Annotated in this window: 152 protein-coding genes and 1 tRNA gene (1 of these 153 only partly in view); 107 read left to right on the top strand and 46 right to left on the bottom strand. The window is 40.0% G+C overall.

Annotated features, from left to right (window positions below; translation table 11 throughout):
* Nucleotides 1–201 precede the first annotated feature (201 nt).
* The 7 genes from ABJK37_RS13095 (at nucleotide 202) to ABJK37_RS13065 (ending at nucleotide 5,958) form a co-directional block, all read left to right on the top strand.
* Nucleotides 202–1,155, top strand: coding sequence for a TIR domain-containing protein (locus ABJK37_RS13095; protein ID WP_348354419.1), 954 nt, complete (start codon nucleotides 202–204; stop codon nucleotides 1,153–1,155).
* A 93-nt stretch (nucleotides 1,156–1,248) separates the two neighbouring features.
* A complete protein-coding gene (locus ABJK37_RS13090) occupies nucleotides 1,249–1,464 on the top strand; it encodes a hypothetical protein (RefSeq protein WP_348354416.1) in 216 nt (71 codons plus the stop codon).
* A 117-nt stretch (nucleotides 1,465–1,581) separates the two neighbouring features.
* Nucleotides 1,582–2,025, top strand: a complete 444-nt coding sequence (locus ABJK37_RS13085; protein ID WP_348354413.1) for a hypothetical protein — start codon at nucleotides 1,582–1,584, stop codon at nucleotides 2,023–2,025.
* Between the two features lie 91 nt (nucleotides 2,026–2,116).
* Nucleotides 2,117–2,620 carry a hypothetical protein gene (locus tag ABJK37_RS13080; protein ID WP_348354410.1) on the top strand — a complete coding sequence of 168 codons (504 nt, stop codon included), beginning with the start codon at nucleotides 2,117–2,119 and terminating at the stop codon, nucleotides 2,618–2,620.
* 243 nt (nucleotides 2,621–2,863) lie between these two features.
* Nucleotides 2,864–3,376 carry a hypothetical protein gene (locus ABJK37_RS13075; RefSeq protein WP_348354407.1) on the top strand — a complete coding sequence of 171 codons (513 nt, stop codon included), beginning with the start codon at nucleotides 2,864–2,866 and terminating at the stop codon, nucleotides 3,374–3,376.
* Nucleotides 3,377–3,619: 243 nt separating this feature from the next.
* Nucleotides 3,620–5,608, top strand: a complete 1,989-nt coding sequence (locus ABJK37_RS13070; protein WP_348354404.1) for an EAL domain-containing protein — start codon at nucleotides 3,620–3,622, stop codon at nucleotides 5,606–5,608.
* A 119-nt stretch (nucleotides 5,609–5,727) separates the two neighbouring features.
* Entirely contained in the window at nucleotides 5,728–5,958 is a 231-nt protein-coding gene (locus tag ABJK37_RS13065) for a hypothetical protein (protein ID WP_348354401.1), read from the top strand.
* Between the two features lie 232 nt (nucleotides 5,959–6,190).
* Here the strand turns inward: ABJK37_RS13065 and ABJK37_RS13060 are convergent, their stop codons facing one another.
* The gene (locus ABJK37_RS13060) at nucleotides 6,191–6,973 is read right to left on the bottom strand and encodes an SDR family oxidoreductase (protein WP_348354399.1); all 783 of its coding nucleotides are present in this window, start codon (nucleotides 6,971–6,973) and stop codon (nucleotides 6,191–6,193) included.
* A gap of 473 nt (nucleotides 6,974–7,446) precedes the next feature.
* On the opposite strand from ABJK37_RS13060, the gene ABJK37_RS13055 reads away from it, so the two are divergent.
* The 5 genes from ABJK37_RS13055 to ABJK37_RS13035 all read left to right on the top strand — a co-directional run bounded on the left by ABJK37_RS13055 (nucleotide 7,447) and on the right by ABJK37_RS13035 (nucleotide 13,734).
* A complete protein-coding gene (locus ABJK37_RS13055) occupies nucleotides 7,447–9,051 on the top strand; it encodes a methyl-accepting chemotaxis protein (RefSeq protein ID WP_348354396.1) in 1,605 nt (534 codons plus the stop codon).
* Between the two features lie 250 nt (nucleotides 9,052–9,301).
* Nucleotides 9,302–9,652, top strand: a complete 351-nt coding sequence (gene speD, locus ABJK37_RS13050) for an adenosylmethionine decarboxylase (protein ID WP_348354392.1) — start codon at nucleotides 9,302–9,304, stop codon at nucleotides 9,650–9,652.
* A gap of 1 nt (nucleotide 9,653) precedes the next feature.
* Complete coding sequence (locus ABJK37_RS13045) at nucleotides 9,654–11,207, top strand: polyamine aminopropyltransferase (protein WP_348354389.1); 1,554 nt, start codon at nucleotides 9,654–9,656, stop codon at nucleotides 11,205–11,207.
* Between the two features lie 216 nt (nucleotides 11,208–11,423).
* Nucleotides 11,424–12,608: a monodechloroaminopyrrolnitrin synthase PrnB family protein gene (locus ABJK37_RS13040; protein WP_348354387.1), complete on the top strand. Its 1,185-nt coding sequence runs from the start codon at nucleotides 11,424–11,426 to the stop codon at nucleotides 12,606–12,608.
* Complete coding sequence (locus ABJK37_RS13035) at nucleotides 12,598–13,734, top strand: aminotransferase class V-fold PLP-dependent enzyme (protein WP_348354385.1); 1,137 nt, start codon at nucleotides 12,598–12,600, stop codon at nucleotides 13,732–13,734. Before ABJK37_RS13040 ends, ABJK37_RS13035 begins: the two co-directional genes overlap by 11 nt.
* Nucleotides 13,735–13,739: 5 nt before the next feature.
* On the opposite strand, the gene ABJK37_RS13030 is transcribed toward ABJK37_RS13035, so the two are convergent.
* Nucleotides 13,740–14,258, bottom strand: coding sequence for a hypothetical protein (locus ABJK37_RS13030; protein ID WP_348354382.1), 519 nt, complete (start codon nucleotides 14,256–14,258; stop codon nucleotides 13,740–13,742).
* A 299-nt stretch (nucleotides 14,259–14,557) separates the two neighbouring features.
* Here ABJK37_RS13030 and ABJK37_RS13025 point away from each other — a divergent pair, with 299 nt between their 5' ends.
* Together ABJK37_RS13025 and ABJK37_RS13020 are read left to right on the top strand one after the other, a co-directional pair.
* Nucleotides 14,558–15,211 carry a PEP-CTERM sorting domain-containing protein gene (locus tag ABJK37_RS13025; protein WP_348354379.1) on the top strand — a complete coding sequence of 218 codons (654 nt, stop codon included), beginning with the start codon at nucleotides 14,558–14,560 and terminating at the stop codon, nucleotides 15,209–15,211.
* Nucleotides 15,212–15,584: 373 nt separating this feature from the next.
* Nucleotides 15,585–17,054 carry a DUF3336 domain-containing protein gene (locus ABJK37_RS13020; protein WP_348354376.1) on the top strand — a complete coding sequence of 490 codons (1,470 nt, stop codon included), beginning with the start codon at nucleotides 15,585–15,587 and terminating at the stop codon, nucleotides 17,052–17,054.
* Between the two features lie 496 nt (nucleotides 17,055–17,550).
* Here ABJK37_RS13020 and ABJK37_RS13015 read toward each other — a convergent pair whose 3' ends face one another.
* The gene (locus tag ABJK37_RS13015; protein WP_348354373.1) at nucleotides 17,551–18,840 is read right to left on the bottom strand and encodes an aminotransferase class I/II-fold pyridoxal phosphate-dependent enzyme; all 1,290 of its coding nucleotides are present in this window, start codon (nucleotides 18,838–18,840) and stop codon (nucleotides 17,551–17,553) included.
* Between the two features lie 148 nt (nucleotides 18,841–18,988).
* Complete coding sequence (locus tag ABJK37_RS13010; RefSeq protein ID WP_348354370.1) at nucleotides 18,989–19,675, bottom strand: tRNA-uridine aminocarboxypropyltransferase; 687 nt, start codon at nucleotides 19,673–19,675, stop codon at nucleotides 18,989–18,991.
* Between the two features lie 71 nt (nucleotides 19,676–19,746).
* On the opposite strand from ABJK37_RS13010, the gene ABJK37_RS13005 reads away from it, so the two are divergent.
* Entirely contained in the window at nucleotides 19,747–20,304 is a 558-nt protein-coding gene (locus ABJK37_RS13005) for a GNAT family protein (RefSeq protein ID WP_348354367.1), read from the top strand.
* A gap of 71 nt (nucleotides 20,305–20,375) precedes the next feature.
* Here the strand turns inward: ABJK37_RS13005 and ABJK37_RS13000 are convergent, their stop codons facing one another.
* Complete coding sequence (locus tag ABJK37_RS13000; RefSeq protein ID WP_348354364.1) at nucleotides 20,376–22,073, bottom strand: M1 family metallopeptidase; 1,698 nt, start codon at nucleotides 22,071–22,073, stop codon at nucleotides 20,376–20,378.
* Between the two features lie 374 nt (nucleotides 22,074–22,447).
* Between ABJK37_RS13000 and ABJK37_RS12995 the strand changes: the two genes are divergently transcribed.
* From ABJK37_RS12995 to ABJK37_RS12950, 10 genes are all read left to right on the top strand, one after another.
* Nucleotides 22,448–22,855 carry a DUF2750 domain-containing protein gene (locus tag ABJK37_RS12995; RefSeq protein WP_348354361.1) on the top strand — a complete coding sequence of 136 codons (408 nt, stop codon included), beginning with the start codon at nucleotides 22,448–22,450 and terminating at the stop codon, nucleotides 22,853–22,855.
* 14 nt (nucleotides 22,856–22,869) lie between these two features.
* Nucleotides 22,870–23,424, top strand: coding sequence for a hypothetical protein (locus ABJK37_RS12990; RefSeq protein WP_348354358.1), 555 nt, complete (start codon nucleotides 22,870–22,872; stop codon nucleotides 23,422–23,424).
* A gap of 160 nt (nucleotides 23,425–23,584) precedes the next feature.
* Nucleotides 23,585–24,202 (top strand): ANTAR domain-containing protein, encoded by a 618-nt coding sequence (locus ABJK37_RS12985; protein WP_348354354.1) that lies wholly within the window; start codon nucleotides 23,585–23,587, stop codon nucleotides 24,200–24,202.
* A gap of 17 nt (nucleotides 24,203–24,219) precedes the next feature.
* Nucleotides 24,220–25,329, top strand: coding sequence for a CmpA/NrtA family ABC transporter substrate-binding protein (locus tag ABJK37_RS12980; protein WP_348354351.1), 1,110 nt, complete (start codon nucleotides 24,220–24,222; stop codon nucleotides 25,327–25,329).
* Nucleotides 25,330–25,632: 303 nt separating this feature from the next.
* Nucleotides 25,633–27,099 carry a NarK family nitrate/nitrite MFS transporter gene (locus tag ABJK37_RS12975; RefSeq protein ID WP_348354348.1) on the top strand — a complete coding sequence of 489 codons (1,467 nt, stop codon included), beginning with the start codon at nucleotides 25,633–25,635 and terminating at the stop codon, nucleotides 27,097–27,099.
* A gap of 34 nt (nucleotides 27,100–27,133) precedes the next feature.
* On the top strand, nucleotides 27,134–28,852 hold the full coding sequence (locus tag ABJK37_RS12970; RefSeq protein ID WP_348354345.1) for a bifunctional protein-serine/threonine kinase/phosphatase: 1,719 nt from the start codon (nucleotides 27,134–27,136) through the stop codon (nucleotides 28,850–28,852).
* Between the two features lie 428 nt (nucleotides 28,853–29,280).
* Nucleotides 29,281–30,684, top strand: coding sequence for a CmpA/NrtA family ABC transporter substrate-binding protein (locus tag ABJK37_RS12965; RefSeq protein ID WP_348354341.1), 1,404 nt, complete (start codon nucleotides 29,281–29,283; stop codon nucleotides 30,682–30,684).
* Between the two features lie 53 nt (nucleotides 30,685–30,737).
* On the top strand, nucleotides 30,738–31,727 hold the full coding sequence (locus ABJK37_RS12960; protein WP_348354337.1) for an ABC transporter permease: 990 nt from the start codon (nucleotides 30,738–30,740) through the stop codon (nucleotides 31,725–31,727).
* A 41-nt stretch (nucleotides 31,728–31,768) separates the two neighbouring features.
* Nucleotides 31,769–32,626, top strand: coding sequence for an ABC transporter ATP-binding protein (locus tag ABJK37_RS12955; protein ID WP_348354334.1), 858 nt, complete (start codon nucleotides 31,769–31,771; stop codon nucleotides 32,624–32,626).
* Nucleotides 32,627–32,757: 131 nt separating this feature from the next.
* The gene (locus ABJK37_RS12950) at nucleotides 32,758–33,972 is read left to right on the top strand and encodes an alginate export family protein (RefSeq protein WP_348354331.1); all 1,215 of its coding nucleotides are present in this window, start codon (nucleotides 32,758–32,760) and stop codon (nucleotides 33,970–33,972) included.
* 87 nt (nucleotides 33,973–34,059) lie between these two features.
* Here ABJK37_RS12950 and ABJK37_RS12945 read toward each other — a convergent pair whose 3' ends face one another.
* Entirely contained in the window at nucleotides 34,060–34,479 is a 420-nt protein-coding gene (locus ABJK37_RS12945) for a DoxX family protein (protein WP_348354328.1), read from the bottom strand.
* 85 nt (nucleotides 34,480–34,564) lie between these two features.
* Between ABJK37_RS12945 and ABJK37_RS12940 the strand changes: the two genes are divergently transcribed.
* Nucleotides 34,565–34,918 carry a VOC family protein gene (locus ABJK37_RS12940; RefSeq protein ID WP_348354326.1) on the top strand — a complete coding sequence of 118 codons (354 nt, stop codon included), beginning with the start codon at nucleotides 34,565–34,567 and terminating at the stop codon, nucleotides 34,916–34,918.
* A gap of 42 nt (nucleotides 34,919–34,960) precedes the next feature.
* Here the strand turns inward: ABJK37_RS12940 and rnhA are convergent, their stop codons facing one another.
* Nucleotides 34,961–35,422, bottom strand: a complete 462-nt coding sequence (gene rnhA / locus ABJK37_RS12935) for a ribonuclease HI (protein ID WP_348354323.1) — start codon at nucleotides 35,420–35,422, stop codon at nucleotides 34,961–34,963.
* 88 nt (nucleotides 35,423–35,510) lie between these two features.
* On the opposite strand from rnhA, the gene dnaQ reads away from it, so the two are divergent.
* The 5 genes from dnaQ to ABJK37_RS12910 all read left to right on the top strand — a co-directional run bounded on the left by dnaQ (nucleotide 35,511) and on the right by ABJK37_RS12910 (nucleotide 40,163).
* A complete protein-coding gene (gene dnaQ, locus ABJK37_RS12930) occupies nucleotides 35,511–36,218 on the top strand; it encodes a DNA polymerase III subunit epsilon (RefSeq protein ID WP_348354320.1) in 708 nt (235 codons plus the stop codon).
* A gap of 37 nt (nucleotides 36,219–36,255) precedes the next feature.
* Complete coding sequence (locus tag ABJK37_RS12925) at nucleotides 36,256–37,752, top strand: TIGR03503 family protein (RefSeq protein WP_348354317.1); 1,497 nt, start codon at nucleotides 36,256–36,258, stop codon at nucleotides 37,750–37,752.
* A 175-nt stretch (nucleotides 37,753–37,927) separates the two neighbouring features.
* Nucleotides 37,928–38,004: transfer RNA gene (locus tag ABJK37_RS12920), tRNA-Asp, on the top strand.
* Between the two features lie 265 nt (nucleotides 38,005–38,269).
* Nucleotides 38,270–38,959 carry a response regulator transcription factor gene (locus tag ABJK37_RS12915; protein WP_348354314.1) on the top strand — a complete coding sequence of 230 codons (690 nt, stop codon included), beginning with the start codon at nucleotides 38,270–38,272 and terminating at the stop codon, nucleotides 38,957–38,959.
* Nucleotides 38,952–40,163, top strand: coding sequence for a histidine kinase dimerization/phospho-acceptor domain-containing protein (locus ABJK37_RS12910; protein WP_348354311.1), 1,212 nt, complete (start codon nucleotides 38,952–38,954; stop codon nucleotides 40,161–40,163). The genes ABJK37_RS12915 and ABJK37_RS12910 overlap by 8 nt, the downstream gene beginning before the upstream one ends.
* A gap of 238 nt (nucleotides 40,164–40,401) precedes the next feature.
* On the opposite strand, the gene ABJK37_RS12905 is transcribed toward ABJK37_RS12910, so the two are convergent.
* Nucleotides 40,402–40,986, bottom strand: a complete 585-nt coding sequence (locus ABJK37_RS12905) for a hypothetical protein (RefSeq protein ID WP_348354308.1) — start codon at nucleotides 40,984–40,986, stop codon at nucleotides 40,402–40,404.
* A gap of 121 nt (nucleotides 40,987–41,107) precedes the next feature.
* Nucleotides 41,108–41,743: a hypothetical protein gene (locus tag ABJK37_RS12900; RefSeq protein ID WP_348354305.1), complete on the bottom strand. Its 636-nt coding sequence runs from the start codon at nucleotides 41,741–41,743 to the stop codon at nucleotides 41,108–41,110.
* A gap of 418 nt (nucleotides 41,744–42,161) precedes the next feature.
* Here ABJK37_RS12900 and ABJK37_RS12895 point away from each other — a divergent pair, with 418 nt between their 5' ends.
* The 4 genes from ABJK37_RS12895 to ABJK37_RS12880 are packed head-to-tail and all read left to right on the top strand — an operon-like array spanning nucleotide 42,162 to nucleotide 47,476.
* On the top strand, nucleotides 42,162–43,235 hold the full coding sequence (locus ABJK37_RS12895; RefSeq protein WP_348354302.1) for a CNNM domain-containing protein: 1,074 nt from the start codon (nucleotides 42,162–42,164) through the stop codon (nucleotides 43,233–43,235).
* A 15-nt stretch (nucleotides 43,236–43,250) separates the two neighbouring features.
* Nucleotides 43,251–43,955: a lipoprotein-releasing ABC transporter ATP-binding protein LolD gene (gene lolD / locus ABJK37_RS12890; RefSeq protein WP_348354300.1), complete on the top strand. Its 705-nt coding sequence runs from the start codon at nucleotides 43,251–43,253 to the stop codon at nucleotides 43,953–43,955.
* Nucleotides 43,955–45,190, top strand: coding sequence for a lipoprotein-releasing ABC transporter permease subunit (locus ABJK37_RS12885; RefSeq protein WP_348354297.1), 1,236 nt, complete (start codon nucleotides 43,955–43,957; stop codon nucleotides 45,188–45,190). Before lolD ends, ABJK37_RS12885 begins: the two co-directional genes overlap by 1 nt.
* Nucleotides 45,191–45,196: 6 nt before the next feature.
* The gene (locus ABJK37_RS12880; protein ID WP_348354294.1) at nucleotides 45,197–47,476 is read left to right on the top strand and encodes an FdhF/YdeP family oxidoreductase; all 2,280 of its coding nucleotides are present in this window, start codon (nucleotides 45,197–45,199) and stop codon (nucleotides 47,474–47,476) included.
* Nucleotides 47,477–47,575: 99 nt separating this feature from the next.
* On the opposite strand, the gene yeiP is transcribed toward ABJK37_RS12880, so the two are convergent.
* Entirely contained in the window at nucleotides 47,576–48,148 is a 573-nt protein-coding gene (gene yeiP, locus ABJK37_RS12875; protein WP_348354291.1) for an elongation factor P-like protein YeiP, read from the bottom strand.
* Nucleotides 48,149–48,307: 159 nt separating this feature from the next.
* Here yeiP and ABJK37_RS12870 point away from each other — a divergent pair, with 159 nt between their 5' ends.
* The 13 genes from ABJK37_RS12870 to ABJK37_RS12810 all read left to right on the top strand — a co-directional run bounded on the left by ABJK37_RS12870 (nucleotide 48,308) and on the right by ABJK37_RS12810 (nucleotide 59,526).
* Nucleotides 48,308–50,251, top strand: coding sequence for an ATP-dependent DNA helicase (locus tag ABJK37_RS12870; RefSeq protein ID WP_348354288.1), 1,944 nt, complete (start codon nucleotides 48,308–48,310; stop codon nucleotides 50,249–50,251).
* A complete protein-coding gene (gene tsaB, locus ABJK37_RS12865) occupies nucleotides 50,248–50,940 on the top strand; it encodes a tRNA (adenosine(37)-N6)-threonylcarbamoyltransferase complex dimerization subunit type 1 TsaB (RefSeq protein ID WP_348354285.1) in 693 nt (230 codons plus the stop codon). Before ABJK37_RS12870 ends, tsaB begins: the two co-directional genes overlap by 4 nt.
* Before the next feature lie 118 nt (nucleotides 50,941–51,058).
* Nucleotides 51,059–51,361: a hypothetical protein gene (locus tag ABJK37_RS12860; protein WP_348354282.1), complete on the top strand. Its 303-nt coding sequence runs from the start codon at nucleotides 51,059–51,061 to the stop codon at nucleotides 51,359–51,361.
* A gap of 98 nt (nucleotides 51,362–51,459) precedes the next feature.
* On the top strand, nucleotides 51,460–52,086 hold the full coding sequence (locus tag ABJK37_RS12855; RefSeq protein ID WP_348354279.1) for a Slp family lipoprotein: 627 nt from the start codon (nucleotides 51,460–51,462) through the stop codon (nucleotides 52,084–52,086).
* A gap of 27 nt (nucleotides 52,087–52,113) precedes the next feature.
* Nucleotides 52,114–52,659: a Slp family lipoprotein gene (locus tag ABJK37_RS12850; protein ID WP_348354276.1), complete on the top strand. Its 546-nt coding sequence runs from the start codon at nucleotides 52,114–52,116 to the stop codon at nucleotides 52,657–52,659.
* A 131-nt stretch (nucleotides 52,660–52,790) separates the two neighbouring features.
* The gene (locus ABJK37_RS12845; protein WP_348354273.1) at nucleotides 52,791–53,636 is read left to right on the top strand and encodes an alpha/beta hydrolase; all 846 of its coding nucleotides are present in this window, start codon (nucleotides 52,791–52,793) and stop codon (nucleotides 53,634–53,636) included.
* A gap of 145 nt (nucleotides 53,637–53,781) precedes the next feature.
* A complete protein-coding gene (fadD, locus tag ABJK37_RS12840) occupies nucleotides 53,782–55,437 on the top strand; it encodes a long-chain-fatty-acid--CoA ligase FadD (protein ID WP_348354270.1) in 1,656 nt (551 codons plus the stop codon).
* Nucleotides 55,438–55,523: 86 nt separating this feature from the next.
* The gene (gene rnd, locus ABJK37_RS12835) at nucleotides 55,524–56,690 is read left to right on the top strand and encodes a ribonuclease D (protein ID WP_348354267.1); all 1,167 of its coding nucleotides are present in this window, start codon (nucleotides 55,524–55,526) and stop codon (nucleotides 56,688–56,690) included.
* The gene (locus ABJK37_RS12830; protein WP_348354264.1) at nucleotides 56,690–56,965 is read left to right on the top strand and encodes a YcgL domain-containing protein; all 276 of its coding nucleotides are present in this window, start codon (nucleotides 56,690–56,692) and stop codon (nucleotides 56,963–56,965) included. Before rnd ends, ABJK37_RS12830 begins: the two co-directional genes overlap by 1 nt.
* A gap of 4 nt (nucleotides 56,966–56,969) precedes the next feature.
* Nucleotides 56,970–57,944, top strand: coding sequence for a lytic murein transglycosylase (locus ABJK37_RS12825; RefSeq protein ID WP_348354261.1), 975 nt, complete (start codon nucleotides 56,970–56,972; stop codon nucleotides 57,942–57,944).
* Between the two features lie 4 nt (nucleotides 57,945–57,948).
* Nucleotides 57,949–58,614 (top strand): fumarylacetoacetate hydrolase family protein, encoded by a 666-nt coding sequence (locus tag ABJK37_RS12820; RefSeq protein WP_348354258.1) that lies wholly within the window; start codon nucleotides 57,949–57,951, stop codon nucleotides 58,612–58,614.
* 3 nt (nucleotides 58,615–58,617) lie between these two features.
* Nucleotides 58,618–59,004: a hypothetical protein gene (locus tag ABJK37_RS12815; protein ID WP_348354255.1), complete on the top strand. Its 387-nt coding sequence runs from the start codon at nucleotides 58,618–58,620 to the stop codon at nucleotides 59,002–59,004.
* Nucleotides 59,005–59,034: 30 nt separating this feature from the next.
* Nucleotides 59,035–59,526, top strand: coding sequence for a YcgN family cysteine cluster protein (locus tag ABJK37_RS12810; RefSeq protein WP_348354252.1), 492 nt, complete (start codon nucleotides 59,035–59,037; stop codon nucleotides 59,524–59,526).
* A 7-nt stretch (nucleotides 59,527–59,533) separates the two neighbouring features.
* Here ABJK37_RS12810 and ABJK37_RS12805 read toward each other — a convergent pair whose 3' ends face one another.
* Nucleotides 59,534–60,907: a dicarboxylate/amino acid:cation symporter gene (locus ABJK37_RS12805; protein WP_348354249.1), complete on the bottom strand. Its 1,374-nt coding sequence runs from the start codon at nucleotides 60,905–60,907 to the stop codon at nucleotides 59,534–59,536.
* Between the two features lie 163 nt (nucleotides 60,908–61,070).
* On the opposite strand from ABJK37_RS12805, the gene ABJK37_RS12800 reads away from it, so the two are divergent.
* Entirely contained in the window at nucleotides 61,071–63,374 is a 2,304-nt protein-coding gene (locus tag ABJK37_RS12800) for an Ig-like domain-containing protein (protein WP_348354246.1), read from the top strand.
* 57 nt (nucleotides 63,375–63,431) lie between these two features.
* Here ABJK37_RS12800 and astB read toward each other — a convergent pair whose 3' ends face one another.
* On the bottom strand, nucleotides 63,432–64,772 hold the full coding sequence (gene astB, locus ABJK37_RS12795) for an N-succinylarginine dihydrolase (protein ID WP_348354243.1): 1,341 nt from the start codon (nucleotides 64,770–64,772) through the stop codon (nucleotides 63,432–63,434).
* A 311-nt stretch (nucleotides 64,773–65,083) separates the two neighbouring features.
* Between astB and topA the strand changes: the two genes are divergently transcribed.
* The 5 genes from topA (at nucleotide 65,084) to ABJK37_RS12770 (ending at nucleotide 72,716) form a co-directional block, all read left to right on the top strand.
* Entirely contained in the window at nucleotides 65,084–67,726 is a 2,643-nt protein-coding gene (gene topA / locus ABJK37_RS12790; protein WP_348354240.1) for a type I DNA topoisomerase, read from the top strand.
* A gap of 79 nt (nucleotides 67,727–67,805) precedes the next feature.
* On the top strand, nucleotides 67,806–68,375 hold the full coding sequence (locus tag ABJK37_RS12785) for a DUF2058 domain-containing protein (protein WP_348354237.1): 570 nt from the start codon (nucleotides 67,806–67,808) through the stop codon (nucleotides 68,373–68,375).
* A gap of 333 nt (nucleotides 68,376–68,708) precedes the next feature.
* On the top strand, nucleotides 68,709–70,871 hold the full coding sequence (locus ABJK37_RS12780; protein ID WP_348354234.1) for an exonuclease domain-containing protein: 2,163 nt from the start codon (nucleotides 68,709–68,711) through the stop codon (nucleotides 70,869–70,871).
* A 321-nt stretch (nucleotides 70,872–71,192) separates the two neighbouring features.
* A complete protein-coding gene (locus tag ABJK37_RS12775; RefSeq protein WP_348354232.1) occupies nucleotides 71,193–72,302 on the top strand; it encodes a helix-turn-helix transcriptional regulator in 1,110 nt (369 codons plus the stop codon).
* Nucleotides 72,303–72,410: 108 nt separating this feature from the next.
* Nucleotides 72,411–72,716 (top strand): hypothetical protein, encoded by a 306-nt coding sequence (locus ABJK37_RS12770; protein WP_348354229.1) that lies wholly within the window; start codon nucleotides 72,411–72,413, stop codon nucleotides 72,714–72,716.
* Nucleotides 72,717–72,801: 85 nt separating this feature from the next.
* Here the strand turns inward: ABJK37_RS12770 and ABJK37_RS12765 are convergent, their stop codons facing one another.
* The 9 genes from ABJK37_RS12765 to ABJK37_RS12725 all read right to left on the bottom strand — a co-directional run bounded on the left by ABJK37_RS12765 (nucleotide 72,802) and on the right by ABJK37_RS12725 (nucleotide 83,864).
* Nucleotides 72,802–74,604 carry a sodium:proton antiporter gene (locus ABJK37_RS12765; RefSeq protein WP_348354226.1) on the bottom strand — a complete coding sequence of 601 codons (1,803 nt, stop codon included), beginning with the start codon at nucleotides 74,602–74,604 and terminating at the stop codon, nucleotides 72,802–72,804.
* A 150-nt stretch (nucleotides 74,605–74,754) separates the two neighbouring features.
* Nucleotides 74,755–75,006 carry a DUF2746 domain-containing protein gene (locus tag ABJK37_RS12760; RefSeq protein ID WP_348354223.1) on the bottom strand — a complete coding sequence of 84 codons (252 nt, stop codon included), beginning with the start codon at nucleotides 75,004–75,006 and terminating at the stop codon, nucleotides 74,755–74,757.
* A 282-nt stretch (nucleotides 75,007–75,288) separates the two neighbouring features.
* Complete coding sequence (locus tag ABJK37_RS12755; RefSeq protein WP_348354220.1) at nucleotides 75,289–76,536, bottom strand: FtsX-like permease family protein; 1,248 nt, start codon at nucleotides 76,534–76,536, stop codon at nucleotides 75,289–75,291.
* Between the two features lie 11 nt (nucleotides 76,537–76,547).
* On the bottom strand, nucleotides 76,548–77,864 hold the full coding sequence (locus ABJK37_RS12750; RefSeq protein WP_348354217.1) for an ABC transporter permease: 1,317 nt from the start codon (nucleotides 77,862–77,864) through the stop codon (nucleotides 76,548–76,550).
* 17 nt (nucleotides 77,865–77,881) lie between these two features.
* Entirely contained in the window at nucleotides 77,882–78,589 is a 708-nt protein-coding gene (locus ABJK37_RS12745; RefSeq protein ID WP_348354214.1) for an ABC transporter ATP-binding protein, read from the bottom strand.
* A 38-nt stretch (nucleotides 78,590–78,627) separates the two neighbouring features.
* On the bottom strand, nucleotides 78,628–79,920 hold the full coding sequence (locus ABJK37_RS12740) for an efflux RND transporter periplasmic adaptor subunit (RefSeq protein WP_348354211.1): 1,293 nt from the start codon (nucleotides 79,918–79,920) through the stop codon (nucleotides 78,628–78,630).
* Nucleotides 79,921–80,005: 85 nt separating this feature from the next.
* The gene (locus tag ABJK37_RS12735; RefSeq protein ID WP_348354209.1) at nucleotides 80,006–81,265 is read right to left on the bottom strand and encodes an FtsX-like permease family protein; all 1,260 of its coding nucleotides are present in this window, start codon (nucleotides 81,263–81,265) and stop codon (nucleotides 80,006–80,008) included.
* A complete protein-coding gene (locus ABJK37_RS12730; protein ID WP_348354206.1) occupies nucleotides 81,262–82,512 on the bottom strand; it encodes an ABC transporter permease in 1,251 nt (416 codons plus the stop codon). The genes ABJK37_RS12735 and ABJK37_RS12730 overlap by 4 nt, the downstream gene beginning before the upstream one ends.
* 53 nt (nucleotides 82,513–82,565) lie before the next feature.
* Nucleotides 82,566–83,864 carry an efflux RND transporter periplasmic adaptor subunit gene (locus ABJK37_RS12725; RefSeq protein WP_348354203.1) on the bottom strand — a complete coding sequence of 433 codons (1,299 nt, stop codon included), beginning with the start codon at nucleotides 83,862–83,864 and terminating at the stop codon, nucleotides 82,566–82,568.
* A 186-nt stretch (nucleotides 83,865–84,050) separates the two neighbouring features.
* On the opposite strand from ABJK37_RS12725, the gene ABJK37_RS12720 reads away from it, so the two are divergent.
* Complete coding sequence (locus tag ABJK37_RS12720; protein WP_348354447.1) at nucleotides 84,051–86,213, top strand: molybdopterin-dependent oxidoreductase; 2,163 nt, start codon at nucleotides 84,051–84,053, stop codon at nucleotides 86,211–86,213.
* 95 nt (nucleotides 86,214–86,308) lie between these two features.
* Complete coding sequence (locus ABJK37_RS12715; RefSeq protein ID WP_348354200.1) at nucleotides 86,309–87,046, top strand: DUF3667 domain-containing protein; 738 nt, start codon at nucleotides 86,309–86,311, stop codon at nucleotides 87,044–87,046.
* A gap of 43 nt (nucleotides 87,047–87,089) precedes the next feature.
* Here ABJK37_RS12715 and ABJK37_RS12710 read toward each other — a convergent pair whose 3' ends face one another.
* From ABJK37_RS12710 to ABJK37_RS12685, 6 genes are all read right to left on the bottom strand, one after another.
* Nucleotides 87,090–88,262 carry a hydroxymethylglutaryl-CoA reductase gene (locus ABJK37_RS12710; protein WP_348354196.1) on the bottom strand — a complete coding sequence of 391 codons (1,173 nt, stop codon included), beginning with the start codon at nucleotides 88,260–88,262 and terminating at the stop codon, nucleotides 87,090–87,092.
* Nucleotides 88,263–88,437: 175 nt separating this feature from the next.
* Nucleotides 88,438–88,938, bottom strand: coding sequence for an RNA methyltransferase (locus tag ABJK37_RS12705; RefSeq protein ID WP_348354194.1), 501 nt, complete (start codon nucleotides 88,936–88,938; stop codon nucleotides 88,438–88,440).
* Nucleotide 88,939: 1 nt separating this feature from the next.
* Complete coding sequence (locus tag ABJK37_RS12700) at nucleotides 88,940–89,956, bottom strand: aldo/keto reductase (protein WP_348354444.1); 1,017 nt, start codon at nucleotides 89,954–89,956, stop codon at nucleotides 88,940–88,942.
* 177 nt (nucleotides 89,957–90,133) lie between these two features.
* Entirely contained in the window at nucleotides 90,134–93,241 is a 3,108-nt protein-coding gene (locus ABJK37_RS12695) for an efflux RND transporter permease subunit (protein WP_348354191.1), read from the bottom strand.
* The gene (locus tag ABJK37_RS12690) at nucleotides 93,234–96,581 is read right to left on the bottom strand and encodes an efflux RND transporter permease subunit (RefSeq protein WP_348354188.1); all 3,348 of its coding nucleotides are present in this window, start codon (nucleotides 96,579–96,581) and stop codon (nucleotides 93,234–93,236) included. The genes ABJK37_RS12695 and ABJK37_RS12690 overlap by 8 nt, the downstream gene beginning before the upstream one ends.
* 10 nt (nucleotides 96,582–96,591) lie before the next feature.
* A complete protein-coding gene (locus tag ABJK37_RS12685; RefSeq protein WP_348354185.1) occupies nucleotides 96,592–97,737 on the bottom strand; it encodes an efflux RND transporter periplasmic adaptor subunit in 1,146 nt (381 codons plus the stop codon).
* Between the two features lie 455 nt (nucleotides 97,738–98,192).
* On the opposite strand from ABJK37_RS12685, the gene ABJK37_RS12680 reads away from it, so the two are divergent.
* Together ABJK37_RS12680 and ABJK37_RS12675 are read left to right on the top strand one after the other, a co-directional pair.
* Entirely contained in the window at nucleotides 98,193–98,639 is a 447-nt protein-coding gene (locus ABJK37_RS12680) for a YaiI/YqxD family protein (RefSeq protein WP_348354182.1), read from the top strand.
* A 219-nt stretch (nucleotides 98,640–98,858) separates the two neighbouring features.
* A complete protein-coding gene (locus ABJK37_RS12675) occupies nucleotides 98,859–100,127 on the top strand; it encodes a hypothetical protein (protein WP_348354179.1) in 1,269 nt (422 codons plus the stop codon).
* A gap of 241 nt (nucleotides 100,128–100,368) precedes the next feature.
* Here the strand turns inward: ABJK37_RS12675 and ABJK37_RS12670 are convergent, their stop codons facing one another.
* Nucleotides 100,369–101,691: a DEAD/DEAH box helicase gene (locus ABJK37_RS12670; RefSeq protein ID WP_348354176.1), complete on the bottom strand. Its 1,323-nt coding sequence runs from the start codon at nucleotides 101,689–101,691 to the stop codon at nucleotides 100,369–100,371.
* Nucleotides 101,692–101,888: 197 nt separating this feature from the next.
* Nucleotides 101,889–104,834, bottom strand: coding sequence for a ribonuclease E (rne, locus tag ABJK37_RS12665; protein WP_348354441.1), 2,946 nt, complete (start codon nucleotides 104,832–104,834; stop codon nucleotides 101,889–101,891).
* 606 nt (nucleotides 104,835–105,440) lie between these two features.
* Between rne and rluC the strand changes: the two genes are divergently transcribed.
* Both rluC and ABJK37_RS12655 read left to right on the top strand, forming a co-directional pair.
* The gene (gene rluC, locus ABJK37_RS12660; RefSeq protein ID WP_348354173.1) at nucleotides 105,441–106,394 is read left to right on the top strand and encodes a 23S rRNA pseudouridine(955/2504/2580) synthase RluC; all 954 of its coding nucleotides are present in this window, start codon (nucleotides 105,441–105,443) and stop codon (nucleotides 106,392–106,394) included.
* A complete protein-coding gene (locus ABJK37_RS12655; RefSeq protein ID WP_348354170.1) occupies nucleotides 106,384–107,025 on the top strand; it encodes an HAD-IA family hydrolase in 642 nt (213 codons plus the stop codon). The genes rluC and ABJK37_RS12655 overlap by 11 nt, the downstream gene beginning before the upstream one ends.
* Here ABJK37_RS12655 and ABJK37_RS12650 read toward each other — a convergent pair.
* Nucleotides 107,014–107,628: a nucleoside triphosphate pyrophosphatase gene (locus ABJK37_RS12650; RefSeq protein ID WP_348354168.1), complete on the bottom strand. Its 615-nt coding sequence runs from the start codon at nucleotides 107,626–107,628 to the stop codon at nucleotides 107,014–107,016. The genes ABJK37_RS12655 and ABJK37_RS12650 overlap by 12 nt on opposite strands.
* A gap of 120 nt (nucleotides 107,629–107,748) precedes the next feature.
* On the opposite strand from ABJK37_RS12650, the gene yceD reads away from it, so the two are divergent.
* The 13 genes from yceD to ABJK37_RS12585 all read left to right on the top strand — a co-directional run bounded on the left by yceD (nucleotide 107,749) and on the right by ABJK37_RS12585 (nucleotide 118,134).
* A complete protein-coding gene (gene yceD, locus ABJK37_RS12645; RefSeq protein WP_348354166.1) occupies nucleotides 107,749–108,276 on the top strand; it encodes a 23S rRNA accumulation protein YceD in 528 nt (175 codons plus the stop codon).
* Nucleotides 108,277–108,286: 10 nt separating this feature from the next.
* The gene (rpmF, locus tag ABJK37_RS12640) at nucleotides 108,287–108,457 is read left to right on the top strand and encodes a 50S ribosomal protein L32 (protein WP_215927992.1); all 171 of its coding nucleotides are present in this window, start codon (nucleotides 108,287–108,289) and stop codon (nucleotides 108,455–108,457) included.
* Between the two features lie 16 nt (nucleotides 108,458–108,473).
* Entirely contained in the window at nucleotides 108,474–109,499 is a 1,026-nt protein-coding gene (gene plsX, locus ABJK37_RS12635) for a phosphate acyltransferase PlsX (protein ID WP_348354163.1), read from the top strand.
* A gap of 3 nt (nucleotides 109,500–109,502) precedes the next feature.
* On the top strand, nucleotides 109,503–110,462 hold the full coding sequence (locus ABJK37_RS12630; protein WP_348354160.1) for a beta-ketoacyl-ACP synthase III: 960 nt from the start codon (nucleotides 109,503–109,505) through the stop codon (nucleotides 110,460–110,462).
* A 24-nt stretch (nucleotides 110,463–110,486) separates the two neighbouring features.
* Nucleotides 110,487–111,413 (top strand): ACP S-malonyltransferase, encoded by a 927-nt coding sequence (gene fabD, locus ABJK37_RS12625; protein ID WP_348354157.1) that lies wholly within the window; start codon nucleotides 110,487–110,489, stop codon nucleotides 111,411–111,413.
* A gap of 31 nt (nucleotides 111,414–111,444) precedes the next feature.
* Complete coding sequence (fabG, locus tag ABJK37_RS12620; protein ID WP_348354155.1) at nucleotides 111,445–112,182, top strand: 3-oxoacyl-ACP reductase FabG; 738 nt, start codon at nucleotides 111,445–111,447, stop codon at nucleotides 112,180–112,182.
* 169 nt (nucleotides 112,183–112,351) lie between these two features.
* Nucleotides 112,352–112,591 carry an acyl carrier protein gene (gene acpP, locus ABJK37_RS12615; RefSeq protein WP_007620501.1) on the top strand — a complete coding sequence of 80 codons (240 nt, stop codon included), beginning with the start codon at nucleotides 112,352–112,354 and terminating at the stop codon, nucleotides 112,589–112,591.
* Between the two features lie 74 nt (nucleotides 112,592–112,665).
* Nucleotides 112,666–113,916, top strand: coding sequence for a beta-ketoacyl-ACP synthase II (gene fabF / locus ABJK37_RS12610; RefSeq protein WP_348354152.1), 1,251 nt, complete (start codon nucleotides 112,666–112,668; stop codon nucleotides 113,914–113,916).
* Nucleotides 113,917–113,964: 48 nt separating this feature from the next.
* Nucleotides 113,965–114,810: an aminodeoxychorismate lyase gene (gene pabC / locus ABJK37_RS12605; protein ID WP_348354149.1), complete on the top strand. Its 846-nt coding sequence runs from the start codon at nucleotides 113,965–113,967 to the stop codon at nucleotides 114,808–114,810.
* Entirely contained in the window at nucleotides 114,807–115,802 is a 996-nt protein-coding gene (gene mltG / locus ABJK37_RS12600; RefSeq protein WP_348354146.1) for an endolytic transglycosylase MltG, read from the top strand. Before pabC ends, mltG begins: the two co-directional genes overlap by 4 nt.
* A gap of 11 nt (nucleotides 115,803–115,813) precedes the next feature.
* Nucleotides 115,814–116,443: a dTMP kinase gene (gene tmk, locus ABJK37_RS12595; protein ID WP_348354143.1), complete on the top strand. Its 630-nt coding sequence runs from the start codon at nucleotides 115,814–115,816 to the stop codon at nucleotides 116,441–116,443.
* On the top strand, nucleotides 116,444–117,331 hold the full coding sequence (gene holB / locus ABJK37_RS12590; RefSeq protein WP_348354140.1) for a DNA polymerase III subunit delta': 888 nt from the start codon (nucleotides 116,444–116,446) through the stop codon (nucleotides 117,329–117,331).
* 29 nt (nucleotides 117,332–117,360) lie between these two features.
* Complete coding sequence (locus ABJK37_RS12585; RefSeq protein ID WP_348354138.1) at nucleotides 117,361–118,134, top strand: YchF/TatD family DNA exonuclease; 774 nt, start codon at nucleotides 117,361–117,363, stop codon at nucleotides 118,132–118,134.
* Nucleotides 118,135–118,207: 73 nt separating this feature from the next.
* On the opposite strand, the gene ABJK37_RS12580 is transcribed toward ABJK37_RS12585, so the two are convergent.
* The 8 genes from ABJK37_RS12580 to ABJK37_RS12545 all read right to left on the bottom strand — a co-directional run bounded on the left by ABJK37_RS12580 (nucleotide 118,208) and on the right by ABJK37_RS12545 (nucleotide 126,598).
* Nucleotides 118,208–120,127 carry a methyl-accepting chemotaxis protein gene (locus ABJK37_RS12580; protein ID WP_348354135.1) on the bottom strand — a complete coding sequence of 640 codons (1,920 nt, stop codon included), beginning with the start codon at nucleotides 120,125–120,127 and terminating at the stop codon, nucleotides 118,208–118,210.
* 416 nt (nucleotides 120,128–120,543) lie between these two features.
* A complete protein-coding gene (locus ABJK37_RS12575) occupies nucleotides 120,544–121,020 on the bottom strand; it encodes a YchJ family protein (protein ID WP_348354132.1) in 477 nt (158 codons plus the stop codon).
* 87 nt (nucleotides 121,021–121,107) lie between these two features.
* A complete protein-coding gene (locus tag ABJK37_RS12570) occupies nucleotides 121,108–121,485 on the bottom strand; it encodes a hypothetical protein (protein WP_348354130.1) in 378 nt (125 codons plus the stop codon).
* A 63-nt stretch (nucleotides 121,486–121,548) separates the two neighbouring features.
* Complete coding sequence (gene msrQ, locus ABJK37_RS12565) at nucleotides 121,549–122,208, bottom strand: protein-methionine-sulfoxide reductase heme-binding subunit MsrQ (protein ID WP_348354127.1); 660 nt, start codon at nucleotides 122,206–122,208, stop codon at nucleotides 121,549–121,551.
* Between the two features lie 12 nt (nucleotides 122,209–122,220).
* Nucleotides 122,221–123,225: a protein-methionine-sulfoxide reductase catalytic subunit MsrP gene (gene msrP, locus ABJK37_RS12560; protein ID WP_348354124.1), complete on the bottom strand. Its 1,005-nt coding sequence runs from the start codon at nucleotides 123,223–123,225 to the stop codon at nucleotides 122,221–122,223.
* Nucleotides 123,226–123,350: 125 nt separating this feature from the next.
* Nucleotides 123,351–124,673: an anti-phage deoxyguanosine triphosphatase gene (locus ABJK37_RS12555; RefSeq protein ID WP_348354121.1), complete on the bottom strand. Its 1,323-nt coding sequence runs from the start codon at nucleotides 124,671–124,673 to the stop codon at nucleotides 123,351–123,353.
* Between the two features lie 85 nt (nucleotides 124,674–124,758).
* On the bottom strand, nucleotides 124,759–125,373 hold the full coding sequence (yfbR, locus tag ABJK37_RS12550) for a 5'-deoxynucleotidase (RefSeq protein WP_348354118.1): 615 nt from the start codon (nucleotides 125,371–125,373) through the stop codon (nucleotides 124,759–124,761).
* 4 nt (nucleotides 125,374–125,377) lie between these two features.
* Entirely contained in the window at nucleotides 125,378–126,598 is a 1,221-nt protein-coding gene (locus tag ABJK37_RS12545) for a pyridoxal phosphate-dependent aminotransferase (protein WP_348354115.1), read from the bottom strand.
* A 191-nt stretch (nucleotides 126,599–126,789) separates the two neighbouring features.
* On the opposite strand from ABJK37_RS12545, the gene ABJK37_RS12540 reads away from it, so the two are divergent.
* Nucleotides 126,790–127,308 (top strand): hypothetical protein, encoded by a 519-nt coding sequence (locus tag ABJK37_RS12540; protein WP_348354112.1) that lies wholly within the window; start codon nucleotides 126,790–126,792, stop codon nucleotides 127,306–127,308.
* A 117-nt stretch (nucleotides 127,309–127,425) separates the two neighbouring features.
* Complete coding sequence (locus tag ABJK37_RS12535; RefSeq protein ID WP_348354109.1) at nucleotides 127,426–128,220, top strand: DUF2189 domain-containing protein; 795 nt, start codon at nucleotides 127,426–127,428, stop codon at nucleotides 128,218–128,220.
* 107 nt (nucleotides 128,221–128,327) lie between these two features.
* Here ABJK37_RS12535 and ABJK37_RS12530 read toward each other — a convergent pair whose 3' ends face one another.
* Nucleotides 128,328–128,696, bottom strand: a complete 369-nt coding sequence (locus ABJK37_RS12530; RefSeq protein WP_348354106.1) for a hypothetical protein — start codon at nucleotides 128,694–128,696, stop codon at nucleotides 128,328–128,330.
* A 170-nt stretch (nucleotides 128,697–128,866) separates the two neighbouring features.
* On the opposite strand from ABJK37_RS12530, the gene ABJK37_RS12525 reads away from it, so the two are divergent.
* Nucleotides 128,867–129,628, top strand: a complete 762-nt coding sequence (locus ABJK37_RS12525) for a Nif3-like dinuclear metal center hexameric protein (protein ID WP_348354103.1) — start codon at nucleotides 128,867–128,869, stop codon at nucleotides 129,626–129,628.
* A 12-nt stretch (nucleotides 129,629–129,640) separates the two neighbouring features.
* A complete protein-coding gene (locus ABJK37_RS12520; protein WP_348354100.1) occupies nucleotides 129,641–130,402 on the top strand; it encodes a methyltransferase in 762 nt (253 codons plus the stop codon).
* Between the two features lie 9 nt (nucleotides 130,403–130,411).
* Here ABJK37_RS12520 and ABJK37_RS12515 read toward each other — a convergent pair whose 3' ends face one another.
* Nucleotides 130,412–130,900 (bottom strand): glutathione peroxidase, encoded by a 489-nt coding sequence (locus ABJK37_RS12515; protein WP_348354097.1) that lies wholly within the window; start codon nucleotides 130,898–130,900, stop codon nucleotides 130,412–130,414.
* A gap of 97 nt (nucleotides 130,901–130,997) precedes the next feature.
* Here ABJK37_RS12515 and ABJK37_RS12510 point away from each other — a divergent pair, with 97 nt between their 5' ends.
* Nucleotides 130,998–131,867: an NAD(P)-dependent oxidoreductase gene (locus ABJK37_RS12510; RefSeq protein ID WP_348354094.1), complete on the top strand. Its 870-nt coding sequence runs from the start codon at nucleotides 130,998–131,000 to the stop codon at nucleotides 131,865–131,867.
* 37 nt (nucleotides 131,868–131,904) lie between these two features.
* On the opposite strand, the gene ABJK37_RS12505 is transcribed toward ABJK37_RS12510, so the two are convergent.
* Both ABJK37_RS12505 and sbcB read right to left on the bottom strand, forming a co-directional pair.
* Nucleotides 131,905–133,560, bottom strand: a complete 1,656-nt coding sequence (locus ABJK37_RS12505) for a FapA family protein (RefSeq protein ID WP_348354091.1) — start codon at nucleotides 133,558–133,560, stop codon at nucleotides 131,905–131,907.
* Between the two features lie 160 nt (nucleotides 133,561–133,720).
* The gene (sbcB, locus tag ABJK37_RS12500) at nucleotides 133,721–135,160 is read right to left on the bottom strand and encodes an exodeoxyribonuclease I (protein ID WP_348354088.1); all 1,440 of its coding nucleotides are present in this window, start codon (nucleotides 135,158–135,160) and stop codon (nucleotides 133,721–133,723) included.
* Between the two features lie 511 nt (nucleotides 135,161–135,671).
* Here sbcB and ABJK37_RS12495 point away from each other — a divergent pair.
* The 12 genes from ABJK37_RS12495 to ABJK37_RS12440 all read left to right on the top strand — a co-directional run bounded on the left by ABJK37_RS12495 (nucleotide 135,672) and on the right by ABJK37_RS12440 (nucleotide 150,037).
* The gene (locus tag ABJK37_RS12495) at nucleotides 135,672–137,924 is read left to right on the top strand and encodes a DUF3604 domain-containing protein (protein WP_348354086.1); all 2,253 of its coding nucleotides are present in this window, start codon (nucleotides 135,672–135,674) and stop codon (nucleotides 137,922–137,924) included.
* Nucleotides 137,925–137,984: 60 nt separating this feature from the next.
* Complete coding sequence (locus ABJK37_RS12490; RefSeq protein WP_348354083.1) at nucleotides 137,985–138,815, top strand: SDR family NAD(P)-dependent oxidoreductase; 831 nt, start codon at nucleotides 137,985–137,987, stop codon at nucleotides 138,813–138,815.
* A gap of 27 nt (nucleotides 138,816–138,842) precedes the next feature.
* The gene (locus ABJK37_RS12485) at nucleotides 138,843–139,856 is read left to right on the top strand and encodes a thiamine pyrophosphate-dependent dehydrogenase E1 component subunit alpha (RefSeq protein WP_348354081.1); all 1,014 of its coding nucleotides are present in this window, start codon (nucleotides 138,843–138,845) and stop codon (nucleotides 139,854–139,856) included.
* 15 nt (nucleotides 139,857–139,871) lie between these two features.
* Nucleotides 139,872–140,912: an alpha-ketoacid dehydrogenase subunit beta gene (locus ABJK37_RS12480; RefSeq protein ID WP_348354078.1), complete on the top strand. Its 1,041-nt coding sequence runs from the start codon at nucleotides 139,872–139,874 to the stop codon at nucleotides 140,910–140,912.
* A gap of 79 nt (nucleotides 140,913–140,991) precedes the next feature.
* Nucleotides 140,992–141,231 carry a biotin/lipoyl-containing protein gene (locus ABJK37_RS12475; protein WP_348354075.1) on the top strand — a complete coding sequence of 80 codons (240 nt, stop codon included), beginning with the start codon at nucleotides 140,992–140,994 and terminating at the stop codon, nucleotides 141,229–141,231.
* Nucleotides 141,232–141,291: 60 nt separating this feature from the next.
* Nucleotides 141,292–141,972, top strand: coding sequence for a dihydrolipoamide acetyltransferase family protein (locus ABJK37_RS12470; RefSeq protein WP_348354072.1), 681 nt, complete (start codon nucleotides 141,292–141,294; stop codon nucleotides 141,970–141,972).
* 2 nt (nucleotides 141,973–141,974) lie between these two features.
* Complete coding sequence (locus tag ABJK37_RS12465; RefSeq protein ID WP_348354069.1) at nucleotides 141,975–142,790, top strand: hypothetical protein; 816 nt, start codon at nucleotides 141,975–141,977, stop codon at nucleotides 142,788–142,790.
* A gap of 11 nt (nucleotides 142,791–142,801) precedes the next feature.
* On the top strand, nucleotides 142,802–143,587 hold the full coding sequence (locus ABJK37_RS12460) for a hypothetical protein (protein WP_348354066.1): 786 nt from the start codon (nucleotides 142,802–142,804) through the stop codon (nucleotides 143,585–143,587).
* Between the two features lie 190 nt (nucleotides 143,588–143,777).
* The gene (locus ABJK37_RS12455; RefSeq protein WP_348354063.1) at nucleotides 143,778–146,111 is read left to right on the top strand and encodes a TonB-dependent receptor; all 2,334 of its coding nucleotides are present in this window, start codon (nucleotides 143,778–143,780) and stop codon (nucleotides 146,109–146,111) included.
* Nucleotides 146,112–146,138: 27 nt separating this feature from the next.
* On the top strand, nucleotides 146,139–148,100 hold the full coding sequence (locus ABJK37_RS12450; RefSeq protein WP_348354060.1) for a DUF3604 domain-containing protein: 1,962 nt from the start codon (nucleotides 146,139–146,141) through the stop codon (nucleotides 148,098–148,100).
* A 70-nt stretch (nucleotides 148,101–148,170) separates the two neighbouring features.
* The gene (locus ABJK37_RS12445) at nucleotides 148,171–149,019 is read left to right on the top strand and encodes a peptidylprolyl isomerase (protein WP_348354057.1); all 849 of its coding nucleotides are present in this window, start codon (nucleotides 148,171–148,173) and stop codon (nucleotides 149,017–149,019) included.
* Entirely contained in the window at nucleotides 149,009–150,037 is a 1,029-nt protein-coding gene (locus tag ABJK37_RS12440) for a HupE/UreJ family protein (RefSeq protein WP_348354055.1), read from the top strand. The genes ABJK37_RS12445 and ABJK37_RS12440 overlap by 11 nt, the downstream gene beginning before the upstream one ends.
* Nucleotides 150,038–150,182: 145 nt before the next feature.
* Here ABJK37_RS12440 and ABJK37_RS12435 read toward each other — a convergent pair whose 3' ends face one another.
* Both ABJK37_RS12435 and ABJK37_RS12430 read right to left on the bottom strand, forming a co-directional pair.
* Nucleotides 150,183–151,550, bottom strand: coding sequence for an SRPBCC family protein (locus ABJK37_RS12435; RefSeq protein WP_348354052.1), 1,368 nt, complete (start codon nucleotides 151,548–151,550; stop codon nucleotides 150,183–150,185).
* Between the two features lie 130 nt (nucleotides 151,551–151,680).
* The gene (locus tag ABJK37_RS12430; RefSeq protein WP_348354049.1) at nucleotides 151,681–152,718 is read right to left on the bottom strand and encodes an AraC family transcriptional regulator ligand-binding domain-containing protein; all 1,038 of its coding nucleotides are present in this window, start codon (nucleotides 152,716–152,718) and stop codon (nucleotides 151,681–151,683) included.
* A gap of 341 nt (nucleotides 152,719–153,059) precedes the next feature.
* On the opposite strand from ABJK37_RS12430, the gene ABJK37_RS12425 reads away from it, so the two are divergent.
* The 7 genes from ABJK37_RS12425 (at nucleotide 153,060) to ABJK37_RS12395 (ending at nucleotide 163,447) form a co-directional block, all read left to right on the top strand.
* Complete coding sequence (locus tag ABJK37_RS12425; protein ID WP_348354047.1) at nucleotides 153,060–155,366, top strand: DUF3604 domain-containing protein; 2,307 nt, start codon at nucleotides 153,060–153,062, stop codon at nucleotides 155,364–155,366.
* A 19-nt stretch (nucleotides 155,367–155,385) separates the two neighbouring features.
* Entirely contained in the window at nucleotides 155,386–156,261 is an 876-nt protein-coding gene (locus tag ABJK37_RS12420; protein WP_348354044.1) for a peptidylprolyl isomerase, read from the top strand.
* Nucleotides 156,254–156,844: a hypothetical protein gene (locus ABJK37_RS12415; protein ID WP_348354041.1), complete on the top strand. Its 591-nt coding sequence runs from the start codon at nucleotides 156,254–156,256 to the stop codon at nucleotides 156,842–156,844. The genes ABJK37_RS12420 and ABJK37_RS12415 overlap by 8 nt, the downstream gene beginning before the upstream one ends.
* Nucleotides 156,837–158,069 (top strand): HupE/UreJ family protein, encoded by a 1,233-nt coding sequence (locus ABJK37_RS12410; protein WP_348354038.1) that lies wholly within the window; start codon nucleotides 156,837–156,839, stop codon nucleotides 158,067–158,069. The genes ABJK37_RS12415 and ABJK37_RS12410 overlap by 8 nt, the downstream gene beginning before the upstream one ends.
* Nucleotides 158,070–158,630: 561 nt before the next feature.
* Nucleotides 158,631–159,053 (top strand): CBS domain-containing protein, encoded by a 423-nt coding sequence (locus ABJK37_RS12405; protein WP_348354035.1) that lies wholly within the window; start codon nucleotides 158,631–158,633, stop codon nucleotides 159,051–159,053.
* Between the two features lie 90 nt (nucleotides 159,054–159,143).
* Nucleotides 159,144–163,049 carry an ATP-dependent RNA helicase HrpA gene (gene hrpA, locus ABJK37_RS12400; RefSeq protein WP_348354032.1) on the top strand — a complete coding sequence of 1,302 codons (3,906 nt, stop codon included), beginning with the start codon at nucleotides 159,144–159,146 and terminating at the stop codon, nucleotides 163,047–163,049.
* 95 nt (nucleotides 163,050–163,144) lie between these two features.
* The gene (locus tag ABJK37_RS12395) at nucleotides 163,145–163,447 is read left to right on the top strand and encodes a PilZ domain-containing protein (protein ID WP_348354029.1); all 303 of its coding nucleotides are present in this window, start codon (nucleotides 163,145–163,147) and stop codon (nucleotides 163,445–163,447) included.
* A gap of 58 nt (nucleotides 163,448–163,505) precedes the next feature.
* On the opposite strand, the gene ABJK37_RS12390 is transcribed toward ABJK37_RS12395, so the two are convergent.
* The gene (locus tag ABJK37_RS12390) at nucleotides 163,506–164,693 is read right to left on the bottom strand and encodes a class I SAM-dependent methyltransferase (RefSeq protein ID WP_348354026.1); all 1,188 of its coding nucleotides are present in this window, start codon (nucleotides 164,691–164,693) and stop codon (nucleotides 163,506–163,508) included.
* Nucleotides 164,694–164,796: 103 nt separating this feature from the next.
* Here ABJK37_RS12390 and ABJK37_RS12385 point away from each other — a divergent pair, with 103 nt between their 5' ends.
* The 10 genes from ABJK37_RS12385 (at nucleotide 164,797) to ABJK37_RS12340 (ending at nucleotide 174,330) form a co-directional block, all read left to right on the top strand.
* A complete protein-coding gene (locus ABJK37_RS12385) occupies nucleotides 164,797–165,780 on the top strand; it encodes an NAD(P)H-quinone oxidoreductase (protein WP_348354438.1) in 984 nt (327 codons plus the stop codon).
* Nucleotides 165,781–166,004: 224 nt separating this feature from the next.
* Nucleotides 166,005–167,063, top strand: a complete 1,059-nt coding sequence (alc, locus tag ABJK37_RS12380) for an allantoicase (protein ID WP_348354023.1) — start codon at nucleotides 166,005–166,007, stop codon at nucleotides 167,061–167,063.
* 21 nt (nucleotides 167,064–167,084) lie between these two features.
* The gene (locus ABJK37_RS12375; protein ID WP_348354021.1) at nucleotides 167,085–167,585 is read left to right on the top strand and encodes an ureidoglycolate lyase; all 501 of its coding nucleotides are present in this window, start codon (nucleotides 167,085–167,087) and stop codon (nucleotides 167,583–167,585) included.
* Nucleotides 167,586–167,650: 65 nt separating this feature from the next.
* The gene (locus ABJK37_RS12370; RefSeq protein ID WP_348354018.1) at nucleotides 167,651–169,849 is read left to right on the top strand and encodes a malate synthase G; all 2,199 of its coding nucleotides are present in this window, start codon (nucleotides 167,651–167,653) and stop codon (nucleotides 169,847–169,849) included.
* Nucleotides 169,849–170,496 carry a TetR/AcrR family transcriptional regulator gene (locus ABJK37_RS12365; RefSeq protein WP_348354015.1) on the top strand — a complete coding sequence of 216 codons (648 nt, stop codon included), beginning with the start codon at nucleotides 169,849–169,851 and terminating at the stop codon, nucleotides 170,494–170,496. Before ABJK37_RS12370 ends, ABJK37_RS12365 begins: the two co-directional genes overlap by 1 nt.
* Before the next feature lie 207 nt (nucleotides 170,497–170,703).
* Nucleotides 170,704–171,450 carry a Sir2 family NAD+-dependent deacetylase gene (gene cobB, locus ABJK37_RS12360; RefSeq protein WP_348354012.1) on the top strand — a complete coding sequence of 249 codons (747 nt, stop codon included), beginning with the start codon at nucleotides 170,704–170,706 and terminating at the stop codon, nucleotides 171,448–171,450.
* Nucleotides 171,443–172,087 carry a LysE family translocator gene (locus ABJK37_RS12355; protein ID WP_348354009.1) on the top strand — a complete coding sequence of 215 codons (645 nt, stop codon included), beginning with the start codon at nucleotides 171,443–171,445 and terminating at the stop codon, nucleotides 172,085–172,087. The genes cobB and ABJK37_RS12355 overlap by 8 nt, the downstream gene beginning before the upstream one ends.
* Nucleotides 172,088–172,122: 35 nt before the next feature.
* On the top strand, nucleotides 172,123–172,884 hold the full coding sequence (locus ABJK37_RS12350; protein ID WP_348354006.1) for a hypothetical protein: 762 nt from the start codon (nucleotides 172,123–172,125) through the stop codon (nucleotides 172,882–172,884).
* Nucleotides 172,847–173,698 carry a glucosaminidase domain-containing protein gene (locus tag ABJK37_RS12345; protein WP_348354003.1) on the top strand — a complete coding sequence of 284 codons (852 nt, stop codon included), beginning with the start codon at nucleotides 172,847–172,849 and terminating at the stop codon, nucleotides 173,696–173,698. The genes ABJK37_RS12350 and ABJK37_RS12345 overlap by 38 nt, the downstream gene beginning before the upstream one ends.
* Complete coding sequence (locus ABJK37_RS12340) at nucleotides 173,695–174,330, top strand: DUF2987 domain-containing protein (RefSeq protein WP_348354001.1); 636 nt, start codon at nucleotides 173,695–173,697, stop codon at nucleotides 174,328–174,330. The genes ABJK37_RS12345 and ABJK37_RS12340 overlap by 4 nt, the downstream gene beginning before the upstream one ends.
* Nucleotides 174,331–174,389: 59 nt before the next feature.
* On the opposite strand, the gene ABJK37_RS12335 is transcribed toward ABJK37_RS12340, so the two are convergent.
* Nucleotides 174,390–174,904 carry the 3' portion of a DUF1232 domain-containing protein gene (locus ABJK37_RS12335; RefSeq protein ID WP_215928106.1) on the bottom strand. Its footprint extends 37 nt past the window's final position, so the window shows 515 of its 552 coding nt (coding positions 38–552); the start codon falls outside the window, past its right edge; its stop codon occupies nucleotides 174,390–174,392.

Here is a 174,904-nt window from a genome sequence, read left to right as displayed (position 1 = left end):
TATTTAACGGCCTAAAAACAGCCACCTGCAACGAGATAAAAGCCGAAAACTGGAAAATCAAAACCACGAGTAAAAAACTTTGCAATATATCTTGGCTCAAGGCAAAGTTGTAGGCATTACAAATTTATAGAAAGACGATGCTTTGAATAGTCAAACCGACTTTTTCTACAGCCTCGTTAAAGCCCAATAAGGAATCAAATCGTGGCAAGAGTATATGTTTCAAGAGTTTCAGGTGCTTCAGAAATTGAAGAGCTAGTTATTAAACGCCTATCTGAAAACCATGAAATAGTGGACTTGAACCTCGAAATAGGAAATGAGTGGAAATCTTCATTTCGAGATATAGTTAGAAAGGCCGATGCTTTTGTTCTATTGATCACCGAAAAATATACTCATTCGAAGCGAGGTGAAAATGAACTTAATACAATTATCTCTTATTCGAAAAACTCGAACAAAGCACTCATTCCGATAATTATTGGCCCAATCGACCCACCTCCTGCTATACAAGATCGGTTATACATAGAGCTTGACCCTCGAGAAGCAGGTGATATCGACAGAGTAGTTGACTCAATAAACGTATCTATATCGAAGGAACTCGGCGAAAGCCTCGCTAAAGAAGATAGAAGAATTGAGCAAATACAAAAGATAGAGACAAAGGCTGCCAGCTACGTCGAAGACGCTTTAGAAGAATTGCAAACCAGGGAAACGTCTTTAAAAAAAACGGCTTCATTTTGGTACTGGCTTGGCTACTTAGCAATAGCTATTGGCGTAATTGCATCAGCGCTGTTTGCAATTACAGGACAAAGTAGTTTTCAAGCTGGCTCTACAGCTTGGGACTTTGTCGCATTTGTAGCTATTAAAAGTGTGGTTCTAATAGGTCTGCTGCTTGCATTATCGAGGTATGCTTTTACTCTGGCAAAGTCATACATGGATGAGTCATTAAAAAATGCAGACCGAATTCATGCAATATCATTTGGAAAGTTTTATCTGCAGGCCTATGGAGATAATGCAGAGGCAAATGATATAAAAGAGGTTTTTCAGCACTGGAATACAGGAGGGAACAATGCATTTTCAGGAATTGACCCGAATGTTATCGATCCTAAAATACTAGAGGCAGTTGTCGCAATTGCTCAATCCGCTTCCAAGAGTAAGAAATAGCTTTAACAAGGCGCTGTTGTCGGACTGGTTTTCCGCTGCGGTCCAAACCAGCCGCAAAGCGCGGCGTTATGTTCAAACAAAGGAACTTAAATTGTGCGAAAATTTAGTGAGTATAATAAAGCCAAATACATTGCGCTTTTATTCAGTGTGACGTTATTAGGTGGCTCCAGTTTCGGAGTTTTAGGTAAAGTCTTAGATATTCATTTTTTTCAAGGTATGTGGACCATCGTAGGCTATTTATTTATAGGTGTTTTAATTAGTTTTCATCAATATACCTTAGTAAAATTTGATAGCTGGTTAAAAAAATAAACTACATATAGCTTTAGTAATTAAACATAACAAAAAAATCATTGTGGGAATTTTACTCGCTGAAAAAGCGCTTCTAAAATCCCCATATTTAATGCGTTATGTTTTTAAGGACAAACAATGAAATCTAGGATAGTTTTAGCTTTACTTGGTTTAACTTTAGCGGGCTGTGTAGCTCCTCTAAAACCAACATTTGATTACCAGTCCTCCAATACTAAATCAGATGAAGCAAAAAAGATTTATGACATTGCAGAGAAATGTTGGTCTAAAGATTTATCACTGTTCCGAGACAGAGTTATTGTTGAAAACAAAGATTCTTCACTGTTCCAAGACAAAGTTATTGTTGAAAAAAAAGTTAAAAATGAATTCATCGTAATCACTGGAAAGAGAGCCGCTTCAGACCTTGGATATCAAGAACCTTTTATCCGTATTCTTGTAAGCGAAACAGGAAACGGCACCTCTGTTAATGTGGAAGAAGGTGATTATGCTATGGGGGCATATGAAAATCTAACCCAAGATGTTAAACGCTGGAGCAGCGGTGTACTTACATGCAGCAAAACATAACAAAACAATAAATAACGTTCGCTGGGAAAAAGCCTCGCTAATCGCTCAGCTTTTCCCGTTATTGTAAGCGTTATAAGTCAAGGAGACATCCGTGGATTCTAGTATAATTTCTGGCCTATTCGGAGGGGTTGCTGCACTAATAATATGTAGCTTCGTTATAAAAAAAACAAAAAATAAGAAAACCAATGGTCAGTTACGTCATTCTAAGCTTTTACTTTGGCTTTTTTTCCTCAGTCTTGCGATTTGCCTGTTCGCATTTGGTGCACTTTTCTACGATGACAGTATTTATCACGATAATGCCGAATTGTTTTCTGTCATTGGACTAGTGATTGGTTTTGGGGGCTGTGCAATTTACAGCTTTGGTGAATACTCCAACGTAAAAGGCTCATTTGATCAACAGAAGATAGCCCTAAATACGCCCTGGACCAGCAATAAAGAAGAGCTTTGGGAAGATTTAGTATCCATACAGTTTAATGCAGTGATGTATTGGTACACTTTAGAGTTCAAATCGGGCGCCAAAATTAGACTTTCATCATACCTTGTTGGTTTAGGGCAAGTGTTGGAAATCCTAAAAGATCGGGGATATGACTTCTAACAAAGCGCTGCACTGTGACACATTCTACTGCGCTCGTTTTTGTGTCTGTCGCTTCGCTCCATTTTCACACAAAAACGCTCTCCGCACTATGTGCAGGTGAACTTGGTGTTTTGCTTTCAGGTCGTTTAATATCAAATGCAAAGGCTAGTTTAGTTATGTTGGGAACCAATATAATCAATTAGCTTTTAACATCAAATCGACTAATACTAGTCTTAAATAGAGTTTTTCAAGGAGGAATGAATTATGGCAAGCACATCACCTGGCCCCTGGCATGTAAGTGGTTTAAAAGACGAACAAGAGAAAGAAGTTAAGATTGGCGATATTTTTTATCGAGCATATGGAGGAAGCTCCAAGAAATGGGGGCGATCGTTTTTTGTACCGGCAATAGCCAAAAATGGAAACCATCAACTTGTAAATCATTGGACCGCAGAACTTCTAGAAAAAGAACTAAACGCCTGTCTATGGGGCAATGACTATGAGTTTCTTTTGGTAGTGAAGGCAAATAACTCGACTCCCCCTCTTAAATACAAGATAGGCACGGTAGCGCAAGGGGAGTATAGCGGAGTTGAAGATGGTCGAGCGTTCTATCAACAGGACTTCATTACCCCTTCCGGTATTTTTAAAGAAGTGCAGTTTGATTCTATAGATTTAGAGGACCTAAAGTTTTGTCTCAATATTGTCGAAGAAGCTGTGCCAATAAGAGCGGGTAACTACGCTCGTGAAGCATCTCGTCGTGGAAAGAAGTGGAGGCAATAACACAACTGAGCTAACATTTTTAGGATTAATAACTGCATCGAACTTATTGAGAATACGTTCCTCTCTTACGTAAACTTGTGAGATGTTAATCCGCGTAAAAAGTGCTTATTCCCCAAGATTCTATTCACTTAGTTATATCAGTGCCATAACGTGATACCTTTGTCTAATATAAATCTTTAGCCCCTTAGAGTTACAATGTTAGGGTAACCATGCAGTTATCAACAAGGCGTTTCGTAAACAAAAATGAATGTTAGCACTGAAGATTTTGAAATAAAAAGTGATCGTATAGCGTTACTTTATCAAGATTTGCTAAGTGGTTTGCTAATCAGTCTAATCGCCAGTTCTGGCTTAGCATTTGGGTTCATCGAAGAAAGCGCCTATAACGATAAATTGAATTGGTTTATTGTGATGTTAAGTGTTCTTTTCTTAAGGTTCATGGATTGGTGTTATTGGAAGAAAACCAAAGGCCGAAGTGAACTCAAACGTTTTCAGATAGATCTTTATCGATTTAGAGTGGGAAGTATCGTAACCGCCGTTGTTTGGTGTTTTTACGGCGTGTATTTTTTTGATGACATGGCATTAATTGAATTCTCTACCACGATCATTATTCTATCATCTATGGCGGGCGGAGCCAGCACGGTACTCTCGGCAGATAAAATCACCTCAATCAGCTATTCAGTGATTCTTTTGTTACCAATATCACTAGTAGGTCTAAACTCAGAACAACCCCACCATTATATCTTAGGTATGTTAGGTCTGGGATTTTCTGGCGTAATGATTATTTCTGGTTTGAAATCCTCTCGGTTTACTTTGCAAGCTATCAAAATAAAACATCACAATGAAAGGTTAGTTCAGCATCAAGATGAACTGTTGCATAAAATAAATCAGCACAATGAGATGTTAGAACAGACCGTCAGTCTTCGAACTAAAGAGGTGGTTCGTATTTCCAATATAGACCCACTTACCAATTTGGCTAATAGAAAGTCGTTTTCTGCTTTGCTAAAAAATCTAATCGATACTGCCAAAGTCGAAAAACAAAAGATGGCAGTGTTATTTATCGATTTAGATGGTTTTAAAGCAATCAATGATCAAAATGGACACGCAACTGGCGACATAGTGTTGGCGAGAGTGGCTCAACGTATCAGCGAAATAACCAAAGATAAGTACCAAGTCTGTAGGTGGGGAGGAGATGAGTTTATCGTCGCCATGCCCAATGTATCAGTTTCAGAAGCAAGTTCATTTGCTTCTGAACTAATCTCTGAAATAAAACGTCCGATTGATTTGAGTATTAATTCTGTGGGAGTGGGAGCAACAGTTGGTGTATCAATTTACCCTGAACATGCCACAACAGGTGATGATTTAATATTGTTAGCCGATACTGCCATGTACGAACAAAAATTAGTTAAAAACGCCAATGTGTTAGTTTTCAATGAACAAATGCGAGAAAACTTACGCTATAAGAATCGGTTAAAAACAGGATTAGAAAAAGCCCTTGTCAATAACCAGATTTATGTGGTGTATCAACCCGTTGTTGATGGACAAACTGCCAAAGTAACCTTTTGTGAGGCATTATTGCGATGGCGTTGGGGTGATGAATCTATACCACCTGATGATTTTATACCCATAGCAGAGCAATATGGTTTTATCCATGAGATAGGTGAGTGGGTATTAAATCAAGCATGTAAGGATGCAACACAGTGGGAGATTGGTGATGAAGTAGCAATTTCTGTTAATGTGTCAGTTGCGCAAATTATGAGTGATGATTTTGTGGTCGTTGTACAAAAAGCCATTTCCCGTTCTGGTTTATCTCCACAGCGATTGCATCTTGAAATCACAGAATCACTTTTTGTGGAAAACATTGATAAAGTTGTCAACGTAGTGAGGAAGCTGCAAGATATTGGCACTAAGGTATCTATCGACGATTTTGGTACAGGGTTTTCATCCTTAGCTTTGTTGCAAAGCTTGTCTGCGGATATTGTAAAAATTGACAAGTGTTTTATAAAAGCATTAGAGCAAGGTGGAAAAGCGATCATTCAGGCCACTCAGCACATAGCACAAGAGTTAAACTATGATGTAGTTGCAGAAGGTGTTGAAACAATGGAGCAGGTAAAAGCACTTAATTTACTTGGCATAAAAAATCTGCAAGGTTTCTTTTTCAGTCAGCCTTTAACGTATACCGAACTCAATGAGTTTATGCAAACCGCGGATAAAAAACGCGCCCAAGCAAACTAAATTTAATGATGTAAACTTTTGGCGTTTCTTTTCTTTAAATGCAAGGAATATAGACTTAATTTTTTTCAATTTTTTGTTCAGTTCACCCTTTATGTAGGTTTACTCTTTTTAAGGAATTTATGCGACATTCGTTGTTAGTTAGTGTTTTGGTATGGTGTTTATTTGGTTGTAGCGCTTCAAGTTTGCCTGCTGCAGACCCGAGCGAGCGTCACGATAGCAAACAAGCATTCGGTGAAAAGTGTGAAGATGCTAAGTATCAACTTGATAAAGCCGTAGAAGAAGGGCAAACCTCTGATCTACGAGAGCTAAAGAACAACATCGAACTTCATTGTGTTTGGCGCAGGAATTAGCGTGTTAATGGTTTAAATGTAGTGCAATGGTCGGGTTAATTTCATAACCGATACCTATAAATTCATGCATACCACCGCTTATTTGTACCTTTGGCTAAAGTACTGGGGTGATAAATACGCTATTTGGTATAACGATCAAGTGCCTACAATGGCATGGTTTTGGGATAAACCTATTTAGTCCTTTTAAATACCTTCGTGATTTAAAAGGACTAAAATTGGCATGTTAAGGGGGTTAATTTATTAGAGTGGTGCCACCGTCAACAGGGATCACTTGCCCCGTGATGAAAGCGCCAGCCTGACTTGCTAACATAATTGCGACTCCGGCAATATCTGTTGGTTCTCCCCAACGTTTCATCGGAATGGTTTGTAGTTCTTCTTCAAACGCAGCTTGGTCAGTACTTAAAAATTCTGTCATTTTTGAATAGAAGCGCCCAGGTGCAATGGCGTTTACTCGAATATGTGACGGCGCTAATTCGGTGGCTAAAATCCTTGTTATTTGGTGAATCGCAGATTTAGACACTGCGTAACTGAAGGTATCTAAGGCATTACCCAAAATACCTGCGATAGAACCTATGTTAATCACAGTAGAGGTATTTTTAGCGCTGGCGTTTTTAGACAGCAAAGGTGTCAATGCTTGTGTAAGGAAAAACGGACTCTTAGTATTTATATCCATTACTTTGTCCCAGCCTTTTTCGGGAAACTCACCAAAAGGCGCACCCCAAGCTGTTCCAGCGTTGTTGACTAATACGTCAATATGATTTTCTCGCTTATTGATTTCGTTCACTAATGCACTCAACCCTTCGCTGGTTGAAGCGTCTCCTGGTAGCGCAATACACTCTCCATATTCACTGAGTTGTGCAGCTGCAGCAACACAGGCTTCGGCTTTGCGCCCTGTGATATAAACGCGCTTTGCTCCGGCTTCTAGAAATCCTTGTGCCATAAAAGCACCTAAACCTCTGTAACCACCCGTAATAACGCAAACCTTTTGTTGCATAGAAAATAAATTCTCAAACATGTCATTCTCCCGTTAAAGTATTGGGTCAATTTATCAAAGAAATTACGACTAATCGTATTTTTTAGAATGATGATCAATTAGTTATAAAGCTGCAGGGTAGGTCGGCCGATAAAATTGTTACTAGTGAAATTTCAACCAATTGCTTAGATTGTCAGTGCATTGATGTTAATTCTGTGAATATTTATATTAGTCAACACTGAAATTTAAACGTTAGTTAAGCTTACCTATAGTGTTTAATGGCAGTGTTTAATGACCTAGCAATTCGTCAAATCTGTTTCATTGACTAAAATTGTCAACAATACAAGTTAGTATTTGGGTCATTTCTTAATTGTGAGATGGTATTGAAATCATCTTGAATTGGTACGCAAATTGACTTAAGTCAGGACGTTTATCGTCACATTTTAGCTGACATTACTATCAAAAGCCGATACCAGTCGGCCTAATAAAATAAACTGCTCAAAGGACACTACACTATGCCAACCCTGTTTAGCTCGATTCGCATCAGAATGATGTTTGGTTATGCCGCGATTTTGATGGTGACTCTAATCGCTGCTGTTATTCTGACGAGCAGTAGTCAATTTGTGCAGGGTAAAGTCGCAAGTTTCGTGCAACAAACCCTGCCAGCACTGAATAACATCAATGTATTGCATTCAACGTCTAAAGAGTTAGTACTCAAAGGGTATTCACTGTACGGCACCACTTTATCTCCGAAGCAATTTGAAGTCGACAGACAGCAATTGCAACAACAGTTAGATAACGCTAATACATTATTAGCGAAATCGTTGTCTACAGGTCAGTTAGACAGCAATATTGATAAGGTTAAAGACTCCCTAAATAATCTGTATCAAGTTATGAATCAATCAAGCGTAGATTGGGATTTGGCACGTGAACATCTAGCAACGCTAGATCAACAAGCCGCCCAGTTAACTCAGGAGTTAGATAAGCTTCGAGATGCGATCGCTACTGAAACAGGCAACAGCGTGGATGAGATAGACATGCAGCTAGATACAGGCTTTATTATAGTTATAGTGCTAGTAGCGGTACTCATTTTAGTGGCTGTTGGCGCCTTTTGGGTATCAAAAAAGCAAATTGCCGAACCCATAGTGTCATTGGCACAGCAACTCGATCTCATTTCAAGCCATAGAGACTTAACCAAAACGATACCTAAACATACGACCACAGAAGTTAGTAGTATGGCAGGCAGCATAAATGGCTTACTTAGAATGTTTCAGTCAGGAATGGCGGATGTAAACCAAGCTATCACAAGTATTGACGAGTCTGTCAAACAATTAGGAAGTAGCACCCAGCGTTCTGGTACAACTGTTGTAAAATTACAAACCGACATCGAAAGTCTAGTGCAAGTGATGGCGAGGCTTGAACAGGACATGCAGCATAGCTTAGAGTTTTCAGAATCCGCTGCAGGTGACGCAGAACAAGGTGCTGAAAGTATGGCGCAAGGACAACAAAAGGTTGAAGAAACCGCTGCTAGCATTGGCGAACTATCAGACGACATAGAAGTCAGTGCTGAAAAATTACTGACCTTACAAACGGCCGGGAATGAAGTGTCTAATGTAGTTAAAACCATAGCCGAGATTGCCTCTCAAACTAATTTATTAGCATTAAATGCCGCTATTGAAGCCGCAAGGGCGGGGGAGACAGGAAGAGGTTTTGCAGTAGTAGCTGATGAAGTCAGGACCTTAGCTATTCGTACCCAGCAATCCACTGATGAAATTAATACCTTGTTAGCCAATATAGTAGGCTCTATCGAAACCGCTGTTGCCAACATGGATTCCAATCAGGATAAGGCCAAAAAATCTGTGGACTTAGCAAATGAGTTAGTTGAAACCCTCCAAACAGGGCGTAATCGCATACTGTCTCTGGTGAAGGTGAGCAATGATGCCGCACGATTAGCTGCGAATTCTAAAGACGTTTCTATTGAAGTACGCAATCAAGTCCAAGCATTTAAGCATCTTGGTGAAGATGTTTCACAAGGTAATGCCAGTAATACTAAAGCGGCAGGTTCGTTGTCGCAGCTGGCTACGAACCTGACTAAAACGCTGGCTCAATTTAAAGTTTAATTTAGGTTTTTCTTTTCCAAAGATTCGTCTAATAAATGAGTCACAGCAACGAGAACAAGGTTGTAGGTGCTTGTATAGTGCAACGTCGACTTTATTAGTTTATGAGAATTTTGATTGCTAGTGTAAAAACGAAAATAGACAATGGCAGATAAACAAAATAGGGTAAGCCTAAATAGTATTGGTCATTAGATAAAGTCAGCAATGATAAAAGGTCGTTTTGAAAAATAGTTACGCTCCAGGGAAACACTTATTGTTAGATTTATACCAAGCCAGCAATCTTAGCGACGAAACTGTGATTGAAGAAGCTTTGGTGGAAGCCGCAGAAGCTTCCGGTGCCAATGTATTGCAAAAAAGACTCCACAGTTTCGGTGAAAATCAAGGTATTACTGGTATGTTATTGCTAGCAGAATCTCATATCAGTATTCATACTTGGCCTGAAAGTGGCTTTGCCGCTATAGATATTTTCATGTGTGGCAGTTGTAATCCTGATTTAGCCATTGCTCCAATAAAGCAACATTTACGTCCTAAGACTATTGAAGTGCGAGAGTTTGAACGTGGCATGTCATTAGATAAAGCCACCTCACAAAATAAGTCTATTTGATATGGCAGATCAGCAACCAACATTGGCTCCATTCGCGAAACAAAAACAATCCATTACGTTAATTTATGCAGCATTTATTGCTGGCTTATGTTCGATTATTTACGAACTACTCATTGCCACAACCGTGTCCTATTTCATGGGAGACAGTGTAAAATTCTTTTCACTTACTATTGGGTTATATATGGCCGCAATGGGTTGTGGGTCATATCTTTCTAAATATATCACTGACAAATTATTGCAACGTTTTGTGATTGCCGAGATCCTACTTGGGGTGATTGGTGGAGTCAGTATCCCATTGTTGTACTTTACCTATACCACCACGGCGTTGTTCTACCCGACATATGTTGTACTTACGTTAAGTATTGGCTTTTTAATTGGCCTTGAAATACCTTTTTTAACGAGATTAATGGAGGATTATCAGACTCTTAAATCCAATATAGCCAACATACTGTCTTTCGATTATCTGGGGGCCTTGATAGCGACATTGGCATTTCCGTTTTTTTTATTGCCGGTTATGGGGATTTATCAATCATCATTACTGTTTGGACTGATCAATATGTCCATTGCAGCTGTGGTGTTGATTTCATTTAAAATATCCCTTGGAAAAACCGGGAGAAGATTGCAGTGGTTAACCGTCATCATGAGTTTCGTGGTGTTATTTATGTTGTTGTTTTCTAGCCAAGCACTGAAACAATGGGACCAAATGCTCTATAACGGGCGCATTGTGCACAGTGAACAAACCCCTTATCAAAAAATAACCTTGACCAAGAGCAAAGACGATGTGCGTCTTTACTTAAATGGCGTTTTACAGTTTTCCTCTGTGGATGAGTATCGATACCATGAGTCATTGGTTATGGTGCCCATGACCTATGCCCACAAACCCATCACTCGGGTGTTGGTGTTAGGCGCTGGCGATGGTCTCGCGGTGAGAGAGCTTTTAAAGTATCCAGAAATTCAACAAATTGTGTTGGTTGATTTAGACTCACGAATGACTGAATTGGCAACCAGTAACGCGCATCTGATCAACATTAATTTGTCGAGTCTTTCGAATCGAAAAGTAAAGGTAGTGATTGATGATGCTTTTGTGTTTCTCGAAAAAAATCAGCAGCGATTTGACCTTATAATAAACGACTTACCTGATCCCAACAGCATTGCCCTTTCACGTTTATACAGTAAACAGTATTATCAATTGGCTAGGCAAAATTTAACCTCTGATGGCTTAATGGTGACGCAAGCAACTAGTCCGTTTTTTGTTAAACCCGCATTTTGGAGTATCGCAAAAACGATACAAGCGGCTGGTTTTACTTATACCTATCCGTACCACACCAACGTACCGTCCTTTGGGGACTGGGGGTTTGTGTTAAGTGCACTACAACCCATTAATCTCACGCCAAAACGTTCCTTAAAATCGAGCCTGTTTTTAAACGAAGAGTCGTTGTCATCTATGTTTGTCTTTGCAAAAGATCTACAAGAAATTGCGGTTGAAGTTAATCAAATAGATAAACCCGTCGTTCTGGATTATTACCTAAACAGCTGGCGTTATTTTAGTGATTAGTCAGGTCATTTTAGTATCCTGTAAATTGCGTTTTAGTTCTTTTAATAACATTAAACCAGCACGTTGTAGCGTAATTCAAAATGTACATTTGCAGATTAAATCCAACTTTGTTTCGCCGTTGTAAATTTGCTTATTGTTCTAATGGTTGGCAACATTATTTGGTCTCCCCCTAGCTTCTCGGTTTGTGCTGAGCGCTAATTTAGCAAATAGGAAAATATGAAATTACTCACGCCAAAAACACTGGCCTTTGATAGCTGGATCCGTAGCGAATTTGTACAACTCAACGATGAATTGGAAGCCCTGTATTTTCAACAACAAGATAAATCAAATGTTGCGGGTGTTGGCGACGATATAAAGCAGGCACTAGAAAGACAAGGCCGAGATTTGATTGTCGAGTTGTTAGCAGAGGGGAATACCGATCAGGGGTTTGACAATGCTTTTGATCTTTTAGGTAACGTGGGCCTGTATATGGCGGCGTGTCGACGCCACGAAATTACTGAACCGAGCCGCGAGACTCATTCACCTCTAGTTGAAGCGTCTGCCTTAGCCATGCATATTGGTGCGTCAATCGGTGTAACCCCTCGTTTTGCCACCGCACATTTAACCACTCATAATAGTGCACAAAATGGCGTTTATAAGCGTTTTACTAGCCTTGTAGATGAGAAAATATTTGTTGATTATAATACCCGGGGAATTTTGGCCTACAAACGCGCTGCTGATGCGCTATTGAAGATTCAACCCTTAGGGATCTCCCATCCTATATGCCATGATCTATTGGTGACTTGTCAAAAAGCATTGCAAGATGTGATTGATTCGAATGCGATTTTGTTCGAACGTTTAGATGCGACACGATTTTTCTATTGCGTTCGTCCTTACTATAAGCCGTATCGAGTGGGCAGCCAGATTTTTCGGGGGGCCAATGCGGGGGATTTTGCAGGCATTAATGTTATCGATATGCAGTTAGGTTTGTGTATGGCTAATGACCCCAATTATTCTCAACTCTTGGTAGATAAGTTTCTTTACATGATGCCTGAAGACCAAGCTATTTTGCGAGATTGCATGCGCCGCGATAGTTTAATGAACGACTTTCTCAATGCTAAAAAGTTTGCAGATCAAGACTGGTATCAGGCAAATTTAAAACAATTTTTAGAGGCATGTGCATTACACGGCGAAACGGCGAACCAGCATCATGAGCAACTGGTTAGTAAGTATATTACGGTGCCCTCGAATGATCTCTCAGAAACACATTTGAATACGGTAACCGCCAGTGGACCGCCGTTGGCGGCACTGTTAAGCGGCCTAGAGAAACTAAAGGATAAACGGATGGCGACTGAGCGAAGTGATATTCTGACCCGTTTTGAAGATCTTAATACCCTCAAGGCCAGCCTCAATGACATTTAATACCGCTTCTCATGCTTGTAAGGGCGACTTTTGTTTGCCTGATAAAGGTAGCTATTTACTTAGTCATTCGGTTGGTCGACCACTAAAAAGTGCACAACAGGCTTTTTCAGATGAGTTTTTTCATCCTTGGCAACATGGTAGTACTGAGCCGTGGCAACAGTGGCTGAGGAGCATTGAGTTGTTTCAATCAGCTTTAGGACAACTCTTCAACCATAGTCCCGACAGCTTTTGTCCGCAGGTGAATTTATCTAGTGCATTAACTAAATTGCTAATGTCGCACCCTAGATTGACTAAACCATCAGCAAAGATACTGATGAGTGAACTCGATTTCCCGAGTATGGGGTATGCTTTACGTCATGCGTTACCCGAGTGCCAGATTGTGTTTATTCCTAAAGAGTTAGATATTACCAATCTAGAGGTGTGGAATCGACACTTGAGCGAAGATTTGGATTTAGTGTTTATTAGCCAGGTGTATTCAAACTCTGGTCAACAAGCACCCGTGCACTCTGTTGTTGCTGCGACGAAGCAACAGGGCATTTTATCCATTGTAGATGTCGCGCAGTCAGCGGGTATTCTTCCGATGGACCTTACTGAGACCGAGCCGGATTTTATGATAGGTTCTTCGGTAAAATGGTTGTGTTCAGGACCAGGTGCAGCGTATCTATGGGTACATCCAAGTCAAATTACGCTTTGTGAGCCCAAAGATGTCGGATGGTTTTCCCATGAAAATCCCTTTGAATTTGATATACATAATTTTCGTTATCATCACAGTGCGTTACGCTTTTGGGGAGGCACGCCGTCAGTGGCTCCTTTTGCTTTGGCCGCCCATAGTATCCACTATATGAATCAGCATCCGTTAGGTCTGATAAGACGACATAATTTAAGGCTTTTGACTAAGCTACATACTACATTTGAGGCGCAGCTTGTTTCCCCTAAAGCGTCAGACCAATGCAGCGGTACGGCTATTTTGGATTTTGGTGATGCGCAGCATAAGGTTGTTGCAGCCTTAAAAACTGCGCAAATTTCGGTAGATGTCCGTAGTTTAGGGGTCCGTGTTTCGCCACATATATACAATGATGAAGCCGATATCGAGCAACTAATCGCGGTGATTAATAAAGCCTTGTAATTTTTCTATGGAAAAAGTCGCACTATGCCACTTTTTCCGTCCCAGTCACCGACTATCCAAATTTGTTCAAAGGGGTGGGCTTTGGGTACCGTAATATGCTGTTGTAAAGCTTGGATTTGCGTTTTACTCCATGCTGGATGGGCGTTGCGGATCACTAACCAAACTCGTTTGGTTTTGTAATGTTTTGAGGATTTGTTTAACAGTATGCGATTTAGCGCGGTTAACAATCTTGATTCTGGAGCGGTATTTTTTTCTAGTTGTTGTAGTTCCAACAGAGTTTTGTCACTTAATTCACGATTAAGTATTTGTTTGGCTTCTAATTCACTGCCATAGAGATGAGCCACTTCTATATCTAGGCGGTCTCCTTCAAAACGGCATGATACATCAGGTTTTGAAGGACGATTATGCCATAAGTGGCGAATCACTTTGCCCGTTTCATGTTCATACCAGCGCATAAATAATTTTGCAGCTTGATGCTCTAATTCCACTTTTTCTTGTTCACTGCTACTAAGTTTCGAAACCACAACATTCCCTATAGAAAACTAATCATAAACTGAAACACGTCACTGACTTGGAATATTGAGCCCTTTATTTTCGTTTTGTTCAAGTCAAAATGTCGTGGTCAGCTGATTTCCTCAGCTCGGTGTCCAAGGCCATTGATATACGATCAGCGTTCAATTAATTGGGTCACCTAAAAACGATGTTTCTAAAAAATGGACAGTTTAGCCATATTTTATCAGGTTATGGCTGGGTAATATTGATTCAATGACATGTGGCGAGTTCACAGGTTTCCCCAAATATAATAGTCAAGGAGTTGCAGTGTATGAAACTATTTATCGTAACGTTATGGATATGCCTAACACAGTTGCTGTTTTTACCCCAGTCTATGGCGGGGTTAATTGGTCCGGGTGATTGGAATGGCGATAATATTGACGGATTTCTAAATAGTAACCAGTTTCCAGGGGTTGAAACGTCAGTCTCAAGTTTGGACTTTAACGGCCAGTGGATGTATACCGCAATAGGGCGAGAGTCGGGCAACACCAATGATATCGACAAAACAGCCAACGCTGGCATCGGCGCGTTAGATACTTCATTGTCATTTTCTACCGCTAATTCTAGTAATTGGGGAGCTTGGGATACCGTTAACTTTGATATCGAGAATTTGTTTTTTGAAGATTCAAATGGTCCTTGGAATATTGGGTTGGATACATTTGGCAGTATTAACGATCCGGGATTTAAATTATTTCGTTTAACTCAAGACACCACTCTTACTTATTTATCTGGTAATGCCAGCTTAGCGCTTTTTGTCGGCGATATTATTGTTGGTTTTAACGACAACCATTTGAGTCATTCCGACGCCGATTACGACGATATTATCGTGGCGATGCGCGCAACGCCTGTTCCTGCTCCCGGCAGTTTAACGTTAATGGCGTTAGGCGTATTCGGTTTGATGTTTATACGACGCAAATCAATTTAATCTCTACTCTGTTTTTATAGTGACCTACAGCCCGCGTTTATTGCGGGCTTTTTTTATGAATTATTCACAATTTTAAATTCACGATCCAAAGATAATTTAAATACGCAAAGCTCAGTAATCGCAACAACTGTTAATTGCCGTAGATAGGAGAAATGTTCTTTGTCCTATCAAGCTGTTGATATTAGGAAGTATCAAGATGAGAAGTATCAAGATGATTTCAAAGCATGGGCAACAGCATACAGAGATTGCTAAACAAGCTTCATTCTTACTTATTGTGGCTTGTTGCTTTATATCAGCCATCTTGATGGTATAGGTTATGTTTTTGATTATAATATGACCCTTAATTTTTGTAGTGTTGCGGAAGTTTAGTTTTATGATGTCACTCACCTCTGGTTTTTCTCTTACTCGTTTAGAACGCAAAATGCACAATGCAAGCTGTTATGCGGACTGGAAAGCGGCTGCTTTAGAGCACGATGCTAAGTCTGGATTTGAAGCATGGAAAAGCAAAGAAGAGTCGAAGAGCTACGATTATGTGAATATACGTACCAGAATTGAGGCCCTCAAGGCGTTGCGACGCCAGCAAGATGATATTGGATTATTGTTTGCACTCAATGAAGGCATCCACGGTAATCAAGGCGGCATGGGTAAGTCAGTTCTTTACGAAAAAGCAAAGTTTGGTACCAAACATCTTATTGAAGAATATGTAGACGAAATTGTGAGCGCACTAGAGCATATTTCTAACATTCCAGACACCAATGAAATAACGAAACAAGACAAGCTCGATTTCTTTGAACGCGCCAGCCATTGTTTTGGTCGATCTGCTTTAATGTTAAGTGGTGCTGGCTCCCTCGGACACTTTCATAGGGGGGTGATAAAAACTTTATTTGAACATAAAGTATTGCCTAGTGTTATTTCTGGCTCAAGCGCAGGAGCAGTATCTGCTGCTATTCTAGGTACCTATACAGATGATGAATTGCCAACGATTTTATACGGAAACAAAATGTTGGACCCACAACAAGATGAGATTGATAATCGACCTAAGAGTCTAATTCGTAAACAATCTGATTCGACAGCATTAAAAACCATGTTAGAAGCGATGTTGCCTGACATGACGTTTCAAGAAGCCTATGAAAAAACCGGTCGTATGATTAGCATTACGATTGCTCCATTTGAAGAGCACCAAACTTCTAGACTAATGAACGCTATCACTTCTCCCAATGTATATATAAGGACCGCAGTCATGGCATCTTGTGCAGTGCCAGGAGTCTACCCACCTGTTATGTTGATGGCAAAGAATGTATACGGAGAAGCGCAGCCACATTTACCGGACCGACGTTGGGTTGATGGGGCGGTAACCGACGATTTGCCTGCCAAGCGACTCGCTCGGCTTTACGGCGTGAATCATTACATCGTTAGTCAGGCAAACCCCTTGGCGTTAGCGATTATGAAAGGCGAGCAATACATGCCAGTGTCAGACGGAGTCAAAAAAGTGTTCCGTTTGTCGACCCACGAAATGTTAAAAAGCGGCGAAAAATTTAGTCGTCGCTACTTACGTAAAATTCCAGAGGCAGGTAGAGCTATGAATATGTTTTATTCGGTCATGGCTCAAGATTATAAGGGGGACGTGAATATAGCGCCGAACTTTAATTTTATCGATCCACAAAAACTGCTTGGGCAGCTCACTTCTACAGAAATTCAGGAACTCATTTTTGAAGGGGAACGTTCAACATGGCCGCAACTCGAACAAATTAAAGTCTGTTCCAAAATTGGCAACAAGTTAGATGAAATATTAGATACACACAGCGACCATAATATTAAGCGTATGTATAAAAAACGCAATTGATAGCAGGTTTCTAGTAGTTAGAGTGTGTGAAATTAGATGCCTTAAGTGAGATTAGCAGACTCGTATGCGCTCAACATGTTTACTATCGCAAGTGAGCTTGACTAACATTGCTATGATTTTATAAACGAGGCAATTTGCCCTAATGCCGATCAGTTAAGAATACTTTTAGTACTCGATTGATAAATTATTGATGTAAAAACAATAAAAGTGGATTCCGGCTAAAAGACTGCCGGAACGACGAAGGTGAGGGATGGCAATAAAGACTGCCGGAAAAACGAAGGAGAGGGATGGAAGTAAAGACTGCCGGAAAGACGAAGGAGAAGGATGGTAGTAAAGACTGCCGGAATAACGGTAACCCCTCCTTGTCATTCCCGAATGCTTTTATCGGGAATCCAATGTTAAATAGACTGACTGGCGTTTTATCAAAAAAATCTGCTGTTCACCTTAAGTGAACAGCATTAGCGCAATTTGCCCGCTTTCCTAGATTATTTGCGTGCTATTTTATCGAATCAAGCGCCTGACTTACGTCAGCAATGATATCGTCAATATTCTCAATACCAACTGAAATTCTCACTAGATCTTCACTTACGCCGGCTTTAGCTAACTCTTCTGGATTAAGCTGCCTATGTGTAGTAGAAGCCGGATGACAGGCTAGAGATTTGGCATCACCTATGTTAACTAGTCTGAGAATCATTTGCAGTGCATCGATGAACTGCCCACCTGCTACCTTGCTTGATGAATCAGCACTGGCTTTGATACCGAAACTTAGGATACCCGAAGCTTTACCTTTGGTTATTTTTTGACATGTGTCTTGGTACGGACTGTCTGGTAGTGCAGCGTAATTGACCCAGCTGACTTTTTCATGATTATTGAGGTAAGCGGCGAGTTTTTCAGCGTTTTCGCAATGACGCTCCATTCTTAAACCTAGTGTCTCCAAACCCATTAGGATATTGAAAGAGTTGGTGGGTGAAATAGCTGCACCAGTGTTACGCAGCGGTGCCACGCGGCAACGACCGATATAGGCTGCAGCTCCTAACGCCTCAGTATAAACTACACCGTGATAAGAGGGATCAGGTTGATTCAACACTGGAAAACGTGTTTTGTTGGCTACCCAATCAAACTTGCCAGAGTCAATAATTATACCACCAATGGACGTACCATGGCCGCCAATGTACTTGGTTAGAGAGTGAATGACTATTGCTGCACCATGCTCAATTGGTCGGCATAAAAATGGAGTAGCAACTGTGTTATCCACTATAAGTGGCACCCCATGTTTAGCGCCAATTTCTGCGAGTTTCTGTAAATCAACCACGTTACCTGCAGGGTTGCCTATTGATTCACAGAAAATAGCTTTGGTATTTTCGTCAATGGCCGCTTCGAATGCGGCATAATCATCGGCGGCAATCATACGTGCTTCAATACCTTGATTGGGTAGCGCATGTGCAAATAAATTGTAGGTGCCACCGTACAGTTGGCTGGTACTGACAATGTTGTCACCCACTGAACAAATACATTGAATTGCATAGGTAATAGCCGCCATTCCTGACGCAACGGCTAACGCTGCAATTCCGCCTTCCATCGCTGCAATCCGCTCTTCTAGTACTGCAGTGGTGGGGTTCATGATCCGTGTGTAAATGTTCCCAGGTACTTTGAGATCAAATAGGTCTGCCCCGTGCTGGGTATCATCGAAGGTATAGGAGGTCGTTTGGTAAATCGGTACAGCCGCTGCTTTAGTGGTTTCTTCTGAGGTATAACCATGGTGTAAAGCTAAGGATTCTAATTTCATGTTACGAGTATTCCTTGTTGGATAGATTCATCTAATAAGCCAACCATAGCTTGTATTATCTTGGCAATTCAAACATAAGCGCACTGGTTATTGTGCTTATTTGGAATAAGGTATACATCTAATCTTTTATTAAATTGTCAATTAATAGTTAAACAAAGGTTAAATGTGCTTTGCCAGCGATATAAGCTTTTCTAAATTGTCGGAAATATTCTTCAAGGGCAGCAGCGGCAATATTATCATCAGCCATTTTTAAAACTTCTACAGCCACCTCGGCGGTGCACAGTTGATGGATATGTGCGGCTTCACGTAGCTGATAAGCGGATGCTTTATCAGGTTGAATACCCAACACTGGTAGTGTTGCAAAACAAGGGCTTTTGAACATTTTGCTGGCTTCTCGCCAAGTGCCATCTAACATCACAAATAGAGGGGTTTTACCGCGCTGAATATCTACTGAATCTTTGGGGGAGTCGATACACCTGTGTGCTGCCGCGTATTGTTGCGGAAACACTAAGATAGGTGCATATTTAGGGTTGTTTAACAACGCAAGTAGAGCAGGGTCGGGCGCAACTCTATCCCACCTAAATGCGTAGTTATCGGGCAATACATCGGCAATTAGTTTTCCGGTGTTTGTTGGTTTGTAATATTCATTTTTATACATCACTAAACAAAAAGCGCTAGCACTAGCAATAGAGGGGCGCAGCGCACAAATACACTTTTCTTCAGGAATTAAACATTTATCGCAGCGTTTTACCTTGTAACCTCTTGCTCTAAATTCTTTTGTCGATAACGCTAATTGTTGCTTGCGTAAAATATGTACTGAGTTGATATGAGGCAAAAAAAATCCGTGAGTAAATAGCGATTGTTGTAATATCATCGCCTTTTTTAGAGATTTAAAATAGTCAAAGAATGAAAATTCAAGTAGATCGTAATATTCACATCGAGTTGTTAGTCCCAGCGTTCGCAGAACGCTTATACACCTTAACCAATCAAAATCGAGTTTACTTAAAACAGTGGTTAGCGTGGTTGGACCTAGTGAAAACCTTTGAAGATACCGAAACGTTTATTGAAACAGCAGTTCATCAACATAACCATAACCAAGCAACCACTTTTGCGATTATATACCACGATAAATTGGTAGGTTTAGCCGGATTTAACCATTTTGATTATCAGCACAATTTGGGGGCAATCGGTTATTGGCTTTGCGCTTCATGTAACGGCAAAGGTGTAATGACACGAGTCGTTGAAAAACTATTAGAATATGGTTTCGTTGAAAACAGATTGAATAAAATAGAAATTCGTTGTGCGCAACAAAACGTTAAGAGTAGAGCGATTCCTGAGCGTTTAGGGTTTACCTATGAGGCGACTTTGAGGCAATGTGAGTGGTTGTATGATAAATATGTAGATCACGCTATTTATTCGTTATTGGCGAGCGAGTATAAACCTAGTAAGCGTCCCGATTGCTAATAGCTACGAAACTTGGCCTGATACAACATGATAGTCATATCAAGCCAAATTAAGGTGGTAAGGCGTGTTTTTTAACGTTTTTGTTTACGTTTTTCTTGGTTCTCTTCACATAAACCTATGATAGGAATATAGCGAAGTACTTTCATTTCAGGATCGATAATGACTTGGTCGTTTGGACCAACCGAAACGGTTATTTGGTCATTTTTTGTGGTATAAATCGCTGTTTTTCCATTAATGGATAGCGTAATTGGCATAGGAAATGGTAAGTCGTCCGGAGTTTGCCATTTCAGGGTTAGGTCACTGTCTGTGCGACTTTGTACCAGTTCTGGCAATGCCGCTTGTTTTAAATATACCTCAAACATCCAGCTAAAATCTTCGCCAGTTATTTTGTTAACGATATCAATGAAATCTTGCGTATTTCGATAGCGTGGTGCAATTGGATAGGTAAGAGAAGCCGTTTCAGTTGTTCCATACAATAACTCCCGCGTGGCTTGCCAAAATAGTTCGTCTCCTATTAGCCATCTGAGTGTATGCAAGGTCCATCCGCCTTTTCCATAAATATCAGAATTGAAGGCTTGGTCAGAAGTAATCACACCTTCCCTTACAACTGGGTGGCAATTTACTAGACCTAAATAGGACTGATACATAGTATGGGTATAGGCTGCATTTCCAAATTTATATAGGCTGTATGCAGGTTGCATATAAAGCCCAAATCCTTCATGTATCCATGCATCATTCAATTGTTCGTGTGTGATTAGATTGCCAAACCATTCATGAGCAAGTTCATGATGTAATAACCAATCAAAACCATTTTTGTCTCTAACGTAGTTTTTGCCATAGGCGTTTATGGTTTGATGTTCCATCCCCAAATGAGGGGTTTCGACAAAGCCCAATTTTTGGTCGCCCCAGGGGTAGGGCCCAAGTAACTCTTCGTAAAAGCTAATCTGTTGCATTAAATCGTCATTGATCAAGGTTTTAGCTTTAGTGGCATTTTGCTGCAAGGCCCAAAACTCGATAGGGACCTCTTGACCGTTCACGCTAGTATAAGATTGTTGAATGCGAGTAAATGGTCCAATGTTTAATGCAATATTGTAATCACTGGCGGGCACTGATAGTAACCAATTGAATTTTTGTTTATCTGTCCCAACTGAATCGATTGATTGCAATACACCGTTAGTGACGGCACTTAACGGTTTGGGCACTGTAAGAGATATCGCCATACTTTGGGCTTTATCGCCAAAATGATCTTTGCACGGCCAAAATAAATCGCAACCTTCACCTTGCACCGCCGTGGCTATCCAAGGCGTGCCTTGCTTCGTTTGGCTCCATACAAAACCACCGGACCAAGGCGCATTTAAGGCAACATGGGGTTTGCCAGAATAATGCACCGCAACATTGACCACATCGCCTATTGTTTTGGGGCCCTCTAAGTTTATCGTGATAATCCCGCCGTTACGCTGAAACGTAGCAGATGTGTCGTTAACTAACACTTCACTAATATCAAAACGGCTGTCTAGTTTTAACTCTACCTGTGACGTGTTTTGAGTAATTAAAAACTCGCTGTAACCTACTCCTGCGATGCTTTGGTTGTCTGGAAATATTTCCAAGTCTAAACCATAACTAATTACATCGGTGCTATTCGCTATTTCTGAAAAAGGTTTGCCAGTATCACCAATAATAGGATCGAGTGGCGCAATACTACTGCAGGCCGTTAAAGCAATTAAACTTGATGCTACAAGCGTCTTTATTAGGCGGTTATTGAGTCTCATAAAAATAGTCCTGCTAATTTTTGTAATTTTAGACATTTTTACACGACTCAATCATAAGCACCAGAGCCAACTTTGAAGTGATACTTTCTATATTTAAATGCACTGGCCCTTAAGTGTGCGCAATCAGTCTAAGAAAAATTCTGGACCTAACTGGACCTAAGAGGAGCCGTTCGTTTTTAAGTAAACTTGATATACATTAATAAATTTAACTTTTCTTTTTGGTACTTGTGAGTGAGTTGCTGTATGGTGTGCCGCAAATTTTCAGCTACCTTTGTTTTGCGCCTCTCATAAGCTTAGGTAGCTTTGAAAAAATGCCGAATAACAAGGCTAAGCGCAATACCGATAGCGATTAATATGTAAATTAGGATATTGATATGAATGAAATTTCATCAAAGAATTTTCTCGAGCTCAGTAAGATGTTACCCGAGCTACGTTTTGAATATGCATTAACTCAAATGGTTGAGAAACAAAACTTATGGGGATTATATGGTGAAAGTGGTTGGGTAATGCTAAAAGCCGATGAAGATGCCTGTATTCCAATTTGGCCACATAAAGAATTCGCTGAGTCTTGGGTGAAAGATGAATACCCAAATTGCGAGCCAAAACAAATTGATTTTGTAGAGTGGTTAGATATTTGGTTACCGGGATTGAAGAATAACAAAACGTTGATCCTAGTTTTTCCTTTAGGAGACGATGAAGAGGGCATCATGCTAGAGGCTCAAGAAATGATTGATTGTATAGAGGATGATTTAAAAAAGCTTGGCAGCAACCTCCCTAAATAAGCCTAATTCAATATATGCCTCAAAATACAAACTTATTCGGACTGGGTGATCCTCACGCCCAGTTCAGAGTTTATATTGCCAATCGACCTGACTATGCCGATTTTTCGAGTTTGACAACGCTTAAACCTCTGGGAAAAGGGGAAATCCAACAGATCGGCCAGGCTTGTGGCAATGGTTGGCGTAAAGTGTTTAACGTATATGCCAAGCTGGTATTTGCGTTGAAGGATGAAAGTTTAGTGTCATTAAATGGCGCTGATACTTGGCAAGCTTTTCGCGATAATTGTTTATTGCAAGATTGTTCAAATACGAGTTTAGTGTTTTCAGCTCCTCAAACCTACCCAACTACTGGTGAAAATAGCCCAAGCTTACATATCATAATGGGTAAAACTTACAGCAACTCACTTGGGTTACCTTCCTCCTTGCATTGGTTAGATAACGAGTTCGCCGTTGATGTAAGCAACAAACTCTTGGTTTGCCCGTACTTTGACTATCGGCAATTGTCTAATCTCAAAATAATACGACTTGTTGAGTTAATTACCCAGCTACAAAGCGGGAATATCCCTACCTGAACAGCACCATGGCAGTGCATTTGCACCTGATTGGTTTGTTGAAATACTTTTTATTTACATATAAAGGTTTAACTTCTTGATAAGTATGAGCATTTAATCTGGCGCGTGGTTTGCTACCCGTTCTTTAATGAAGAATCTTTTTAGCACTCGGGTAGACAGCTTGCAACACACCGCCTTATCAAAAAAACAATGTAATCTGACACCAGAATTACGCATTTTGTTAATTGACGAAAATCGCCAAAGAGCTGAGTCGCTGACTTCTGCTTTGGATAATTCGCGGTACAAAATAAGTCATTTGGCGAGTCCAGACTCCTCGTTGTTAAAACAAGTTGATGAAATTGAACCAGATATCATTGTGATAGATATCGAGTCCCCAAGTCGCGATATCCTGGAAAGCCTAGGAACGATTTCGCACTTTAGTCCCAAACCAGTGGTGATGTTTTCTGGTGAACAAGACACCGATACGATTAATCAATATATCGAGTCAGGAGTGAGCGCGTATGTAGTCGGGGATTTGCAAGCCGAGCGCGTTAAACCCATTTTAGACGCAGCGTTAGCGCGTTTCCGTGAGTTTCAAAAGTTAAAAGAAGAGTTAAGTGATACTAAGCAACAATTGGCTTCGCGTAATCTGATTGATCAGGCTAAACGTTTATTGATGAAAAAGAAAAATCTATCAGAAGACGATGCCTTTAAAGCTATGCGTAAAACAGCTATGGATACCGGACAAAAACTAGAAGACGTGGCAAAAACACTTATCTCATTACTCAATACTATTTAATAAAATAGGTTAAAAGCATGATTGAACCTGAAAAAACAGACTTAACCTTAGGGTTTATCCCATTAACAGACTCGGCGCCGTTAATTGTGGCCAAAGAAATGGGATTTTTTAGCCAATGGGGGTTGAATGTCAAATTACAGAAACAAAACTCTTGGGCGACACTTAGAGATAAGTTACACGCCGGTTTGTTAGACGCATCACAAATGTTAGCGCCTATGCCATTAGCTAGTTCGCTAGGAATGGGGTGTGCCAAAGTTAATGTGATTACGCCACTTGTGTTGAGTTTAAATGGCAATGCCATAACGTTGTCTGAAAAGTTACATCAAGAAATCTTGAAGGAAAATCAATTGGCCCATGTAACTTTACCTCTGGCTGCCTATTTATTACAAAAAGTAATCAGTGTTCGAAAAAAGCAAAATCGTCCAAAGCTGAAATTTGCCACTGTCTTTCCCTACAGCTGTCATTTTTACCAACTTAAGGATTGGTTAGCTTCGGCGGGCATCACTGAAGCCGACTTGGATATAGTGGTGGTACCTCCAGTGAATATGGTGGCCTTTTTAGAAAGCGGTGAAATTGATGGCTGTTGTGTTGGTGGTCCTTGGAACGCTAAGGCCGTTCGAGCGGGGATTGGACTGACTGCTTTAACTTCGTTTGACATCTGGCAAGACAGTCCCGAAAAAGTCCTAGGCGTGTTGGGCAGCTTTCAGAAAACCAAACCCAATACCGTTTTAGCGTTAACCGCTGCTTTAAAGCAAGCCTGTAATTGGTTGGAAAATATTCCTAATCGATTTGAGGCGGCTCGTTTACTAAGTGCTGACCAATATCTCGATGCCACAGTAGAAGTCATTGCGCCGTCTTTAATTGGTAGTTGTTTAACTCATATTACCATGCCACCGCGGGCTATCCCTTCATACAATCAGTTTTCCAAAACTAACAATGGTTCAATTAACGTACCTGAATATATTCGCGGTGAATGGTTAATGAGCCAAATGAGAAGTGCTGGGCAATTAAAAAACATCGAGGTACCTAACGATATAGTTAGACAAGTATTTAGGCCTGATATTTACCAACAAATGCGCTTGAAACTCGAAGATCAAGCTGTGCAATTTTTCAGACGTTCAGGTTAATCTATCTAGTAGTCGGCACTAGTGTGGTGCGTCTTGCACTTTCGTGGGGGATATTGATCGAATTATTCAACAGGTGATCTATATAAGGTATTGAATATAATAATAAATATTATCTGGCGTTTAATTTGCATTAGATTTCAAGAGTATTAACCAATATGAAATTTGGATCAGCTTAGATAATAAGCTTTGAATCTATCGCTGCGATTAATTTTTAGCAGCGTGGCAACGTAGCCCATAGTGACTTTGTTTTCTTAGTCATTGTGGGTTTTTTTTTACAATTTTTTTTGTTAGTGAGTGATTCAAATGAGTGTTGAAAAATTTAGCTTGTTGTCTTTTACAGGCAAAATGAAAACCCTACATCTTTCTTGGATAGCTTTTTTTATTACTTTTATGGTGTGGTTCAATATGGCACCACTTAAGGGAGCTATTGTAAATGGTGTTGGCTTAACACTCAGTGAGTGGAAAACCCTATTAATTATTAATGTGGCTTTGACCATACCAGCACGCGTTATTATTGGTGCTTTAACCGACAAATTTGGCCCAAGAATAATTTACGCTAGTTTATTAGCTATTTGTTCCATTCCATGTTTTATGTTTGCGCTCGCTGATAGTTTCACGCAGTTGGTTATTGCTCGTTTTGCCCTTGGCTGTATTGGTGCTGGTTTTGTAGTGGGAATTCGTATGGTAAGTGAATGGTTTCCGCCAAAAGAACTAGGGACAGCAGAAGGGGTATATGGTGGTTGGGGTAACTTTGGGTCGGCGGCTGCAGCCTTTAGTTTACCCACTATTGCTTTGCTATTTGGTGGTGAAAATGGCTGGCGCTATGCAGTGGGGCTGACCGGGTTAATGAGTCTCGCTTTTAGTATTGTTTATTTTAGAAACACCACAGACACGCCAAAAGGGTCAACCTATTTTCGCCCCAAAAATTTGGGAGGCATGGAGGTCACCAGTGTTAAAGATTTTTATTTATTATTATTGATGAAAACTCCGATGTATTTGGCGTTAGCTTTACTGAGTTGGAAGTTATCTCCACAAGGCGTGTCTCTACTAAGTGAAACCATCACCTTGCTCATTTACCTTGGTTTGATGTCGTTATATATATATGACGCTTATGCAACGTACAAAGTAAACAGAGACATTTTTGTGACGCCAGTTGCAGAAATTCATCAATACCAGTTCAAACAAGTTGCGGTACTGAATATTTTGTATTTTGCTACTTTTGGATCGGAACTGGCAGTTATCTCAATGTTGCCAGCATTTTTTGCTGAAACCTTTGAACTGAGCATGTCCACTGCTGGGTTATTAGCCGGTATGTATGCCTTTATGAATTTGATGTCACGTCCTGGAGGAGGGTTGTTGTCGGACAAATTTGGTCGTAAAAAAACCTTATTGATCTTAACTGCTGGGCTAGCGCTGGGTTATTGGTGTTTGAGTTTTATCGATGGGAACTGGCCGATTTGGTTAGCGGTATTAGCTGTGATGGCGTGTTCGTTTTTCGTTCAGTCTGGAGAAGGGGCAGTGTTTGCAGCTGTACCCTTGATAAAACGTCGACTGACAGGACAAATAGCGGGAATGACCGGAGCATATGGTAATGTGGGAGCCGTTGTTTACTTAACCGTGTATTCCTTAGTTGATACTTCGACTTTCTTTTTGGTTATTGCTTGCACTGCAGTGCTTGGTTTTGTGACCTTGTTGTTTATGAAAGAGCCAAGCGGCACAATTACTGAAGTCAAAGAAGATGGTACGGTGGAGCTTATTCATGTTACTTAGTTACTGTATCAAAACGCGTTAGGGTGAGGCAATATTGGGAAAACTAGAAGTAAAATTTGGTGGTTTTTCCTGCGAAGGGGTAAAGGCTGAAAATCAAGATGCATTTGCCGCTTATATGCCAGGCGATCATAACCATGAGTCTAAAGGTGCAGTGGCCGCTATTGCCGATGGTGTCAGTGTTTGTGCTCGTGCTCGTGAAGCTGCAATCACCTGCGTGACTAATTTTATTCAAGATTATCAACACACCCCACAAACGTGGACTGTTAAACGTTCTGCCAGTAAGGTCTTACATGGTCTTAACCGTTGGTGTCATGGACAGCATGACTACCAACACGGTGGGCATAGTCAGATGATCACGACTTTCAGCGGCATGGTTTTTAAGTCTGCGACAGGCTTTATTTTACACACAGGCGATAGTCGTATTGGTCGGTTGCAATGTGATGAATATGAGCAGCTCACTACTGATCATGTTTCACGGCAAGGGCGGCGTAATGTATTGACTCGCGCAATTGGTTTAGAGCCGCATCTAGATGTTGACTTTGGGGTTGTTGAGCTACAACTTAATGATTTGTTTATTTTTACCTCCGATGGCGTGCATGAATTTTTATCAAATAAAACAATATTTTCCCTACTTAAAACCCCTAATCTCACTCTTGAACAAAGGGCCAAAAACATAGTTGAAGCGGCGCTGAAAAACGGCAGTGATGATAATCTCACTTGTTTACTGGTTTCCATAAGTAAATTACCCAAAGCAAACTTAGACGAGCATTACCACCAAATAACCCGATTGGCGATGCCCCCAGCATTAGAACCAGGTATGAAATTAGAAGGTTATCGGGTGTTGCAAACTTTATTTAATGGCACACGAAGTAGCCTGTATAAAGTGATAGACGAAAAGGACGGCAAAACCTATGGCCTTAAAACTCCTTCTCACTATTATGCGGATGATCCTGTTTACCTAAGTGGCTTTTTACGTGAAGAATGGATTGGCCAACACATAAAACATCAAAATGTGATGGGCATTTATAAGCGTTCTGACAACGCAAAGTTTTTGTATCACATATGTGAATATATAGAAGGGCAAACGTTGCGTCAGTGGATGCGTGACAACCCTAAACCCTCTTTAGAGCAAGTACGTAATATCATTAGCCAACTGATAACAGCGCTGCGGGTATTGCAAAGGAAAGACATGGTGCATCGCGACGTAAAACCCGAAAACGTGATGATAGACCATTTGGGTGAGGTAAAATTAATCGATTTTGGCACAGTATTGGTTAATGCCTTGGCCGAAACTAATTCATTGCCAGTAGAAGAAGTGGTTGTGGGAGCGGTGCACTACATTGCCCCTGAATATTTACTGCGACACAGCTGCGATCATAAAAGTGATATGTTTTCTTTGGCTGTGGTGATTTACGAAATGTTGTCTGGACACTTGCCCTTTAGAGCGTTTAAATTTAAAGACTATGTGCCTAAGTGTTATGAAGAATGGCAATATCAACCTCTAATCAAAACGCGGACCGATTTGCCACAGTGGCTTGATCTAACTTTACGCAAGGCATTACAACCCAATCCTGCCATGCGATACGAAGCATTTTCAGAGTTACAAACAAATTTGTCTCGGCCTACCACCGCTATTTTGAGAGATATTCAAAATAGCCCCTTACTCCACAGGAACCCTTTGTTATTTTATCAAGGTTTGTGTGTGTTGCAGTTTTTACTACTCATTGGGTTGACGATATTTTATCTCAATTAAGATATTCAAAGTCTGGTCGTGGTGGAACAGATTTACGTTAAAGTTTAACCACTGTGGTGCCAGTATTTAATGACTATTCAGCCTATTAGCCCTGTTTAATTTAGATTGCGGCACTACAGCAGTGCAATTATGCACTTTTATTGCATCATTAAAGGTTTAATAAATTTTTAGTTTTATTTTAAGTTGTTGATATTAATGTTTTTTTAAAGTTGGCACTATTGCTGCTTACAAGGTTTTGTAATAGCGACTGTGTGCGTCATAGCATGGTCGCGAAATAATAATTAGAGGCGTTCAACGTCCTAATGCGTTAAAAAATAGTTGTGATTATGCGATGCAGCATAGTGACAAATAGGCAGTGTAGCCCGCAAAGACTTTCCGTGTCCTGGAGTCTTTGCGGGTTTTTTTTTGGCTAAAAATCGGAGTAGCAAATGGCTAAGCTAAAGGTAGTAAGTTCATTAAAACGAGTTATTCAATCACTCCGAGTAGGTGTGATGTCGACAGTCCTATCGGGGGCAGTCATTACGACAGCAGTATCAGCCGAGGACTTAGGTTGGCCTGAAAAGGAAGAGTTAAAATTCGGTTTCATTAAATTGACTGATATGGCTCCTCTAGCTGTGGCATACGAAAAAGGCTATTTCGAAGAAGAGGGGTTATATGTGACCCTGGAAGCGCAAGCAAACTGGAAGGTATTGCTCGATAGAGTAATTGACGGGCAGTTGGATGGGGCGCATATGTTAGCGGGGCAGCCTTTAGGCGCGACTATTGGTTATGGAACCAAAGCAGATATCATTACCGCTTTCAGCATGGACCTAAATGGCAATGCAATTACGGTTTCCAACGACATTTGGAAAGAAATGAAAAAGCATGTTCCTCATGAAGGTGGCAAACCGGTTCACCCGATATCAGCCGACTCCCTTAAACCAGTGGTTGATGATTTCAAAAGCAAAGGTAAACCATTCAAAATGGGGATGGTCTTCCCCGTGTCTACCCACAACTATGAACTACGTTATTGGCTCGCGGCTGGCGGCATTCACCCTGGATTTTATGCACCGCACAAAGGGGACACCAGTGGCCAAATTGATGCCGATGCGTTGTTATCAGTCACGCCACCACCACAAATGCCTTCCACAATGGAGGCCGGTACTATCTATGGTTATTGTGTCGGTGAGCCTTGGAATCAGCAGGCAGTATTTAAAGGGATTGGAGTACCAGTGGTAACAGATTATGAGATTTGGAAAGATAACCCTGAAAAAGTCTTTGGTGTCAGTAAAGCATGGGCTGAAAAATACCCTAACACCCATATTCGAGTGGTCAAAGCTATGATCAGAGCGGCCATGTGGTTAGATGAAAACAACAACGCTAACCGTCCAGAGGCCGTGAAAATTTTAGCTAAAAGCCAATACGTTGGCGCGGATTACGATGTCATAGCTAATAGTATGACAGGGACATTTGAATACGAAAAAGGTGATAAACGCGATGTACCTGATTTCAATGTGTTTTTCCGTTATAACGCAACTTATCCCTTCTACAGTGACGCTATTTGGTATTTAACACAAATGCGTCGCTGGGGGCAGATTGCTGAACCTAAGCCCGACTCTTGGTACAAAGATATCGCCAAGCAGGTTTACCGACCTGATATATACGCACAAGCCGCTAAGGCTTTAATCGATGAAGGCAAAGCTAAACGTTCTGATTTTCCAGAATTTGCTACTGAGTCTGGATTCAAACCTCCACAAACACACTTTATTGACAATATCGTATATGACGGTAGTCAACCAAACGCTTATTTAGAAAAGTTTGCAATTGGTCTTAAAAGTGACAGCCAAATTTAATTAGTTATATGAGCGGATGGGGGAGTCGCCCCATCTAGCCTGGAGCGTTAAACATGAGTAAACAACAAGCGATCCCTATGATTTTTAGTCAAGTGAAACAAGTTAATTGGCCTACTTTGAATCAACTTTTAAGTGCTACTGCATTGCCTATTGTTGGAATTGTTATTTTTCTTGGATTATGGAGCTTGATGGCGAAAAACATTGATACCTCTTTAGGAAAGTTCCCCGGTCCAGCTGCTGTTTGGCAGCAAACAAAGGTATTGGTTGATGAGCACAACGCACAAATGGAGAAAGCTGAAAAGTTTTACTTGCGTCAGGACGAGCGCAACGCTGCGAGATTAGCTAAAGATCCTAGTTATCAACCCAAGATTAGAGCTTTTACCGGTGCGCCTACTTTTTTACAACAAATATGGACAAGTTTATATACGGTAATGGTTGGGTTTATTGTAGCGTCACTATTAGCGATCCCTTTGGGGATAATATGTGGCCTAAGTAAAAATGCCTATACTGCTATTAATCCGCTAATTCAACTATTCAAGCCCGTATCCCCTTTAGCGTGGTTACCGTTAGTGACTATGGTGGTGAGTGCCGTTTATATCAGTGATGATCCGATGTTTTCTAAGTCTTTTATTACATCGGCGGTAACGGTTTCGTTGTGCTGTTTATGGCCAACTTTGATTAACACTGCCGTAGGAGTGTCGAGCATCGACCAAGACCTACTTAACGTCAGTAAAGTACTTCGTTTGAACGGGCTTTCACACGTTATCAAGATTGTTTTACCTTCCTCAATACCAGCAATATTCACCGGGTTGCGTTTATCACTCGGCATTGGTTGGATGGTTTTGATTGCGGCAGAAATGCTTGCTCAAAACCCAGGTTTAGGAAAATTTGTATGGGATGAATTCCAAAACGGTAGTTCAGAATCCTTAGCCCGAATTATGGTGGCTGTCTTGACTATTGGCGTGATTGGTTTTGCATTAGACCGGTTAATGTTAATGCTACAGCGAAAAGTCAGCTGGGATAAAAGCGCTGTATTGCGCTAAACAAGCGGTTAGCTATTAGCCATTATTGTGAGGAAATTATTATGAGTAGGCATCATTTAGAATTAACACAAGTGGGAATGGATTTTCCCACTGCAAAAGGTCCATTTACCGCTCTAAAAGACGTCAACCTAAAGATTAACAAGGGAGAGTTTATCTCGTTAATCGGTCACTCGGGTTGCGGAAAATCCACAGTGTTAAACATTGTGGCAGGTTTATATCAGTCAACAACTGGTGGGGTGATTTTGGATAATGAAGAAGTTAATGAACCAGGACCTGAACGTGCTGTGGTATTTCAAAATCACTCTTTGTTACCTTGGCTATCGGCCTACAAGAATGTTGAACTTGCGGTTAAGCAAACACGCAATGGTCGTTCAAAACGGGAAATCAAAGAGTGGGTGGAACATAACTTAGAGTTAGTTCATATGAGTCATGCGCTAGACAAACTGCCGGATGAAATCTCTGGCGGCATGAAACAAAGAGTCGGTATTGCGCGGGCGTTAGCAATGGAGCCCAAAGTCCTATTGATGGATGAACCTTTTGGTGCCCTCGACGCGTTAACTCGCGCCCATCTGCAGGACTCGGTTATGGAAATTCATGCACAACTGGGTAATACGGTGATTATGATCACCCATGACGTAGATGAGGCGGTGTTACTTTCCGATAGAATTGTAATGATGAGTAATGGCCCAGCAGCAACTATTGGTGAAATTTTACCTATTGAATTATCGAGACCCAGAAACCGTATTCAATTGGCAGATAACCCCCAATATAATCATTATCGCCATGAAGTACTAAAGTTTCTTTATGAGAAACAGCGCAAAGTCGAGTCTGTGGCATCACAGAAAAAGTTTCAAGACGCTGCTCCTTCTATGGCTTCAAAAGGAAGCAACGCAGCGTAAGTCAACCAGATTTCAGATTTACCTAAAAAAACGCTTTTAACTTAACAGTTCTATTCAGCGCGCTTTTAGCTTGGCTAAGGCGCTCGGCTGGGTAGTACCTAAAATATTGCCTTAAAATAAGAGAGAACGCCATGAGAATACCACAACTATCAAAATTAAAACTTGCCTTATCCGCGGGCTTGTTAAGTGTAACAGTTAGTCAAAATCTATTTGCAGAGTCGGTAACTGAAGCCTTAACCACTGGTAATGTTTATGGAGACCTTAACTTGCGTTATGAAAGTGTTGAGCAAGATAATACTGCCAAAGATGCCAGTGCTTTGACGTTACGTACACGTCTTGGTTATCACTCAGGCACTGTAAACGGTTTTTCTGCAACAGTCGAAATGGAAGACTCTCGCATAGTGATGGGACAAGGCGATTTTACTGTTGGGCCTGCGGGTTATAATAGCGGGATCTACTCGGTCATTGCTGATCCCGAAACCACTGAACTAGACCAAGGTTTTATCCAGTATAAAAGCGATAAGTTGACAGCAAAATTGGGGCGTCAGGTTATCACTATGGATGGTCATCGATTTGTGGGACATGTTGGGTGGCGTCAAGATCGACAGACTTTTGATGCAATGAGTGTCGCGTACACCCCTGTTAAAGATTTATCAGTAAAATACGCTTATGTTACTCAGCGCAATCGTATTTTTGCACAAGCAGCGGATATAGACTCAAAAGACCACTTGCTAAATGTGTCGTACAACACTTCATTAGGCAAGTTGGTAGGGTATAGTTATTTGCTTGAAATGGATAACGACACTGACAATGCATTAGATACCTTTGGACTTAGCTTTGTTGGTAATACCAAAGCGGGTGAAACAAAAATACTATATGCAGCTGAATACGCTAAACAAAGCAGTGAAAGCGAGACAACTGACTACGATGTTGATTATATAAAACTGGAAGCCGGTGCGGTTATGGGCGCCATAACTACTAAGTTGGGTTATGAAGTACTAGGCTCTGACGGCGGTGTATTTGGCTTCTCTACGCCTTTGGCAACTTTGCATAAATTTAATGGTTGGTCAGATCAATTCTTGTCAACTCCTGCACAGGGTTTAGTGGATACCTACATTAGTTTTGCTGGTAAGTTAGCCGGTGGTGGTTGGACGATTGCCTATCACGGTTATGAGGCTGACGAATCTTCGGCAGATGTGGATGATTTGGGAAGTGAGCTCAATGTATCCTATGTCAAGAAGTTCAATAAAAACTATGTGGCTGGTGTGAAATACGCCACATATGCAGCCGGCGATATTAAAGTTGACGCAGATAAACTGTGGGTTTGGGTAGGCGCTAAGTTTTAACAATAGTTCTTGGTAAGCATAGGCCGGCGCATAAAATACGTTGGCCTTTAGTTTTCCCCAAAAAAATTGAACTAGATCTAAGCTGCGCTAGGAATCAATTTTAGGCTTTTTATTGTCTAGACTTAGTCTGCCTGTCCCGAGGCTTGTAACCATTAACAGCCCAGCCATAATCCCCATGTTTTTAAAGAAGTTTTGGGTTTCATGAGTACGTTCCAAGCCGTCAACTAAACTCCAAAAATCATGCATGTAAAGGCTGATTATTAGGGTTAATCCGGCTAACAGTAATGCGGCTAGTTTGCCTTTGAAGCCAATAATTATGGCAAAGCCCGCTGTAATTTGAATGACGATAGTCACAGGTAATAACGCTGCGGTAGCAGGTACGCCGTGAGCTAACATATAATCATTCATGGTTTGGTAGTGGGTTATTTTTTGTATTCCCGGCAAGATAAAATAGCCGCCCATTAATAATCGACCTAATAACAAACAGATATTTTCAATTACACGCATTGACTGTCCTCAATTTTAATTATTTTTAGTGAAAATTTACGTCTACATATTGCTAACATCATGGTTTAAGCAATAGGTAAATACAATGAGCCAACATAATAAAATTAACTATATTGAAATCCCAGTGAAAGCTCTAGCGTCGAGCAAAGCTTTTTTTAATCAAGTGTTTGGTTGGAAATTTATTGATTATGGCGATGATTATGCTGCAATTTCAGGAGCGGGTATTGACGGCGGACTATACGTTTCTGAGCAAAGTGTGTCTGCGGATAAAGGCAGCGTGCTTGTGGTACTTTATAGCGATGATTTAGACCAAAGCCAAGCGGACATTAAGGCTGCCGGTGGCACAATTAAGATCCCTACCTTCGAATTTCCGGGTGGCCATAGGTTCCACTTTTGTGACGGAAATGAAAACGAATATGCAATGTGGAGCGATAAGTAAATACGCCTGACTTATCGCTTAAGTACCGGTCTGTTAAAACCTTTAGCCGGAAAATCCGCTATCTTCCGGTAAATTTTTACCCTCAGCGGCTTGGCGGGCAAGTTGGTCACACGCTTCATTTTCAGGATGACCTGAGTGACCTTTTACCCAAAACCAACTGACTTTATGTTTATTGACTTGTTGGTCTAAACGTTTCCACAAATCGACATTTTTCACTGGTTTTTTATCAGCAGTACGCCAGCCATTTTTGCGCCAATTTTTAATCCATTGGTTAATGCCATTTTTAACGTATTGGCTGTCGGTGGTAAGGCTAACTTCACATTCTTCGTTAAGTAGGGCCAGTGCCTCGATAGTCGCTAACAGTTCCATTCTGTTATTGGTGGTATGTTTAAAACCTTGACTGATTTCTTTTCGATGCTTATCAAAAATCAACACGGCACCGTAACCGCCTGGACCAGGGTTGCCCAAACAGGAACCGTCGGTGAAAATTTCTACTTGTTTCATTTGCAAGCCTGTTTATCTTTCATGTTCAATTTTGCGCAGTATAATGACCAAGATTGTTAATGCCACTAAATTTTAAAAAGAGTGAGAAATGCGCCAAATTGTTTTAGATACCGAGACCACCGGAATAGACCCTAAAGAAGGGCATCGTATTATTGAGATTGGGTGTGTTGAAATGGTCAATCGCCGCCTCACAGGTAATACCTTCCACGTTTACATTAATCCGCAGCGCTTAGTGGAACAAGAGGCAATTGAAGTACATGGGATCACTAATGAATATTTAGCTGATAAACCCACTTTCAGTGCTATCGCTAAAGATTTTATTGAGTTTATAAGTGGGGCTCAGCTCGTTATTCATAACGCACCCTTTGACATTGGGTTTATGGATCATGAGTTTAATCGACTCACCGGCTTAGCTGTAAAAGAGTCTGCAAAAATGTGTACAGTGCTCGACACCCTAGATTTGGCTAGGAAGATACACCCAGGCCAAAAAAATAACCTTGACGCCTTGTGTCGTCGTTACGGCATAGATAACTCACATCGAGAAAAGCACGGGGCATTGTTAGATGCAGAGATTCTAGCCGACGTTTATCTGATGATGACTGGGGGGCAAACGGATCTCAACTTAACTGGTAAGGCGAATACAGAAGGTGGAATACAGGTAGAAACGGTTCGTCGATTGTCAACTGATAGAAAACCGTTAAAGGTTGTGATGGCTACGGCCGATGAATTGGAACAGCATGAAAGTCGTTTAGATATAGTAGCTGAAAAGAGTGGAGCCTGCATATGGCGTCAGTAGAGACTACAACAGTGACAAAATAGAGAGTTGAGTAAACATGTTTAGATCGGTCGTAACTGCTCTAATTTTCTGGCTGTTTGCATATATGAGCTTGTCGTTACAAGCTAATGCGCAAAGTACCCAAGATAGCTCCCAAATTGCGAATGACCCAGATAACAGTCAAGAAAGTGCTTCCCCGCTGACACAATTGGGGTCAAAATATCACAATGGTATTGAGCTACTTCAAAATCGGTTTAGAATCGATTTTGAAGTAGACGAAATTACCATGATTTTTTTCCGCAAATTTGGCTCTGCTCCCATAGTATTAGTGAAACCCGACGGCTCTAAAATTTTTCAATCTGATGCTGATGGTGAAAATGTATTTTGGTTTGATTCCAGTACATATGACATGATCAGCATCAAAAATCCTACGCCAGGGCCTTGGCAAGCTGTAGGACGAATTACACCAGAAAGTCGAGTAATGGTAATCAGTGATTTGGCATTACACGCAGAGCCATTGCCTAATATGATCTTTTCCGGTGAAATTCTTAAACAAACGGCCTACCTAACCAACAACGGTATTCCGATTGATTACACTGCGTTTAGAGATGTGGTAGAACTGACTATTTCTTTAGCTAGTACCAACAATCCTAATTACAATAATTTTGGTGCAGATACCGAAATTGTCGCAACGTTGGAAGACAATGGTAAAGGTATGGACGAAATTCCCTTAGATGGGGAGTTTACAGGTCAATTTAATTTAGCCATTGCTGACGGCGAATGGATCCCAAGTTTTTCTGTTTCAACCCCTATGTTTACCCGCGAGCAAGTAGATCCGAATATCATGCTTTTAGCTAACCCGATAAAGGTTGACATTGAACTTGACGGAGGAGGGGATGGTTATCACAAACTAAAAGTGGATGCTCAGCGAGAATACGTGGATATGTCTACTTTATTGTTAGACGGCAAAGTTAGATTTCCAAATGGTGATATTCAGAATTTTTCGATTACAGATATGTCATCTGATATTCGCGAATACTTAATAGTTAATTATGAATATGGGGTATACCGAGTAAAGCTAACCGCTTATGGCAATACTACAGATGGAAGAGAATTTATTCTAGACGTGCCTGAGTATAGTTTTCTTACTGAAGAGCCGAAACCAGTCGTTGCGGAAACGACAAACAATGGGGGGGATGCTACGACTAGTGTAAATGGCGCCAGCGAGGGCAATCTTTTATCTGAAACAGTCACCCCAGATGATAGTGAAAATATGTCTACCACCATGTTAGTTTCGGTGATTGTCGCTATTAATCTCATTCTATTGGTTGTAGGTGGGGGATTAATTTGGTGGTTAACTCTGGATAGAAAGCCAAATTTTAAGTTTTTTAAAAAATCAAAAACGCCAATCGATTCAAATGATACTGACAAAAAGCCCGGTTTTTTTGCGAAAATATTTAAGAGAAAGGCGAAACCATTGCCGCCACAAAAAAAATCCCAGCCAAAAGAACAGCCTGAGTCAGATATTATGGAGTTAGGCATCCCAAAAGAGTGATTGTTTGGCTGCTTATTCAACAAATTGTTCATTACGACAGCAAACGATACTATTAACTGAATTTCCTGTGAAAAAGCTATTGACTAGTATTGGGTGAACCCGTATTATCTGCGCCGCGGTTGAGGAGGCGGTTCACAAGAACTTCTTCTAAGTCGTTGAAATTAGAAAGAAAACTGGAGCGGTAGTTCAGTTGGTTAGAATACCGGCCTGTCACGCCGGGGGTCGCGAGTTCGAGTCTCGTCCGTTCCGCCATTAAATTATATGATTCAAATCTAGTGTATCTAAAGTCTCTCCTTTTTGTTATTTATTGGTAAGCTTGCGGTAAGCAAAGCGCTAATGATTATACTAATTTTCCACTGAAATTCGTTTTGTGATAAAAATTCCTCGCTGCTAGCGCGGTCTTTCGATAAATTAATGCTTTAATTCACCCTAAAATCACTTTTACTTTCTTAAACTAATAAACTCATTTGAGGTTCATTGACATCGTTTGAACGAGTTTATTTTGTGAGTAATAAAAATGAAGCAAAACATGAATATTTTATTGGTCGAAGATAATCAGGCTATTGCAACACAAATCATTAGTTTCTTAGAGGTACATGGTTGCACAGTTGATTATGCTGCAAATGGAAAATTAGGGTTAAAATTGGCACTTTCCCATCATTTTGATGTGGTGATCTTAGATCTTAATTTACCCGATACCGATGGTTTGCATGTATGCGCCGAAATAAGAAAACTTGCCGAGGTAAATATTCCAATCCTAATGCTGACGGCGCGAGATGCTTTTGAAGACAAGGTAAAAGGATTTGGTAATGGGGCTGATGACTACCTTACCAAGCCCTTCGACTTAAGAGAGCTTATACTACGTTGTGAAGCTCTGGCTAGACGGCCTAAACTTCATCAGTGTTCAGTATTGAGTGAAGGTGAGTTATCAGTTGATGTGAGAGCCCATCAAGTTAAGTGGAAGGGGAATCACATTAAAACAACAAAAGTGGGTTTCACTATATTACACAAACTGATGCAATCCTATCCGTATCCAGTTAGCCGTTCAGAGTTGCTGCAACATATATGGGGTGATGAACCACCAGAGAGCAATGCATTAAAATCACATATATACACATTGCGTAAATCTTTAGAAGGCACAACTAATCGACAAATATTACACACTATTAGTAATATCGGATATCAACTAAAGGATCTAAATGCTTAAGTTTAAGAGCCTAAATGGGCGACTGCTTTTTGCTTTTTCAACTTTGTCTATTATTGTGTGTTTGTTTTTTATTCGATTTACAGCATTAATAATTGAAACGGCTGAATTGAACGCGTATGAATCCTTGTTAGTCGCACAATCACAAAGTCTGAAAAACCGAGAAAGTGTTGCAAATTTAATCCTCACATCACCAGATTCAGCCTATTTTAATCTTTACGATAAAGATTCCGTCATTCCAAATTGGATAAAAGCAAAGATTCGAGATAAAGAGGCAGGACAGTTCATAGACGACCAAGGAGATCACTATTTGTTTCAAAATGCAATTAACGCTAGTGGTGACGAGCTTGTGTTACTTTTAAATATTTCGTCAATTCAAGCTAACAAACATCTGAGCGATTTTAAATCTCTGTTTTTATTCAGTATTTCTGCAAGTGTTAGTGTACTTTGTCTTTTGAGTTCGTGGTACCTGGCTAAGTGGCTTTCAACACCTATTAGAAAACTGACCCAGGATATTGAACTGCGAACTCAGGGAAGTCAGGAGTCGTTGTTTGGTCTTAACCGAAAGGATGAAATTGGCACCTTGGCCAATGCGCTTGAACAATCCTATGGAAAAATTCAAGCATTGTTAAAAAGGGAGCAGAACTTTACTCGAGATGTAAGCCATGAGCTTAGAACTCCAATTACTCTTATCAAAAATACCATTGCATTGAGCCCATCAAATACGCTGGATTTAGAAGCGACTAAAGTGGTCTCTCAGGCATCCAAAGAATTGGAGCAAACTGTTGAAGTGTTGCTTGCATTAGCACGCCAAGAAAATTTGCAATTTGTAGTACAACCGGTGTTACCCATTATTGAAAAAACAGTACTGAATATTTATAACATTTACCCTGACCTTGATTTCGATGTAAAAATTAATGTTGATCCCAAGCTGTTGGTAACAGGTAACCAATATTTAATCAGTTTGTTATGTCAAAACTTGGTCAATAATGGCTTTTATCACAGTAATAGCGGTGAAATGCGGGTGTCTTCAAATTCACAAAGCCTTATTTTTGAAAATAAAATAGCGGGCTCAAATCACCGTCCGTATTATCAAGGGTTGGGTCACGGTCAATATCTAGTTAACCGTATTGTTGAGGAAATGGGTTGGCAGCTCTCCATAAATCAAACCGAAGACAGTTACGTTGTGATAGTGAAAATAGTGTAAATGGGCGGTTAAAGTGAAAGGTCGATCTCAGTGTTAGCGAGATGATTAAAGGGTTTAAACCTTATTTTGAAAAGTTGAGTGTTAAATGACAACGCAAATTTTTTAAACTAAGAATGCCAATAATCATTGATGCTGTAAGATATCGAATCATTAATTGGCATGGGTATTTAACGCAATTTGCTTTAGAGAACGTCCCTTAGTCTTTTAGCTGTGTAGCGCCATGGAGCCATTAATTGAATTAAAAGGCATAACGTACCCCGACTTCTAAAACCTCTTGGTCAGAAAATTTTGTGTATTCAACGCCTGCTAAAAATCCCCATAGATCATACAAGGCTCCTAATCTATAGGCTTTTTGGTCTGCATCACCTTCCCAATTCTGGGCCTCAAACCCGGCATATATTTCTAGGTCGGAACTGGCCTGAAAGCGTAAGTTTGTCGCTAAGCTATAATAATCGGTTTTTGCGCTATTCGACTCTGAAGTGCTGATACCTGTTGTTTTAAAGTTGCCATATCCTATTCGGTAATCGAGCGTTGTGTTTGCTGAAATACTATGAAAATAGCCAAGAGAAAATTGCCGTTGTAGAGTCTCGAGGGTTAAATTAGATTTTGTGTCGTCAGTGTCTATGTATTTAAATTCAGTAAACAAGTTGTTTCCCCACTGACTACTGATTTTTATAGAAAATCCACTTGGATTAAACTGTTCCAGTTCTGCAAGTTCTGTTTTCACCGTGGATGCCTGAAAGAAAGAATACGAGGGCGTTGTAGCGATACTTGTCGCACTCATAAGTGTCAACAATAGTGTAGGTATAGTGAGTTTGCGCATGGTTGTCCTTTTTGCATTAGTTAAAACGAACTACACAATAAGGGAGCAACGGTGAAACTAAGGTGAAGAAATCTCTTCGGTTGTGATGGGGATAAAGGGTTATTATTTACTGGGGTTCGCTTTAGTCTTTTAGCAGTAATAGGCCGATCCATACAAACCAAATTATTTGTAATAAGCCAAAAATTGCACCGATTTCCCGGAAACTTTCATCCAGTGTCATGAGTCCAAATACACTGATTAAATAACCAAAATAAACAATTTTACGTCCAAATCTGTTTTCCACATATAAACAGGTATTCACTAATATGACCCAAATTGCGCCAACCCATTCAATTCCTTCGCCCAGTCCCATTTGCATTGCGTATATATCTCGCCACATGGCCGTGACATTTCCAGTGAACTGAAAATGGTTTGCAAACAAAAATTCGATTGAAAAGATTGCAATAAAACCACTGGCAAATATGTAACAAGCCCAAAGGTAACTCGCCAATGTCGTTACTTGTTCAAGTGGTGTATGTTCTCTTTCGTTTGGTTCAAGTAAAGCGATGCTTAGCACTAGTAAAAATGTGCCAAATATTACATAAACCAAAAAATACCAGAGTTGCATTAATCCGCTGAACTTTGTCAATGTTTGCAAACGTTCATCAGGGCCATTGTTAAAGTCTGGGGCAATGATAAGTATTAGTGATAAGCCTAAGATAAAACTTGTCGCGCAAATAAAAGCTGACAGTGCACCTCTACGTTGTCTTGTTCTCATCGGAATTCCAAGTTTAGAAATTTGTTGTTTCAGTCAACAATCGAATGTTGGGATTAGTATTCTATTCGGCTTTGTGTATGTTAGTAATCAAAGAAATGTAAGTATTTATAGCCAAAAGCTCACGTCGCTTAATACTCTTTATATGTGAACAACAAAAACGAATCATATATTAACAGTTTGAATTAGCTCGTTTTTATCTTCTAACTTTTACATAGGTAATCTAAAGTGTAAAACGTTGCAACCCAATTTTGGGTCATAGCTGCGATAGCATTCAAACTCTCATGATAATTATTTGATTATAAGTACTTTTCAACTATTAATGCTACGTAATCTGTTAATGGTTTGGTAAGCTTAGGTTATATTAATTGGCCTTTTTAATCTGATGCTTTTTTACGCCATCCTTTGAGATTTAATCCCTATGTTTTTGTTGCTGCTGTATATCTTTATTGCGTTAGGTTTTTCATTTATTTGCTCTATAGCGGAAGCCGTTATTCTTAGTATTTCCTCGGCCTATATTTCTGTACTGGAAAAAAATGGCAATCCTTCGGGAGCGTTATTAAAAAAACAAGTCAGTGATATTAACCGACCTCTGGCGGCTATTTTAAGCTTAAATACGATTGCACATACTATGGGGGCGGCTGGCGCAGGAGCTCAGGCAGCGGCAGTGTTTGGTGATGCTTATTTGGGTATTGCCTCAGCTGTTTTGACGTTATTAATTTTAGTGTTTTCAGAAATTATTCCTAAGACTCTTGGCGCAACATATTGGCGCAAGCTCGCTCCGGCTACCGCCTATTTTTTGAAGTATTTGATTATCGTCTTGTGGCCGTTAGTGCAACTAGCACAAAAAATGACGTCAAAAATGCAAGACGAATCACCACTCGTTGGTTTAAACAGAGATGAGTTATCTGCTATGGCAGCGTTATCTATGGAAGAGGGGCAAATTGCAGCCCGCGAAGCCACGGTGATGCAGAATTTACTAAATTTAAAGCAGCTTAAAGTCCGCCAAGCGATGACCCATAGAACGGTGGTCTTTTCTTTACCTGAAACGATGACCGTCGCAGAGTTTGTAGATAAGCATGCTGATGTGTCGTTTTCTCGTATCCCCATTTATGAAGATGGCGAACCCGAAAAGATCAGCGGTTACGTATTAAAATCCGATTTGTTATTGGCATTTGCACGCGGTAATTCAGAGAAAGTACTTAAAACTTATCAAAAGGACATGGTGACCATTCTTAGTAGTATGTCTCTGGCTAATGCGTTTTTACCTTTGCATTCGCAACGAGGAAATATGTTACTTATAGTGGATGAATATGGCGGTTTAGAGGGAGTGTTAACTGTTGAGGACTTGGTCGAGAGCTTATTTGGTATCGATATTATTGATGAAAGTGATCAAGTTGTTAGCATGCGAAAGTTAGCGCGAATTTTGGCTAAAAGGCGTGAAAAGAAACGTCTTCGAAAGTATGAAAAAACAAGTAGTTCAAATACAAAGTAGGGAAATGTGCTGAATATGGGTGAGTTACTCAGATGTACCAATCTAAGCAAAGAATACAGTGACGCAGAGAACACAGTTAAGGTCCTTAAAGATGTGAACTTCAGTATAAATACCGCTGAACAAGTCGCTATTGTAGGCAGTTCTGGTTCAGGTAAAAGTACGTTACTGCATTTACTAGGAGCGCTAGATAAACCTACGTCAGGAGAAGTTACGTTTCAACAACAAAATATATTCTCTTTTAACAGTAACCAACAAGCCAATTTTCGTAATCAATCCCTCGGCTTTGTCTATCAGTTTCATCATTTGTTACCAGAATTTAGTGCCTTAGAAAATGTCGCTATGCCTTTAATGATTGCTAAAAAACCGCTGAAATTAGCAAATGAAATGGCTCGTTCGATGTTAGATAAGGTTGGTTTATCCCATAGATACACTCATAAGCCCGCTGAACTATCCGGTGGGGAGCGACAGCGAGTAGCGATTGCTAGGGCATTGGTTACGCAACCTAAGCTAATATTGGCAGATGAACCTACAGGAAATTTAGATCAAAAAACTGGTGAGAGTATTTATCAATTGCTCAGTGACTTGCGAAACCAAATGCAAACCAGTTTTGTGGTAGTTACTCATGATACTCAATTGGCTAAAAGGTTAGACCGTTCTTTCAACCTAGTCGATGGGCAGTTAACTGATGCATACAGCCAACCTTTGGCGAGTAGTCACTAGTGCATTTAGTTTGGTTATTGGCATGGCGTTTTCGTACCAATAAACGTCAGAATGGGTTTATCTCATTCATTTCTGCTTCATCAACTTTTGGGATCGGTTTAGGCTGTTTTGTGCTGATATTGTTACTATCAGTGATGAACGGATTTGAAAAAGAATTGAAGGACCGCTTATTGTCAGTTATTCCTCATGCCGAGTTTAAGTCAGTGTCTGCAAGTGGCATCTATAACTGGCCGGCAGAAATTACAGCTTTGCAACAGCACCCTGAAGTGACATTTGTTGAGCCCTATGTGAATGCTACTGGCATGTTGCAAAAAGGCAATAAAATGAAGGCTATCGAAATGACTGCTATAGATCCAGTTTATGATGCTCAGGGAGTGGTGCCGAGTTTGCTGACGGTTGAGCAATGGCAACAATTTAAAAATGACGAAAACGCTACTATGTTAGGCATAGGTTTAATGAAAAAGCTGGGTTTAAGTATTGGTGATAAAGTTCAGATTTTACTACCGCAATTGTCTGCGGATTTGAGTCTAAGTGCCCCAAAAACACTGCGACTCAATATTATTGCTAGTTTAGATATGGGCGGAGAACTGAGCAATCATATCGGCTTTATGCATATGTCGCTCGCTGCGCAGGCTCAGAACATTGAGCATGGTGCCCAGGGAATACGCTTAAGATACAAAGACGCGTTTATGGCCAGAGATTTAACACGACAAATTGGATACCAGTTATCACCCGAAGTCTATATGTCAGACTGGACTATAAAGGACGGTAATCTATATCAAGATATTCAATTAGTGCGTGCGGTAGTGTATATCGCATTAATACTTGTCATTGCTGTGGCGTGTTTCAATATTGTGTCTACGTTAGTCATGGCAGTAAATGAAAAGCAAAGTGAAATAGCGATGCTTAAAAGTATGGGAGCAAAAAACCGCCTCATTATAGGTGTGTTTATGATGCAAGGAACCTTTAATGGATTAATTGGTACCTTGATTGGAGTCGTGCTAGGGGTCTTAATGGCAAGTAATCTTCCTGAAGTCGCTCGTTTTTTAGAAGGCATATTCCAAGTACAATTTTTGTCGGGTGATGTCTATTTCATTGACTTTTTGCCCTCCGAGTTAAATTGGAATGAAGTATTGTTTACAGCATTTATCGCGATACTTTTAAGTATTCTGGCAACCTTATACCCTGCAATTAAAGCCGCTAAAATTAATCCTGCTACCGTGCTGGGGCATTGAAACAACATGACTAAATTGACGATAAAAGTAAAAAACTTAGAAGTGACCGAACAAAAGAGTTGGGCTGCTGGGGTACCGGCAGTGTTGTCTGCCTATAAAAATGTAACTACTAAAGTCGGGCCACTTAAAGGGACTAAACTGTTAACCAAGCTAAATCAGATTGAAGGATTTGATTGCCCAGGTTGTGCTTGGCCAGATCCACTTTTAAAGCGAGCAACCTTTGAGTTTTGTGAAAATGGTGCAAAAGCCGTAGCAGATGAAGCAACACTTAAACGCGCCACTGCGGCGTTTTTTGGTAAGCATAGTATTGACGATTTAAAAACTAAATCCGACCGATGGTTAAATGACCAGGGACGTTTAGTCGAACCTTTATATTCGGCGGAAGGCGCTAAGTACTACCAACCTATCAGTTGGGAAAAGGCCTTGAATTTAGTTGCCAACGAGTTAAAAAAACTCGAATCACCTGACCACGCTGCTTTTTATACTTCTGGGCGAACAAGCAATGAAGCGGCGTTTTTATACCAATTATTTGTTCGGCAATTTGGTACGAATAATCTTCCGGATTGTTCCAATATGTGTCACGAATCTAGTGGAGTAGGGCTCACTGAAACTATAGGTATAGGTAAAGGCAGTGTTTCTCTAGAGGATTTAGAAAATAGCGAAGCAATATTCATATTTGGTCAAAACCCTGGTTCAAACCATCCTCGAATGTTGAGTTCATTGCAAGCGGCTAAACGTCAAGGAGCCAAGATAGTCGCGATCAATCCATTAGACGAGACAGGTTTGCAACGATTCAAGAACCCTCAAGAAATAGAAGGGGTGATTGGTTCGGGTACCGCATTAAGAGATTTATACTTACCGGTTAAGATTAATGGTGATGTGGCATTCCTTAAAGGTTTGTGCAAAGTGTTAATTGAAAGAGATGAAACGGGACAAGATGTGTTAGATAAGGACTTCATCACAAATTACTGTTCCGGTTTTGAGGGGTTTAAAGAGGATCTCTTAGCTGCATCTTGGGATGATATTGAGTTGCATAGCGGATTAACGCAAATTCAAATTAATCAAGCTGCTGATATTGCCTGTGCCTCTCAAAAAACCATCTGTTGTTGGGCAATGGGAATGACTCAGCATAAAAATGCAGTGGCTAACATTCAGTTGATGACAAACTTCTTGATGCTCCAAGGCAATTTAGGGAAACCAGGAGCCGGCGTATGCCCCGTTCGCGGACATAGTAATGTGCAGGGCGATCGTACTATGGGAATTTGGGAAAAGCCTACTGATTCTTTTTTAAATGCCTTGCAGCAGACATATGATTTTTCAGTGCCAAGAGAATATGGTTATGACGCTGTCGAAACTGTAGAAGCGATGGCCCAAGGCAAACTTAAGGTGTTGTTCGCCTTGGGTGGTAATTTTTATCGTGCAATGCCTGATCATGAGTTGACAAAACAGGCGCTAAGCAACTGTGAGTTAACGGTGCAAGTTTCGACTAAGTTAAATCAATCACACCTGTACACAGGGAAAAATGCATTGATTTTACCGGCCTTAGGACGTACTGAAATCGATCGGCAATCATCAGGTATTCAGACAGTCACGGTAGAAAATTCTATGGGGGTAGTACAAACATCCCACGGAAAGATACCGCCAGCTTCAGATCACTTAAAAAGCGAAATCGCAATTTTAGCTGAGTTAGCATTGTTAACTTTACCCAACAGTAAAATTAATTGGCAGCATATGCGAGACGATTATAGATATATTCGAGAAGGTATTGAGCAGGTGATCCCTGGGTTTGAAAACTTTGAGCAACGTATCCAACAACAGGGTGAGTTTGAATTGCCAAATGCAGTACGAGATGAACGTAAATTTTCTACTATAAATGGCAAAGCAAATTTTATAATACATGATATCGAGTCGGTTAAAGTGCCCAAAGGTCGCTTATTAATGATGAGTATCCGTAGCCATGACCAATTTAATACGACAATCTATACTAACAATGACAGATATCGTGGAATTCACGGTAGTCGCAGAGTCGTTTTTTTAAACGTTGATGATATAGATGAATTAGGATTAAAGGAGGGGCAACAAGTCAATATTCATAGTCATTGGCCAATTGAAGTCTCAACCACCAGAACGGTAAAACAGTTTACTGTGGTGAAGTATCATATTCCTAAAGGCTGCGCTGCTACCTATTACCCCGAGACTAACGACTTAATCCCTTTAAGCAGTGTAGCCGACAAAAGTAACACTCCAGCATACAAATCGGTTGTGATCAGTTTAGAAGCGATATAGAAATTAAATAAACGTTATTGATCCACAAAATAGCGACGGCAGAAAAACTCGGCATCGGGTTGTTTTTCTGCGATCGCTATATGTTGCTAGTCCAACTAACTAGGAATCGGCGCGCCCCATAAATTTGCTTTCGGTTGTATTTACTTTGATTTTTTCCCCTGAAGCGATGTACTCAGGCACCTGAACAACTAATCCTGTGGACAGTGTCGCCGGTTTAGTACGGGCACTGGCTGATGCCCCTTTAATTGAAGGATCAGTTTCTGTAATGACCAAATCTACTGATGCGGGCAGTTCAACCCCCACGGGTCTTCCTTCAACCAATAAGATTTGTAAGCCTTTAGTATCTTCTGTGATAAACGGTAGTTCATCACTTATGGTTGCTGAGTTTAAAGGATAAGAGGAATAATCTTCGTCATCCATAAATACATATTCATCTCCGTCAACGTAAGAAAAACTGACTTTATTACGGTGGAAATCGACTAGATTGAGTATTTCATCAGCTTTAAAACTCTCATCTGCTTTAGCACCAGTGCCTACTTCATATAAGCGCATTCTATATAAACTGGCGCCGGCTCTGCCACTAGGAGTCAGCTTGTTAATATCTTTGACTAAATAGGTTTTGCCATTATGTTCAACGGCGGCATTTTTTTTAATTTCACTGGCTTTTGGCATCGTATTGACCCTTAATAATTTTGCGGCAAAAGTAACATGAAATCTAGGCGAGGCAAAGGTAGTTGTGGTTGATAATAAGCAATTTTCACTCGTTAGTTGTGATGCTTTTTGGCATAATCGATGGCTATTTTCTGAATCCCAATTATTCCTTAAGGCAATATGTCGAAAACATCCCACTTGTTTGCAGCCGATGGCAAGTTATCTGAAGCCATAGACGGTTTTGTGCCGCGCCAAGCGCAAACTGATATGGCGGTTGCGGTTGAAAGTACTATTAAAAACAAAGCGCCTCTTATCGTTGAAGCTGGAACGGGAACAGGTAAAACCTTTGCTTATTTAGCACCCGCTTTGTTGTCTCAAAGAAAAACCATTGTTTCAACAGGAACAAAAAATTTACAAGAACAGTTGTTTCACCGTGACTTGCCTCTGATCAAAAAAGCCTTGGCCTCCAATGGTAAAACGGCTTTGTTAAAAGGCCGGGCTAATTATCTGTGTTTACATCGATTGCGACAGCATAGTGGCAACACTAACCTGATTGACAGACAAACGTTAACCGAGCTCACACAAGTTCGAGAGTGGGCTTCGACGACCAAAACTGGAGATATGGGGGATATGAAATCTTTGGCAGAGGACGCTAAAGTTTTGCCTTTTGTTACCTCTACTGCTGATAACTGTTTAGGCAAAGAGTGTGCTGATTACGAAGATTGTTATATGGTAAAGGCACGCCGTAAAGCGCTGGACGCAGATGTAGTAGTGGTCAATCATCATCTGTTTTTTGCTGATATGGCATTGAAAGACACGGGGTTTGGGGAACTAATACCCGAGGCTGATGTGGTGATATTTGATGAAGCTCACCAAATACCTGATATAGCCAGTGAGTATTTTGGGGAGACGTTTTCAAGTAGACAAATGCAGGATATCAGTCGTGACGTAGAGGTGGTTTACCGCACCGTCCTCAAAGACGCTAAACAACTCCAAAGTGCCGCTGAAAAATGCAAAATGATTGCTGCCGATTTACGTATCCTATTCCCTGAAAATCCCACCAAAGGTAATTGGCGTCAAATGTTGTCTCGTGATGATGTGCAAACGCAAGTTTCTAAATTAACCGATAGTCTAGAAGTATTTTACGAAGTACTTAAATTACACTTGGGTCGCGACAAAGATTTAGACAGTATTTTTGAAAGAGTGTCAGAAATTAAGGGAAAACTGGCGCGTTTAACCGATATTACTCAGTTAGGTGTCAGCCTTTGGTACGAAACCACGATGCGGCATATAGTTCTGCACCTAACTCCGTTAAGTATATCCCAAAAATTTGCTGACTTTATCTCCGAACCAAAACGTAGCTGGGTTTTTACTTCAGCGACCCTGATGGTTGATGGCGGCTTTAAACATTTTCAGAAGCAAATGGGGCTGGATAATGCCAGTACTTTGTCTCTAGATAGCCCATTTGATTATCCTAATCAAGCCATGTTGTGTGTGCCGCGATTTCTACCTGAGCCCAATGCGCGTGAAATGCGGGCGACTTTGTTGGATATATCTATCAAACTAGTTAAAGCAAGTCGTGGCCGCTGTTTTTTATTGTTTACCAGCCATGCCACATTGAATGCCATTGCTGAGCAACTCAAAGATCGAATTGATAATCCCATCCTGGTACAAGGCTCCACTACCAAACGGGCATTGTTAGAAAGTTACATTGAGAACAAAGATGCCGTGTTATTAGGTACCGGTGCTTTTTGGGAAGGCGTGGATGTTCGAGGCGATGATTTAACTTGTGTGTTAATAGATAAGTTACCTTTTGCCTCACCTGATGACCCATTGTTGCAAGCTCGAATTGAAGATTGTCGTAAAAATGGAGGAAACCCATTTGCTCAACTACAAATTCCCCAAGCTGCGATTGCACTAAAACAAGGGGCAGGGCGTTTGATACGTGACGAAACTGATAAGGGGGTGTTGGTAATTTGTGATAATCGATTGGTAACTAAAGATTATGGAAAAATTTTTATGGGCAGTTTACCGGATATGCATCGAACTCGAGACTTACCAACAGCACTAGATTTTTTACAAAAAATAAACAGCGATAGAGATGAAGTAGAGACCCAATCATGAAAATTTTAGTTATCGATACCGCCACTGAAGCATGTTCTGTAGCGCTTGAGGTTGATGGGCAGGTATATAATCGTTTTGAAATTTGTCCACAACAGCAAAGTCAACGTATTTTACCGATGATTGATGAGGTGTTAAAAGAAGCCAATTTAGGCTTACAGAATATTGACTATCTAGGCTTTGGTCGCGGACCCGGCAGCTTTACCGGAGTGCGTATCGCAACCGGTGTATTGCAGGGATTAGCACTAGGTACAGGTCATCAAGTGGTTGGAATATCGACTTTAGCGGCAATGGCTCAGCAAGCCTACATGCAACATCAGTGCGAACATGTGACGGCGGCTATCGATGCTCGGATGTCTGAGGTGTATTTTGCTCAATTTAAACTAGAACAAGATGTCATGAGACTTACAGGAGATGAACAGGTTATTTCTCCTTTGCAAGCACTGAAGATACTTCAACAGAATCCCAGTAAATCGGGAGCCGCGGTGGGTACAGGTTGGCAGGCGTATCCTGATTTAAATGCTTTTGAGGGAATACAGCAGCAAACCAATATACTGTATCCAGATGCAACCTATATGCTTCCATTAGCTAAGTATCTGATCAAAAAAGGTTATTCTACAGATGTAGAAAACATAGAGCCGGTTTATTTACGAGACAAAGTCACATGGAAAAAACTGCCAGGAAAAGAGTAGCGATCAACTCTGAAATGTTGGAACGATTCTTGTTAATACGTTTAGGTGCATTCTGGGCGTAAATTCAAAATAGCCCAAACACTTGGTTTTCAGTGTGGTTAAAGATTAGGAAAAGTGGTTGAGTATAGAGTCGGTATCAACATTAAAAACATCTGATATAACCCGTACTTCAAGGGAGAAACCCCGTGTCGCTAAATCAGATAATAATCATCAACAAGAGCAATCGACTCCGAAGGTTTCGATTATTCGTGCTGGCGACAATGACAGTGTCGAAAAAGCAGCGGCTTTTAAACAACAAAGCAATACCATTTCTGGCTCTAGCTTAAATGAAAAGTCTGCCATTGCTGCATATGAAAGCGTAGCTAAAGAGCAGCAACGTCAAGGGATCCAATTATTGTTGGGTGTTGACACTTTCGTTTGATCTATTCCTTTATTTAATACATATCAAAATAACATTAAAATTCAGTCACTGTTCAGTTACTATGGATATCATAATATTTGAACTTTCTAAGGATCATTATGAATACTCGAATTTGTGCATTATTAAGCGCTATTTTTCTGGCTGGTTGCTCAACGTTTCCAGAAAAACTTCAACTCGACGATACAACGCAGTTAGTGATTTATGAAGACGCGGCCTCAAAGGCTGAGGAATCTAAAGGTAAAATGATACGTTGGGGCGGCGCGATTGCTAAAGTAGAAAACAAACCTGATAGCACTGTTTTTGAAATGGTTTATTATCCATTAAACGGTTATGGACGCCCTGTTTCTGGCGAAGAAAGTATGGGCAGATACCGTGTCCATGTTAACGGTTTTATGGACCCAATGGTTTATAAAGTAGGGCGTTTAATGACCTTTACGGCAGAACTAAATGGTGTCGAAAAAGGTTTAGTAGGCGAGCATGAGTATGTATTCCCAACGGCGAACGCCAAAAGTTATTATCTATGGAAAAATGTACAACGAATTGACGTAAGTAGTGTACACGTATGGCCTTATCAATATTGGTACGGTCATTATCCCCGTCCTTACTCAAGAACTTTATATATTCGCGGTACAAGCGGAAATAAAGGTCATGGTGTCAAGGTGAGCCGTCCTAGTGGCGCTACTACATATCCTAAACCTATCAAAACGCAGGGTGACAAAAAATAATCAGTGGGTCCTGATTTGGGTATTGATATGAAAGCTTTTTTTGCAACGCTATTAAGTTCAGTATTGCTTATTGGTTGCACAAGTATGCCTAGTGAACTGCACATAACCAAAAGCCAGCAACTCATCAGTTTTGTTAACGTGTCAGATGAGTCCGTTGGTAAAACAGTGATGTGGGGAGGGGTTATTACTGAGTTACGCCGGCAAAACGGTGTTGTTAAAGGGAAAGTCGCGCAATACCCACTCAATCAATCAGGGCAGCCAATGCTATTATCAGGAAGTGGTGGAAGTTTCATTGCTAATTTTGATGATGTAAATAGCGTGCTGTCAGGGGCAGTACTTACCCTTGTTGGGGAAGTTAAAGAAGTAATCAATCCCTATCCGGATTTAAGAGTGACTCAAGTGGTTACAGTAAACGCAGAAGGTTTTTATGTCTGGGATGGATTTTCTAGAGCTGATAACACTATTGCAGATAATCACAATCCGGCTTTCATTGAGCGAGGCAAGTGGGGATGGTCATTACAAAGTCAAAACCGCGATGAAAGAGAAAGATTAGAACGAAAACAACATAAATAATTGATTCGTTCTTCTGTTTATGTAAAAAATTAATAGTCATTAACTGGTAGTTTTTTGCCATAACCGGCAAAAGTTCTACGCGAAGGCGGCAAAATATTGCCGCTTTTTTATGTTTGAAAAAAGGAAATGCGGTGCAACAACATCTTGAATTCTCCCTTGCCAATATTGTTATTAGAGGTATAGGTTATGGTGATCCTAGCAAACCAATGATTTTGGCTTTACATGGATGGTTGGACAATGCCGCAAGCTTTAATCCAATATCTGAATATCTAAACGACTATTATATAGTAGCGTTAGACCTAGTCGGACATGGCTTATCTTCCCATCGAAGTGATGGGGCACATTATCACCTTATTGACTTTCCCTTTGATTTGCATGAATTAGTGGAAACCCAAGGTTGGAAATCATTTATCTTAATGGGACATTCAATGGGCGGGATTATAGCAACAATCTATGCCAGTTGTTTTCCAGAGTACGTGAGTCAACTTATCTCTATCGAGTCTTTTGGTCCTATGACTAAAGACGCAGAAAGTAGTCCAACCCAACTAAGGGAGTCTATCCTCAGTCGCTTGAAGGCTCAGAGAAGCGCAGCCAAACACCCAAAAAGTATTGAGCGCACAATAGAAGCCAGAGCAATGGTGGGAGATATTGCTGTTGAATCGGCTAAATTGTTGATTACACGGAATATCCGTGAAGAAAATAACGAATTGTTTTTCACCACAGATAGGCGACTTCGAACTTTTAGCTCGCTTAGAATGACAGAGTCACAAGCTGAAGCATTTATGCGCAATATTCAATGTCCGACTTTAGTTATAACAGGAACAAAAGGATACCAATCAATGCGAACTGCCTTAAATAACAGGTTGGATTGGGTTAAAAACTTAAGTATGGTCGAATGCGAAGGATTTCATCATTTACATATGGACAATCCTCAACCAGTTGCTGATGTAATAGCGCATTTCTTAAACGATAAGTGAACTGGTCTTAGCTGTTAATCACTTGTTGATTTATCTTTGGTTACGCTTTGGTTAGAATTGCGCGCAGTTTTACGCTCTAACAAAAAAATAATTTGTCTTTTGCATCTTTAGATAGGTGATTAAAAGTCAATTGCCTGGAGGCACAGTGGAAAAAATCTGGTTGAAGAATTATGACCCTAAGGTTCCGGTGGATATCGACCCTGATCGTTATTCATCCATAGTTGACATTTTTGAACAATCAATCGAAAAATACTCAAGTAATGTCAGCTATATCAACATGGGAAAGAGCATTACTTTTGCACAATTAGATCAGCTATCCCGTGACTTTGCGGCATATCTACAAAATTCGGGATTAAAAAAAGGCGATTCGGTGGCTATTATGATGCCTAACCTTATTCAATATCCTGTGGCGCTATTTGGTATTTTACGTGCGGGAATGACAGTGGTGAACGTTAACCCTTTGTATACCGCCAGAGAGTTGCAGCACCAGTTATTTGATTCTAACGCTAAAGCGATAGTGATTGTCGAAAATTTTGCGAGTACATTAAGTCAAGTTATTGAAAACACTGTTGTTGAAAAGGTGCTACTAACGTCAATAGGAGATATGTTGTCGCCACTAAAAAGAGTAGCGACTAACTTTGTGGTTAAACATGTTAAAAGGATGGTGCCTTCCTTTGATTTACCCAAAGCAGAAAAGTTTAATGAAGCACTTAAACAAGGCCATAAGCAAGTATATCAGCGGCCCAATATACATGGTGAAGATCTCGCATTTTTACAATATACCGGTGGTACCACTGGTGTGTCTAAAGGTGCAATGCTGACCCATAGAAATATCGTCGCGAACTTGGAACAAACTTCAAATATTCTAGAGAGTGTCATTGATTTTGGGAAAGAGTTCGCGGTTACCGCTCTACCTCTCTACCATATATTTGCTTTACAGAGCAATTGTTTGACCTTTGTAAAATTTGGCTGCCCGAACTTGTTGATTACTAACCCTAGAGACATGCCAGGTTTTGTTGCCGAGCTCGGTAAATATCCGTTTACTGTTATTACAGGAGTAAATACGTTATTTAATGGGTTACTTAATACGCCAGGCTTCGCGGAGTTGGATTTCGGTAGATTAAAGGTTTCTCTAGGAGGAGGAGCGGCGGTCCAAAAATCAGTGGCAGAGCAGTGGCATCAGATTACTGGAAACGTCTTACTTGAGGGTTATGGATTAACAGAGTGTTCACCAGTGGTGACGGTTAACCCTCCTCATTTAGAAGCCTATAAGGGGTCAATTGGTATGCCTGTCCCGTCTACCGATATAAAACTGGTTGACGAAGAGGGTAATGAAGTGCCTATGGGTGAAGCCGGCGAAATGCTGGTAAAAGGCCCTCAGGTAATGAAAGGATATCTAAATCGTCCAGAGGCGACAGAAGAAATGATTGTCGATGGTTGGTTAGCCACTGGTGATATTGCTACCTGTGATCCCCAAGGCTATTTTTACATTGTTGATCGTAAGAAAGATATGATTTTAGTTTCAGGATTTAACGTCTTTCCGAACGAAATTGAAGAAGTGGCTGCCATGCATAGTGATGTGGTAGAAGCCGCTGCGATTGGGGAAGAGCACCAAGTGTCTGGGGAAATTGTTAAATTAGTAGCGGTACGCAGAAATGATGAATTGTCTGAAAATGACCTAATCGAACATTGTCGTCAACACTTAACTGGTTATAAAGTACCTAAAAAAGTTGAGTTCATAGACGAGCTTCCTAAAAGTAATGTTGGTAAGATACTACGCAGAGAATTAAGAGATAAATAATGCCAACTCAACTTTACCTGTAAATGTAAAAGGCCGGCAATAGTCGGCTTTTTTACGGGGAATGTGACTACTAATATTGGGAATCCATGGAATACAATTTTATTACCGATAATAAAGCTCTAGCAGTATTTTGCCAGCAAGCGAAACAAGCGGAAGCTATTGCAGTGGATACCGAGTTTGTTCGCACTCGGACTTTATATCCGCAGTTGGGACTAATACAGATTTATGACGGTAAACAATTGGTGTTGGTTGACCCATTAACGATTGACGACTTTTCGAGCTTGGAAGAGTTGTTAACTAATCCAAATGTCGTAAAAATATTACACTCGTGTTCAGAGGATTTAGAAACGTTTTGGCATGCATTTAAGGTGATGCCTAGTCCGGTTTTTGATAGCCAATTTGCAGCGAGTATCGTTGGCATGGGGCCAGCGTTAGGCTATGCAAAATTAGTAGAAATCATGCTTGATATAACAGTCGATAAAGGGGAATCACGTACAGATTGGTTAGCACGCCCTTTACGAGACGAACAGTGTGATTATGCAGCTAAAGACGTATTATACTTGCTGCAACTCTACCCGGAACTTAAATCTCGTGTAGATGCGCAGAATAAACTCCCTTGGGTATATGCTGAAATAGCGCATTTAGCGACTAAAAAGCAAACTCCTTTACCTCTCGATTCTGTTTACTTAACCGTTAAGAATAACTGGAAGTTATCAAATAAGGCCTTGTTAATTCTAAAAAAGTTGGCGGCTTGGCGAACTGAAATCGCAAGACAGCGTGATATGGCATTAAATTTTGTAGTGAGAGAGGAAAACTTAGTCGCAATTGCAATCCAGCAACCAACCAGTAAGAATGAATTACGGGCAATTCAAGGTATGAATCCCCATGAAGTGCGGATCCACGGAGAGGCTTTATTAGGTATAGTTGCAGATTGTCAGAACGTTTCTGACAAGGTTTGTCCGCCAAGAGTAAAACGCTTAAATGATATCGACGGATATAAAAATACAGCTGCTAGCGTTAAAAAGGTATGTCTAAATATTGCTGAAAAATACTCGCTTCCCCCAGAGTTAGTTGGTTCTAAGAAACAAATTAATCAATTACTTAAATGGTGCTGGTTTGAACAGGACGAAACCAGAGATATGGGTCTTAAACCAGATTTATTGAGTAGTTGGCGTTTCGCGCTCTTCGCTAAGGAACTGATAGCTATTCCCTCTCTTAATTTACCCAATAGTCTGCTTCAGGAAAACGCTTAATGTTGTGCGCAGTATACAAAAGTAATAGGAAACAAGAGACGTATCTTTATGTTGAGGGAAGAGATGATTTTTCAAGGGTACCCGAGGCGTTGTTAAAAACATTTGGTACGCCTGTTTTTTTGATGATTATGCCTTTAAAGAAAGAACGTGAACTTGCCCGAGTGGATATCAATAAATTACGTTTAGAACTTCAAACAAAGGGATATTATTTACAGCTTGCTCCGCCCGTAGATAATTTACTAAAAGCCCATCTGCTACAAAATAAAGCACAGTAACCTTATGAACTTTATATATAAATCATTGATTATTATATTGGTTTTAATCAGCCAAAGCTTGAATGCTAAACCTAGCTTTGAGTTGTATTTAGCTAAGTTAAAGCTAGAAGTTGTTGCTCTTGGTTATAGCAATGAATTTATTGAAGAAGTGTTTAAAAACGTCAGTTACCGTGAAAAAACAGTTAAAAAAGACAAAAACCAACCAGAAACAAAAATCACGTTAGATAGATATTTAGCCACTCGCGTGCCTGATTGGAAAGTCAAAAGAGCGATAGACTTGATGGAAAAACATCAACTAGTACTCGATCAAGTAGAGCGGCGTTTTGGCGTACAGAAACGTTTTATCGTGGCGCTTTGGGGAAATGAAAGCAACTTTGGTAAAATCATGGGTAAACATTCGGTTATTAACTCCCTAGTAACCTTGGCATATGAAGGAAGGCGTGAAGCTTTATTTAAAAAACAATTGTTTGCAGCATTAACCATACTTAAACAAGGTCATGTGAAATTGGAAGATTTTGTTGGCTCATGGGCTGGTGCAATGGGACAAAGTCAATTTATGCCTACCTCATTTTTAGACTATGCAATCGATTTTGATAACGATGGTCGCAAAGATATATGGAACAATACAGCTGACGTTTTTGCTTCAATAGCTAATTTTCTAAAATCAGAAGGGTGGAGTGATGATATCACTTGGGGACGTCAAGTGAGTGTGCCAGATAATTTTGACTTTAGTGTGGCTGGATTACAATTATCTAAAAAACGCCCTTTAGTCCAGTGGCAAAAACAAGGTGTTAGGCGTTATGATGGTCAAGATCTACCAGACCTAGACCTAAAGGCATCATTGATCAACCCAGACGGAAAGAATGGCCGGTTATATCTGGTTTATGATAATTTTCATACATTGATGAAATGGAACCGTTCGAGTTATTTTGGCATTTCTGTAAGTTATTTGTCAGACCGTATTAAAAAAGGATCGTAAAGGGATGTTTGAATATCAACATATTGATAGTGAAGGTAACAGTATTGACTTACCAGTTGGTAAAATTGTCTGTGTTGGAAGAAACTATCTTCAGCATATTAATGAACTGGACAATGCCGTTCCAAGTGCGCCATTGTTGTTTATTAAACCCACCACCGCGTTATGCGAATTAGGTCAATCGGTGGTTATTCCTAAAAATCTAGGGCCTTGCCACAATGAGCTAGAAATAGCTGTTTTGATTAAGAAACCACTATCGAAAGTAACATCACAAGAAGTTGCAGCGGCGATTTGGGGAATCGGCTTAGGTTTAGATCTCACTCTACGAGATGTGCAAACGGCATTAAAAAAACAAGGACACCCCTGGGAGCGTGCGAAAGCGTTTGATCTAAGTTGCCCAATGTCGCAATTTGTAGATGTAAATAAGGTTGAAAATTTTACCGACTTAGACTTTAGTTTACATGTTAACAACGAATTAAGACAACTCGGCAACAGTCAAGACATGTTATTTTCTATCGTAGAATTACTGGCTAATATTTCCAATACTTTCACACTGTTGCCTGGCGATATTGTAATGACTGGCACACCGAAAGGTGTGGCTCCTTTGGCTGTCGGTGATGCGTTAAATATTGAGTTAAAAGCACACTTTTCTATTGAGACGGATGTTGTATAGATAATGGCATTAACATACGAATTTATAGTAGATCCTGCAAATAAAATACTCATTTGTGACGTTTTCGGTGAGACAGAAGAAATAGTCGATCTGGAGCATATGTTCAAAACAATTGTGAAAATGGCGGGGAAAAATCAAGTAACCAACGTAGTACTTGATAGTACTCAGTTCAAATTGCTGTTTTCAACCGCGCAAATGGCTAAATTACTGATAACTGTCCAGGAGAATGGTTGGTTAGGCGCATTAAAGGTAGCGCGAATAGTTAAGACGGATAGCAATATTGAAAATGTTGTTGAGGTTTTGGCTGAAAGCCTATCTTTGTCGATTAAAAATTTTGAAACAAGAAGCGAAGCAATGCTTTGGTTACTATTTGATAAACTGAAGGATTAGTCAATATGAGTGTTAAATATTGGAATAACCATGGATAAGTACTGGGAAACCACATCGTTGAAACAGATGTCAGATAAACAGTGGGAAGACATTTGTGATGGTTGTGCAAAATGCTGTTTACATAAATTTATTGATGATGAAAATGCGCCGCAGCCAGCTACTACTAACGAAATTAATCTAGGCGAAAAGATTCATTATACCAATATTGCTTGCAACCTGTTGAATACAAAAACCTGCTCTTGTACACAGTACTCACAAAGAACCAAATTGGTGCCAGAGTGTGTCAAATTAACCAAAAGCAATCTCCAAGATATATTCTTTATGCCTCCAAGCTGCAGTTATAGGCGACTTTACGAAGGCAGAGGATTACCTAGTTGGCATCCTCTGTTAAATAAGAACAAAAAGTCAGCTATGCATAAAGCAGGCATGTCCGTTCGTGGCAAAACAGTCTCGGATAAGGATGTAGATCTTGAGGAATTCGAAGATTTCATCGCATTATGGCCAGTAGAAGACTTAGACTAATCAATAGTTAGCTATTGTTGTCTAAGTGTTTAAAATCCACTTTTTCTGCTGATATGCCTGCGTCTGGATCGTTATACACTTCAATATCGAGTTCGCTTTCACTTTTAGCCACTATACAAGCCACCATACAGTCTCCCGTAACGTTAACGGCGGTTCGGGTCATATCAAGCAAACGATCTACACCAATGATAAGCGCGATGCCTTCTACGGGTAAATTTACCTGCTGTAGCACCATTGCAAGCATTATCAGGCCCACGCCAGGTACACCTGCGGTGCCTACCGACGCAAGAGTGGCTGTGAGTATCACCATCATATAATCACCTAGACTTAAATCTACGCCATATACCTGCGCAATAAACACTGTCGCTACGCCTTGCATAATTGCGGTGCCGTCCATATTAATGGTTGAACCGAGGGGAACCGTAAAAGAGGCAACTGAGCGTTTAACTCCAAGCTTACTTATTGCGGTTTCCATAGTAACCGGTAACGTCGCGCTACTGCTCGACGTACTAAAAGCGAACAATGCCGCATCTCGCATTTTTCTGATTAGATTTAATGGGCTCAAACCACTTAGAGTTTTTAGAACAATGGGATAAGTAACAAAAGCATGCACAAACAGGGCAAAAAGAACCAAAAGAAAATATTTGAGTAAGCTTGCTATAGTGTCAAAGCCTATAGTGGCAAAGAGTTTAGCCATTAATACAAACACACCATAAGGGGCAAGGTTCATTAAAATAGTCACTAGTTTCATTATGACAGCACTTAAATCCTCGAACACCGAAGTTAGTCTTTTGCCTGCATCTCCAGTCATGGCCATAGATATGCCGAAAAGTACCGCAAAGACTATGATTTGCAACATATTGCCTTCGGCCATTGCATTAATAGGATTGGTGGGCATCATATTTATGATCACTTGTCCTAGCGAAGGGGCTTCTTTGGCAATGTAATTAGACTCAGAAACTAAGTTTAACCCTTCACCTGGTTTGATTAACAAAGCAAAGGTAACAGCTAGACTGATCGCCAACGCAGTGGTAAAGATGTAGAGCAATATAGATTTTCCTCCCAATCGCCCTAATTTAGAGGGATCAGATAAGCTCGAAGTGCCGCACACTAAAGAAACAAAGACTAATGGTACAACCAGCATTTTCAAACTGGCGATAAATATACTTCCCACTACATTAAATATACCTTCGACTAAAAGTGTATACGTTGAAACATGCAAGCCGAATACACTAAAGGAAAAATCTCCGCTATCATCAAACAACCATTGTAATAAAGCTCCGATAATTATTCCGGCGATCATGCCGATAAAGATACGAGCGGTAAGTCCGAGTTTTTGTGGTGTGGGTTTTTGTGGTGACAAATTGATTGAGGTGGTCATGAAAATCCTAAGCTTTATTTTTGTTTAAAGTCGCAATTATTTAGTGCTATTGAATTGGGCTATCTAATCTAACCTACACCTAGGTTAGCAAGATTGTCGTTCAAGCTGAACTATTAAAGTGAATTTGCCATCACAATATGGCTAATGTGTATAGGAAAGGTATATGATTTTACGTTTTAGAACGCTGTTAGGATTTTTGGCTTTAATGGGCCTATTTTCTTGTGGAGGCGGGGGAGAGATTTCACGTGATGATAGTGGAACGAGTACTGGGGGAGGTACCGTTAACGTTACCAGAAATGTAGAGTTGGAGTTCACTGACGCCAATGGTCAGCCTTCGAAAGATTTAAACGAGTCAAATCCTTTAACACTGACAGCCACGGCTATCGATTCAAATGGCGATCCTGTCGCTGATACCTTGATTACCTTTACTTTTCAGCCTGAAGGTCTAGCTGTATTTGGCAATGATTCTGGCACAGCTTCGACCGGCAGTGACGGCGTTGCTACTATTGATATTCTTGTGGGAGAAAACTCAGGCGACGGTGTCATAGTTGCTACGTTAAGCTCTGGTGAGACAGATGAGACTACCTTCAAATCATCAGGCTCATCACAAAATGGAGTTCCAGCTTCAATCGAATTGTATGGTAGCTCCACACAATTAGCGTCAAGCGGGTCGGATGAAATTGAGTTAATTGCACAAGTCAAGAATGCGAATAACGTCCTGCTTGAAGGCGTAGATGTAACTTTTTCAGCCAATTCTTCTGCTAGCTTACAAATAACGCAAGGTACCACCGGAGAAGACGGCACTGCGAGAGCTTTGCTCGGTACACAAAATAAGTCGGAAAACCGTGTCATAACAGTAACCGCGTCCGTATCAGGTTTAGCTGAACCAAAATCACTAGATGTTCACGTAGTAGGTACCTCAGTTTCAGTAAATGGACCACCTACTGTGATTGTGGGAGAGACAGCAACATTTACAATTTTCCTTTCTGACTTTGACGGTATAGGTATCGCTAATCAAAGTGTTCAAGTAAGTTCAACACAAGGCAATACAATAGATGCTCCAACATTCGTTACTGATGGAGAAGGCCAAGTGATTGTTGATTATACTGCCACTAATTCTGGTTTGGATGAGATTATCGCATCTGCGTTAAATACCAGTGCTAATTTAAATGTCAGTGTTCAGCAGGACCAATTTAGTTTTACTGAAGTGTCTACAACAGATATTCCTCTGGGTTCAGCAAGTAATATAGAACTAACCTGGCTAAAAGATACTATCCCATTTGCAAATGGCGCAATAACACTTACGACCACAAGAGGAACACTTTCGACTAGTAGTGCAACCACCAATTCCGAAGGTAAAGTCAACTTTCAAATTCAATCAAATAACGCGGGTAGGGCGATTGTTTCTGCGCAGGGGGTTGATTCTAGTGGCGAGATCCCAGTTTACGTTAATGTCAGTACCGAAGTGGAATTTGTTGCGACGCAAGTGAATAACATTATCTTGTCGGCCAGTCCTAATTCTATTGGTCCAGCTGGGCAGAAAAGTACCATAACTGCCGTATTGCGTGATGCAGCAGGTAACTTAGTCAAAGGCAAAACGGTTAACTTTAATAATGATGATGTCAGTGGTGGTGAGATTTTCCCTGCGTCTTCAGTGACTGACAGTAATGGTGTGGCGTCAACTGTTTACACATCTTCAAGTGTAACAACAGAAAATGGCATTACCATTTCTGCGACAGAGCCTGACTCCAATATTGTAGCGAGCGTAAATTTAACGGTTGCCGACAGATCCCAGTTTATTTCAATCGGTACCGGTAATACGATTTCATCACCGGATGAAACCAGTTATTTGAAAAAGTTCACAGTATTTGTCACAGACGCTAATTCTAACCCCGTTGAAGGTGTCGAACTCACTGTAACCGGAACACCTGTAAAATATTCAGAAATTCTTGAGCCTAATGCCGAGCCTGGAGACGCCAACTATCAAGCTATTCGCCCCGCATTTTACAAAGGTTATTGGGTTCCTTATCCGAATCAAGAAGATTTCGAATTCTGGACAGCAGTCCGAACCATTGGTTGTGCTAATGAAGACGTTGATGACGATGCAATTGAAGATCAAAATGAAGATATCAATGGTGATGGAGAGTTGACACCAGGCAATATCTTGTCGATTGACGGTAATATTGTCACAGATGAAAATGGCCAAGCGATTATTGAGTTACGTTATGCAAAAACATTTGCTGCTTGGGGACAGGTCAAAATAACGGCGAGTACACCAGTATCAGGAAGCGAATCTCAAGCTAGCCAGTTTTTCATCTTGTCGGCATCATCTACCGACTTACGTGAAGAAGCGACGCCTCCAAACACCAATCCTTTTGGTAATGGCTTAAATTCAGTTGAAGATCCAAACAACCCAGGTACCTTCATCGATGATGGTGCAAACCTGACTTGTGAAAATACTTTATAGATAATTAAGTAGCCAGCTCAGTTTGTTGAGCTGGCTAAATTGACTGGGTGTTTTATTTTAGATTTGTTGAAACGGGTATACCGAGCCTAAGTGCAAAATTTGAGTTAACTCATCCAGCGCCGTTCTTGATTCAATTAATAATTGTGGATCACTTAAATCATTGACGTGTAATGTTTCACGGTAATGTGTATCTACCCAATTATTTAAACGTGCAAACTGTGCATCGTTAATTAAGGTGTGTTGATTGACAGCAGCACGCTCTTTTTCTGTCATAGCCACGCGAAGACGCAAACATGCGGGCCCGCCACCATTGCGCATACTCTGTTTCACATCGTGATAATAAACATGTTTGATTGGTGTGTTTTGTTGCACTAAGTTATCTAAATAATTGGCTACTGCTTGATTTTCTTTGCAGTCGGTTGGCGCTATTATTGCCATGTCGCCGTTAGCTAAACTAATAATTTGAGTATTAAATAAATAGCTCGTAATCGCATCTTGGACACTCACTTCAGAGGTTTTTACACAAATGAAATGTAACTCATCATTGCCAAATTTTTGTTTAATGTTGGCTAACGCTTGTTCTGATTGATAAAAAGCCTGTTCGTGGAAAAACAACACGTTTCGGTTGCCCACTGCTATCACGTCATTGTGAAATACGCCTTGGTCAATGAGGTCAGGATTTTGTTGCACGTAAACTACATTATCATCATTTAGCCCATGTAACCTGGCCACAGCTTGACTTGCTTCAAGGGTCTGTCGAGCAGGAAACTTCTTAGGTGCCGGTTTACTGGTATCAAATGCGTGGCGTCCATACACAAAGAGTTCTAAACCAGCTTTGCCATATTCACTACAAAGACGAGTATGATTAGCTGCGCCTTCATCACCAAAATGTTCATTGTCTGGCAAATGTTTATGATGAACAAAATATTGGCTATTCGCAAAGGTCGCCTTGAGGATTTTCCCGGTAACTTCAGGCTCTAAAGAACGATGATACTTATTCGTTAAATTTGCTGGAGTGAAATGAATTTTGGCATCGCTAGTATCGGCGCTAGGCGAAACAGTTGCAGCGTTAGCAGTCCACATGCTAGAGGCTGAGCAACACGCTTGAAAAATAGCCGGTGCTTGTTTTGCTGCTAGGGATAAAACATTAGCGTCAGTTCCACTAAACCCCAACCTACGTAATGATGCGATGTCAGGACGCTCCTGTGGCGCTAGAACACCTTGAACCATACCGAGGTCAGTTAGGGCCTTCATTTTCTTTAAGCCCTGCTTAGCGGCCTGTTTAGGGCTGCTTGAGGCACTCGCATTATTTAACGAAGCAACGTTTCCATAGGATAACCCCGCATAATTATGGGTTGGTCCAACTAAACCATCAAAATTGGCTTCAAATTGTTTCATTTTTACCTCACAGTTAGATATTTCTCGTCAGCTTTTGAGCCGTATCTGCTCCACTTTTTTGACTTGAAATAACCTTCAAATTACGAATTGCTGAGCATTATACTGTTTTTGTTTGCCGTGCCAATGCAGCTGTATAAAAAGTAAACAGTGAAAGTGACTCTAAAAAAAAGAATATTGGATAAGTATGAAGAAGAACTTGTTTTATATTCATTTTGTCGATATATGTTAAAAAGCAATTTAAAGAGGTGAACCTGAGGTTATGTCCACCTTGTTATTAAAAACCTATAAAAATCAAAGGTTAAAACCAATATATGGCAAAGCATCTAGTCATTGTCGAATCACCGGCAAAGGCAAAAACGATTAATAAATATCTCGGTAAAGATTTTATTGTAAAATCTAGTGTCGGGCACGTTCGGGATCTTCCTCATAAGGCTGTGGGCAAAGTTGCGCCTAAAAAACCAGCTAAAGAACTCAAACTTCTCTCTGAAAAAAAGCGCGAAAACTATTTGCGTGATTATGAATATAAAAAGTTAGTTGATCGCATGGGGATCGATCCTAAAAATGATTGGCAAGCTCATTACGATGTACTCGAAGGCAAAGAAAAAGTTGTTAACGAACTCAAAAAGTTGGCAAAAAATGCTGACACTGTTTATCTCGCAACGGATTTGGATAGGGAAGGGGAAGCGATTGCTTGGCATTTACGCGAGCTAATCGATGAACCAGGAAAAGAATTTCAGCGTGTGGTTTTTAATGAAATTACCAAAAACGCCATTCAAGAAGCATTTTCCCATCCCGGAGAATTAAATATCGAGATGGCAAACGCACAACAAGCTAGACGTTTTCTAGATAGAGTCGTGGGTTTCATGGTGTCACCGCTACTATGGAAAAAGGTAGCAAGAGGCTTGTCGGCCGGACGTGTACAATCGGTAGCAGTGCGACTGGTAGTTGAGCGTGAAAGAGAAATTAAAGCCTTTGTACCCGAGGAATTTTGGGACTTACACGCAGACCTAACCACTGCAAAAAATACCAATTTGCGGATGCAAGTAGTTAAAGAAAGTGGCGCCGCTTTTAAGCCTAAAAGCAAAGCCCAGACCGATAAAGTGGTTAACCAACTTGAAGGGGCAAATTTTCAAGTCGTAAGCCGCGAATCGCGACCGACCCAAAGTAAACCTTCGGCACCGTTCATCACTTCTACTTTGCAACAATCAGCCAGTACGCGTTTAGGTTTTGGTGTGAAAAAAACCATGATGATGGCGCAGCGATTGTATGAAGCGGGTCATATTACCTACATGCGTACCGATTCAACCCATTTGGGAAAAGAAGCGGTAGACAGTTGTCGTGATTATATAAGCGATAATTTTGGCAATAATTATTTGCCAGAAAACTCTATTACCTATGGCAGCAAAGAAGGTGCGCAAGAGGCCCATGAAGCCATCCGTCCTTCCAATGTATTGCTAAAATCTGAAGCCATTACTGATGTTGAGCGCGATGCACAACGTCTATATGAGTTAATTTGGCGTCAATTTGTGGCCTGCCAAATGACCCCTGCTAAATATGATGCGAGCACTATCAGAGTCAAGGCCGGTGAGTTTGAATTGACCGCAAAAGGTCGCGTATTAAAGTTTGATGGTTGGACTAAGGTACAAAACCCACAGCGTAAAAAAGGTGACGAAGATTTATTGCTACCTGACGTAAAAGAGGGGGAGGATTTAGACCTGAAGTCACTGGATCCCAAGCAACACTTTACTAAACCTGTGGCGCGTTTTAATGAAGCATCTTTGGTTAAAGAGTTGGAAAAACGTGGCATTGGTCGTCCGTCTACTTACGCCAGTATTATCTCTACGATCCAAGATAGAGGTTACGCAAGAATCGAAAGTAAACGTTTCTATGCTGAAAAAATGGGAGAGATTGTAAACGATCGTTTGATGGAGAATTTTGATGATCTAATAGGTTATGATTTTACTGCCAATATGGAACAACAACTGGATGCAATTGCTGAAGGTAATGCGTCTTGGAAAGGGGTGTTAGACGATTTTTATGTGGATTTTGAGCAAAAGTTACATGTTGCTGAAAAAACACCTGAAGAAGGAGGGATGCGTTTAAATCAAGCTATTCCTACAGACATTGAGTGTCCTAAATGTGGGCGTCCAATGAATGTTCGTACCGCAAGCACAGGTGTGTTTTTAGGCTGCTCTGGTTACAGCTTGCCACCTAAAGAGCGCTGCACAGGCACTATGAATCTGACCTCTGGTGATGAAGTCATCAAAGTTGAAGATGAAGAAGAATTAGAAACCGAAGTCTTACGCTCAAAACGCCGTTGTGATAAATGCGGTACCGCTATGGATAGTTATTTAGTCGACGAGTCGCGTAAGTTGCACGTTTGCGGAAACTCACCAGCGTGTGAGGGCGTTTATGTAGAAAAAGGCACCTTTAAGATTAAAGGTTATGAAGGACCTATTCTTGAGTGTGATAAATGCAAATCGAACATGGAGTTAAAAAGTGGTCGTTTTGGTAAGTACTTTGGTTGTACTAACGAAGAATGTAAAAACACCCGCAAATTGCTCAGAAATGGTGAACCTGCGCCACCTAAAGAAGATCCTACTGACCTGCCTGAACTAGAATGCCTTAAATCTGATGCGCATTTTGTGCTTAGAGACGGCGCATCCGGTATTTTCTTGGCGGCTCATAACTTTCCAAAATCAAGGGAAACAAGGGCTCCACAGGTAGCTGAGTTGGCTAGATTTAGAGATCGAATATCACCCAAGTTTTATTATTTGGCCGATGCCCCCGCTAAGGATCCAGATGGTAACCCAACGATAGTGCGTTATAGTCGTAAAACTAAACAGCAGTACGTGATGTCTGAAAACGAAGAAGGCAAAGCGACAGGGTGGTCAGCATGGTGTACCGATGGAAAATGGAAAGCTGAAGATAAACGCAAGAAACCTAAAAAGTAACTTAGTATTATAGTTCATTCCTATTACGGCAGCTTTTGGCTGCCGTATTGTTTTAAACTTTACAAAATGGCATTCAATTATGGCCCTCTCTCTACAAGAACAATTACTCAAAGCCGGATTAACGGATAAGAAAAAAGCAAAACAGGTTCGACAACAAAAAAGTAAACAAGCCAAGGCTCAAAAGAATCATAACTTGGTTCAAACCAATGAGGCAAAATTAGCCGCTGAAAAGCTGATCGAGGCAAAGAAAGCAAAAGATCGTGAACTCAATCAAAAAGCTAAACAAGAGGCAGATAAAAAGGCCTTAGTAGCGCAAATAAAACAATTAATTGAAACCAATAAACAACCCAAATTTGCAGGTTCCAAACGTGAAGAAGAAGTGGTGTGTAACTTCACCGACGGCACAATCATTAAACGTATGTACGTGAGTCAAACTACACAAAAACACATCAGCCAAGGCAAACTTGCCATAGTCAAACTAAATGATGGCTACGAGTTAGTGCCTATGCCCGTGGCTAATAAGATTTCAGAGCGCGATGAGGCAATAGTCGTTTATCGAGCGGATAATATTAGTGAGGCTGATCAAAAAAGTAGTGAAGAGGATGATTGGTACGCAGAGTACGATATTCCAGATGATTTAAATTGGTAAAAGAGTTTGCGTTGAAGGCTAATTATAGAAAACTGAGTCAATTAAACTGGCAAAACAGCTCATCACACAAAAACGGTGATGCCCTTTTATTTGGTGCATGGCCGTTAGCAAGCTGACGTTTTAACGCTAATCTGAAAAAACCGCGGTAGGATCACACTTTTGATGCATAGGGATTGTATTTTTCACTATCAATTCCTTGTTTTGGTTGTCGACATTTACTTTAAAGGTTTCAGATGTGAAGTCATGATGTTGAGTTCAAATTTAGGATCCTATTTTACAACTGTATGAACTACTGTATATAATGTTTTTATTGTTCTTCAATAGTGTTCTCAGATGCCTAGGTTTTCCAAGGAATTACCAGAAAAATACTACCTTGATCATTTCAACGAATTTATTGATTTTATTACCAAGCAGTGTGGGCACCTCTTAGACCAAACACACCAAGAGTTTGTGACATGTTACCTGCAGTTATGCCATGACACCCAATGCATGTTTGTCAGGGTAATTAACCGCAAAGGACGTTTTATCACCCAAGATAAAATGATTTATCACGAGATCACTGACTGCCCTAGTCAATTGTCTACGTTGCAAAAGGTTGCTCTGTTACGTCCCTTAAATTCAGAAGATATACAGGGGTGGTTGCCACAATTAACGAAATTGCAATTAGTAGATATTTTGCAGCAATATGCTGTCAGTAATATCAAAAAAAGTGCCGCAAAAGCAATATTGTTAGAACAATTAACCTTGTTTTGTTCCATTGAGCAATGCCTCACATCAAGGGTGGCACAGCAGGTTTTGGTCAAAAATTTTGAACCCTGTTTAGCCTACCTATTATTTTTATTCTTTGGTAATACCAGCAGCAAATTGGACAAGTTTTCGATGCGTGATCTAGGTGTGTTAACTACGCGTAAAGGTAACTCAGAACCAAGTTCACGCTTTAACCATTTTGAACAAGCGCAGTGTGTTTTTTATTACAGTACTAAGTTAGCTCAATTGAAAGCTAATGCCTTGAATGTGCAAGAATACTTAAGCACTTATAAAAAGCCTGATGAGCATCCGTCAGCACACAACAACTGTGCCCAATCTAATCAGGTTAGAGGAGAGTATTTTTACTTATTGGGCAAACAATTGCTTGTTCATAACAATTCATTAGCCATGGAGTATCTTCGTGCCTCTTGTCACCCAAAAGCACAGCAAAGGTGGTTAAGAGAGCTATTTAAACAGGGCGAAAAAGACCGAGTAAAATATGAGCTAGAGCAGATCATTGATAATTCCTTGGATGATGGGTTGTTACTGTTTGCTGAGGATTTCTATCAACGTAAATTTCATCAAGTCAAAGTCAGTGAATTAACTCAAAAGTTGCGAGAGGAAAGTTATGATTTAGCCATTGATCAAATACATAAAGACCAAGTTGAAAAGGGGGTAAAACAGTATTATCAACGTCTAGGCGCCAGTGCTTTTAGGACCGAAAACCGTTTGTTTAACGCATTATTTGCGCTCACCTTTTGGGAGGAGTTGTTTAATCATGCTGATGCAGTGGCCACGGAGTTTGATCGTAGACCTAAAGTTGTCAAAGAAAATGCGATTTATCACCATTTAGAGCATGAAGTTGAACAGCGTTTATTGATGTTTTTTGAGCCTAAGAGGGCAAGGGCTTATCTCACCAAAATCGCTACACGATATTATGGTCAGCCTAATGGTATGTTTCGTTGGAATACCAAAATGATGCAGGTCATCACACACTTCATCGCTAAGGCTCCCGTGGAAGCGGTTATCCAACATTTAAGAGCGATGGCAAAGAACTTTCATGGTCTGAGCGATGGTTATCCAGACTTAATGATAATAGAAAATGGTCAACTTCGATTTGAAGAGGTAAAAGCCCCCGGGGATGTTATCCGCCCCAATCAGTTTGTTACCATGAATGCCTTACAAGTTGCAGGATTTGATGTACGAGTGTGTAGGGTAGACTGGATTGTTGATCCTATGCAGCCCTATGTCATTGTGGATGTTGAAACTACAGGGGGTAAACAGCCGCATCACCGTATTACGGAAGTAGGAGCAGTAAAAATGATCAACGGTGAGGTAGTGGATACATGGAGTAGTTTGATTAATCCGCAACGACATATTTCCAAATTTATCACTCAGCTCACAGGCATAAGCAATGACATGGTAAAAGATGCGCCTGTGTTTAGTGAGGTAGCAGATAACCTTAGCCAATTTACGGAGAATTGTGTCTTTGTAGCGCACAACGTTAATTTTGATTATGGATTTATTAAACAAGAATATCAGAGGTTAGATCGCAATTTTTCCATGGCGAAACTATGTACGGTAAGAGAAATGAGAAAGGCCTATCCAGGTTTACATTCTTATTCATTGGGCAATCTATGTGAGACTTATAATATTTCTTTGGCAAACCACCACCGGGCACTCTGTGACGCCGAGGCGGCTGCGGAACTTTTAAAAATGATCCTTCATCAACAGCAGAAAAAGTCTTGAATTTATTCTGGTTAGAAAGATCAATATTTTTAATATTGATTCTATTATAGGATTTTATTTGATAGCTAAATTTGGTGTACGTCAGAAATATCTGATAGGTAGGATTGCCTTTAAACAGACTCGCTAACAAACCCGTCATAGCCTAAGTCTTGTAATTTTAAGCCATGGTTCGAGTGTTAAATGCGCCGTCCAATTGTCAATTTAAATTGTAAAATCGCAAACACAAATTTGGCCCATTTAAGCGTTAGGTCAACCGATAGACTGATTATCGATAAAAGTTACAAATTAATCTCGGCTTCAGTGACTAGATTACGGTATTCTATGCCTAAAGTTTTAGACGTTTTAACATTTACTATGCAAAGTTTTTTTCTCATCTTAACGGGCATCGCATTTGGCGCAATTATGCTGGTTGTGTGTAAACTCATGTTTGATTACCGACAAGTATTAAGTGCTAGAGTACTAAGCCTATTATTACTCACTGCCGCTTGTTACTTGATACAACCGCTGGTTCAAGACATATTTGTATTTAGATTTGTGTTGGGGATAGTAGCGATGACCAGCCCGGCTTTATTTTGGATGTTCGCTTCTACATTATTTCAAATGAATGAAGGTAATCAAAAATTGCATTCAGGCCATCATATTGGACTGGCTGTATGTATTACTTTAGGTACTTATCAATGCTTACAATCTCCCGCTGAATTAGACGACTCAATTATTCATCTGGTGTCACTTGTTGTAACCGGAGCAATTACGATCTTGGGTCTATTGGATGTATTTCGAAACTGGCAGTCTGACTTAGTTGAATGTCGACGCTTTTTACGTTTAAGTTTGTCTGTGACTTGTGGCGCGTTTTTGTTGTTTATTGTGGCAAACGAATTTATTTATGGGCACGGTGAATTTCCAGAATTCTTAAATTACCTGAATATTATTGTCATTAGTATTTTTGCTATGTCCTACGGTTATATTATTTTGGTTTCCAACTCAAACATACTAGTTGAATCGATTGATGATTTACCACCTGAATTAGTGAAACAAGAAGCCCCAAAACCTTCATCCGCAGATATACATTGGTTAGAGAAATTAACTAAAGCGATGGAGGAAGAGTTTTATTACCGTCAAGTTGATTTAACCATTAAGAGTCTTTCAGAGTATTTAGATATCCCTGAACACCAACTTAGGCGATTGATTAATCAACATCTTGGTTATAGAAATTTTAATGATTATCTTAATCGATACCGAGTGCGAGATGCGGCGCAGCGTCTATCAGACCCTAAATTAGTTAGAATTCCTATTCTTACTATTGCTATTGAATCAGGTTATGCATCACTGACCACTTTTAATAAAGCATTTAAAAGTCTGCAAACTATGACACCGAGTGAATTTCGTCGAATTAATGGTATGACAGAGGCGACGCAACTGACCGATTTCTAATTTTGCCTTACCGATTTTGAAAAAGTATACAGGATTTCGCAATCGGTAAGACAAATTGTCTAATTTCTATTTAAATGGGTGGGTCAACTCAATTAATTAGGAAATCTAATGACCAAACTTATCAAACCATTATTAATCGCCTGCTCAGTGTATGTTCTAGGTTCGTCACTTGTATTTGCAGAAGTTGAGTTATCAAAGGAAGACACCAAAGCTAAAGCTTCGGAAGTTTGTCAAATGGAAGCTAAAAAACGTTACGGCGAAGAATCAGTTGAATATATTAGCAGTAGGGTTAAGTGGATGAAAGCCATGGGGGGCGCGGCTGTAAAAATGAAAATAAAACCTCAAGGAAAACGTATCACTAAGTATTCATGCGTTTTACAACAAGATCAGTTGGTAAAATTTTACAAAGTGTAATTTTGCTTATCAACTTTGAACACTTGGTCTCATTACCATAGTCATTGCCATGGTAATGAGATTACAGTTAAGCAGTAAATTAGGTTCAACTAACCTCTGGCGCTTTATTTTCTGTTATTAAACTAACAATGCGCCAATCCGATTTAGGCTGAATGTTTCTTAAACTAGTATACATTTTGACTTTGCCGTTAGGATCAATGGCACAAAGTCGAATCGAACGCTTTTGGTACTCTTTTTCATAATCTTCGTCAGTAAATTCGTCTGATAATCGCGTGGTTTTTATAATGCCACCTTTAGTTACGTATCCCGCAAGCTTTGCATAAGTCACATCTTCGTTAAATAAACACAGCTTAGCAGCATATGACTCAGAAACTTTATGGCTCTCGCGTTTTTGAGGTTCATTGACACTTAGACCAAGTACGGCTCCTTTGCCGAGTTCGTGCTCAAAGTGGTAGGTTACCAAGGGGTTCAATTGCTTGTAAGGTGACATCACTAAAACTGTTCCATATAGTGATAGATCTACAGTACGATCGGCGTGCTCCGACATCGGGTTACCGTAATAAGTCGGAATATTGTCCATGCGCGCTAGTTTTATTGATTCCCAGTTAGTATCTGCAACACGTATTACTATGTCTTGTGCGAGTAACTCTTTTGCAAATAGCCTAGAAAACAGACCTCCTCCAAAAATTAAAAAACCGTAGGGAGCCGGTGCTCTTTGTCCAAGAAACTTCGCAACGCTAACTGAAGTAAGACTTTGAATAACCACGGTAGTAATAATGACTAAAAATACCATGGGGACTAATAACTCTACTTGAGCATAATTTAGCACTTCTAATTTTAAAGCGAACAAAGCAGAAACCGCGGCTGCGACAATACCTCTGGGAGCTATCCAGCTCAACAGTGCTAATTCTCTCCAATCCAAATTCGTACCTAAAGAAGAAACAAATACTGATATAGGCCTAGCAATAAACATGATCACAACCAACACCCAGACTGAACCCCAACCCAAATTAAGCATTGAACTCCACTCTATTCGTGATGCAAGTAATATGAACAAACCAGAAATTAACAAAACGCTTAAAGTTTCTTTAAACTCTAATATGTCTTCAACTTCTACTCGTTTCATATTTGCTAACCAAATCCCCATAATAGTGACCGTTAATAAACCAGATTCATGAGCAATAACATTGGAACCTTCAAAAGCTCCCAACATTAAGGTTAAAACTGCAGTATTGACTAAGTAATGTGGGATCCAGTTATTGCGTAATACGATCCCCATGAGATAGCCGGAAACTGCACCAAAGATAACACCGACCGAAATGGTTTTTGCAAAGGCATACAGGGTATGGCTAAGAGCATCTTGTGTAGAAATGATATATTCGAACACTAGCACAGCTAACAAGGCACCAATGGGATCAATAATGATGCCTTCCCAGCGGAGAATGTTGGAAATTTTAGTGCTTGGCCTAACCGTGCGTAACATAGGAACAATGACGGTTGGTCCCGTTACGGTCACAATTGCGCCAAATAAGAATGCTATTTGCCATGTCATACCTAAGGCATAATGGGCGATAGGAGCCGCAATCCCCCATGTAATCAACGCTCCGATGGTACACAAGTTCCTAACCATAGAGCCATGCCCACTAATATCCTTAAACTTAAGGGTTAACGAACCTTCAAACAAAATTATGGCCACTGAGAGAGATACGATTGGAAATAATAAATCTCCAAATAACAAGTCGGCGTCAATCATACCGGTAACAGGACCAACAATAATCCCAGCTATTAACAAAGGTAAAATAGCAGGCAGTTTTATCTTATAAGCGAAAAACTGGCAGGCAATCGAAACAAGCCCAACTGTGACGAGGGCAATAATAGGTTCGTTCAAGTTAAATCCAATATAAATGTTTGCTAGGATGGCCTATAACAGCACAAATACATGATTAAAATCAATTATTAAAGGGTTCTAACTGGAAATTGACTACGCCACAGCACAATAGGAAAGTATCGGATTGTGCTGTGCTTCAGGTGTAAGGTGCTAGTCGACCGCCTTTAATGCTGTAATCTCTTGATTTAGCTGATATTTTTTATCGGTTACAATCGCTTCAAGTACTTCTAGTCTAGCTTTGACCGATTCTAATTCGTTTTGTAAATTTTTCTTTTCTGAGTTATTTAGGTTGGCATTTGCTTTTGCCATTTCTTTTTTATGAGATGTCCAAGTTCCAATCAGTATTACAGGTAATACAAACGCAAACAAAATAATCAATACGAATACCATACCGTCGTCCATTTTTCGCTCCTAAGTTGACTAAAGTGAAATTCAATGAGTCAATAAGCACAAACTAGACCAATAAATTATACTCTTTAATAAACAGGTAGTTAGGAAATCTCTAAACGCCTATTAGAAAGCTTTATTAGTCAAATTTGCTGATATATGGTCAAACTAACACATACCATATTTACATCCTGGTAAAGTTAGCCGAGCTTCACACTGCCTATTTGGTTGGTTAATCGCGTTCTTAAAACAGAAGCAGTGAGTTATAAACTCACTGCTTCTGTTTTCTCTGCTAGATTAAACTGTCCGCGTGGCTAATGCTGGTGGGATATTAGCCGCTTTTTTCGCCGGCCCAAATACAGCACCTTGACCAACGATCCACAATACCAGCATGCCAACCGGTATATAGAACCAGTCAATCCTATCTAGGCCAAACGTATTCACTAATAGTATATTTAAAGCGATGGTTAACACCGCCCCTAAAACTACTCCTATACTGCTAATCAAAAAGTTCTCCAACATGAAATAACGCACAATGGCTGACTGGCTAGCACCTAATGCGCGTCTGGTTCCAATCTGTTTTTTACGTTGGTTGACACTAAAGCTAGCTAATCCAACAATCCCTAGGGCAGTGACTATCGTTAAAATGATCATCACTGTTGTAAGAATTTTAATCATAGCTGTATGTCCACGATAGCTACGCTCACGAGTTTCTTCAATGCTACGCATGCCTTGAATTATGCGACCTGTGTTACTATTCGCTAATAACTCTTCGACTTGTTTCATCACGCGATCTCTTTGACCTGGTTCAGTACGGATAAAATAGCGACTTCCTTTAAAATCCATTCTTTCAGGTGACAACATTACATTTTCCAAGTTATTCCATCCAACCCAAGGAGCTTGCAATTTATCAATTATGCCGATCACAATCATAGGATCGACATCGTTGATATAAACTGTTTTACCAACAACTGAAGAATAAGGAATATCCGGAAATAAGTTTTCAGCCATAGCTTTCGTTAATATTGTTTTGTTTGGCCAGGTTATTTGGCCTACAACACGTAAACCTATGTCTGTAGCGGTGAAATTTTCACCAGCGATAATTTCGACATCTAAAGCATTAATACCGTGTTCATCTACCATGTAAACTGCGGTACCCACTGCATCATGCTCTACACCTGATTGGGTTTTTAAACCCATTGACCATCCACTCCCGCTATTAGGTATCGCATTAATTTGAACAGCATCAACTATGCCGGGTAAGGTTCGCAAGATATTTAAATCCTCTTCCACTGTAACGGGGGTGTTAAAGTTTTCAGCAAAGCCTACACTATTTAAAGAAAAGCTGTTTTGATTATCGATGCCACTATCACGCTGCATTTCTTTGCTGCGCTCTACAATAATGTATACCGAATTAACGATTATGGTCATAGTCACTGCAATTTGCAGCGCAATCAATATTGCACCTACTTTGTTGCGTAACATGGCTCTAAAAATGGGGCCAATTTCCCAGTTAACGGATGAGCTGGTTTGAGTGTTTGACATAGTCTGGCCCCTTATTGGCTTTTTAGTTGAGTGGCTGGTGCGATATTACACGCTCGCCAAGTAGGATATAAACCCGCCAGAATACTGGATATCAAGGCGATACTGAGTGCCACTAAAACCATACTTAAGTCTAGCGATGCCAAATCATCAACAAAGTCGCCATAAAGGCTTTTAATGCCTTGTAAACCTACAAGCGCTAGCAGTATCCCCGCAATACCTCCCATTAAACCTATTATTGCGGTTTCCACTAAATGTTGTTTAAACAAGTCAGATTTAGATGCGCCCACTGCTAGACGCAAACCAATTTCAGAAGATTTTCCGGTAAACTTGGCCAACAACAATCCTATTGTATTGAGTAAACACACGAGTAAAAACATAAAGGAAAGCCACATCATCATTTTTGCGTCTTCTTCGACAACTTCTTGACTTGCCATCCATTCCATAACATTAGATAAACGATTGTTAATAGGGCGAGGGAAGCGACCGAGTTCTTTTTGTTCCATTACATAATTATTTAGGAAATCCATGTATTCAGCTTTTGCTAAGTCTGTTGGTAACTCAACCCACATTTGTGTATTAATACATTCAGATTGTAAAAATGCCTTGTAACCTTCTCCTTCAGGGCTTTTCCAACAATTGTTATTGCCCCAATTAGGAAGTTCTAATTCTTCTTTTAATGAAAAAGGCATATATAGCTCTTCCGTTTCATTAAAAGCGCCATTGTTAACATCGTAAAACTTTGGCATGGGCTGCCAATCATCGATTACACCTACTACTTGGAAATTTCTGCCATCAACAACAATGGTTTTACCAACTGAATTTTCTCCTCCAAATACACTTTCATTGGTGCGTTTACTCAGCACTATCACTTGTTCGCGATTAGTGTCCGATTGACTATCCCATGAATTACCGTAGATAAAGGGCACTTCAAACATAGGGAAAAAATCCCTATAAGCCAGTCTAATGGATGCCTCAAAAGGTTTTGCATCGTCTCCTGCTGGTTCGATAATCCCTCCTGACATTCCCATCGCAGATTGCCTAAGGGCTTTTTTTGCTAAAGTAAAGTTCGTGGCGTCGGTCCAAGTCAGTTGATTGGGTAATGAGTCGGCGTCATCACCAAACGCATTATTCGGGTCCCAACTATCAACTTGAATATGGAATAGTTGATGGCTTTTTTGGGGGATTGGATCGGCAGACATGAGGTAGTTAACGGTAATCGTGGTCATGCAAGCACCAATTCCCAAGGCAATTGCTGTCACCATAAGTAAACTCAGAATGGGATTGCGCTTCACACTTTTTAGAGCAAGTTTTATATAATAACCAAACATAATGAGGCTCCTAAGAGTTAAACAGCAGTAAGTTTCGCCGATGAGGCGATATCAACATCATTAACTTCAGTGACTTTGCCGTCTCTTACATAAATGTTACGTCTTGCTTCGCTAGCAAGCTGCCCATCATGGGTTACCATAATGATGGTAGTACCGGCATCGTTGATGTTTTTTAACAAATCCATGACGCTGTTCGCCATTTGGGTATCGAGGTTACCTGTTGGTTCATCAGCTAACAAAAAACGAGGCTCTCCAGCGAGCGCTCTTGCAATTGCCACTCGCTGTTGTTGTCCTCCTGAAAGTTGCGAGGGTAGGTGTTTCATACGTTGGGCCAGGCCCACCATTTCTAGACTGTTTTCAATACGTTTTTTACGTTCAGCGCTGTTGAATCCACGGTATCGTAACGGAACGTCAACGTTATCGAATAAATTAAGATCAGGGATTAAGTTGAAACTTTGGAAAATAAAGCCAATTTTTTCGTTTCTGAGCTGACTGCGTTTCTTATCATTAAGGTTGCTCACATCTTGCCCATCTAATTCGTAAGTTCCGCCGTTAAATGTTTCAAGTAATCCAGCGATATTTAAAAAAGTGGTTTTACCCGAGCCTGAAGGTCCTGTAACAGCAACGAAGTCGCCTTCACCTACATGTAAGTTAAAATCGCGTAGTGCATGCGTTTCAACTAGATCAGTACGAAATACTTTTTTTACATCCGTCATTTTTAACATGAATTATGTTCCCTAAGTGTAATTGTGATTATTTTAAATTATTGAGTAATGAGTACGCTTTGCGCACCGTTAAATTGATCGGTACCAGAAACAATTATGGTGTCGCCAACTGAAAGTCCGTTTAGCACTTCGACATTCGATAAACTGCGAGCGCCAGTTTTTATTGAAGTACGCTGGGCCATATTATTATTAACTATATACGCAACCTTGCCGTTTCCGGTCTCTAGGAACTGTCCACGTTGCACCATAAGTACATCTTCTTTGTGTTCCATCAAAATACGGGTAGTGAGACGTTGATTTTGACGCAAGCCTTTTGGCTGCGTTGCTTCTTCTGTTGAAGAGGTGGTAAAACGCACTCTACCCGTAACTTGATTGTTCTCAATTTCAGGAGAGATAGTCACGAGTTTAGCTGAATGCGTTTCACCATTAAGTTGGATTTCTGCTGCCATACCAATTGCTAAATCATCAGCGTAGCTTTCTGGGATATCAACTTCTATTTCAAATTCAGATAAGTCCACAACGCTTAATATCGCTTGGTTTTTTGCTACTTGATTTTTTTGCTCTACGGAAAGGTTGCCAACCAATCCGTCAACTGGAGAGAGCAACGTTAACTCATCTACCTGTCTGCTAAGTTCTGTTACTAAGAGTTTTTGACGCTCCACCAATAGCGCTTTAGTCTTCACTTCAAACTGTAAACTTTCTAGATTTAGTTCGGCATCTTTAACAGAATGTTTAAAAACTAAACGGGCGTTCTCGAGATCATCTTGAGCTTTTTCATAATCAATCTGGCTGATGGATTGGCTGGCAAAAGCTTTATCTGCACGGCGTTTTTCTCTATCGGCTGCGGTAAGTGCTACTTTGGCTAAGTCGACCGCTTTTTGGTTGACTAAGGCCTGTTTGCTAGATTGAATTTTTTGCCTATCCAGCTCCATTTGAAGTCTTTGAATGGCTGATTGCTCTTGTTTAAGCTGATTAGTTAGTTCAGGACTTTCTATAATGGCTAAAACTTGGCCTTTAGTTACCGTATCACCCGCGTCTACTTCAAAAGAGATAGTGCCCTGCGCCGGACTATATAATTTGGGGCTAACAGCGGCGACCACTCTACCTTGAACTGATAAGTCACGCACAAAGTCACCTTGGGTAACTTTAGCTAAGCGCACTCTTTGTGAAGAAATACTGACGTCTGAATTGGACCAATTGCTAATGGCGGGGGCCAGTGTTACATACCCCAAAACAGCAATCAAAAATACACCTAGAAGGAGCCATTTAGTTTTATTATTAGTGGTTTTAGCTACAACCGTATCTTGACCACTAGTGTCTGCAATTTTCATTTTTATCCCTGAAATTTTGAACAATCAGAGGTTAAGTCGAGAAGAAAATCAAAAAGGTTTAAAAAACCTAAAAATTAATTTTTATCTAGTCTTTTGTGGCTAAGGCAGGAGAAATATTCATGGCTTTAATTGCAGGCTTGAGGATAGCTAATAGCCCCAATATATATAAGCATAGTGTCGCAATTGCTAAGTAACTGAGAGGCAGTTTAGGTAATGCATACTGTGAGACTAAAAATATATTTAATCCTATTGCGAGCAACCAACCAAGAAACACACCACATGTGCTTTGAATGACATTTTCTGCAACACAATAGCTTAATATATCGGTTTTATTGGCACCGAGTGCTCGTCTAATACCTATCTGCTTTTTACGTTTGACTAAATTAAAACTGGTTAAGCCTGCAATACCCAACGAGGCAACAATGCTAAGAGCGGAAATGACCACCAACAATATGCTTATCGCACCTATATCAGGACCATATACTTGTTTTTTCATAGATTGAATACTTTGTACTTTGCGGATCATCCGCTGTTGACTGCTTGCTGCAAGATACTCTTCAACTTCAACCATAGTAGTTTGCAATGTGTTGGGTTTAGTGCGAATGAAATAGCGAGCTGAGTTACGAATGATAACTCTTGGATAAATAATGCTGCTCTCGATTTTACCTGCTGCGTTCCAAGGCGCTTGCAACTGCTTTACTACACCTTTGACTATTGCACTGTGGGTAGCGTTGATGTAAATCGTTTTTCCTACAACAGTGGACCAATCTGCAGAGTTGAATAAGTCTGACGCCAATTTTGCGGTGATAATAACAACACTTGGGAATGTTTTCGCACTTTCGGTTTGCCAAAGTACCTCATCAGCATTGAAATTTTCACCGGCAACCAAGATTAGTCCTAACGCTTCAATGCCGTGTTCGTCTAATTTGTAACTGGCAGCAGGTACGATATTTTCATTGTGCCCAGTAGAGGTTTGCAATTCATCCCAATCACTACTGCCACTAAAGGGAAAGGCGTAGGTCGCCACAGCATTTACAATGTTTGGCAGTTGTCTGAGGGCATTCAGGTCTGCCTTGATACTATTTTCAGGATTGAAACTTGTTGTAAAACCTGAACTAGTTAACGCAAACGTATTAGTTTCATCTATTCCTGTCGAGCGTTGTAAAACTTCAAGTCGTTGAGAAACAATAAATAGACCGTTACTAAGTACCGCTAACGTCAGGCCAATTTGAAGAACTAACATGGTAAAGGTGTATTTTTGTCTGATTAATGTGCGCAATAAGGCTAAAAATGGAATGCGACTTAACGATACAGAGTTTGAATGGGTTTGGTTATTCCTTTTCATTTTAAATAACTCGCCGGAGCCAACACACATACATTTATCGTAGGAACTAATCCCGCTAAAACAGAAGACAATATACTGATCCCGATTGTCATAAATAGCAGTGTCATATCAAGCGTGATAAAAGCACTAAATTCGGGGTACAGAATTTTTATGCCATTTAGACCTAGCACACATAGCGTAAAACCAATCAATGCCCCTAAACACCCGAGCATAATAGTTTCTATTAAACATTGACTAAAAATGGCCTGGCGGTTGGCTCCCAAGGCTCTTCTGAGGGCAATTTGAGCAGTCATAGCAGTGAACTTTGTGCTAAGTAAACTGGCTGCATTGAACAAACAAACTAACAAAAAGAATAGCGATAAATAGAAAAAAACATGGATATCAGAACTGACTACGCCTTTATGTGCTAGCCATTGCGTAACATCTAACATTATATTTTGCGTGGTCTTAGGAAATCGACCTAAAGCCCGCTGTTGTTGAACGTAATCTTCTAGATAATTTTCAAACTGCATTTTGTCTTGTTGTTTTGATAATTCAATCCATAAATTAAAATTGACACATTCTGAGTTAAGAAAAGCTTGATAACTATCACCTATGTTTGTCTGCCAACAATTGCTATTGCCACCGTGTGGTAGTTCTAAATTTGCTTTTATTTGCAATGGTACATATAGGTCTTCAGGTGGGTAAAATTTGCCAAGCGACATATCAAAAAATTTAGGGCTTGGATGCCAATCATCTAAAACACCTATCACTGTGAACAATTGGCCCAACATGGGCAGCGTTTGGCCAACTGAATTAGCGCCACCGAAAATTCTTTGATTAGTGGACTTACTCAATACTGTGACGTTTTCGACACGATCGCGAGGATAATTTTGCCAAGCTTGTCCAAATAAAAAGGGGACATCAAACATCGGGAAAAACTCCCCATGTGTGGCTCTAATGATACCCAGAAATGGAGGAATGTTGTTATCAGCAGGGGTGACCATCCCCCAAGTTATGGCGTGAGCAGCCTGAAACTTTGCCTTTTTGGCATGAACTATATTTAAGGCGTCCCTCCAACTGACTTCTTCGGGGGGCAAATCTGGCAGAATCGCAGCAGTATTGAGGTTCCAGTTGTCCAATTGAATATGATAAACCCTTTCGCTTTTAAGGGGGAGAGGGTCTTTAGACATCAGATAGATCAACGAATAGCTGATCATAGTCGCCGCAATACCCAGTCCAATGGTGGAGGCAATTAAAACACTCAATCCCTTGTGATTCGTGATGTTTTTTAGCGAAAGTGATAGGTAATAGTTAAACATTATTGACTGATTAAGACCGTGTTAGCGCCATTAAATTGATCAGTCCCTGATATGATTATTTGTTGTCCTTCCTTTAACCCATCAATAATTTCGACGACTGATAAACTACGAGCCCCTGTTTTTATGTGAGTCCGTATCGCCAGTCCGTCTTCCACTATATAAGCCACACTACCATTAGCACTTTCTAAAAATTGGCCACGCTCCACCATGAGTACATTGTTTCTACTTTCCATTAAAATACGGGTAGTTAACCGTTGGTTTTGTCTTAGCCCTGAAGGCGGATTAAGTGGCTCGCCGATTGCGTTAGTTTTTGAAAAGCGCACTCTACCTTTTACTAAATTGTTTTCTATTTCGGGAGAAATATTCACCAAAATTGCGGGATGATTGTGTCCATTTAGGTTGACTTCAGCCAACATTCCGATAGCTAAATCATCTGCGTAACTCTCTGGAATATCTACATCCAATTCAAACTCAGTCAAATCTACCACACTCATAATGGCTTGGTTTTTACTGACTTGGTTTTTTTGTTCAACGGCTAAATTTCCAACAATACCACTAACAGGGGAAAGTAACGTCAGTTCATTTTGTTGTCTACTTAACTCTGCGACTTCTAACGCTTGTTTATCGACTTGTAGTTGTTTGGTTTGTATTTCGAATTCGAGACTTTCAATATTTAATTGGGCATCACTCACTGAATGTTTATAAACTAACTCAGCATTTTCTAGCTCGTCTTGGGCTTTTTCGAAATCAATCTGACTAATAGAATGGCTCTGATACGCTTGGTCAGCACGACGTTTCTCACGAACCGCGGCAGTTAATGAAACTTTAGCTAGGTCAGAAGACTTTTGATTTTCTAACACTTGTTTTTTATTTTGGATCCTTTGTCTGTCGAGCTGAAATCGTAATTGCTGCAAATTGGACTGTTGTTGTTTTAGTTGATTTGATAATTCTGGACTTTCTATTGTAGCTAGCGTTTGTCCTTGTAAAACTGTATCCCCAGCGTCGACTAAAAAGGTAATGATACCATGAGCAGGGCTATACAGTTTTGGACTTACGGCTGCTACAACTCGGCCTTGAATTGACAAATCACGTATAAAGTCTCCACGTTTTACAGTGCCAATTCGTATGCGGTCTGCTGCAACCGACATCGTAGATGCGGACCATCGGGAAACGTGTGGGTAAAGCAACACTAAACTGATGACCAATAATAAAAACGTCAATCCAATAAAAACATACTTTTTAGGCGAAGTTTTACGAGTAATAATAGTGTCTTGAGCACTAGTGTCGGTGATTTTCAACTAGGTTCCTTGGCGTGATAGAACTAAACAGATAACCCTTATTGTGTTGATACACAGGGTAAAATAGTTACACCCAAGTGTCTAGGGCATAAATTATTGCTTCAGAAAACATAACTATTAATGATGCTTGTATATAACAGCGTTAATCGATAACTTTCAGATATTAACAAATTTTTGACAAAAATGATGATGACCGAAAAACAAAAGCATTACTCTACTTGTACTCTTTGTGAAGCCATGTGTGGCATAGAAGTAACCACTGAAAACACGGAGATTGTTTCAATAGTAGGAGATAAACTCAACCCATTTAGCAAAGGTCATGTTTGCCCAAAAGCAATGGCTTTAAAGGATCTATATGACGATCCACAACGAATTCGAACGCCTTTGGAAAAAACAGCAAATGGATGGCAACAAGTGTCATGGGACTATGCGTTAGATAAAGTCGCAAGTAGTTTATTTGAAGTGCAGCAAAAACATGGCGTGGAATCTGTCGCGACCTATCTTGGAAATCCAAATGCCCATAACATGGGGTCGATTTTATTTGGTCCGTATTTTTATAGAGCGCTGAAATCTCATAATCGCTACTCAGCTACCTCGGTGGACCAATTGCCACATCATATTGTTAGTCGGCAACTGTTTGGACACCAATCACAAATTCCTATTCCAGATATTGACCATACCCAACATTTTATGATCATTGGTGGTAATCCACTGGCTTCAAACGGCAGTATTATGACGGTGCCACATATTAAACGTCGCCTCAAGGCTATTCAGAGTCGAGGTGGGAAAGTCGTCGTTATTGATCCTAAAAAATCTGAAACTGCGGATATGAGTAGCGAACATCACTTTATTAAACCTGGCACAGATGCGTTGCTTTTATTAGCGATGATCCACACATTATTTGACAAAAATTTGGTACGAGCTGAGGAATTACTAGGCTTTGCGCCTGATTTGTTGTCTGTTGAAAAGTACGTTGCTGATTATTCTGCTAAACGTGTTGCGCCGTTAACGGGGATAGATGAAACCCAGATTATTGAACTCGTTGCATCATTTTGCGCTGCAGGTCCGGCAGTTTGTTACGGTCGTATGGGTGCCAGTGTGCAGGCTTTTGGTACGCTCACCCAATACTTGATTATGCTATTTAATATGCTTACCGGAAACTTGGACCGGCAAGGTGGCATGATGTTTACTCAACCTGCTGCCGACTTATTACCTCATTCTGGCCGAGGCTCTATTGCGAACTTTCATACCAGAGTACGTAATTTACCTGCTTTTGCTGGTGAGTTTCCAGTATCTGCTTTGGCTGAAGAAATATTGACTGAGGGTGCCGGGCAGGTTAAAGCGATGGTAATAGGGGCAGGTAATCCTATCTTGACGACCCCTAATGGTCCGCAACTAGATAAGGCTTTTGAAAAATTAGATTTTGTAGTGGCTGTTGATTTTTATATCACTGAAACTTCGCGACATGCCAATATTATTTTACCGCCTGTTACTGCCTTAGAGCGGGATCACTACGATATTGTTTTCCATAATTTTGCGGTACGAAATAGCGCCAAATTTTCACCAGCAATTTTTCCGGTTTCTGACACAAGTAAAACGGATTGGCAAATATATCTCGGCTTAGCAGAACGTCTAGATAGGTTAAACGGCTTGCCCTCTAACAAATATGAGATGCTTTGGGACAAAGAACCCAAAGGAGTAGTGGATGACTTGTTGAAAAGTGGCCGCTATCACTATGAAGGTCAACCATTGAGTATTGATTTGTTGTTGAAAAAACCACATGGCATTGACCTTGGTCCGCTGCAGCCCGATTTACCTGAAGCGATTTATCATAACGATAAAAAAATACACTTAAGCTTTGATTATTTTATGGCAGACCTAAGTCGTCTTGAAAACCATTTCTTTAATCCAGAGCATTTAGCTAATACATCAAATCTGTTGGACGATAATCACTTGCAGTTGATTGGGCGTAGACATCTTAAAACCAATAACTCTTGGCTGCACAATAGCCATAGAATGGTCAAGGGTACTAAAAATGGATTATCCAGATGTACAGCTCAAATCCATCCTGTTGATGCAGCAAAGTACAAAATTGAAAATCAACAACTTATCATAGTCACCTCTAGAGTCGGTGAAGTGACGTTACCAGCAGAAATTACGGATAAAATCATGCCCGGAGTCATTTCAATTCCACATGGATGGGGACACAATAAAAAGGGAAGCCAATGGAAGACCGCCGAACAACACCCTGGAGTGAGTGTGAACGACCTAACTGATGAAATGGTTTTGGATGAATTGTCTGGCAATGCAGTATTAAATGGAGTGCCTGTATCTATTAGTGATGCCTAGTTCGAATGGTTGATGTAAACTAGGAGTGTTTAAGCAACCTCAGGCAACCTTAACCGGGGTTGCTGTCGTTCTCCTATAATAATTCTGGAATATCCATGCAAAGTTTCACCTGTCAAAATTGCGGAGCCACTGTTGAGGCAAATTTCTGTGGTCAATGTGGTCAAAAAAAACAAGAGCGAATAACACTCGGCCAAGTCGGCGAAGATGTTTATAGTGGCTTATTTGATTTTGAATCCCCTTTTTTAAAAACTCTTTATTTTCTAACCATTAACCCGAGTAAAGTGTACGTAGAGTATTTGGAAGGGGCACGTAAGCGTTATTTTTCTCCGGTACGTTATAGTATTTGGATCATGACGTTGATGGTTGCGATTGGCGCAATCACTGACACGGTGCTTGTTGATTTAAGTCAACTAGAAAGCAATACACCTGAACTTGAAAACCAATTAATAAGGTTTCAAGCAATCGTTAACTCTTTGTTGATCCCTCTTTATTTTATGTCTGCATGTTTGACTGCGGGCTTTCTTAGGCTGATTTTTAGAAACGAAAAATACACCTTCGCCGAACTCTTTTACCCAGTGTTACTTAACATCAGTCATTTTTGTTTGGTGTTTTGTCTGGCTATCCTACTCGGAGTATTTCAAAACGTTTGGTGTCAATTGCTTTTGACCGTTTTAAGTGTCGTCTATATGTGCTGGGGACTAACGGGAATATTTCGTCCTGTATCACCTAGGAAATATCTCAAAAGTCTTTTCGCCATAGTTCTTGGATTAACGGTTTATATGCTTGTATTTGCATTCTTGAGTTTTTTAATCGGTTACTCCTCGTTATTGTAAAATAGCGAGAAATAACCCAAAGAAAATCGACAAGTTAGAGGGGTTATCTATTTCTACCCATCTGGTCATGACTGCTGACCCAATGCCCAGCGATTACCGCACAACCTAGCGATATGTCACCAGCGAGTACGGTAGCCGCAACAATCTCAGCAAATTTTTCAGCTTTACCTTTACCCACACAGCCGAGCATTTGTAAACATTCCTTTTGTGTCGGCAAACCCGTGCCACCGCCGAATGTGGCTACGATAAGTGAAGGTAAAGTAACTGACATATAAAGATCGCCGTTATCTAATAACTCATGTGACAACATGCCTGCATGAGACTCCACAACATTGGCTTCATCTTGACCTGTGGCAATGTACAAAGCTGCGATACCATTTGCTGAATGCGGACCGTTATAGGCTGCTCCTGCCATTTGCGCGCCAGTGTTCGCTAAAACTGATGCACCAGCTAGCATCTTAGTATCTACTTTCATGACTCGAGCTAATACTTCTTTCTTAAGTATTATTTCTGCGATGACCCTTTTCCCTCTGGAGTGCAGCATATTAAGATGTGAGTGCTTTTTGTCAGTATCCATATTGCCAGATAACATATACATACAAGGAATGGGCGAATTGGCTTTGATCCATTCACAGGCTATTAGTGTTGCCTTACCCACCATATTTTGTCCAGCAGCATCACCAGTTGTGTAGTTAAAGCGTAAGTATTTGGTCTTGGACACTGACCATTGCTGAATATGTTCGAGTTTACCTATACTCGTTGTTGTTTCTGCAGCAGCTTTGATTTTGTCAAAGTTCTCATCAACCCAATGGCCAAAATCTCTTGCTTCACGGGCGTTGTTAAAGATGAAAGCGGGCGCGCGTTGCATAAAGCCCTCAACAACCGTTGTGGTTACGCCACCACATTCATTGATAACTCGCATTCCTCGGCTATAGCTGGCAACCAATGTTCCTTCGGTGGTCGCAAGTGGAACATAGAATTCGCCTTTAGCATGTTCGCCATTGACTAAAACTGGGCCTGCGACACCGACCGGCATTTGCACTATGCCAATAAAATTTTCGACATTTCCGGGTAACACGGCAGGATCGATACTAAATTGTCCAGTGTGGGTGAGTTCGGCTCCGGTTTTTTGTTTAATAAATTGTCTACGATTTTCGGCCATTTCCCTAGAATGGTCGTTTTCTGCATTACGGGGGATGCGATTATCATCACTCATTAGATATTCCTTCTATTACTTCATGTGACTTAAATACAAATAACAACGGCTTTTAATTGATTTTTATAGTCACATGGTTAGCGATAGATAACAAAGGAAATGTTAATTAAAAGTTAAATTCATTAGCATTTGTGAGGTAAAAACATTTATGTAGTGCTTGTAATCCTAGATACAGTTATTTGGCCTTGGTGCGATTATTGGTATCTCGGCTTTTAAGTATGACCTCATCATCTGTTGGCATTTGTGTGGTTTTAGACAAGCGATCGTATAACAGCACATTAACGGTCGCGGCCAAATTCATACATCCTAGGGTAGGGATGTAAACTATATGGTCACATTTATCGACCACATTTTGTTCTATAGAACCGTCCTCTGGTCCAAAGATATACAGTGCGTTGTTAGGATGTACAAAATTGGGAAGAGGTGTTGCCCCTTCAACTAACTCAACTGCAACTTTTTGAAGGGTAACGTCAGTGTCGTCATTGATTATTTCATCAACATGTTTAACTTCAATAACCGACTGAACGTTTTTGGTATCAGTTTGAAACGCTTTTGCACGTGCATAGCGTTCTCCCGTATATCGAATACTCTGTGCCTGATAACATCCAGCAGCACGTAAAATGCTGCCCATGTTTTGAGGACTTTTAGGATTGATAATAGCTAAATGTGCAGACAATTTAGGATCCTAGAATAGTATTGATGTGGTCGAGTTCTTGTTGCGTGAATTCTAAATGACTTAATGCCGCCACACAGTCTTCAATTTGACTCACTCTACTGGCACCAATAATTGCACTTGTCACTGCTTGATTGTTAAGCACCCAAGCCACAGCCATCTGTGCCAATGTCTGGCCTCTTTGTGCGGCTAAGTCATTAAGTTGCGCAACTTTCGCTACTTTTTCTTGGCTAATATTGTTTTCATTCAGATAGATTTGTTCACTGCGAGAAGCGCGTGATCCCTGAGGTACACCCTTGAGATATTTATTGGTTAGAAACCCTTGTGCCAGCGGAGAGAAAACTATTGAGCCTACACCTTCTTCTAATAAAACCTCTGTTAATCCGTCTTCTATCCATCTGTCGAACATATTATAACTAGGTTGATGGATTAAAAGCGGCGTACCCAAATCCTTTAAAATACTAATGGCCTGCTTAGTGTGCACAGGTGAGTAACTCGAAATACCCGCGTACAGTGCGCGACCTGAACGGACAATATAGTCTAAGGCTTGCATCGTTTCTTCGATGGGAGTGTCAGGGTCATAGCAATGTGAATAGAACACGTCAAAATAGTCTAATCCTGTGCGTTTTAAGCTTTGATCACAGCTAGCAACCAAATATTTTCTAGACCCCCCAATACCGTAAGGCCCAGCCCACATGTCGTATCCCGCTTTGCTAGAAATTAACATTTCATCTCTATAGGGCTTAAAACTTCTTGTCATAACTTGACCAAAAGTAGACTCTGCGGAACCAAAAGGAGGTCCATAATTGTTGGCTAAGTCAAAGTGATTAATACCGAGGTCAAAAGCCCGATGCAGCATATTTTGAGCATTGCTATAGGAATCGACGGCACCGAAGTTTTGCCAAAGCCCAAGTGACAAAGCGGGTAATTTCAAGCCACTTTTACCGCATCGACGATACGACATACTTTCGTACCTGTCAGATGCCGCCAAATATTGTGGATTTGGGTCGTTTTTTATCATTGCCATTTTCGCCGAACAAAAAATTTGCGATAGCCTAAACCAAAGCTAAACAATTCTCAATTTACCTCGCTAATATTTTAATCATTGCTTAGCTGCAAACGACAACCTACACAGCAACCAATTGTTTAGGCGTTGCACTGGTTTGTAACCAAAACAATGACAAGTAAAGCCATTCAATTAAGTCGCGCTGCCGCTATTCACGCTAAGGATGCGGTCAACAATTTGTTTACTATTAATAATCATTTGGTTTGTCTTTGCTCTCAATTTGAGTAGCAAGAAATACGTCATGGGAACTAATACCAAACTCGTTAAAGTTGAAAATATCAACCCTCCTATAATGGATATTGCCATAGGTGAATAGGGGGGACCATCACCCCCTAAACGTGTACTACCGAAGGCGAGTGGTACTAGTCCTAGTACGGTAGTGGCGACTGTCATAAGTATGGGCCTCACTCGATTTAAGCAGCCTTCGACAATCGCTTGTTGTACCGCGTAACCACTATTAATAAGTTGATTTATTCTATCGACTAACACTATGCCATTGTTGACTACGATCCCCATTAATATCAACATCCCGATCATACTCATGATTGACATAGGTAATCCCGCTACGAACAACGCCCAAAACACGCCTGTTAACGAAAACAATAAGGAAGTGATAACAGCAGTGGGTAACAAGAGGGATTCAAATAAAGCAGCCATAACAATATAAATCATAATTAGGGCCAAAAGCATATTTGTTTGCATGGCGCTTTCATTTTGGTTTTGACGTTCAATACTGCCATCAAAAGTCCAATCGTAGCCTGAGGGGAATTTGATGTGTTGCATGACTCCTTCAATGCTTTTTTGAGCATCCTCTAATGTAAAGCCATCCTGTAAATTACCCCCAATGGTTATCGAAGTTTGCCGATAACTGCGGTTAATTTCTGACAGTCTGGGTTTAACCGTTAATTCAGCTACCATATCTAGTGTAACGTTTTGACCAGATAAACGGGTAATTGTAAGGTTTTTCAGTGCGTTGACAGAGTCTTGTAACTGTTGATCGTACATTAGACGGATGCCTACTTCGCCTCCATCGCCATGTCTGAAAGTTCGTAAGTTTGTGCCTCTTAATGCTGTAGCGACAACCTGAGAAATCTCACTCGTATTTAGACCAAAGCGAAACGCTTTTTGTCGATCTACTACCACTTGCAACTCTAATTTTTGCTTAGTGGTGTCAGTTTTTACGTCAGTCAAGCCATCGATGTTACTCAAAATCGGAATAATTTGATCAGCAATCTGCTTTAGTCTTTCTGAAGAATCGCCCACTATTGTCATTTGTATTCCACCACCATTGCCCTGGTCCCACTGGAAAGACGGTTTCGCTCGAACAAAACTAGGCAGGTTGTCGGTGATTAAATTTTTGACTGTTGATTGAGAGACTGGCAAATCATCAATAAGGGTAATGCCTGAAACGGCAAATCCAGCAGTGTAATAGGTATATACCTGCTTGATATAAAACTTTTCTTGGTTGGCGTATAGATAAGCTTCCATTTTAGTCACAGATTTTTCTACTTCTTCTAAACTGAAACTTCCTTGAATATCGTAATTCATCCACACGCGATTTTGATCGTTATCGTTATCGTCATCACTAGTGACGTACTGTAGCGGGATGGCGGTACTCGCTAATATCAATATTGCAATGATCCCGGTTTTCCCTTGGTTGTTGAGTGACCAACTAAGGATTGATGTATACCAAGATGCAAGTTGACTTCGGGATTGAGATGACTTGTTTGTTTTTGGCTTTGCGACCTTAGGATTGATTTTAGTGAAAAGCAATGGAATTAAGGTTTGTGAGATCAACAATGAGGCAAAGAGCGAAATACATATGGCGATAGCAACATGCTCAAGGAAAACGGTAACGTTAACTTTTGCGCCTACTATATTCGGTAAAAATACGATAGCGGTTGTGATTGTGCCGGCAATCACAGCCAAACTCACTTTACCCACTCCGGCTTTAGTTGCCGCAACAACGTCAGAGGTGTTTTGTTTTTCTTGCTCAATACTTTCGGTGACCACCACAGCATTGTCCACCAGCATGCCTACCGCTAACATGAGTCCCATCATCGACAAAATATTAATGCTGTAACCCATCATATACATACAGCCAAGTGTAATGCATATACTGAAAGGCACGGACAACACCACCAATAAGGTGCTTGTAATATTACGTAAAAAGGCATAAAGCACTAGTAGCGATAATAGCGCGCCAATCAATCCTGCGTTCAATAAATCGGCAAGTGACTTAGTCACACTTTTGGCTTCATTTTGCATAATAAACAAATGTATACCGTTAAACGCCGGGTTAGAATTGGCGTCGTCTATGACCTTCATTACTTGGTTAGAGACTTCCACCATGTTACTGGTTGATTCTCGATAAATGTTAAAGCCTACAGCGAAGGATTGATCTAGATGTCGACCTTCCGTACGTTTAGGCTTTTCGTATTTGACTAAGGCGATGTCACTGAGACGGACCCCTTTTTTAATCATAAAGTCCTGAATTTCTCGTAAGCTAGTAAATTCGCCCTGTGGATTAACCGTGATTTTTTGTTGAATGTCCAAGTCAGCGAAACTGCCAGCGGTAAGAGAAAAGTTAGCGTTACTTAAAGCTCGCGCCAGTTCGTTGGTGTTTACTTGTAATGCGGCCATCAGTTGTTGGTCTAGTCGAATCGAAATTTGCTTTTTGGTTACACCATAAAGTTCGACTTTTGAAACCCCAGCTACTCTTTCGATTGGACGCTTTAAGTTACGATCAAGCAAGTCATAAGCACTGGATAAATCTCTTTCACTTGAAACCCGCAGTGAAAAAATTGGCATATCATTAGTATTAAATTGATAAACCAAAATTCGTTCTACATCTTCGGGCAAGTCACCGCGTATTGCGTCAATTTTTTCTCTGGCTTCAATTCCTTTCGCTTTAAGGTTTTCATCCCAAGCGAACTGCAATTGGATTTCTGCGGCATCTTCAGACGAGCGCGAGCGTAAACGTTTGATACCAGACATAGTTGCTAAGGCTTCTTCAACTGGTCGAGTGATCATTTTTTCAACTTCTACTGGTGTAGCATCACCATATGGAATTCGGATTGCAATTTCTGGTATATCGATGCTTGGAAATTTTTCTAGTGGCAGCAGCTGACTAGACAAAAGGCCCAACACCAACATTGAGAAAAACAACATCATAATTGTGACGGGGCGACGAATGGCAAACCCAGCCAACGATGAACCGGCGGCGGTTAATTTATCCATAAATTGTCTCCGTGATATCGGTTTTTGTAGCTAACTCCTCAGGTTGTTGATTAAACCGCTTCCTATCGAACAAACTGTAAATTACTGGGATAAAAAACAAGGTAAGTAGTGTGGCGAAAAGTAAACCGTAAATAACAGTCACTGCCATTGGAGTACGAATTTCAGCCCCTTCTCCGATACCCATTGCCATGGGCAAAAGACCGAGAGAAGTTGTTAGGGTTGTCATCAAAATAGGTCTTAGTCGACTTTGTGCGGCGTCGATGATCGCTTGAGATTTCTGTAATCCTTGAGCACGCAGTTGATTAATACGGTCGATTAACACTATGGCATTGTTTACAACGATTCCCGCCAACATGATGAGCCCAATAAACACCACTACACTGATATTGGTAGCCGATAAATACAACCCATATATAGAGCCGGCGCAGGCTAAAGGTACCGTAAATAATATTAATAGAGGATGTAGCAAAGACTCAAACTGCGAGGCCATCACCAGATATACCAAAAATATTGCAAGGGCTAGGGCAAATTGTAAGGACTGGAAACTGTTTTCCATTTCTTCACTTTGACCAGCCACTTTGGCCTGCATAGTAATAGGTAGGTTTAATGCGTCGATATGTTGTTGTACCGCTATTACCGCTTCATTTAGGTCGCCGTAATTTAAATTGGCTGTTAAAACTGCAACACGCTCTTGACCCACTCGTGTTATTTCACTGGGGCCAATCGACATATTGATATCTGCAACCGCTTCTAAAGGAATCGCTGGGGTTACGCCTGGATTTACAATCATTTGACCAATATCGACAATCGAATCACGTTGTGATTCCATGGTTCTCACCAAGATATCAACTTTACGGTCGTTTATACTGTATTTAGTGGCGACTTCTCCACCAATCTTAGCCGAGATAAGCTTAGAAACATCAGGTGCATTGAGTCCGAGTTGTGCGAGTTTACTGTGGTCAAATTTTACTTTAAGTTCAGGGTTGCCGGTTTGCAGTGACGATTTAACGTCGCTATAGCGTTGATCGTTTTGCAACATAGCCTGCAACTTTTGACTGTATTTAGCTAAGTTTTGTAAGTCATATCCAGAAATCTGTATTGCTAAAGGAGTGGCAAAGGTAAATAAAGCGGGTTTGCCAAACTTGCTTTGAATGCCTGGTTGCTGAGACAAGTATTGACGCATTTCTTGCATGACCCGTTGAGTCGTTTCACTGTCACTGCCGGGCTGCATCACCACATTTAATTTGCCCCAATAATCGCCCCCCTGACTGGCTGACGCGTTCATTAGACTTCCGGTACCCGCTAGCGCATAGGTTCGTTCTACACCTGACAGTTCGCTCGTAAATGCAGCTAATTCTGCAATGACTTGGTCGGTATTAATTAACTGTGATCCAGTTGGAAGATTGATTTCCACATAAAACTCTCCTTGAGACATATCAGGAATAAGTTCCATGCCAAGTTTGGGTAATAAGGTTAGCGAAGCTAACGACACTAACACTACCGCTGACAGTACTAATAGTCGCAAATCCAAAGCACACTTTAACGCCCATAAATAGGCTTTTTCGATCTCGGCATAGCTTTTATCGAAAACCCATAATAGTGGACGGAACAGCAACACCAATATTTTACTTAAAACTCTATAAGTTAAGATTAAAACTGAAGTAATGCCCATGGGAATTATGTAAAAAAGTAATTTTCGTAACCAAGTGATGGGCAAGGATATGTAATGAAAAAACCAAGCTACTTTTGTTGATGGTTTCGGTTTTTCGATGGTTTCACCGAGGTCTAAGGTTGTCGTGCTTTGAGAGTCAGTAGTCGATTTTTCTCGTGCCGCTAACATGGGTATTAACGTCAGTGCCACTGCTAACGATGCGGCTAAAGCAAAGGTAACAGTTAAGGCCTGATCTCTAAATAGTTGTCCTGCTATACCTTCAACAAATACCAAGGGAACAAACACCGCCATAGTGGTCAAAGTTGAAGCAATAATAGCCATAGACACTTCTTTGGTACCTAGTATTGCTGCCTCTTTATTATTTGGGGCCTTAGCCTTATGTCTTGCAATGTTTTCTAGCACAACAATACTGTTATCAACCAACAGTCCTATTGCTAGCGCGATACCCCCTAAGCTCATTATGTTTAAGCTAATGCCATTGCCATACATTAGATTAAAGGTCGCAATAATCGAAACTGGGATAGATATCGATATAATCAAAGTTGTCCAAATGTTTTTCAAAAACAAATACAAAATTAACATGGCTAATACGCCACCTATGATGCCAGCGGATTTCACTTCGCTGATGGCACTAGAGATAAATTTTGATTGATCGTAAATTAACTGTAACTGATATTGATTTGGTATGTCTTTTTGCAATTGATCAACACGAAATTTTATATTCTCTGCGACTTGTACCGTGTTTGCATCACCTTCTTTATATATAGCTATTTCAACGCCTTCAAAACCATTGAAGCGATTCATAGAGGTCGGTTCTTTGTGGGCATCTTGAACAGAAGCGATGTCACCTAAACGAATATTCTTTCCGTCTCGGTTGGCGATAAATAACTCTCTAATGTCATCGAGTGTTTGAAATTGGTTTAAGGTTCTTACTAAATACTCCTGAGAGCCGTCTTTAACACGACCACCAGAAGAGTTTACATTTTCGTCTTTCAAACGTTTAATAATTTCATTAACAGTGATGTTTAGTTGACTAGTTTTTTGTTGGTCTACTAAAACCTGAATCTCATTTTCTAGTCCTCCTCCTACTTTTACAGAGGCCACGCCAACAACAGACTCAAGTTGACGTTTTATCTGTTCTTCACCATAAATACGCAACGTTTTAATTGCTTGTTGACTAAGTAATGTTTGCTGTTTCAAGTGGGGAGGTTGCGTCTGGCTAGGTGTTTCTGATATTACGCCACCTAGACCAAAACGCATAATAGGATCCAGACTAGGATTGAATCGCAATAACAATGGCTTTTTTATATCTAAAGGAAGCTCTAAGGTATCCAGCTTTTCTCGCATTTCAAGGCTAGCGAGATCCATATCTGTACCCCATTCAAATTCAATTAAAACATCAGATTGGCCCGCTTTTGAGGTAGAAGTTACGGTACGAACGCCCTTAACAACACCTATGGTCTCTTCAATAGGTTTTGATACCAGTTGCTCTATTTCTCCGGGCGCTGCACCGCTATAGTCGGTGCGTATGGTGAGAGTAGGGTAGGACAGTTCTGGTAATAGGTTTATGGCTAAGCGTGATAAAGAAACCATACCGAATAGAATGACTGCAACTGTGAACATCCATACAGTGACGGGGCGCTTTACCGCAATATCAACAATATTCATAATCCGCTCCTTAACTTTTTGCTAGCTGATTTGAATTGTCCTGGGCAAGTTCCAATGTTTCATCTTGGCTTGTATCATCATTTACAATTTCTACTGGTGCTTGGTCTCGAAGATTTTGATGACCGGTAATGACTACCTTTTCGGTACCAGTTAGCCCGCTTAATATTTCTACAAGTTCTCCTTCTTGATAACCTATTGTGACGGCCTGTTTGCTAGCGATACCATCTTTGACTACAAATACATTAACGCTATCGTCTATGGCTAAAAGCGCTTTACGAGGCAGCAGAACGGCGTTTTGTTTGGTGTCGTAATTGAGCTTAACCTGAGCAAACATACCAGACTTTAATAAATTGTCGGGGTTTGGCACCCTTAAAGTAACTTTGAAAGTGCCCGTTTTTGCGTCTATTACAGGGCTAATTCGTTCTACGAACGCCACTGTATTGGCTCCATTAACTGCGGTTAGATTCAATGTGGCTTGTTGTTCCTTGTGTACCTTAGATAGTTCCTTTTCGGGTAAATAAACAATGCCATACAATTCACTTTGCTGGACGATATGAAACATGCGTTCACGCTGGAATGACTCGCTTAAGTTACCGACTTTGGCATTACGCTCTGCAATAAAACCCGATATAGGTGCGGTGATAGTGGCTTCTTTTAGATCAAGCTGTGCCAATGATAGCGTTGCATTAGCCGACTCATATTGGGCAGTAAGTTTGTCATAAGTATCATCACTGACTAATTTTTTATTGTACACCTTGTTAATTTTCGACAGTTCTTTCTCTACACCCACTAGGTCAGCTTTAGCGCGATCCAAATTCAAGTGATAGCGACGGGGTTCTATCTGTGCCAAAATTTGACCTTTTTCTACATAGTCACCTTCTTCGACATATATGTGTTCAATTATTCCAGAGGCTCTTGGAACAACAAAGGCCTCCTCTTTTGCTTCCAAAATAGCCGTGGTGGCATAATTTGAAGATATATGGCCGATTGATAACTCGGAAATCTCTACTGGCACAGAGATCACTAGTTCCTCTTGGAGATCCTCATCCTGTGAATCGGCTTGACCGCAACTGCTAAGCAAACTGACTGTCAGTAGAATGGGTAGTATTGAAAGTAATTTAAGACCAATTCTTTTGTTGTTTATTATTGTATCCATTGCAGGTTCCCTGAAAATCTGATGTTAAGTTAATAGTGACTGTGCGTTTCTGCGCCAATTGGCTGATAGATAGCATTGACTGTGCCAACAACTAAAAACATATATAAAACAAATGGATAGCTAGAAATGTGGTGATGGCTAGAAGTTTTGGTATTTTACTAGTTAGCGATATTCGCTATTTGTTGGTTGAAATAGTCAACATGACTCGTTGTACTTGGAATAGGTTATTTCGTTACTACTAGCGACCGCTTACGTAATGAACAATAAAGAAGTACCAAAACTCGCTAAAGCAGCGTTTACAAATAACTCTGAAATGCCGAATAGCGCTTTGCATCAACTCACACAAGTTAATAGAATATAAGGTAGCTCTTGGAGCCATTACGTTTTGTTTTGTCGATGAAGGCGATATGGGTGAAATGTCATTTAAACTAGTTAGTTAAAAAGAGAATATAACATTGAAAATTTGGGTTGATGCAGATGCGTGTCCAGTGGTGATAAAGGATATTTTATTTCGAGCGGCACAGCGTACAAGTATTGAAACCATTTTTGTGGCTAATCAATATATAAAGACACCCCCGTCAAAGTTTATTCGCTCAATGCAAGTAAGCACAGGATTTGATGTGGCGGATGACGAAATTGTTAGACTAGTAGAACCTAATGATTTGGTTATCACGAGTGATATTCCCTTAGCTGCAGAAGTCATTGAAAAGGGGGGACAAGTCTTGAGTTCCAGGGGGGAACTGTTTACCACTGAGAATATTCGAGCTCGACTTAATATCCGTGATTTTATGGACACCATGCGCGCCAGTGGCGAACAATCAGGTGGACCACCGCCACTTAATCAATCCGATAGACAAAACTTTGCGAACCACTTAGACCGAATTTTAACGGCAAATAATTAATAGGGAATGTTAACGGAAGTCGATTAGCCCCAATGATTGTGCTGTAGCTGCAATTATCAAGATCTGGATTATCCCACTAGGCCTAATTGTTGACACTATTAGGCTTGTGTATTTCAGGCTGATTAAAATTCGTTCAAACCACTGTTTTTCAAGGTCAGTGTATTGGCGGTGATTGATGCTAACTGTTAGGTTTAAGCAACTTAACCAGAAGGTGATCAAATGAAAAACATTCTATTCTATTTGGCTGTAATTATGACTATTACAAGCTCAAGCGTCCGAAGTGAATCAATCAAAACATCACACAATACCCTGGGTGAAACCTTTGTTTTTTCAGGTGCTGATAGCAACCAACCCCTTACCGTAAATTTGTGGTTACCTGAAACGTCTGAGAAACAGTCGCTGCCTTTATTAGTCGTACTGGATGGACAACGTTACTTTAATTATGCCGTTAGTATGCATCATCTGATGCAAGACTATGGATGGACGCCACCTTTTGGGATTTTAGGGATTGATACCTCTAAGGACAGATGGCCAATGCTCAGTAATCAACGACAGGTCATTCTTGAAAAACTAGGAACCCAAGTTTTCCCTCATCTCAAATCTAAGTACGCCCTTAGCGAAGAACGTATCCTTTTTGGTTGGGAAGCGGCAGGGGGATTTACCATTAATACTATTGTCGACAAACCACAATTGTTCAGTGGATACATTGCCGCTAGTCCGTCTCCGTTGTATGGGGAGTATTTTCCTATGCTACAGCAAAGTTTCGAGAGTTTACTGACTGCAATTGCAACTAACGGCAAAGGTAAACATCTGTATGTTAGCAAGGGAAGTTATGATTACCCACAGTACTTAGGCATTGATGCATTAGAATCTGCGTTAGATACAATCACGCTAGAAAAGCCGCGATACACTTTTGTCAGTATTGACGATGCCACCCATGCTAGCCTAGGCTTTGAGACCTTAATGCGCGGTGTTCGTGACTATTTTTACTACTTCGATAAACCACAGTTTAACAGCTTCGAGGCGTTTACAGCCGCAGGTGGTCATCAATTTCTCGATGAGTATTTTAAGCAGCAGGCAAAACAATTTGGTCTAAATCAGCAACAAATCGATAAAAATAGATTTGAATTGCTTCGAAAACTCAGTTTTATGCCGCTGATGGATGGCGACTTAGGGTTATTCCAAAGCTATATGGCGCAGCTATCTGATACTGATTTTTTGGAACGCTCACACGTCAATCATATATATCGCTACGCATTATTCATGTTACAAAACAACGACCTCTCTGGCGCCTCGAATTTGCTTCAATACAGTCAAAAACGCGAGCCCGATTACGCATTACCTATCAACGGCTTAGGATTAGTAGCAAAAGTACGTGGCCAGAACGAAGCCGCAAAGGCGCTTTTTCAACAGGCTGTCGAAATGGCTGAAACTAACAATGATTACCGTTTGTATGAATATAGAAAAAATCTAGAGGAGCTAGAGTAATGTGAAATGGCATTGAATTTTTTGTGCTTTTTGGAAGGCCCTTGTCTTCGCAAGGATGACGGATATTGTTGCCGTTAGTCGCTATTTTCGTTCAAAATGACGTGTAAGTTGGACCAAACAAAATTAGCAAAAAATGATGACTTACGATGGGCCATAGTACGATCGCTATCTCACTAGAACAGTCCCTCACTTATAGAAGATGAGGGACTTTTATCAAACATGAAAAGCGAGTAGAGGGATATTAACGATTTCCAGAAGAGTCAGAACTGCGGTTAGCGTTTCTGTTTCTGCTGCGTGAGCGATTAGGCTTAGGAGGCTGACCACCTGCGGCGTTTCGGCCTGAACGTTGTCCATCTCGATGATCAACTTTAGGCTTTTTAGGTTTTTTGGCTTTGATAGGTCGTTGATCGGTCTTTGACTCGGGTAACTTGGCACTGGGCTCAAATCCTTTAATGATTTTTCTTTGAATGATTTGTTTAGTAAATATTTCAATATCTACCAACTCTTTAAATTCGTCTTGGGTCACCATAGAGATGGCTTGACCTTTAGCACCGGCACGACCTGTTCGTCCAATTCGGTGCACATAATCTTCTGCTATGTTTGGTAGATCAAAGTTTACTACTTGTGGAAGTTGATCAATGTCTAAACCACGGGCGGCAATATCCGTGGCAATCAGGGCTTTGACTTTTCCTTGTTTAAAATCAGCTAAGGCTTTTGTCCGTGCGCCTTGGCTTTTATTTCCATGAATAGCAGCAGCACTTATGCCTCGTGATTCTAACTGTTTTACTATTCGATTAGCACCATGCTTAGTGCGACTGAACACTAAAACTTGTTGCCAATCGTTGTCTTTAATTAAAGAAGTTAGCAGCTGTGATTTTTGGCTTTTATCAACTGGATATACCCATTGTTCCACCAAATCAACAGTGGTGTTAGCTGGGGTAACTGAAATTTCTACTGGGTTATTTACTAGGCCCTTTGCTAATTTACGAATGTCGTCTGAGAAGGTGGCCGAAAACATTAAGTTTTGACGTTTTAGTGGTAGTAACTTAATGATTTTTTTGATGTCGTGAATAAAACCCATGTCCAACATGCGGTCGGCTTCATCCAATACCAAAATTTCTAATTCGTTAAATTTAACGGCATTTTGGTTAAATAAATCTAACAAACGGCCCGGTGTAGCCACAAGAATATCGGCGCCTTTACGTAATTTAAGCATTTGTGGATTGATGCCCACACCGCCAAATACTACGGCGCTTTTCAAAGATAAGTCTTGACCATAGGTTTGCACACTTTCTGCAACTTGAGCCGCTAACTCTCTGGTTGGCGTTAATATCAAAGCGCGAGCTTGATTAGCTCTAGCAGGTTTACCTTGGCTTAATAGCTGTAATATAGGCAGCGTAAATCCTGCTGTTTTTCCGGTACCGGTTTGTGCTGCTGCCATCACATCGCTACCTTGCAATACCGCTGGAATAGCTTGCTCTTGAATAGGAGAGGGTGTGGTGTAACCTTTATTGGTTACTGCAGATAAAATTTTGGGTGAAAGGCCTAAATCGGCAAAACTCATAGATTATTCTCAAATAGGGGGGTTAACTTTTTAATATGGCGTAGTTGTGGCCATGGTTAGATATAGGTTGATTTTTAAACAGTGTCAATAAAGGCCGCAGGATACAGGAAACAACACACAATAGCACTTAGACTCTCGAAAGAAAGCCGCAAGTCAGTGATGTCTTGCGGCTGTTTTACGCTATTGTGAGTCTACATTTACTCGTTTACTGAGCCAGGACGTGTTGCTGGTGCAGTTGCTGCATTTACTGAGCTAGAATAGACTGCAGAGCGACCAGAGCGTTTCACTTCAGGTCTGGCGGCATCATCAAGAGAACCAATCTGAATATCAACAAATGCTTCGTCAATGGATGCAGGCCGCGCCATAGGTGCTGATACTGATTCCTTTTTGGCTGGTTTAGCCGACACTTTTAGCGAAGTGGCCTTTTTAGCTGCTTTTTTAGGTGCCGCTTTCTTAGCAGACTTAACCTTTTCTGCTATTTCAGGCTCATCGGCCGACACTTGCGTTTCTTCAGAGGAGGTAGCTTGGGTTGATACTTCGGATTGTTCCTCGACTTTAGGTGACTCTGGAGCCAATTCCATGGTCACTTGAGCTGGGGTATCTTCAGTTATCACTTCTTTAGCGACAGCTTCTACTTCAGAATTCGTTGGACTCTCTGGAACCACATCTACACTAGAAGTCTCTTCAACTTCAGGCAACTTTTGTGATTGTTTTGGCGCAACGTCTTCTGCCGCTACAGGTTCATCAAACTGTAATTCATCCTGTGTGACTTCAACAGCTTGGGTCTTAGCTGTATCGCCTTTCTCTTCACCTTCTTTACGACGTTTCTGGCCCGCAGCACGAATATGTCGTGGTGAACGACGAGTACGAGTGCGAGGTGCTGACTCTTCATCTTTATTTGGAACTGCATCTTTAGCGTCTTCTGTTGCAGCTGTTGTTGCTGAAGCAACATCTACTGGTTGAGCTGACTTTGGTTCAGTTGGTGCAGTTTTGTTCGCTACAGCAGTCTCATTTTTGACAGTGGACTGAGGTTTTTCAACCACCGACTCTTGTGTTTCTTTACTCGAAGTCGCTAGGTTGTTTTTTTCAATCTTATCTTCTTCAACTCTGACACTACGCCTTGTGTCTCTGCGTTTTCTGCGCTCAGCAACTTGTTCTTTTTTCTTAGCTGGTGCATTTGTGTTTCCTTTCGACGCGGCAGGGGAATCTTGTTTTGCTTCTACTGACTTGTCATTACGTCGCGGTTTACGATTATCATTCCTAGGTTTACGATCAGAACGTTCGTTTTTATCGTTTCTTGACGGTCGCTCATTACGATTCGCTGATTGCTCACCACTGTCTTTGTGATCGAAGTTTTTATTATTGCGCCTGTTTCGATCAGAGCGAGTATTTTTGTTACGACGTTGATTAGAGCCTCTATTACGAGTGTGTGTGGTTTTCTTTGGTACAACTTTCTCTTCTGTTTTAAATAGCCCAGAAATCCACTTGCTGACTTTTTCTACTAAACCTTCAGACTTTTCTGTCGATTTGGCCTTCGCGTTAGCGTTCATTTTTTTATCAGGTGCTATTAAACTTTGTAAAGCGGGTTGTTCCTTAGCCATTGCCGGGGCAACAGTTTTGTCAGTGATATTTTCTTCTTGCTCAATTAAAGGCAAGTTGTAACTCATATCTTGAACTGCGTCATCTGGTCGTCTGCGAGCCACACTGTATTGCGGCGTTTCCATGTTCGGATTAGGAATGATCACAAGTTGGACATTATGGCGTTTTTCAACACCTCGTACTGAATTACGCTTTTCGTTTAATAAATAAGTGGCAACATTAACAGGTAGCTGGGCTTCAATTTGACCAGTATTATCTTTAATGCTTTCTTCTTCCATTATACGAAGAACCGATAATGCCAGTGATTCTGTTCCTCTAACCGAACCGTGACCACTACATCTAGGGCACACATTATTGGCTGAATCACCTAATGAAGGCCGTAAACGTTGGCGCGACATTTCAAGCAATCCAAAGCGTGAAATACGGCCTAATTGCACGCGAGCTCTGTCACCACGTACCGCGTCTTTCATGCGGTTTTCAACTTCACGTTGATGGCGTACTGGGGTCATATCGATAAAGTCGATGACTACTAAACCACCGGCATCGCGTAAACGTAATTGACGGGCTATTTCGTCCGCAGCTTCAAGGTTAGTATTGAAGGCTGTTTCTTCAATGTCGCTACCTTTTGTGGCGCGGGCAGAGTTAATATCAATAGATATTAAAGCTTCAGTTGGGTCAATGACAATGGAGCCACCAGACGGTAACCTGACTTCTCGTTGGAACGCTGATTCAATTTGACTTTCAATTTGATAGTGACTGAATAATGGTACGTCACCGCTATAAAGTTTGACGCGGTTGGCGTAGTCTGGGCGCATCTGTTCGACGTGTTTTAACGCTCTTTGATGCACTTGGGTATTATCGATTAGAATTTCACCAATGTCGCGCCTTAGGTAATCACGAATAGCTCGAACTACAACATCACTTTCTTGATGTATAAGGAACGGAGCAGGGCGAGACTCTGCCATTTCTTTGATACGTCCCCAACCTGATACTAAGTAGTCTAAATCATAGGCCAGTTCTTCTGTTGTTTTACCAACACCTGCGGTTCTGACAATTAATCCCATGCCGTCTGGAAGGTCTAACCCTCCTAAAGCGGCTTTTAATTCAGTGCGTTCGTCGCCTTCAATACGTCGAGAAACGCCGCCCGCGCGAGGATTGTTTGGCATTAAAACTAAGTAGCTACCAGCTAAACTAATAAAGGTCGTTAAGGCTGCGCCTTTTTGGCCGCGTTCTTCTTTATCAATTTGAATGATGACTTCTTGACCTTCCTTAATCACTTCTTTGATATTTGGACGGCCCTCAAATCTATATCCTTGGGGGAAGTAGGTTCTGGCAATTTCTTTTAGGGGTAAAAAACCGTGTCTGTCAGCACCATAGTCGACAAATGCAGCTTCTAAACTGGGTTCTACGCGGGTAATAGTTCCTTTGTAAATATTGGCTTTTTTCTGCTCGTGCCCTGGACTTTCGATATCCAAATCATACAGTTTTTGACCATCTACAAGTGCAACTCGCAATTCTTCTTGCTGAGTTGCATTGATTAACATTCTTTTCATTCTTGTTGCTCGGTAAAGTACCGATCACCACAAGTAAAGAACTACGCAGTAATGTGACAATTTATTTAATGCAGCCTCACGACTGTATACTCTTGGTTAAGTTTTTGCGCCTAAGTGTTTTGCATTATTTAATGTTTTGTTTTTAAACACTCTACCTATATTTCCATAGGCACTAAACAAGACGGTTTGTTTAGCTACTTATTTATCATTTAAAACTTAGCGGTATTCGAATAACAAATGCTTGTCTGGCTATCTTAATACTCAAATATCTTTGTCAATTCTTTTGTATTCTTTACATCATTGGCGATCAATAGGTTAATTAAATCGCTGATGTAAGAGTTCTGTTTAATCAAGCTTGTGAAAAGTTACTCGCTTCACAGTTAATTAGCCATTTTAGGCTTGCAATACACGCGTTTGAAACACCGTGTTACGACGAATTGGTCGTTTATGCATACAGAACTGATTAATCCATCTGTTTGTTTTATACATTTATTACATGTTTGAAAACCTGAGTATTATCACATTAAAGCACTAACACTGGCAAGACATTAAAAAACTAGACATCTGCTATAGCAATTCAGTTACAATACGCGGCATATGACAGACTTATCATTTCAAAAAGTTCAATTTGTTACTATCGATCCCGACCTAGAAGGGCAAAGGATTGATAACTATTTGCGTACTTTCTTAAAAGGAGTGCCTAAAAGCCTTATTTATCGCATTTTGCGTAAAGGTGAAGTACGAGTGAACAAAAAACGGGTCAAGCCCGAATATAAATTGCAGGCCAACGACGAGTTGCGGATCCCGCCTGTTCGTGTATCTGAGCCATCAGATCTACCGTCTACTAAATTAAACAAAGTATCGAGCCTCGAAAGTCACATATTGTTCGAGGATGACTGGATAATAGTACTTAATAAACCTTCAGGTACAGCTGTGCATGGCGGTAGTGGATTAAGTTTTGGTGTAATCGAAGCCCTTAGGTCATTAAGGCCTCAACAAAAGTTTTTGGAGTTAGTGCACAGATTAGATCGCGATACGTCAGGCTGTTTGCTAATCGCCAAAAAACGTTCAGCTTTAAAAAGCCTGCACGAACAGTTAAGAGATAGAAAAGTTGACAAGCGTTATCAAGCGCTCGTTGCTGGAGAGTGGCCAGCCAATCGCTTTAAAGTAAAAGCGCCGTTATTAAAGAACACCCTAAAATCTGGAGAACGAATAGTCTTGGTTGATGAAGAAGGCAAACCATCTGAAACTCGTTATCGTATTTTGGAAGCCTTTGATCAAGCAACGTTAGTCGAAGCATCGCCGATTACCGGGCGTACTCATCAAATTCGCGTTCACTGTTTGCATGCTGGGCATCCGATTGCTGCAGACAACAGATATGGCGATAAGGAATTTGACGAAAGAACCCAAAAAATGGGCTTAAAGAGATTGTTTTTACATGCTTATTCTTTGGCGTTTTTACATCCAAACACGCAACAGAGAGTGAATTGTAAAGCCCCACTTGAACCGAGTTTAGTGAGTGTATTGAAGAGACTTAGAAGTGAAATATAAGGCGATAGTATTTGATTGGGACGGCACGCTTATGGACTCAATCAGTAAGATTGTTGAAAGTATGCAAACAAGTGCTAAGCAATTAGGCTTTGCTGTACCAGATTATGACCAAGCAAAAAATGTAATTGGTATTAGCTTATTACCTGCATTAAAACAGTTATTTAATATTCAAGATGACGAGCACGCAATGGAGCTTTTTCATACTTATAAAGAGCATTTTAAAGATCATGCACAAATAAGTAGTCCGCTTTTTGAAGGTGCCGTTGAACTGTTAGAAGAGTTAACCCAAAGGGGCTACATTTTAGCGGTAGCCACAGGTAAAGCTAGGTTAGGTTTGCAACACAATTGGTATCATTCTCAAACAGAACACTTCTTTAGTGTGTCTAGGACTGCTGACGACGCCGAAAGTAAACCATCGCCAGATATGTTAATGCAAATATTGGCTGAATTGGATTTGCCGGCGGAACAAGTTCTAATGGTTGGTGATACTACTTATGATATGGCAATGGCTGAAGCAATAAATATGGACCGTATCGGTGTGAGTTTTGGCGTACACAATGCTGACGCGTTACAAAAGCATACACCTTTAGCAGTAATTAATCGTTTGGATGAATTACTGTTACATATCTAAATATTGGTTTCGTTGCATAAATTCAAATAAATCAATCGACATGTTGCTAAATAGTTCCATTAGTGCGATGAGAGGTAAACCTACTAAGGTATTGGGATCTCTACCCGTTAAAGAATCAAATAGCGCAATTCCTAAACCTTCACATTTAAAACTGCCAGCACAGTCATAAGGTTGTTCAATTTTTAGATAGGTGGATATTTGACTTTCGGTGAGGGGTTTAAATGTCACGTCAAACGTTTCTACTATTTGCGACACCTTATTATTAGCTGAGTGAACTAAACATAGCCCAGTAAAAAAACTAACGGTTTGACCACTAAACATTAAGAGTTGTTGTTTAGCTGTAGCAAAATTTCCGGGTTTACCTAACACTTGCCCATTAAAACTCGCCAATTGATCGGAACCAATTATATAACTATCAAAATCTGCAATGCCAGCAGCCACGGCTAACGCTTTATCTTTTGCAAGGCGAGCGACCCGTTCAGAGATTGATTCGTTACCTACAGCCGATTCATCAATATTGGGAGAGATACATGAGAAGGGAACCTGTAGTTTTTGCAGGATCAATTGGCGATATGGGGAACTTGAAGCCAAAATAATTTTCATAGAGGATGCTTGGTGCTGTTTAAGAATATTTGCCAAAGCATATAAAATGCAGGGCTAGGTGTCATTAACTATGATTTTTTCTTTGACTAAACCGTGCTGAAACTATAATATGCGCGCGCTATGCAGAAAGTGAAACTACCCAAGATGGTAGACCCAGTTAAAAGCGCCACTTTACGGTCCGATTATCGGGGTGTGATTTTGTCGTCTGAGATGCCTAGGTTACTTGGATCAGTTGCTGATGTTGCCAAAGAAGTTGATGTTGAAATAAGGTTTGCTAAAGACGAGCAGGGTCTTACTTATTTTAAAGGTCATTTGGCATGTTCAACGTCACTTATCTGTGAGAGATGTAATGAAGTCTTCGAACATCCTGTGGATGTGTCTTTTTGCTTTAGCCCCGTGCAGAGTGCTAAAGAAGAAGTCGAAGATGAGTTACCGGATGTTTACGAACCGGTAGAGGTCGATGACCAAGGAGAAATCAATTTATTTCAGATTCTTGAAGACGAATTGATTTTATCATTGCCGATTGTAGCCCTTCATGCAGAGGAGGATTGCAAACAAAAGCGTGATAAAATGAGTTTCGGAAAAATTGAACCGGCCGATGAACGTCCAAACCCGTTCGCGGTTTTGAAAGAACTTAAGCGAGACTAGGAGTAAAGTAATGGCTGTACAGAAGAGTAAAAAAGCTCGTTCAAGACGTGGAATGCGTCGTTCACACGATGCACTTGGTTCTGCGACTTTGTCTGTAGATTCAACGTCAGGTGAGACGCATGTTCGTCATCACGTGACCGCTGATGGTTACTACAAAGGCAAAAAAGTTTTATCTCTTTAATTTAAGAGACTGAACTTTGAGTCGTCTAACCTTAGCGTTAGATATCATGGGGGGCGATCACGGCCCCCATATTATTTTCCCCGCTGCTTTGACAGCACTGCAAGAAAACCCTGATTTACACTTTATTTTTTGTGGTCCTTTGGTACTTATGTCTCAATGGATAAACAAACAAATTCCGGAAATTCAAGACAGAATCACCTTATCTGATTGCCCAGAATCCGTTGCTATGGACGAGGCGCCTGCCCATGCGTTGCGTCACAAAAAAAATTCATCAATGCGGCGTATGTTAGATTTAATTGCAAATAAAGAAGCAGATGCCTGTGTCAGTAGTGGTAATACTGGTGCTCTACTTAGTATGGCGTACTACGTATTAAAAACCTTGCCGGGTATAGACCGCCCAGCACTTGTAACTCTTGTACCCACTATTAATAACGGCAAAGTGTATTTTCTGGACCTAGGTGCCAACGTTAATTGTGATTCTGAGATACTGTTCCAATACGCGGTAATGGGCGCAGTACTGGCTCAACAAATCGGCCATATTAAAGAGCCCAAAGTCGCTTTGTTAAACGTAGGTTCTGAAGAAATAAAAGGTAATGACAGAGTAAAACATGCTGCTAAGTTATTAAGTGAATCCAATAACATCAATTATATAGGTTACGTTGAAGGAAACGATATCTTCTCTAAGAAAGCAGATGTAATAGTCACTGATGGTTTTGTCGGTAATATTGCTTTGAAATCTTGGGAAGGTTTAGTCAATTTTATTATTCAGGAAGTAAAGAAAGCATCGCAGCAAAATTGGATTTCTAAAATTGTTGCCAAAATCGCTATACCTTTTTTCCGTGGTATCTATTTACATATGAAACCCGACCAGTATAACGGCGCTAGTCTGATAGGATTGCGCGGAATTGTGGTTAAGAGCCACGGGAATGCCTCGTCAGAGGCGTTTTTATATGCGATCCGAGAGGCTATTCAACAAGTTGAGATGCAGGTTCCGGACAGAATAAAAGATAAAATTGAAGATGTTTTAATGGAGCGTCACTGATAAATGAATTCCAGAATAATAGGTACAGGTAGTTACTATCCGACTGAAATAAGAACCAATGCAGACTTATCACTTATGGTTGATACATCTGACGAATGGATTACCGATCGTACAGGAATCAAAGAAAGACGTATTATTGCAGAGCATGAAACGGCGGCAACTATGGGCTTTGAAGCCAGTAAAAAGGCATTAGAAGCTGCTGATATTGATGCAAAATCTTTGGATATGATTGTTTGTGCCACTACTAGTGGTCGTTATGCATTACCTAGCACCGCTTGTGAAATTCAAAAGTTGTTAGATGTTGATGGTATACCTGCGTTCGATATTGCCGCTGCTTGCGCTGGGTATTGTTATGCTCTGAGTGTGGCCGATCAGTATATAAAAAGTGGTATGGCCAAACGCATATTGGTAGTGGGAACAGACTGTCTCAGTCGTATGATTAGCCCCGAAGATCGCACTATGGTCATATTGTTTGGTGACGCTGCAGGTGCCACTATTATAGAGGCGAGTGAAGAGCCCGGTATATTGTCCACTCATATTCATGCCGCTGGTTCATATGGCGATTTATTAACTATTGGCAACCCACAGCATGGTGACGAAAAGTCAGTGTTCGAAAATTGGGGGAGCATGAAAGGTAACGAAGTGTTTAAAGTTGCAGTGACGAAGTTAAGTGAAGTGGTTGAACAAACTTTAGCGTCCAATAATATGCAAAAATCAGATTTAGATTGGTTAGTTCCGCACCAAGCCAACTTTCGCATTATTAAGGCGACAGCAAAAAAATTGGAAATGCCACTTGAACGAGTGGTTATCACGCTTGCGCAGTATGGTAATACCTCTGCAGCAACCGTTCCTACTGCGTTAGATACGGCTATCCGAGATGGCAGAATAAAACGTGGGCAGAATCTTCTTTTAGAAGCTTTTGGTGGTGGTTTTGCTTGGGCATCTGCTCTAGTACGATATTAGAATTTTATTTTTAGAGATTTAATTATGAGTAAACAAGCATGGGTTTTTCCAGGTCAAGGATCCCAGACTTTAGGTATGTTGAATGATTTAGCTGCCGAATATACAGTTATACAAGATACGTTTGGGCACGCTAGTGACGTGTTGGGTTATGATTTATGGGATATCATTCAAAACAATGAAGAAAGACTCAATCAAACCCATATTACGCAACCAGCCATTTTAACGGCTAGTTACGCGATTTATAAATTGTTAATGGACAAGCAACAGAGTTCGCCAGCATTTATGGCAGGGCATAGCTTAGGAGAATATTCTGCTCTTGTTTGTGCTGGAGTGATAGATTTTGCCGATGCCCTTAAGTTAGTTGAAGCGCGTGGACAATTTATGCAACAGGCCGTTCCAGCTGGTGTTGGTGCTATGTATGCGATAATAGGATTAGATGACGATAAAGTAGTCGCTAGCTGTAAGCAAGCGCAAAACGAAACCTCAGAGGTCATTGCTGCGGTAAACTTTAATTCACCTGGACAAGTTGTTATCGCAGGCAATAAGGGTGCAGCAGAGGTGGCAGCTAATTTATGTAAAGAACAAGGGGCCAAACGAGCATTACCGCTAGCGGTTAGCGTACCTTCACATTGTGATTTGATGAGACCTGCTGCGGATAAGATAGCTATTTTGCTTAAAGATATACAGTTCAATACACCTAATGTGCCTGTCATCAATAACGTCGATGTCGCCTATCCAGATGATCCCATTGCTATCAAACAAGCGTTGGTAGAACAATTATATAGTCCAGTTAGATGGACGGAAACCGTGACTAAGTTAGCTGACCTTGAAGTGGAAGCTTTATTAGAAGTGGGCCCTGGAAAGGTTTTAACAGGGTTAACTAAACGAATTGATAAGCGCTTAAGTTGCACAGCGATCAATACTGTAGATTCTATTAATTCGTTGACTTAATTACTTTAAATATTGTGTATAGAGAGAATATATGGCTAATTTAAATGGTAGTATTGCTTTAATTACAGGTGCAAGTAGAGGAATTGGCAGGGCTGTTGCTGAGCGCTTAGTTGCAGATGGCGCCACTGTAATTGGTACCGCAACGTCGGAAAAAGGCGCATCGGCTATTAGCGATTATTTACAAGGTGCTGGCGAAGGAAAAGTACTCAATGTTGCGGATCCAGATTCGATGCAAACCTTGTTAGTTGAGATAACAGAGAAGCATGGTGGAGTCGACATATTGGTTAATAATGCTGGTATTACTCGTGATAATCTATTGATGCGTATGAAAGATGATGAATGGCAAAGTATTATGGATACTAATTTGACATCTATCTTTAAAATGTCAAAAGCCGTGTTACGGGGTATGATGAAAAAACGCAAAGGCCGTATCATTAATATAGGCTCGGTAGTAGGCTCAACCGGTAATGCTGGGCAAGCAAATTACGCCGCTGCAAAAGCGGGAGTAATAGGATTTAGCAAGTCTATGGCTCGTGAAGTCGCCTCTAGAGGTATCACTGTCAATGTGGTTGCACCAGGTTTTATTGATACTGATATGACAAAAGCATTAACTGATGACCAAAAAGAAAGTATATTTAAGGATATTCCAGCAAATCGCTTGGGTGACCCAAAAGAAATAGCGGCGACTGTTGGTTTTTTGGCCAGTGATGAAGCAGCATATATCACTGGAGAAACGATACACGTCAACGGCGGCATGTATATGGGGTAAAATATGATAAAGTTTTCAAATATTGATTCTTTATTAAACGAATAAAAATTTTCTAATCGGCGAGTGGTTAGACCAGACAAAAAGTTGATACTGTTGCTTGCAAGGGGTCACTTAGCTGAATACACTACTCGCAAATTTATATCTAGCGACTTAAAGGAAAACTAGAATTATGAGTACTATCGAAGAACGTGTAAAAAAAATCGTCATTGAGCAACTTGGTGTTAAAGAAGAAGAAGTAAAGCCAGAAGCTTCATTTGTTGATGATTTAGGTGCAGATTCATTAGACACTGTTGAACTAGTAATGGCTCTTGAAGAAGAGTTCGATACTGAAATCCCTGATGAAGAAGCTGAAAAAATTACTACAGTTCAGTCTGCTATCGACTACGTTAACGCTAATAAAGACGCGTAAGTTATTATAAACGGTCCTCTCCGGACCGTTTTTTTCAAAAATATATAATCATTCTTAGATAAGCGGAGGCCAATGTGTCTAAACGTCGCGTTGTTGTGACCGGTCTTGGCATGCTTTCCCCTGTTGGCAATACTGTCGATTCCACTTGGAAAAATATTCTTGCAGGTAAAAGTGGCATTGCACCAATTACTTCATTTGATTCGGAGTCTTTAACTACGCAGTTTGCTGGTGAGGTAAAAGATTTCGATGTTGAAAAGTATATTCCCAAAAAAGAAACCAAAAAGATGGATAGGTTTATCCAGCTCGGTATTGCTGCGGGTAAACAAGCCCTAGGACATTCTGGGTTACAGGTTACCCCGGAAAATTGCGGTCGAATTGGTGTTGCTATAGGTTCTGGAATTGGTGGATTAGGCTTAATTGAAGACAATCATCGTAAGATGCTTGAATCAGGTCCCCGGAAAATTTCACCGTTTTTTGTACCTGCAACCATCACTAATATGATTTCCGGATTCTTTTCTATTTTCGAAGGCCTTAAAGGCCCTAATATTAACGTTGTTACCGCCTGTACTACAGGCGTACATAATATTGGGATAGCCGCACGCACTATTGCTTACGGTGATGCTGACGCCATGATTGCCGGTGGCGCCGAGTCTACGGTTTGTGCTCTTGGCATCGGAGGTTTTGCTGCGGCGCGTGCATTGTCTACACGAAATGATAACCCTGAATCCGCCAGCCGTCCTTGGGATAAAGAGCGGGATGGATTCGTAATGGGTGAGGGCGCAGGCGTGGTCATGTTAGAAGACTACGATTCAGCGATAGCCCGAGGCGCTACAATTTATGCTGAATTGGTCGGTTTTGGCATGAGTGGTGATGCTTATCACATGACTTCACCTCCAGCAGATGGTGAAGGTGCTGCCGCTGCAATGGTAAACGCCATTAACGATGCCAATATTAATGCGGCTGACGTGGGCTACATTAATGCTCATGGGACATCAACTCAAGCTGGTGATGTAGCAGAAGTCGCTGCGATAAAGCAAGTGTTTGGCGATCATGCGAAGAGTGTATTGGTGAGTTCTACTAAATCGATGATCGGACATCTTTTAGGAGCGGCAGGTTCAGTTGAAGCAATATTTACGATTTTGGCCCTGCGTGATCAAATCGCTCCCCCCACCATTAATTTGCATAATCCAGGAGAAGGCTGTGATCTTGATTTTGTTGCACATAAAGCCAGACCCGTGCAAATGGATTACGCCTTGTGTAATTCATTTGGATTTGGTGGTACAAATGGCTCACTGTTGTTTAAAAAACCAGTAGGAAAACTTTAGGTTTTGGGTATTATTGCCCCTCTTATCGCGTTGTAGATGCAAGTATAAATGATTGTTAACGGACAGCAGCAACAACATATAACAATAGCAGACAGAGGGGTTCAGTATGGCGATGGCTGCTTTACTACTATGGCGTTTAGAAACAGTCAAATTGAGTTTTTTGACGCCCACATAGAACGTCTAAAGTTTTCATGTAAGACCCTAAATATTCAGTTTGATAAGTGGACTGAGTTGACAACTTGTATCTTCAGTTCGTTGCGAGGTGTGTCTGACTGCGTCATTAAAGTTATGATCACTCGAGGCACGGGGGGAAGAGGTTACAGTCCAGAAGGCGCTTCAGATCCTAACTATATTGTATCCCAACATTCGATTCCTAATAATTATGCGGTTTGGCAGAACAAAGGCATTAAATTAACGGTTAGCCCTATTCAATTAGCTAAGCAACCTTTACTAGCGGGCATTAAACACCTAAATCGCCTAGAACAAGTATTCATCAAACAAGCATTGCTAGAAACCAAGTTTGACGACGCAGTAGTGTGTGATACTCAACAAAAAATAATTGAAACTTCCGTTGCTAATCTATTTTGGTATAAGAACAACCATTGGTTTACGCCAGACCTTTCTAAATCAGGGGTGCAAGGGGTTATGCGTAACCAGGTTCTTGCTGAAATGTGCCAACAAGGACTAAAATGCCACATTGTCAATCACGACCTTAGCGAATTATTTGATGCCCAAGAGTTGTTCGTTTGTAACTCTTTAATGACAATCGTACCGGTAACCAGTTTGGTTAATCCCCTAAACCAACAACACAAAAGTTACTTGAAAGAACAAACTATCGCCTTAAAACAAATTCTTTTAGCGGCAATTAGACGTAAAGCGTTGAGCGTGCAATGAAAACTATAAAATGGTTAGCTGTTTTATTCATTATTTTCTGTTGTGCTCTGGTTGCAGTGGTTATGCATTTTGATAAGCAAAGTAAACAGCCGCTCAATTTGAACGAAACAAGGGTATTTCAAGTTAAAACCGGTGACTCAGCTAAAGGCATACTTAACCGACTAAAAACTCAAGGAGTACTAGAGGATAACTTAGGTCTCAAAATTAGATTAAAGATTGAACCTGAATTGGCTAATATCAAAGCTGGTACCTACGAATTATGGCCTTCTATGAACGGCTTGGATTTGTTAGAGCTAATTTCAAACGGTAAAGAAATGCAATTCTCAATAAGTTTGATCGAAGGCTTAAATTGGAGGGAATGGTTATTAGCACTGCAGGCTCATCCGCAAATCAAATTTAACGACGATTTCAAACAACAGCTTGATACAATTACTGCGCAATTGCCCGAACAATCGATTGAAGGTTATTTGTTGCCTGATACCTATTATTTTATATCACAAACCGCAGCAATTGATATAGTCAAACGTGCTCATTTGAGCATGCTGCGATATTTAGATAATGCATGGCAAAATCGCGCACTAGATTTACCCTATGCGTCGGCATATGAAGGCTTAATAATGGCTTCTATTATCGAGAAAGAAACAGGTGTGGCACAAGAGCGTCCAAGAATTTCAGGGGTGTTTGTTAATAGGCTTAACTTAAATATGCGATTGCAAACTGATCCCACCGTTATTTATGGCATGGGGGATAACTTTGACGGAGATATTAGGCGTAAGGATTTAAAAACACCGACACCCTACAATACTTATGTGATCAAAGGGTTACCACCTACACCTATAGCGATGCCTAGTAAGTTGGCAATAGATGCCGCATTTAATCCGATGGTAACTGATGATTTGTACTTTGTATCGAAAGGAGACGGAAGTCACAAATTTTCCACTACGTTACAAGAGCACAATGTTGCCGTACGTCAATATCAATTAAAGAAATAAGAGAGTTCTAGTTGCAAACACCAGGTAAATTCATCGTTATTGAAGGTTTAGAAGGCGCGGGTAAAAGTAGTGCCGTAACAATCTTGTCTGACACTATTCAGTCTGCTGGCCATACAGTCGTTAATACCCGAGAGCCGGGTGGCACCGCTATGGCTGAAGCAATTAGAGACGTTGTTAAACATGACTGGAAAGACGAAAAGGTTACGGTTGAAGCTGAGCTATTGTTAATGTATGCCGCTCGAGCGCAATTGGTGCAAAACGTTATTTTGCCCAATTTACAGCAAGGTAACTGGGTTTTAGGGGACAGACACGATATGTCTTCTCAGGCTTATCAAGGTGGTGGACGTCAGATTGAACAATCTATGATTGAGAGCCTAAGAAATATTACCTTAAAGAATTTTAGAGCTGATTTTACCTTATATCTAGATGTTGAACCTAAAGAGGGATTAAAGCGAGCCAAAGGGCGTGGTGAACTTGACCGTATAGAACTTGAGGATTTAGGTTTTTTTGAACGCACTCGAGAACGTTATTTGCTTTTGGCACAACAAGATCCTAATTGTGTGGTGATTGATACCATGCAAAGCATGCAGGGGGTGCATGATGACGTTGCATCAGCCATCAAACAATTTTTGGAGTGTTAAGTGTTACCTTGGTTAGAAGGCTCGTTTCAACAATTGAGTGTCAGGATTGCGGCAGATAAACTGCATCATGCATTGCTGCTACAGGGACCTTCTGGACTAGGCAAAGCTAACTTTGCGTTGGATTTAGCTCGACTACTTTTGTGTCATTCGAGACAGGGAGACAAAGTCTGTGGTCGTTGTCAGTCCTGTTTGTTAAATATTGCAAACAATCACCCTGATTTACATATAGTAGAGTCTGATAAACAAATTGGTGTCGACCTAATACGTGATGCTATTAAAAAATTAGTGGGTTCTGCCCATATGTCTGGGGCGAAAGTTTTAATCATCTATAGTGCTCATACTATGACTGAATCGAGTGCTAATGCATTGCTGAAAACGTTAGAAGAGCCAACTTCGAATACGTTTTTAATACTCACAACCGAAAAACCTGAGCGAGTATTAGCGACCATTCGAAGCCGCTGTGAAAAGTTAGCCTTACCCTTGCCTAATATACGAACAACTATGGCATGGGTACAAAGCCAAACCAATACTGAAATAGATATTAATTTAGCGAAACTATTTAGTACTCGCCCATTGGCTTTACTTGCTGAGTTGCAAGAAGAGCAAAGTTTTACATATGATATCTATAGCCTAGGGCTGGGCAAGCTATTACAAAAACGGATTAGCGCGTTACAACTTGCTTCAGATTGGCAAGATAACGCTGATAAAGTGGTAAAATGGACTCAGTATTGGGCAAGACAACAATGTTCAGAACAGCAGCCTGATTCAGTTTGGGAATTACATCAACAAGCTGCTAAAGCCATAAAACAATTACGCAATCCTGGGGTGAATAAAATATTAGTGTTAACCCAGTTATTGGATAAACTCGCCCTAGTAGACGCAGCCTAAACCTAACTCTTTAATATTGGAAAAATAACGTGTTTGTTGATTCACATTGCCATTTAGATCGATTAGATAAAACCCCAGAAGAACTTGCTTCGGTACTCAAATTTGCCAGAGATCGAGGTGTTGAACACTTTTTGTGTGTATCAGTGTCTGTCAAAGATTTTCCTGCAATGTTAGACAGTGTAAAACACTTCACTGACGTATCTGTTTCTTGTGGTGTGCATCCTCTGCACCAAGAGGATGCCTGCAGTTATGAAGAGCTTCTAAATATTGCGGATAGTGATGAGGTTGTTGCTGTAGGAGAAACTGGTTTAGACTACTTTTACAGTGCAGAAACAAAAACAGTACAAATAAACTCATTTGTTGATCATATCAAGGTAGCAAATAAGCTAAATAAGCCTTTGATTATTCATACTCGGGATGCACGTGAAGACACCATCGAACTACTAAAAGAACACAAAGCCCCTGCCACCAAAGGGGTGTTGCATTGTTTTACTGAAAACTGGGAAATGGCTAAGGCTGCGATAGAAATTGGTATGTATATTTCCATATCTGGCATTGTCACTTTTAAAACAGCGATAGAGTTACAAGACGTAGTTAAAAAAATACCATTGGATAAACTCTTGATTGAAACCGATTCACCTTGGCTAGCGCCAGTGCCATATAGAGGCAAGCCCAATCAGCCTGGCTTTGTTCGTGAAGTAGGGGAGTTTATCGCAGAATTAAAAGGTATTTCAGTTGAAGAATTAGCGCAAATTACCACCGCTAATTTTTATGCATTGTTTGATGTTCAGAAAGTAAATTAGTGTCTGCGAACGGTTAAGCCAAGCGCGCCTATTGCAGATTTAATCTACACGTAAGCGCGCTAGTATTGGCTTGTTAAGTACGTTGATACAGGCTTATTAACCCATCTAACTTTTCAGCCAGGTGATTTAAGCTCAGTGTTTCATCCGCAATTTTTTGAACATTTTGTACGTTTTGTTTCGCACTTTCTCTGATCCCAGTCATCTTAATATTAATCGACTCTATTTTTTCAGACTGTTCATTGGTTGCTGTAGCAACGGTTTTATTAGTTTGCGATATTTGCAAAAATTGTTGATTGTTATCTTCTAGTATCTTTTCAGCTTTACTAATAGAACTAGAAGTAGATTTCGATTGTTGAATAATAAGCTCAATTTCGCTTGTGGCATTACCAGATGTGCGTTTTAACTCCTCCATAATTTCTTGGACTTCATGGGTCGAGTCGGCGGTTCTACGAGCCAAATTGCGTACTTCTTCTGCCACTACTGCAAAGCCTCGCCCTTGTTCACCGGCTCGTGCAGCTTCAATCGCGGCGTTTAACGCTAGAAGGTTAGTTTGATCTGATATGGCTTGAATAGTTTCCAATACTTTGGCTATAGTTTCAGTATTGTTGGTAAGTGAAGTTATCACGTTAGCTACGTCGTTTATTTTCTCCGCTAACTTTTCTATGTCACTTTGCGTGTTATGTATCACTCCTGTAATAATTTCACCATCAGTACTAATTTTGTCTGCGATTTTAGCTGCGTCACTTGCATTGTTAGCCGCTAATATTACGCTACTACTAACATGCTCTAGTGAATCAGAAATAACTAGCGTTTCTTCAGCACTGTTTTTCACACTGGCCCTAGTATGGTCTGCGTCTCGTTTTAGTAAATTAGCGACATTACGTAATTCTTCGCCACTGTGAGCAATTTGATTAAATAAGTCTTCTAGTTTTTGAATAAAAGCATTGTAACCAATAGCCACTATAGCTATTTCTTTTTGGCCATCTTGTGGCAAACGATAAGATAAATCTGCATTACCTTGACCTAGCTTGCTAAAGACTTCAGCTAACTGGCTTATGGGGCGAGTCACAGTACCTGCAATAAACCACGCAGCCACTGACGCTAACACTGCAATTAAAACTGACCATAATAGAATTTGCCATGTGGCGCTACTCAAAGCACTGAACATTTCATTAAATGGCACTTGAGCGACAATATACCAGTTCATACTGGGTATAAAACTTGAGGCGACGATGATTTCAACACCATCCTTTTCAATGACAGTTAAATTGAACTTAGCTTTACTTAATAGTATTGCACTGGTTTGAGAATCATATAGATTGCTTAGCTTTGATTTACCAAGCAAGGCTTTATCCTTATGCATTTGCACGAGCCCCTGTCCATCAACTAAGTAAACGAAGCCACTTTGCTCAAGTTGAAAACTTGCTAACATATCCACAACAGATTTAAACGATTTCGCTGTACCCGACAAGCCTTGTCCTTCAGGTTGCTGATAATTGACAAATAAATCAGTTTTACCGGTATGCGGATCTCGGTAAACACTGACCATATATTCCTGCTTACTTGCTGTATAGTTGTAATACCAACCATCAGCAGCGTCATTTTTTAAACGTCGTAAAAACCCCTCCTGATTCCAATAATCGGCAGTGGCTTTATCTGCAAATGAGACTGCACTTAGATTATTAGATTTTGCAACAGCTTGTAGCTTTCGCACTAAAATTGACTCGCCAGCTTTATCTTGTTTACCATTTACCCACTGATGAATATGTTCATCAGTAGCAATTTGTTTGGCTAATACTTGCATTAGAACAATGTCACTATCGATACTTTGTGCAATTTTTTCTACTGTGGTAGGTAATTCTGAAGTCAACACGCGATGTTCAATGCTTGTTCTAGCTGTAAACATACTAACTGTACCTACTGAAACCGCGGTAAGCATTACAAATAGAATAAGAGTCAGAATAATTTTCTGTCTAATTGAGAGTTTGGTCATAAATTTTTGCCATTAAACATTATGTCAGCATAGTAAAAACTGAAACAGTAGAGCTCTTCCAGTCAAGTGAGTAATCGTGACATCATGTGACTTAGCAATTTTCCACGATTTATAATGAGTAAAACATCGTCAGGTGTAAAGTCATCAGTAGAGCTAATTCTAGGTTTTTTTATACTATTTTAAGTTTACCTAGACTATTTGGTCTGGTTGTAAATAAGCTGTTGATAAATTTACATTTATTCTACAATTAGAGTGGTATTTTGCCACTTTCTCTTTGCAATAATATAAAGAGATAACCGTTGGGTAGTGAGATGTCTTTGTAGCCGTATGTTAACGGAAAAGAGCGGAAACTAGTGAAACACTATAAGTAGAATTTACTATTTGAGTTAACTAAACATCAATCTATAAGTTGAACTCTAGGCACAACATTTTTTGAATTTTTTACCGCTACCACACAAACATTGACTGTTACGTTGTGGTTCGAATACGCCAGAGTTTTTGAGTATTGAACCTGATGTGTAAAACCACTTATTATCAATCAACACAAAATCAGATAATTCATGCATTACAAAATATTGACGCTCGACCTTATAAAAGGCTTTAAATTCAACTTGAGCGTTAGCGGCATGAGGAAGATGCTTCAAAACTTGAAGTGATAGCCATTGAGTATCTTTTGCACTATCGGCGAGTATATTTACAGTTAAATCGGCGCGTTGCTCAAATGCGTAAGTGCGCAATATATAGGCATAGTCTTCTGTTACGTATGCACTGTATCTAGAACGCATCAATTTTTCGGCGGTGTCTGCTTCAACCTTGCCGGCAATTATTGGTTGGCAACAGTTTTCAAATGAAATTTTATTACCGCAAAAGCAGTTTTTGTTAATCGTTGCCAAAATATCAGTGTTTTAAGTACATAATAAAGCAAGCCTAGGCGATCTCAATCATGTGAGTCAATAGCACACACCTAAATCACTACAAACTTACCAAGGTCCTTGTAGCACGTTATTTTTATGTTCGTTTATGGGCATTAAATTAACTAATGCCACATTATAATCAATGCATAACTGTTTGAGTCGTTTAAAACTTATTTCATCTAGTGATAGTTGCTCAACAAATAAATTGCCACATTGCCCGCCCATTACAATTTTTTCCAGACATAGCGATAAATTCTTTTGTTTGGGTTTAGATAAGTGGATACAAAAATTCTGTTTTTCTGTAAATCGAATATTATTAGCTACTAAGAAAGTCCACTTCTGATCGTGTTTAACATTAATATCCAACCCCAAACTTTTAAAAGCAGGGACTTGCATGGTGGCTAGTGGTGTAGAGCTGTTGGTAAACGCATGTAAACTTGCCATAATGATTCCTAAGTAGTGATTATTTATACAGTGGTTGGATGTACAGTAGTACTGTATATATCATCATGCAAGCTTTTTTTTATTTTGTTTAGTTTTAGTACGTTTCTGCAAAGCTGATTTAAGTGGCTTTACAAATTTATTTCTTCGAACGAGTAACAGCACGAAGACCGCCAAAACATAAAACATTGGCTGTATCAGGCTCGATTTAACTGACCAAAAATAATGTATAACTATCAGTAAACTAGCAAAATAAACCCAATTGTGAGTTTTTTGCCATGCTTTACCCATACGTCTTTGTATTGACCGAGTGGATGTTGCAGTCAACACTGTCAAAATAAATAGCGCACAGATCCCAACTGTAATATACGGGCGTTTGAGTATTTCTGAAAACAAAAGTGACCATTCAAGTTGTAATTCAAAGACTAAATAAGTACTGAAGTGACAAAGAGCGTAAACAAAAGCGTAAATGCCTATGGGTCTTCTAAGTGTTAGAAATTGTCCTTGACGCACAAATTTTGAAAATGGTGAAATACATAAAGATAACAACAACAAGTTAAATGCACTAATACCTGTAAAATGCAGAAGCTCTTGAACAGGATCGACGCCTAACAGATCGTTAAAGGCCCTATAAAAAGTGGTGACTAGTAGGTATAAAGCGATACCATGCAGAGCAAGCTTAAGCCAAAGTATATGGCCACTCGTTATACGTTTAGATAGTTTCATTGACAATATCACCTAAAAGTATTTTTTAAGATCCATACCTGCATATAAGGGAGCAACCTCAGAATAACCGTTAAACATTTGGGTCTCTATACGATTGCGGGCAAATAGTCCCCCTGAAGTTATACGGCGCTCACTAGCTTGGGTCCACCTTGGATGGTCGACACCTGGATTAACGTTTGCAAAAAAACCGTATTCATTGGCCGCAAGTTGATTCCAAGTTGTTTTAGGCTGTTTATCTGATAATCGAATACGCACAATAGATTTAATACTCTTAAAGCCATATTTCCAAGGCACAACTAATCTAATTGGTGCGCCATTTTGTGGCGGCAGCGTTTTTCCATATAACCCCACTGATAGTAGAGTTAACGGGTGCATGGCTTCGTCTAACCTTAATCCTTCGACGTAAGGATAATTGATCCCGCCGCCTGAAAAGCGATTGCGTTGTCCTGGCATTTGTTTCGGATCATATAAGGTTTCAAAAATGACATATTTTGCTGCACTTAGTGGCCGAGCTTTTTTGAGAAGTGATGCGAGAGAAAATCCGATCCAAGGAACGACCATGGACCAGGCTTCTACACAGCGTAATCGGTAAATTCGTTCTTCCAAATCCAGTGTTTTATACAAATCTTCGTAGCCTAAGGTGATAGGTTTCTCAACCAAACCATCTATGGTTAACGACCAAGGATCAACTTTAAAGGATTGAGACATCGCGACAGGGTCAGATTTTCCCGTTCCAAATTCGTAAAAATTATTATGGCTGATAATTTTTTGCTTCGGTGTTAATTCATCATCTGACCGAAACTGCTGTGGTTTCGAAAACTTAAGTGATTCGGTAGTAAATTTTTTCTGCTCTGTGCTACCAAACCAATCTATCGCATTGGCAGTGGGACTAGCCAATAATGCTGATGCACCTAAAAAGCCCATAGACTTTAATATTTGACGTCTATTTTGATAGACATTTTCATCGGTTATCTGACTCTCTTTTATCGCATTAGACTTAGGTACACGAATTAGCATGTTTTACTCATTTGTTAGATTCAGCTTAATATAGTCAGTAGACAGTGGACTTCAACCAAAAATTTCTTCACTTTTTTATCACAGCGCTAAGTCCAGTTATTTGCACTTTGTTATAAAGCTTGAGTTCACACCATTTTTTCGCCCACTGAAGCAGATGAGGGCAAAAATAGACTGGTGTACAATTTAGCTGCAAAACCATCTGTCATCCCAGAAATATAATCGGCAATCACTCTATGCCCATTGCCCACATCATTCGCTTCAGCCCAACGTAATCGCGTATTGTCGGGAAGTAATCTTTGCGGATCTGAAGCGAAGGCTTGAAATAATTCCATAACAATTTGTTGCCCTTTATATTCAAGTACTTGAATTTCGGGTTTTCTGATCACTCGATTATAAACATACGATTTGAAGAGACTGAGCGCCTTATGAAAAGGAGCAGGGAAAACCGAGTTGTATTTAAGTAAGTCATGTTCAAACTGTGGCGTAGTTTCTAAAATTTCTATATTTGTGATAAAGCAATTTACCAAAGCGCCTATCGCATCTTTGCGTTCATGATGGTGTTGACTAAATAACTTTTTGCTTAGGTGCATAATGTTTTGGTTCATCCAATCGATATCTAACTTAAGCAGCGGTTCTGCAACTTCTTGTTCAAATTGAGATTGATTCACTATTCCCATTACAATGGCATCTTCAAGATCATGGATACCGTAAGCAATATCGTCTGCGAGTTCCATGATCGAACAATCAAATGATTTATACAGCGTTTTATGGTGATTTTTACCGTTGCTTTTGTATTCCATAAATGTCTGGGTATCATTTGTGGAAAAAGCTTCAGAAAGCCACGTAAATGCCGCTCTGTCACATTCGTATAATCCTTTTGGGGGATGCCAAAGTGACGCATTAACTTCTCGATGAGCAACAAATTCGGATGGCTGTGGGCTACAGTTGAGCGCTGGAATAAAATTAGGATATTTTACCAGTCCGAGTAACGTACGACGACTCAGGTTCATGCCGTGTTCTGCGGTATAAGGTTCGAGTTTTGTGACAATTCTAAAAGTTTGGCCATTTCCTTCGAATCCACCGTGATTACGCATCATATAATGTAATGCAACTTCTCCTCCATGACCGTATGGCGGGTGTCCGATATCATGAGCTAAACATAGTGCTTCTATTAGAGTGTCATTTAAGTCTAGATGCTGAGTTAATTCTGGGTACTTACTTCTCAGTTGCGCGGCGATCCCCTGACCAATCTGTGATGCCTCCAACGAATGAGTTAAACGGGTACGGTAAAAGTCACTCATACCAACGCCTAACACTTGGGTTTTTGCCTGTAAACGTCTGAATGCTGCAGAATGCAATATGCGTGCTTTATCGCGCTGATAAGGGGTGCGGTGATCTCCTTGGCGTTGTAAATTTTGGCCAAGCTTACGTTGTATCCATATTTCCATAATTTACCGTTACTCCTTGAGAATAATTAGCGTCTTTCTACCTGTAGTTAATGTGACCAAATGTTATTGAGTAAATCAAGCTAACTTATAACTGATCTTCTTGGGTGATTTCATCAAGACTAAGACTGAAACTAGGCACATAGGCTTTAATAAAGTAGTCAACCTCTTGGGAATGGTAATCCTTTAACATTTTATCGAGCCGCTTTTTGGCAAGTTCGAATTCCTTGTTTCCGGCTGAAAGCTCCTCGAGGGTTTTAAGATAGGCACATATCACGTCTGCGGCCTTAACGATAAAGGCAATGTCGTTATTGTGATGGTGATGATCAATAAGTTGCGCGTAGTCTTCTTTAAACTCGTTGGGGGCCATATTGATTAGTTTCCGTTCTGCAAGCTTTTCAATCTTTTTATATTCATCGCGGATAATGGGATTTGAATATTTTACCGGGGTAGGTAAATCTCCGGTGATTACCTCTGACACATCATGAAACATCGCGATAGTCGCTACTTGATTAGGGTCTAAATTACCACCAAAATACTTATTACGGATCAGCGCTAGTGCGTGCGCCACCATTGCTACCTGTAAACTGTGTTCCTGCACGTTTTCAGTTCTTACATTGCGCATTAAAGGCCATCTGTTTATTAACTTCATACGTGATAGATGAGCGAAAAAGTGGCTTGGATTTGGAGTGGTTATGTTCATTGAACTAGTTTACCTGACGATAATTTTTAAAGAAATTTGCAATACTTTCTAGTGCCGGCTTGAGTACATCTACGTGAGGCAGAAATACTAATCTAAAATAGCAACCTTCTTTTAGATTAAACGCCGAACCGTGTACCAATAATATCTTTTCGGTACGTAGTAAATCTAGGATCATTTGTTCGTCGCTAGTGATATTGAATTTTTCAGCGTCTACCTTTACAAAACAATACATTGCGCCTTTTGGAATAATACATTCAAGCCCCTCTATTGCATTTAACTTTTCATAGGCCATATCCCTTTGCAATTTTAGGCGCCCATCGTTTGCAATGAGTTCGTTAATACTTTGATAGCCACCCAATGCCGTTTGTATGGCGTGTTGGCTTGGTACGTTGGCACACATACGCATTGAAGACAAAATATTTAAGCCTTCAATATAACTTTGAGCAATGAGTTTATTGCCACTGACTACTAACCACCCAGCGCGAAAACCGGCAATCCGGTAGTTTTTCGATAACCCTCCCATAGTGATACAAAATACATCTGGTGCCATGGAGGCGATACAATGATGTGTCGCATCGTCATATAGAATTTTGTCATATATTTCATCACTGATGACAACCAATGAAAATTCACGGGCTAATTCAACAATCTGTAGTAATAACTCAGGACTATATACTGCGCCAGTTGGATTATTTGGGTTTATTAATACAATTGCTTTGGTCTTTTCAGTGATTTTACTGCGGATGTCTTTTATGTCGGGTTGCCAATCATTAGTCTCATCACAACGATAGTGAATGGGTATACCTGATGCGAGACTTACTGATGCTGTCCAAAGAGGGTAGTCGGGAGCAGGGATCAAAATTTCATCGCCATTATTTAGCATTCCCTGCATAGCCATGACAATTAACTCACTTACACCATTGCCTATAAAAACGTCTTCAACTTTGAGGTTTTTGACGTTTTTTTGCTGGTAATATTGCATCACCGCAACACGAGCCGAATAAATACCATTAGAATCGGAGTAGCCTTGTGAACTAGGAAGGTTGTGGATCACATCTTTTAATATGTCATCAGGGGCTTCAAAACCGAATGGGGCAGGGTTGCCAATATTAAGCTTTAGAATTCGATGCCCTTCGTCTTCCAGTTTTTTTGCTTCGACTAGAATGGGGCCACGTATTTCATAACAGACGTTTTCTAATTTGTTAGATTTAAGAATTTGTTTCATTAAGGTGTTTCATTTACTACGTAGAATGACAGAGTAAACTAACAAGGCCCAGACTGTTAAGTGTTATATTGATATGACTGCACAAAAAACTAATTTTATCTAACCTTGTCACATTCCATTACATTCCAAATTTGCTTTAGACTTACTTTTCATCTTAGCTAGTGGCAAGTGTTTCAATAAGGAAAAATCATATGCCAGCTCCCTTATTTTGGCTTGGTGCAAGTGCCGTGGCAATTTTGGCCAGTGCAAAATATTCAAATGATAAACTTATGGAAGGCGCTGTCGAACGCTTGCCTGGAAACTCGAAAACCATAGTTAAGCCGAGAACTGGTGCCATAGTAACCTGTGGTGTATATGGCCTTTTTGAGCACACTGGTATTTGGGTCGATGGCAGTATTCTTGAACTAAAAGGTAATGGATTGATTAGAGGAGTATCACCATCGAGGTTTTTACAAGAACGTAGCGGTGATGATATCTATATTGCATGTGATACCAATCATAATCCATTAGTGTCTCCGGACGCTTCGCAAAGAGCCACATCTAGGTTGTTTAGCTACTCTGAATATGATGTTATCAAAAACAATTGCCACAAGTTTGTTTGGCAATGTATCTCTGGAGAGGATATTCCACTGACTCGATTTTCAATCCTCAATCAAAAAATTTCTGAACATTTTTCGACGTTTATTCACTGGCACCGGATGGCACTTTAATTGGTTGTTATTTGAGCGATCAATAGAATATATTGATGAATTGGTCTAATTTTTAGTCGTTGTGTCAACCTTGTGCTATACATCTTTATATTGCTTAGATGTTTTAGGAGTTAGCTAATGTCACAACACTTTGATGAAATCCCCAATAATGCAATTATAGATAGCGGTATTGCTCGTGTTATTCCTTGTAAAAAACTGTCAATGAGCGATCCATTTAAGTGGCTAGTGCTCGGTTTAAAAGATGCGAGTCGAGCGCCTGTTCTGACTTTGTTTTTCGGAATAATTTTTACTGCTATTCCCTGGTTTATAACCTACTTAGTACAATTGACTGGTTGGCATTTAGTGATCATGCCAGCGATAGTTTGTTTTATGCTTATAGGCCCATTTTTGGCGGCTGGCATGTACGATGTGAGTTGGGAGCTAGAAAAGGATCATGTGCCTTCTTTATGGCATAGTGTAAAAGCTATAAAACGCAATGCAGTAAATGAATGGGGCTTAGGTATTCTACTTGTAGTTTTAATGATTTTCTGGCTTAGGGTGGCGTCTATGGTTCACGCTTTGTACCCTCCTTTGTTAGATGAGAACTTTGAAAATCTTTTTCCCTTTTTAGCTGTAGGGACTGTGATTGGCGCGGGTTTTACGCTGCTTGTATTTTTCCTGAGCGCTTTTACCCAGCCGATATTGATGGAACGTAAAGTTGATTTAGCGACTGCTTTATTAACCAATATGAATGCTGTTTTAAATAACAAAGGGCCAATGTTATTGTGGGCATTTATCATTCTGTTAGCAGTACTAATTGGATTTGCTACTTGGTTTGTGGGGTTTGTATTTCTAATGCCGCTTATCGGCTATGGCACTTGGCATGGTTACATTGCCACTATTGAAACAAAGCGTGAACGTCATTTCGAATAGAGCACGGCAGTTTTTAAACACTATAACTTTAGCAGGGATAACTCGTACACAGATACATAAAAAAGCCTTTGATTTAAGATAATCATAAGGCTTTTTTATGGTAAAGCTTATCGAGGAAGTTTTGAGTCTGGGCTCTGCTCTAAAATTTTCTCTGCCCAAAAAGCTTTTACCGAAAAATTTGATTTAGCTTTCTTTTTGGCTTTTTTAGGTGCAGTGGCTTTAGCCGCCTTCTTCTCTGCTGCAGGTTTACTCTCTGCTGCTTTCTTTGGCTTCTCTTCAGCAGCTTTAGTCTTTTTAGCTGGTTTTGAAGAGCCAAGGTCAGCAATCATGGCGTTTAAATCAGCTAAGCGCATATTTTTGCCGCCATCAACACTGTACCATCCGCCTTTTGCTTCGATCGTTGGGGCTTTTCCATTTGCGGCAGTATAAGCCTCAGTAAAAGCCGCTATTACTTGATCTTTATCCAATTTACTCATAATCAGGTCTTTGCCTTTAATATGTTTATTTTCAGAATAGGGGCGGGTTTTATACCTTTTTTTATTTATAATGTCTAGGGGCCGGTATGCTTTGATACAGGGCTTCACTATGGATATAAATACTCCTTATTGAGTCATATTCGATATCTGAATAAACAACAGGAAATTCAATGTCAGTTTCAAATGGTGAATTACTACAATCACTAAATTCGATCTTAACGCCAGAAAATATAAAAGACTATAGCCCTAATGGTTTGCAGGTTGAAGGCAAACAAAAAATAACTAAGTTAGTGACAGGTGTTACTGCTTCTCAAGCTTTAATTGACCATGCAGTAGCAATCAATGCAGACGCTATTTTGGTACACCATGGGTACTTTTGGAAAGGTGAGTCACCATGTATTACTGGCATGAAAAAGACACGCATTCAAACGTTGATGCAACACGATATTAATCTTTACGCCTATCATTTACCGTTAGATATACACCCAACATTAGGTAACAACGCACAGCTAGCAAAATTATTGGGGATCGAGGAAAGCGAAGCGCTAGAGCCTAATAACTCTCATTGTGTAGTTATGCGAGGGAGATTTAATGAGGGCATTGAACCTTCTAAGCTATCTGAATTGTTAACTACAAAACTAAATAAAACACCTTTACACGAACCCGCAAACACCAAAACAATTGAAACCGTTGCTTGGTGTACTGGTGGAGGGCAAGGTTACCTGGAATTGGCAGCTGAAAATGGTATTGACGCCTATATAACCGGTGAAGTGTCAGAACAGACTATTCATATTGCAAGAGAAATGAATGTACATTTTTATGCGGCGGGTCACCATGCGACAGAACGTTATGGTGTAAAAGCGCTGGGGGAATATATCCAAAAACTGTTACCGATTGAGACTGTGTTTGTTGACATTCCCAATCCAGCCTAAGGCCAAGTTAAAATGCAAAATGATAAGCAGGATCAAAGTTTTGATAAATTTGCTGGCAAGTTTGAAAAGAATATATACGGCTCGACAAAAGGGCGATTACGACATGAGTTATTAATTCACCACCTTCATAGTGCGATCAATTTAAGAGATTCTAGTTTAGATATTTTGGATGCCGGAGGTGGAACAGGGGAAATGAGCAAAGAGATGTTAGATTTAGGACATAAAGTTACTTTATCTGACATGTCGTCTGAAGTATTGGTTTTGGCCAAGCAAAAAATTGGCGAAAATATCAATCTAGATATTCAACATACTGATATTTTGTCGTTAAGTAGCAGTAAACAATATGACTTGGTCATCTGTCACGCCGTTTTAGAGTGGTTACAAGACCCTTTGGAAGTCTTAACGAAGCTTACCGACTTAGTTAAACCAGGAGGACATCTTTCAATCAGTTTTTTTAACTATGATGCACAATTATTTGGCAATATGCTTTATGGTAATTTTGACTATGTTGAAACCGGTATGGTCAACAAAAATATCGTGCGCTTAAGTCCCAACAATCCGCAGAAACCCAAAGTGGTTTTATCTAAACTAGCAGGGTTACCTTTAGACGTATTACAAATGGCAGGGATACGCTGTTTTCACGATTATCTAAAACAACCTGAAAAACAAACGAGTGAATATCAACAGCTAAAGCAGTTAGAAATTCAATATGGCTCAATTGAGCCATATTTATGGCTAGGAAAATACTTTTTAATTATTGCCCAAAAACACTAAGGCATTGAATTATTCAGCGAGTAATTTTTCGATATCCCTTATCATTTCAGATGGTTTAGTAGTAGATGCATAACGCTTAATCACTTTGCCTTGTTTGTTTATTAAGAACTTAGTGAAGTTCCATTTAATACTTTTGCTACCCATTACTCCGGTAGCTTGTTGTTTCATGTATTTGTATATTGGCGCAGTGTTTGCGCCGTTTACGTCAATTTTCTTAAACAAAGGGAAGTTTATGTTGAAGTTTAAGCTACAAAATTGTTGTATTTCTGCATCACTGCCGGGCTCTTGATGACCAAACTGATCACAGGGAAATCCAAGTACAACTAGTCCTTGAGATCCATACTGTTGATATAAGTCCTGAAGACCATCGTATTGTGGAGTAAAACCACATTTACTTGCAGTGTTTACGACTAATAATACTTTGCCTTCGTAATCTTTAAAATTAATCGTTTCACCATTATTTAATATGGCGTCAAACTGATATATGGTATCTGACATTATCGTTCTCTTTGTATATTTGTAGTGTATATATTGTCACTATTTAGACGTGTTTCAACTATTTAAACGATTAAAAACAAAATGTAAGGAAATAAAATTGCATCAGAAAATAGCCTTTGTTGGTTTGGGCGTTATGGGTTACCCCATGGCGGGACATTGTAAAAACGCCGGACACCAAGTGACCGTCTTTAATCGAACTTCAAAAAAAGCCACAGCCTGGGTAGAAGAGTTTTCAGGGGCTATGGCGATGACACCTCAACTTGCTGCTCAAAACGCTAACGTTATTTTATTATGTGTTGGTAACGATGACGATTTACGATCAGTTATGCTAGGAGAAGACGGTGTTTTAGCTGGGGTGAAAACAGGGGACATTATAGTGGATCACACCACTGCGTCCGCAGAGGTTGCTAGGGAAATGTCACAACTGTGCAAACAACTCGATGTGGCATTTTTGGATGCACCAGTATCTGGTGGTCAAGCCGGAGCTGAAAATGGTCAATTAACGGTGATGTTAGGTGGTCAACATTCAGATTATATGCGAGTAAAAGAAGTAATTGACTGTTATTCAAAATTTAGCCAATTACTCGGTGAAGTAGGCAGTGGCCAACTAGCAAAGATGATGAATCAAATTTGCATTGCCGGAACCGTTCAAGGTTTGGCTGAGGCCCTTAGTTTCGGGAAAAATGCAGGATTAGATTGTCATGCAGTCATTGATGTCATTTCAAAAGGAGCGGCTCAATCGTGGCAAATGGAAAATCGTTTTGAGTCTATGTTGGCAGGTAAATTTGATTTTGGTTTTGCAGTTGATTGGATGCGTAAGGATTTAGATATTGCTTTGAGTGAAGCTAAAAAAAATGGTTCTACGCTACCCCTTACCGCCTTAGTGGACCAGTTTTATGCTGATGTTCAAAAACGTGGAGGCGGGCGCTGGGATACCTCTAGTTTGCTAACTAGGCTCACTAACTAGGTTTAGTAAGCAATGATTAATTTCTAGAGGCTAACAATTAAGTCAGTGGCTCGAAATGCCACTGATGCCCATGAAAACAAATTTTTGTTCTGTCGTATTCTCTCTCGGCGCGCCAAGTGCGGTTATTAAGTTTGACTACCACACCTGGGTACACTCGTTTATTGGCCATAAGCTGAATATCTGTCTGATATTGTTCTTTGGATTTATGCATCTCTTGCGCTTTGTTTTCTAGCCATTGTAATAATTGCGATTCATTTTCAAACAATTGTTTGGCTTCATCTACTCGGTCCTGCATGTCTTGTGGGATTAATTTTGAGTTAATAATATTCATTCGCTCAAAATGACGGGTGTTATTTTGTCTGATCTTTTTAAGAAGCTCATCGAGCGTGTCTTTTCGCTCCAATAACGTATTAAAACCGTCGCTAAAGTCGACACTTAAGTTACTACCTGAAACCGCACCTAAGGTACCCGCAGATACTGCATCTTGGCATTTAATGTTACAGGCAAAAATATTTCCATTGGGTTTATCTACTGCCCCAACGGTCACCTTACCGCCACAGTTTATGCGACTGTATGCCAATTGTCTGCCTACAGTGACATTGCCACTACAGATAATATCCAATCCCTGGCCATGCTGAATATGAACATTACCTTTGGCTGTAAGACTAGAACTGTATACCGTGGCGCTATCATTCACTTTGCCCATGGCACCCTCAGTGATAATAATATCGCCACCTGCATTTATAGAAGCAGATTCAACAAAACCATTGATTGTGACGTCGCCTGTAGCGTTTATTTCCATTTTTTCAGTCACATCACCGTTTACTAAAACAGAACCATCGTAATCGACATTACCGGACCCTACATTGACACCTTTGCATATGAAAATGTCGTCAACCCACATTTTTTGATCTTTAAACTTGGGCATACCAGCGATATCTGCAAGTAATAAATTTTCATCGCTGTCACTGATAACTGTGCCATCACCGGGTCTAAATTTAAGCCATTCACCAGGTTTAGCTTTTATAGTTTCTCCTCCGACGGTGAATCCCTTCCTACCTTCGCCCGGAGGCATTCGTCGCAAAAGTTCAGCGCCTTTTTGTACGCATATTATGGCGCCTAGATTACGCATATCAACACGGGTAGAGCCAAGGGTTTGAGGTTTTAAAATTCGCTCTAAGGCATTTTGTACTAAGGGTTTTAACTTAGAGGATTTACCGACTCTGGGAGGTAAACCTTTAGCTACAATCGCTTCAAACGTTTCACCTGGAGGAGCTTGTTCACATTGTTCAACAAGATGTTTTAAGCGCTTTGTACTGATACCGCGCTTAACGCCAGTTTTATCTAACTCTTTTAGTAATGAGTTAATAGTAGGGAGTTTTCCAGCATAACCAGTAGTGACCGTTAAGAGGGCGGTAAGTTGGTCTTCTACAATTTTACATTTTACTTGGCTATCTCTTCGTTCACCAATGCGATTTTCTATAGCTGAGGCTACACCATTTTCGACTGACGATTTATAGCTGTTGACTGCATCTAGGATATTTTCGTCAAATACAAAAAAATGTTTAAACTCACTTTTTTGGATTAGTTCATGAATATCGCTTGCTTCGAATTTTTGTTGCACAAGATCAGGAAGAATATCAAGATCTAAGTATCTGTCGGTTTCATCAGTTTTTAATGTTACACCAAGCATTCAATTGCCTTTGATTATTACAACACACTGTTAAAAGAGAATTAAAGTCAGACTAGCATGTCTTACGGTTAATATCGGCCTAAAATTAACTTTCATTAGTAGTTTACTTACCGAAAATTACGAGTAGATAGTCAGAAATTCTATAAGCTCGAATATAGTTTTATAAACTTTGTGCATAATTGTAAAGGGCTTTTAATATTCTGAGTTTGTCCGGGTTACGTGAATATTCTGCACTTAGTTGCTCTAGTTGCATTAAAAACTCAGGCATTTTAATACTGGCTGATGACTCACTATCGTAAAACTTGAAGTGTCTATATCGCTGCCAGCGCTCAATTTCTGACGCTGATAATGATTGAGGTGCGTTTCTTGCCCGGTATCTAAATAATAATGTATTTAAACGTTCGTCTTCGAACGGCAAGATTAAGTCAGTTAACCCTTGTAAATCAGAATTAGCTACTTGATGCATTAATTCCTTGTCGTGGGACGAAAAGAAGCCCCCTGAATACAAAGCATGCTCAGGATCAACCACAATATCCTTGTTCGACTCGGTATAAACTTGTTGCAACTTATCAAGCTTATGTCTATTTGCTTTGATTTTTTGTAAGTTGGATAAGCAAAGTTGTCGATCAATATTCAACCTTTGAGCATTTTCTGCACTCAGGGCCTTGGCTGGTGCCAATACAGGACACTTGTTAATATGCAAAAGTTTGATTGGCAGGCGTTGTTCGTTTTCATCTAACATTGCTGAAGGTGTGTATAATTTTTCACGGATCTCATCTGCTGAAAGTGAAAATAGTGGAGTAGGATCTAAAGCTAAATTAAGTACAATGACCGCATTCTTATTAGTTGGATGCATAGCTATCGGTACTATCCAAGTACAACATCCATGGGCTGAAGAGATCTTAGAAGAAATATGTACCAACGGAGTTAATTGTTCGTAGTCAATATGCTCAAGTACTTTTCTTTTATCTCGAAGGGCAAATACGTAATCGAAAAGTTTGGGTTGACGTTCCTTTATCAACTTAGCCACAGCTATTGTTGCATAAACGTCTGACATCGCGTCATGTGCATCTTGGTGTTGTATATCATTTGCCTTCGTTAAATCTTGTAACTTAAAACTGGGTAATTCATCTGCATTCAAAGGCCAATTAATGCCTTCAGGCCTAAGGGCGTAACAAGCTCGCGCTAAGTCAATAATGTCCCAACGACTATTACCATGTTGCCACTCTCTAGCATAAGGGTCATAAAAATTTCGATACAAAGTGTAGCGAGTAATTTCGTCATCAAAACGTATGTTATTGAAGCCGGCTACACAAGTGTTAGGTTGGGTGAATTCGCTGAGTATCTTAGTGATAAAGTCTCTTTCGGGTAAGCCTTCTTTTAAAGAGCGTTGAGGGGTGATACCGGTCACAAGACACGCTTGTGGAACCGGCAAACAATCATTGGCGATTTGACTGAAAATCATCAAGGGTTCACTAATAATGTTCAAATCGTAATCGGTTCGAATACCAGCAAACTGACAAGGAAAATCTTTTTTAGGGTTAGCCCCCCAAGTTTCGTAATCGTGCCAGTAGATTGTGGATTGTTTTTGGTTGTTCATTGTAATATTTAAAATGCCTTGAGAATGATAGTTTTTAAAGTGCTATTCAGTCTAAACTGTATTTCATTTTTCATCTGAACTATTACCCAATCACTATTAAATTGTACCAACTCAATTGCCAATATGAATTCAGTATTTATATATCAACTAATTAAGGCGTTCCATGGAACAAAACTCTTAAGAAATCAAAAGGTAATGAGCTCGTAATAGAAGAGAGAAAATTACTGTTCGTGCACCTTACTATAACACGTTAATTGACAGATTTTTTTGGGCTGCATTACTAAACCAGTCTTTATAATTTTTCCTGATAACCCAATAATCAAGTCTCACCTTAGCCGTCTCTAGTAATGATTTTGCCTTGTATTTGTACACTCGCTTCAATTATTTGTTGTTAACATATTGCCGATTGTCATACGCTTTTCGTGTAAACAATGTCGTAAAAAGTAAAGTATTTGTAAACGAATAGATCTATTCTTTTTGCATCATTTACAAGTATGCGGGATATGAAATAGTGAATATTACTAGCAAGACAACTTATCTGTTCAGCACTCTATTACTGCTTTTTGGGTGTCAGGATGCAAAATTTTCTGGAGACCCTTTTTCCCCTGGTAAAGTAACTAAAGCAACGCTACCGAATGCAATGATTACTGCACGGATTGACCGTCAACATGCGGCGGCGTCGGCTCTTTCAATTCCGCAAGATAAAGTGATTTTATTTGGTGATACTCATGTTCATTCCACGTACAGCTTGGATGCATTTCAATGGAGTTTGCCGATTATGCATGGCGCCGAAGGCGCTTCCCCTCCGGCAGATGCCTGTGATTATGCCCGTTTTGTTTCTCAGTTAGATTTCTATTTTTTAACCGATCATGCAGAAAGTTACACACCTAGGATCTGGCATGATCAGGTCGATTCAATTCGTCAATGTGCACAAATGTCAGATAAAGAAAATCCAGATGTTATTCCCTTTATTGGTTTCGAATGGACCCAGGCAGGTTATACGGCTGATACTCATTATGGCCACCATAATGTTTTGTATAAAGATCTAAAGGACGGGGAAATACCTTCCAGACCAATTGCTGCTGCGGGCCCTGCAACAGCCATGATGCGCGGCGAACAGGGCACAGTCAGCAAGCTTATTTATTTAATCGATCCAATTAACGCTAATTATTACGCTGCGTTGAATGACTTTAATAAAGAGCTGCAAAATACTCCAGATTGCTTAAGTAATTTAACTTCAAAGCAACAGCAAGCAGATTGTTTCGATACCGCAGCTACGACGCAAGAGTTGTATCAAAAATTAGATGAATGGGACCTAGACACGCTAGTCGTACCTCATGGGACCACTTGGGGTAACTATACCCCACCAGGCGCGTCTTGGGATCATATGCTTACCGCAGATAATTTTGATGCAGATAAAACTAGGCTAATCGAAGTATATTCCGGCCACGGTACATCAGAGGAATATGTGGATTGGAAATATGTTGATTTTGATAAAGAAGGCAATCCTATTTGCCCTCAGGAAAGTGATGACTATTTGCCACCGTGTTGGCAAGCAGGTGAAATTATAAGAAAAAGATGCCTTAAAGAAGGTGTTTCACCAGAGCAGTGTGAATTAAGAGCTATTGATACGCGCCAAGCATTTCTTCAGGAACTAACAGTTCGTGCATGGTGGGTTGTATCAGGAACCAACGAAAATGACTGGTTAGATGCGGGGCAGGCAAGGTCGTTAGAAACACCTGCATTTAACTATCGACCTAAAAAATCAGTTCAGTATGGTTACGCTCTGCGTAATTTTGATGATGAAAACAATCCACTGCGTTATATCTGGGGCATGATCTCCTCAACGGACACGCATTCTGCTAGACCAGGTCACGGCTTTAAACAAACTAATCGTCATTCAAGTGCAGATACCAATGGTCTTAAAGGGGCTGTGCTCAAATCATTATTATCTAAAGATAAAGGCGATAAAAACACAAGTAGAGTGACGGAATTGCCTGATCAGAATGAGCATTTAGCTAAGGTCGGCTACTCAATTATGGAGAATGAACGTTTACAGTCATTTTTTACAACTGGCGGGATTGCTGCGGTGCATGCTGAGTCAAGAAGTAGAGATGGAATTTGGGACGCTATGAAACGAAAAGAAGTGTACGCGACAACTGGGCATCGAATGTTGTTATGGTTTGATTTATTGGATACCAACGAAAATGGCGACGTAGATTTAGTGCCAATGGGGAGCCAGGTTAAAAAGAAAACCAAACCTTCGTTCCAAGTGAAAGCCGCAGGATCTTTTAAACAATTACCCGGTTGCCCTGAAGTAGTGTTCCAACGCTTGCCAAAAGAACGTGCACAAAAATTATCAAGAGGGGAGTGTTATAACCCATCGACCGAAAGGTACAACCTTGAGCGCATAGAAATCGTTCGTATCATGCCGCAAAACTATGAAGGTGAACCTGTAGAAAACTTAATAGATAACAAATGGAAAGTGTTTGATTGTCACCATAAAACCACCTGTGAAGTATCCTTTTCTGACGACAGTTTTGTCAAAGGCGAGCGTGATGTTTTGTATTACGCGCGGGTATATGAAGAGCCCATTCCAACCATTAATGGTGGAAATTTACGTACGAAATTCAATGAAAATAACAGGGCTGTTTCTGTCAATCCTTGCCATGGTGATTTTAGAACAAGCTTATCAGATGACTGTACCGAAATGGTGAGCCAGAGAGCTTGGTCTTCCCCTATTTTTGTCGACTATAAGATTTGACGAGTAAGAGTCATTCTCTCTAATTGAAATAAATAATCTTTACAAGTGAAGGAGGCAACTATGTCTGCGGGTAATGAACCTAAATGGTGGAGTGTATGTATAACCGGAGGGGCAAGTGGCATAGGTTTACATCTGGCAAAAATGATGTTGGCTAATGGTAGTGATGTTGCAATATTTGATATTTACATCAGTGATGAAGCAAAGTTGGAACTTGAAAAAGCGAAAATTAAAGAAGCGCAAAAAATTTCACTTCATAGTGTTGATGTGCGTGATGCCGCTGCCATACTTAGTGCTGTCAATGAAGCGTCGTGCCATATTGGACAGCCAGATTTAGCCCTAAATGTAGCTGGTATTCAATTGGCAAAAACCTTTGATGAACTTTCAGCAGAAGAGTTTGAGCGAGTCGTGTCTATCAATTTATTTGGCAGTCGAAACTTTTCTGCCGCCGTTTTGCCTCTGATGACAAAAGGATCTCAGCTTGCTTTTGTCGCCTCACTCGCGGGCTTAGTGCCTAACTATACCTACGCTGCGTATTGTTCGTCTAAATTTGGTGTTGTCGCTTTGGCCGGTGTGTTACGCCAAGAGTATATAGCTAAAGGTATTTATGTCTCAGTGATATGTCCGCCTGAAATTGATACCCCTTTGGTCATGGAAGAATTAAAAACCATGCACCCAGTAACGAAAGAATTAAAAAGTCTCGCAGGAAACATATCCTTAGAGCAAGCATGCAGTGAAATTTTAGCCTCCTTACACAAGCACACTTTTCTTATTATCCCTGGTTTTATGGCCAGATTGACTTATTGGTTGAATCGCATCGTTCCAATAAAGCTATTCAACATACTGGTCAATAACATTATTTTAAAAACATTGGCTAAGCAGCAAAAGCACTAACCAACTTTACTAAATTGAGGAATGAATATGTCTGATCTAAACGCTAAAAAACGCTGGATGTATGAAACCATGGTACTTATCCGTGAATACGAAGACTTCTTAGCCATGGCATATTTTGAAGATAAGTTACCACCAAAAATTCAAAAAGGATTGGCATTCGATATCGGAGCAGGGCCCATTCCGGGTGAAATGCACTTGTCAGCAGGTCAAGAGGCTGCAGCGGTTGGTGTTTGTGCCCACTTAACAAAAGATGATTCTGTTTGGGGCAGCCATCGTAGTCATCATTTTGCCATCGCTAAAGGTGTTGATTTAGACCGGATGACTGCCGAAATATTTGGCAAGGTAACGGGGTTATGCCGTGGAAAAGGTGGGCATATGCATCTGTTTGATCTCGCGGTTCATTATGCTTGTACTGGCATAGTGGGAGGGGGGATTCCTCATGCTTGCGGCGCGGCCTTGGCTGCAAAAATGCGCGGAGAAAAATCTGTAGCGGTTGCTGAGTTTGGTGACGGTGCGGCTAATGAAGGCTCATTTCATGAATCGCTAAACTATGCAGGCTTATGGAAATTACCGGTGATATTTATTTGCCAAGATAATAATTACGGCATTTCTGTTGCCAAGAGTGATTCTACAGCCGTTGAAAGTAACGCTTTGAGCCGAGCTGCTGGATATAACATGCCAGGCGTTCAAATTGATGAAAATGATCCTTTGGCTATGTTTGAAGCATTTGCAACCGCAGTTGATAGAGCTAGGCGAGGTGAGGGGCCTACGTTAATTGAGATGAAAGTCTTCCGCTATTATGGGCATTTTCAAGGTGATCCAGAAACCTATCGACCAAAAGGTGAAATAGAAACGATACGTGAGCAAGATCCAATTCCTAATACAGCCGAGAAATTAATGGCAGAGGGCATTTTAACTACTGAGCAAATTGCCGAGATAAGCCAAAAGGCTAAAGATCGCGTTATGCAAGCTTTTACCTTTGCAAAAGAAAGTGCTTACCCCGACGCTAGCGAAACGTTTCAACATGTATTTACTGACTAATTGAGAGAGATTCTGATGACTACTATTGACGAAAAACAAAGAAATAAAGCGTTTTTTCAAGCAATGATTGAAGGTATCTCTCAAGAGATGGAGCGTGATGAACGTGTATTTTATATGGGCCAAGATGTGGGAAAAATGGGAGGCGTTTTCCAAAGTACTGTAGGTCTACATCAAAAGTTTGGCGCAAACCGGGTAATTGATACCCCTATATCTGAAACAGGAATGATGGGCATGGCGCTTGGCGCTGCTGCGGAAGGTATGCGGCCCATTGCTGAATTAATGTTTGTTGATTTTTTGGGTGTTTGCTTTGATCAAATCATGAATGAAATTGCAAAAGTACATTACATGTCAGGCGGCGCAGTAAAACAGCCATTAGTGATTACCGCCAGTATGGGAGGTGGTTTTTCCGATGCTGCGCAACACTCGCAATGCCTGCATAGTTTATTTGCTCATGTTCCAGGGTTAAAAGTGGTGGCACCATCGAATCCTCATGATGCTAAAGGGCTAATGATGTCGGCTATTCGAGATGATAACCCTGTGGTTTATTTGTTTCATAAAGGCATTTTGGGCTTGCCGATTATTGGTTTTATTGACGCGGATATTGATAACAACGTGCCAGAAGAACCTTATTCGATTCCTTTCGGAGAAGCTCGCATTGTTAGAGAAGGTCAAGATGTCACAATTATAGGCCTATCTCAAACGGTTCAAAAAGCAGCACTAGCGGCAGAGATTTTAGCAGAACAAGGTATTGATGCAGAAGTGCTAGACCCTAGAACTTTGGTGCCATTAGATACAGACGCCATTATCAAATCAGTTGCTAAAACAGGCCGATTAATTGTGGTTGATGAGGACTATCTAAATTATGGCTTTACTGGCGAATTATCAGCATTGATTGCTGAAAATTTGGATATCGTTAAATTAAAAAGTGCGATTAGACGCTTAGGTGTGGCAGGGGTTTCAATTCCATATAGTCGTCCCTTAGAGCAAGTAGCTATTCCTCAAGTAGAGGATATTGTCACCGCAGCTAAAGAAGTCATGGCGAGTTCAATACTTTAATCGCTGTAGTAGCTTACTAATTTACACCATTAACAACTTAGCTTTTTAAACATATTTATAGATTTAGACAGGAAACAATATGACTAATGTAATAACCGAAAATGATATTTGGGAAGGTTTAGAACAAGGGACTGAAGCGTTATTAGATGAATGGTTAGTCGAAGATGGTGCGGACGTTGAAATAGGGCAGCCTATTGCACTTATCGTTGTTGTCAAAGCCAATCATGAAATAATGGCCCCCAAAAAAGGCGCGATTAAAATTCTCGTTGCAGGCCAAGATAGCTTTACTAAAGATCAGCCATTAGCGGAAATAGTGTAACCGAGATAGTTAGGCGGTATTTGCCCAATGGTATTTTAGTGCTTAGCTAAGGAAATAAAAATGCAAGAACAGTCAGAAAATCAGATTCTACCGTTGCGCGGGTTACGGGGCATGATTGCCAAAAATCTTAGTCAGGCATGGCATGTCCCTCGAGTGGCACAAGGGATAACGATTGAAGTAGACAACGTTTTAGCGAAGTTGAAACAAATTTCGGCTAATGAGGGGGTAAAACTATCATTTACTCACGCCGTTATGAAAGCCGTGGCATTAACGTTAACCCAACATCAACAGTTAAATGCGACGTTGACAGATAAAGGTATCTGTTTACACAAGAAAATAAACATTAGTTTAGCGGTAAATACCGACAATGGCTTGGTTGCTCCTGTTGTAGACGATGTTAATACCTTAGATTTATCTGATATAGCTGACAAAGTAAAAGAAGTATCAACAAAAGCTCGAAACGGCACATTGGCTGCCAGTGCATACCAAGGTGGTACTTTTACTGTTAGTACCCTAGGCGCGACTGGAATAGACTGGTTTACACCTGTGCTTAATTTGCCACAAGTTGCGATATTAGGTGTAGGACGATTTCAACAACGCCCTGTCGTTAAAGCCGGTGAAATTGCAGTCGCGACTTGTGTCGACTTAACCTTAGTATTTGATCATCGGGCGATTGACGGTATGCCCGCTGGACTGTTTCTCAGTGCGCTAGCTAAACGTCTTGAGTCCGCGGAAATATAACAATGACAGGCGTGGTCGAGGTAATGGATCCGTCTTATTATTTAAGCCTATTGCATTGCGACAATATGCTCAAAGAACAACAGAGAATCACCTCAAAGGTTACTCAACCCATTGAAAAACCCGAGGTTATGTTTTGGCGATACGATAGCATTGGGATTATTTTAGGTTGCTCTCAACGATTGAGTGACCAACAAATTACATTAGCCGAGCAGTATGAACTGCCCTGGATACGTCGTTCGTCTGGTGGTGGGGCGGTTTTGGCTGGACCATGGACGCTCAGTGTTACCTTATTTCTTCCTATTAAACATACCGTTGCCAAAGGAAACATTATTGGCCTATTTTCGTGGCTAGAAGATATTTGGTTTAAGGTGTTGGCTGAAAATAATGTTGATTGTCGTGCTGTTGATAAAGACATGATTGTTCAATCTAAAGATTACGCTAAGAAAAATAAGCTTGAATGGGCCTGCTATGGCTCTTTATCTCATGGTGAAATTGTTTGTAATCAAGGTCAAAAGCTTGTGGGCATAGCGCAAATAAGAAAAGCCACTGGGGTGACCTTAGTAAGCGGTTTAAATTTATTCCCTTTTGATTGGCAACCCCTATCAGCCGTTTTTAACAATAACAATAACAATATCAATAACAGTGAAAGTGCAGCTTTGCTGGCTCGCAATAATAGTTATTGTAGCCAGTTAACCTCTTTATCCATCGATAAACTTGTCCCGAAAATTATTAAAAGTTTTATGGATATCTTACCTTCCGATTTTACGGCAAGCCCTATACCAAACAAACAATGTGAAACTCTAATTAGAAATAAATAGGAATATAAACTATGGCAACTCAGTGGAAAAAATTTAACAACGAACAACATCAATTTGATTTTAGCGGTGATGCATTGAAACAAAATTGGAGTAATTTGCATGAGGGTAATTTAGAGCCTTATCCAGAAAATGAGCAACTGCAAGAAGCATGGCGGCGCTACCATACTGGTGATTTTTCCGAAGCAGTTGCTATTGGCACTGAGTTAGGTCAGCAAGGCGCGGTGGTTACTGCTTTTGCGACTGTTATTTATGCTCAATATATGGAACAAGACAGTGACGAAAAAATACGCTTATTTAAACAAGCAATTACTCTTTGTGAAAAACATATCGAAAGTACCCCGAATGAGTTAAACCTCCATTATATGCATGCGGTCGCGATGGGACGTTATAGTCAATTTATCTCTATGGTTGAAGCACTGCAGCAAGGTTATGGAAAAAAAATTAAAGACGCGCTCGATAATTGTTTGGCATTAAACTCATCCCATGCAGAGGCTCTGGTGACTTGCGGTGGTTGGAACGCAGAGATTGTTGATAAAGCTGGCGCAATGTTAGGTAAAATTATGTACGGCGCCACAAAAGAACAAAGTATTGAAAACTATCAAAAGGCACTAGTTCAAGCGCCTAACTCACCTGTACCTTATCTTGAGTATGCTTATGGTCTGCAAGCTATGTATGGCGAAACGAAGTTAGATGAAACCATTAAATTTTTAGAGCAGGGAATAGCCATAACACCAACAGATGCTATGCAAGCCTTAGATCAACAAGCAGCAAAACGTCAGCTCGGTACCATTACCTAAATGTTGCAAAAATGTTAATCGGTGTCGTTATAAGTCAAAAGAAATACAGGATATGTAAAGATAGTAAGTGACAAGGTCGAATATTATTGTAGCCAGAATACATAACATAATAACTATAACGTGGTATCGGCTCACTCCCTATTTAACAAATTAGATGCAGGGGTGACTTAATGCACTAAGGGGAAATAATATGAATAGAAAATATATAGCAACTAAAGTCGCTATAGCAATATCGACTGTTTTAGGGGGGCCAGTACTAGCCCAAAATATAGATACCCAGTCTGAAACCGTTAACGATAGTGCATTTGAAGTCATTTTAGTTACCGCACAAAAACGAGTGCAGAACGTAAAAGAAGTGCCTATTTCTATTAGTTCTATGAATCAAGAAAAGTTATTAGAAGCCAATATCTCTGATTCCGAAGAACTTTCGACCTATATTTCAAATTTCTCTGTCAATCAATCTGGACAGGGGTTTAACGTAATTATGCGTGGCTTAGGTTCAGGGCCTAACCAAGGTTTTGAACAGACTGTGGGTACATTTGTCGATGGTATCTATCGAGGTCGAGGCCATTTAATGCGTAGCGCTTTTCTGGATTTAGAGCGTGTTGAAGTATTACGTGGTCCTCAGAGTGCTTTGTTTGGCAAAAATACAACGGCAGGCGCACTAAATCTAACTAATGCTAAACCAACTAAAGGTCTGCAGGGTTATGTCAATCTCAATTATGATTTTGACTTTGAGACCACCACAGTTGAAACCGCAGTTTCAAATTCATTATCTGATAATGTTCAAGGTCGTATTGCACTCAAGTATGTTGATGAAGGTGGTTATATTGAAAATGCCTTAAGTGGCAATGATGAGGTTGCTCACGAAACCTTGTTAGGACGTTTAACACTCGCTTGGCAACCCACAGATAAGGTAGATGTTGTTTTATCCGCTCAGCATGATCAAGATGACTTTATTGGTTATTCGGTTGGCCAAACTTTTGTCGAGCCGGCAATTGCATCGAGTGGCGCGCCAATATTAAGTCTTATTGGTGATTATGTTATTGATGATAAAGTGAGGAAAGCTAATCCTGATATAGGTGAAGAACAAAAAGGTAGTTTTGAAGCTAGCCATGTTACTTTGAATATTGAATATGACATGGAGGATACTATGTTGACTTCAACTACTGGCTATCAAAGTTATGAGTTAATACAGTCAAATGATGGAGATCAAAGTGCGTTAGCATTAATTTACCGTCCGCTAGGTAATGAAGAATATGTTCAATTGAGCCAAGAGTTTCGATTAACTTCTGCGTTTGACAGTGCCTTTAATTATATTGCGGGGGTGTATTATCAAACCTCTGACTTAGATTATCTTGAGGAATTTACCGTTTACGCGTTAAATTCTACCGGTAATAGAGATTTTCGCGTTGACTCAGATACCGCTGCTATTTTTGCCCAGTTTGACTATGACTTTTCTGAAAATTGGCAAGCAACCTTAGGTTTACGGTACTCAAAAGAAGATAAAGATGGATATCGAAAACTAATTTCGGTCGATGCTGCAACAGGCACACCTATAGTTGACATGCCGTTAGTGACAGCTCCAGCGATAGCAAATAGCTACCCTGATGGTTTACCGGGGGCGATCTTTTCCTCAGTAGTATTAGGTGGTCAAAATATTTTTGACCATGAAATATCCGCTCAACGTACTGAAAATAACTTTACCCCAGCTTTAAACATCAAATATAAAATGGAAGATGCGATGCTATATGCTTCTGTTTCTTCTGGGGCAAAAGCTGGAGGTTTTGATTCTCGTGCTAATAACCCAACGGACTTTGAATTTGAGGATGAAGAAGTAATATCAACTGAAGTTGGTACTAAATTAACTTTGGATGATGGCTCTGCTGATATTAATATTGCCATATTTAATATGGTTTTTGAGAATTTACAGACATCTGTTTATGACGGTAGCACTGGTTTCTTTGTGGAGAATGCTGGTGAGGCAACTTCTCGTGGCCTTGAATTGGACGGTCGTTGGGCGTTTGCAAATAACTGGATTGCGAGTGGTAGCTTAGGTTTATTGGACTTTAAATGGGATGAATTTGAGGGTGCGAAATGTTTCCAATCTGTTACCAAAACCCCAGATAATATTGAAGAAGGCGGTGAATCTTGTGACTACACAGGAAAAACCAATGCCTTTGCACCTAAGGTATCAGGAAGTGTCAATATAGAGTATTACACAGAGCTCAGTGATTCCATTGAGCTAAAAGCAAGCATTGACTTGATTCATAAATCTGATTTTTATACCAATGCTGATTTAAACCCATGGACCATGCAAGAAGCGTATACCAAAGTTAATGCTCGTATTGCGTTATTAGATATGGAAGGTAGTTGGCAAGTTGCCTTACTTGGCAAAAACTTAACAGATGAGATCACTTTAAACTACTCAACTGATATGCCTTTAGTGGGGGCGGGTTTCTACAATGTAATGGCAGACCCAGGGCGTAGTGTATCTTTACAATTTAGCTATAACTTTGAATAAATTAACGTAAGTATTCTAGGAAAAGTCATGAAGCGTAAGATATTAATCGGTATCGGTCTCATATTTTTAGTGGTTATAATTTGGGGGGTAAAGTTCTACATAGATAAAAGTGCAAAAATTATTACTCTTACTCCTGAGTCAATAGCAAATTTGAAAAAAGAGGTGGCCAACCAGAACGAAGATGGTTTTGTTCAGCCTGAGTTTCGTCAACTAGAAATTCAAGCCAAAAATGAAGATAAGAATGTTTATTTTGGAGATTTACATATTCATACGGCGCTTTCATTTGATAGTTATTTATTTGGAAACCGCTTAGGTATTAAAGATGCTTATCGTTTTGCAAATGGTAAAGAATTAATGATGGCGACGGGTGAGACGATGCGCCTAACTAGGCCTTTAGATTTTGCTGCAGTTACTGATCATGCTGAAAGCTTTGGATTATTTGTTGCTTGTGGTCAACCCGATCTGTCAACGGCGATACAGGAGTATTGCCAATCTTTCGAGCAACCTTCATTTTCGATGTTCTTAAAGTTACGTAAAATAGGTAATGAAAGGCCCCTTGTTCGTCCGCTAGACCATTGCGATGGTAATGAAGTTAAGTGTCAAGAATATGCGAAAACAACCTGGTTGCAAACTCAAGCGGCAGCAAATGAGTTTTATCGTCCTGGTGAATTCACTACCTTTTCTGCTTACGAGTATTCTCCTACTTTACCTAGCCAAGGGAAAATTCATCGTAATATTATTTTTGAGAATAGTACGGTGCCCGAACATGCTATATCGGCCTTTGATGAAGATACTGTCTTAGGCTTATGGCGCTCTTTAGAAAAAACATGTGTAGGGGAATGCCAGTTTTTAACCATTCCTCATAGCCCAAATAAATCTTGGGGAATAATGTATTCAGGAAAGACTATTGATGGGGATGTATACAGTAAAAGTGATTGGTCATTACGTTCAAGAAATGAACCAATAGTCGAAATATTCCAAGTCAAAGGTGATTCTGAATGTGGAATTGGAGCAGGCGCGGTTGATGAAGAATGTGCTTTTGAAAAATTTGAACCTATCTGTAAAGATGGAATAGATAAAGAAGGATGCAGTGGTAAAAACTCTTTTGTACGAGAAGGCCTTAAAAAAGGCTTAGAGCTGGAGCAAGAACTAGGTTTTAACCCATTACAAGTTGGTTTTATTGGCAGTACAGATAGTCATAACTCTAATACTGGTGATACTGAAGAATGGGACTATCGTGGTGTGAACACCGCTTATGAATCTCCCGCTCGCCAACGCACTGGATATTTAGGTAATGGTGAGTATAAAGACAAAAGTGACGTTAAAAGGCTCATGAAAAATCCAGGAGGGTTAGCGGCAATTTGGGCAAAAGAAAATACACGTGAAGCATTATTTGAAGCGCTTAAAAATCGAGAGACTTATGCCACTAGCGGTACGCGCATTAAATTACGCTTCTTTTCGTCGTGGGATTACCCTAAAGATATTCTCAATTTGCCTGACATGGTTAAAACGGCTTACGAACACGGCGTGCCTATGGGAAGCGTAATGAATATCCGCGAAGAAGGAAAATCACCAGTCTTTGTTGCTTGGGCATTGAAAGATCCTCTTGGTGCTAATTTACAAAAAATACAAATGATTAAGGGATGGATGGAAAATGGTGAACGTAAAGAAAAAGTGTTTGATATAGCTTGTTCTGATGGCTTAACTGTTGATGCGACTACAGGTCGGTGTCCTGACAATAACGCTAAAGTTAATTTAAATACATGTGATACATCTGAAAATGTAGGCGCACAAGAATTGAAGGTACAGTGGCGCGATGAAGAGTTTAATGCTCAGCAATCTGCATTCTATTACATTAGGGCTTTACAAAACCCAACATGTCGTTGGAGCACTTATGATGCAATCAGGTTAGGCACCCAACCTAGAACAGATGTGCCAGCTACTATTCGTGAACGTGTTTGGTCGTCACCTATTTGGTATTCAAATTAATTTTAAATCAACAAACAAGGTTTTTATGATCTTATTCCTATTGTGTCGAATTAATTAATACAGGTGAATGATGAAATTAGTGAAAAAATTATTACATGATCCTATTTTCCACTTTGTCTTAATAGGCAGTGTATTATTTATTTTGGACGCAATACGAGAAGGAACACCAGAAGCTCAGGATATTATTGAAATAGATCAATCGCGTATTGAATGGATTAAAAATACTAATAAAAAGGAAAATGGTTACTTTCCTGATAAGCGTGCTCTAACTCGTTTGATTGACAATGATATTAAACAAGAAATATTTTTCCGTGAAGCTTTGTCTATAGGATTAGAAAAAGACGACATTATTATACGCCGTCGTCTTATTGAAAAGTTTACTTTTATGTTTGAAGGACTACCTCCTAGTCATTCACCTTCTGATGATGATTTACTGGCGTTTTATCAAAAAAATACTGAGCTGTTTCAGGAAGAAGAACGTTATAGCTTTTCCCATTATTATTTCAGTACAGATAGTCGTAAAAATGCATATATTGACGCCGATAATGCATTACAACAATTAACTAATCTGGCTAGCTCTTCATCAACTGAAAATCAAAAGATAGGGGATCCTTTTATGCTGCCTTATCATTACCAGAGTTTAGATCAAGAGACTCTTAAAGATAATTTTGGAGAGCAGTTCTCTATACGTTTGATCAATAGTAATCCACCTAACAAAGATTGGATTGGACCAATTAAATCAGTATATGGTTGGCATTTAGTGAAAATAACACATAGGCAACAGAGGTACTTACCAGACTATCAAGATATTAAAGAAAAAGTACTAGTGAAATTTTTAGACCAGCAACGAATTGAAAACATCGATGCAATGTATGAAAAGTTATTAGCTAAATATCAGGTCAATGTCGTTGAAGTTTGAAATGCTTGCTAACTTCAATCGTTTCCCCGCATATACTCGCGCAATGCTGGCAAGGGGAGTGTGCATTTGTTTGTGTATTATCGCGACAATGGCCAATGCCCACGAAATTCGACCTTCCTATCTATCATTACATGAAACAAGAAGTAATCAGTTTAACGTTTTGTGGAAACGTCCTATTACAGAAGATGTGGTTCCTGATATTGCGCCTTTATTTTCAGATAACTGCCAACTTACCTTCGAACCGATATTTCAAACTGTCAGTTCAACTATCTTACAACGAGGAGAGCTTGTTTGTGATGTGAATGGGTTTGAACAAGGACGAATAACTATTAGGGGATTGTCTACGACCTTAATCGACGTATTAGTACGTATTGAAAGATTAAACGGTGACATCGTTCAAACCATAATTAAACGAGATAAACCCTATTTAACTATAGCAACCGTTAAAGACGTATCTATATCTGATTATATAACTTTAGGATTTGAACATATTCTAAGTGGTATAGATCACTTACTATTTGTGTTGGCATTAATATTAATTGTGTATGGCATGATGCCCTTATTGAAAACTATTACCGCCTTTACTTTAGCTCATAGCATAACCTTGGCATTAGCGACTTTAGGCGTGGTAAATGTACCTTCAAAGCCTGTTGAAGCATGTATTGCTTTATCTATTGTACTTATGGCGATACATGCGTTGGATTTACGCAAAGGAAATCGAACTCTGTTATCTGATAAACCCTGGTTAATGGCGTTTTCATTTGGCTTATTACACGGTTTAGGTTTTGCTGGTGCTTTAAGTTATGTTGGCTTACCAGAGAATGATATTCCATTAGCTTTGTTACTCTTTAATATTGGCATTGAGTTAGGGCAAATTGCCTTTGTTTTATTAGTATTCGTTTTAATGTGGACAGGGAAACAATTAATAAAAAATCACTTACAACCTTGGTTTACAATAACCGCATATAGTATCGGTGGTATAGGGATGTACTTTTTTATAAGTAACCTATTGAGGTAAGGATTATACATTCTACTTAGCTCGGCTATTAACGCACCATTTTCTTGCATTCTGAGAACATACTAACTAGCTATACTATTTTAATTCTATATCACGCAGTTTTTCCGTAAATCTCGATTAATGGATTGCGTCATGTGAAAGGGTATTAATTAGTCGGTGACTCTGCTCGTTTTTTCAATTTTTTCAATGAGCGGTTTATCAATAAAGTGAGAATGATACGGTTGATTGCTCCAAGGCCAAGTATCGGGGTGTCAAAATGAATCTGCCAACTTAATTTTATTCTGCCGTTCCTTGGGGATAGATATATAATACCCTGATGATTTCTAAATAATATTTTGCTTCGTAATTGATAACTATAAGATTTATTAGGTAGCCAATTGGTTATCTTTTCTTCAAATGTTAAACCAAATAAACCAATTTTTCGTACCGCTTTCAAGCCATCGATTTCTGTTTCGCCTTTTTGTATTAGTTTACTTGAAAAGAATGCCCACTGACCGGCGTTATCATGGTCGATTAAAATAGCCCACAGTGTTTCTTCGCAGGTATTAATTATGATCTCGCCTCTGGCAAAAACACCACTGGGTTTAAACCCGGTAAGCGAATATGCCCATTGTCTAGGGTAGAGTAATTCGATGTTTTCAAGGTTTGGTTGGTTAAGGTACATAACTTTAAAAACGGCCGCATCAAGTGGCTTTCCATTGGGAATGCATTGCCGCTCGATAGCGTTATTAAAATACTCATCCCACAGTGCAACAGAATCAGCGCCGATGGCTATATTCATAATACCTTGATCGGTAACATCGTGGGTGTTTAACCTTGGGGTTGGCACTGGTTTAGAGTATTGACGTAACTCTAGTAATATACCTTGCCCCTGTAATACGCATTGTTGATATTCTGTGACTTGCTCAGAAAATAAGAGTTCATCATGGTAAGTCGGTAGGGTATATGTATCTTTTTCCAATAAATAGAACGAGTTTTTCCATATTTTTTTTGTTTTTTCTAGGTCCGGTACAGAGATTCGTACGTAACGTACGGTGGCTGAAATTTCTTCATATTGTTTGGTTTGTTCGGCTAGCGGATCGTGTTCGGTTAGTTCAATATGATTGCCGTCTGGATCTTTTATCATAAGCCATCTATGGCCGTTATCAATTTTTACATCTGACAAAAAGCTTGCCGAAGAGCGTTTTAATTTATTTAGGATTTCATCAAAATTCCATGTGTAAATACCAACTACATTGTAACCATGATCATAAGGTTGCCAGTTATTACGCTTAGGTGTAACTCCAGGTCTTATAAAGTTGAAAAACTCTAGTTGAAATTGTCGTTTACCATCAACAGCCCAGTAACAGATATTGAGATCGTTAGGTACACCTTGCACTCTAGTTGCCAAAGGTCCGCCAAATATAGTTTGACTAGCGGGTAAAAAACCGAAATGTTCGCAATACCAGTTTCGCAACAACTTTGCATGTTTAGATACAATTGCAACTTGACAAATATTGGCTGGTGTTAACATGAATTGTCTTACTCAATGAGTGATAATTCATGTCATTGTTACGTATTTTCTAATAAACATATCGTCATTTAACGTAAATAAAATGACTTTTTACGACAAATATATATTTATACAACAGTCGCTATAATCACTAATTACCGTATTTTAAACTGCGAGAAAAACGCTTGCGAGGCGAGTATTGCACTCTATATTCTTTGGGAGATATTTTATTCCAACGCTTAAATGATCTGGAAAACTCACTGTAATTGGAAAAACCAAGTACATCAGAAATGTGGGTTAAACTTAATGTAGAATCTATTAAGTATTGGCAAGCCAGTTTATTGCGTACCGTGTCTACAATTTGTCTGAACGAAGTATTCTGTTCTTTTAAATAACGTTGTAAATTTCTAACACTTAATGCCATTACACTGGCGATTTCTTCAATAGATATAGAGGTAGAGGCAATATTTTGTCTAACGAAATTTTCTACGAATTGAGGTATTTCATCAATATAACCGGTTGCACTACTAGTCAGTTGCGCAGATAAAATATCAAAAAGCTTTGGATCTGCTTTATCAATAGGTATATCCAGTACTTTAACGTTAAAAACCGCACCATTAAAAGTACTATTAAATGTAGGCATAATACCTAGATAGCGTCGATAATCCTCTTTATTGTCGGGCTCTGCATGTTGTAAATGAATTGAGTCATATCTTATTTTTGAAGACGTCAGTGTCATTAACATATTTAACCCAAAGCTGATGGCAAGATCAGTCGCTTGCAATATACTTTCGTTTGTTTTGATATTTATATTAAAAGACAGTTTTACTTCACTACCAGCAACAGAAAATCCAATATCTGCAGAAGTGTGATGAATATGAAAAAACCGTTTAAGGTTTAAGAGTGCTTCACCTACAGTTTCGCAATTTTTTATTAAATAGCCAACAGAGCCAAATATCTCAATACCCTGTTTAGAACCAAGATATAGGCCAAGATCTTTTTTACTTAACTTAGAGGCAGTTAGGTTTAGTAAAGTTATAAAATCTGCATATTGGAAGTATATTTCAGGGGTATCTAATAAGTTTGAAGGCAAATTAACTTGCCGCATTAATTCTTGATGATCACCACCAAACTCTTTAACCACAGAATCAAATTTATTCAATGAAGTTGCTTTTACAAGATCTAACATCGTCGTAATTAGCCTTTTTGATGTCGTAATAAGTTTTAATTATGGCATAAATAAACAACTAACGAATACCATTAAACTGCAGAAAGTAGTTCTTCTTTTAAATTTATAGCCATGCAAGTCACTAGAGTAAAATTATTGTGTTGTTGGTATTGCGTAATTTTTTTGTTAAATATTTACACTTAAAGTTGCTTGCTTGTCGTAATAAGTAATGTTTTATAGCAATAAATTGAATAAATTTATGTGAGGTCAATTGAAAGACTACACAAATTTAATGGTTTTAACTGGGTAAATGGCATGAATAATTTTAAACGAATTGTCCTTAAAAAATGTTGAGAGCTAGTATGAGAAGAATAGTGATTATATTTGCGGTTATTGTGCTGATGGGAGCGTGGTTTTTCTCAGGTAGTATGCCTGACTTCAGCTATAAAATTTTGCCCGGGTATTTCAAAGATTCAAATTTATACTGGAAAGAATCTCCCTTTTCCAAAACCAGCGTCAGCCAAGCTAGATTTCCGGTAGCCGTTGTTGACAAAGCTAAAGTATCGCAAGTTACCTCGTTAACGGCTTTGGGTGTTGATAGTAAAACTCAAATTTTGTTTGGGGATACACATGTGCATACAACTAATTCGTCCGATGCTTTCATGTTTTCTTTGCCTTTAATGCATGGCGCCCAAGGAGCATTTCCTCCCGGATATGCTTGTGACTATGCGCGTTTTGTATCACAACTAGATTTTTACTTTCTAACTGATCATTCTGAATCGTACACGCCAGAGCGCTGGAGTGATGCAGTTGAATCAATTAATAAGTGTAACCAAGCAAGTACCTCCAGTAATGGACAAGAAGAAGGTTATCAAGATACTTATGCTTTTATGGGTTACGAGTGGACGCAAGTTGGTACCACAAAAGAAGAACATTACGGGCATCATAACGTGCTATTTAAAGATACAACACCTGAAACACTGCCCAGCAGACCTATAGCAGCCAAAGTTAAGGTTTCTACTGTTGCTAAACGCGATTCCACAAGTAAATTGTCTATGATGTTAAAACTGCTTGATCCCCGTCACAAGGATTATTATGCGGCTTACAATAAACTGATTGATAGTATGGCTAACACTCCTAATTGTGAGAAAGGTGTACCTTCAAATGAATTACCTTCTAATTGTTATGAAGAAGCCATAACAAAAGCTGAATTATATAATAAATTAAATGAGTGGGGGATAGATACCATAGTCGTGCCTCACGGTATGGCTTGGGGATTGTATACACCGCCTGATGCCAGCTGGGAAACACATTTAAACACGGATAATGTCAATAATGTTCTATCCCCTTTGATTGAAGTGTATTCGGGTCATGGCAGTGCTGAGGAATATAGAGATTATGAAATACGCCCCAAGAATAAAGAGGGAGAGTTTTACTGTGCTAAGCCTACAGAAGATTATTTACCAGGCTGTTGGCAGGCAGGAGAAATTATTAAAAAACGCTGTCTAGCGGAAGGTGAACCGGTTGATGAATGTCAAAATAGAGCGGTTGTAGCTAGGCAAAATTTTGTTGACGTAGCGAGTAAGAATGGGTTTCTAACTGTTCCTTCCCATCAACCCGATGAATGGTTAGATGCTGAGCAAGCACGTGATATGTTTAATCCTTCTTTTAGCTATCGTCCAAAAAAATCAGCGCAATATGGGTTAGCACTACGTAACTTTGATGATGAAAATAATCCAATTGGTTTTCAATGGGGATTTGTTGGTTCAACCGATACCCATTCCGCGCGCACGGGACATGGTTTTAAACAAGTAGGGCGTGTTTTTACCAGCGAAGCGAATGGTCCTAGATCACACTTTTGGGAAAGTTTGATGCTTCCTAATGATGGTGAGGCCACAGCCCATTCACGAACCCAAAAAGAGTATGATCCTAGTACTTTGAAATTACGTGCAGCTCAGGTTGAACGTGTTGGCTCTTTTCTTTATTTAGGTGGTCTTGCTGGGGTTCATGTAGACGAGCGCAGCCGTGATGGAATTTGGAAAGGTTTGAAAGCCAAACGCGTATATGGCACGAGTGGCCATAAAATATTGTTGTGGTTTGATATGATCAATGAAGCTAAACAACTTACCGCACCAATGGGAAGCACAGTACAAAGGAAACAAAATCCAACGTTCAAAGTGAGCGCGGTTGGTTCTCCTATTCAAGCTCCTGGTTGTCCCGAATATATTAAGACAAGTCTTGATTCGAACAAGTTAGAAAAAATGTCCCTTGGTGAATGTTATAACCCAACAGATGATCGTTATAATATCCAACGTATTGAAATTACGCGTATCAAACCTCAATCATACCCAAATGAACCGGTCGATTCTTTGATTGATCATAAATGGAAAGTCTTCCAATGTCCTAAGAACTCGCCTAAGTGTGAAATTACTTTTACCGATGAAGAATATAGCCAGATGGGTCGTGATACCGTTTATTACGCTCGCGTAATCGAGGCCGCTATTCCAATGATAAATGCTAACACTATGCGTACTAAGTTTAATGACAAAGGTGAAGCCGTATCAGTGGATTTATGTCTTGGTTCGTACCTTACTCCCCAGAGTGATAACTGTTTGGCCGAAGAAGGGCATCGAGCATGGTCTTCGCCTATTTTTGTTAATTATCAGTAATGGATAATAGAGCTTTTTCATGAAATATAAACTGGGTTTATTGGTGTTGTTTATTATTGGTATTCTCCTAGCGGTACTTGGTTCTGGGGCTGATAGTTCTATAAGGTTTGAGCAATTTGGTTTTGATCACGACAATAATGACGTTTTAGCCTTAGTTAACCAGCAACCGATCACTAAAGATGAATTGATCCATGTCAGGACTAAAAACCCTGACTTATCTTTCAATGACTCATTGAATTTAATAACAGATAACTATTTATTGTTACAACGGGCCCAAGAGCTGGGGTTATTGCAAAGCGATAGAGTGGTGCGAAAGGCAATTGTGCATAGCGTGGTAGAGCAGATAGTGAATAAAGCCCTGAATGCACAAAAAATGTTGAGTGAAGAAGCTTTGTTGACACGCTATCAGTCTTTTTATTTTTCTAATCTCGCAATGTTTACTACTGCAGACCAATTTCAATTACAAATCGCAAATTTTGACAACGATAATGAGCAATGCCATTTAAGTCTACAAGCTAGATCGAAATGGCAAGAATTACCATTAAACGAAGAAAGGTTTCAATCGCTCTTTGTGAGTCAACCATTAGCCAAAGGTTTACATAGCGAAATTTTAGTTCATCGCCAGTTAGGTAATCGTTTGGCAACAAAGGTAGTTGCAATGACTAAAGGAGAGTTTTCCGATCCAATACAAACTCAAACAGGCTGCATATTGATGTACCTCAGTGATAGAAAAAATGGAGACGTGTTACCTTTTGAGCAAGTTAAAGAACAGGTGATCTCGCAATATCGAGGAATATTGCGCCGCAATGCATTGACTGATTTATTACGTTCTCTACGTGAAAATGCCGAGATTGAAATTGCACCTGATATCAAAGAGGTATTAACGAATGAATAAATCAATATTCTTATACTTTTTTAGTGTCATTGGGGCATTAAGCGTAGCGATTTTTGAGCTTAATTATGACAACAAAAACAATTTACTTTTTATTGAAGATGCAGTGTTAATTAATGATGGCTCGATAAGCAGAATTGATTATTTAACTGCTGTCACCATGATGGAAGAAGAAAAAGAAAATCCAATGGAAGTGGTTGATTACCAATTGATCGTCGATCGTTTAATCGAAGAAGAGTTGCTATTTCAGTACGGTTTAGAGCAAGGTTACATCTATCAGCCTGCTATAAGCCAAGTGATCGTGAATAATATGTTGGAGACCATTGCAATTCAGCATACTAGTGAAAAATATAGCGACGAAAAACTCTATCAAGTATATATAGAAAAGGTTGTCGAAAACCAACCGCTTGAATCCTTACCTCAGGAAATGTCGTTTGAGCTTCTAAAACCCGAGTTAGCCATTGCCTTAAAAGCAATCGAGCGCAGCAAAGCCGTACGTGAATACCTTACTTGGTTGCGCAAACGTTCTATTGTAGCGAGTTTTGATAATCGAATAATCAAAGAAAAAGGACCTAACAATGAATAGGTCGGTAAATGCAATATTATTGCTTTGTTTAACATGTTTCAGTTTTACGTCGTTAGCGCATACTCGCAGTCAGTCGTTTTCTCAGTGGCAAATTAGTGATCAAAAAGTGACGTTGAGTTTTAACATACTCTCTCGTGAAATCACGCGTTTAGCAGCCGACGCTAGTGTTGATGTGCGTAAAGAGTTATCACAATTACTGATAGACCATCTTGAAGGAAAAATACAAGCGAATATGAATGGTATAGCTTGCCAAATAATAAAACCTTTAATTAAAATTTCCGCAAGTAAAGGTTATACCCGACTTGAAGCTGAGTTCAGCTGTTTACCCGGCAGTGAATTTCAATTAGTTATGCAGGGATTTTTTGATGTTGTACCGTCACACTTGCACTACGCGCGCGTGATTAGCTCTTCAGGGGAAGCCAGGGAAATGGTGTTGAGCGATGCAACGCGAACACAAGTGATAAATTTGAACAATAGTGAAAAGTCTTATTGGGAAACAGCGAAGACTTATCTAAAGCTAGGTCTTGAACACATATTAATTGGTAATGATCATCTTATATTTTTATTGGCATTAGTATTGTTGTGTGGTCGGCTATCTCAAGGTTTGATATTAGTTACCGGTTTTACTTTAGGGCACAGTATTACTTTATCACTCTCTGTTTTTGGTTGGTTACAACCCAACATGACCATTGTAGAAGCGTTAATAGGCTTTAGTATTGTTTTGGTTGCTCTAGAAAAAATTCAAAGAACAACAGATAAAAAGCTGATGATACCGTTAGCGTTCACATTATTTGCTCTAGTGTTTGTAAAGTCTATTTTTAGTCTTGGGTTACCGGTATTGACTTTATTTGGCATTACCTTATTTTCCATGAGTTACTTAGTTTTAGTGAAAGATTTTGCTGTGAAAACTTCGCCAGAAAAAATGGAAAATGTGGGAATACAATTTTTATTAACTGGTACCTTTGGATTTATTCACGGTTTTGGTTTTGCTGATGTCTTACGCGAAATAGGCTTACCTCCCGACCAACTTGGCTTTGCCTTATTTTCGTTTAATTTGGGTGTCGAACTTGGTCAAATATTAGTTCTTTCGTTAATGACTGTAGTTTTTATTCTGAGTCAAAAATTGTTGAGCATAAACGTTCGTGCATTTGCAACTACCAGTCTTGTAAGTATTGTTTTAGGTTTGGGTAGTTACTGGTTTTTTGTTCGTAGTTTGAATTATTAGTTTTATTTTTAAAGTCCTCTTGAGTGTGAAACTCATTCAATAGGGTTTTGTAAAACCTCTGATTTAGACTTGGCTACCTTTTATTAATAAATTGTCGGGATAGGTAAGAGCCTAGACGTCCGATCTTCCTATTAATCGGTTTTGAAGATCAATGTAAATGCATTAAATCACGGCATAAAGTATAGATGGATATAAACCCCAAAGCTTTTTTAAAACTGATAAATATCAGAAATTTGAATTTTCACAATGCATTCCATAACGACCACTAGATTGTCTACTAAACGACTTCAACAAAGTTAGTGGTATATACCAGTCGGTACTAGACAAATATATTATCAAATTAGTGTATTCACTAGTAAGTGGTTGAATATCCTCTAGGCGTGCAGAATCTTCAGCTGCTTGTTAGAAAAATTAGATATGCTAAGTGGGATAATTGGAGAGAGTGGGAAAAACGTACCATTTTAATATCTAAATGAAAATAATTAGGTATTGTTATGACTTAAGTCTATCTTTATCTGTGACGATATAGAAATATAATTATCAGAAAACCAAGGAGTTACAGTGGAATCTTTAAAAGTGAACGACCACATGAATCATCGGCCAGTAACTTTTACTAGTAATATGCCTGTGGCAGAAGCAGTAGGACGATTATTACAAACTAAACAAACTGGCGGACCAGTAATAGACGAGCAAAACAAAGTCATAGGATTTCTATCAGAGCAGGATTGTTTAGTGCAGATGATCGAGTCTAGTTATTACAGGGAACAGATAGCACACGTCAAAGATATTATGAAAACCCCAGTATTGGCGATTAAATCTTATACTTCGGTCATTGAGTTAGCGCAACAAATGAAAACGGAAAAGCCAAAAGTTTATCCTGTGGTAGATGACGACGGTTATTTGTTAGGTACTATCAATCGCTCAGCTTTGTTGCGAGCGTTAGATTTGCATTTACATGACGGTTATAAGTCTCCGACAAATTAAGTTATGTTATGTTTAATATCGCTGGCATTTGCTCGATTCATCTTCTAGGATCCCTGATTCGTTTTTAATTGATGTGATAGAGCAGCCTTTTTGTCAGCAGTACAACCCAACTCAGAGATTAGTGTTAAACAACTTTCCAGTGATATCGCGACTTGTATGTCGAGAGATAAACATAGATTTATCTCTCGTTTACGCAAGATTTCCCGCCTAAGTGAAGATAAGAGACCTGATAACTTAGCCCAATTGCAAACCGATATTCAAAAGTCTTCGCAAATAGTTGCTAACAGGCGAGTTCAATGTCCCGAAATTGATTTTCCAGCTCTACCCGTTTCAGAAAGACAAGAAGAAATTGCGGAAGCAATTAGCAATAATCAGGTGGTGATCATCGCCGGTGAAACCGGTTCAGGTAAAACCACACAGATTCCGAAAATATGTTTGCAACTCGGCCGAGGTATTAGGGGCATAATAGGTCACACGCAACCAAGACGCCTTGCAGCAAGAACGGTTGCGAATCGTATAGCTGACGAATTAAAAACACCACTGGGTCATCAAGTGGGTTTCAAAATTAGGTTTTCAGATCAAGTTTCGGATAGCACCTATATCAAATTGATGACCGACGGAATTTTATTGGCTGAAATTCAGCAAGATAAGTATTTGAACCAATACGATACAATTATCATTGATGAAGCTCACGAACGTAGTTTAAATATTGATTTTATCCTTGGGTATCTAAAACAATTGTTACCTAGGCGCCTAGATCTTAAGCTCATTATTACCTCTGCAACTATAGACCCACAACGTTTCTCAAAACATTTTGATGATGCGCCAATTATTGAAGTTAGTGGTAGAACTTATCCTGTAGAAATACGTTATCGCGAGAATGAAAGCGGCGATAATGACCAAACTCAGGCTATCATAGAAGCAGTAAATGAGCTGCAAAGCGAGCCTAGCGGAGATATTCTGGTTTTTCTAAGTGGTGAGCGAGAGATCCGCGATACCGCTGATGCACTTAATAAACAACAATATCGGCACACAGAAGTACTCCCCCTATACGCAAGGTTAAGCAATAGCGAACAGAATAAAGTGTTTTCTTCTCATAGTGGCAGACGCATTGTGCTTGCTACTAACGTTGCAGAAACCTCACTAACCGTGCCTGGAATAAAATATGTGATAGATCCTGGTACCGCACGGATATCTCGCTATAGCGTTAGGAGTAAGGTACAACGCTTGCCAATTGAGGCCATTTCTCAAGCGTCTGCAAATCAACGGGCAGGGCGCTGTGGTCGTGTATCTGATGGTATTTGTATTCGTTTATATTCTGAAGACGATTATCTATCTCGAGACTTATTTACCGATCCTGAAATTCTGCGAACTAATTTGGCGTCTGTTATTTTACATATGATGTCACTGGGTTTGGGGAAAGTGGATGTGTTTCCTTTTGTGCAGCCGCCAGATTCTAGAAGTATTAATGATGGTTTCAAACTACTTGAGGAATTGGGGGCAATAGATAACAAGTTGGGACGACAAGGATTAACCCATCAAGGTCGTCAATTAGCCAAACTTCCCATCGATCCAAGATATGCACGCATGGTGGTTGAAGCGGCAAAACAAAATTGTGTTAGCGAAGTGGTTATTATAGCGGCGGGCTTGAGTATTCAAGATCCCAAAGAACGCCCCCAGGACAAAAAACAACAAGCAGACCAAATGCATGAAGATTTTACAAATAAAGAGTCTGACTTTTTAGGGTATTTTCAGTTGTGGCAACACTTTAAACAACAGCAGCAAGCCTTAACATCCAGCCAACTACGTAATTGGTGCAAGAAACACTTTATCAATTTTATGCGAATGCGCGAATGGCAAGACATTGTTAGTCAGCTGAAGAAATCAGTGGCAGAGCTCGGCTTCGGCATTTCTTCACAACAAGCCGAGTATCAAGCTATCCATCAGGCGATCGCGTCAGGTTTGTTATCGCACTTGGGCACTAAAGACGTGAATCGAGAATACTTGGGAGCTCGAAATAGTCGCTTTAAGATATTTCCTGGTTCTGGTTTATCTAAGTCTCAACCTAAATGGACAATGGTGGCTGAATTAGTCGAAACCGCTCACTTGTTTGGTCGAGTAGCAGCAAAAATAGAGCCAGAATGGATTGAGCCATTAGCCAAACATTTAATTAAAACCGAATACTCTGAGCCCCATTGGTCTAAGAAACAAGGAGTGGTGCAAGCATTTGAGAAAGTAAGTCTATATGGTTTGGTGCTAGTTAACCAAAGAAGAAGAAATTATAGCCAAATAGACCCTGCAGTCAGTAGAGATATCTTTATTCGCGAAGCTTTAGTGAATATGGACACCAAACTAAACTTTCCATTTTTGGCTTTTAATCAAAAGTTAATAGAAAACGTTGAAGAATTAGAAGATAAAAGTCGTAGACGAGACTTGTTAGTAGATGAAGATACCCTAGTCGATTTTTATGCCGAAAAACTTCCAGAGCATATTTGTTCAGAAGTGAACTTCAAAAAATGGTGGAAAAAACAGGCGGGTGACAATCCAACATTACTCAATTTTGATCCAGACACCTTGTTAAAGAAGGGTACGCAGCATATTGATTCCCTGTCTTTTCCTGAAACCTTTAGGCAAAACAATCTTACATTGGGATTAGAATATCATTTTGACCCTAAAGACCAAGACGATGGGGTTAGTTTAATGGTGCCTTTGGCGCTATTAAATCAAGTAACAACTGATGGATTAGATTGGCTAATACCGGGATTGCGCCATGAACTGATTGTTGCCTTAATTAAAGCTTTACCAAAATCCCTGAGGCGTAATTTTGTACCAGCGCCTAACTATGCTGATGCCTGTTTAGCGGATATGCCACAACAAGATAAACAAGGTAATCACATTAAGTTTTTAACGGCGCTGTCTTTAAAACTAAAACGTATGACGGGCAAAGAGCTACAAGAGTCCGACTGGCAACGAGATAAATTACCTCAGCACTTAACCTTTAACATCAAAGTAATAGATCAAAATACCAAGGTCATCGCCCAAGGACGAGATCTCATAAAGTTACAACAGTCGCTGCAAGGAAAGGTTAAACAAAATTTGCAGGCGGTAGCCACACCTGAACTTGAAAAAGAAGATTTAAGAACCTGGGACATAGGCAAATTACCCACAGAGTTTGTTAATAAAACGGGTGGCTATGAAATCAAGGCCTATCCAGCTTTGGTAAATGAGGGAAAAACAGTAGACGTTAAGTTATTTGACCAACCACACCTAGCCCAAAAATCTCACAAGCTTGGGTTGAGAAAGTTAGTTATTTTAGGTATCCCTTCGCCTGTTAAATATTTGCAGGAAAAATTACCTAACAAGGCAAAATTAGGGCTGTATTTTAATCCCTTTGGTCAAATAGGAGCGCTAATAGACGATTGTATTGACGCGGGGGTTGATGAATTGATTAATCAATATTGCCAAGACAATAGCTGTGATATTCGCGACAGGGAACATTTTGAGGCCTGTTGTAATTTTGTTAGACAACAAATCAATGATTGTGTGTTGTCTATCGCTAAACAAGTTGAAGTGGGTCTGACCATAGCTCATAACATCAAGAAAAACATGAAAGGCAATGTTCCACTCAATTTAATTTACGCTCATGGACATATTAAAAGCCAACTTGATTCACTCGTCTACAAAGGTTTTGTGGCTGATATAGGTGCCCATAAATTAGCCGATTGGCAACGTTATATTCAGGCAATTGCTAAGAGATTAGAAAAGGTGGCTATTGATCCAACCAAAGACAAATTACACCAGTTAAATTTAGAAAAAGCGCAACACGCCTATCAAGAGAAGTGTAATAAAATTTCCGAAAACCAACCGATTCCAGAAAAGTTACAGGAAGTCCGTTGGCTGTTACATGAACTACATGTTTCGTTTTTTGCTCAACAGCTCGGAACGGCGGCCCCTATATCGGTCAAACGTATACTAAACCATTTGGATTCAATCTAGGTCAACGTTAACCTTTGAGTTTTATTTGCGTTGACTTTGTTTTCACGGCACCCTATAACCTACAGAGTAGAATTAAAACAGCTTTGGGGTATTAAATGTTAGGTTACGACGATAAACGCAATTTTTTCCGAATGATGGTTAATTCTGTTTGTGAATTAGAAATAGTTGACGATGAGTCTACGCGCAGCCTGCAGGCAGTATGTAAAGATATCAGCGCAACAGGTATGTCTTTTGAGATAGAGGAAAACTCTATTGAAATGGGAACTAAGATCAATGTTTATATTGAATCAACTAATTCGCAAATACCTTCACTTACCGCCGATACTAAAGTCGTACGCTGTGAGGCCATTGATGATAATTCCTGTACAGTGGGTGTGGAAATAATTGAAATGAAATAAGCAACAATTAGCTGCTTATTTCAATTATGAGCTAATAAGTTGTCCAAATTTGGTCAACTTATAAAACTTTGCATACTAAGCCTTTCAAATAAAACCCTTCTGGATAGTTGGTAGCCACAGGGTGGTCGGCAGCTTGTCCCAATCTTTCTAGAATTTGTACCGTCCTACCAGCATCTAGTGCTGCGTCAGCTATTACTTTTTGAAACAACTCAAAAGACAGTAATCCCGAACAACTAAAAGTACATAAAATACCGCCAGGTTCCATAATTTGCATGGCTAACATATTGATGTCTTTGTAACCGCGACAACCTCGTACCAGTGAATTTTTTGACTCGATAAACTTAGGCGGATCTAGCACTATTTGCTCAAAGACCTTACCTTGTTGTTTATAATCCCGCAATGCTTGAAATACGTCAGCATTGAGAAACTCACACTTATCAGTGTCTAAGCCATTTATCTCGACATTTCTTTTTGCGGTACTAAGAGCTAAGTCCGATACATCAATATTAGTAACCGTTTTTGCACCTCCGGCTAAGGCGTAGCTACCAAACGTACCTGTATAACAAAAGCAATTTAGCAACGTTCTACTTTTTACGTATTTCGCAGCGATGGCTCGGTTGTCTCTTTGGTCGAGATAAAAGCCTGTTTTGTGCCCTTGTTTAACATTGACTATTATCTTTATGCCGTTTTCCTCGATTACCACTTCATCTGGTACCTCTCCATGTAATACCTGAGTAACTTGTTCCAGCCCTTCTTTTTTACGGATTGCTACATCACTGCGTTCATAAATCGCACAATCTGGAAACTCCTTTTTCAGAGCCCATACAATCTTGTCTCGGTGTTTTTCCGCTCCGGCTGATAACAGCTGACAAACTAAAACTTCTGCGTAGCGATCAATAGTAACGCCCGGTAAGCCATCCGATTCAGCTGCAATAAGTCTATACCCGGTAAGACCATGTCGGGCAATGAGCTCTTTTCGAGAGGCCTGAGCCGTTGCAATACGTCGCTGAAAGAAACCATTGTCAATAATTTCCTTCTTATCGAATGTCCAAATTCTTACTTGAATTTGTGACTCTGGTGACCATGCACCTCTCCCTAAAAATGCTCCGTCATGGGAATACACGTCGACTGTGTCGCCCATTTTGGTTCTTCCTACCGTTTTTTCTATGGCACGAGAAAAAATCCAAGGATGTTTGCGTAATAAAGACTTTTCACGACCGGGCTGCAAAATAACACTAGATGACATAGGATAACTTTTATAGAAAATTTGCCGCAATTGTACATCAGGGGACGGTTTTGCTAAATAGAAATTCAGCTTCAAAAAAGGATCATACACTTTGAATACTTCAATGCAGTACATAAAACATCAAAATGGTTGCGCGCCAGAGGCACTAGAAATCGAACGAAGCAAGATCCCAGAACTAGGCCCTAATCAAGTCTTACTAAAAGTAGCCTGCTTCGGTTTAAATCGAGCCGATACGCTGCAACGACAGGGTAAATATCCAGCACCAGCAGGTGAAAGTGAAATTTTGGGGTTAGAGGTTAGCGGCACAATTGTAAAAATTCACCCGCAGCAAACTGACGCAGTGCACTTTAATCTTGATGATAAAGTCTTTGGATTAGTCGCTGGAGGAGGCTATGCAGAATATGTCGCAGTGAATACTCAGCATTTAATGCTAGTACCTACCGAATTAACGATGATTCAAGCTGCGGGTATAGCAGAGTGTTTTCTAACGGCTTATCAAGTGCTTTTTATTGAAAATGATTTACAACCCAACCAGCATATATTAATTCATGCTGGTGCCAGTGGTGTCGGACTTGCGGCTATTCAGTTAGCTAAACGTATCGATTGTTTGGTGGCGGTCACGGCATCGAGTCAAGCTAAACTGGATTTATGTACAAAGTTAGGCGCAGATCTTGCCATTAACTATCAAAATCAAGACTTTGCTGTCGAAATTCCTAAGTATTGGCAAGGCTGCGATCTAGTGGTGGATTTTGTTGGCGGTGACTATCTAAACAGGAATCTAAAAGTACTCAATCGAGATGGTAAAATAGTTTATTTGGCGATGTTAGCGGGTCGCTATGCAGATCAACTCGATATGGCATTGATGTTAGGAAAACGAGCGACAATTAAAGCCTCAACATTGAGAAATAGAAGCGATCAATATAAAACGCACCTCATACAACAATTTTCAAAGGATTGTTTGGCTGATTTCGATAGCGGTCAATTATTCCCAAACATCGATTCAGAATACACAGTCAATGACATAGGCAAAGCTCATCAACGAATTGAGAACAACCAAACTATGGGTAAGTTAATCGGATGTTGGTAGATTAAAAAGCGTTAACTTCACCGTTGCCGCAATAGACCACTGTAATAGCTTTTAAATTACTTTGTGGTTCTTTAATTATTTACAATCTCCCTTTGCATAGTTTAGGGATTCCATTACAATGACATCCTGACAGTTGTGTCAGGTTTTTCATAATAACATGCACGCGTACTCTACAATCCACCACAGCCAAATTGCCCCTCACCAAGATGAAATAGGAGATGTAAATGATAGAAAATACTCAACAACAAAACAAACTAGTAGGCAAAGATGCTGAATTAGAGTTGAAATTGAAAACCTATTTTGTTGATTTGGCGAGTGAAAGAGTAGGTGGCGAAACCTTAAGTTGTAGTGATGATTTTTTTGCAGAAATGGAAAACTTACTTAAATCTGGTCGCGGTATTTTTATCGATGATAAATATACCGAACGCGGTAAGTGGATGGATGGCTGGGAGTCACGGAGAAGTTATGGCAGAGACAATGGACGCGAATTCGATTGGTGCATTATTCGTTTGGGCATCAGTGGCGTGATACGCGGTTTTGACATCGATACTAATTATTTTAGAGGTAATGCTCCGCAAATGGTTTCGGTTGAAGCGTGTGTAAGCTCTCAACAACCGGATGTAAATACAGTTTGGCATACAATATTGGATAAAAGTGAAGTCGCTGCCCATAGTCAAAATTTATTTGAAATATCTAATGAACAATCATGGACTCATGTGCGCCTGAATATGTTTCCAGATGGAGGTATTGCCCGCTTTAGAGTGTACGGTGAGGCTGATGTCAACTGGAATGATTTTGTAGAAGGTGAGTTAATCGATCTTGCGTCGATTAAAAATGGTGCCAAAGCGCTATTAGTCAGTGATATGTTTTTCAGCGATAAGAATAATTTGATCATGCCTGGCCGTGGTAAAGATATGGGAGATGGTTGGGAAACTAAACGTCGGCGGGATCCAGGTCCAGATTGGTCAATTGTTAAGTTGGCAGCGCTTGGTAGTATTGAAAAGGTGATTATCGATACTTGTCACTTTAAAGGTAATTTTCCAGACACCTTTATGCTTCAGGGAATCAACACTAGCAATGACGACTTTAATGACGCTAACGCAGAGTTAGATTGGCAAACCATAATTCCTCAAACTAAATTGTATGCCCATAGAGAACATCTATTTATTAGTGAAATAAAAACTGAGAAATTACAGCAATTTACCCATGTTAAATTAAGCATTTACCCTGATGGTGGAATTTCAAGAATGCGTATTTTTGGCAAGCCTAACTTGCACCGTTAATTAAGAAGGGATAAAAGCCAGATGACAACCCAACGACTTGTACCTAAAGCACTTACGCGAGAAACTTTTGCTAAGTTTGGTGATGTGATAGAAGTGAATAACGAGGCTCAAAACTTTAGTATCAATGATGGATTCACGCAACGTTATCATGATTTGGCAGCCGTAGATGTCACCGAAAATAATGGTCGTACTCTAATTAATATTTTTCGTTCAACACCCTTAGAACAGCCAGTGGCCATTAAAATGATGGAACGACACCCATTATCAAGCCAAGCTTTCATTCCTATGGGGCAACAACCTTATTTAGTTGTAGTCGCTCCCAAAGGAGATTTGGACACTGCTAAAATCGAAGTGTTTATCGCCACGTCTAATCAAGGGGTAAATTATCACAAAGGCACGTGGCATCATTATTGTTTGGCGTTGCACCAAGTCAGTGATTTTATCGTAGTAGACCGCGGCGGAGAGGGTGAAAACTGTGATGTCGTTAGTTTAGACGGCGCTATAGTGATAGCTGAATCTTGAACAAAACGATTTTAGTTAACAATAGCCCTATCAGTGGGATTTTTTGAAAAGATATAGGAACAACAATGAATAAACGAATTGAAGAACATGGGTATAAAATTTCCGATTGTCTTTATGAATTAGTTAATACAAAGGTATTGCCTGGCTTAGCAATTAAGCAGCAAGACTTTTGGACTTCTGTCGCTGATGTTCTAAACGAGTTTATTCCTAGAAACAAGGCATTGTTAGTATTTAGAGACTCATTGCAAACTCAAATCGATAATTGGCACCTGGATGCAAAAAATCGTCCATTTTCACAACAAAAGTACCAGCAGTTTTTAAAAAATATTGGCTACTTAGTGGCTGAGCAAGAAGATTTTCAAATCACCACCAAAGACGTAGATCCTGAAGTCGCTTTGCTTGCTGGTCCGCAATTAGTTGTGCCATTGATGAATGCTCGTTTTGCATTGAACGCAGCGAATGCTAGGTGGGGCAGTTTGTATGACGCTTTGTATGGCTCTGATGTAATTGTGGATGAGCCAAATGACCAAAATACATCATCTGGCTATAATCCAGTTCGCGGCCAAAAAGTACAAAGATTTGCGCGAAATTTTTTGGATGAAACCTTGCCACTTTCAAAGGGAAGTCACCTTGACTCATGTAAATATGAGATTCAAGATCAACAGCTAGTCATTGAGTTAAGTAATGGTGATCACGTTTCCCTAAAAGACACTACCCAGTTTGTTGGCTTCAATGGCTCAATGCAGGAACCGGAAGCGATTTTGTGTATCCACAATGGATTGCATATCGAAATCCAAATTGATTCGAATCATGTCATCGGAAAATCTGATGCCGCAGGCGTAAAAGACCTCATCTTAGAATCCGCCCTGAGCACCATCCAAGATTGCGAAGATTCCATTGCCGCCGTTGATGCTTTAGATAAAACCGCGGTTTACGCTAACTGGCTAGGATTGATGAAGGGAGATTTAGCAGAAACTATCACTAAAGGTGGCAAAAAAAGTACCAGAACACTGAATTCAGACCGCAGTTATACAACGCGTGAAGGGAAAGCCATGAGTTTACCTGGTCGAAGTTTGCAGTTCATCCGTAACGTGGGGCACTTGATGACCACTGACGCGATCCTAACCACTGATAATGAAGAAGTACCAGAAGGTATAGTGGATGCATTGATAACCACGTTAATTGGGCTTCATGACTTAACTGGGTCATCTAAATATGTAAATTCCAAATGCGGCAGTATATATATAGTAAAACCTAAAATGCATGGTCCTGAAGAAGTACAGTTTACCAATGACTTATTCAGTAGAGTCGAAGAATGTTTAGGTCTCGCACAAAATACCATCAAAATGGGGATTATGGACGAAGAGCGCAGAACCTCTGCTAATTTAAAAGAGTGTATCCGCGCAGCAAGCGCTCGTGTTGCCTTTATAAACACCGGATTCTTAGATAGAACGGGAGACGAGATTCACACTAGTATGTTAGCTGGACCGATGGTTCCGAAAGAATTAATGAAAAATGAGAGTTGGATTACTGCGTATGAAAATAGAAATGTCATAATTGGTTTAAAGGCCGGACTCAAAGGTAAGGCGCAAATAGGTAAGGGGATGTGGGCAACGCCAGATGAAATGGCGGCCATGCTTAACACCAAAATTGGCCATCCTAAATCCGGCGCAACGTGTGCTTGGGTGCCATCACCAACCGCGGCCACATTGCATGTAATGCATTATCATCAAGTTAATGTTTCGGATGTTCAAGACAGAATATTGTTAGAAGCACAATCTAGAGACGATAACGCGCAATTAAGCGCGCTGTTAACTATACCTTTGTTAAAAAATCTTGAACAATTGAGCGAACAAGCGCGCCAAGAAGAGTTAGATAACAATGTGCAAGGGTTATTGGGTTATGTAGTGCGCTGGGTTAATCAAGGAGTAGGGTGTTCAAAAGTTCCCGATATACATAATGTAGGACGAATGGAAGACAGAGCTACCTTGCGTATTTCCAGTCAACATATCTGTAACTGGTTACATCATGGTTTACTAAGCGCTGAACAAATTAAACAAACGTTACAACGCATGGCGGTGATCGTAGATCAGCAAAATGCACAGGACAATACCTACACAAACATGGCCCCTAACTTTGATAACAGTTTTGCATTTCAGGCTGCACTCGGCCTTATATTTGAGGGTGAACATCAACCTAGCGGATACACCGAACCGCTATTACATAAGATGCGTAAAGCGCTTAAGTTAAGCATAATCGATTAATGGCAAATCCTGTTTTGAGCACCAAAAAATCAGAAGTGGGCGATATTCGTAGAAAAAATAAAGCCCTGATCCTTAATGCGGCAAAACAAGAGTTTGTTACCTTCGGCTATAAAGGGGCGTCTATCAAACGTATCGCTGAAAGAGCGAAAATACCTCGGGCTAATATTCATTACTATTTTGATAACAAAGAGGAATTATACCAAGAACTGCTAAACGATATAGTTAGCATTTGGAACTCGAAATTTGATTCATTGAATCCAGATGATGACCCTAACGTTGCGTTATCGGCTTATATTCGCTCTAAAGTCATGTATTCTCGAGAAGACCCCGAAGCCTCGCGTATTTTTGCCAGTGAAATCATACATGGCGCCCCCTTAATAAATGACTATCTATCCAATGACTTTAAGGTATGGGTGCAAACTAAAGTTGATGTGATTCAAGGTTGGATCAAGCAGGAGTTAATGGATGATATTAATCCTTATCATCTATTATTTTTAATTTGGGGAGCAACACAACACTACGCAGATTTCAACGTTCAAGTCTTAGCGGCAATGGATATCCAAGAAATGGATGAAAGTAATTACGAAGCGATAGTAGACTCAATTACCACTATTGTTCTAAAAGGTTGCGGAGTGAAACCGCTGTAAACTAAACCGTAGTTTTGCTGGACAGCACCGCACGTTCGTAACCTTAATTAAGTAATCAATTTTGGAAAAACGTTTATATTAAAAAAACGAATCGGCAACTGAGATATTTGATAACATAGCGCCCCAAGAAACCACTTACAAAATTAAAGCTTTAATAAGTTCAGATGACCCATATCAAAATTTTATTTGCAGCTAATCGATGGCCTTATGTTAGATAGTTTGGTTGATTTCAAAGGTCAACAACTAAAGATTGTCGTGCTTACTGGAGCGGGTATCTCCGCTGAATCCGGATTAAAAACATTTAGAGACAATAACGGATTATGGGAAAACCATAGTGTAGAGGAAGTTGCAACACCCGAAGGGTTTAGGCGTAACCCTGAATTAGTCTATCGTTTTTATAATCAACGAAGACGGCAACTACTTAGTCCTGAAGTCAAACCTAATCGAGCGCACCTCGCTTTAGCTAAACTCGAAAGTTGTTTTAAAAATAATTTCACACTGATCACTCAAAACGTTGATAACTTACATCAAAGAGCGGGTAACGTAAATGTGTTGCATATGCATGGTGATCTGTTATCTGCTCGATGTTTAGGTTCAGGTCAGAGTAGCGCTTTACGCACCGATTTAGACAGCAGTAACCGCTGCCAATGTTGTTCCCCACCCAATTATTTGCGACCAGATATTGTGTGGTTCGGGGAAATGCCTAAATATATGCAACAAATTGAAGACACGCTCAGTGAGGCTAATTTATTTGTATCTATAGGTACATCAGGCACAGTGTATCCAGCAGCGGGTTTTGTTAATTTGGCTAATCAATCCGGAGCACATTCTGTTGAACTAAATTTGGAACCCAGCTCCGGGGAAAACGCCTTTACTGAAAAACATTATGGCCCAGCTACTGAGATTGTATCTAATTTTGTAGACTCTTTAATAGAAGGTTTTAAAATTGACTGAATATGTAAATCGATATTGGTTAGAATTTTTAACAATCGCTAGTGTTCACCTATTGGCTGTCGCTAGTCCAGGTCCTGATTTTGCTATCGTATTAAAACACAGTATTAGTTTTGGTCGAAGAGCAGCCATAATGACAAGTATTGGCGTGGGAGTGGCTATTCTAATTCACGTAGCTTACTCATTATTAGGAATTGGAATTCTAATAAAAACGACACCAGTGTTGTTTCAAATTTTTAGTTACGTTGCCGCAGCCTATTTGCTTTATTTAGGATGGGGGGCGATACGGAGCCCAGCGCCAGATAGTTTAGCTGAAACACAAGAAAATAAACAAAACTCAGTGATTTCAGACAAGAGAGCTTTTGTAGTAGGGGTGTTAACTAATGGTCTTAATCCTAAAGCCACTTTGTTCTTTTTGTCTGTATTTGCTGTAGCAGTATCACCAGAAACACCTAATATTATCAAGTTAGGTTATGGATTGTACTTAGCTTTTGCTACTGGCGTTTGGTTTTGTGTGTTGTCCTTTTTCTTAAGTTCGAAAAAAGTCACTCGGTTTATTGGCAAAAAAGGCTATTGGTTTGACCGTGTAATGGGGATTGTACTGATTTTGTTAGCGATAAAACTAGTAATGCCTGTATAGTGCGCTGCAACTACCCCCTACATTTAGGAGTATAAGTGGAACAACAATTTAAAATAAAAGGTGGAAGCGTTGAAAAGTCTCTTAATGGCGAAACCGAATTAGATCTAAAAGCGATTGCCAAAGAAGCTTGGAATTTATCGAGCACTACCAAATCAGTAGTATTGCACGGGGTGTTGCTATTATTTTTCATCGCCATTTTATTCGCGTGGATTATGCAGTCTATATTAGGCATTACAGACTTAAATGTGGTGCCACAACACATGATCATTACATTAAAAGTGGCAGGTGTAATTGTCACCACTCCTATCATTGCCACCATGTTTTTGTTGGGAATTTCCCATAGCGTAGGCATAAAACCAAGGTTTCTATCCATCCTTAAAAATGTTTTAGGTTCGGTTTTAGTGATTTTATTAGCTCTTCTACTGGCGGCAATGTCAGATATCGGCTCAATCATTGGCTCTCAGATTAGTGTTCTATTTGGTTTGGCATTGTTATTTTACGTTAATCTAGCCACTGGTTTTTCGATTATGTTGTTGATTGAAAAACGCTTACCCCCGAGCCAATGTGTCATTCTATCAATGAAGGTATTCCATAAATATTGGATGCCACTTTCATTGTTTTATTTAGCCTATTATTGTTGTTTATTTATAGGGGCACTGTCTTTAGGGTTTGCATATATCTGGATTATTCCATTCTTCGTGAATATGAAAGGAGTATTGTACAGAGAGTTGTTTGGCGTAAAAGTGTTAGGTGTTTCGAATGAAGCTAACCAAAGTGAGACAATATTCCATGCCTAATTTTATTAGGTTTTTTGTACTACCTTTTTTTGTTGTTTTTGGCACGTTATTGTTAATTGTCTTTCTGCAGCAATTTAGTACTAAAACCTTTGATAAAATTAGCCTTGAACGCTTATATGTTGCGCCATTAGAAAGCAGCAGTAGGGCGGTACCTGATTTTTCAACTTACTCTAATGTAACAGCAAAAAAACGCGCGTTTTTTGCCTATCTAAAGCCTGAAATCCAAAGGCAAAATCAAATTGTACTCAAAGAAAGGAATATGGTTTTTGCGTTACGAAAGGTGTACGCCGAACAACAATATTTAACTAAACAGCAACAAGAGGTGTTTGATGTATTAGCTGAAAAATATCGTTTTACAGGAGACAAATCGCTAACGATAGAACAAACATTTGAATCCCTCATTAGACGGGTAGATACCATTCCTGAACCCCTAGTTTTAGTTCAAGCTGCGAATGAGTCTGGTTGGGGGGTGTCAAGGTTTGCGCAACAAGGTTATAACTTTTTTGGCCTATGGTGTTTCAAGGAAGGTTGTGGTTTTGTTCCGAAACAGCGTGAAAATGAAGCCGTGCATGAAGTCGCTAAGTTTAGAAATTTATCTCACGCTGTGATGACCTACATTCGTAATCTCAACCGACATTATGCATATAAAGAGTTACGGTCAATTAGACAAAACCTAAGAAAACAAGATAAACCTGTAACAGCGAAAGCTTTAGCTGTTGGGCTGTCTAATTATTCAGAGCGTGGACAAGAATACATTGAGGAGTTGTTAAGCATGTTGCGAGTCAACAAAGAATATATGGATACTGCAAGTTGAAGAAATTAATTTTTATATGGGCGAGTTGGGCGTTAACTACACAAGTTACTGCCAACACTTTAACAGTAGAATACGCTAGTTTTTATAGCCATGTTAAAAAGCTTGATGATCCGAGTACCGACGCTTTGCGGTTCGCTTTTGGGTTTCAACACATTGCTCAGTCAAGGCTTTGCTATATTGACTCAGCACAAATAATCACTCAAAAACAAAACTTGCCATTAACGGTCGAAAACAATAGTCGATTTACTGTACCTACAGATAAGATCCTCAAAATGGCCAAGGCAATGGTGGTAATTGAGCTGCAAGATCTAGCTAACCAATGTGATATGTCAGTGCAATTAGAAACGAAACCGAGTTTCTTACGTGCTCAATACAGTCACAAAGATTTAGTCTTATTATTTAATCAATATCAGGCATTTTTTGAAGAGATGGGTGGTTTTTTGTCGTTTATGATGCCCTCATCACAAGGTCTACTCTTTCATTTTGATGCAAAAGTGGACTTACCCGATGAGTTACAAAGTTTATCTGATGAAAACGGAAGGCTTGCTTTAAACAAAGCGTGGTTATCACAACAAAAAAGTCTAGAATTACCTCTAAAACCGTTACGCATAACCGCCATTGTCAAAAAGTAATGGTGAATTATATAAAATAGGGCAAAAATGAATTTGCCCTAAAAATAAAAATTAACCCTCTACATTCTTCTCGAAAACAACCGTCTACCACCCGCATTACTGCGGCTGCGTCGCATATTTGAACGAAGTTCAGTCCGCTTACTATCTAACCAACTATCGCGGTTGACGTTTGCTTCTTCGCCTCTACGGTTTTCTTCAGTTTGCCTAAAACTACAAAATTGTCTGTAGGCAGATAAGTCTTGTGACAACTCTTGTATGACCAACTCAATCATGATTGCATCATCAACATAACCTAGCCCAGGAATATTGTCGGGCACTAGATCTTCTGGCTCAGTAAAGTAGGCTAGAGAGGTTAAAATTTCATTCTTTTCATCTTCTGGCATTTGCCATTCAGGATCTTCTAAAGCAGAAATAAGGGTCTCCAGCGATTCCATTCGATGTTTCACAAAATCCGGCAAGTTTGCCTTTTCCATCTCAGCGCAAACTAAACGCGCTTTTTCTAACACTTCTGCCGGCGGATACTCACTGGCTTTGTTCATAGCGGCTTTCATCATTGTACGAAAATGATCTAAGT

Source organism: Paraglaciecola sp., from assembly GCF_039964565.1.
Taxonomy (GTDB): domain Bacteria; phylum Pseudomonadota; class Gammaproteobacteria; order Enterobacterales; family Alteromonadaceae; genus Paraglaciecola.
This window is presented reverse-complemented; position numbering and strand designations above follow the sequence as displayed.

Excerpts from the sequence above, each read along its gene's own strand:
- ABJK37_RS13085 (WP_348354413.1), top strand. The coding sequence starts at position 1,582 with ATGAAATCTAGGATAGTTTTAGCTTTACTTGGTTTAACTTTAGCGGGC.
- ABJK37_RS13075 (WP_348354407.1), top strand. The coding sequence starts at position 2,864 with ATGGCAAGCACATCACCTGGCCCCTGGCATGTAAGTGGTTTAAAAGAC.
- ABJK37_RS13070 (WP_348354404.1), top strand. The coding sequence starts at position 3,620 with ATGAATGTTAGCACTGAAGATTTTGAAATAAAAAGTGATCGTATAGCG.
- ABJK37_RS13065 (WP_348354401.1), top strand. The coding sequence starts at position 5,728 with ATGCGACATTCGTTGTTAGTTAGTGTTTTGGTATGGTGTTTATTTGGT.
- ABJK37_RS13060 (WP_348354399.1), bottom strand. The coding sequence starts at position 6,973 with ATGTTTGAGAATTTATTTTCTATGCAACAAAAGGTTTGCGTTATTACG.
- ABJK37_RS13055 (WP_348354396.1), top strand. The coding sequence starts at position 7,447 with ATGCCAACCCTGTTTAGCTCGATTCGCATCAGAATGATGTTTGGTTAT.
- ABJK37_RS13045 (WP_348354389.1), top strand. The coding sequence starts at position 9,654 with ATGGCAGATCAGCAACCAACATTGGCTCCATTCGCGAAACAAAAACAA.
- ABJK37_RS13040 (WP_348354387.1), top strand. The coding sequence starts at position 11,424 with ATGAAATTACTCACGCCAAAAACACTGGCCTTTGATAGCTGGATCCGT.
- ABJK37_RS13035 (WP_348354385.1), top strand. The coding sequence starts at position 12,598 with ATGACATTTAATACCGCTTCTCATGCTTGTAAGGGCGACTTTTGTTTG.
- ABJK37_RS13025 (WP_348354379.1), top strand. The coding sequence starts at position 14,558 with ATGAAACTATTTATCGTAACGTTATGGATATGCCTAACACAGTTGCTG.
- ABJK37_RS13020 (WP_348354376.1), top strand. The coding sequence starts at position 15,585 with ATGATGTCACTCACCTCTGGTTTTTCTCTTACTCGTTTAGAACGCAAA.
- ABJK37_RS13015 (WP_348354373.1), bottom strand. The coding sequence starts at position 18,840 with ATGAAATTAGAATCCTTAGCTTTACACCATGGTTATACCTCAGAAGAA.
- ABJK37_RS13005 (WP_348354367.1), top strand. The coding sequence starts at position 19,747 with ATGAAAATTCAAGTAGATCGTAATATTCACATCGAGTTGTTAGTCCCA.
- ABJK37_RS13000 (WP_348354364.1), bottom strand. The coding sequence starts at position 22,073 with ATGAGACTCAATAACCGCCTAATAAAGACGCTTGTAGCATCAAGTTTA.
- ABJK37_RS12995 (WP_348354361.1), top strand. The coding sequence starts at position 22,448 with ATGAATGAAATTTCATCAAAGAATTTTCTCGAGCTCAGTAAGATGTTA.
- ABJK37_RS12990 (WP_348354358.1), top strand. The coding sequence starts at position 22,870 with ATGCCTCAAAATACAAACTTATTCGGACTGGGTGATCCTCACGCCCAG.
- ABJK37_RS12980 (WP_348354351.1), top strand. The coding sequence starts at position 24,220 with ATGATTGAACCTGAAAAAACAGACTTAACCTTAGGGTTTATCCCATTA.
- ABJK37_RS12975 (WP_348354348.1), top strand. The coding sequence starts at position 25,633 with ATGAGTGTTGAAAAATTTAGCTTGTTGTCTTTTACAGGCAAAATGAAA.
- ABJK37_RS12965 (WP_348354341.1), top strand. The coding sequence starts at position 29,281 with ATGGCTAAGCTAAAGGTAGTAAGTTCATTAAAACGAGTTATTCAATCA.
- ABJK37_RS12960 (WP_348354337.1), top strand. The coding sequence starts at position 30,738 with ATGAGTAAACAACAAGCGATCCCTATGATTTTTAGTCAAGTGAAACAA.
- ABJK37_RS12955 (WP_348354334.1), top strand. The coding sequence starts at position 31,769 with ATGAGTAGGCATCATTTAGAATTAACACAAGTGGGAATGGATTTTCCC.
- ABJK37_RS12950 (WP_348354331.1), top strand. The coding sequence starts at position 32,758 with ATGAGAATACCACAACTATCAAAATTAAAACTTGCCTTATCCGCGGGC.
- ABJK37_RS12945 (WP_348354328.1), bottom strand. The coding sequence starts at position 34,479 with ATGCGTGTAATTGAAAATATCTGTTTGTTATTAGGTCGATTATTAATG.
- ABJK37_RS12940 (WP_348354326.1), top strand. The coding sequence starts at position 34,565 with ATGAGCCAACATAATAAAATTAACTATATTGAAATCCCAGTGAAAGCT.
- rnhA (WP_348354323.1), bottom strand. The coding sequence starts at position 35,422 with ATGAAACAAGTAGAAATTTTCACCGACGGTTCCTGTTTGGGCAACCCT.
- dnaQ (WP_348354320.1), top strand. The coding sequence starts at position 35,511 with ATGCGCCAAATTGTTTTAGATACCGAGACCACCGGAATAGACCCTAAA.
- ABJK37_RS12925 (WP_348354317.1), top strand. The coding sequence starts at position 36,256 with ATGTTTAGATCGGTCGTAACTGCTCTAATTTTCTGGCTGTTTGCATAT.
- ABJK37_RS12915 (WP_348354314.1), top strand. The coding sequence starts at position 38,270 with ATGAAGCAAAACATGAATATTTTATTGGTCGAAGATAATCAGGCTATT.
- ABJK37_RS12910 (WP_348354311.1), top strand. The coding sequence starts at position 38,952 with ATGCTTAAGTTTAAGAGCCTAAATGGGCGACTGCTTTTTGCTTTTTCA.
- ABJK37_RS12905 (WP_348354308.1), bottom strand. The coding sequence starts at position 40,986 with ATGCGCAAACTCACTATACCTACACTATTGTTGACACTTATGAGTGCG.
- ABJK37_RS12900 (WP_348354305.1), bottom strand. The coding sequence starts at position 41,743 with ATGAGAACAAGACAACGTAGAGGTGCACTGTCAGCTTTTATTTGCGCG.
- ABJK37_RS12895 (WP_348354302.1), top strand. The coding sequence starts at position 42,162 with ATGTTTTTGTTGCTGCTGTATATCTTTATTGCGTTAGGTTTTTCATTT.
- lolD (WP_348354300.1), top strand. The coding sequence starts at position 43,251 with ATGGGTGAGTTACTCAGATGTACCAATCTAAGCAAAGAATACAGTGAC.
- ABJK37_RS12880 (WP_348354294.1), top strand. The coding sequence starts at position 45,197 with ATGACTAAATTGACGATAAAAGTAAAAAACTTAGAAGTGACCGAACAA.
- yeiP (WP_348354291.1), bottom strand. The coding sequence starts at position 48,148 with ATGCCAAAAGCCAGTGAAATTAAAAAAAATGCCGCCGTTGAACATAAT.
- ABJK37_RS12870 (WP_348354288.1), top strand. The coding sequence starts at position 48,308 with ATGTCGAAAACATCCCACTTGTTTGCAGCCGATGGCAAGTTATCTGAA.
- tsaB (WP_348354285.1), top strand. The coding sequence starts at position 50,248 with ATGAAAATTTTAGTTATCGATACCGCCACTGAAGCATGTTCTGTAGCG.
- ABJK37_RS12855 (WP_348354279.1), top strand. The coding sequence starts at position 51,460 with ATGAATACTCGAATTTGTGCATTATTAAGCGCTATTTTTCTGGCTGGT.
- ABJK37_RS12850 (WP_348354276.1), top strand. The coding sequence starts at position 52,114 with ATGAAAGCTTTTTTTGCAACGCTATTAAGTTCAGTATTGCTTATTGGT.
- rnd (WP_348354267.1), top strand. The coding sequence starts at position 55,524 with ATGGAATACAATTTTATTACCGATAATAAAGCTCTAGCAGTATTTTGC.
- ABJK37_RS12830 (WP_348354264.1), top strand. The coding sequence starts at position 56,690 with ATGTTGTGCGCAGTATACAAAAGTAATAGGAAACAAGAGACGTATCTT.
- ABJK37_RS12825 (WP_348354261.1), top strand. The coding sequence starts at position 56,970 with ATGAACTTTATATATAAATCATTGATTATTATATTGGTTTTAATCAGC.
- ABJK37_RS12820 (WP_348354258.1), top strand. The coding sequence starts at position 57,949 with ATGTTTGAATATCAACATATTGATAGTGAAGGTAACAGTATTGACTTA.
- ABJK37_RS12815 (WP_348354255.1), top strand. The coding sequence starts at position 58,618 with ATGGCATTAACATACGAATTTATAGTAGATCCTGCAAATAAAATACTC.
- ABJK37_RS12810 (WP_348354252.1), top strand. The coding sequence starts at position 59,035 with ATGGATAAGTACTGGGAAACCACATCGTTGAAACAGATGTCAGATAAA.
- ABJK37_RS12805 (WP_348354249.1), bottom strand. The coding sequence starts at position 60,907 with ATGACCACCTCAATCAATTTGTCACCACAAAAACCCACACCACAAAAA.
- ABJK37_RS12800 (WP_348354246.1), top strand. The coding sequence starts at position 61,071 with ATGATTTTACGTTTTAGAACGCTGTTAGGATTTTTGGCTTTAATGGGC.
- astB (WP_348354243.1), bottom strand. The coding sequence starts at position 64,772 with ATGAAACAATTTGAAGCCAATTTTGATGGTTTAGTTGGACCAACCCAT.
- topA (WP_348354240.1), top strand. The coding sequence starts at position 65,084 with ATGGCAAAGCATCTAGTCATTGTCGAATCACCGGCAAAGGCAAAAACG.
- ABJK37_RS12785 (WP_348354237.1), top strand. The coding sequence starts at position 67,806 with ATGGCCCTCTCTCTACAAGAACAATTACTCAAAGCCGGATTAACGGAT.
- ABJK37_RS12780 (WP_348354234.1), top strand. The coding sequence starts at position 68,709 with ATGCCTAGGTTTTCCAAGGAATTACCAGAAAAATACTACCTTGATCAT.
- ABJK37_RS12775 (WP_348354232.1), top strand. The coding sequence starts at position 71,193 with ATGCCTAAAGTTTTAGACGTTTTAACATTTACTATGCAAAGTTTTTTT.
- ABJK37_RS12770 (WP_348354229.1), top strand. The coding sequence starts at position 72,411 with ATGACCAAACTTATCAAACCATTATTAATCGCCTGCTCAGTGTATGTT.
- ABJK37_RS12760 (WP_348354223.1), bottom strand. The coding sequence starts at position 75,006 with ATGGACGACGGTATGGTATTCGTATTGATTATTTTGTTTGCGTTTGTA.
- ABJK37_RS12755 (WP_348354220.1), bottom strand. The coding sequence starts at position 76,536 with ATGTCAAACACTCAAACCAGCTCATCCGTTAACTGGGAAATTGGCCCC.
- ABJK37_RS12750 (WP_348354217.1), bottom strand. The coding sequence starts at position 77,864 with ATGTTTGGTTATTATATAAAACTTGCTCTAAAAAGTGTGAAGCGCAAT.
- ABJK37_RS12745 (WP_348354214.1), bottom strand. The coding sequence starts at position 78,589 with ATGTTAAAAATGACGGATGTAAAAAAAGTATTTCGTACTGATCTAGTT.
- ABJK37_RS12740 (WP_348354211.1), bottom strand. The coding sequence starts at position 79,920 with ATGAAAATTGCAGACACTAGTGGTCAAGATACGGTTGTAGCTAAAACC.
- ABJK37_RS12735 (WP_348354209.1), bottom strand. The coding sequence starts at position 81,265 with ATGAAAAGGAATAACCAAACCCATTCAAACTCTGTATCGTTAAGTCGC.
- ABJK37_RS12720 (WP_348354447.1), top strand. The coding sequence starts at position 84,051 with ATGATGACCGAAAAACAAAAGCATTACTCTACTTGTACTCTTTGTGAA.
- ABJK37_RS12715 (WP_348354200.1), top strand. The coding sequence starts at position 86,309 with ATGCAAAGTTTCACCTGTCAAAATTGCGGAGCCACTGTTGAGGCAAAT.
- ABJK37_RS12710 (WP_348354196.1), bottom strand. The coding sequence starts at position 88,262 with ATGAGTGATGATAATCGCATCCCCCGTAATGCAGAAAACGACCATTCT.
- ABJK37_RS12700 (WP_348354444.1), bottom strand. The coding sequence starts at position 89,956 with ATGATAAAAAACGACCCAAATCCACAATATTTGGCGGCATCTGACAGG.
- ABJK37_RS12695 (WP_348354191.1), bottom strand. The coding sequence starts at position 93,241 with ATGGATAAATTAACCGCCGCCGGTTCATCGTTGGCTGGGTTTGCCATT.
- ABJK37_RS12690 (WP_348354188.1), bottom strand. The coding sequence starts at position 96,581 with ATGAATATTGTTGATATTGCGGTAAAGCGCCCCGTCACTGTATGGATG.
- ABJK37_RS12685 (WP_348354185.1), bottom strand. The coding sequence starts at position 97,737 with ATGGATACAATAATAAACAACAAAAGAATTGGTCTTAAATTACTTTCA.
- ABJK37_RS12675 (WP_348354179.1), top strand. The coding sequence starts at position 98,859 with ATGAAAAACATTCTATTCTATTTGGCTGTAATTATGACTATTACAAGC.
- ABJK37_RS12670 (WP_348354176.1), bottom strand. The coding sequence starts at position 101,691 with ATGAGTTTTGCCGATTTAGGCCTTTCACCCAAAATTTTATCTGCAGTA.
- rne (WP_348354441.1), bottom strand. The coding sequence starts at position 104,834 with ATGTTAATCAATGCAACTCAGCAAGAAGAATTGCGAGTTGCACTTGTA.
- rluC (WP_348354173.1), top strand. The coding sequence starts at position 105,441 with ATGACAGACTTATCATTTCAAAAAGTTCAATTTGTTACTATCGATCCC.
- ABJK37_RS12650 (WP_348354168.1), bottom strand. The coding sequence starts at position 107,628 with ATGAAAATTATTTTGGCTTCAAGTTCCCCATATCGCCAATTGATCCTG.
- yceD (WP_348354166.1), top strand. The coding sequence starts at position 107,749 with ATGCAGAAAGTGAAACTACCCAAGATGGTAGACCCAGTTAAAAGCGCC.
- rpmF (WP_215927992.1), top strand. The coding sequence starts at position 108,287 with ATGGCTGTACAGAAGAGTAAAAAAGCTCGTTCAAGACGTGGAATGCGT.
- ABJK37_RS12630 (WP_348354160.1), top strand. The coding sequence starts at position 109,503 with ATGAATTCCAGAATAATAGGTACAGGTAGTTACTATCCGACTGAAATA.
- fabD (WP_348354157.1), top strand. The coding sequence starts at position 110,487 with ATGAGTAAACAAGCATGGGTTTTTCCAGGTCAAGGATCCCAGACTTTA.
- fabG (WP_348354155.1), top strand. The coding sequence starts at position 111,445 with ATGGCTAATTTAAATGGTAGTATTGCTTTAATTACAGGTGCAAGTAGA.
- acpP (WP_007620501.1), top strand. The coding sequence starts at position 112,352 with ATGAGTACTATCGAAGAACGTGTAAAAAAAATCGTCATTGAGCAACTT.
- pabC (WP_348354149.1), top strand. The coding sequence starts at position 113,965 with ATGATTGTTAACGGACAGCAGCAACAACATATAACAATAGCAGACAGA.
- mltG (WP_348354146.1), top strand. The coding sequence starts at position 114,807 with ATGAAAACTATAAAATGGTTAGCTGTTTTATTCATTATTTTCTGTTGT.
- ABJK37_RS12580 (WP_348354135.1), bottom strand. The coding sequence starts at position 120,127 with ATGACCAAACTCTCAATTAGACAGAAAATTATTCTGACTCTTATTCTA.
- ABJK37_RS12570 (WP_348354130.1), bottom strand. The coding sequence starts at position 121,485 with ATGGCAAGTTTACATGCGTTTACCAACAGCTCTACACCACTAGCCACC.
- msrQ (WP_348354127.1), bottom strand. The coding sequence starts at position 122,208 with ATGAAACTATCTAAACGTATAACGAGTGGCCATATACTTTGGCTTAAG.
- msrP (WP_348354124.1), bottom strand. The coding sequence starts at position 123,225 with ATGCTAATTCGTGTACCTAAGTCTAATGCGATAAAAGAGAGTCAGATA.
- ABJK37_RS12555 (WP_348354121.1), bottom strand. The coding sequence starts at position 124,673 with ATGGAAATATGGATACAACGTAAGCTTGGCCAAAATTTACAACGCCAA.
- yfbR (WP_348354118.1), bottom strand. The coding sequence starts at position 125,373 with ATGAACATAACCACTCCAAATCCAAGCCACTTTTTCGCTCATCTATCA.
- ABJK37_RS12545 (WP_348354115.1), bottom strand. The coding sequence starts at position 126,598 with ATGAAACAAATTCTTAAATCTAACAAATTAGAAAACGTCTGTTATGAA.
- ABJK37_RS12540 (WP_348354112.1), top strand. The coding sequence starts at position 126,790 with ATGCCAGCTCCCTTATTTTGGCTTGGTGCAAGTGCCGTGGCAATTTTG.
- ABJK37_RS12535 (WP_348354109.1), top strand. The coding sequence starts at position 127,426 with ATGTCACAACACTTTGATGAAATCCCCAATAATGCAATTATAGATAGC.
- ABJK37_RS12530 (WP_348354106.1), bottom strand. The coding sequence starts at position 128,696 with ATGAGTAAATTGGATAAAGATCAAGTAATAGCGGCTTTTACTGAGGCT.
- ABJK37_RS12525 (WP_348354103.1), top strand. The coding sequence starts at position 128,867 with ATGTCAGTTTCAAATGGTGAATTACTACAATCACTAAATTCGATCTTA.
- ABJK37_RS12520 (WP_348354100.1), top strand. The coding sequence starts at position 129,641 with ATGCAAAATGATAAGCAGGATCAAAGTTTTGATAAATTTGCTGGCAAG.
- ABJK37_RS12515 (WP_348354097.1), bottom strand. The coding sequence starts at position 130,900 with ATGTCAGATACCATATATCAGTTTGACGCCATATTAAATAATGGTGAA.
- ABJK37_RS12505 (WP_348354091.1), bottom strand. The coding sequence starts at position 133,560 with ATGCTTGGTGTAACATTAAAAACTGATGAAACCGACAGATACTTAGAT.
- sbcB (WP_348354088.1), bottom strand. The coding sequence starts at position 135,160 with ATGAACAACCAAAAACAATCCACAATCTACTGGCACGATTACGAAACT.
- ABJK37_RS12490 (WP_348354083.1), top strand. The coding sequence starts at position 137,985 with ATGTCTGCGGGTAATGAACCTAAATGGTGGAGTGTATGTATAACCGGA.
- ABJK37_RS12485 (WP_348354081.1), top strand. The coding sequence starts at position 138,843 with ATGTCTGATCTAAACGCTAAAAAACGCTGGATGTATGAAACCATGGTA.
- ABJK37_RS12480 (WP_348354078.1), top strand. The coding sequence starts at position 139,872 with ATGACTACTATTGACGAAAAACAAAGAAATAAAGCGTTTTTTCAAGCA.
- ABJK37_RS12475 (WP_348354075.1), top strand. The coding sequence starts at position 140,992 with ATGACTAATGTAATAACCGAAAATGATATTTGGGAAGGTTTAGAACAA.
- ABJK37_RS12470 (WP_348354072.1), top strand. The coding sequence starts at position 141,292 with ATGCAAGAACAGTCAGAAAATCAGATTCTACCGTTGCGCGGGTTACGG.
- ABJK37_RS12465 (WP_348354069.1), top strand. The coding sequence starts at position 141,975 with ATGACAGGCGTGGTCGAGGTAATGGATCCGTCTTATTATTTAAGCCTA.
- ABJK37_RS12460 (WP_348354066.1), top strand. The coding sequence starts at position 142,802 with ATGGCAACTCAGTGGAAAAAATTTAACAACGAACAACATCAATTTGAT.
- ABJK37_RS12455 (WP_348354063.1), top strand. The coding sequence starts at position 143,778 with ATGAATAGAAAATATATAGCAACTAAAGTCGCTATAGCAATATCGACT.
- ABJK37_RS12450 (WP_348354060.1), top strand. The coding sequence starts at position 146,139 with ATGAAGCGTAAGATATTAATCGGTATCGGTCTCATATTTTTAGTGGTT.
- ABJK37_RS12445 (WP_348354057.1), top strand. The coding sequence starts at position 148,171 with ATGAAATTAGTGAAAAAATTATTACATGATCCTATTTTCCACTTTGTC.
- ABJK37_RS12435 (WP_348354052.1), bottom strand. The coding sequence starts at position 151,550 with ATGTTAACACCAGCCAATATTTGTCAAGTTGCAATTGTATCTAAACAT.
- ABJK37_RS12430 (WP_348354049.1), bottom strand. The coding sequence starts at position 152,718 with ATGTTAGATCTTGTAAAAGCAACTTCATTGAATAAATTTGATTCTGTG.
- ABJK37_RS12425 (WP_348354047.1), top strand. The coding sequence starts at position 153,060 with ATGAGAAGAATAGTGATTATATTTGCGGTTATTGTGCTGATGGGAGCG.
- ABJK37_RS12420 (WP_348354044.1), top strand. The coding sequence starts at position 155,386 with ATGAAATATAAACTGGGTTTATTGGTGTTGTTTATTATTGGTATTCTC.
- ABJK37_RS12415 (WP_348354041.1), top strand. The coding sequence starts at position 156,254 with ATGAATAAATCAATATTCTTATACTTTTTTAGTGTCATTGGGGCATTA.
- ABJK37_RS12410 (WP_348354038.1), top strand. The coding sequence starts at position 156,837 with ATGAATAGGTCGGTAAATGCAATATTATTGCTTTGTTTAACATGTTTC.
- ABJK37_RS12395 (WP_348354029.1), top strand. The coding sequence starts at position 163,145 with ATGTTAGGTTACGACGATAAACGCAATTTTTTCCGAATGATGGTTAAT.
- ABJK37_RS12390 (WP_348354026.1), bottom strand. The coding sequence starts at position 164,693 with ATGTCATCTAGTGTTATTTTGCAGCCCGGTCGTGAAAAGTCTTTATTA.
- ABJK37_RS12385 (WP_348354438.1), top strand. The coding sequence starts at position 164,797 with ATGCAGTACATAAAACATCAAAATGGTTGCGCGCCAGAGGCACTAGAA.
- alc (WP_348354023.1), top strand. The coding sequence starts at position 166,005 with ATGATAGAAAATACTCAACAACAAAACAAACTAGTAGGCAAAGATGCT.
- ABJK37_RS12375 (WP_348354021.1), top strand. The coding sequence starts at position 167,085 with ATGACAACCCAACGACTTGTACCTAAAGCACTTACGCGAGAAACTTTT.
- ABJK37_RS12370 (WP_348354018.1), top strand. The coding sequence starts at position 167,651 with ATGAATAAACGAATTGAAGAACATGGGTATAAAATTTCCGATTGTCTT.
- ABJK37_RS12365 (WP_348354015.1), top strand. The coding sequence starts at position 169,849 with ATGGCAAATCCTGTTTTGAGCACCAAAAAATCAGAAGTGGGCGATATT.
- cobB (WP_348354012.1), top strand. The coding sequence starts at position 170,704 with ATGTTAGATAGTTTGGTTGATTTCAAAGGTCAACAACTAAAGATTGTC.
- ABJK37_RS12345 (WP_348354003.1), top strand. The coding sequence starts at position 172,847 with ATGAAGCTAACCAAAGTGAGACAATATTCCATGCCTAATTTTATTAGG.